General features: G+C 33.3%; 236 protein-coding genes, 3 tRNA genes, 1 other RNA gene and 1 pseudogene (1 of these 241 cut by a window edge). 144 read left to right on the plus strand and 97 right to left on the minus strand.

Annotation, left to right across the window (positions count from 1 at the left end; translation table 11 throughout):
- Positions 1–132: 132 nt before the first annotated feature.
- Positions 133–381, minus strand: a complete 249-nt coding sequence (locus tag NSA01_RS00005) for a helix-turn-helix domain-containing protein (protein ID WP_257479485.1) — start codon at positions 379–381, stop codon at positions 133–135.
- A gap of 114 nt (positions 382–495) precedes the next feature.
- Positions 496–858, minus strand: coding sequence for a helix-turn-helix domain-containing protein (locus NSA01_RS00010; RefSeq protein ID WP_257479486.1), 363 nt, complete (start codon positions 856–858; stop codon positions 496–498).
- Positions 859–1,275: 417 nt separating this feature from the next.
- Here NSA01_RS00010 and NSA01_RS00015 point away from each other — a divergent pair, with 417 nt between their 5' ends.
- The gene (locus NSA01_RS00015; RefSeq protein ID WP_257479487.1) at positions 1,276–1,521 is read left to right on the plus strand and encodes a helix-turn-helix domain-containing protein; all 246 of its coding nucleotides are present in this window, start codon (positions 1,276–1,278) and stop codon (positions 1,519–1,521) included.
- A 321-nt stretch (positions 1,522–1,842) separates the two neighbouring features.
- Here the strand turns inward: NSA01_RS00015 and NSA01_RS00020 are convergent, their stop codons facing one another.
- The gene (locus tag NSA01_RS00020) at positions 1,843–3,198 is read right to left on the minus strand and encodes an MATE family efflux transporter (RefSeq protein ID WP_257479488.1); all 1,356 of its coding nucleotides are present in this window, start codon (positions 3,196–3,198) and stop codon (positions 1,843–1,845) included.
- A gap of 214 nt (positions 3,199–3,412) precedes the next feature.
- On the opposite strand from NSA01_RS00020, the gene NSA01_RS00025 reads away from it, so the two are divergent.
- Genes NSA01_RS00025 through NSA01_RS00035 form a run of 3 tightly spaced genes read left to right on the plus strand, consistent with a single transcriptional unit; the run spans position 3,413 to position 5,732 of the window.
- The gene (locus NSA01_RS00025) at positions 3,413–4,330 is read left to right on the plus strand and encodes a DMT family transporter (protein WP_257479489.1); all 918 of its coding nucleotides are present in this window, start codon (positions 3,413–3,415) and stop codon (positions 4,328–4,330) included.
- A 14-nt stretch (positions 4,331–4,344) separates the two neighbouring features.
- Positions 4,345–5,247, plus strand: a complete 903-nt coding sequence (murB, locus tag NSA01_RS00030; protein WP_257479490.1) for a UDP-N-acetylmuramate dehydrogenase — start codon at positions 4,345–4,347, stop codon at positions 5,245–5,247.
- Positions 5,248–5,258: 11 nt separating this feature from the next.
- On the plus strand, positions 5,259–5,732 hold the full coding sequence (locus tag NSA01_RS00035; protein WP_257479491.1) for a hypothetical protein: 474 nt from the start codon (positions 5,259–5,261) through the stop codon (positions 5,730–5,732).
- 25 nt (positions 5,733–5,757) lie between these two features.
- Here NSA01_RS00035 and NSA01_RS00040 read toward each other — a convergent pair whose 3' ends face one another.
- Genes NSA01_RS00040 through NSA01_RS00050 form a run of 3 tightly spaced genes read right to left on the minus strand, consistent with a single transcriptional unit; the run spans position 5,758 to position 7,021 of the window.
- The gene (locus NSA01_RS00040) at positions 5,758–6,069 is read right to left on the minus strand and encodes a YbjQ family protein (RefSeq protein ID WP_257479492.1); all 312 of its coding nucleotides are present in this window, start codon (positions 6,067–6,069) and stop codon (positions 5,758–5,760) included.
- Complete coding sequence (locus NSA01_RS00045; protein WP_257479493.1) at positions 6,050–6,277, minus strand: hypothetical protein; 228 nt, start codon at positions 6,275–6,277, stop codon at positions 6,050–6,052. The genes NSA01_RS00040 and NSA01_RS00045 overlap by 20 nt, the downstream gene beginning before the upstream one ends.
- 3 nt (positions 6,278–6,280) lie before the next feature.
- A complete protein-coding gene (locus NSA01_RS00050) occupies positions 6,281–7,021 on the minus strand; it encodes a tyrosine-protein phosphatase (RefSeq protein ID WP_257479494.1) in 741 nt (246 codons plus the stop codon).
- Between the two features lie 134 nt (positions 7,022–7,155).
- Between NSA01_RS00050 and NSA01_RS00055 the strand changes: the two genes are divergently transcribed.
- Positions 7,156–7,506 (plus strand): cupin domain-containing protein, encoded by a 351-nt coding sequence (locus NSA01_RS00055; RefSeq protein WP_257479495.1) that lies wholly within the window; start codon positions 7,156–7,158, stop codon positions 7,504–7,506.
- A gap of 195 nt (positions 7,507–7,701) precedes the next feature.
- Here the strand turns inward: NSA01_RS00055 and NSA01_RS00060 are convergent, their stop codons facing one another.
- The 3 genes from NSA01_RS00060 to NSA01_RS00070 form a co-directional block, all read right to left on the minus strand.
- On the minus strand, positions 7,702–8,217 hold the full coding sequence (locus NSA01_RS00060) for a hypothetical protein (RefSeq protein ID WP_257479496.1): 516 nt from the start codon (positions 8,215–8,217) through the stop codon (positions 7,702–7,704).
- Positions 8,218–9,291 carry an endonuclease/exonuclease/phosphatase family protein gene (locus tag NSA01_RS00065; protein WP_257479497.1) on the minus strand — a complete coding sequence of 358 codons (1,074 nt, stop codon included), beginning with the start codon at positions 9,289–9,291 and terminating at the stop codon, positions 8,218–8,220.
- Between the two features lie 121 nt (positions 9,292–9,412).
- Complete coding sequence (locus NSA01_RS00070) at positions 9,413–9,901, minus strand: HD domain-containing protein (RefSeq protein ID WP_257479498.1); 489 nt, start codon at positions 9,899–9,901, stop codon at positions 9,413–9,415.
- A gap of 268 nt (positions 9,902–10,169) precedes the next feature.
- On the opposite strand from NSA01_RS00070, the gene NSA01_RS00075 reads away from it, so the two are divergent.
- The 5 genes from NSA01_RS00075 to NSA01_RS00095 all read left to right on the plus strand — a co-directional run bounded on the left by NSA01_RS00075 (position 10,170) and on the right by NSA01_RS00095 (position 13,692).
- Positions 10,170–10,252, plus strand: a tRNA-Leu gene (locus NSA01_RS00075).
- Between the two features lie 453 nt (positions 10,253–10,705).
- On the plus strand, positions 10,706–11,752 hold the full coding sequence (locus tag NSA01_RS00080; protein ID WP_257479499.1) for a hypothetical protein: 1,047 nt from the start codon (positions 10,706–10,708) through the stop codon (positions 11,750–11,752).
- Positions 11,753–11,905: 153 nt separating this feature from the next.
- A complete protein-coding gene (locus tag NSA01_RS00085; protein WP_257479500.1) occupies positions 11,906–12,481 on the plus strand; it encodes a TetR/AcrR family transcriptional regulator in 576 nt (191 codons plus the stop codon).
- 85 nt (positions 12,482–12,566) lie between these two features.
- Positions 12,567–12,875, plus strand: a complete 309-nt coding sequence (locus NSA01_RS00090; protein WP_257479501.1) for a DUF1330 domain-containing protein — start codon at positions 12,567–12,569, stop codon at positions 12,873–12,875.
- Positions 12,862–13,692 carry an MBL fold metallo-hydrolase gene (locus tag NSA01_RS00095; protein WP_257479502.1) on the plus strand — a complete coding sequence of 277 codons (831 nt, stop codon included), beginning with the start codon at positions 12,862–12,864 and terminating at the stop codon, positions 13,690–13,692. Before NSA01_RS00090 ends, NSA01_RS00095 begins: the two co-directional genes overlap by 14 nt.
- 31 nt (positions 13,693–13,723) lie before the next feature.
- Here NSA01_RS00095 and NSA01_RS00100 read toward each other — a convergent pair whose 3' ends face one another.
- The 6 genes from NSA01_RS00100 to NSA01_RS00125 form a co-directional block, all read right to left on the minus strand.
- On the minus strand, positions 13,724–14,572 hold the full coding sequence (locus NSA01_RS00100) for a GH25 family lysozyme (protein ID WP_257479503.1): 849 nt from the start codon (positions 14,570–14,572) through the stop codon (positions 13,724–13,726).
- 99 nt (positions 14,573–14,671) lie between these two features.
- Positions 14,672–15,484, minus strand: coding sequence for a CPBP family intramembrane glutamic endopeptidase (locus NSA01_RS00105; protein WP_257479504.1), 813 nt, complete (start codon positions 15,482–15,484; stop codon positions 14,672–14,674).
- A gap of 8 nt (positions 15,485–15,492) precedes the next feature.
- The gene (locus tag NSA01_RS00110; protein WP_257479505.1) at positions 15,493–15,972 is read right to left on the minus strand and encodes a metallophosphoesterase; all 480 of its coding nucleotides are present in this window, start codon (positions 15,970–15,972) and stop codon (positions 15,493–15,495) included.
- A gap of 14 nt (positions 15,973–15,986) precedes the next feature.
- Positions 15,987–16,577, minus strand: coding sequence for an XTP/dITP diphosphatase (locus NSA01_RS00115; RefSeq protein ID WP_257479506.1), 591 nt, complete (start codon positions 16,575–16,577; stop codon positions 15,987–15,989).
- Between the two features lie 8 nt (positions 16,578–16,585).
- The gene (gene rph, locus NSA01_RS00120; RefSeq protein ID WP_257479507.1) at positions 16,586–17,311 is read right to left on the minus strand and encodes a ribonuclease PH; all 726 of its coding nucleotides are present in this window, start codon (positions 17,309–17,311) and stop codon (positions 16,586–16,588) included.
- A 15-nt stretch (positions 17,312–17,326) separates the two neighbouring features.
- Positions 17,327–18,289, minus strand: coding sequence for a GerMN domain-containing protein (locus NSA01_RS00125; RefSeq protein ID WP_257479508.1), 963 nt, complete (start codon positions 18,287–18,289; stop codon positions 17,327–17,329).
- Between the two features lie 431 nt (positions 18,290–18,720).
- On the opposite strand from NSA01_RS00125, the gene NSA01_RS00130 reads away from it, so the two are divergent.
- The 6 genes from NSA01_RS00130 (at position 18,721) to NSA01_RS00155 (ending at position 25,079) form a co-directional block, all read left to right on the plus strand.
- Entirely contained in the window at positions 18,721–19,287 is a 567-nt protein-coding gene (locus tag NSA01_RS00130) for a biotin transporter BioY (RefSeq protein WP_257479509.1), read from the plus strand.
- Positions 19,274–20,236, plus strand: coding sequence for a biotin synthase BioB (gene bioB, locus NSA01_RS00135; RefSeq protein ID WP_257479510.1), 963 nt, complete (start codon positions 19,274–19,276; stop codon positions 20,234–20,236). Before NSA01_RS00130 ends, bioB begins: the two co-directional genes overlap by 14 nt.
- The gene (bioD, locus tag NSA01_RS00140) at positions 20,229–20,912 is read left to right on the plus strand and encodes a dethiobiotin synthase (RefSeq protein WP_257479511.1); all 684 of its coding nucleotides are present in this window, start codon (positions 20,229–20,231) and stop codon (positions 20,910–20,912) included. The genes bioB and bioD overlap by 8 nt, the downstream gene beginning before the upstream one ends.
- 69 nt (positions 20,913–20,981) lie before the next feature.
- The gene (locus NSA01_RS00145; protein ID WP_257479512.1) at positions 20,982–21,404 is read left to right on the plus strand and encodes a MarR family winged helix-turn-helix transcriptional regulator; all 423 of its coding nucleotides are present in this window, start codon (positions 20,982–20,984) and stop codon (positions 21,402–21,404) included.
- A 67-nt stretch (positions 21,405–21,471) separates the two neighbouring features.
- Positions 21,472–23,199, plus strand: a complete 1,728-nt coding sequence (locus NSA01_RS00150) for an ABC transporter ATP-binding protein (protein WP_257479513.1) — start codon at positions 21,472–21,474, stop codon at positions 23,197–23,199.
- Entirely contained in the window at positions 23,199–25,079 is a 1,881-nt protein-coding gene (locus tag NSA01_RS00155) for an ABC transporter ATP-binding protein (protein ID WP_257479514.1), read from the plus strand. The genes NSA01_RS00150 and NSA01_RS00155 overlap by 1 nt, the downstream gene beginning before the upstream one ends.
- A 35-nt stretch (positions 25,080–25,114) precedes the next feature.
- Here the strand turns inward: NSA01_RS00155 and NSA01_RS00160 are convergent, their stop codons facing one another.
- Complete coding sequence (locus NSA01_RS00160; protein WP_257479515.1) at positions 25,115–25,540, minus strand: DUF3021 domain-containing protein; 426 nt, start codon at positions 25,538–25,540, stop codon at positions 25,115–25,117.
- An 11-nt stretch (positions 25,541–25,551) separates the two neighbouring features.
- The gene (locus NSA01_RS00165; protein WP_257479516.1) at positions 25,552–25,986 is read right to left on the minus strand and encodes a LytTR family DNA-binding domain-containing protein; all 435 of its coding nucleotides are present in this window, start codon (positions 25,984–25,986) and stop codon (positions 25,552–25,554) included.
- A 172-nt stretch (positions 25,987–26,158) separates the two neighbouring features.
- Between NSA01_RS00165 and NSA01_RS00170 the strand changes: the two genes are divergently transcribed.
- Entirely contained in the window at positions 26,159–26,347 is a 189-nt protein-coding gene (locus NSA01_RS00170) for a ferredoxin (RefSeq protein WP_257479517.1), read from the plus strand.
- A gap of 257 nt (positions 26,348–26,604) precedes the next feature.
- Here the strand turns inward: NSA01_RS00170 and NSA01_RS00175 are convergent, their stop codons facing one another.
- The gene (locus NSA01_RS00175) at positions 26,605–27,579 is read right to left on the minus strand and encodes an AIR synthase family protein (RefSeq protein WP_257479518.1); all 975 of its coding nucleotides are present in this window, start codon (positions 27,577–27,579) and stop codon (positions 26,605–26,607) included.
- Positions 27,580–27,662: 83 nt separating this feature from the next.
- Here NSA01_RS00175 and NSA01_RS00180 point away from each other — a divergent pair, with 83 nt between their 5' ends.
- From NSA01_RS00180 to NSA01_RS00190, 3 genes are all read left to right on the plus strand, one after another.
- A complete protein-coding gene (locus NSA01_RS00180; protein ID WP_257479519.1) occupies positions 27,663–27,833 on the plus strand; it encodes a hypothetical protein in 171 nt (56 codons plus the stop codon).
- A 147-nt stretch (positions 27,834–27,980) separates the two neighbouring features.
- Positions 27,981–29,054: an NADH-ubiquinone oxidoreductase-F iron-sulfur binding region domain-containing protein gene (locus NSA01_RS00185; RefSeq protein ID WP_257479520.1), complete on the plus strand. Its 1,074-nt coding sequence runs from the start codon at positions 27,981–27,983 to the stop codon at positions 29,052–29,054.
- A gap of 15 nt (positions 29,055–29,069) precedes the next feature.
- On the plus strand, positions 29,070–30,815 hold the full coding sequence (locus NSA01_RS00190) for an NADH-dependent [FeFe] hydrogenase, group A6 (protein ID WP_257479521.1): 1,746 nt from the start codon (positions 29,070–29,072) through the stop codon (positions 30,813–30,815).
- Between the two features lie 177 nt (positions 30,816–30,992).
- Here the strand turns inward: NSA01_RS00190 and NSA01_RS00195 are convergent, their stop codons facing one another.
- The 4 genes from NSA01_RS00195 to ffs form a co-directional block, all read right to left on the minus strand.
- Positions 30,993–31,622 carry a VanZ family protein gene (locus tag NSA01_RS00195; RefSeq protein ID WP_257479522.1) on the minus strand — a complete coding sequence of 210 codons (630 nt, stop codon included), beginning with the start codon at positions 31,620–31,622 and terminating at the stop codon, positions 30,993–30,995.
- Positions 31,623–31,669: 47 nt separating this feature from the next.
- Positions 31,670–32,197 (minus strand): VanZ family protein, encoded by a 528-nt coding sequence (locus tag NSA01_RS00200; protein WP_257479523.1) that lies wholly within the window; start codon positions 32,195–32,197, stop codon positions 31,670–31,672.
- A 157-nt stretch (positions 32,198–32,354) separates the two neighbouring features.
- Positions 32,355–33,260: a DMT family transporter gene (locus tag NSA01_RS00205; RefSeq protein ID WP_257479524.1), complete on the minus strand. Its 906-nt coding sequence runs from the start codon at positions 33,258–33,260 to the stop codon at positions 32,355–32,357.
- Positions 33,261–33,285: 25 nt separating this feature from the next.
- Positions 33,286–33,551, minus strand: an RNA gene (ffs, locus tag NSA01_RS00210) — signal recognition particle sRNA large type.
- A 184-nt stretch (positions 33,552–33,735) separates the two neighbouring features.
- Between ffs and NSA01_RS00215 the strand changes: the two genes are divergently transcribed.
- Complete coding sequence (locus NSA01_RS00215; protein WP_257479525.1) at positions 33,736–35,169, plus strand: 3D domain-containing protein; 1,434 nt, start codon at positions 33,736–33,738, stop codon at positions 35,167–35,169.
- 186 nt (positions 35,170–35,355) lie between these two features.
- Here NSA01_RS00215 and NSA01_RS00220 read toward each other — a convergent pair whose 3' ends face one another.
- Both NSA01_RS00220 and NSA01_RS00225 read right to left on the minus strand, forming a co-directional pair.
- Positions 35,356–35,871 carry a DUF4358 domain-containing protein gene (locus NSA01_RS00220; RefSeq protein ID WP_257479526.1) on the minus strand — a complete coding sequence of 172 codons (516 nt, stop codon included), beginning with the start codon at positions 35,869–35,871 and terminating at the stop codon, positions 35,356–35,358.
- The gene (locus tag NSA01_RS00225) at positions 35,868–36,569 is read right to left on the minus strand and encodes a glycerophosphodiester phosphodiesterase (protein WP_257479527.1); all 702 of its coding nucleotides are present in this window, start codon (positions 36,567–36,569) and stop codon (positions 35,868–35,870) included. The genes NSA01_RS00220 and NSA01_RS00225 overlap by 4 nt, the downstream gene beginning before the upstream one ends.
- Positions 36,570–36,687: 118 nt before the next feature.
- Here NSA01_RS00225 and NSA01_RS00230 point away from each other — a divergent pair, with 118 nt between their 5' ends.
- The 9 genes from NSA01_RS00230 (at position 36,688) to NSA01_RS00270 (ending at position 45,816) form a co-directional block, all read left to right on the plus strand.
- Entirely contained in the window at positions 36,688–37,941 is a 1,254-nt protein-coding gene (locus NSA01_RS00230) for a hypothetical protein (protein WP_257479528.1), read from the plus strand.
- Positions 37,942–38,027: 86 nt separating this feature from the next.
- The gene (locus NSA01_RS00235; protein ID WP_257479529.1) at positions 38,028–38,675 is read left to right on the plus strand and encodes a YhcN/YlaJ family sporulation lipoprotein; all 648 of its coding nucleotides are present in this window, start codon (positions 38,028–38,030) and stop codon (positions 38,673–38,675) included.
- A 262-nt stretch (positions 38,676–38,937) separates the two neighbouring features.
- On the plus strand, positions 38,938–39,798 hold the full coding sequence (gene cdaA / locus NSA01_RS00240; RefSeq protein ID WP_257479530.1) for a diadenylate cyclase CdaA: 861 nt from the start codon (positions 38,938–38,940) through the stop codon (positions 39,796–39,798).
- On the plus strand, positions 39,785–41,011 hold the full coding sequence (locus NSA01_RS00245; protein WP_257479795.1) for a CdaR family protein: 1,227 nt from the start codon (positions 39,785–39,787) through the stop codon (positions 41,009–41,011). The genes cdaA and NSA01_RS00245 overlap by 14 nt, the downstream gene beginning before the upstream one ends.
- Positions 41,011–42,582: an NAD(P)/FAD-dependent oxidoreductase gene (locus NSA01_RS00250; protein WP_257479531.1), complete on the plus strand. Its 1,572-nt coding sequence runs from the start codon at positions 41,011–41,013 to the stop codon at positions 42,580–42,582. The genes NSA01_RS00245 and NSA01_RS00250 overlap by 1 nt, the downstream gene beginning before the upstream one ends.
- Before the next feature lie 21 nt (positions 42,583–42,603).
- On the plus strand, positions 42,604–43,953 hold the full coding sequence (gene glmM, locus NSA01_RS00255) for a phosphoglucosamine mutase (protein WP_257479532.1): 1,350 nt from the start codon (positions 42,604–42,606) through the stop codon (positions 43,951–43,953).
- 1 nt (position 43,954) lies between these two features.
- The gene (ymfI, locus tag NSA01_RS00260; protein WP_257479533.1) at positions 43,955–44,692 is read left to right on the plus strand and encodes an elongation factor P 5-aminopentanone reductase; all 738 of its coding nucleotides are present in this window, start codon (positions 43,955–43,957) and stop codon (positions 44,690–44,692) included.
- Positions 44,693–44,764: 72 nt separating this feature from the next.
- Positions 44,765–45,640, plus strand: coding sequence for a DegV family protein (locus tag NSA01_RS00265; RefSeq protein WP_257479534.1), 876 nt, complete (start codon positions 44,765–44,767; stop codon positions 45,638–45,640).
- Complete coding sequence (locus NSA01_RS00270; RefSeq protein WP_257479535.1) at positions 45,640–45,816, plus strand: hypothetical protein; 177 nt, start codon at positions 45,640–45,642, stop codon at positions 45,814–45,816. The genes NSA01_RS00265 and NSA01_RS00270 overlap by 1 nt, the downstream gene beginning before the upstream one ends.
- Before the next feature lie 85 nt (positions 45,817–45,901).
- Here NSA01_RS00270 and rplS read toward each other — a convergent pair whose 3' ends face one another.
- Entirely contained in the window at positions 45,902–46,246 is a 345-nt protein-coding gene (gene rplS / locus NSA01_RS00275) for a 50S ribosomal protein L19 (RefSeq protein WP_257479536.1), read from the minus strand.
- A gap of 254 nt (positions 46,247–46,500) precedes the next feature.
- Between rplS and NSA01_RS00280 the strand changes: the two genes are divergently transcribed.
- Positions 46,501–48,753 carry a M6 family metalloprotease domain-containing protein gene (locus NSA01_RS00280; protein WP_257479537.1) on the plus strand — a complete coding sequence of 751 codons (2,253 nt, stop codon included), beginning with the start codon at positions 46,501–46,503 and terminating at the stop codon, positions 48,751–48,753.
- Between the two features lie 33 nt (positions 48,754–48,786).
- On the opposite strand, the gene NSA01_RS00285 is transcribed toward NSA01_RS00280, so the two are convergent.
- Entirely contained in the window at positions 48,787–49,287 is a 501-nt protein-coding gene (locus tag NSA01_RS00285; protein WP_257479538.1) for a flavin reductase family protein, read from the minus strand.
- A gap of 176 nt (positions 49,288–49,463) precedes the next feature.
- Here NSA01_RS00285 and NSA01_RS00290 point away from each other — a divergent pair, with 176 nt between their 5' ends.
- A complete protein-coding gene (locus NSA01_RS00290; protein WP_257479539.1) occupies positions 49,464–50,564 on the plus strand; it encodes a hypothetical protein in 1,101 nt (366 codons plus the stop codon).
- Positions 50,565–50,601: 37 nt separating this feature from the next.
- Here the strand turns inward: NSA01_RS00290 and NSA01_RS00295 are convergent, their stop codons facing one another.
- Complete coding sequence (locus NSA01_RS00295; protein WP_257479540.1) at positions 50,602–52,593, minus strand: UvrD-helicase domain-containing protein; 1,992 nt, start codon at positions 52,591–52,593, stop codon at positions 50,602–50,604.
- Between the two features lie 100 nt (positions 52,594–52,693).
- On the opposite strand from NSA01_RS00295, the gene NSA01_RS00300 reads away from it, so the two are divergent.
- Complete coding sequence (locus NSA01_RS00300; protein ID WP_257479541.1) at positions 52,694–53,380, plus strand: hypothetical protein; 687 nt, start codon at positions 52,694–52,696, stop codon at positions 53,378–53,380.
- Positions 53,381–53,440: 60 nt separating this feature from the next.
- On the opposite strand, the gene NSA01_RS00305 is transcribed toward NSA01_RS00300, so the two are convergent.
- Both NSA01_RS00305 and NSA01_RS00310 read right to left on the minus strand, forming a co-directional pair.
- Complete coding sequence (locus NSA01_RS00305; protein ID WP_257479542.1) at positions 53,441–53,884, minus strand: hypothetical protein; 444 nt, start codon at positions 53,882–53,884, stop codon at positions 53,441–53,443.
- A 25-nt stretch (positions 53,885–53,909) separates the two neighbouring features.
- Entirely contained in the window at positions 53,910–55,025 is a 1,116-nt protein-coding gene (locus NSA01_RS00310) for an aminopeptidase (protein WP_257479796.1), read from the minus strand.
- Positions 55,026–55,151: 126 nt separating this feature from the next.
- On the opposite strand from NSA01_RS00310, the gene rimM reads away from it, so the two are divergent.
- Positions 55,152–55,640, plus strand: coding sequence for a ribosome maturation factor RimM (gene rimM / locus NSA01_RS00315; protein ID WP_257479543.1), 489 nt, complete (start codon positions 55,152–55,154; stop codon positions 55,638–55,640).
- An 8-nt stretch (positions 55,641–55,648) separates the two neighbouring features.
- A complete protein-coding gene (gene trmD, locus NSA01_RS00320) occupies positions 55,649–56,317 on the plus strand; it encodes a tRNA (guanosine(37)-N1)-methyltransferase TrmD (protein ID WP_257479544.1) in 669 nt (222 codons plus the stop codon).
- Between the two features lie 118 nt (positions 56,318–56,435).
- Here trmD and gltA read toward each other — a convergent pair whose 3' ends face one another.
- From gltA to NSA01_RS00370, 10 genes are all read right to left on the minus strand, one after another.
- Complete coding sequence (gene gltA / locus NSA01_RS00325) at positions 56,436–57,833, minus strand: NADPH-dependent glutamate synthase (protein WP_257479545.1); 1,398 nt, start codon at positions 57,831–57,833, stop codon at positions 56,436–56,438.
- On the minus strand, positions 57,826–58,674 hold the full coding sequence (locus NSA01_RS00330) for a sulfide/dihydroorotate dehydrogenase-like FAD/NAD-binding protein (protein ID WP_257479797.1): 849 nt from the start codon (positions 58,672–58,674) through the stop codon (positions 57,826–57,828). The genes gltA and NSA01_RS00330 overlap by 8 nt, the downstream gene beginning before the upstream one ends.
- Positions 58,675–58,682: 8 nt before the next feature.
- Positions 58,683–62,225 carry a pyruvate:ferredoxin (flavodoxin) oxidoreductase gene (nifJ, locus tag NSA01_RS00335; RefSeq protein WP_257479546.1) on the minus strand — a complete coding sequence of 1,181 codons (3,543 nt, stop codon included), beginning with the start codon at positions 62,223–62,225 and terminating at the stop codon, positions 58,683–58,685.
- A gap of 2 nt (positions 62,226–62,227) precedes the next feature.
- On the minus strand, positions 62,228–63,526 hold the full coding sequence (locus tag NSA01_RS00340) for a 4Fe-4S binding protein (protein WP_257479547.1): 1,299 nt from the start codon (positions 63,524–63,526) through the stop codon (positions 62,228–62,230).
- 487 nt (positions 63,527–64,013) lie between these two features.
- Positions 64,014–64,835, minus strand: a complete 822-nt coding sequence (locus NSA01_RS00345) for an EFR1 family ferrodoxin (protein WP_257479548.1) — start codon at positions 64,833–64,835, stop codon at positions 64,014–64,016.
- Between the two features lie 9 nt (positions 64,836–64,844).
- Positions 64,845–65,291: a GNAT family N-acetyltransferase gene (locus tag NSA01_RS00350; RefSeq protein ID WP_257479549.1), complete on the minus strand. Its 447-nt coding sequence runs from the start codon at positions 65,289–65,291 to the stop codon at positions 64,845–64,847.
- 24 nt (positions 65,292–65,315) lie between these two features.
- Complete coding sequence (locus NSA01_RS00355; protein ID WP_257479550.1) at positions 65,316–65,969, minus strand: pentapeptide repeat-containing protein; 654 nt, start codon at positions 65,967–65,969, stop codon at positions 65,316–65,318.
- A gap of 73 nt (positions 65,970–66,042) precedes the next feature.
- Complete coding sequence (locus NSA01_RS00360) at positions 66,043–66,930, minus strand: SPL family radical SAM protein (RefSeq protein ID WP_257479551.1); 888 nt, start codon at positions 66,928–66,930, stop codon at positions 66,043–66,045.
- A gap of 78 nt (positions 66,931–67,008) precedes the next feature.
- Positions 67,009–67,449 carry a hypothetical protein gene (locus NSA01_RS00365; protein WP_257479552.1) on the minus strand — a complete coding sequence of 147 codons (441 nt, stop codon included), beginning with the start codon at positions 67,447–67,449 and terminating at the stop codon, positions 67,009–67,011.
- An 84-nt stretch (positions 67,450–67,533) separates the two neighbouring features.
- Positions 67,534–67,869: a hypothetical protein gene (locus tag NSA01_RS00370; protein WP_257479553.1), complete on the minus strand. Its 336-nt coding sequence runs from the start codon at positions 67,867–67,869 to the stop codon at positions 67,534–67,536.
- A gap of 107 nt (positions 67,870–67,976) precedes the next feature.
- Between NSA01_RS00370 and NSA01_RS00375 the strand changes: the two genes are divergently transcribed.
- The 5 genes from NSA01_RS00375 to rsmA all read left to right on the plus strand — a co-directional run bounded on the left by NSA01_RS00375 (position 67,977) and on the right by rsmA (position 73,837).
- Entirely contained in the window at positions 67,977–69,224 is a 1,248-nt protein-coding gene (locus tag NSA01_RS00375) for a pyridoxal phosphate-dependent aminotransferase (protein ID WP_257479554.1), read from the plus strand.
- Positions 69,217–70,434 carry a M15 family metallopeptidase gene (locus NSA01_RS00380; protein WP_257479555.1) on the plus strand — a complete coding sequence of 406 codons (1,218 nt, stop codon included), beginning with the start codon at positions 69,217–69,219 and terminating at the stop codon, positions 70,432–70,434. Before NSA01_RS00375 ends, NSA01_RS00380 begins: the two co-directional genes overlap by 8 nt.
- Positions 70,421–71,338, plus strand: coding sequence for an RluA family pseudouridine synthase (locus tag NSA01_RS00385; RefSeq protein ID WP_257479556.1), 918 nt, complete (start codon positions 70,421–70,423; stop codon positions 71,336–71,338). Before NSA01_RS00380 ends, NSA01_RS00385 begins: the two co-directional genes overlap by 14 nt.
- A 67-nt stretch (positions 71,339–71,405) precedes the next feature.
- Positions 71,406–72,971 (plus strand): putative polysaccharide biosynthesis protein, encoded by a 1,566-nt coding sequence (locus NSA01_RS00390; protein WP_257479557.1) that lies wholly within the window; start codon positions 71,406–71,408, stop codon positions 72,969–72,971.
- A gap of 2 nt (positions 72,972–72,973) precedes the next feature.
- Entirely contained in the window at positions 72,974–73,837 is an 864-nt protein-coding gene (gene rsmA, locus NSA01_RS00395; RefSeq protein ID WP_257479558.1) for a 16S rRNA (adenine(1518)-N(6)/adenine(1519)-N(6))-dimethyltransferase RsmA, read from the plus strand.
- Positions 73,838–73,847: 10 nt separating this feature from the next.
- Here the strand turns inward: rsmA and NSA01_RS00400 are convergent, their stop codons facing one another.
- From NSA01_RS00400 to NSA01_RS00410, 3 genes are all read right to left on the minus strand, one after another.
- Positions 73,848–75,776: a YgiQ family radical SAM protein gene (locus NSA01_RS00400; RefSeq protein WP_257479559.1), complete on the minus strand. Its 1,929-nt coding sequence runs from the start codon at positions 75,774–75,776 to the stop codon at positions 73,848–73,850.
- A 1-nt stretch (position 75,777) separates the two neighbouring features.
- Positions 75,778–76,659 carry an MBL fold metallo-hydrolase gene (locus NSA01_RS00405; RefSeq protein ID WP_257479560.1) on the minus strand — a complete coding sequence of 294 codons (882 nt, stop codon included), beginning with the start codon at positions 76,657–76,659 and terminating at the stop codon, positions 75,778–75,780.
- 96 nt (positions 76,660–76,755) lie between these two features.
- Positions 76,756–77,454 carry a class II aldolase/adducin family protein gene (locus tag NSA01_RS00410; protein ID WP_257479561.1) on the minus strand — a complete coding sequence of 233 codons (699 nt, stop codon included), beginning with the start codon at positions 77,452–77,454 and terminating at the stop codon, positions 76,756–76,758.
- 315 nt (positions 77,455–77,769) lie between these two features.
- Here NSA01_RS00410 and NSA01_RS00415 point away from each other — a divergent pair, with 315 nt between their 5' ends.
- Complete coding sequence (locus NSA01_RS00415) at positions 77,770–78,249, plus strand: PTS sugar transporter subunit IIA (protein ID WP_007050273.1); 480 nt, start codon at positions 77,770–77,772, stop codon at positions 78,247–78,249.
- Between the two features lie 55 nt (positions 78,250–78,304).
- Positions 78,305–78,745 (plus strand): hypothetical protein, encoded by a 441-nt coding sequence (locus tag NSA01_RS00420; protein ID WP_257479562.1) that lies wholly within the window; start codon positions 78,305–78,307, stop codon positions 78,743–78,745.
- Between the two features lie 154 nt (positions 78,746–78,899).
- On the opposite strand, the gene NSA01_RS00425 is transcribed toward NSA01_RS00420, so the two are convergent.
- The 9 genes from NSA01_RS00425 to NSA01_RS00465 form a co-directional block, all read right to left on the minus strand.
- Positions 78,900–79,697 carry an HAD family hydrolase gene (locus NSA01_RS00425; RefSeq protein ID WP_257479563.1) on the minus strand — a complete coding sequence of 266 codons (798 nt, stop codon included), beginning with the start codon at positions 79,695–79,697 and terminating at the stop codon, positions 78,900–78,902.
- Between the two features lie 41 nt (positions 79,698–79,738).
- The gene (locus tag NSA01_RS00430) at positions 79,739–80,023 is read right to left on the minus strand and encodes a cupin domain-containing protein (protein ID WP_257479564.1); all 285 of its coding nucleotides are present in this window, start codon (positions 80,021–80,023) and stop codon (positions 79,739–79,741) included.
- Positions 80,024–80,117: 94 nt separating this feature from the next.
- A complete protein-coding gene (locus NSA01_RS00435) occupies positions 80,118–80,570 on the minus strand; it encodes a PTS sugar transporter subunit IIA (RefSeq protein ID WP_257479565.1) in 453 nt (150 codons plus the stop codon).
- Between the two features lie 29 nt (positions 80,571–80,599).
- On the minus strand, positions 80,600–81,235 hold the full coding sequence (locus tag NSA01_RS00440) for a class II aldolase/adducin family protein (protein WP_257479566.1): 636 nt from the start codon (positions 81,233–81,235) through the stop codon (positions 80,600–80,602).
- A 34-nt stretch (positions 81,236–81,269) separates the two neighbouring features.
- Positions 81,270–82,562: a PTS transporter subunit IIC gene (locus NSA01_RS00445; RefSeq protein ID WP_257479567.1), complete on the minus strand. Its 1,293-nt coding sequence runs from the start codon at positions 82,560–82,562 to the stop codon at positions 81,270–81,272.
- 75 nt (positions 82,563–82,637) lie between these two features.
- Positions 82,638–82,955 (minus strand): PTS sugar transporter subunit IIB, encoded by a 318-nt coding sequence (locus tag NSA01_RS00450; protein WP_257479568.1) that lies wholly within the window; start codon positions 82,953–82,955, stop codon positions 82,638–82,640.
- 19 nt (positions 82,956–82,974) lie between these two features.
- Complete coding sequence (locus NSA01_RS00455; protein ID WP_257479569.1) at positions 82,975–84,027, minus strand: zinc-binding dehydrogenase; 1,053 nt, start codon at positions 84,025–84,027, stop codon at positions 82,975–82,977.
- Between the two features lie 23 nt (positions 84,028–84,050).
- A complete protein-coding gene (locus tag NSA01_RS00460; RefSeq protein WP_257479570.1) occupies positions 84,051–85,097 on the minus strand; it encodes a zinc-dependent alcohol dehydrogenase in 1,047 nt (348 codons plus the stop codon).
- 36 nt (positions 85,098–85,133) lie between these two features.
- Positions 85,134–87,284, minus strand: coding sequence for a BglG family transcription antiterminator (locus NSA01_RS00465; protein ID WP_257479571.1), 2,151 nt, complete (start codon positions 87,282–87,284; stop codon positions 85,134–85,136).
- 304 nt (positions 87,285–87,588) lie between these two features.
- Between NSA01_RS00465 and NSA01_RS00470 the strand changes: the two genes are divergently transcribed.
- On the plus strand, positions 87,589–88,200 hold the full coding sequence (locus NSA01_RS00470) for a KpsF/GutQ family sugar-phosphate isomerase (protein WP_257479572.1): 612 nt from the start codon (positions 87,589–87,591) through the stop codon (positions 88,198–88,200).
- A gap of 74 nt (positions 88,201–88,274) precedes the next feature.
- Here the strand turns inward: NSA01_RS00470 and NSA01_RS00475 are convergent, their stop codons facing one another.
- Positions 88,275–89,204: a TIGR01212 family radical SAM protein gene (locus NSA01_RS00475; protein ID WP_257479573.1), complete on the minus strand. Its 930-nt coding sequence runs from the start codon at positions 89,202–89,204 to the stop codon at positions 88,275–88,277.
- A gap of 336 nt (positions 89,205–89,540) precedes the next feature.
- Between NSA01_RS00475 and rpe (NSA01_RS00480) the strand changes: the two genes are divergently transcribed.
- The 13 genes from rpe (NSA01_RS00480) (at position 89,541) to NSA01_RS10065 (ending at position 100,990) form a co-directional block, all read left to right on the plus strand.
- Positions 89,541–90,188: a ribulose-phosphate 3-epimerase gene (gene rpe / locus NSA01_RS00480; RefSeq protein ID WP_257479574.1), complete on the plus strand. Its 648-nt coding sequence runs from the start codon at positions 89,541–89,543 to the stop codon at positions 90,186–90,188.
- A gap of 53 nt (positions 90,189–90,241) precedes the next feature.
- Positions 90,242–91,315, plus strand: coding sequence for a galactitol-1-phosphate 5-dehydrogenase (locus tag NSA01_RS00485; protein ID WP_257479575.1), 1,074 nt, complete (start codon positions 90,242–90,244; stop codon positions 91,313–91,315).
- The gene (locus NSA01_RS00490; protein WP_257479576.1) at positions 91,315–91,794 is read left to right on the plus strand and encodes an RpiB/LacA/LacB family sugar-phosphate isomerase; all 480 of its coding nucleotides are present in this window, start codon (positions 91,315–91,317) and stop codon (positions 91,792–91,794) included. The genes NSA01_RS00485 and NSA01_RS00490 overlap by 1 nt, the downstream gene beginning before the upstream one ends.
- A 127-nt stretch (positions 91,795–91,921) precedes the next feature.
- Positions 91,922–92,605 carry a ribulose-phosphate 3-epimerase gene (gene rpe, locus NSA01_RS00495; protein ID WP_257479577.1) on the plus strand — a complete coding sequence of 228 codons (684 nt, stop codon included), beginning with the start codon at positions 91,922–91,924 and terminating at the stop codon, positions 92,603–92,605.
- A 1-nt stretch (position 92,606) separates the two neighbouring features.
- Positions 92,607–93,281 carry a ribulose-phosphate 3-epimerase gene (rpe, locus tag NSA01_RS00500; protein WP_257479578.1) on the plus strand — a complete coding sequence of 225 codons (675 nt, stop codon included), beginning with the start codon at positions 92,607–92,609 and terminating at the stop codon, positions 93,279–93,281.
- A gap of 19 nt (positions 93,282–93,300) precedes the next feature.
- Positions 93,301–94,353: a zinc-dependent alcohol dehydrogenase gene (locus NSA01_RS00505; protein WP_257479579.1), complete on the plus strand. Its 1,053-nt coding sequence runs from the start codon at positions 93,301–93,303 to the stop codon at positions 94,351–94,353.
- Positions 94,354–94,573: 220 nt separating this feature from the next.
- Positions 94,574–95,335, plus strand: coding sequence for an SDR family NAD(P)-dependent oxidoreductase (locus NSA01_RS00510; protein WP_257479580.1), 762 nt, complete (start codon positions 94,574–94,576; stop codon positions 95,333–95,335).
- 1 nt (position 95,336) lies between these two features.
- A complete protein-coding gene (locus NSA01_RS00515; protein ID WP_257479581.1) occupies positions 95,337–95,756 on the plus strand; it encodes a hypothetical protein in 420 nt (139 codons plus the stop codon).
- A 325-nt stretch (positions 95,757–96,081) separates the two neighbouring features.
- Positions 96,082–96,366, plus strand: a complete 285-nt coding sequence (locus tag NSA01_RS00520) for a PTS sugar transporter subunit IIB (RefSeq protein WP_257479582.1) — start codon at positions 96,082–96,084, stop codon at positions 96,364–96,366.
- A 90-nt stretch (positions 96,367–96,456) separates the two neighbouring features.
- Positions 96,457–97,761, plus strand: a complete 1,305-nt coding sequence (locus NSA01_RS00525) for a PTS galactitol transporter subunit IIC (protein WP_257479583.1) — start codon at positions 96,457–96,459, stop codon at positions 97,759–97,761.
- Positions 97,762–98,095: 334 nt separating this feature from the next.
- A complete protein-coding gene (locus NSA01_RS00530; protein WP_257479584.1) occupies positions 98,096–99,400 on the plus strand; it encodes a PTS galactitol transporter subunit IIC in 1,305 nt (434 codons plus the stop codon).
- A 180-nt stretch (positions 99,401–99,580) separates the two neighbouring features.
- Positions 99,581–99,657, plus strand: a tRNA-Arg gene (locus tag NSA01_RS00535).
- A gap of 142 nt (positions 99,658–99,799) precedes the next feature.
- Positions 99,800–100,990: a coiled-coil domain-containing protein gene (locus NSA01_RS10065; RefSeq protein ID WP_373887167.1), complete on the plus strand. Its 1,191-nt coding sequence runs from the start codon at positions 99,800–99,802 to the stop codon at positions 100,988–100,990.
- Between the two features lie 66 nt (positions 100,991–101,056).
- Here NSA01_RS10065 and NSA01_RS00545 read toward each other — a convergent pair whose 3' ends face one another.
- The 5 genes from NSA01_RS00545 to NSA01_RS00565 all read right to left on the minus strand — a co-directional run bounded on the left by NSA01_RS00545 (position 101,057) and on the right by NSA01_RS00565 (position 104,091).
- A complete protein-coding gene (locus tag NSA01_RS00545) occupies positions 101,057–101,332 on the minus strand; it encodes a hypothetical protein (RefSeq protein ID WP_257479585.1) in 276 nt (91 codons plus the stop codon).
- Between the two features lie 76 nt (positions 101,333–101,408).
- Complete coding sequence (locus NSA01_RS00550; protein WP_257479586.1) at positions 101,409–102,227, minus strand: SDR family NAD(P)-dependent oxidoreductase; 819 nt, start codon at positions 102,225–102,227, stop codon at positions 101,409–101,411.
- Between the two features lie 18 nt (positions 102,228–102,245).
- On the minus strand, positions 102,246–102,998 hold the full coding sequence (locus NSA01_RS00555; RefSeq protein ID WP_257479587.1) for an SDR family NAD(P)-dependent oxidoreductase: 753 nt from the start codon (positions 102,996–102,998) through the stop codon (positions 102,246–102,248).
- A gap of 385 nt (positions 102,999–103,383) precedes the next feature.
- On the minus strand, positions 103,384–103,668 hold the full coding sequence (locus tag NSA01_RS00560; RefSeq protein ID WP_007050247.1) for a PTS sugar transporter subunit IIB: 285 nt from the start codon (positions 103,666–103,668) through the stop codon (positions 103,384–103,386).
- A gap of 102 nt (positions 103,669–103,770) precedes the next feature.
- Positions 103,771–104,091 carry a PTS sugar transporter subunit IIB gene (locus tag NSA01_RS00565; RefSeq protein ID WP_257479588.1) on the minus strand — a complete coding sequence of 107 codons (321 nt, stop codon included), beginning with the start codon at positions 104,089–104,091 and terminating at the stop codon, positions 103,771–103,773.
- Positions 104,092–104,471: 380 nt separating this feature from the next.
- Here NSA01_RS00565 and NSA01_RS00570 point away from each other — a divergent pair.
- From NSA01_RS00570 to NSA01_RS00630, 13 genes are all read left to right on the plus strand, one after another.
- A tRNA-Arg gene (locus NSA01_RS00570) sits at positions 104,472–104,546 on the plus strand.
- Positions 104,547–104,564: 18 nt separating this feature from the next.
- A complete protein-coding gene (locus tag NSA01_RS00575; RefSeq protein ID WP_257479589.1) occupies positions 104,565–105,404 on the plus strand; it encodes a PIG-L family deacetylase in 840 nt (279 codons plus the stop codon).
- Between the two features lie 404 nt (positions 105,405–105,808).
- Entirely contained in the window at positions 105,809–106,711 is a 903-nt protein-coding gene (locus NSA01_RS00580; RefSeq protein ID WP_257479590.1) for a hypothetical protein, read from the plus strand.
- A 375-nt stretch (positions 106,712–107,086) separates the two neighbouring features.
- Positions 107,087–108,226 (plus strand): ATP phosphoribosyltransferase regulatory subunit, encoded by a 1,140-nt coding sequence (locus tag NSA01_RS00585; protein WP_257479591.1) that lies wholly within the window; start codon positions 107,087–107,089, stop codon positions 108,224–108,226.
- A gap of 1 nt (position 108,227) precedes the next feature.
- Complete coding sequence (gene hisG / locus NSA01_RS00590; RefSeq protein ID WP_257479592.1) at positions 108,228–108,854, plus strand: ATP phosphoribosyltransferase; 627 nt, start codon at positions 108,228–108,230, stop codon at positions 108,852–108,854.
- A gap of 2 nt (positions 108,855–108,856) precedes the next feature.
- Positions 108,857–110,140 (plus strand): histidinol dehydrogenase, encoded by a 1,284-nt coding sequence (hisD, locus tag NSA01_RS00595; protein ID WP_257479593.1) that lies wholly within the window; start codon positions 108,857–108,859, stop codon positions 110,138–110,140.
- The gene (gene hisC, locus NSA01_RS00600; protein ID WP_257479594.1) at positions 110,140–111,198 is read left to right on the plus strand and encodes a histidinol-phosphate transaminase; all 1,059 of its coding nucleotides are present in this window, start codon (positions 110,140–110,142) and stop codon (positions 111,196–111,198) included. Before hisD ends, hisC begins: the two co-directional genes overlap by 1 nt.
- Complete coding sequence (hisB, locus tag NSA01_RS00605; protein WP_257479595.1) at positions 111,199–111,777, plus strand: imidazoleglycerol-phosphate dehydratase HisB; 579 nt, start codon at positions 111,199–111,201, stop codon at positions 111,775–111,777.
- On the plus strand, positions 111,774–112,379 hold the full coding sequence (gene hisH, locus NSA01_RS00610) for an imidazole glycerol phosphate synthase subunit HisH (protein WP_257479596.1): 606 nt from the start codon (positions 111,774–111,776) through the stop codon (positions 112,377–112,379). Before hisB ends, hisH begins: the two co-directional genes overlap by 4 nt.
- Positions 112,380–112,382: 3 nt before the next feature.
- Positions 112,383–113,087, plus strand: a complete 705-nt coding sequence (gene hisA / locus NSA01_RS00615) for a 1-(5-phosphoribosyl)-5-[(5-phosphoribosylamino)methylideneamino]imidazole-4-carboxamide isomerase (RefSeq protein WP_257479597.1) — start codon at positions 112,383–112,385, stop codon at positions 113,085–113,087.
- Positions 113,081–113,836 (plus strand): imidazole glycerol phosphate synthase subunit HisF, encoded by a 756-nt coding sequence (gene hisF / locus NSA01_RS00620; RefSeq protein ID WP_257479598.1) that lies wholly within the window; start codon positions 113,081–113,083, stop codon positions 113,834–113,836. Before hisA ends, hisF begins: the two co-directional genes overlap by 7 nt.
- Position 113,837: 1 nt before the next feature.
- Positions 113,838–114,479, plus strand: a complete 642-nt coding sequence (gene hisIE / locus NSA01_RS00625; RefSeq protein WP_257479599.1) for a bifunctional phosphoribosyl-AMP cyclohydrolase/phosphoribosyl-ATP diphosphatase HisIE — start codon at positions 113,838–113,840, stop codon at positions 114,477–114,479.
- 34 nt (positions 114,480–114,513) lie between these two features.
- Complete coding sequence (locus NSA01_RS00630; RefSeq protein ID WP_257479600.1) at positions 114,514–115,893, plus strand: citrate/2-methylcitrate synthase; 1,380 nt, start codon at positions 114,514–114,516, stop codon at positions 115,891–115,893.
- A gap of 53 nt (positions 115,894–115,946) precedes the next feature.
- On the opposite strand, the gene NSA01_RS00635 is transcribed toward NSA01_RS00630, so the two are convergent.
- Complete coding sequence (locus tag NSA01_RS00635; protein WP_257479601.1) at positions 115,947–117,866, minus strand: ABC-F family ATP-binding cassette domain-containing protein; 1,920 nt, start codon at positions 117,864–117,866, stop codon at positions 115,947–115,949.
- A gap of 4 nt (positions 117,867–117,870) precedes the next feature.
- Complete coding sequence (locus tag NSA01_RS00640) at positions 117,871–118,971, minus strand: LCP family protein (RefSeq protein ID WP_257479602.1); 1,101 nt, start codon at positions 118,969–118,971, stop codon at positions 117,871–117,873.
- Positions 118,972–119,137: 166 nt separating this feature from the next.
- Between NSA01_RS00640 and NSA01_RS00645 the strand changes: the two genes are divergently transcribed.
- From NSA01_RS00645 to NSA01_RS00720, 16 genes are all read left to right on the plus strand, one after another.
- Entirely contained in the window at positions 119,138–119,761 is a 624-nt protein-coding gene (locus tag NSA01_RS00645) for a sugar transferase (RefSeq protein WP_257479603.1), read from the plus strand.
- Between the two features lie 13 nt (positions 119,762–119,774).
- Positions 119,775–121,127 carry an HlyD family efflux transporter periplasmic adaptor subunit gene (locus tag NSA01_RS00650; protein ID WP_257479604.1) on the plus strand — a complete coding sequence of 451 codons (1,353 nt, stop codon included), beginning with the start codon at positions 119,775–119,777 and terminating at the stop codon, positions 121,125–121,127.
- A gap of 11 nt (positions 121,128–121,138) precedes the next feature.
- Positions 121,139–121,828 carry a YggS family pyridoxal phosphate-dependent enzyme gene (locus tag NSA01_RS00655; protein WP_257479605.1) on the plus strand — a complete coding sequence of 230 codons (690 nt, stop codon included), beginning with the start codon at positions 121,139–121,141 and terminating at the stop codon, positions 121,826–121,828.
- A 1-nt stretch (position 121,829) separates the two neighbouring features.
- A complete protein-coding gene (locus tag NSA01_RS00660) occupies positions 121,830–122,306 on the plus strand; it encodes a cell division protein SepF (RefSeq protein WP_052294603.1) in 477 nt (158 codons plus the stop codon).
- A 2-nt stretch (positions 122,307–122,308) separates the two neighbouring features.
- On the plus strand, positions 122,309–123,052 hold the full coding sequence (locus NSA01_RS00665; protein ID WP_257479607.1) for a YlmH family RNA-binding protein: 744 nt from the start codon (positions 122,309–122,311) through the stop codon (positions 123,050–123,052).
- Positions 123,053–123,062: 10 nt separating this feature from the next.
- Entirely contained in the window at positions 123,063–123,968 is a 906-nt protein-coding gene (locus NSA01_RS00670; RefSeq protein WP_257479608.1) for an RluA family pseudouridine synthase, read from the plus strand.
- 81 nt (positions 123,969–124,049) lie between these two features.
- Positions 124,050–124,943 carry a tocopherol cyclase family protein gene (locus tag NSA01_RS00675; protein WP_257479609.1) on the plus strand — a complete coding sequence of 298 codons (894 nt, stop codon included), beginning with the start codon at positions 124,050–124,052 and terminating at the stop codon, positions 124,941–124,943.
- Between the two features lie 152 nt (positions 124,944–125,095).
- On the plus strand, positions 125,096–126,010 hold the full coding sequence (gene spoIIIAA / locus NSA01_RS00680; RefSeq protein WP_257479610.1) for a stage III sporulation protein AA: 915 nt from the start codon (positions 125,096–125,098) through the stop codon (positions 126,008–126,010).
- Complete coding sequence (locus tag NSA01_RS00685; protein WP_257479611.1) at positions 126,010–126,525, plus strand: stage III sporulation protein AB; 516 nt, start codon at positions 126,010–126,012, stop codon at positions 126,523–126,525. Before spoIIIAA ends, NSA01_RS00685 begins: the two co-directional genes overlap by 1 nt.
- 12 nt (positions 126,526–126,537) lie before the next feature.
- Positions 126,538–126,735 (plus strand): stage III sporulation protein AC, encoded by a 198-nt coding sequence (spoIIIAC, locus tag NSA01_RS00690; protein ID WP_257479612.1) that lies wholly within the window; start codon positions 126,538–126,540, stop codon positions 126,733–126,735.
- Between the two features lies 1 nt (position 126,736).
- Positions 126,737–127,120 carry a SpoIIIAC/SpoIIIAD family protein gene (locus NSA01_RS00695; protein WP_257479613.1) on the plus strand — a complete coding sequence of 128 codons (384 nt, stop codon included), beginning with the start codon at positions 126,737–126,739 and terminating at the stop codon, positions 127,118–127,120.
- Positions 127,120–128,289, plus strand: a complete 1,170-nt coding sequence (locus tag NSA01_RS00700; protein WP_257479614.1) for a stage III sporulation protein AE — start codon at positions 127,120–127,122, stop codon at positions 128,287–128,289. Before NSA01_RS00695 ends, NSA01_RS00700 begins: the two co-directional genes overlap by 1 nt.
- 1 nt (position 128,290) lies before the next feature.
- Positions 128,291–128,797, plus strand: a complete 507-nt coding sequence (locus NSA01_RS00705; RefSeq protein ID WP_257479615.1) for a stage III sporulation protein AF — start codon at positions 128,291–128,293, stop codon at positions 128,795–128,797.
- A complete protein-coding gene (locus NSA01_RS00710) occupies positions 128,797–129,363 on the plus strand; it encodes a hypothetical protein (protein WP_257479616.1) in 567 nt (188 codons plus the stop codon). Before NSA01_RS00705 ends, NSA01_RS00710 begins: the two co-directional genes overlap by 1 nt.
- A gap of 13 nt (positions 129,364–129,376) precedes the next feature.
- Positions 129,377–130,033, plus strand: coding sequence for a SpoIIIAH-like family protein (locus tag NSA01_RS00715; protein ID WP_257479617.1), 657 nt, complete (start codon positions 129,377–129,379; stop codon positions 130,031–130,033).
- Between the two features lie 154 nt (positions 130,034–130,187).
- Positions 130,188–130,352, plus strand: a complete 165-nt coding sequence (locus NSA01_RS00720) for a toxin-antitoxin system protein (protein WP_257479618.1) — start codon at positions 130,188–130,190, stop codon at positions 130,350–130,352.
- Between the two features lie 22 nt (positions 130,353–130,374).
- On the opposite strand, the gene NSA01_RS00725 is transcribed toward NSA01_RS00720, so the two are convergent.
- The 3 genes from NSA01_RS00725 to NSA01_RS00735 are packed head-to-tail and all read right to left on the minus strand — an operon-like array spanning position 130,375 to position 133,443.
- On the minus strand, positions 130,375–131,298 hold the full coding sequence (locus tag NSA01_RS00725; RefSeq protein ID WP_257479619.1) for a DMT family transporter: 924 nt from the start codon (positions 131,296–131,298) through the stop codon (positions 130,375–130,377).
- A gap of 38 nt (positions 131,299–131,336) precedes the next feature.
- On the minus strand, positions 131,337–132,161 hold the full coding sequence (rsmI, locus tag NSA01_RS00730) for a 16S rRNA (cytidine(1402)-2'-O)-methyltransferase (protein ID WP_257479620.1): 825 nt from the start codon (positions 132,159–132,161) through the stop codon (positions 131,337–131,339).
- Between the two features lies 1 nt (position 132,162).
- On the minus strand, positions 132,163–133,443 hold the full coding sequence (locus NSA01_RS00735; protein ID WP_257479798.1) for an adenylosuccinate synthase: 1,281 nt from the start codon (positions 133,441–133,443) through the stop codon (positions 132,163–132,165).
- Between the two features lie 195 nt (positions 133,444–133,638).
- On the opposite strand from NSA01_RS00735, the gene NSA01_RS00740 reads away from it, so the two are divergent.
- A complete protein-coding gene (locus NSA01_RS00740) occupies positions 133,639–134,454 on the plus strand; it encodes an MBL fold metallo-hydrolase (RefSeq protein ID WP_257479621.1) in 816 nt (271 codons plus the stop codon).
- A gap of 417 nt (positions 134,455–134,871) precedes the next feature.
- On the opposite strand, the gene NSA01_RS00745 is transcribed toward NSA01_RS00740, so the two are convergent.
- Together NSA01_RS00745 and NSA01_RS00750 are read right to left on the minus strand one after the other, a co-directional pair.
- Positions 134,872–135,267 (minus strand): SdpI family protein, encoded by a 396-nt coding sequence (locus NSA01_RS00745; protein WP_257479622.1) that lies wholly within the window; start codon positions 135,265–135,267, stop codon positions 134,872–134,874.
- Positions 135,268–135,321: 54 nt separating this feature from the next.
- Positions 135,322–136,746: a terminase large subunit domain-containing protein gene (locus tag NSA01_RS00750; RefSeq protein WP_257479623.1), complete on the minus strand. Its 1,425-nt coding sequence runs from the start codon at positions 136,744–136,746 to the stop codon at positions 135,322–135,324.
- A gap of 403 nt (positions 136,747–137,149) precedes the next feature.
- Between NSA01_RS00750 and NSA01_RS00755 the strand changes: the two genes are divergently transcribed.
- The 3 genes from NSA01_RS00755 (at position 137,150) to NSA01_RS00765 (ending at position 139,918) form a co-directional block, all read left to right on the plus strand.
- Positions 137,150–137,869 carry an ABC transporter ATP-binding protein gene (locus NSA01_RS00755; protein ID WP_257479624.1) on the plus strand — a complete coding sequence of 240 codons (720 nt, stop codon included), beginning with the start codon at positions 137,150–137,152 and terminating at the stop codon, positions 137,867–137,869.
- 3 nt (positions 137,870–137,872) lie between these two features.
- Positions 137,873–138,790, plus strand: a complete 918-nt coding sequence (locus NSA01_RS00760; protein WP_257479625.1) for a SufB/SufD family protein — start codon at positions 137,873–137,875, stop codon at positions 138,788–138,790.
- 204 nt (positions 138,791–138,994) lie between these two features.
- The gene (locus NSA01_RS00765) at positions 138,995–139,918 is read left to right on the plus strand and encodes a helix-turn-helix transcriptional regulator (protein ID WP_257479626.1); all 924 of its coding nucleotides are present in this window, start codon (positions 138,995–138,997) and stop codon (positions 139,916–139,918) included.
- Between the two features lie 36 nt (positions 139,919–139,954).
- Here the strand turns inward: NSA01_RS00765 and NSA01_RS00770 are convergent, their stop codons facing one another.
- Together NSA01_RS00770 and uvrC are read right to left on the minus strand one after the other, a co-directional pair.
- The gene (locus NSA01_RS00770; protein ID WP_257479627.1) at positions 139,955–140,443 is read right to left on the minus strand and encodes a phosphatase PAP2 family protein; all 489 of its coding nucleotides are present in this window, start codon (positions 140,441–140,443) and stop codon (positions 139,955–139,957) included.
- A gap of 9 nt (positions 140,444–140,452) precedes the next feature.
- Positions 140,453–142,321, minus strand: a complete 1,869-nt coding sequence (gene uvrC, locus NSA01_RS00775) for an excinuclease ABC subunit UvrC (RefSeq protein WP_257479628.1) — start codon at positions 142,319–142,321, stop codon at positions 140,453–140,455.
- A gap of 85 nt (positions 142,322–142,406) precedes the next feature.
- Between uvrC and NSA01_RS00780 the strand changes: the two genes are divergently transcribed.
- On the plus strand, positions 142,407–142,601 hold the full coding sequence (locus tag NSA01_RS00780) for a hypothetical protein (RefSeq protein ID WP_007050201.1): 195 nt from the start codon (positions 142,407–142,409) through the stop codon (positions 142,599–142,601).
- A gap of 230 nt (positions 142,602–142,831) precedes the next feature.
- Positions 142,832–143,731 carry a DMT family transporter gene (locus tag NSA01_RS00785; protein WP_257479629.1) on the plus strand — a complete coding sequence of 300 codons (900 nt, stop codon included), beginning with the start codon at positions 142,832–142,834 and terminating at the stop codon, positions 143,729–143,731.
- 9 nt (positions 143,732–143,740) lie between these two features.
- Here NSA01_RS00785 and NSA01_RS00790 read toward each other — a convergent pair whose 3' ends face one another.
- The 6 genes from NSA01_RS00790 to hslO are packed head-to-tail and all read right to left on the minus strand — an operon-like array spanning position 143,741 to position 148,351.
- The gene (locus NSA01_RS00790) at positions 143,741–144,568 is read right to left on the minus strand and encodes a hypothetical protein (protein ID WP_257479630.1); all 828 of its coding nucleotides are present in this window, start codon (positions 144,566–144,568) and stop codon (positions 143,741–143,743) included.
- Positions 144,569–144,598: 30 nt separating this feature from the next.
- Complete coding sequence (locus NSA01_RS00795; RefSeq protein ID WP_257479631.1) at positions 144,599–145,168, minus strand: thymidine kinase; 570 nt, start codon at positions 145,166–145,168, stop codon at positions 144,599–144,601.
- A gap of 14 nt (positions 145,169–145,182) precedes the next feature.
- The gene (locus NSA01_RS00800) at positions 145,183–145,998 is read right to left on the minus strand and encodes a hypothetical protein (RefSeq protein WP_257479632.1); all 816 of its coding nucleotides are present in this window, start codon (positions 145,996–145,998) and stop codon (positions 145,183–145,185) included.
- 13 nt (positions 145,999–146,011) lie between these two features.
- A complete protein-coding gene (locus tag NSA01_RS00805) occupies positions 146,012–146,599 on the minus strand; it encodes a hypothetical protein (protein WP_257479633.1) in 588 nt (195 codons plus the stop codon).
- A 48-nt stretch (positions 146,600–146,647) separates the two neighbouring features.
- Positions 146,648–147,472: a PHP domain-containing protein gene (locus NSA01_RS00810; protein WP_257479634.1), complete on the minus strand. Its 825-nt coding sequence runs from the start codon at positions 147,470–147,472 to the stop codon at positions 146,648–146,650.
- A gap of 3 nt (positions 147,473–147,475) precedes the next feature.
- Entirely contained in the window at positions 147,476–148,351 is an 876-nt protein-coding gene (gene hslO, locus NSA01_RS00815; protein WP_257479635.1) for an Hsp33 family molecular chaperone HslO, read from the minus strand.
- A 156-nt stretch (positions 148,352–148,507) separates the two neighbouring features.
- Between hslO and NSA01_RS00820 the strand changes: the two genes are divergently transcribed.
- Entirely contained in the window at positions 148,508–149,509 is a 1,002-nt protein-coding gene (locus NSA01_RS00820) for a dipeptidase (RefSeq protein ID WP_257479636.1), read from the plus strand.
- A gap of 78 nt (positions 149,510–149,587) precedes the next feature.
- Here NSA01_RS00820 and NSA01_RS00825 read toward each other — a convergent pair whose 3' ends face one another.
- The 4 genes from NSA01_RS00825 to ftsE are packed head-to-tail and all read right to left on the minus strand — an operon-like array spanning position 149,588 to position 153,626.
- Positions 149,588–150,736 carry a murein hydrolase activator EnvC family protein gene (locus tag NSA01_RS00825; protein ID WP_257479637.1) on the minus strand — a complete coding sequence of 383 codons (1,149 nt, stop codon included), beginning with the start codon at positions 150,734–150,736 and terminating at the stop codon, positions 149,588–149,590.
- A 45-nt stretch (positions 150,737–150,781) separates the two neighbouring features.
- Positions 150,782–152,038 carry a murein hydrolase activator EnvC family protein gene (locus NSA01_RS00830; protein WP_257479638.1) on the minus strand — a complete coding sequence of 419 codons (1,257 nt, stop codon included), beginning with the start codon at positions 152,036–152,038 and terminating at the stop codon, positions 150,782–150,784.
- A 9-nt stretch (positions 152,039–152,047) separates the two neighbouring features.
- The gene (gene ftsX / locus NSA01_RS00835; RefSeq protein ID WP_257479639.1) at positions 152,048–152,929 is read right to left on the minus strand and encodes a permease-like cell division protein FtsX; all 882 of its coding nucleotides are present in this window, start codon (positions 152,927–152,929) and stop codon (positions 152,048–152,050) included.
- A 16-nt stretch (positions 152,930–152,945) separates the two neighbouring features.
- On the minus strand, positions 152,946–153,626 hold the full coding sequence (gene ftsE / locus NSA01_RS00840) for a cell division ATP-binding protein FtsE (protein WP_257479640.1): 681 nt from the start codon (positions 153,624–153,626) through the stop codon (positions 152,946–152,948).
- A 383-nt stretch (positions 153,627–154,009) separates the two neighbouring features.
- On the opposite strand from ftsE, the gene NSA01_RS00845 reads away from it, so the two are divergent.
- The 3 genes from NSA01_RS00845 to NSA01_RS00855 all read left to right on the plus strand — a co-directional run bounded on the left by NSA01_RS00845 (position 154,010) and on the right by NSA01_RS00855 (position 157,218).
- Entirely contained in the window at positions 154,010–154,711 is a 702-nt protein-coding gene (locus tag NSA01_RS00845; RefSeq protein ID WP_257479641.1) for a response regulator transcription factor, read from the plus strand.
- Positions 154,686–156,704, plus strand: coding sequence for a sensor histidine kinase (locus NSA01_RS00850; protein ID WP_257479642.1), 2,019 nt, complete (start codon positions 154,686–154,688; stop codon positions 156,702–156,704). Before NSA01_RS00845 ends, NSA01_RS00850 begins: the two co-directional genes overlap by 26 nt.
- A 124-nt stretch (positions 156,705–156,828) precedes the next feature.
- Positions 156,829–157,218, plus strand: a complete 390-nt coding sequence (locus tag NSA01_RS00855) for a DUF3592 domain-containing protein (protein WP_257479643.1) — start codon at positions 156,829–156,831, stop codon at positions 157,216–157,218.
- A gap of 50 nt (positions 157,219–157,268) precedes the next feature.
- On the opposite strand, the gene NSA01_RS00860 is transcribed toward NSA01_RS00855, so the two are convergent.
- A complete protein-coding gene (locus tag NSA01_RS00860) occupies positions 157,269–158,030 on the minus strand; it encodes an SDR family NAD(P)-dependent oxidoreductase (RefSeq protein WP_257479644.1) in 762 nt (253 codons plus the stop codon).
- Positions 158,031–158,175: 145 nt separating this feature from the next.
- A complete protein-coding gene (locus NSA01_RS00865) occupies positions 158,176–158,841 on the minus strand; it encodes a Crp/Fnr family transcriptional regulator (RefSeq protein ID WP_257479645.1) in 666 nt (221 codons plus the stop codon).
- A 145-nt stretch (positions 158,842–158,986) separates the two neighbouring features.
- Here NSA01_RS00865 and trxA point away from each other — a divergent pair, with 145 nt between their 5' ends.
- From trxA to recA, 4 genes are all read left to right on the plus strand, one after another.
- The gene (gene trxA, locus NSA01_RS00870; protein ID WP_257479646.1) at positions 158,987–159,301 is read left to right on the plus strand and encodes a thioredoxin; all 315 of its coding nucleotides are present in this window, start codon (positions 158,987–158,989) and stop codon (positions 159,299–159,301) included.
- 373 nt (positions 159,302–159,674) lie between these two features.
- The gene (gene uvrA / locus NSA01_RS00875) at positions 159,675–162,485 is read left to right on the plus strand and encodes an excinuclease ABC subunit UvrA (RefSeq protein ID WP_257479647.1); all 2,811 of its coding nucleotides are present in this window, start codon (positions 159,675–159,677) and stop codon (positions 162,483–162,485) included.
- A 245-nt stretch (positions 162,486–162,730) separates the two neighbouring features.
- Positions 162,731–163,966 carry a competence/damage-inducible protein A gene (locus tag NSA01_RS00880; RefSeq protein WP_257479648.1) on the plus strand — a complete coding sequence of 412 codons (1,236 nt, stop codon included), beginning with the start codon at positions 162,731–162,733 and terminating at the stop codon, positions 163,964–163,966.
- Between the two features lie 69 nt (positions 163,967–164,035).
- Entirely contained in the window at positions 164,036–165,073 is a 1,038-nt protein-coding gene (gene recA / locus NSA01_RS00885) for a recombinase RecA (protein ID WP_257479649.1), read from the plus strand.
- Positions 165,074–165,145: 72 nt separating this feature from the next.
- Here the strand turns inward: recA and argF are convergent, their stop codons facing one another.
- Positions 165,146–166,153: an ornithine carbamoyltransferase gene (gene argF / locus NSA01_RS00890; protein WP_257479650.1), complete on the minus strand. Its 1,008-nt coding sequence runs from the start codon at positions 166,151–166,153 to the stop codon at positions 165,146–165,148.
- Positions 166,154–166,162: 9 nt separating this feature from the next.
- The gene (locus NSA01_RS00895; protein WP_257479651.1) at positions 166,163–167,380 is read right to left on the minus strand and encodes an arginine deiminase; all 1,218 of its coding nucleotides are present in this window, start codon (positions 167,378–167,380) and stop codon (positions 166,163–166,165) included.
- Positions 167,381–167,533: 153 nt separating this feature from the next.
- On the opposite strand from NSA01_RS00895, the gene orr reads away from it, so the two are divergent.
- Positions 167,534–168,601, plus strand: a complete 1,068-nt coding sequence (gene orr / locus NSA01_RS00900) for an ornithine racemase Orr (RefSeq protein WP_257479652.1) — start codon at positions 167,534–167,536, stop codon at positions 168,599–168,601.
- 30 nt (positions 168,602–168,631) lie between these two features.
- Here orr and hemW read toward each other — a convergent pair whose 3' ends face one another.
- Both hemW and lepA read right to left on the minus strand, forming a co-directional pair.
- Positions 168,632–169,762 carry a radical SAM family heme chaperone HemW gene (hemW, locus tag NSA01_RS00905; RefSeq protein WP_257479653.1) on the minus strand — a complete coding sequence of 377 codons (1,131 nt, stop codon included), beginning with the start codon at positions 169,760–169,762 and terminating at the stop codon, positions 168,632–168,634.
- On the minus strand, positions 169,755–171,560 hold the full coding sequence (gene lepA / locus NSA01_RS00910) for a translation elongation factor 4 (RefSeq protein WP_257479654.1): 1,806 nt from the start codon (positions 171,558–171,560) through the stop codon (positions 169,755–169,757). Before lepA ends, hemW begins: the two co-directional genes overlap by 8 nt.
- Positions 171,561–172,026: 466 nt before the next feature.
- Between lepA and NSA01_RS00915 the strand changes: the two genes are divergently transcribed.
- From NSA01_RS00915 to NSA01_RS00960, 10 genes are all read left to right on the plus strand, one after another.
- Positions 172,027–172,401, plus strand: coding sequence for a GNAT family N-acetyltransferase (locus NSA01_RS00915; RefSeq protein WP_257479655.1), 375 nt, complete (start codon positions 172,027–172,029; stop codon positions 172,399–172,401).
- Positions 172,402–172,924: 523 nt separating this feature from the next.
- Positions 172,925–173,395, plus strand: a complete 471-nt coding sequence (locus NSA01_RS00920; RefSeq protein WP_257479656.1) for a cupin domain-containing protein — start codon at positions 172,925–172,927, stop codon at positions 173,393–173,395.
- A 3-nt stretch (positions 173,396–173,398) separates the two neighbouring features.
- A complete protein-coding gene (locus tag NSA01_RS00925) occupies positions 173,399–173,833 on the plus strand; it encodes an OsmC family protein (protein ID WP_257479657.1) in 435 nt (144 codons plus the stop codon).
- A gap of 226 nt (positions 173,834–174,059) precedes the next feature.
- Positions 174,060–174,260 (plus strand): 50S ribosomal protein L31, encoded by a 201-nt coding sequence (gene rpmE, locus NSA01_RS00930; RefSeq protein ID WP_257479658.1) that lies wholly within the window; start codon positions 174,060–174,062, stop codon positions 174,258–174,260.
- Between the two features lie 27 nt (positions 174,261–174,287).
- A complete protein-coding gene (rpmH, locus tag NSA01_RS00935; protein ID WP_007050165.1) occupies positions 174,288–174,422 on the plus strand; it encodes a 50S ribosomal protein L34 in 135 nt (44 codons plus the stop codon).
- Between the two features lie 58 nt (positions 174,423–174,480).
- Entirely contained in the window at positions 174,481–174,846 is a 366-nt protein-coding gene (gene rnpA / locus NSA01_RS00940) for a ribonuclease P protein component (RefSeq protein WP_257479660.1), read from the plus strand.
- Positions 174,818–175,039, plus strand: a complete 222-nt coding sequence (gene yidD, locus NSA01_RS00945; RefSeq protein ID WP_257479661.1) for a membrane protein insertion efficiency factor YidD — start codon at positions 174,818–174,820, stop codon at positions 175,037–175,039. Before rnpA ends, yidD begins: the two co-directional genes overlap by 29 nt.
- Positions 175,040–175,056: 17 nt before the next feature.
- Positions 175,057–175,833, plus strand: a complete 777-nt coding sequence (locus NSA01_RS00950; protein WP_257479662.1) for a YidC/Oxa1 family membrane protein insertase — start codon at positions 175,057–175,059, stop codon at positions 175,831–175,833.
- On the plus strand, positions 175,796–176,431 hold the full coding sequence (jag, locus tag NSA01_RS00955; RefSeq protein WP_257479663.1) for an RNA-binding cell elongation regulator Jag/EloR: 636 nt from the start codon (positions 175,796–175,798) through the stop codon (positions 176,429–176,431). The genes NSA01_RS00950 and jag overlap by 38 nt, the downstream gene beginning before the upstream one ends.
- A gap of 176 nt (positions 176,432–176,607) precedes the next feature.
- The gene (locus NSA01_RS00960) at positions 176,608–176,997 is read left to right on the plus strand and encodes a hypothetical protein (RefSeq protein WP_257479664.1); all 390 of its coding nucleotides are present in this window, start codon (positions 176,608–176,610) and stop codon (positions 176,995–176,997) included.
- A gap of 23 nt (positions 176,998–177,020) precedes the next feature.
- On the opposite strand, the gene rho is transcribed toward NSA01_RS00960, so the two are convergent.
- Complete coding sequence (gene rho / locus NSA01_RS00965; protein WP_257479665.1) at positions 177,021–178,589, minus strand: transcription termination factor Rho; 1,569 nt, start codon at positions 178,587–178,589, stop codon at positions 177,021–177,023.
- 523 nt (positions 178,590–179,112) lie between these two features.
- Positions 179,113–179,289: a hypothetical protein gene (locus tag NSA01_RS00970; protein WP_257479666.1), complete on the minus strand. Its 177-nt coding sequence runs from the start codon at positions 179,287–179,289 to the stop codon at positions 179,113–179,115.
- A gap of 98 nt (positions 179,290–179,387) precedes the next feature.
- Between NSA01_RS00970 and NSA01_RS00975 the strand changes: the two genes are divergently transcribed.
- The 16 genes and pseudogenes from NSA01_RS00975 to NSA01_RS01050 all read left to right on the plus strand — a co-directional run bounded on the left by NSA01_RS00975 (position 179,388) and on the right by NSA01_RS01050 (position 194,370).
- A complete protein-coding gene (locus tag NSA01_RS00975) occupies positions 179,388–179,762 on the plus strand; it encodes a TnpV protein (RefSeq protein ID WP_016307781.1) in 375 nt (124 codons plus the stop codon).
- Positions 179,763–179,889: 127 nt separating this feature from the next.
- Positions 179,890–180,057: a helix-turn-helix domain-containing protein gene (locus NSA01_RS00980; protein ID WP_016307782.1), complete on the plus strand. Its 168-nt coding sequence runs from the start codon at positions 179,890–179,892 to the stop codon at positions 180,055–180,057.
- 150 nt (positions 180,058–180,207) lie between these two features.
- Positions 180,208–180,909, plus strand: a complete 702-nt coding sequence (locus tag NSA01_RS00985; RefSeq protein WP_016307783.1) for a lantibiotic protection ABC transporter ATP-binding protein — start codon at positions 180,208–180,210, stop codon at positions 180,907–180,909.
- Positions 180,910–180,912: 3 nt separating this feature from the next.
- Positions 180,913–181,638, plus strand: coding sequence for a lantibiotic immunity ABC transporter MutE/EpiE family permease subunit (locus tag NSA01_RS00990; protein WP_016307784.1), 726 nt, complete (start codon positions 180,913–180,915; stop codon positions 181,636–181,638).
- Between the two features lie 6 nt (positions 181,639–181,644).
- Complete coding sequence (locus NSA01_RS00995; protein WP_016307785.1) at positions 181,645–182,376, plus strand: lantibiotic immunity ABC transporter MutG family permease subunit; 732 nt, start codon at positions 181,645–181,647, stop codon at positions 182,374–182,376.
- 10 nt (positions 182,377–182,386) lie between these two features.
- Positions 182,387–183,184 carry a NisI/SpaI family lantibiotic immunity lipoprotein gene (locus NSA01_RS01000; protein ID WP_257479667.1) on the plus strand — a complete coding sequence of 266 codons (798 nt, stop codon included), beginning with the start codon at positions 182,387–182,389 and terminating at the stop codon, positions 183,182–183,184.
- 63 nt (positions 183,185–183,247) lie between these two features.
- A complete protein-coding gene (locus tag NSA01_RS01005; RefSeq protein ID WP_120428136.1) occupies positions 183,248–183,907 on the plus strand; it encodes a response regulator transcription factor in 660 nt (219 codons plus the stop codon).
- Entirely contained in the window at positions 183,898–185,262 is a 1,365-nt protein-coding gene (locus NSA01_RS01010; protein ID WP_016307788.1) for a sensor histidine kinase, read from the plus strand. The genes NSA01_RS01005 and NSA01_RS01010 overlap by 10 nt, the downstream gene beginning before the upstream one ends.
- A gap of 168 nt (positions 185,263–185,430) precedes the next feature.
- Positions 185,431–185,553: pseudogene (locus NSA01_RS01015) on the plus strand (DUF2000 family protein); the annotation flags it as partial.
- Positions 185,554–185,568: 15 nt separating this feature from the next.
- Entirely contained in the window at positions 185,569–185,739 is a 171-nt protein-coding gene (locus tag NSA01_RS01020; RefSeq protein ID WP_016307789.1) for a cysteine-rich KTR domain-containing protein, read from the plus strand.
- 704 nt (positions 185,740–186,443) lie between these two features.
- Entirely contained in the window at positions 186,444–186,746 is a 303-nt protein-coding gene (locus tag NSA01_RS01025; RefSeq protein ID WP_016307790.1) for a plasmid mobilization protein, read from the plus strand.
- Positions 186,747–188,099, plus strand: coding sequence for a relaxase/mobilization nuclease domain-containing protein (locus NSA01_RS01030; RefSeq protein ID WP_016307791.1), 1,353 nt, complete (start codon positions 186,747–186,749; stop codon positions 188,097–188,099). It begins immediately after the preceding gene.
- A complete protein-coding gene (locus NSA01_RS01035) occupies positions 188,096–188,992 on the plus strand; it encodes a ParB/RepB/Spo0J family partition protein (RefSeq protein ID WP_016307792.1) in 897 nt (298 codons plus the stop codon). The genes NSA01_RS01030 and NSA01_RS01035 overlap by 4 nt, the downstream gene beginning before the upstream one ends.
- Before the next feature lie 9 nt (positions 188,993–189,001).
- Entirely contained in the window at positions 189,002–189,286 is a 285-nt protein-coding gene (locus tag NSA01_RS01040) for a hypothetical protein (RefSeq protein WP_016307793.1), read from the plus strand.
- A gap of 85 nt (positions 189,287–189,371) precedes the next feature.
- Complete coding sequence (locus NSA01_RS01045; protein WP_161907742.1) at positions 189,372–191,069, plus strand: recombinase family protein; 1,698 nt, start codon at positions 189,372–189,374, stop codon at positions 191,067–191,069.
- An 844-nt stretch (positions 191,070–191,913) separates the two neighbouring features.
- On the plus strand, positions 191,914–194,370 hold the full coding sequence (locus tag NSA01_RS01050) for a fibronectin type III domain-containing protein (RefSeq protein WP_257479668.1): 2,457 nt from the start codon (positions 191,914–191,916) through the stop codon (positions 194,368–194,370).
- A gap of 53 nt (positions 194,371–194,423) precedes the next feature.
- Here the strand turns inward: NSA01_RS01050 and NSA01_RS01055 are convergent, their stop codons facing one another.
- A complete protein-coding gene (locus NSA01_RS01055) occupies positions 194,424–194,972 on the minus strand; it encodes a Fe-S-containing hydro-lyase (RefSeq protein ID WP_257479669.1) in 549 nt (182 codons plus the stop codon).
- A gap of 1 nt (position 194,973) precedes the next feature.
- Complete coding sequence (locus tag NSA01_RS01060) at positions 194,974–195,816, minus strand: fumarate hydratase (RefSeq protein ID WP_257479670.1); 843 nt, start codon at positions 195,814–195,816, stop codon at positions 194,974–194,976.
- Between the two features lie 138 nt (positions 195,817–195,954).
- On the opposite strand from NSA01_RS01060, the gene NSA01_RS01065 reads away from it, so the two are divergent.
- The 9 genes from NSA01_RS01065 (at position 195,955) to ileS (ending at position 210,034) form a co-directional block, all read left to right on the plus strand.
- Positions 195,955–196,668, plus strand: a complete 714-nt coding sequence (locus NSA01_RS01065) for a DNA alkylation repair protein (RefSeq protein ID WP_257479671.1) — start codon at positions 195,955–195,957, stop codon at positions 196,666–196,668.
- Between the two features lie 77 nt (positions 196,669–196,745).
- Positions 196,746–197,450, plus strand: a complete 705-nt coding sequence (locus NSA01_RS01070; protein ID WP_257479672.1) for an ABC transporter ATP-binding protein — start codon at positions 196,746–196,748, stop codon at positions 197,448–197,450.
- 252 nt (positions 197,451–197,702) lie between these two features.
- Positions 197,703–200,813, plus strand: coding sequence for an FtsX-like permease family protein (locus tag NSA01_RS01075; RefSeq protein WP_257479673.1), 3,111 nt, complete (start codon positions 197,703–197,705; stop codon positions 200,811–200,813).
- A gap of 313 nt (positions 200,814–201,126) precedes the next feature.
- Positions 201,127–202,164 carry a heat-inducible transcriptional repressor HrcA gene (gene hrcA, locus NSA01_RS01080; protein ID WP_257479674.1) on the plus strand — a complete coding sequence of 346 codons (1,038 nt, stop codon included), beginning with the start codon at positions 201,127–201,129 and terminating at the stop codon, positions 202,162–202,164.
- A gap of 9 nt (positions 202,165–202,173) precedes the next feature.
- Positions 202,174–202,791 carry a nucleotide exchange factor GrpE gene (gene grpE, locus NSA01_RS01085; RefSeq protein WP_257479675.1) on the plus strand — a complete coding sequence of 206 codons (618 nt, stop codon included), beginning with the start codon at positions 202,174–202,176 and terminating at the stop codon, positions 202,789–202,791.
- A gap of 22 nt (positions 202,792–202,813) precedes the next feature.
- Positions 202,814–204,667: a molecular chaperone DnaK gene (dnaK, locus tag NSA01_RS01090; RefSeq protein ID WP_257479676.1), complete on the plus strand. Its 1,854-nt coding sequence runs from the start codon at positions 202,814–202,816 to the stop codon at positions 204,665–204,667.
- A 67-nt stretch (positions 204,668–204,734) separates the two neighbouring features.
- Positions 204,735–205,874, plus strand: coding sequence for a molecular chaperone DnaJ (gene dnaJ, locus NSA01_RS01095; RefSeq protein ID WP_257479677.1), 1,140 nt, complete (start codon positions 204,735–204,737; stop codon positions 205,872–205,874).
- Positions 205,875–206,172: 298 nt separating this feature from the next.
- The gene (locus tag NSA01_RS01100; protein WP_257479678.1) at positions 206,173–206,817 is read left to right on the plus strand and encodes an HAD hydrolase-like protein; all 645 of its coding nucleotides are present in this window, start codon (positions 206,173–206,175) and stop codon (positions 206,815–206,817) included.
- A 118-nt stretch (positions 206,818–206,935) separates the two neighbouring features.
- A complete protein-coding gene (ileS, locus tag NSA01_RS01105) occupies positions 206,936–210,034 on the plus strand; it encodes an isoleucine--tRNA ligase (protein WP_257479679.1) in 3,099 nt (1,032 codons plus the stop codon).
- Positions 210,035–210,125: 91 nt separating this feature from the next.
- Here the strand turns inward: ileS and rbr are convergent, their stop codons facing one another.
- The 7 genes from rbr to NSA01_RS01140 form a co-directional block, all read right to left on the minus strand.
- A complete protein-coding gene (gene rbr, locus NSA01_RS01110; RefSeq protein WP_117531448.1) occupies positions 210,126–210,662 on the minus strand; it encodes a rubrerythrin in 537 nt (178 codons plus the stop codon).
- 173 nt (positions 210,663–210,835) lie between these two features.
- The gene (gene efp / locus NSA01_RS01115) at positions 210,836–211,396 is read right to left on the minus strand and encodes an elongation factor P (RefSeq protein WP_007050131.1); all 561 of its coding nucleotides are present in this window, start codon (positions 211,394–211,396) and stop codon (positions 210,836–210,838) included.
- 74 nt (positions 211,397–211,470) lie between these two features.
- Positions 211,471–212,136 (minus strand): TIGR03936 family radical SAM-associated protein, encoded by a 666-nt coding sequence (locus NSA01_RS01120; protein ID WP_257479680.1) that lies wholly within the window; start codon positions 212,134–212,136, stop codon positions 211,471–211,473.
- Entirely contained in the window at positions 212,126–213,910 is a 1,785-nt protein-coding gene (locus NSA01_RS01125) for a TIGR03960 family B12-binding radical SAM protein (protein WP_257479681.1), read from the minus strand. The genes NSA01_RS01120 and NSA01_RS01125 overlap by 11 nt, the downstream gene beginning before the upstream one ends.
- A gap of 67 nt (positions 213,911–213,977) precedes the next feature.
- Positions 213,978–214,454, minus strand: a complete 477-nt coding sequence (locus NSA01_RS01130; RefSeq protein ID WP_257479682.1) for a peptide deformylase — start codon at positions 214,452–214,454, stop codon at positions 213,978–213,980.
- Positions 214,455–214,512: 58 nt separating this feature from the next.
- Positions 214,513–216,327 carry an ATP-dependent zinc metalloprotease FtsH gene (ftsH, locus tag NSA01_RS01135; RefSeq protein WP_257479683.1) on the minus strand — a complete coding sequence of 605 codons (1,815 nt, stop codon included), beginning with the start codon at positions 216,325–216,327 and terminating at the stop codon, positions 214,513–214,515.
- A gap of 39 nt (positions 216,328–216,366) precedes the next feature.
- Positions 216,367–216,801: a MarR family winged helix-turn-helix transcriptional regulator gene (locus NSA01_RS01140; RefSeq protein WP_257479684.1), complete on the minus strand. Its 435-nt coding sequence runs from the start codon at positions 216,799–216,801 to the stop codon at positions 216,367–216,369.
- A 213-nt stretch (positions 216,802–217,014) separates the two neighbouring features.
- Here NSA01_RS01140 and thiS point away from each other — a divergent pair, with 213 nt between their 5' ends.
- The 7 genes from thiS (at position 217,015) to NSA01_RS01175 (ending at position 225,321) form a co-directional block, all read left to right on the plus strand.
- The gene (gene thiS / locus NSA01_RS01145) at positions 217,015–217,209 is read left to right on the plus strand and encodes a sulfur carrier protein ThiS (protein ID WP_257479685.1); all 195 of its coding nucleotides are present in this window, start codon (positions 217,015–217,017) and stop codon (positions 217,207–217,209) included.
- A 1-nt stretch (position 217,210) separates the two neighbouring features.
- A complete protein-coding gene (thiF, locus tag NSA01_RS01150; protein WP_257479686.1) occupies positions 217,211–217,849 on the plus strand; it encodes a sulfur carrier protein ThiS adenylyltransferase ThiF in 639 nt (212 codons plus the stop codon).
- An 80-nt stretch (positions 217,850–217,929) separates the two neighbouring features.
- Positions 217,930–218,706 (plus strand): thiazole synthase, encoded by a 777-nt coding sequence (locus tag NSA01_RS01155; protein ID WP_257479687.1) that lies wholly within the window; start codon positions 217,930–217,932, stop codon positions 218,704–218,706.
- Positions 218,707–218,716: 10 nt separating this feature from the next.
- Positions 218,717–219,892 carry a 2-iminoacetate synthase ThiH gene (gene thiH / locus NSA01_RS01160; protein ID WP_257479688.1) on the plus strand — a complete coding sequence of 392 codons (1,176 nt, stop codon included), beginning with the start codon at positions 218,717–218,719 and terminating at the stop codon, positions 219,890–219,892.
- Positions 219,876–220,445, plus strand: coding sequence for a thiamine phosphate synthase (locus tag NSA01_RS01165; protein ID WP_257479689.1), 570 nt, complete (start codon positions 219,876–219,878; stop codon positions 220,443–220,445). The genes thiH and NSA01_RS01165 overlap by 17 nt, the downstream gene beginning before the upstream one ends.
- A 288-nt stretch (positions 220,446–220,733) precedes the next feature.
- Positions 220,734–223,238 carry a hybrid sensor histidine kinase/response regulator gene (locus NSA01_RS01170; protein ID WP_257479690.1) on the plus strand — a complete coding sequence of 835 codons (2,505 nt, stop codon included), beginning with the start codon at positions 220,734–220,736 and terminating at the stop codon, positions 223,236–223,238.
- A gap of 151 nt (positions 223,239–223,389) precedes the next feature.
- Positions 223,390–225,321 (plus strand): FUSC family protein, encoded by a 1,932-nt coding sequence (locus NSA01_RS01175; protein ID WP_257479691.1) that lies wholly within the window; start codon positions 223,390–223,392, stop codon positions 225,319–225,321.
- A gap of 25 nt (positions 225,322–225,346) precedes the next feature.
- Here the strand turns inward: NSA01_RS01175 and NSA01_RS01180 are convergent, their stop codons facing one another.
- The 4 genes from NSA01_RS01180 to nadA are packed head-to-tail and all read right to left on the minus strand — an operon-like array spanning position 225,347 to position 228,926.
- Positions 225,347–225,856, minus strand: coding sequence for a transcription repressor NadR (locus NSA01_RS01180; RefSeq protein ID WP_257479692.1), 510 nt, complete (start codon positions 225,854–225,856; stop codon positions 225,347–225,349).
- Positions 225,857–225,868: 12 nt separating this feature from the next.
- Positions 225,869–226,723 (minus strand): carboxylating nicotinate-nucleotide diphosphorylase, encoded by an 855-nt coding sequence (gene nadC, locus NSA01_RS01185; RefSeq protein ID WP_257479693.1) that lies wholly within the window; start codon positions 226,721–226,723, stop codon positions 225,869–225,871.
- On the minus strand, positions 226,695–228,002 hold the full coding sequence (locus NSA01_RS01190) for an L-aspartate oxidase (protein WP_257479694.1): 1,308 nt from the start codon (positions 228,000–228,002) through the stop codon (positions 226,695–226,697). Before NSA01_RS01190 ends, nadC begins: the two co-directional genes overlap by 29 nt.
- A gap of 15 nt (positions 228,003–228,017) precedes the next feature.
- Positions 228,018–228,926 carry a quinolinate synthase NadA gene (gene nadA, locus NSA01_RS01195; RefSeq protein ID WP_257479695.1) on the minus strand — a complete coding sequence of 303 codons (909 nt, stop codon included), beginning with the start codon at positions 228,924–228,926 and terminating at the stop codon, positions 228,018–228,020.
- Between the two features lie 211 nt (positions 228,927–229,137).
- Between nadA and NSA01_RS01200 the strand changes: the two genes are divergently transcribed.
- A complete protein-coding gene (locus tag NSA01_RS01200; protein WP_257479696.1) occupies positions 229,138–229,992 on the plus strand; it encodes a putative manganese transporter in 855 nt (284 codons plus the stop codon).
- 75 nt (positions 229,993–230,067) lie between these two features.
- On the plus strand, positions 230,068–230,686 hold the 5' portion of the coding sequence (locus NSA01_RS01205; RefSeq protein ID WP_257479697.1) for a hypothetical protein. The gene runs 560 nt beyond the window's last position; only the first 619 of its 1,179 coding nucleotides appear in the window; its start codon is at positions 230,068–230,070; the stop codon falls past the right edge of the window.

The raw sequence follows: 230,686 nt of genomic DNA on the forward strand, positions 1-230,686 counted from the left end.
CTAAAAATCTCTGCCCGAGATTTTTGAAACAGTCGCTGCCCCGACCCGTATTTAAAGATAGTAATAGTAAATAATATAAGGAAGTAATATTTCCTATAAAATCTGCAATAAAAAAGAACCATTTAGGCTCTTTTATTTTTTAGTATATTTTGTTTCCATATCATGAAATACCTCATCGTCCAGAAATTTATGAAGAGGCATATCAAATGCGACGGATATCTGTCCAATTTCTTGTATATGCAAGTTTTTTGCGGTGCCGGTTATTAATTTATTTATATAATTGAGTGAAACATCTGACTTTTTTGATAGTTCCTCGGCAGTCATACCTTTTTCTTTAAGTAAATATTTTATTCTTATACTGAAAGCTTCTTCTATTTTCATTGTATACCTTTCTGTGGGGTTTTGCCTTAAGGGCGACCTTCTTTTTCCCCTCCCTTAAGGGAAAGATAAGATATCGGAGGGAGGGGTGTATATTTTTAAAAGGGAAATTAAAAATTATATTTCCTGCATTGACTTTATGTACTCTTTTAAATCATATTGTTTTAATATATTTAAATTATGTATCAATAAGTTTTTCTCTTTTACTGTACAATTTTTAAAAATCCTATCTAGTTCTTTCATGGTTAAGTATATCGACTGATTATCTATTTCCAAACTTAATAGATCGTCAAGACTTACATTTAGTGTTTTTGCAATAGCAACTATCGTTGGCAGTGAGATTTTTGCAATTCCGTTTTCCACATGACTCAAATGACTGGCTGATAAGTCTATTATTTCAGCTAATGTTTCTTGTGTATAACCTTGCTTTTTTCTTGCTTCTTTAATTTTTCCTCCAACTTTTTTATAATTGATTTGCATTATTTACACCATTCAAATTATTTTACTTAATTTTATAGAAGTTTTTATTTTTTATCTACGCTTCTATGTGTACTCCGAAGTATCTTTATATTGTATACATGAATTTATCGCTGTCGATATAAATACACACATGTATAGCTATACTGTGGATAATATTTTTACTTATAAATATTTTATAATTTTTTCATTTGTTATGTCGTCCATATTTGGTCTTTTATATTTATAGATTATAGAAATATATAAAATATAATAAGTTAACCATAAATGGAAGTTAGTTTAGGGAGTTAGAATTAAAAATTATGTACAAATATATATTCACCATATATGGTTAACTTATATGTATTATATCATAAAAACTGAAAATTCACCATATATGGTTAAAAAAATTTTGTACAATATATAAAAGGAGAAAATACTATGGATATTGACGAATGTGTAAAAATTAGAATTAATAATTTAATAAAAGAAAGAGGATTGTCTGAAAATCAATTAGCTAAAAAATCAAGTCTTTCTTATTCTACTTTAAAAAATATATTAAATGATACTACTGGAAATCCGGGTATTAAAACTATAAGAAAGATATGTAATGGATTTGAAATGGATATACTTGATTTTTTTGCGGGCGAAGAGTTTGAAAGCATAAGGTATAAAAAAGAACGCTAAAGCGTTCTTTTTTATTGCCGATTTTATATAAAATATTATTTTCCATTTATTATTACTATCTTTAAATACGGGGCGGGGCAGCGGTCGTTTGGAGAAAGTGCGGGTAGCACTTTCCCAAAATCCGACCGCGTAAAAAGCCGCCACGGCGACTGAGTGGAAGATTTTTATCCAATATTTTTATCTTCGGAAAAATATTGGCGGGTCTTAGGGTGGAACCCTATAAACCAATTTGCGTAAAGAGCCTCCGCGGCTTGAGCGGAGCCCTTTATTCTTAAACTTTGGGCGAGCAAAGTTTGAGCGGGGTGAAAGGGGCAGAGCCCCTTAGCCTTTCTTATTGATTTCTGGTAGAACGACCACAAGCATAGTGATAAAGCAGGCGAGCCCTCCGATGAAGTTTGAGATGGGTTCTGCGAGGAATACTCCATTTACTCCCAGAGAGAAAAACTTCGGAAGGAGGATAGTTAGGGGAGTCACTATTATCACTTTTCTGAAAATGGAAAAGAATACCGCGTATCCCGATTTACCGAGGGAAACAAATACTCTCTGCCCGGCAAACTGAAGAGCCATCATAAAGAAGCCGAAGAAATAAATTTCTATTGCGGGTATACTCTTTGCTATCAGTTTCGGGTCGTGGTTGAATATTTTAATGAATACATCTGGGAAGGCTATAATGGTTATCCATGCGAGGAAAGTGTAGGTTATACAAATCACCGACATGAATTTTATCGCTTTTTTCAGCTTGTCGAAGTTTTTTGCTCCGTAGTTGTAGCTCATTACAGGGGTCGCTCCGTCTGTGATACCGCTGACGGGCATGGTGAATATTTCCCTTATGGAATTTAAAATAGTCATTACGCCGACGTATAGATCCCCTCCGTAGATTTGGAGAGTGGCGTTGCATATTATTTGTACTATACTGTTGGTTACGGACATGATAAATCCCGACATACCAAGGTCGATTATCCTCTGTACTCTGCTAAACTTAAGTACCATGCTTTCTTTTGTAAGCTTTAAAATGGCTTTTTTCCCCGTCAGGAATTTCAGTACCCATAAACTTGAAAGTAATTGGGATATGATAGTTGCTATTGCGGCACCTTTTACTCCCATGCCGAAATAGAATATGAATATAGGGTCCAGGATAAGATTGGTAAATGCTCCGAGCATTACGGTGAGCATTCCCTTCTTTGCAAAGCCCTGTGCATTTATGAAGCTGTTCATCCCAAGGCTGGTCATTACGAATATATTCCCAAGTAAATATATGGTTATGTAATCTCTTGCAAAAGGATATGTAGCGTCGCTTGCTCCGAAGAGGTATAGTATAGGTTTTTGAAATAAAAGCCCTATTACCGTAAGAGATACTCCGAAGATTATCATCATAAGAAAAGAATTCCCCATGATTTTTTGAGCTTCTTCATCGTTTTCTCTGCCTCTTTCCATGGAAAAAAGAGGGGCTCCTCCGAAGGAAAACAGGTTTGCAAAGGCGGTCACTATCATGATTATGGGAAAACATAATCCAAGACCCGTTAAGGCAAGGGTACCCGTAGTCGGTATCCTTCCTATGTAAATCCTGTCTATCATGTTGTAAAGGAGGTTTATAAGCTGTGCAACCGTCATGGGTACCGCAAGTTTTAATATATTTTTTGCGGGGCTTCCTATGCTGAAATCTGCGTTATTATTCATACTTCCTCCTTATATTTTTTTATATATTATTATATGCTTCATCTTCCTATATAGTCAATAGGTGTAGATAGATAGATTTTGACTTATATGATTTATACAAAGTATTATTTTTGATTAGAGTAATTTTAAAATGTAAATGATAAAAATCAAGTGTAGAACCGTGTATAATTTTATGATATAATGATTACTCACGTAGAAATGAAGGAGACACATTATGGGAATGAATGAAAAAAATAAATCACTATGTGCCGATTTTTTCCTTTTGGTAATGGCTTTTATATGGGGAAGCGGATTTATAGTGACAAAGAACGGTTTAGATGCACTAAGCGGTACTCAGCTTATATTCACAAGGTTTGTAATTGCCGCTGTAACACTGTTTATCATTAATATAAAAAAGTTAAATCTTATTACGAAGAAAACTGTAATGAAAAGTGCTTTAATAGGCTTTGTTTTATTTTTGGGTTTTGCTTTTCAAACTTACGGACTTGCCGAGACTTCCGCTGGAAAGAGCGCTTTTTTGACTGCGGTGTATGTTGCGATAGTCCCTTTTATAGCGATGTTTGTGGGTAGACAAAAGCCGGAAAAGCATAATTTTATTGCGGCTTTGCTCATGATAATAGGGATATTTTTACTTACAATGAACCCAAGGGAAGGTCTTAATATAAATTACTACGACGGTATCACCCTTATAGGGTCAGTATTTTGGGCGTTTCATGTGTTCTTTGTCGGCATTTTTTCCAAAGATGAAGACCCTATTATCCTATGCATGATGCAAATGGCGTTTGCGGGACTATTTGCTTTTATATTTCTTATATTTAACGGAGAATTATTTACTTTTAATATAACGGGAAGTACGGTTCCTATGTTACTGTATCTCGGGGTAATCGCTTCGGCTATAGCTTTTTTAATTCAAAATGTTGCTCAAAAGTATACTACTCCCACTCATGCGGGAATACTTATGAGTATGGAAAGTGTATTTGGGACTATCCTAGGTATTATTTTCCTAAACGAAATTTTTACTATACAAATGCTGTTCGGTGCTGTTATAATATTCACAGCCTTGATATTGGCTGAAACGAAATTTGCTTTTTTAAAAAAAGAAAAAATTAAAATAGAAACCGATGACATTTAGTCAAAAGGAGAAATATGGATATAAAAGAAATCGAAAAAATCATAGGAAGCGAAAATGTTTTATTAAATGAACCTATGAAGAAACATTCCAACTTCAGAAGCGGCGGAGATGCGAAGATTTATTTGACGCCAAAAACTTCAGATGAATTTGTTAAAGTAATTGAATATTTAAAAGAAAATAATGAAGAGTTTATCGTTCTCGGAAGAGGGACCAATATACTTGTAAAAGACGGGGGAATAAAAAACACCGTCGTAAGTACATTCAAAATGACCGGACTTGATATAGACGGAGAAGTCATAACCGCCAATGCGGGGACTCCTTTAGCACTGATAGCAAATAAAGCGCTGGCTTCATCTCTTGCGGGATTTGAATTTGCGGGGGGTATACCCGGCAGTCTCGGAGGAGGCGTATTCATGAATGCGGGAGCTCACGGCGGTGAGATGAAAGACGTGCTCCTTGACGTTACGGTATTCGATAAAAATGGAAATGATGTTAAAGTCCTTACTCCAAGCGATTTGGATCTAAGCTACAGACACAGCAATATAGAAGAAAAAGGATATATCGTCCTATCCGCAAGGATAAAGCTCAGAGAAGGAAATAAAGAAGAAATAAAAGCCAATATGGATGAATTCAAAGATTACAGGACCGGGACCCAGCCGAGCGAGGCTTCAGCGGGAAGTACCTTTAAAAGACCCGAAGGATATATCGCCGCTAAGCTTATAGACGAAGCTGGGCTTAAGGGTTATCATGTGGGAGATGCGGGAGTCAGCGAAAAGCATGCCGGCTTTGTAATAAATAAAAGTAATGCATCTTCAAAAGAAATCTTAGATGTTATTGATTATGTAAAAAAAGAAGTATACAATAAATATAAAGTAAAACTGGAAGAAGAAGTCAGAATTATTGGAGAAGATGATTAGGAGGTAGGAGCATGAATTATGCCGATTTTAAAATTATAAAGGATAAACTGGAGAAGAGAGCGAAGATACTCTCTATGGTACCGATTTTTATATTCCTTGCAATGATATTTCAAATCGTTTTACTTATCGTGCAGGCTGAAACGAGTGCGACATGGTTCAACTTTGTGTTGGTAGACCAGTTCTTTACAAATGCGCATTTATTTTATGCCGCTGAGAATATAGTGTTATCTGTACTCTTTTACGGGGCTGTGGGAGTAAGTGTGATTATAATCGGCACATGTGCGTTTTTCTGCTATAGGAATATAAAGTTTTCTTACGGAGTACTGACATTTTTCTATTTCATAGATTTTGTTGTAGCGGTGCTTTCCATAGATTATATCCAAATGGGAGTTCACTTTGTATTCCTATGCCTGATGTTCTATGCCTTAAGAACCCTTACTCATCTAAACAGTATCCCAAAAGAAGTATGGGGTTACGGAGAATAAAAAAAGAGCTTATAAAAGCTCTTTTTTATTTGTATTTTACAGCTGTTCCGTAAGCGAATACTTCCGCTGCACCCTGCATTATCGCCGCTGAAGCGTATCTAACGGCTACTATGGCATCTGCTCCCATTTCTTCAGCTTCCGAAACCATTCTCTTTGTTGCCATTGCTCTGGATTCGTTCATCATTTCGTTGTAAGATTTAAGTTCACCGCCGACTAAATTTTTAAATCCCTGTGAAATGTCCTTGCCGAAGTTCTTTGTTTGTATGCACGAACCTTTTACAAGTCCCAGCATTTCAAATTCTTTCCCTTCGATTTTTTCAGTAGTTACCAAGATCATCTTCTTCACCCTCCTCTATTTCTTCTAATCTTTCTATTACCGTATGTATCATAACACCTATAAGAGCTAAAAGCATAAGCCCCAGTACTATTTTTATAATAACAGGGAAATCTATAAGCATTACCGCCGATATATATATTATGAGTATAAGGCTTATAAATATACCCACTAAAATAGGTGCTACTTTCTTTTTGTTTTTATCGTTCATGATTTATATTTCCTCTGTAAAGTATTCAATTATTTTATCTAAATCGGTTTCTTGGATACCGCAGTCCATTAGGTAATTCCTGTACGAACCGTAAGTATTGATGACATAGTCATACACACATTCCATATATCTTGCCTTTGATAAAAAGACCTTTGATTTTCCCGTTTCATAGGCTTTCATAAAGTCGTCGTTTTCTCTCATATATGTATGGGATACTTCATAGTTAGCTTTTATATCGCCTCTGGAAACTTCGCATAAACCAAGGAGTATGGATGCGATAAGCCCCGTCCTGTCTTTGCCTGCCGTACAGTGGAACAAAAATCCTCCGTGAAGATTATTCGCTATGTATTCTATGATGCCTTTTATTATTTCTTTATGCTCTATACGCTTGATATATCCTTCGGGCATATTGAAATTTTTATCTTCTTTGGTGATATCGGCTACCATATCTACTATGCTTAAAGGGATGTTATAGTAATTTATCCCCTCTACATCTTTCAGTTTGTTTGGCTGAATAGCCGCTTCTTCCTGACTTCTAAGGTCGAGTACGTCTTTTACTCCGTAGCTTAGCAGTATATCTATGTCTTTATTTGTAATATATGTAAGTCCCGCGGACCTTATGAATTTATGATATCTTGTTACTCTCGGAGTATCCGTATGGCAGCAGTACCCGCCGAGGTCCCTTACGTTGTTGGTTCCTTCCAAAGGAAGTTCACCGGAAAAATTTATTTTGCTCAAGTCCATTTTTTATTCCTCTCTTATAGTTGTTATTTTACCACAAAAGAACTCTTCTTCCCAATAAATTTGAATAAGTTTATATTTGGTTGAAATAAAAAGGATAAAGGAGTAAAATCAAATAAAAAAGGGTAGGTAAAAATATGGGTGATATTGTTTTTAAAAGTGAAGAAATAAACGTCAGGGAACATGAACATGTAAGCAAGAATACCGGGAATGTAATGTACGAGCAGTATCTTTTAAATGATGAAGATACAAAGATGATGATAAAACAAATCCTTTATCCGAAAGGAACCATCACACCTTGGCATACACATGACTGTGCCCATGGTATGTATGTGCTTGAAGGGGTACTTCATACTAATCTCGGGGATTTTGACAAGGGCAGTTTCGTATGGTTCAAGGAGGGGTCAAAAGCTTTCCACGGAGGAAAAGATGAAGATGTAGAGGTGCTGTTTATAACTAATAAAGAATTTAATATACATTATCTGTAAAAACAAAAGGAGTATTTATTTACTCCTTTTTATTTTGTTTATATATACCCTCCTCACTATTTTCTATTTATACTTTTTTGATAGGACTGAGTTTTTATTATTAAATAGAATATGACGGGGATATTTATTCCTTTATTTGTTTTAAGCTTATAGGATGTAATTAAAATCGAGAATATCTTTTTATCCTATGTTTTATTATTTATTTTTTCTTAGGTCGACGACTTTCATTCCCGTATCGAATACTCTTTTTAAGAATGTATCGTAGCCTATATCGTCCCTTTCAAGCTTTAAAGTCGGAGTACTATCTATAAACAGCATGAATGCACTGTCTATAATTTTGCATGAAGTAAAATCCGAGAAGTAATATACATTTCCCTTCGTATCCGTTATTTTTTCTCCTTCCACGGTTATCTTCCTGTAGATACAGTATTGTATCCTGTAAAGGCTCATTACGACTACGAGGGCTGTTACGATGTAGAAAAATATATTTTTTTCAAATATTATACCCGACTGATATAATGCAAAGATTATCACCCATGCAAAGAGTATAACGGAGTGGAAGACTACCTTTGACTTTGGCTTTTTGACTGTGAAATTATGTTCATCCAAATTCTCCGTTTCCTTTTTTACGGAGTTTTGCATGTATCTGCTCCACATGGAAAAGCATATCATGCCCAGGAATATACCTATCAGCGTTGCTATTAAACTCATTTATTTCTCCTTTTCCAGTTTGACCTCTATCCTTACGGGGTTATGGTCGGAGTAATCAAATTTTGTATCTATGGTCTTTACTTCCTTAAGCTTTACATTTGGGGATAATATAAATCCGTCTATCACATAAAGCTGTGTATTTTTGCTGTTCTCATTGTATTCTTCGTTTAACAGCCTTGAAGTCGGAGTATCGTCATCCACTGCGAATGTCCATTCTTTCGAGAATGCATCGAAGTTCAGTGTACCGGGAGTGAAGTACTCATCATTTATTATGGGATATTTTTTGTTATTTACATTTGGGAAGTTTTGATTGAAATCCCCTCCGGCTATGCAGTAATTTCCTTTTTCGTATTCTTTATTCAAGAAATCCGTTAAGACTTTTGTTTGTTTTTTCTTGCCTTCCCCGTCATCGTAAGCTTCCATGTGAAGATTTACCAGCACCAGTTCTTTATCGCTGTTTTTTATTTTCACTCTTTCCACGAGCAAACACCTTTTCATTTGGCATACTCTTATAGGGTATTTAAACGCCACGGGAAGAGAGTATCTTTTTGCGTCCAGGATTTTATAAGGATTTATGGTCACTATCCCTGCTTCGACGCCTCCAATCATATCGGGGAAGGGGTAGGGGATATATTTACATGAGAAGTTCTTTGCAAAATAACCGGAACCTTCCAAATTGTCGCTTAGATATTTCACTTGATTTATCCCGTAACCCCTTTTTGACTTTTCATCCGCTTCCTGAATGAATATTATATCGCTTTTGTTTGATTTTATATTTTGTTCTATGCCTTTCAAATTTCTTATTACTTTATCTTTGGACTCTATCCTCGTCCTTTTGCCTCCGTCCATGAAGAAATCGCTGTCGGCACTGTCGTTGCAGTATCCAAGGTTATAAGTAAGTACGCTTAAATCTTCATTTAAATCTATTTCTTTGGTGCTGTCTGACTCTTTGATTTTCTCTGCCTGTTCGATATCTTCGGGCTTATATTCCGTCAATGTCAGATAAAGTACGCCTATTATAAGAATGACGGCTATTATTAAAATTATATATAAGAATATTTTTAAAGTTTTCATATATTTCCCGTCCTTTGGATAAATTTGGTTTATTATTAAATATTATATCATAAAGTATAAAAGTAAAAAAATAAAAGAAGGTTTTCTTCTTTTATTTTAACTTTGGATATATCATATAAAACTAACTGTTATATTTAAGTTTTTTGATTTTGTTTACGTAGCTTGTTTTTGTCTCCATTACCGCACACCATTTATCCGCCATACAGACTATAAAAGCTTCTTTGCTTTTTGGGATTTTCCTTAGTGTCAAAGGCCACATATGAGATGAGATTATGTTGGCTTCTTTTTCATCTAAGTCAAAGTGTTCCAAGGCGTTGTTAAGAGCTCTTTTGGGATGTCTGAAACCGTGAAATCCCTCTCTTGTGTCCCTGTCCAAATGCCAGTCGTAAAGATAAAAATCATGGAGCATTGCTCCTTTTAACATCGACTCTTCATTTACTTTTATTTTCATTCTTTTGGATAGACTGTAGCTTAAAAGTGCCACATTTAAACAGTGGCTGAATGTATCCGTCCCGCCGTGCTGAGTAAAATCCTGCATTTTCCTTACTTCTTCGTGAGATAATATATGTTCCAATTTTTTATAAAAATCATTTTTTTCTTCTCTTGTCATCCTATTTTCCACCCTGTATAAGTTTCTCATTTAGTATGCAATAAATATACTACATATATATTATGAACTTATTAAGAAAAAATTATAACTTACTTAAATTTTTAATATTTTGGTTGGTTTTTGTTCCAATTTATTTAATTATAGACCTTTCACGGCGATTTTTCAAAAATGAAATATAGAGTTTGATTTTAAATAGTTTACATTTTATTTTAAAAAGCTCTTGACAGGAAAGATAATTTTATATATAATAATAAAGCTTAATAATTATGCGGATGTGGCGGAATTGGCAGACGCGCTAGACTTAGGATCTAGTACTTCGGTGTGGGGGTTCGACTCCCTTCATCCGCACCAGTTTGGAAATAACTGAAACTCTTTTATAGAGAGGGTTTCAGTTTTTTTAATGCATTGAAATAACACACTTTTAATAATTATTTTTTTTATTCAAAATTTTATTTAATGATTTATATATACCTTAAATATCTTTTATATCATTATCTCATCTCTGATTTGTTTTTTGAAACTTTATATCCATCATCATCGGAAATTATGTTTAAGTCCTATGGTTTTATTTGTTTTAAATTCATATCATTATCAAATATATAGTTTTCTCAGGTAATGTCATATTTTATTTTACTTAGTTTCACTTGTTGGGATATTATTGATTAATTAAAATTAAAAGTATTGATATATAAAATTATATCGATTTATCATTTGACATTCTCCTATATAAATTTTATGATAAAAATAGCAGTATAAAGTAATACTTTATAAGATAAATATACAAGGATAAGGAGGCTTAGATTTATGGATTATAATAAGAAAACACTTCCTGTGATAAATAGTTTGGTCATAGAAGAAGGTTATATGTGTTTGGGGGTTTATAATAAGGAAGGCGAAAATAAAAATAAGCTTTGTTTATACGATGTCACTAATGACGATGTCAGATTTTTTTCGTTGGTTTTAGATGATGAAAATATTTTTTATCCCAAAAGTGACAAAGGTGCGTATTTTATATCACATACTATTTGTGATGAAGACGGAGAATTCAAAGAGGATAGATTAAAAGTTTTTGATAAATATAGGCTTGATTTGGAATGTGACATACCCATTTCAAAATTGGTAAACGGATGGGATGAAGACGGTAATGTAGTTGAATGTTCAAGATTAAATGAAGATAAGATATTGATAATATTTGAAATATCTCCTTTGAATTTTAGTTTGCGGGATTTATTTAGTAATGATGATTTAGATACTTTTTTATGTATAAGTATTTATGATATCAATGAAAATAAATTTAATATAATTAAAGAAATAAAAGGTGATTTCTACGATATAGATTTTGATATGACGGATAAGGTCATAAAGTTTATTTCAGCTAATGATGAAGAAGATAACACCGCGTTTTATTATAAAATGGCACAGGGCTGTAAAAGCTTGATTTTGGAAAAGAAAGAAATTATAAAAGACAGTGTGATAATAAGGGAAGACGGTAAAGACAGTTATTTTGAGGATAGGGACTTCGGGCTGGAAATCATAGAAAAAAATTATAATAAAAAGAAGAAATCCTCCATAATTTATAAAGCTCTAAAAACAGGTAAGGAAATTTATACTCAACAACTTAAGATGTTTGATGATACGGATTACGAAATAGTAGAAAATATGAATTTACTTATGATAAGTGAAAGTAAAGGCAATGCCGGATATTTACATATATACGAAAAGATAAATGATGACTTTTGTTTTGTGGAAACTATAGGGTTTGAAGGTTTTCCCGATATTTGTATTTACGATGTGTACGATATGGTGACTACACAAGATGAGAATGGTTTGATAATATTATCAAAAAAATAAAATTTTAATGATAAAAGGAGTATATGAATGTATGCTCCTTTTTTATATAAAAAATCATGGAGATTTTTTAACTCTGTTTGACAACATCGTAATTTTATATTATAATGCAAGTATATACTTGCATAAATGAAGTCATAAAATATAGGTGAGGAAATGGATAAGACCGGTTTAAAGATAATAAATGCTACGATGAATTTAATAATGGAAAAGGGATATCCTCTTACGACCACCAAGGAAATAGCAAACAGAGCGGGAGTAAACGAGTCTACCGTTTTCAGGAAATTCGGGAGTAAGAAAGATATAGTCTTAAATGCAATGGAACTTAGAGAGTGGAACCCCGATTTGGCGGCAGATGATTTTAAAGTATATTCATTGGATTTAAAAAAAGATTTATTAAAGTTTTCTCATACTTATTTAAATAAGGTAACTCCAAAGTTCGTTAAAGTGTCTTTGGGGCTGAGGTGTCCCGAGCTTTATGAGTATACAAAAGACGGGATAATGCAGGTACCTATGGTTTTTAAAAAAGGTCTTACTGACTATTTCTGTGAAATGTATAAAAGAGGAAAAATAAATAGCAGTGATCATGAAAGCTTGGCTGTGATGTTTTTATCTTTAAACTTCGGATTTGTGTTTTTCAAGGCTTCTTTCGATGATATGCTCACATCTCTTTTAAAAGAAACTTACATTCAAAACAGTGTTAATATATTCGTAAACGGAATAAAAAAATAAATATGGTATTTAGGTACCATATATTTTTTAAATATTATGCAAGTGAGTACTTGCACTTAAAAAATGTAAAAAGGAGGACAGTATAATGAATTATTATTTTATGGCAAATATTTATCTTAAGGATAAGTCCAAGCCGAAGGAGTACGGCGATTATATCGATTTGGTCAAACCTATTGTGGAGAAATACGGAGGAGAGTATCTGGTCAGGACAGATGAAATAACGTATTTGAGTGATGATTATACTCCCGACAGGATAATCATCATAAGATTTAAGGATAGCCGCAGGCTAAATGAATGCTTTGGTTCAAAAGAATATAAAGAAATAGAATATAAAAGAAAGGACTTTGTTATAAGCAAAGCGGTAACTATGGTGGGGTGTGATGAAAATATGTGACAATGTACATCAAATAAGGATAGATTTTAACGTAACCGAAGATATAAAAAGATACGTTTATATTTATATCATAGAGGGAAAACATTTATATCTTATAGACAGCGGTGTCAGCGGAAGCGAAAGGATAATAGAAGATTATTTACATGACATGAATAAAAGTATTCGTGATATCAAAGGAGTGTTTTTGACTCATTCTCACCCTGACCATATAGGAAGTGCAGGAAAGATTAAATCAATATCAAAGTCAAATATATATGCTCCTTATGATGAGAAGGATTGGATAGAAGATATCCATAAGCAGTTTAAAGAAAGACCCATACCAAACTTTTATGGTTTATTGAATGAGTCGGTAAAAATCGATGAGTACTTGAAAAAGGATGATATCATTACTTTACAAGAGGATATTCATTTAAGGGTCATCGATACTTCAGGACACTCCAAAGGTTCGCTGTCTTATTTATGGATGGAAAGAAATATACTTTTTACCGGAGACGCTGTTCCCGCTACGGAGGATATATCGATATTTGTAGACTTTAAAAAAAGCATGGATACACTTGAAAGACTTAAAAGTATCGATGATATAAACTTCTGTCTGCCTGCATGGGACAGAGCTTATAAGAAAAATGAATATAAAAACGTTATAAATAGCTCAATAAGACTGCTGAACAAAATAAATAATGAAGTGCGATGTTTAAAAGGAAAAACAAATGATAAAGATGAAATATTTGAAAATGTATGTGATAATTTAAATATGAGCTCATTTAAAAATAACCCTTTATTTAAGAAATCGGTGTTATCATGTATGAATGAAGAGTAAACAAAAAGGAGTATAAAATACTCCTTTTTTATTATTTTCTGATTATAAGTTTTTCTCCCGGATGAATAAGCTCCAAGTGATTTAGTTTGATAAGTTCTCTCGTTGTAGTGTCAAATTTTTTTGCTATATCTCTGAGTGTTTCGCCTTCTTTTACCGTGTAGCTCAAATATCCCTCTTTAGTGCATTTTGCGTCTTCTTTTTCTTTATCAGTTATTAAAAGCTCATCTTTAAACCTATCCATATCCGTGTGTCCGTGAATACCGCGTACGCTTCCTCTGCTTGAATACTGAAATCCCGACCAGTCTTTCCAGTGTCCGATAGAATAAGGTCTTTCGACTCCGTAGTCTGCGACCCAAAGAGGATATTTCGTCAAATCTTCTTCCCATACGCTTTCGCAGTCATATGCATTTGAGTAGAATGCGGGTTTGATTTTCATAAGTTTTTCCAAAGTATCCATATAAACTCTTGCTATATCGTTTGCTTCTTTTTTGCTTAGTCCGGTCAGCTGTTCAAAGTCCATAGCGGGTCTTAGATCCTGTCTTTTATCTCTTATAAGAGAACAAAAGAAATGTGCCTGGTCTTTTGCTTCTTTCGTATCTCTCGCCGTCACATAATGATAAAAGCCCAGCTTCATGCCTTCTCTTCTTGCATCACGGTAGTTCCTGTCGAATTTGGAGTCTACCAGCGTGGTGCCTTCTCCTGCTCTTATATATACATAGTCTATACCATCGTCTTTTACTTCCCTGAAGTTTATATCTCCCTGCCACACGCTCACATCTATACCTTTGTGTTCGCTGGCAGCCGAGACTACCGAGGCGGCAGAAATGCACATTATAAATGAAAAGCACACTGCTAAAATTTTTATTAATTTTTCTTTCATTACATTTCCTCCCATTACTAGGATACGTAAAAAGAGAAAATCGGTGACAATACGCTTTATAAATTGATTTCCCGGGAAATAAAAAAGGCAGATAACTGCCTAATTATTTACTGCTTTTTTATTGAAGTATTTAAATGTATATATGAATGATATAATCCCTATTATGAGCATTAAAGCCGGTATACCTGCCAAATCGGATAACAGCGGTACGGAGAACAAATGGTTAGATATATTGAAACTTATGTGGAATATTGAAGATACGAGCAAGCTGTTTGATTTTTCATAAATATATCCCAGTATCAATCCCGCAACGACGGCATAAGTGCTTTGAATGATGTTCATATGCATCATGCCGAATAATAAAGCCTGAACTAATATCGCAGCTGAGGGTTTAATATACTTTTTTAAATTGTTGTAAGTTACCCCTCTTATCATAAGTTCTTCGCTTATTGGGGCAATTATACCCACCGCGATGATGTTTAATATAATTCCTCCCGATGAGAGGGAACTTATTATTGTGTCATAGCTGTCGGAGTATTTAGTTAAGTCAAACATATCTATTATCCCCGAAGAGAGCATAAAGAAACTTATCCCCATTACTGTCAGTGATACTACATAAGGGATTTTACTTTCTTTACGGTTCAAGCCTATATTTAGTTTGTTATTCCTTTTTAGCATGAAGGCAAAGAATAATATATTTATAACGGATGTTATTAGTAATATCAAAACTATATTTTTACTTGTAAATTCGCTCAGACTCTGCGTCGTTATCGAATTTTCCCTGCCTTTATTTGTCATATCAAATAAAAAGTATAACTGAAATAAAAAGCCGACCGCAAATTGATTTACTGCCCAAAATATCAGCGGATATATGCACAGCCATATTTTTTTTATTATATTATCCTGCTTCATTAAATCTCCTAAACGGTCTTATGATATAATTTATAATTTCCTTTGTCGTCTATGGTCATTATCCCGTAGCTTATTTTGCCGAAGCTTCTCATACTGCTTAGGCTCCCGGGGTTAAAAAGATGAATATTGCTGATTTTTTTATTTAAAGCTTCATGGGTGTGTCCGAACAAGACTATATCCGCTCCGATTTCATCGGCTTTATAGAATATATTTGTCAAAGAATTTTTTACTCCGTAGTAATGTCCGTGCGTCATAAATATTTTTCTGCCGTGAACAGTAAAAACCGCTTCTTCTTTTTCTTTCATGAAATCGCAGTTTCCTCTTACTCTGATTACATTCACCTTTTCATGATCTATATCCACCTCGTCCAAGTCAAAGTGGTGGTCTCCCAAGTGCAGAAGGTATGAGTAATTCTTTTCTCTTTTGATTATTTTTTCCAGCGTTTTTATGTCTCCGTGTGTATCGCTTATTATAAGTATTTTATCCATTTTAGGCTCCGCGGTCACTTTAATTTTTTGTCCAAGATTTCTTTAGCTTTGGTAAAAGCTTTTCTTCTGTGGCTTACCCTGTTTTTTTCATCAAATGTAAGTTCGGCGTAAGTCTTATTCAGTTCCCTGATATAGAAAAGAGGGTCATATCCAAAACCTCCGTTTCCTATTTCCTTGGTTCCTATGATGCCTTCCACTTCACCTCTTACAGTCTCTGTCGTGCCGTCTTTATAGCATATACCTACCGTGCATACGAACTTTGCTTTCCTGTCCTCTTCTTTTACTCCCTTTAGTTTACTTAGGAGTTTTTCATTGTTTTTTTTGTCGCTTTTTTCTTCTCCCGCATATCTTGCGGAGTATATACCTGGCTCACCGTTCAAATACTTTACCATCAAACCCGAATCGTCCCCGAGCACAAGTTTGCCTGTCTTTTCATGGATGGCTTTTGCCTTGATAAGTGCATTTTCTTCAAATGTAGTCCCGTCTTCTACTATATCGTCAAAAAAGCCGGCTTCCTCCATGCTTATTACTTTATAATCCTTTAAAATACTTTTTATTTCTTCTAATTTATGTTTGTTTGCTGACGCTATTATTACTTCTTTCATTGTTACCTCTAATTATTAAATCCAAGTACTTCTCTTTGAATTTCGATAAGTTCCTTAATACCTTTTTTTGCTAATACAAGAAGCTCTCCCAGCTCCTCTTCCTTAACCGGTCTTTTTTCTCCCGTCATCCCAAGCTCTATAAATTCTCCGTATTCGTTCATTACTACATTCATATCCACTATCGCATTTGAGTCTTCTATGTAGCATAAGTCTAACAGCGGTTCATTTTCGACTATGCCCACACTTATCGCCGCTAAGAACGATGTTAGCGGTAGTCTTTCTATTTCGCCCTTTTCAACCATTTTTGAAAGAGCATCGTAAAGTGCAACGAATGCCCCCGTGATACTTGCTACTCTCGTGCCTCCGTCGGCTTGTATGACGTCGCAGTCTATCATTATCGTCTTTTCACCTAAGATAGATAAGTCTACCACGCTTCTCAGACTTCTTCCTATGAGCCTTTGTATTTCCGAACTTCTTCCGTCCAGCTTTAATCTGTTGATGTCTCTTTGTTTCCTAGTTTGAGTGGAAGATGGAAGCATGGAGTATTCACATGTTATCCACCCGGTACCTTCTCCTCTTAAAAAGGGAGGAACCCTGTTTTCTATAAATGCCGAACATATTACTTTAGTATTTCCTGATTCTATTAAAACGCATCCGTCGGGATACATGGTATAATTTCTCGTTATCTTTACTTCTCTTTTTTCATCAAACTTTCTGTTATCTGACCTTACCATATGATTTTGCTCCTTCTATTTTCTTTCTTGATTTGAATAATCTTTAATAAGTACAGTTTCCATTATACCATTATTTTCTTCGTTTTGGTCTATTATGAAGCGAACTTTTTCAATAGAATCGGAATTTTCTTTTACCGTCAGCGAAACGCTGTTCTTATACATGTTTAGCATCGCCTTGTCCATTTTTTCGAATTCCTTGCTTAAATGTATATAAACGCTGTCTCCCTTGATTAGTATCTCCTTTAGCTTTGCATTATCGGCGAATATCATGCTTGAAAATTTGGTATCACTGCAAAGGTTAAAATGAATGCTTAGTACTTCTTTCAAGCTTATATTGCTTTTTCTGTTATATACGCTGTAAGGTATATAATTGTAAACACTGTCGCATTTTTTAGCCAGATACATGGTCTGCTTTGATTTTGCGAGTTTGGAATATTTGATTTTATTTATATTTTCTCTGTAATAAAGCTTGTTCATTTCCGTCCCGAAGGGAAGCTTATCCGAGTTAGACAGATCGAACATCACGCCGTCCACGTTTTTATATTCGGTAAGTGCGTATATGATAGAAGTAACAAATGCGGTCTCATCGCTTTTATCCACGAATTGAGCGGATTTATCATTGAGGCTTACTTTAGCAGTCGTCCCGTCTACTTGAACGCTCTTGATACTCCCTGCAACCACTGCGGGAAGAAGTCCGTTTTTTGCCGCGATTTTGCTGTTTTCTTCGTTATCCACCATTAGATTGAGGACATTGTCAAAAGTAGCCTCTTCTTTGTTTACTTTTCTGGTTATCGGAACGACGTATCCCTCCGCATTCTTAAAGTAGATAGTCATATCCATCTGTTCCGTCTTCGTTTCTTTTTTTATGTAATTACTTACTGTCTGCTGTACTTTTGCAGTCAGCTGGGGTTCTTTTATCGTTATGTAACTCAGTGCAATTATTCCGACTAATAATAATAATTTTATTAATTTTTTCATATCTCATCCTCTTTAAATAGTTATGTCATTTAAATTTTATGAACAAGCCTTCTTAAATATTCATAGCTTGTTTATTATCCTAAAAAGATTATAGAAATTTGATTGGGAGTATTATGGGAAATTTTATCAATAAATGAAAATTATTTATTTATAAGATTTTGATATTTAATTTAGCAGTTTATTTTTAATGTAACGATAACTTTTATATTCAAACATCATTTAATAATTCATTTGATAACAGATTTTAATTTTGGTTAAATCTATTGTCCTCCAATATTTAGAAGGATAGAGGCAGTATTTTATAAAATAAAAAGTGAGTTTAGATTGGTTAATATCAAGCATAAAATAGTGTCAACCTATTACTATTTAAAAGTTGACATAAGGAAGGGAAAATTGATATAATCTACCATAAATCATTAGGGAGGATATAAATGAAAAATATCAATACAAAAGACTTGGTGATGTGTTCACTGTTTACCGCTTTGGTAGCTGTCGGTGCTTTTATAAAAATACCCGTGCCGTATATGGATTATTTTACTCTGCAGTTCTTATTTGTTCTTTTGGCAGGTATGCTCCTTGGAAGCAGGCTGGGAATGCTGTCGGTCATGATATATGTTCTGCTCGGATTGTTCGGCTTTCCGATTTTTGCATCAGGCGGAGGTATCAATTATATTTTAAGACCGAGTTTCGGGTATCTAATCGGATTTGTCTTTGCAGCTTTCGTATGCGGTTTGGTTCTTGAAAAGGCAGAGGAGAAGTCATTTAAAACCTATCTTATCTCCGCTTTTGTGGGATTTGTCGTTACATATTTTTTAGGTCTTACTTATAAATATTTAATGCTTAATTTTTTCGTTGGCGAACCTGTTTCATTTTTTATCGTTCTTGCTTCTTGTTTTCCTCTTGATATGCCCGGGGATATACTTCTATGTTTTATGTCAGCGGTCTTGGGAAAGAAATTAGTTCCTATAGTTAGGAGAAACAGTTATGCAGTTAGATAAATTAAAAGATAGGATATTAGACGGATATGATATCAGCTATGAAGAGGCTTTATTATTGATAAAAAGTCCTTTAAATGAACTTAGGGAATGTGCTGATGAAATCAGAAAGGTAAAGTGCGGGAATAAATTCGAACTCTGTACGATAATCAATGCCAAGAGCGGAAGATGTACCGAGGATTGTAAGTACTGTGCACAATCGGTACATTATAAAACCGATATAGATGAATATGATTTTTTAGATGATAATGAAATTATCCAAAGTGCATTGTCAAATGAAAAAGCCGGAGTAGATAGGTTTTCCATAGTCACTTCGGGGAGAAGGTTCAATAAAAAAGATGTGGATAAGCTGTGCGTAACTTACAGGAAACTAAATAATAAGTGCAGTATAGACTTTTGCGGTTCTCTTGGACTTTTGGAATATGAGGATTTTATAAAGCTAAAAAATGCGGGGATGAGCAGGTATCATAATAACCTGGAAACTTCACGAAGGTTCTTTCCTTATATTTGTACTACTCATACATATGATGAAAAATTGCACACCATAAAAGAGGCTAAGAAAGCAGGACTTGAGATATGCAGCGGAGGCATTTTCGGTCTTGGAGAGACCATAATTGACAGGATAGATATGGCTTTTACTTTAAAGGCGATAGGAGTAAAAAGCGTTCCCATAAATATTTTAAATCCCATAAAAGGTACACCTCTAGAGCATAATGAGCCTTTAAGCTACGATGAGATAAACAGAAGCATAGCTATATATAGATTTATCTTGCCGAATGTCTTACTTAGACTTGCCGGCGGAAGAGCCCTTTTTTACGATAAGGGAAAAAGTGCGGTAAATAGCGGGGTCAACAGTGCTATATCAGGGAATATGCTGACTACCTACGGTATAGAAACAAAAGATGATATAGATATGGTAAAGGATATAGGTTTTGAGGTGAGTAATGAGTAGAGGGATTTTTGTGACCGCGACGGGTACGGATATAGGTAAAACTTATATAAGCGGACTTATTTTAAAAAAGCTTAGGGATAGCGGATATAACGCAGGATACTTTAAAGCCGCGATAAGCGGAGCAGTAAAAGAAAACGGAAAGTTTGTTTCTTCGGATGCGCATTATGTAAATGAAATTTCCGGTTTGAACGAGGATATAGATGATATGGTTTCATATATGTACGAAAGTGAAGTTTCCCCTCATTTGGCTCAAAAAATAGAAGGAAATAAGATCAATATTAACAAAATAAAATCCGATTATGATAATTTACAATTTAAATATGATTATATCCTTACCGAGGGAAGCGGAGGGATAATATGTCCCATAATGTATGACGGCAAAAATAGAATTATGCTTGGAGATATAATAAAACTTCTGGGTTTAAATGTGGTGGTGATAACCTACAGTTCTCTGGGGTGTATCAATGATACTGTCCTTACCTGTGAATACTTAAAAAATAGAAATATCTTTATTAAAGGTATAATAATGAATAATTTCGATGAAGAAAATATGTTATGCATTGATAACAAAAAAATGATAGAAGAGTTAACGAACTGTGAAGTAGTGGAGACTATAAATAAAAATCAAAAAGAATTATCTCTGGACACAAAAAAGTTATTGAAAATTTTTGAATAAAGTCTTGACAATCAAATAAAAACAAGATAATATGTTAGGAAGCTAACATATTTAGAAGGTGTTTTAGAAATGAAAACAAAAAAAGATATAGGCAGGATAATCAATATTTTATCCAATGAACTTAAAAAATCCATGAACAAGAATGCTGCGTGTTACGGTGTGACGGGTATACAAAGCAAAGTGCTATATTATATCAGCAAACAAAAAAGCGATATATTTCAAAAAGATATAGAAGCACAGTTTCATACCAGCAGAGCCACTGCCAGCGGCATATTGCAGCTTTTGGAAGAAAATGAACTTATCAGGCGAGAATGCGTGGATTATGATGCGAGACTCAAAAAAATAATAATAACCCAAAAGGGTCTTGACATCAAAGAGAGTATCGGAAAAGAAATAAATAAGACCGAGGAAAAATTAAAGCTCGGTATTTCCGATGATGAGCTTGATACTTTTTTAAAGGTATGCGATAAGATGCTGATCAATCTGAGATGATATTTTTTGATGATATAGTTAGGCACCTTACAGTTATGAAGCTAACTTTAATTTAGGAGGTAAAGAAATGTTAAAGACATTATTCGGTTCTATCAGAGAGTACAAAAAAGATTCTTTGCTAGCACCTTTTTTCGTCATAATAGAAGTTTTGATGGAAGTACTTATTCCATTTTATATGGCTAATATTATCGACCTTGGAATAGAAAAAGGTAACTTAAATTATATTGTTAAGCTGGGTGTTTTTTTATTTGGTATTGCACTCGTTTCTCTCATATGCGGTGTTCTTGCGGGAAAATATGCCGCAGGTGCCGCTGCGGGTTTTGCCAAGAATTTAAGAAAAGATATGTTTTATAAAATACAGGACTTTTCTTTTTCAAACATAGATAAATTTTCAACAGCGAGTTTGGTTACCAGGCTTACCACGGATGTAACGAATGTTCAGATTGCTTATCAGATGATAGTGCGTATGCTTATCCGTTCACCTATTATGTTATTTTTCGCTCTCGTGTTTGCAATCAAAATAAACCTTCAGGTTTCGGTAGTATTTTTCATCGCTATACCTGTGCTGGGCGTTCTGTTATTCTTTATTGCGATAAAGGCACATCCGCACTTCGAGAGAGTGTTCAATACATACGATAAGTTAAATAATGTGGTACAGGAAAATGTTACAGGGGTAAGAGTGGTAAAGGCTTATGTAAGGGAAGACCACGAAGTTGAAAAGTTCGGAGGTATATCGAAGCTTATATTCAAGTTCTTTACAAAAGCAGAAAAAATAGTAGCCTTAAATACTCCGATAATGCAGTTTACTATCTATAGCTGTATTTTGGCTATTTCATATTTGGCTGCAAGATTTATCACCGTAGGTACAATGACCACCGGAGAACTTACGAGTATGGTCGTTTATGCTTCCCAAATACTTTCGAGCCTTATGATACTTTCAATGGTTTTCGTAATGGTGCTTATGGCGCAGACTTCCGCAGAACGTATCGTGGAAGTACTTAATGAAGAAAGTGATTTATCTAACGGAGAAAATCCCGTAACTGATGTAAAAGACGGTTCTATCGACTTTGAAAATGTAGATTTCAGCTATGGAGGAGACGGCGATAGTCTTCCTTTAAAGGATATAAATTTACATATAGATGCCGGTAAGACCGTTGGTATCATCGGGAGCACGGGAAGCTCGAAAACATCCCTCGTTCAGCTTATCCCGAGACTTTACGACATTACAAAAGGAAGCGTTAAAGTCGGAGGAATCGATGTAAGAGACTATGATATAGAAACGCTCAGAAACGAAGTAGCGATGGTTTTACAAAAAAATACTCTCTTTGCAGGGACAATCAAAGATAATCTAAGGTGGGGGAATGAAAATGCCACGGACGAAGAAATAGTAAGAGCATGCAGGCTTTCTCAGGCAGACAGTTTCATTGAAGAGTTCCCCGATAAATACGATACTAAGATAGAACAGGGAGGCACGAATGTTTCCGGAGGACAAAAGCAGCGTTTATGTATAGCAAGAGCACTGCTTAAAAATCCTAAGATACTTATTTTGGATGATTCCACCAGTGCGGTGGATACCAAAACCGATGCCTTCATCAGAAAATCCTTCAGGGAAGAAATCCCGGGAACTACAAAAATAATCATTGCCCAAAGGATATCTTCCGTAGAAGATGCGGATATGATAATCGTAATGGACAGCGGGAAGATAGACCAAATTGGGACTCATGATGAACTTATAAAAGAAAATGATATATATAAAGATGTTTATAATTCTCAGGTGAAGGGAGGGCGTGAATAATGACTGATAAAAAAACAAATAAAAGTAATTATTTTAAGACCGCAAAACGTCTCCTAGGATATGTATTTAAATCATATAAACTGGAATTCTTTGTGGTGTTCATAGCAATCATAATAAGTTCCGTAGCAAGTATGTCAAGTTCTCTGTTCCTGATGTATTTGATAGATGATATCATCACACCTCTTATAAATAGTGTTAACCCGGAATTCTTCGGAGTTCTTAAAGCAATAATGCTGTTTGGTATAGTTTATTATACAGGCGTACTATGTACTTTCATCTATTCAAGGCTGATGGTAAATATCGGTCAGGGAGTACTTAAAAAGATAAGAGACGATATGTTCGTTCATATGCAGTCACTTCCAATAAAGTATTTCGATACTCATTCACACGGTGAACTTATGAGTTTATATACAAATGATACCGATACGTTAAGACAGATGATCTGTCAGAGTATCCCACAGGTGTTCTCCTCTGTGGTGACCGTAGTGGCAGTATTTTTCGCAATGCTTTATATAAGCATACCTTTATCGATACTTTCGATATTTATAATAATATTGATGGTCTTGGCTACAAAAATAGTAGGAGGCAAGAGCGGTAAATACTTTGTAAGTCAGCAGAAGAATTTGGGTACATTGGACGGATATGTGGAAGAAATGATGAGCGGTCAAAAAGTAGTCAAAGTATTCTGCCATGAAGAGGAAAGTAAAGCAGACTTTGATAAATTGAATGAAAGCCTGTTTGAGAGTGCCGCAAAGGCAAACGGATATGCAAATATCATTATTCCCATAATAGCAAACTTGGGATACATACAATATGTACTTACCGCTATTCTCGGAGGTTATCTTGCTATATCGGGAGTCGGGGGACTTACTCTCGGCGCCATTGCTTCATTCCTTCAATTAACGAGAAACTTCAACTTCCCCTTCAGTCAAATCTCGGGACAGTTAAATTCGATAATAATGGCACTTGCGGGGGCTGAAAGGATATTCAAATTGATAGATGAAGAGCCTGAAGAAGATGACGGATATGTAGGTCTTGTGAATGCGGTTATAGATGAAGACGGGAATGTAGAGGAAAGTGAAAAGCGTACCGGACAGTGGGCTTGGAAGCATCCTCATTCAGACGGAAGCGTTACATATACTCCTTTAAAGGGAGATGTAAGATTTATTGATATGAGCTTTGGATATGATTCCAATAAAACGGTTTTGAATAAATTGAACTTATATGCAAAACCGGGACAAAAACTTGCATTTGTAGGTTCTACGGGTGCTGGTAAGACTACCATAACAAATCTTATAAATAGATTTTACGATGTAACAAAAGGTAAAATAAGATACGACGGTATAAACGTCAATAAAATCAAAAAGGCTGATTTAAGGAGGTCTCTCGGTATAGTACTTCAGGATACGCATTTGTTTACAGGAACCATTATGGAAAATATCCGTTACGGTAAACTGGACGCAACAGACGAAGAAGTATACAAAGCAGCTAAACTTGTCAATGCGGATAAATTTATAAAAATGCTCCCTCAGGGATATGACACTAAAATTTCCGGAACGGGAGAAGAACTTTCACAGGGACAAAGACAGCTGTTATCCATAGCTAGAGCGGCACTAAACAACCCTCCTGTTTTGATTTTAGATGAAGCTACCTCAAGTATAGATACACGTACGGAAAAAATAGTTCAGGACGGTATGGATGAGCTTATGAAAGGCAGGACGGTTTTCGTAATTGCCCACAGGTTATCCACAATAAGAAATTCCGATGCGATAATAGTGTTGGAACATGGGACCATTATCGAAAGAGGAGATCATGAACAGCTTATTGATAAGCATGGTACATATTACAGATTATATACCGGTGCGTTGGAACTGTCATAATAAGGATAATAAAAAGACAGCTTAAGCTGTCTTTTTTAATTGTCTTTAAGTTTTTTATTTATGTTTTCTGCTTCTTTTTTATAGTACATATAGTATAAAAACCATATGGCAAGTGAAATGATTATCCAAAATGCTATCGATAATATTACAGCGCCCGCTCCAAGACTCGTAGGGACCCAGCCTGCTATATATGCACATATCATATATATCGTGAACCCTATTCCCATATGAATGATAAACTGAAGAAATTTTGATATGTTTTCATTTTCATATATGATGCTCGGAACCGTAAAACCTATTCCGATTATAATGGATAACAAAGCCTGCTTTATATAATCCGAAGTGCTCATCATAAAAGAACCGCTATTTCCAATTATAAGAGCAATTATAATACCTATTATAGTGAACATCGTACAACCCCATGCTATACCGCCGAGTGTTAATTTTATTATTTTTTTCATTTATATACCTCCTATATCCCAAGCTTTTCTTTGAAGCTCTTTAAATATTTTCTTGAAATATAATCTTTTACTTTATTTTTCATTACTATTATCATTGTGCAATTAAAAGAAGGCTCTACATAATCTATTTTTTTGATATTCACTATAGTTGATTTGGATATTCTTATAAAATCTTTTCCCAAAAGCTCCTCGACTTCATATAACCTTTTATTCGTATAGCATTTTTTATCTTTTAAATATATAACATTCTTTCCTTCTTCAGTCCTTATTATCTCTGCTTCGGTTTTATCGATTATTATGATTTTTTCATTATAATTCCCCGTTAAAATATTATCTTTTTTTGATAATATTTCATTGATATTCCTTATTTCGTCCGTTATCTCATTTGCAAAAATAACGATGTAAGGCTCTTTTATGTTTTCTTCCAGCTTGATTTTTACTTTCATATCTGTTTTCCTTTCTTAAGGATATAATAATGGATAATTTAAATTTTGTCATCGGTTTTCACATAAGAGGCAGTAAATAGGAGGCAAGATACAAAATTTAACATTTATAAAGAATATTTTTTAATTGAAGAGAAATAATATAGAGATAGAAAGTTAAATATAGGAGGATAAAATGGAAGTAGTTATTGATAGAGAAGGCTGTATTTCATGCGGACTTTGTGTTTCAACATGTGAAGATGTATTTCAGTTTGCAGACGACGGAAAAGCAGAAGTAATCAAACAGCCCGAAGGCGAAAGTGAAGAAACTTTGGCAAGAGAAGCCGCGGAAGGCTGTCCCGTTGCGGTTATAGATGTACAATAAGATATAAGGCTCCGCCTTAAAATCCGCCAATTTTTATCCGAAGCAATAAAAATTGGATTTAAATGCTTTCGCTCAAACGGCGCGAGCCTTATAACGCAGCCATATCTCATGAAAAATCTACCCGATTTTTCTATGAGTGGCTGCTACCCCTCCCCGTGTTATTTGTAAGTAGCAATTAAAAATGGTGTTTGGGGTGGGATATTATTGTAATGGTATTAAAAAGAGATAATTTTTATCTCTTTTTTTATTTGAAATTATTACTTTATTATCTTATAAAGTTCGTCTTGTTTGGGTGGTTCCAGTAATTCCTTTTTATTATTTTTTATGGTATAGATTTCTTTTTCTTCCGTTAAATATCCAATCGTATTTGCGGGGATATTTTCTCTTTTCAAGGCTTCTATCAGTTCTTTATCTTTAGGTGTTATAAATAACATCACTCCGCTTGAGATAAGTTTATATGGGTCTATATCAAAATGTTCTGTGATTTTTTTTGTTTCATTTAAAATTGGTATTTCATCTATATTTATTACCGCTCCTAAACCAGAATTTGTCGCCATTTCCCAAACTCCTCCGAGTACACCTCCTTCGGTTGCATCGTGAAGAAGGGAGACTTCATGATCTTTTGCTATCAAACCTTCTTTTATTACGTTTGTATGGTTTATAAGTTCTTTCGTCCTTTTTAGTTCATCGTCGGATAGTATTTTTTTTATCTCTTCTTCCAAGTCGAGTGCCGCTATTGCACTTCCTTCCAGTCCCGCATATTTGCTCATGACTATTTTATCACCCGCACGCGGTGATAATCCTTCTCTTTTTTCTTTTTTTCCTATACATACTCCGCTTAATATAAACTTATTTACGCTTGAGGTGACTTCTGTGTGACCTCCTATAAGGTCTACATCATTTTCGTCACAGGTCAAAAGGATTTCATCGATTATTTCTTCAACATCTTTTATTTTAGCGTATGTGGGAATAAGCATGGTTATCATCATTGCGACAGGTCTTGCCATGGCAGTCGCGATATCGTTGCAGGAAATATTTACACATAATTTTCCTATTCCGTTCTTGCTTCCCGTAATGGGGTCGGTTGATATTATAAATAAATCATTTTTAAAATCCAGCATGGCGGTGTCTTTTCCTATCCCTGCTCCGATCATTACTTCTTTATTTTTTATTTTGATTTTATTGAATAATATTTTTTCTAAATTTTCGTTTGATAATTTTCCGTCATTCATTTTTTATTTCTCCATATGATTTATAAATATTTTATCACATTTTGGTTAATACTCATAGTGAATACTTTTTAGGAGATTTTTTAATGAATATTAACTGTACTTTGGACTGTAAGCATCAGGACGGGGGAATGTGCACTTTGTATAAAGTTCCCTTATATATTTCCGGTTTAAGCGATAAATGTATGTACTATTTACCAAAAGATGAGAATAAGATTTTAAAGAGTAATGAATACGATAAAATCCATTTAAAATAAATGGATTTTTTTTATGTGCATAAGTCAATTTAAGTTGAAAAATAGTATATATTTTGTTATTATAACGGTGTGTGTAATAAAAGGAAGAATGAGACTGAAATTTAGTTTTAAGATGTCTTATAATAACTTGGAGGTAATTAGGAAGTTATGGAAAATTTAGATCCCAAAAAAGTATTGGCAGATTTAACCAAAAATGCCAATAAGTACTGCGGTGCTGTAAATCCGATTTGCTTGGACGATTATGTAGCATTCGGCGGCTATAAAGCAAGCAGTAAAGTTGTTAATAACGAAGTAGACGTAAAAAGTATACTAAAAGATGCAAATCTTGTAGCAAGAAAGAAACTCAATGAATTATGTGCTGACAGATGGAGCGGAGCACAAACCGTCGTTTGTGAAACCGAAGATCCGATGGCAACTCTTGATTTAAAGGTACAAACAGAAGCTCCTCACGTGATTGTTGAAGCTATGATAATCTTTATGCATGCAAATAATGCAGAAAAAGGTGTTATTGTCGTAAGTGATGAACTTGCATACGAGAGAATTTTTAAAGCTGTAAATGATGCGAAAGATGCGGGTCTTACCGATAAAGATATCACTGTAAGCAAAGAATCCGTAGACGGCTTGAAGGAAAATGCACAGCTTCTCGCAAACGTAGTTGCTATAGTACAAGATAGTTATAAAGCTGCTCCTACAAAAGGCTTAAAAGGAGTTGCTATCGGCGGAAAAGTTAAAAATCCCGGAGTATATGAAATCGAAGACGGGACTACATATAGAAAACTTATAGAAGAAATCGCCGGCGGAGCATTAGGAACCGTAAAAGCAATTAAAGTAGGTGCTCCTTATCCCGAGTATTTGTCCGTAGATAAGTTAGATGATAAAATTAATTTCATGTCTCTTATGATGAACGGTATGATAAGAGGTACCGCACTTATTTTAGTATTGGATGAAAGTACCGATATGGCAGAAGAAATTTCCGATTATCTTGAATTTTTATTAAAGGTTTCCTGCGGAAAATGTTTTCCTTGCAAAGTCGGAACCAAAAGAATGGACGAAATGGTGAAAGACGTTGTCAAAGGAAATGCAGATAAAGATAATTATAACATGATAAAATCTATTGCAGTCAACATGAACATAGGTACTCTTTGTCCTATAGGGCAAAAAGGTGCGGTTCCTGTATTAACAGCTTTAGAAAATTTCAGAGATGATTTTATAAAGGAATAATTAGGAGTATTAAAAATGGTAAATTTAAAAATAAATAATGTCGATGTTAGTGTTGAAGATAAAACGACTATTCTTGAAGCTGCAAGACAAATAGGTATCAACATCCCGACTTTATGTTTCTTGGAACATAATAAAATCGGAGCTTGCAGGATGTGTGTGGTTGAAATCAAGGGTTCCGATGTCTTAAGAAGTGCATGTAACTTCCCTGTAAAAGAAGGAATGGAAGTGTTTACGAATTCTCCAAAAGTAAGAGAATCGAGAAAAAATACTTTGGAACTTACTTTATCAGACCATAACAGAGACTGTACTACATGTATAAGAAGCGGTAACTGTGAACTTCAAACATTAGCTAATGATTTAGGTGTCAATACAGTACCGTTCAAAGGAGATTTTTCTTCCGATACATATGATGATAAATCGCTGTCCGTTGTAAGAGACGAATCAAAATGTATTTACTGTAAAAGATGCATAAATACTTGTGCTAAGATACAAGGTATCGGTGCTTTGATAGGTAAAGACAACGGATTTGATTCCAAATCAAGACCCGTTAAAGGCGATGTCCTTGCGGATACTAATTGTATCAACTGCGGACAATGTATAATAAATTGTCCTGTGGGTGCTTTAACCGAAAAGGTAAATGTTGATGAAGTTTGGGAAGCATTGAGTGATGAAAACAAACACGTAGTGGTTCAGCCTGCTCCTGCGGTAAGAGCCGCTTTAGGTGAAGAATTCGGATATGAAATCGGAACAGACGTGACAGGTAAAATGGTCGCTTCCATGAGAAGACTCGGATTTGATAAAGTATTCGATACTGACTTCGGTGCTGATATGACTATTATGGAAGAAGCTTATGAACTTGTAGACAGAGTGTCTAACGGAGGAACTCTTCCTATGATCACGAGCTGCTGTCCTGCATGGGTAAAAATGTGTGAACAGGAATATCCTGAGCTTTTGGATAATCTGTCTTCATGCAAATCGCCTCAGGCTATGACAGGAGCCTTAATCAAAACTCATTATGCGAAAGTAAATAATATAGATCCTAAAGATATCTATGTCGTAAGCGTTATGCCTTGTGTGGCAAAGAAATTCGAAGTAGCAAGAGAACAGCTTAAAGAAGATGATCTATTTGACAGCGATGTATGTATCACAACAAGAGAACTTGCAAGGATGATAAAAGAAGCGGGTATAGACTTTAAGAACTTGGATGATGAAGACTTTGACCCTATCTACGGAGAAAGCTCGGGTGCGGGTGTAATCTTCGGTGCAACAGGGGGTGTTATGGAAGCAGCGGCAAGAACAGCCGTTGAAGCTATAACAGGAGAAGTATGCGAAAATGTTGATTACGAGGCTGTAAGAGGCTTAGACGGACTTAAAGAAGCAACTATAACAGCAGGTGAAAAAGAAATAAAAGTAGCTGTTGTTCACGGCGGTGCAAATATTAAGAAGCTTATGGATAAAGTTAAAAAAGGAGAAGCCGATTATGACTTTATTGAATGTATGGCTTGTCTTGGAGGCTGTGTAAACGGAGGTGGACAACCTATCGTAAACTCTCAGCTTATAAATGCGGGATTATCTCTTCCTCAGGAAAGAGCAAAAGTCCTTTATAACCAGGATAAGAATGTAAGACCTGTGAGAAAATCACATGAAAATCCTTCAGTTCAAAAAGTATATAAAGAGTTCTTGGAAAAACCAAATTCACATAAAGCTCATGAAATACTTCATACTACATACGTAGACAGAAGCAATGACTTTGTAAAATAATAAAGAAAAGGACCTTAAATCTAAGGTCCTTTTTTATTGTTTAATTTATTAAAGTAAATTATTGTTAACATTATTATTTATGTTTAATTTTATTTTTTCAATGATTACTTCTTTGCAGTTATAAAACTATTGGTTTATTTATATTAAAAAATTTTATTATTGCTTATATTCTATTACTTAACTTATAAATGTAAATATTAAACAGATCATTATAATCAATGTTGGGAGGATTTTGGTCAAATCACTTTGAAGAACATCTGCTTTTTTGGGGCTTTTAATCTTTAAAATAAATTTATATAATATATATCCGCTGACAGCTCCGAAAATATTGGTAACCAAATCATTTATATCAGTTGCTCTGTATAGTGTAAACAACTGGCTTATTTCAATCATTAATGATAGTCCAAAGGCAAAGGATATTACCTTTCTCGAGTTTTCGTAGGAACGACTGAGCATTGGGAGTAAAAATCCTAAAGGTACAAAGCAAAGGATATTTAGTATAAATTCTGCTCCGATTCCATTATCCAAAGGGATTAAGTTGATATTTGGGTTGAAGAATGGTTCTCCCAAGCGGGATAATCTAAAAAATTCTTTTAGTGTCGGTATCCCAACAACATTATTAAATAATAAACATATATAATAGTACATTAAAACAGTACATATTATTGTCTTAGCCTTAGGTAATTCTGTGTTGTTTTTAAAAGCTATATATAAAAATATACAAATCGGTAATAATCCGATAAAAAATAAAGGTTTTAAATATAATGTATCCATAATAGCTTCAAATAAGCTTAATTGAATTTGCATAGTGAACTCCTGCTTTTTTATTCTAAAAATTTTTCTATAAAAAAAAGCTAATTATAAACTTTTAAAAGTATAAGAAGTATAATAACAATTATCATCATAATACTTCCCAGAATTATAATAATTTTATTTGTAATCTCTTCTTTCCTAAATATCAATTTTAGGAGGTTATATATACCTATTCCTAAAATCCCGCCGATCACATTATATATGATATCGGTTATATCGCTCGCTCCTATCGCAAGTATATACTGGAGCGTTTCAAAACTTAGGCTTATTAGAAAGAATAAGAATATATTTTTAATGATTTTATTGTTTGGTCGTAGGATTTTTAAAAATAATCCGAAGGGCATGAATAATATCATATTTCCGAATATATCGAGACTATTGTATACACCTTTAAATAAATCGCTAAAGGGAATGAGATTTATACTCCTTGAATAGTATCTTCCGCTTTCGAATAATCCTGCGGGTGTAACATATTTAAATAGGATATTACTCAGTAAAAAATAAATATAAAATATTATTGTGATATATAATAAAATATCCCATAAGGATAAACGTTTTTCTTTTTTCATATCAATCACTCCTTTATATTTAGAATATAACATAAACATTTTAGGATATTATTTAGAAAGTATTAATATATTATGAAGATAAATAATAAAAAAAGATCTAAGCTTTGATTGGTTTAAATCTTTTTCATTTTCGGTATTTAATTTAATAAATTTTTGTTTATTCGATTTCTTTTTCTGTTTTTTTATCGCTTTTTATAAATAAATATACTCCGGCTAAAATGATAAGACCTCCTATGATTTGAAATGGAAGTACTTTTTCACCAAAAAACATAAAATCGTACATAGTGCAGAATAAGGGACCGGTGAGGCTTACTACGCTTACTACGGTCGCAGAGACGTATTTTACGCATATATTCATTATTGCATGTCCGAGTATCGTACAGAAGAATGTAAGCCCGAAGCAGTTTAGATACATCTGAGTAGGGTAACCTGTAAATGGTGTTTTTGTTATTATCGCACCTATACCCAATATCACCGCACACGTAGTAAATAATATAGCAAGAAACGTATATTCTTTGACTCTTTTAAGTACTCCTCTAGAACATAATAAGTAAGCACAAAAGAATAAAGCCGTCATCATTGAAATTATAAATCCGATGAAAGAATTATTTCCTTTTGAATTCAAAAAAGTAAATATCCCTATAAAAAGGATGCCAATCACCGCTGTTAACATTCCCAAGATACTTTTATTATTTATTGTTTCTTTGAATAAAAAGTATGATGCTATAGCTATCACAATGGGCTGGACCGCACTGGTTATGGTCGCGATAAATCCGTTTGTATACATAAGAGAAGAAAAGTAGCATAAAAAATGAAGCGCCATGAATATTCCTGCCAGTATGCAGAATGCTTTTTCTTTATTGGTTAAAGTTAGAAAATGTTTTCCTTCCTTATATAAAGCAAAAGGCACTACGATCAAAGCAGAAAAGCCTAATCTGTAGAACCCTATTATAATCGGCATGGCACCAAAGCTCAATGCATTTTTGGTGAAAATCACAGCTGTATTGGCAAACATTATAGAAAGTACCAATATGAAGTAAAATTTTTTATTTTTATTATCCATTGCCTGTCTCGTATATGATTTTAGGCTACACACCCACCATCGACATGATAAAATCAAATGCTTTCCCATAAATGAACTCAAGCCAGGTAGTTTCGGGGCACATCATAACACTTACTTACCACTGCTTGCTCTCGCACCTGATGGAGTTTATAAGGTATGATTGCACGAAGCCCAACTCTCAACATCCAAGTATAGGCGCAAACCTTAATTTTACCAGCCTCAAAGTGGGAATTCAGTCTTGCTGTAGCGGATTGCAAGTACAGGGCACCGCTAACTCCCCACCTAGTGTAGCTAATTATAAATTATAGATTTTTTCCTCTCTTAAGTCAAGTAAAATAAAGGATATTTTTATACCCACTGTATATTGTGGTGGCAAAAATTACATTCCACAATCGCCCTTCAAAATTTGACAAAATATCATATTTAAGGTATATTTTAAATACTAAAAATCTTTAAAGGATGTGATTATTGTAGTATGAAAAATAAACTTTTAGAAAAATTGAATACTATAAAAAAATCAAAATCGGAAAAAGACATAAATGAAAATAGTATAAATATAATAGAGTCCGCAACCGAAAATATTCAAGATAAGTCAGAGGAAAAGCTGAATAATTTAAATGATATCGAAGAAGCAAATAATGTTGTTGACATTGATGAAGTAGATGATAAAAATGTCTCTTCAAAAGATGAAAGTTTTATATCGGAAGAATTATCTGATGATGAAAATAAGATTATGCAGCCGATAGAAGAGATAGATGAAGATACGCTTAAAGCTGCTAAATTAATCGAAGAAGAAAATATGGATGTTATCGAAGCTTTGGAGCATTTGGATAAAATGGATGAAGACGGTGAAGTACCTCAAAATCCAAAAAAGAAAAAAGCAAAAGATTATTTAAATAAAAAACTTATCCCTATATGCATTTGCTTTTTTATAACGGCAATGGTCGGACTTTCCGCGCTTCTTATAAATATGTCTACTTTGAATGTAAGTATAGTTGTGGATGATGAAAAGCCAGTAAGTGTAAAACAAATAGGAACTTTGACCACATCGGAGGCTCTTATGAAGGCAGGGATATCTCCTTCAAGCAAGGATACCATATCAAAACCTTTGGATGCAGAGCTTAAAAATAATGATGTTATAAACATTACAAGTGCGGATAAAGTACTTGTTACCAATGGTAAGAAAATAGTAAAAGTCGATACCGGACTAAAAAGTAAAAAAGATATAGTCAAGCAGGCAAATTTTAAAGTCGATAAAAATAAAAAAGTATCGTCTATAAAGCATAAGAATACTTCCGTATACGCGGTACTCGATAAAAATCAAAAGCTTGTCAATAAGACACAAAAAGTAAAATATAAAACCGTTTATAAAGAAGTAGATTCTCTTGACGGCGAAGATGAAAAAGTCGTGAAAGAAGGGCAAAACGGTAAACTTAGTTTTATCAGTGTTGTGACTACAAATTCCAAGGGAAAAGTCGTTTCAACGACTAATTTGACCAAGACAGTTGTAAAACCGGTTCAGAACAAAGTTGTTGAAGTAGCGAAAGATTCCGATGATACCATAATGCTTCCGGAAGCTGACGGAAAGGCTCCTGTCAAGTATAATCAAAAGATAACGGTCAATGTTACGGCTTACTGCTCATGTGCGGTCTGCTGCGGTAAATCCACCGGAAGAACTGCCAGCGGTACATATGCAACTGCAAATAGAACAATAGCAGCTTGGAGTGGGCTTCCTTTTGGGACCAAAGTTTATTTCCCGTCTATGGCAAACAGACCTAACGGCGGTATATACACTGTTGAAGACAGAGGCGGTGCTATAACATCCGGCAGGATAGATATTTATTTTTCCTCTCATTCAGAAGCACTGGCTTTTGGAAGAAGGACAATGGACGCATACATACTTAAATAAATAAAACACATTGGATATCCAATGTGTTTTTTATTACTTCTTATTAAATTGTTTCACTTTTTTCTTTTTTATTATTGTGTTTACGGCTATAGTTATAAAAGTATAATTTTTCTATCCAAGTAAAAAACATTTTTCCGATTTTTTCATTATAGTTATCTTATAAAAAAGAATAGATTTCTATATCCTTTATTTTGAGACTTCTTTTTCTTCAAATGATGATGTGAAAGCATCTATCACTTTGTTATTATCATATGATATAACATAAATCAAATAATTATTGTTTTCATAATAACTTCTGTTTACCACTAAGTTATATTCTGCCTGATTTTGACCTTTCCAAGTATTTTCATAACCGATCATATAATCATCTATAGCTTTTTTAACTTCCTCTTTTTTGTCAGGCTTTACTTTTGCAAGTATATACAGATTGCTTTTTGTACTTAAGGCGGATTGTTTGATAATCAGTTCGTCTAACATACTTTCATCAATTTTATAGATTTTATTGATTTCTTTCTCATTGGGAGAAGTCATATTATAAAATATAGGGACATTCTTACCGTCTTTTTCATATGTAAGTTCTTCTATTACATTAGCTGTCTTTCTGAGATTTAAAGTAGTTATATATTCTTTTTTACCGCACCCCATAAATAAAGTAGTGCAAAATATGGTGAGCATTGATAAAATAGCTATTCTTCTTTTCATTTATTCCCCTCGTTTAAAATTTTATCTGCTATATTTGTTATAATAGTATCGACCTTTAAATTTTTAATATAATTATATTCTCTTAAAGTGTTGATAGTATAACAATTTACTTCAATATTATTTTCTCTTGCTTTATCTATTATATTTTCATCAATGCATAAAAATTGTGGATGTATGGCGTCAAAGTTATTTTCTTTTGCATAATCTATTATGTTTTCAAAAAAACCTTCGTATAAAGCTCCGACTTTTAATGTTTTATCTATTTCTTTTATCTTTCTCAGTGCTCTGTGGTCGAATGAAGAAAATATAGTATAGTCTTCCATATTATAATCTTTTATCATATTTACAGTCATTTGTTCAATATCATTATATAAATATGAAGAACTTTTTAATTCAACGTTTAAGTTTATATCAGTATCTGTAAATAAATCAAGAACATCTTTGAATAATGGGATACTATCCTCATTATTTATTTTTATATTTTTAATTTCATTATATGTAAGCTCTGCTATATATTCATTGATATTACACATTCTTTCTAATGTAAAATCATGAAAAACCACTAACTTTTTATCTTTTGTTAAATGTACATCAAGCTCGATACTATCTATATCATACTTCATCGCTTCTTTAAACGAACTTATTGTATTTTCTGTCTTTTGTTTTAGCATTCCTCTATGTGCGCATATTTTTGACATATTATTCACCTTCTTTGCTCTAATATATATTACTTAAGAGGTAAAGTAAATAGATTTAATGTTTTCATAATTTATATTTAATGGAATATAAATAATTATAAGTAAGTAGGAGGAGAATATGATAGATTTAGTAAATAAAGAGTTTGTTAACCTTGGAAATAACAGTGCGAATTTGATTTGTGATATAAAAGAAAAAAATGATATTTTCGAAATAAATTTAAAATTGGAGAATTTGCCTGTCAGTGAATATGCAGTGGTATTTATAATGGATACGAAAGAATATACTTCTGCTATATTTGAAGTTAAAAGTTTAAAATCGGAAAATAAGAAAATAAATGTTGAAAAAGAAAAAGTCAAAACTTTCGATAAAATAGAAATCGTTGATATTTATTCCGGAGATGTTTTATTTGAATATAAAAAAGAGGAAGATTTCGAAAACACAGAAGCGGAAGAAGAAAAGGAAATCGAAATACCTTTTTTAAAAAACAATGAAACGATAAACGATGAAAAAGAAATCGTAAAAGAAGATATAACAATAATAAAAGAAGAAAAAAAAGAGAATAATAATACCGAAGAAGAAATAACTAATGAAATTTACGAAAATGAAGACGAGAGCTTTGAAAAAGAAGATATCGTCACTTCTAAAGAAGAAAAAAGTATAAATAAAAAAACCGATAAGTTAAAAGATGAAAAATCGGTAAATTTAATTGAAAATGATAATGAAGAAACTATTTCATTGGAAGAAGAAATCCGAAATACCGAAGAAGATGTCGATGCATTAAGAGGATTATTTGAAATTTTTTCACCAAAAAACAAAAATAAATCAGAAGACGATAACGATGAATTCGAAGCCGCAATAGATAATATCAGCGATGATAATGCTGATGAGAAAAAAAATGATGAATTTGAATTTGTTGAAGAAAAAACCGAGACAGAAAAAGAAGAAATACCTAAAGTAGTCATAAATGCAAATGATGTTTTGGTAGAAGACATTATGGAGGTATTTCAAACAGATAACCTTCCAAAAGTCGAAGGAGATCATAAATTTTTTATCGTAGATGAAACAGATAAAAGATTAAATGATATAAATATTATATATAACGGTTTTGTTATGCCGATGTTATATCCTTATATGGGATATAAAAACTTAGAGCTGGAAAATGCGATTTTGCCTAATTGGATTTTCGGTAAGCTCTTTGAAGACGGCGAAATAAAATATTATGTTTACGGGATTTTGGGAAGTAAAAATGATAAGACACAGCCGTTTTTGGGTTCAACGGGATTTATTTATTATGAGCCGAGTGCATATGACGGTTTTGGTTACTGGCTTATGTATATAAGCGAAAAAACAGGTAAAATTTGCCTGCTTTAATATACAAATAATACTTTATAATCAAGTTATTACCAGCATATAAAAATCCTTCTTTTTAAATAATAATATAGAAAGGAGGATTGTAAATGAATAAAAAAATAATGACTATAACTCTAGCTTCATTTATGATGCTGTCTACTTTTGCCGGCTGCGGGAACGTTAGCAATGATACAAATACCAAAAAAGGTAATGCTATCGAAAACGCTGCAGACGATGTGAAAAACGGTGCTGAAAATATAGGTAATGACGTAAAGAACGGTGTTGATAATGCCGCTGATGATGTTAGAAACGGTGCAGAGAATGTTACTGACGGAAATGATAATGTAACAAAGAATGATTCTTCATTAACACCATATCAGTTTGATTACAGCGGAATGTACAGACAGTATACATCTAACGATACAGGATATTATAATTCATCTTCTTCTGCTAAGAATAAGCAGGAAGGAAATGCTGCATATAATGATATCAAAAAGATATCGGGTATCGATGATGTAAAAGTCGTGATTATTGATAATAGAGCATACTGCGGAGTTAAAACTGAAGCCAACTCAAACAGTTTATCGACTAAGAAAAAAGCAAAAATAGGAAACATTATAAAAGAAAGATACCCTCAGGTTAAGAATGTCTACTTTTCAGATAAAGTTAACGGATACACTTCTTTAGTTAACGTTATCGGAAATGATTTAAAAGATATTACAGACGATGTTTTAAATTTGTTTGATATAAGATAATGATAATATAAAGTCTCTTTGATTTCAAAGAGACTTTTTTATTATGTTCTTTTTAAATTAATATTTAATTAAATTTTAGCATTTTCCATAAAATAATGTATAATAAATTATATAGCTAAACGTTTGTTTAGTTTTCTTAGTATATAAAAAATATTAAATTGTTATTTATTGGGAATAATAGTATTTAAATAATGATAGATATTTAATGTAAGTATTTATTTACTAAGTAATATTAATATAAAAATGAGGTAAGGTAAATAGAATGTCTCAGATAGCATCTTTTTTTAATCAGATATTTCAATCTTTTACTATATTATCGGCGATCGATATTCTTATAATGACTTTTATTATATATGCTATTATCAGGCTAATAAAAGGTACTCAAGCGGAGCAGGTAGCAAAGGGAATAATCATAATATTGGTGATAACCCAGGTCAGTGACTGGATTGGGCTTGTTACCGTTAATTTTGTGTTTAAAAATATAATTACCGTTGGATTATTGGCACTGCTTATCATGTTCCAGCCGGAACTTAGAAAAATGCTTGAAACTATCGGTAAAACAAATGTCAAACATTTAAAAGATATATTCATGGAAAAGGACCTTGATTCACCCAGTGTTGCAGTGGATCAAATAGTTGAGAGCGTAAGTGCATTATCCAAAACCAAGACGGGTTTACTTGTTGTGATTGAAAGACAAGTACCTCTCGATGATGTGGTGGAAACGGGAGTTAAGCTGGATAGTTTACTTAGTACCGAACTGCTTAACAATATATTTGAATACGCTACACCGCTTCATGACGGTGCGGTTATCATAAATAGCGAAACCCTTAGGATAAGAGCAGCCGCTTGCCTTCTTCCGTTGTCGAAAAATAAAAATCTTTCTACCAGCATAGGTACAAGACATCGTGCGGGGATAGGTATAAGCGAGCATTCCGACTGTGTTTCACTTATGGTTTCTGAAGAAAACGGAGTCATTTCTTATGCAATAGGCGGTAAGCTTTCCAGATTTGTAGGAGAAAGAGGGATAAGGAGAATATTAACTGAAATATTGATCGAAGAACCTTCTCATAAAAATGGTAAATCTAAAATGCTAAGGAGAAAACACAGTGATGGACAAAAATAACAGTAAAATCATGACATTATTGATTTCTTTTCTTTTAGCTTTACTTTTATGGGCATATGCTACGAGCGACGGGGATAATATGGCTTATAGCAGGATAGAGGATATTCCGATTGCAATAACGAATACAAATAATCTGGATCAAAATGATTTTGTAGTAAAGTTATCCAAAGAAAAGATAGAGAGCATAAAGGTATACGGTAAGGGCTCTTTGGTAAAAAGTATGAATAATCAAAATATCCATGCAAGTGTGGATTTGAAAGATATCTCTACGGAAGGGACTTATACTTTAAATATAAATATTAAGGGTATACCTAGTGATGTAACCGTAGTGGATCAGTCTCCCAACGTTGTTAAGGTAACGGTCGATAAGATGGGTAATAAAGATATAAGTATCCCTTTGATAAAGCAGACCGGAGAACTCAAGAAAGGGTATAGTGTACTATCCCTTTCCTCCAGTGTAGACAGTGTCCACATATCGGGACCTTCAAACAGTGTAGATAAGGTAAAAGCTATTGTCGGTACAGTAGATGTTTATAACAGAAGTGAGGATTTTACTTCTAATGTGAATTTATATGCTGTAGATGAAAATGGTAAAAAAATAAAAGATGTCGATTTGTCTCCCAAAACTACGAGTGTCAATGTCAACATAGGAAGAACCAAAGAAGTAGACATAAATGTAAAAACAAAAGGTAAGTCCAAAGACGGATATAAAATTACAAGTATAACGCCCAATAAAACTAAAATAACAATATCCGGTCCGGAAGATGTTTTGAATTCAATCGAGACTGTAAATACCGAAGTTTTGGATTTATCCGAAATAACATCTTCAATAGACAAGAAACTTGATTTGGATTTACCTGAGGGAGTTCATGCTGTGGACTCTAAGGATACCGTGGATGTAAGTGTTTCTGTTGACAGAGATAAACAAAAAACCATATATATAACTTCATTTACTTTTGATAATTTATCTGAGGGACTCAGTGCGGAAGTAATTGATGATAAGGTTGGTGTCCTGCTTTCGGGAGACAATGCTTTATTGAATGAAATAAGCGAAAAAAATCTTGTCGGCTCTCTTGACTTATCTGGACTAACTGAAGGGACTCATTCCGTAGCAATAAAAATAAGTACTCAGGGGATACCTGACGGTGTAAAAATTCAAAGTGTGAGCAAAAATTCAGTAAGTGTAAAAATAACTAAAGGACAAATAAAATAGTGAGAAAATATTTAATTGAAAATATAAAAATAAATATAGAAAATCTGTCTCATAGCGGAGAAAGAGAAGTAATAATAAATAAACTTAAACTTACCGAACAGAAGGTCAAGGATTTAAAAATAATAAGAAAATCTCTGGATGCAAGAAAAAGGAATACAGATGGTATTTTTTATGTCTATTCCGTTGTACTTTCATATCCCACAAAACCAAAAGCAAGAGGTTTTAGGGTAAGTATATATGAAAATAAAAAAGAAAACTTAATCAATTTTAATAAAAATAAAGATATAAAACCTATTATCGTGGGCAGCGGTCCAAGCGGTCTGTTTGCGGCTCTATATCTTGCTAAAATGGGATATAAACCAATTATTTTTGAAAGAGGCGAAGAAGTAAAAGAAAGAGTCAAAACCGTAAAGGACTTTTTTGATAATGCTGTTCTTAATGAAAATTCCAATGTTCAGTTTGGTTTGGGCGGAGCCGGAACTTTCTCCGACGGGAAAATAAATTCAAGGATAAAAAGTCCTTTGAAAAACGAAGTGCTGGATACATTTATAAGCTGCGGAGCACCGCGGGAAATAAAATACTTGAATAAACCTCATCTCGGAACGGATAAACTTAGAACAATAGTTGATGATTTAAAAGCTTTAATAGAATATTATGGAGGAGAGTTTAAGTTTTCTTCTACAGTAACCGATATTATAGTAGATGATGATAAAGTCAAAGGTATCATAGTCAATGATAAAGATGAGTATTTATCAGATATCGTGATAATGGGTATCGGTAATGGTGCAAGGGATACATTTAAGATGTTACATAAACATAATGTAAGTATGGTAAGCAAATCTTTTGCATTAGGATTTAGGGTGGAGCATTTGAGAGAAGATATAGACAGGTGCTGTTACAGTGATTATGCAGGACATAAAGTCCTCGGAGCCGCTGATTATAATCTTACATATCATGATGAAGAAACGAAAAAGGGCGTTTATTCTTTTTGCAACTGCCCGGGAGGCGTAGTTGTTGCGGGTGCAAGTTCAAAGGGACAGGTCGTTACAAACGGAATGAGCTTTAGGAGCAGGAATATGATAAATACCAATTCTGCAATCGTAGTAAACGTAAATGAAACTGACTATGGGAATGATTTGTTTTCAGGAATTATATTTCAGGAAGAATTGGAAAGAAAAGCTTATGAAATGGGGGGGAGCGATTATAAAGCCCCATACATGAGCATATATGACTATTTAGGTTTAAAGGGAAAAACTACTGTTAAACCGAGTTATTTACCGGGAGTTAAAGAATGCGATTTAAATGAGCTTCTTCCCAAAAACTTGAATAATGCAATAAAAAATTCTTTAATCTCATTTAATAATTTTTTTGAAACATTTTATAATGGTATAATCACCGGGGTTGAAACGAGGACTTCTTCTCCCGTAAGGATTTTAAGAGATAAAAATACATTAGAGAGTGAAAATATAAAGGGGCTTTATCCTATAGGGGAAGGTGCTGGATATGCCGGAGGCATATTATCGAGCGCAGTGGATGGAATTAAAGCCGCACTTGCCATAAATGAAAATTAATATTACTTAGGAGGAAAGTAAATGGGAAGATTGTTTGGAACAGACGGAGTAAGAGGAGTAGCTAATACACAGTTATCCTCAAAGTTGGCGCATAAGATAGGTTATGCAGCTACGATAAAATTAACAAAGGATAATGATAAAGTACCTACATTCGTAGTAGGTATGGATACCAGGATTTCGGGGGATATGATTTATGCGGGACTGGTAAGCGGGATAATGTCTGCGGGCGGAAATGTTTTAAATGCAGGGATAATTCCAACACCTGCCGTTTCTGTTTTGGTTAAGGAGTTTAATGCCGACAGCGGTATAGTTATTTCTGCTTCTCATAATCCATATGAGTATAATGGAATAAAGTTTTTTAGTAAGACCGGACATAAACTGCCGGATGAAGTCGAAGATGAAATAGAAAGATATATTTTCGATAAAGTCAGAGACAGAAATATTGTAGGAGATAAAATAGGCAGAGAGACTAAGATTGCTTATCCGGGAGATATTTATATAAAATATTTATTATCTAAATTAGATATAGATTCTTTGGAAGGTCTAAATATCGTATTGGATTTGGCAAACGGTGCTACATATAAAGTCGGACCGGAAATCTTTAAAAAGCTGGGTGCAAATACTGTTTTGATAGCTAACGATCCGAACGGAGTAAATATCAATAATAAATGCGGTTCTACAAGTGTTAAGAATTTATCAAATAAAGTTCTCGAGACTAATGCTGATTTTGGTATAGCTTTCGACGGCGACGGCGATAGAGTTATCTTTGTAGACGATAAAGGCAAAGAGTTTGACGGAGATAAGATAATGTATCTGTTAAGCTGTTATTTAAAGGATAAAGGAAAGTTGAATAAAGATACCTTGGTACTTACCGTTATGAGTAATCTTGGAGTAAAAAAAGCCTTAAAGGCAAAAGGTATCAATATCAGTGAGACCGGTGTCGGTGACAGATACGTTGTGGAAAGAATGCTGGAGGAAGGATTTAATATCGGAGGAGAACAGTCGGGACATGTGATCATTTCCGATATCAACTCTACGGGAGACGGTATAGCTACGGCTTTACTTGTTTGCAAGGCAGCAAAAGAATACGGTAAAAACGTAACCGAACTTACAAAAGATTTGGTTATTTATCCTCAGGTACTAATAAATGCGACGGTAAATAATGATAAAAAGAACGACTATGATAAAGATGAAGTAATAGTATCTGCAATTAAAAAAATAGAAGAAAAATATGCCGGAAACGGCAGGGTTCTTATCAGAACAAGCGGAACCGAACCTTTGGTAAGAGTTATGATCGAAGGGGAAAATCAGGAAGAAATTAAAAAAGACGCAACGGTACTCGCTAAATTAATCGAAGAAAGATTAGTATAATATGTCAAATAAAACTGCAGTGATAAGCGGAGCAAGCGGTGATATAGGTATTTCCCTTGCTCATGCTTTTTATAATGAAAATTATAATTTAGTACTATTATATAATAAAAATAAAAAACCTATATATGATTTTATTGATACTCATAAGTATAGAGATTTAGAAGTTATAGCTTTAAAAGCAGATTTATCCAATGAAAATGAAGTTGAAAATGCTGTTAAAGAAATAAAGGATAACTTTAAAAATATAGACGTACTTATTAATAATGCAGGCATCAGTTTAATTAAATTTTTTGATGAAACCGGCTTAGAAGAATGGGATAAAATTTTTAACGTTAATGTTAGAAGTGCATTCATGTTATCCAAGGCATTTATTCCAAATATGATCAATAGGAAAAAAGGAAATATAATAAATATTTCTTCCATGTGGGGAATAAGCGGAGCCAGCATGGAAGTCGCTTACTCAGCTTCAAAAGCTGCTTTGATAGGTATGAGTAAAGCTCTTTCCAAAGAAGTGGGACCCAGTAATATAAATGTCAATGTAATAGCTCCGGGAGTTATCGATACGAAAATGAATAATAATCTTTCAGATGAAGATTTAGAAGTATTATCTGAAGAAACTCCTATGGGTAGGATTGGAAAACCTGAAGATGTAGCAAATATGGCAGTATTTTTAGCAAGTGATAAAGCTACTTTTATAACCGGACAAGTTATAAGTGTGGACGGCGGATTTATATTATAATCAATTTGACAATGTTCATTATAAAGTGTATATTTTATTGTAATATCAAAAATGTGTTAGGTGAAAAAAAGAATGAAAGTAAACATATTAACCGATTCTACAGCAGATTTAACTAAAGAACAAATGAGTGAACATGATATCAATGTGTATCCTCTAAATATTTATTTTGGGGAAGAAGAATATATAGATGGGGTGACTATTGATCATAGGCAGTTTTTTGATAAGTTATCCAAATGCAAAGAACTTCCTACGACAAGTCAAATCCCTGTTGGACAGTTAAAGGACTTATTTTTAAAATTTACAGAGAATGGGGAAGAAGTAGTAGTTATAACATTATCAAGTAAATTAAGCGGTTCTTATAATTCTGCGGTATTAGTCAGAGACTCTTTAGATATGGACAGGAAAAGCAGAGTTCATTTAATTGATTCACAGAGTGTTACATTGGGGCTATGTAATATAGTTTTGGAAGCATGTAAGCTTAGAGACAAGGGACTTAGCGGTAAAGAAATAGAAGACGAGATCAACAGTATCAAATCCCAAAGTACACTTCTTGCTTTAATAGAAGATTATAAATATCTGGTAATGGGAGGCAGGCTTTCAAAAGCAACTGCATTCATAGGAAATACTTTGAATATTATGCCTGTAGTAGAAATCACGGGCGGCGAAGTCGTACCTATCAAAAAAGTAAGAGGAAGAAAAAAAGGTTATCAATTTATAATAGAGAAAGCACGAGAATATGGAATCGATATGTCAAAAGCTTTTTTTATGGGACATGTTGATGACGCGGAAGCTTTTAATAGTTTTGAAGATTATATGCTTAATAATTTTGAAGAATTAAAGGATATTGAAATATCTCCGGTAAAAAATATCGGAGCGGTTGTCGGGACACATGCGGGACCGCACTGTGTTGGTATAGCATTTTTCAAAAATAACCAAGGGGATCATTAATGGCGGATAAAAATGATAATAATGAATATAATAACAGACTCGCAACTTATCTTGGTTTAGGTTTATGTTTTGGAACCGCCTTTGGAATTATTTTTAAAAATCTTGCAATGGGTATAGGTTTAGGTTTATGTTTTGGCGTAGCATTGGGTTCTTCATTCGATAAAAAAGATAAATAAAATTTTACATTGTATATAATTTAAGTTAATATATACACTATGGATATTAAAAAATGCAACAAAAAAAGTCCTATGCGGACTTTTTTTAGTTTCTTTTTTCTTTGACTTTTGCAGCCTTACCCACTCTGTCTCTAAGGTAGTGAAGTTTTGCTCTTCTAACTTTACCTTGTCTTGTTACTTCGATTTTATCGATTCTTGGTGAGTGTACTGGGAAAGTTCTTTCTACTCCGACACCATAAGAAATTTTTCTTACTGTGAATGTTTCCTGAACTCCTCCATGTTGTTTCTTAAGCACAATACCTTCAAAAACCTGAATTCTTTCTCTTTTACCTTCAACAACTTTAACGTGAACTTTTACAGTATCACCTACGTTAAATTTAGTTACATCAGCTTTAAGGTTTTCGTTTTCAACTAGTTTTAATAAATCCATCGTTTGTGCCTCCCTTCATCTTCAAGCATTCTTACTTACTTTCTAAGCAGAGGAACACCCATAATAGTTATAGTCATCAGACTTATAGCCTAAAAAGTATATCATAACCAAAAGATTTATTCAACTTATTTTTGTTTTTATTTTAATAAAATTTGCTTAGTATCTATATTTTAAGAACTTTAAATGAAATCATCCTAATTATTATCGGGATTATGTTAAAATAAAAGAGAGATAATATCAAAAGGGGCGTTATCATGAAAAGTATATCATTAGAAAAGAAAATAGGATTTTTATTGATATTTATATTTTTGTCGGTATTTTCAACCGTAAATAATGTATTCGCAGTAACTGCATATCCTTATGTAAGTACGCTGATTCAGCCTGACGGAACAAAGTTTGGTGCTTATATCAAAGGAGACGAATACTTTAATTATTATGTTGACGAATCTGATAACCTTATTTTAAAAGATAAAGAAGATGACACTTGGAAATATATAATTAATAAAAACGGCAAATTAGATTTGGGAGAAGTAATCGGTAATAAATCTAAAAGAAACAAATCATCAAAAAAAAATATAATTAAATCTTCGGTTCTAAATAGTGAGACAAAAAAGAAAGAATATTTAAAATTGCAGGGAAAGAGTACAAATATAGAAAAGAGACAAAATTCCAAACCTGTTGATTTAACTAAAGTTCCTTTGTCTAAAAAAAGCAAGTCATTTAAAGGACTTAGTGATAGCGGTTCTTCTGTAAGAGAACTTCCTATGGTAATAATAGATGTCAGTTTTCAGGATATAGAAACGGAGAATACAGAAAAGTGGTATGATACAGTTTATAATGATCCCGACGGGATAAGAGCGTATTATAAGGAAGTATCAAATAATAAGTTTACCGTTGCTCCCGTTAAAGAAACAAATACTTCTCATCCCGGAACTATAAAAGTGAAACTGGATAGAGTACATGGTAACTGGGGTAACGATTTTAATAAAAATGATTTTAACGGAGCAATGCAGGAAATCCTCACCAAGGCAAGCTCATATATAAATTTTAACGATTATGATATAAATAAAAATGGGATAATAGACAATAACGAACTTGTCGTAGTATTCATATTTGCGGGATATGAAGCGGCTATGCTTGATGCCGCTGAGCCGAATTTTTGGGCAAGTCAGATAGAATATATCACACCTTATTTAAAGGCAAATAATACATATATAATGAATTTTGTGGGGTTTGCCGAAAAAAGAAAATTAGATAACGAACCTGATGAGAATATAAACTCTACTGCTACGCTTTGTCATGAACTGGGACACTATCTGGGACTATCCGATTTATATGATATAGATTACGGAGCAGGCAAATGGGCTGGTTGTGCAAATCTTGAATATACGAGTTTAATGGATAATGGGAACTGGGGATATGAAAAATATGAAGGTGCTATAAATACAAAATTTATTCCCTCTCATCTTGATGCCTTTTCAAAATCAATGCTTGGGTATTATGAAAAGAGTTACATACTTAAAAATGGAGAATATACCTTAAACACCGCGTCGAATAATATAAATTATAACTTATATATAATACCGACCAATGATAAAAATAAATTTTATATAATTGAAAACAGACAGTTTAAAAACTTTGACAGAGCTCTTGGCACTTCTTATAAAAGTAGATATGGACTAGTGAGCTGTGAGCCGGGAATTGTTGTATATATGGTAGATATTGATAAATTTAAAAAATACAATTCAAATTATACCGTCAACAGCAGTTATCATCCTCCGGGGATAAGCCTTATAAGACCGAGTAGCGATAATTATGAGTTCCCGTCACCGTTTTGGAGTGACTTTATATACAATTTAAATGATCTAAAAGGGTATGATAAAGTACCTTTTATGTTTATGTGGAGCAATGACTCTTATTCAATATATCGTACTGATATAGTTATAGACACAAATACTCCTTCAAAAGATAAGATGACAATCAATGTTGCTCTTCCAAAGGAAAAAGTAAGTTCGATAAAGACTAAAAATTCTGTCATTGACAGTAATGGAGGCAAAGTTTCTTTTAGAGTAGAGGGAAAGAATTTTTATGGAGACATGACACTTAGTGTATTTGATAATAAAGGGAATAAAATAAACGAGGACTGGGCTCATGCCGTAATTAAAAATGAAGATGTATTAAATATAGTAAAGAGAAATGGAAATATCGAGTTTCCAAAAAACGATACAAAAGAAAATGAAGCTTATGTTGTTAGAGCTTCTTTTGACGGAGGTAAAACCTACAGTAACAAAGTATCTGATATAACGGTAAAAACTTCTTATACAAAAGAGGATGTCAGCACAAACGAGGGAGTAAGCAATATAAATGATAATAAAAACGGCGAAACAAATCAGGTCTCTTCCGCTAAAACTTCGGACAGCGGAGATATGGATCTATGGTTGATAATTCTCGGAGTTTCGGTTTTGGGGACTTTTGGAGTCAGTCTTAAAATCAAATATCATTCCTAATAAAATAAAAAAGAGCCGATGTTATGGCTCTTTTTATTTATCATAAACGTTTAGGATTTCGCCGTAGAATATCATATGATAATCATTATTTCCTTCATAAAATCTTTTTTCAATGTTTTCATAGTCAATTATACCTGTAGGGTCCATTGACTGTTTGTAGACTATTTTACATTCATAGTGCAGTTTTGCTTCGTTTATTACTGGACTTTCCACAGATTGTGCGTCAGATAATGTAAGTCCCGTTTCTTTATATTTATCAAAGTCCCTGCCTGATTTTGTTCCCATGAATGCGATTTCTTTTTTCATTGTATCGTACTCGGGTACGCTTACAGTAAATGAGTCTGCATTTTTAATCAAATCATATGTATTCCTTGAAAATCTAACCATTACTGTCATAATGTCTTTGCCCCATACTCTTCCAACCGTCGCCCAGCCTATAACCATTGTATTTACTTTATCTTTATTTTTGACTGTGAGAAATACTCCCTTGGAAAGTTGTTTATTTAGTAAATCAAAAGCTTCTTTTGTTTCCATTTTAAATCCCTCCTTGGAATTATATTTATTTTATAAAAATATTATAACATTTTTACTTATTTTTACATAGGCGAAAAAAGTCGAAGTTTTGATTTTTATACTTCACATTTTATAAAAAAGTGATATAATTATTTACTGTGAGTATTTGCTCAATTTTAAGATGAGAGGGTATTTATATGAAAGAGAAATTATCCAATTTAGAAAAGTGGAAGAAAAAATATTTGATAGTAAGCATATTACTGATTTTCATACTTAGTGCGGTATTTTTAATCGGAGCCGGTGTTCATTTAATAAATGATAAAAACGCGGAGGAGGGGTATTGGCAGAGCACGGGAAAAATAGATACAAAGGTGGAAGCCTTTGCCAATGATATATCAAAAAAGGCAGCGAAAGTAACTACGGGTCAATATATTGAAACGGTAAAGGAATTTTCAATAAGGGATTCGAAGTATAGATATACGATGATGGTCTGGTTTAAATGGAACGGTAATAATGATCTTGATATGGCTAACCATTTTAGGATCTATCAGGGAACGATAAATAATAAAGAAATAGTCAAGGATTATCATAAAGGAAATTTAAATTATCAGTCTTTGAGAGTAGATGTTACTGTTTCCAAAGATTTCTGGACTACGAGATTTCCTCTGGAATCTCATCAGTTAAAAGTCTATTTGGAATCGGATTACACAATAGATAAGGTAAGACTGATTGCGGATAAGAAGTATAGTTCTTATAATAGTGCACTTGATATAAACGGTTTTAAGGTCAAGAGATATAAAGTTGAAAGTAATATAATGCAGTACGATAATATAAGAAACGATCCGGAACTTAAGGATATAAATGCCTCACATGAAATCAATTCGGAAGTCGTATCCGTACTGGAAATAAACAGAGCAAACTTCGGACTTTATTTGATATGTACCATAGCTCTTATGGGTACCTGTTTATGGGCGATAATCGCATTATATATTTGTTCTCATCATAGTGTGGATCCTTTATCAATGCTTCCCGGAGCTTTGTTTGGTGCGGTATCCAATATTATGGTAGGGGTAAATATGCTTCCTCAAACGCTTAATCCGGGGCTCATACTATTTATAAACGTATGGGGGATAGGTTCTATCCTTGCTACAACGATATCAATAATAAATATAAATCATATAAGAAACGATTTTGGAGAAGAAGAATTTGCCAACAAATACGGAAGTATTATATTTAATATTTCCACAGTGATTTGTGTTATTGGATTTATTGTTCTTCCTCTCTGCGCTTATTTGTAATAAAATATAAAGACTCTTAGAAAGCTAAGAGTCTTTTTTATATATTTATTTTATATTCCAAAAGTTCTTCAACGAATGGTGATAAGCTGTTACGATCTACCATTATAAAAAGCTTTTCTTTTGCCCTTGTCATTGCCACATAAAATAGTCTTCTTTCTTCTGCATATAAAAAGTTTTCTTTATTTTTAAGAAGCAATTTTATGAGATTGTCGTCTGTTATATTGCAGGGGAAGCCCATTAGATTATTAAATGTATTTAGAATAAAAACATAGTCGCATTCAAGTCCCTTTGCTTTGTGTACGGTCATGAACTCAATATTCAAATCCGGTCTTCTTACGACCTTTATATTTACTTCTTTTTCCTCATTTACCGTGATTTCTACTTCCTCGGTTTTTGAATATCTTAAAATATCTTTTTTATATCTTCCGAGAAGCATTACTTCACTCCCAATCGGAAGAGAATATAACTTATCCAAGAATAGCTTTGTAAGATTATTTTTATTTGGAGAAGTTAAAAATTCTATTGAAGAAACACCTGCTCTTTTACTTTTAAGCTCTTTTTTTATTTGATGAGGATTTTGCAGGATGAATTTATTTGATAAGTTTGCGATATTACTGTCAAATCTATAATTGTTTTCTATTAAATATTTTTTAGCTTTATAATCTCTCTCAAAATCATAGAATATATTGATATCGCTTCCCGTAAAACGAAATATACTTTGATAATCGTCTCCTACCGCAAATATTTCACTTTCCGATTTTCTGTATATACTATCCACTAATCTCATTCTGGAAGAGGAAATATCCTGGAATTCATCTATTAAGATATATTTATAGTCTTTTAAATATAATCCTTTGTTTACATAATCCGTAGCCTTTAAAATCATGTCGTTAAAATCGATTTGATTATTGTGATATAAAATTTTTTCATATGCTTCATAAATCGGAAGTACCAGTTTATAAAAAGATTTAGACCTGATTTCCTCGGCTTTATTGTAATAGTTATCTATTTTTAATACATCTTCGCTTTTTCTTGCTGTAGTTTTCATAAGCGTAATAAAATTAGCTGCCAGTTTTTTTATGAAGGAAATATTATAGGCGAAGACTCTGGATATTTCTTCATCTATATCATCGTATGAAAAATTTCTTTTGACATTATATCTATCTAGCTCCTCATTTAGTTTATTCGCAAATTCATTATTTTCAAAGTCATAAGAATATGTAAATATGCTTTTATCTTTAAAATCAGGGTAAGTATTTAAAAACTCTATATAGTAATCATAATTTTTAAGTGCTATTCTTTTGTTTTTAGGATATCCCCATATCGGCTTATTTCCGTCTTTATCGATATAAAGGTTAAATACATATAAATCGTAATCGGGAAGATAAAATCCCGAGCAGAGCTTTTTGAACTCATCTCCTAAGGGGTTTGTCATGAAGTATTCGTAATTTATCTTGTGTAAAAATAAATAGTTGGATATCACATTTTCTTCAAAGGTCATTTTATATTCATTGTCAAGGCTTATGATTGCTTTATCTTTAAGATATTTGTATTCATGTTCCTTTTTATCAAAGTTTTTAAAGGGTACATATTCATGATAGTGGTTTATGAGAAAGTCGTAGAATTCATAATACTTTCCCTTTTTAAGTCTGATATCCAGATACTGGCTGACAAACTTGCTGACTCCGTTCTTATAAAGGGTAACATCATATCCGTCTACACTGTTTATTATACTTTTACCCAGTTTATGAAATGTAAACACATCTATATCTTCATGGGTCACTCTTCTTATTCTTTCCTTAAGTTCATTTGTCGATGAATTAGTAAAGCTTAATATGAGTATATCATCTTTATCCGCTTTCCTTTTTTCAATCAGATATTTGACTCTTGCGAGAAGGGTTGTGGTTTTTCCGCAGCCTGCACCTGCAATTGCAAGTATATTTCTTTCTTCGCTGTTTACACATTCTATTTGGGCTTCATCAAGTTCTTTTTCTTCTATGTTTGTTATTAAATCAATTTGTTCATTCATAAATTTTATTATATCACTTTTATCAGTAACACAAAATAATATTTCTCATATTATATAAGTGTATAACAAATAAGAACATAAACTTAGGAGGATTTAAAAAGTGGAAGAAAGAACATGTAATACTAATACAAGAGGTGTGGAATGTCTAATTGTTGATAAGGTTTATGATGCCTGCTCAAAGAGAGAATGTATTCAAAATATGACATTTGAACTAGCGTTGAATGGAGATATCTCAGAATATACTTTCCTTTATGCACAATTCGGAGAAACCGAAGTTGAACAATATGAAGATGAACCATTCTTCACAGAAATGGATGAATGTCATGCAAGACTAAAATGTGTTGTTGCGGTTCCGATCTATGCTGTACTTAGAAGAAAATGTGACTGTTCAATAGTAGCAGTTGAAGCAAAACCTGTATGCAAGGGATGTGTACAATCAGACAACAAGATCAGAATTCCTGTAAGTACAGTTATGGACTTAAACAGAAAATTCGTAAGACAAGGCAGATTTATTCCTACAGCAGAATGTTTTGTAGAAGCTAACTGTGTAAACAGATCAGGCGGATGTCAAATATCTATGACACTTGGTTTCGTGATCGTAGTAAGTGCTGTATCTAAAGTAAGCTTAAAGGTTCCTACATTCGGATATTGTCCAATACCTGAAGAATGCAGAGAAGAAGAATGTGCACCAAACTTCTGTGAAACATTTCTTAGTGAAGATATTTCAGCATTTAGGGATTTTTTCCCATCAAACAGCTCATGTGACACATGCGAATGCGATGACTAATATCTATTTTTATTAAAACATATTATGTATTAAAAAAACGGGGGATTTTTCCCTCGTTTTTTATATAAAAGTATTTAAATAGTCCGATACATCATCAGGTATTTTGAAATCAAATTCCATTTTTGCAATACTAAGTGTTACGTAATTGATGTCTTTGTAAGTTATTATTTTTGCTACCTGGATAAATTTTGTTGAATTATCTTTGCTTCCGGCTTTTTTTGTTTTGTTTTTGTACATAACAAATTCTGCATTCTTTTTTGCATCATCGGGAAGTTCTTTTATTTTCCATTCGTCAAGCTTTATTGCATTGATGAAGTCTTCCATATTGTTATGTCCGGAAATCATGTCGACCCTTTTATTATCTACGATAACATCTATCCTGTCACTGTTATTTATAGTGTCATCATAATCTTCGATATTGAAATCATTGTTTACGCTGAATCCGCAGCCTGTAAATCCTATTAATAATAAAACAGATAATAGTATCACAAATATTTTTTTCATTTTATTTCCCTCTTTGATATAGGTCTTATTTTAAGTTTTCGGGGTTAAGACCTTTTAATTCTTCTGGTACAAATACTCCGTTCTTTCTGATGAGTACATCGTCGAAATAAATTTCTCCGCCGCCCTTTTTTTCTGTTTGTATCAACACAAGGTCCCAGTGAAGAGAAGATTTGTTCCCGTTATCTGCATCTTCGTAGCAGCAGCCCGGAGTAAAATGGATACTTCCGGCTATTTTTTCATCGAATAAAGTGTCGAGCATAGGTTCGTTGATAAATGGATTGATACCTATAGCGAATTCTCCCACATATCTCGCACCTTCATCCATATCAAATACTCCGTTCATCCTTTCACTGTTATTTGATGTTGCTTCTACGATTTTCCCGTCTTTGAATGTCAGTTTGATATTTTCATATATAAATCCGAGATGATCGCTTTTTGTATTATAAGATATAGTCCCGTTTACGCTGTCCTTTATAGGTGCAGTATAGATTTCTCCGTCGGGTATATTCATATTACCGCAGCATGGGATTGCATTCATTCCTTTTATAGAGAATGTTAAGTCTGTATCCGGACCTTTTATTGTTACCTTATCGGTTTTTTCCATTAGTTCTTTTAATGGCTCTACCGCTTTAGCCATTTTTGAATAATCAAGACAGCATACATCAAAGAAATAATCTTCAAAAGCGTCTTTGCTCATCTTTGCGCTTTGTGCCATAGATCCGTTAGGATATCTTAAAATCACCCATTTGGAATTATCTACTCTCTCTCTCAAAACCGGTCTTAAAACCGATGATTGAAGAGAAATATTGTCGCTTGGAACGTCGCTTAATTCGCTTGCATTATCCGAACATCCGATACCTATATATGCGTCCATCCCTTTCATTTGATATAATTCGTAATCATTTTGGAACTCAAGCTGTTCTTTGCTTACTCCCATTAAAATTTCTCTATTTATACTTGAGTCGGTAAGTTTTAAATAAGGAAATCCTCCTGCTTTATAAACTTCTCTTACAAGAGCTTTTACCAAATCTCTCGTATCTTCTATCCCTCCGGCATTTATAAGAACTTTTTCGCCTTTTTGAACGTTTGTTGAAAAAGTAACAAGGTTATGTGCCAGCTGTTCTATTCTTTTGTCCATAATAAATTATGCCTCCATATATACTAATTTGTTATATATTATTTTACCATATTTTATTAATATTTATTATAGATATGGAAAAGAAATATTTTTTTTGATAGAATATAAAAAAACATAGAGAGTGGTAATATGAAAAATAATGTCGTAATAGGAAAAATATTCAATGTTCATGGAATAAAAGGGGAGCTGAAGGTTCATCCATTAACAGATGATATCAATAGATTTAAAATTTTAAAAAGATGTTTTATAAAAAATAAAGAATATGAAGTGTCGGCTGCCAGAAGAAATAAAGACCAAATCATCCTAAAGCTTAAAGGTCTTGATGACCGAAACGAGGCGGAAAAATTAAAAAATGAATATGTGGAAGTGCTCAGAGAAGACAGTGTGGGGCTGGAAGAAGGCGAGTATTTTATCGAAGATTTAAAAGGGTTAAAAGTATTAAATGAAGAAGATAAGGAAATAGGCGTCATGTCGGATGTGCTTACCAACGCTGCGGTTGATATTTATGTATTTAAAATTGAAAATAGAGAGCAAATGCTTCCTGCTTTAAAAGAGAATATCTTGGAAATAAAAATTGATGAATATATAAAAATAAATTCCAAGAATTTGGTTTATTAGGAGATACTATGATTTTTAATGTACTTACTTTATATCCGGAAATGATAGAAGCCTATAAGGAAATCGGGATTATAGGCAGAGGCGTCAACAGCGGAAAATTACAAATCAATGCAGTAAATATCAGGGATTACTCAAAGGACAAACATAGAAGAGTCGATGACGAAATTTACGGTGGGGGAGCGGGTATGCTTATGAAAGCCGAACCTGTTTACGACTGTGTAAAAGATATAAAAAAGAATAGAGATGTTCCTGTTATTTATTTTTCTCCGAGAGGCAAGATTTTTAACAGCGAGCTTGCCAAAAAATATGCAGACCTCGATGAAGTAATACTTCTTTGCGGTCATTACGAAGGTATAGATCAAAGGGTTGTAGACCTTTGTGTAGATGAGGAAATAAGCATAGGAGATTATATCTTGACGGGCGGTCATATTGCTTCAATGGTGTTCATAGACACTGTAAGCAGATATGTTACTGGAGTTCTCGGAAACAGCGAAAGCTATCAAAAAGAGAGTTTTGAAGACGGGTTATTGGAGGCGAGTCAATATACGAGACCTGAGGAATTTATGGGTATGAAAGTTCCCGAGGTATTATTATCAGGTCATCATAAGAAAATAGAAGAGTATTATAAGGATGAAGCTTTAAAGGAAACTAAAAAAAGAAGAGAAGATTTGCTTTAGGATATTTTTTAAGTAATTTGTAGTATGTAGGGGCGCGGAGTCTGCTTGCAGGTGAAGTGCCCCGTCATATAAAAAAGAAACCTTATTATAAAGGTTCCTTTTTTTAATACTTAGAATATTATTTTTCTTTGCTTTCAAAATATTTATCTATACCGGCAGCAGCGGTTTTTCCTGCTCCCATTGCTTTGATAACTGTGGCTGCACCTGTAACGGCATCGCCGCCGGCAAATATTTCGGGACGGTTTGTAGCAGCGTCATCATCTGTATAAATCCCGCCTCTTTTATTTTCTTCAAGATTATCCGTAGTTTCTAAAATCAATTTATTTAATTTAGTACCTATCGCCATAATTACGCAGTCTACATCTATGACGTAGTTTGAGCCTTCGATTACGACAGGTCTTCTTCTTCCGGAAGCATCAGGTTCTCCAAGTTCCATCTTAACGCATTCTATCCCGCATACTTGACCTTTTTCATCTCCCAAAACTTTAACGGGATTTGTTAGGTAACGGAAGTCGATTTCTTCTTCCACTGCATGGTGGATTTCTTCTGCTCTTGCAGGTATTTCGGCTGCAGAACGACGATAAATCAAATATACTTCTTCAGCACCCATACGCTTTGCACATCTTGCAGCGTCCATAGCAACGTTTCCGCCTCCGACAACTGCAATCTTATTTGCTTTTAAGATCGGTGTGTCGTATTCAGGTAGGTATGCTTTCATTAAGTTGATTCTTGTTAAGTATTCGTTTGCTGAACATACTCCGATTAGGTTTTCTCCGGGGATGTTCATGAAGGAAGGAAGACCTGCTCCGGTACCTATAAATACGGATTCAAAACCTTCTTCTTTCATTAATTCATCAACTGTTATAGACTTACCTATTATAGCGTTGGTTACAAACTTAACGCCTTTATCTTCAAGCTGTTTTACTTCAGCCGCTACGATTTCTTTTGGAAGACGAAACTCAGGTATACCGTAAACCAAAACTCCCCCTGTCTTATGTAAACTTTCGTATACTGTAACGTCATATCCCTTGTTTATCAAATCCCCCGCACATGCAAGTCCTGCAGGTCCCGCTCCGACAACGGCAACTTTATGACCGTTACCTTTAACGGGTTCTACCTTTTCATCTTCGTAGTTTGCAGCATGCCAGTCGGCAGCAAATCTTTCAAGACGACCTATTGCAACAGGTTCACCTTTTTTAGCATGAACACATTTCCCTTCGCACTGCGTTTCCTGAGGGCAAACTCTTCCGCAGATAGCAGGAAGTGAATTTGTTTCTTTTATTATTTGATATGCTTCCTCAAATTTTCCTTCTGCGATTTTAGCTATAAAATCAGGTATTTTAACCATTACGGGACATCCTGACATGCATGGTTTTTTACGGCATTTAAGACATCTCATAGCTTCATTTATTGCCATTTCTTCAGTATATCCGTTAGCTACTTCTTCAAAATTCTTATTACGAACGTCGGGTTTTTGTTCCGGCATTGGGTTCTTTTCTTTAATTAAATTAATCATGGTAACGAACACCTCCAGTCAAATGGCAAACATGTGCCCTGTCTTCTGCTTCCTGATCGGCATAATATGTACTTCTTTGAATAAGTTCATCCCAGTCGACCAAAGAACCGTCAAATTCGGGTCCGTCAACACAAACGAATTTATTTTCTCCTCCGATGATACATCTGCAGCCTCCGCACATACCGGAACCGTCGATCATATAAGCTGTCAAAGATGCAACAGAAGGTATACCATGTTCTTCGGCAAGTTTACATACAAGCTTCATCATGATAGGCGGTCCTACTGCTACAACCTCATCATATTTATTTCCTTGTTCTATTAATTGTTTAAGTTTATCAGTGGTAAAAGCTTTTTCTCCGTAGGAACCGTCATCTGTAACCATGTATAGGTTATCTGTTCCTTTTCTAAATTCGTCTTCTAAGATTACCAGTTCTTTATTTTTAAAACCGGCAATCATATCTACTTCGATACCATGATCGTGCATTCCCGTAGCAAGAGGATATGCAAGAGCATTACCCGAACCTCCGCCTACTACGCATACTTTTTTAAGTCCTTCCATATGTGTAGGTTTTCCGAGAGGACCTACGATATCCGCAAAACAATCGCCTTCTTCAAGCTGATCCATTAACATGGTTGTTCTTCCAACGGTTGCATAAATCAAATCAATCGTTCCGTCTTCTTCGTTATGTCCCGCCATTGTAAGAGGAATTCTTTCACCGTATTCATCGGTACGAAGGATGATAAATTGTCCCGGTCTGGCTTTTCTTGCAACGAGTGGTGCATATATTACCAGCCAAGTCATATTTTCATTTAATTTTCTTTTTTCGGTAATTTCAAACATCTTCATTTTTAGCATCCTCCTTCCTTTTTATCCATGCTTTTCTTTTGCATGACTAAGTTGTCATACCTATCCATTGCAGCTTCTTCTGCTTTTGTAAATAACTCTTCGGCTCTGTCAGGGAATTTAAGTTTAAGTGAGTTATAACGAACTTCACCCATGATAAAGTCTCTGTAGCTTTGAGTTGGAGCTTGGCTGTCAATAGAAAGAGGATTTTTGCATTCTGCTTCTAAATCAGGATTATATCTAAGTAGGTTCCAGTATCCTGAACGGACCGCATTTTTCATTTCCAGCATAGATCTGTTCATTCCTGCTTTTACTCCGTGATTTATACAAGGAGCGTAAGCGATGATAAGTGAAGGACCATCATAATTTTCCGCTTCTCTTAAAGCTTTTAGTGTTTGTTCCGGATTAGCTCCCATAGCGATCTGTGCTACGTAAACATATCCGTAAGCCATAGCGATTTGTGCAAGGTCTTTCTTTTTAACTGCTTTACCCGAAGCCGCGAATTTAGCTACAGCACCTATAGGCGTTGATTTAGAAGATTGTCCTCCTGTATTGGAGTAAACTTCGGTATCAAATACCATTACATTGATATTTTCCCCTGAAGCCAGAACATGATCAAGTCCGCCGTATCCGATATCATAAGCCCAGCCGTCGCCGCCGAAAATCCATACAGACGGTTTTATAAGCATGTCTTTGTTATCGATAACGTATTTAGCATATTCATTTGAATCAGCTATTTTTTCACATTCTTCAAGTAAAATCTTTCCTGTTGTTTCTGCTGCTTTTGCATCGTTCATTGACGCTATCCAAGCTTTTGCAGGTACACCGATAGTATCAGTTAATTTTTCAACCGCACTCTTCATTTCGTTTCTTCTGGTCTGCATTGATATTGCCATACCGAAACCGAATTCCGCGTTGTCTTCAAATAAAGAGTTAGCCCATGCAGGACCTCTTCCTTCTTTGTTTACTGTATAAGGAGTACTTGGAGCACTGCATCCCCAAATAGATGAACATCCTGTGGCGTTTGCAATGAACATTCTGTCTCCGAATAATTGAGTAATTAGTTTAGCATAAGGTGATTCTCCGCATCCCGGACATGCTCCCGAGAATTCAAGAAGCGGTTGTTTGAACTGAGAACCCTTTACTGTATCTTCCTTGAACGGAAGTTCTTTTTCATCGATGTTAGCAAATAAGTAATCGTAATCCTTTTGTTCTTTTTCAACTACGTTAGCATCCGCAGGAACCATTTTAAGGGCTTTATTTCTTGAAGGACAAACTTCAACACATAGTCCGCAGCCGCTGCAGTCTAGAGAAGATATTCCTATTGTGAATAAATTATTTTTGACACCCTTCATTTTTACAGCCGTTCCTTCGAAGTCTTCCGCTTCGTTCTTATCAAGAACGAATGGTCTGATAACACCGTGAGGACATACATAAGAACACCAGTTACACTGCATACAGTTTTCATGTAGCCAAACAGGTACGTCCGTTGCTATACCTCTCTTTTCGTAAGCAGCTGTTCCTGCAGGGATCATTCCGTCTGCAGTTGATAAGAAAGTAGAAACCGGTTCTTTATCTCCGTTAAGAGTATTTGTCGGTTTTAAAATATTGTTTAAGTAATCTGTATGTACTTTGTCTCTGCCTACCATTTTAGCTTGAGGTGCATCATCGGGTACATCTTTCCATGAAGCCGGAACTTCTACTTTATGAACATTTTTTATACCTTCGTCTACTGCTGCAACGTTCATATCAACGATTTTTTGACCTTTTTTGCCGTAAGTCTTATTTATTGCGTCTTTCATGTATTTAGCCGCATCTTCAATAGGAATGATGTTAGCTAGTTTAAAGAATGCCGCCTGAAGTACTGAGTTCGTTCTTCTTGCACCGAGACCGATTTTCTTAGCAATCGATACGGCATCGCATGTATAGAACTGAATATCATTTTCTGCGATATATCTTTTAACTTTTGCAGGTAAGAATGTTTCAAGTTCTTCGTCATTCCATACGCAGTTGAGTAAGAAATATCCGCCCGGTTTTACATCCTGTACCATATCGTATTGATTTAGATATGCTGAGTTATGACAGGCTACAAAATCCGCTTGTTTGACATAATAAGTCGATTTGATAGGTTTATCACCAAATCTCAAGTGAGATATAGTTACCCCTCCTGATTTCTTTGAATCATATTGGAAATAAGCCTGAACCTTTTTATCAGTATAATCTCCGATGATTTTTACACTGTTTTTATTTGCGCCAACGGTACCGTCGGCACCAAGTCCCCAGAATTTACATGCTACGGTCCCTTTTGGTGCAACATTTGGATATTCTTTTGTTGGAAGAGATAATTCGGTAACATCATCAGTAATTGATATTGTAAAGTTGTTTTTTGGATTTTCTATCCATAGATTTTGATATACTGCTAAGATATCTCCCGGCTGTGTATCTTTAGAACCCAGTCCGTAACGTCCTCCAACGATTTTAGCATCTTCAAATTTTGTGCCTCTTAAAGCCGAAATTACGTCTAAGTATAAAGGTTCACCGACTCCGCCGGGTTCTTTAGTTCTATCAAGTACAGCTATTTTCTTAACGGTCTTAGGTATTACATTTAAAAGATATTTACTGGAGAAAGGTCTGTATAAATGAACTTCAATGATACCTACTTTTTTACCTTTATCATTGAGGTAGTCAACTATTTCTTCAGCTGCTTCACAAACAGAACCCATCGCTACGATTATTTCCGTTGCGTCTTCAGCACCATAGTAATTAAATGGTTTATAGTTTGTACCTATTTTTTCATTTACTTTATCCATATATTCAGCGACGATATCAGCTGTTATATCGTAAGCTGTGTTACATGCTTCTCTGTGCTGGAAGAATGTTTCCGGCTGTTCTGCAGAACCCATTGCATGAGGATGAGCAGGGTGAAGTGCTTTTTCTCTGTATGCTTTTACTGCGTTCCAGTCAACCAACTCTTTTAAATCATCATAATCCCAAACTTCAATTTTTTGATTTTCATGTGATGTTCTGAAACCGTCAAAGAAATGAACCATCGGAAGCTTACCTGCTATTGTAGCAAGATGTGCTACCGCAGCTAAATCCATTGATTGCTGTACACTGTTTGAAGCAAGCATTGCAAAACCTGTTTGACGGCATGACATAACGTCTGAGTGGTCTCCGAAGATAGACAGTGCATGACTTGCAAGTGCTCTTGCAGCAACATGGAATACTGTAGGAGCTTGTTCTCCAGCCAGTTTATACATATTAGGTATCATTAGAAGAAGTCCCTGAGAAGCTGTAAATGTTGAAGTATAAGCTCCCGCTGCTATTGCACCGTGAACCGCACCTGCTGCTCCTCCTTCAGACTGCATTTCTACGATTTTAACTTTTTCATCGAATATATTTTTTCTTCCGTCCGCTACCCATTCGTCCATGCTCTCTGCCATAGGAGATGACGGAGTAATTGGGTAAATAGCAGCAACTTCGGAAAAAGCATATGCCACATGAGCGGCTGCTGTGTTTCCGTCCATTGTTTTTAATTTTCTCACCATAATCACTCTCCTTCCCTGATGCCAAGAGCATCTCTTTGCAAGTAGTTATAATCCGGAACTTCTTGTTCAACGATTACGTTTCTTGGACACATGTACTGACATACTTCGCAGTTTTCGCATAAATCACTGTCTATAACTGCATGTGCACCTTCCATATATATTGCTTCGTTAGGGCAGTTTACTTTACAGTCTTCACATCCGATACATGCTGAGTCACAAACTGCTGCTTTATCTTCGTAATCTTCTGTTGAAGAACATGGAACCAGTTTTGTTCCTTTGTATGGTACCATAACGATTAAATCCTTAGGGCAAGCATATGTACAATCTTTACAACCTACGCATTTATCAGGGTCTACTTTAGCAGTACCGTCTACAACGCGTATTGCATCGTATCTGCAGACTTTTGTACAGTTACCCTGTCCCGTACATCCCGTTGTGCAGATATTATAATCTTTTGGATTAACTTTAGCCACTGCTTCCGCACAGTCCGTAATCCCTAAATTTTCATAAACTTCACTTGCTTTTTTGCCTCCGTTACATTTTACAAATGCAACTTTGTCTTTAAGCTCGGTTAAATCATGCATTGTGTCTATGATGATTTTTTTCTTACATTTTACTGTACATGCTACACATCCCACACATTTATCATAGTCAATAACAGCATGATTATCTATGATATCTATAGCTCCTTCGGGGCACGCTCTAACGCAGTCCGAACATGCAATACATCCAAATCCGCAGATTTCTCTTGTCTTCTCGTCATCTTCTTCTTTTGAAGAACATGGGATAAAGTTTGTTGCGTCTCTAGGTATCATAGTAATAATATTTTGAACACAGCTTTCTGCATTTGCACAAGCTCCGCATCCGCTGCATTTTTCTTTATCGATTATTACTCTTCCGTTAGAAAGTGTCATAGCATCAAATTTACAAAAATCGATACATGAACCAAGTCCGACACATCCGTCTCTACATTCTCCTCTTTTAAATCCAAGGTTTACTGCTTCAGCGCAAGATTTCAAGTCCTTAAATCTTTCTTTACCGGCAGAATCCCCGTTACAGAGAATAAAGGCTACTTCATCTTTAACTTCCACAGACTCGGTGCCCATAACTTTAGCAATTTCATCTACTTTATCTTGTGTGCATGCAGGACAAAGCGCGACACTTGCTCCGTTTGCAATAGCTTCGGCACATTCCTGACATGTATCTTTACCACATCCGCCGTAACCACCGCAATTAACGCCCGGCAGAAGCTCTAATATTTTTTTAGCTGCTTCTCCAGCCGCATTATGATTGGTACTCATAATGAATTCCTCCTTTACCTTTACCTACTAAAACTTACTTAAAAATTACAAGGATTATTTTTAATAAAAGTCTAATTTAATCTTACTATCAAGGGGGGTAAAAGTCAATTAAAAAACCGATTTTCCTAAGCTTAGGGATATTTTGTAATTGTGCTTTAAGATAATGATGAAAACCCTTTTTATGTTTATTTTTATTTGTTTATTTGTAAATAAAAAAGTTATTTATAGACTTTATAAAATTAGATAGACTAAATATTTGACTTGTTAAAGTAAAGTGTAAAATGATAAAATATAATTATTAAATAATAAACATTTAACTTATTAGAGTGGGGGAGTAAAATTATAAAACTGAATTAATAAATATTTCAATTAAAATTAAATTTAAAAGGTTTATATAAAAAAAGAGAATATTTAATAATTCTCTTTTTTATAAATTTTATTAAAGTAAAGTTTTATTTTATGTTTATGATCTATTTAATAAATATTATTAGAAAATTTCATCTTCTGCTCTTCTCACATACATTTCTTCAAGTTCTCTTTTATGGTAAAGGTATCCTTCATCATCATAATACCTTGCATTCATTGGGCATTTTTTTATGCAGGCACCGCATTTGATGCATATTCCATTGTATTTTCTTATATCAACTTTATCAATGGAACTCATAGGGCAGACTTCTGCACATAATTTACAGTCATTGCACCTATGGTTAACTTTGGGTAATACTTTTCTTATATCTATTTTATTACCGTTTCTGTCTCTTGGTGTGTAATAAGGTCTTATGGGATCTTTTCCATTTACTTGTATAGGTTTTTCACTGTATGTATCTAAACTGCTTATTCTCTTGATAATCAAATCTACCAGTTTATCCATGATTTTAAAATCTTCATTGTCCGGTCTGTTCTTTGCCAAAATATTTGAAAAAGAATGTTCTCCGACAAAGGCTCCCGCCGCAATGGAGTGAAAATTATTTTTTTCTAAAATGTTTCTCAGTTCTATAAGTGCATCATCGTAATTCCTGTTTCCAAATAAAACTATAGGAACGCATAAAGCGTTATTTCCGTTGATATTATTTGTTAAAAATGGAAGCAGTACATTCGGTACTCTTCCTGCATAAACCGGAGTAGCAAAAATTACCAGTTCGTCATTTTTAAAATCAATAATTTCTTTTCTTTTTTCTTTGGGTGTGAAATTTACAATTCCTAAGTCGATATTTAATTTTTTAGAAATATTCTCGGCTATATATTCCGCTGTTCTTTTTGTAGTGTCTGTTGCGCTGAAATAGGCTGCATAAACTTTATTTATTTTCATTTTAATTACCTATATAACCTTTTTAAAATATAACATATCGATAAGCTTTGTGCCGTCTTCGTACATTTCATGGTCATAATTATCTATGAAGAAATTTCTTTTTCTCATAAAATATTTAAATCCAAGGTTTTCATAAAAGGATATTATCTTATCGCATTCTCCCGTTCCTAATATTATAACTGAAGCTTTGTTCTTATAATGCTCAAAAATAAATTTAATCAGTTTGCTTCCATATCCTTTTTTCTGAAATTGCTCATATATGGATATATTTTTTATTTCATAAATTTTATTAGCTAATCTTAAAATCGTTATTTGTCCTATTAATTCATTCTCTTCATAGCAAACGAACATATCTGACTTTTTAAGGTATTTATTTATCATATCTTCATCTTCGTCTCCTAAATATAATAGATCCATAAATCGTTCTTTCTTTAATTTGACTTGCTTTATTTTCACTTTAATAACTCCAAAATCTAAATATTATACTATTATTATTCCAAGAAGTTTTGCAAGCTCCATAGCCTGCATTTCACTTACTTTTGCACCCTTTATCTCCGAGAAGTTATCGGATAATATGATACCGTCTATAAAACTATCTGAAAAATCAAGTCCTTTTAAACTTGTTTTAAAAAAGTTTGTCATAACAAATTTGCAAAGGTTTATATCAAGTTTTCTTATTTTACATTCACTGAAACCTGCGTTTGTAAAATCACTTTCATTTAAAATTACATAGTCAAAACTGGTAAGGTCAAAATTAGCGTACTTAAAATTGCAATCCTTTATTAAGGTATCTTTTATAATCGATTTAAAAAAATCTGCTCCGACTCCTTTTGAAAGAATAAAATGTACTCTTGAAAAATACCCTTCGTTAAAATCACTGTTAGAAAAGTCACAGCTTTTAAATAAGACGTCTACAAATCCTGATTTTCTAAATGAACACTCTAAAAATCTGCAGTTTTCAAAAATCATATCCGAAAAATTGAGTTCTGAAAAATCTTCATTACTATATACTTGGTCTTTGATATATTTATTTTCTACATCCAAGTCTTCGTCTTTTGCGTCTATAGCCAAGGTATAAAAATCTTCGATTATTTCAAGGTCTTTTATGTTTAAATCTAATTCTTTTGTTTTCATAAACATATAATACTATGTTTGAGTTTTTAATACAAATATAATCAATAAAAAAGTTTACTTAATTAAGTAAACTTTAAAATAGAGTAAGCTGTTCTTTTTTATATCTTTTTATAATAAATTTATCTATTTGACTGTGGTCGTACATAATATCATTTTTATTGCATTCATCTTTAAAAGCTTTCCACAGAATTTCTTGATTGGGGGATGAACACCAATAAGTATTGCCGAATTCTTTTATATACCTGCTTTTAATTCCCGGGAAATACTCGTCCAGTTTTTCGTAAAAATAGTCTCTTTGATTTTCTCTTAATGATACCGCAAAGTTGGGAAAAGTATATACCCAGTTTGCACCGCATTCTTTAGCTTCTTTTATAATCGAAGTTATATTTTCTTTTGTATCGTTTATAAAAGGCAAAGTTGGAGTTAAGAGTACACCTACATTTATATCCTTTCCGGATAATTTTTTTATTGCCTCAAACCTTCTTTTGCTTGAGGGGGCAAAAGGTTCTATTTTTTTAGTGATTTCATCATTTGCTGTAGTAATGGTTATATTTACAGTTACGCTTGAATGAGTTGCAATCTTGGATAATATATCTATATCTCTTGTTACCAAATCGGATTTTGTTATTATGCTTACTCCGTACATATATTTATCGATTATTTTCAGAGCTTCTCTTGTGACTTTTTCATCTTTTTCAAAAGGATTATAGGGGTCACTCATCGCGCCTGTCATTATGATTCCTTTTTTCTTTTTTGCTCTTAGCTCTTTTTCCAGTATCTCTAGAGCATTTTCTTTTAATATGACTTCGTCAAAGTTTTCAATGTTATAACAGTTGCTTCTGCTGTCGCAGTATATACATCCGTGTACGCAGCCTTTGTATAAATTCATATTATAATTTGAATTGAACCATCCATGTTCTTTATAGCCTGAGAGTATAGTTTTTGCAGGTATTTTTTTCATATTTCGTTCTATCAGCCTTTAAGTTTTATTTTTTATAATTATATAATAAAAGCACAGGTTTTATCTGTGCTTTTAAAATTATTTAAATAAATTTTTTATTTTATTCTTTGTATCATCAAAGAAATCTTCTATTTTGTCTAAATCTATTTTAGATTTTACAGTGTTTGCTAGTTCCTTTATTTCTTTATCAGGAAGATCCACTCCCAGTAAATCTTCGATTGTCTTTGTAGGTTCTTTCTTTAAATTCTCTTTGAAGTTTTCATCTTCTTTTGCTTTTTTTATTATTGCCTCGATTTTTCCTTTTTTGTCATTTGTAAAATCTTTTGATTTATCTATTAATTCTTTTGTCTTATCTTCCGTCTTATTATAGAATTCGCTGTCTTTTACTTTTTCTTTGTATTCCTGAACCTTATCTTTTGCATCATCGAAGTATTCTGAACCTTTATCTATAAGTTCTGCGGTTTTTTCTTTTGATGTTTCTATTATGTCTACAATCTTATCTTTCGTTTCATCTTTCATTTTTGATATCCTCTATTCTTTTATTTAATTTAATTCTATGTAATTAATTTTTAATTGTAAATAAAATTAGTTTATACTCAAATACTATTTTAAATATTTGTTTTTAATAAATTCCAAATCATCATAAAGAAGGTCTTGTTTTGTCATAAAGAATTCATCCATCTTTCCTCCGTGATCAAAATAATCCATATATATTGCTGCTTTTGTAAGAACTCTGTCTTCCATTATATCTTTTCTTGCTTCCAAGTTAGCAATCGCTATTGTCATAAATAATTTATGCATTCCCATTACAGGATGTTTTGGGTCATGAAGGAGGATATCTGTAATTTCACCCATAGATAGTCCGTCTTTTAAAACTTCGTAAGTATTGTTTACTTCTTCTTTAATTAGCTTATAACTATTATCTGCATTTATCTTCATATTAAATCACTCCTTTTCCTATATTATACTTTAATTTTCATAAATTACTACTATTATAAAAAAAAATTTGATATAATCAAAATATTAAAGATAATGGGAGGCTAAAAATGTCAAATAATATGGTAGCGGATCATGCGATAAGGCCTGTGGAAAATGATACGATCTTTACAATATCAGCCAAAGCTAGCGAGGCGGTTTTAAAATATGGTGCAGAAAATGTTATAAATTCTTCTATGGGTGTGTTGCTTGAGGATAACGGAGATTTTGTTGCATTTGAAAGTGTATATAGTTATTTAAAAGATTTGGATAATCCTAAAATTGCTGCTTATGCGAGTATAGAAGGAGATAATGACTTTTTACAAGCGGTAAAGAAGGCATGCTTTAAAGAGCATATGCCAAATGCATATATTAAAGCGGTTGCGACTCCGGGAGGATCGGGTGCTATTCATCATGCTATATTTAACTATACAAATATAGGAGACAGTATACTGACTTCCGGTTTATATTGGGATCCATATAATACAATATGCTTGGAAAACAGCAGAAAATTAGATACTTATAACATGTTTAATGATGAGGGAGGACTTGATATAGAATCATTTAAAGAAAAGTTCGATTATCATTTAAGTAAACAAAAAAGACTTCTTACAATATTCAATACTCCTGCTCATAATCCGACAGGATATTCGATTTCAAATGAAGAATGGGATAAAATAACAGATATTTTAAAAGCAGGAGCAGAGAATAAGGAGAATAAAATAATTATTCTTGTTGATGTTGCTTATATAGATTTTTGTGATGAAAAGTTTGACAGACGTTCATTTATGGAGAAATTTGCGGGACTTGAAGAGAATATTTTGGTATTATTTGCTTTTTCGGCTTCAAAGGGATATACGATGTACGGACTTAGAAACGGAGCACTTCTTTGTGTAACAAGCAAAGAAGAAATAGCAGAGGAATTTTTCTATACTAACCTTCATTCAAACAGAGGGACCTGGTCCAACGGAACAAAAGGTGCGATGAGAGTCCTTACGGATATAATAAATGATGAAAAAGTAGGTAAGCCTTTCTATGAGGAAAGGAACCATTATGTAAAACTTCTCAGAAGAAGAGCCGATGCATTCTTAGAGGCGAGTAAAGAAGCTGATTTAGAACTTTATCCTTATAAAGATGGTTTTTTTGTATGTATACCTTGCAAAAATCCGTCAAAGGTATCACAAAAGTTAATGGAAAAGAATTTGTTTGTAATCCCTCTTCAGACGGGGCTTAGGTTTGCGGTCTGTGCGGTAAGCGAAGAAAAGTGTATGAGCGCTCCTAAAAAAATAAAAGAAGCTTTAGTTGAGTGTGATGAATAATCAAATTAAAAGAGGGAGTAGTTCTCATAGGAGAGCTGCGCCTAAAAAAACAATTAGCCGGAGTAAGAAACGGCGAAGTGTTAACAAAAATCCTAGGATAAGGAGCTCTTCGGGTAATGTTACTGTAAGGTATGATGAATTCGGTCGTCCGATCAGAGTAAGAAGAGTAAAAAAGAGAAAATTCAGAAGAAGAATAAAAGAAGTTATAATTATTGTTTTTCTTTTATTAATCGCATGGGGTATTTTTGTTGTGGTTAAGTATAAACCTTTTAATACCACTACGATAAATAATGTAAAACTCAGAGGAGTTTTAAAAGAGCAGGTCGTTTTTGAAGGACCGGACAGTGAATATATACAAACCGGAAAAACATATAGATTTAAAGTCAAGGATATGGTAAAAGATATCTTTAATACTAAAGTAACCGAAGATATAGATGGTAAATCAATAAAAGTAAAAGTTACGACAAACGGTGTTAAAGATTATGTGGATATAAAGAACAATACCATAAAAATAAACGATAGTATTTTAAGCGGTTCGAGGGTCGATGTAATTGTAAGTTATAATGGCTTAAATAAATCATATAGTTATAGTATAAAAGATAACTTAAGTGAGGAAATAGGTAAAAATATGATTATAACTAACCCTAATGAATATGATGCTGTCGTAAATAAGACCAGACACTTGTCCAGTGACTATAAACCTAAGGATTTGGTAGAGGCAAATGTCGATTATGCTCAGTCAAATTTAGCAGTAAGACCGCTTAGGAAAGAAGCTGCTAAGGCATTGGAAGACCTTTTTGCGGATGCAAAACAAGCAGGCTATGATTTTTATGCTTTAAGCGGGTTTAGATCTTATAAAATGCAGGTTGATGTGTATAAGAATAATATAGCTCAGTACGGAAGTGAAGAAAAAGCTAATTTCTATTCCGCAAAACCGGGAGAGAGCGAACATCAGCTTGGGCTATCCATGGATGTAACAACTAAAGAAGTAAACTTTAAATTGACCGAAAGCTTAGGAGATACCGAGGCGGGGAAATGGCTTGAGGATAACTGTTATAAAAACGGATTTATAATAAGATTTCCCAAAGGAAAAGAAAAGATCACCGGATATAGTTATGAACCTTGGCATGTAAGATATGTGGGAAAAACTTTAGCTAAAGTGATACACGATAACAATTTAACATTAGAGGAATATTTTGAAGAAAAATAAAAAAGAATTCAGCACAACTTATGTTTATAAAACAGACAAAAAGTACGAGGGAGAAAATGTATACTATTTTTTAGAAAATGAGTACGATTATTCTTCTCGTACTTTTAGATATATCATACGTGAAGGCAGGCTTCTTATTAACGATAAAGAGGCTATGTTTGTAGATGTATTAAAAGAAGGGGATATAATCAAAGTATCTTTTCCCGTAGAGGAAGCTGATGCTCCTTCTACCGATATGAAAATTGACATTATCTATGAAGATGATGATATAGCCGTAATAAATAAAAAGCCGGGAATGGTAGTTCATGTAACGAAGTCACATCCTTTGGATACACTTCAAAATGCAATATATCATAAGTGGGAATGTGAAAATAAACACTTTAAAACTAGGTTTGTAAACAGGCTGGATATGGATACTTCCGGAATTGTTGTAATAGCAAAGAACAAATATATTCATCATTTTATACAAAATCAAAGCATAAATAATGAAATAGATAAAAGGTACGTTTTAATTATAGAAGGTGTAATGAACAAAAAAGAGGGATATATAAACGCTCCCATAAAAAGGGCTGAAGGACATCCGCTTAAAAGAATTGTTGACAGTGACGGTAAAGAATGCATAACGAAGTATAAAGTTATAGAGGAATTTAAAAAGCATTCTTTGGTAGAAGCAAGGCTTATTACCGGAAGGACACATCAGCTCAGAGTTCATTTTTCTTATATTGGACATCCTATCCTCGGAGACAGTTTATATAACGAAAATAAAAGTGAACTGATTTCTCATCAGGCTTTGCATGCAAAGAGCATTTCTTTTGTTCATCCGAGAGAAAAGAAGCTTAGGACCTTTGAAGCCGAGCTTTGTGATGATTTTAAATATGCTTTGGAAAGATTAAAAAAGAGTTAAAAACATTGAAATTTAATATTTGAGGTATATAATAGTAAAAGTATTAATTTTCGGGAGGAAATGTGATTTGAGTGCTGCTAAAAAGAAGAATTACTTAAAGGGAGCCGCCGTGCTTGCCTTTGGAGGAATAATAGCGAAATTTTTAGGTATGTTTTTAAAACTGCCTTTAGTAAGAATATTAGGCGACTTTGGGATGGGTTTATACGGGAATGCGTATCCGGTATATACATTCCTTCTTGCAATATCTGTAATAGGACTTCCTGTTGCCATATCAAAAATGGTTTCCGAAAGGATTAGCCTTGGGAAGTACGACGGAGCTTATAGAGTATTTAAGGTTGCTATTTTAGCATTAGCGATTATTGGTGCTATATGTTCCAGTATAATGTTATTTGGAGCTCATTTCTTTATATCCGTATTCAAATGGCATCCGGATACTTATTATTCCATACTCGGTTTAGCTTTTGCACCTCTTTGTGTATGTATACTTTCATCGTTTAAAGGTTTCTTCCAAGGTATGCAGAACATGACTCCCCCGAGTATATCTCAGATAGTCGAGTCTATAACCAGGGTAGTCGTAGGTCTTGGACTAGCGGTATTCTTATATAATAAATTAGGCGTCGCTTTTGGTGCCGCAGGTGCTACATTTGGTGCTACGGCAGGTGCTTTTGTGGCGAGTTTTTTCCTGTTCCTGTGCTTTTTAAAAGTAAGACCTAGGCTTAAAAGACAGATAAGCAGGCAAACAAGCAAATCAACTGAAGATGCAAGAACAATTTTAAAAATTCTTGCTTCTATTGCAATACCGATTACTCTTGCATCTTTAGTTACTTCTTCCATGAATTTAATCAATTCCTTTACGGTTTCTGCCTTTCTTCAAAAGGCAGGATTTAGTGTGAACGAAGCAACGGTGCTTTGGGGACAGCTTTCACAAAGGGCACAGACAATCATAAGTATCCCTCTTATTTTATCTTCTTCTCTTGCGGCAAGTCTCGTTCCGACAATAAGTGAATCCTTTGTAAAGAAAGACTTGAAGCAAATAAGGCAAAAGACCTTCTTAACATTTAAAGTAGTTTTGATGATAGCTCTTCCTTGTATTGCGGGACTTGTTGTAATGTCAAGTGAAGTGACTACTTTATTGTTTGGTGATGCAAATGGGGCTAATATGCTTAGGATTTTGGCTATAGGAATTGTATTCACAATGATTTCAACAACGATGCAGGGGATTTTACAGGGGGTCGGACTTCTTAATACTCCCGTCAAAAACTTAGCTATTGGATGTGTTATAAAACTTATTTTGAATGTAGTATTGATACAAATCCCTTGGCTTAATATTTACGGAGCTATACTCGGAACTCTAGGTGCGGACTTGGTCGTTGCCAGCCTCGACTACAGAGCGATAAAAAAATTCCTTGGTTCCACTTACGGAGGTCTTGGTATGGCATTTATCAAAAACTTGTTTTGTGCGGCTGTCATGGGTATAGTTTGTTTCTTTGTAAAAACATTCCTTGCAGGCTTTCTCGGTAACAGTATATTGACCGTAGTCGTTATATTGGTTGCCATGGTGGTATATCTTGCACTTATTTATATAACAAGGGTCCTTAATATCGAAGAAGTAAGAAGTGTTATAGGAAAATAATAATGAAAGCTACAAATAAAAATACAATAAGCGAGATAACCAATAAATACGATTTTAGATTTAAAAAGGATTTGGGACAAAATTTTCTTACAGATGAAAATATAGTTTTAAAAATAGTAGATGCACTTGAACTTAAAGAAGATGAAGTAGTTCTTGAAGTCGGTCCAGGGATGGGAAGTCTGACTCAAAAGCTTGCAGAAAAAGCGTATAAGGTATATGCGGTGGAAATAGATACCAGAGCTGTAAATATGCTCGAAGAAACTTTAAGCGGATATGAAAATATAGAGATTATAAATAAAGATATATTAAAGACCGATTTAAGTGAAATACTTGAAGAGGCATTACAAGAAAATAGAAAAATCAAATTCATATCTAATCTTCCTTACTATATTACCTCACCTATTTTAATGAAGGTTTTGGAAGATAAAGTAAAGTTTGAAAATATCGTTGTAATGCTTCAGAAAGAAGTTGCGGTAAGGCTAAATGCAAATGTGAATACAAAAGATTATTCTTCATTTACCATAGCTGTTGATTATTATGCAGAAGTCGAAAGACTTTTTAATGTACCAAAGACTGTTTTCGTGCCTATGCCTAAAGTGGATTCCACTGTTTTAAGGGTAGTACCAAGGAAAGAAAGTAAGGTTAATGTAGATAACGAAGAAATGTTTTTTAAAGTAGTTAAAGCTGCTTTTATGAACAGACGTAAAATGGCTTTTAATTCTCTTGCCAACGGACTTTCTTTGAATAAAGATTTACTTAAGGATGCTCTTATAAATGCAGGGCTTGATGAAAAAGTCAGAGCGGAGAATATAACGATAGAGCAATTTGCTGAATTATCAAATGAAATAAATAATATAAAAAAATAAAAAGAGCTTATTAAGCTCTTTTTTTATTTCTGGTGTTTTTAATTTTTTTACTGTTTGGTTTGCTTTTTCCGCTTTTATTTGTAAGTTTCTTTTTATGGACTTTTACTTTTTTATTTTGATTTGTATTTTTATTGAATTCTCTTTTTTCGAATACCAAACAGTCTGGAGACGTTCCGATCAGGTCAGTTCTTCCTATTTTTAATAAAGCTTTTTTTACTCTTTCTTTGTTCTCCGGTTTGTAATACTGCATTAACGCTCTTTGTGTCTGCTTTTCTTCGTATGTTTTGGGAACAAATACTTTTTCGTTAGTTAAGGGATTTTTCCCTGTATAAAACATACATGTAGATAATGTTCCTGGAGTAGGATAGAAATCCTGAACTTGTCTCGGTCTTAAATTGTGATTTTTAAGATATACCGCAAGCTCTACCGCACCTTCAATAGTACATCCGGGATGTGAAGAAATGAAGTAAGGAACAAGGAACTGATTAAGCCCCATTTTTTTGTTTGCTTTTTCATATCTGTCAACGAATTCTTCGTAAACTTCTCTTCCCGGCTTTCCCATTTGTTTTAGGGTTTTATTGTTTATATGCTCGGGTGCGATTTTAAGCTGACCGCTTATATGGTATTTTACCAATTCATTAAGTACTTTAGGGTCTTTTTCCAAAAGCAGATAATCATATCTTATACCGCTTCTTACAAAGACCTTCTTTACACCTTTTACTTTTCTTGCTTCTCTGAGTACATCAATAAATTCACTGTGGTCAACGTCTATATTCTTACATGGGGTAGGGGATAAACACGTTTTATTAAATCCTACACATGTTCCATGTTCCATTTGTTTTTTACATGACGGATGTTTGAAGTTCGCCGTAGGACCTCCTATATCGTGTATATAGCCTTTATATCCCTCTAAGGTAGTTAAGAGCTTGACTTCAGCAATGATGCTTTCTTTGCTTCTTGATTGGACCATACGCCCCTGATGAAATGTAAGTGCACAAAATGAGCAGTTTCCAAAACATCCTCTGTTTGATGTGACGGAGAACTCTATTTCTTTTATTGCCGGGATTTCTTTTTTATACATAGGGTGAGGTTTCCTTGTATATTCTAGTCCGTATACTTTATCCAACTCTTCTCTGTTTAAAGGCATCATTGGGGGATTTTGAACGAGATAATTTTTATCCATGAATTGTATCAATGTCCTTCCCGTTATAGGATCCTGGTTTTGATACTGAGCTTTAAATGCCTTATTATATTTTTCCTTGTCTTCATTTACTTCTCTGAAAGAAGGGATTATCAAAGAATTTTCTATATTTTCGATTTCGTTTGTGATATAGCATGTTCCTCTGACATCTTTAATGTCTTCAAGCTGTTCACCGTTTCTAAGTCTAATTGCTATTTCGCCTAAGACCTTTTCTCCGCTGCCGTAGGTAAGCATGTTAGCTGTGGAATCCGTTAAAATAGAACGCCTTACTTTATTATCCCAATAATCATAATGGGCAAATCTTCTAAGACTTGCTTCTATTCCTCCGATAATGATATTGACCTTTTTATAAGCCATTCTAATCATATTGGAATATACTATTACCGCTCTGTCCGGTCTTTTATTTGCTTCTCCGCCTTCGGTGTAAACATCGTCATTTCTCTTTTTCTTTGATGCGGTATAGTGATTTACCATGCTGTCTATATTTCCGCTGTTTACCAAAAATGCATATTTAGGTCTGCCGAGGACTTTAAATGCTTCTTTGTCTTTCCAGTCCGGCTGGGGGATAACTCCGATGTTAAATCCCAAACTTTCAAGATGTCTTCCTATAATTGCGGTACCGAAAGAAGGGTGATCTATGTATGCATCTCCTGTAACAATTATAAAATCCAGCTGGGAAATATTTTTTCTTTCCATTTCTTCTTTGGTTGTTATTAAAAATTCTTTGTTTGTTTTCATATCAGTTTTCCCTTAAACAGTATAATAAGAAATTGTTATCAAATATTACATCCACCTTTTTTTCATCTATTAAGTATGAGATGAATGCTTTTAATGTCCCTTCTACCAAATGATACTGTACATAATTTATTTCTATATTATAATAGTCAAATACTTTTTTTGTAATGACATTTAAACTTAATGGCCTTTTTAAAATGTCCAACAGCAAGTTTATTATTTCATATATCTTATTCCTGTTTAATTCGATTAAATTTTTTAAGTTGTTTGAAGCTTCTGCATGAGTAGGGATAAAAAAATCTCCTTTTAATGTTTCAAGATAATCAAGTGTCTTTAAAAACTTTTTTATATCATAAATCGTAGCTATGTGATATTTATTTAATACTTCCTTTGGAAATAAGCTGTCTCCTATGAAATATACATTGTCATCTGTTCTCACACCTATCATATCATAGCTGTGTCCGGGCAGATTTATTATTTCAAGTCCCGCTGGAATATCATTAAAGTCTGTGGAAGCGTCACTTGGTTTTGCCATTAAAAATTTCTTTTGAAGTCTTTTGGGTGGATATGCTCCGTAAATAAATGCCGGTTCTAAAATTGTATATTTGGTAAAAGCATGTTCTATTTCATTTGTGATTATTTTACATTCTGTTCTCTTTTTTAAAGTTTCATTGCCGCCTATATGATCTGCATGGGAATGTGTGTTTATTATTCCCTTGAGTTCCCATCTTTTTTCATCTAAGATTTTTAGGACCTTTTTCGCATAGTCTTTTCCGTTACCGGAATCTATCAAATATATTTTATTATCGTCGTATCTGTAAAAACCTATTTTATTGGGTGAGTCCATATAAAAAGTATTATTACCTACTTGAATTAATTCGTACATTTTTTTACCTCAAAAATATTCTTAAGCTATTCTAACATAAAAATATAAAAAGACAAAAAAAGAAAGGCATTTGCCTTCCTTTTTTATGTAAGTAAATTATTTTCTGTTTGCAATATGATGAGGTCCCATAGAATCAGGAGCAGAATATTTTTCTCTTCTTAGTTCATATAATTCATCAATAACATTTTGTGGAATTGTAGCTTTTTCTACGATACCCATTGCTCTTGCTGCGAATTCTTGTTGTGCGATGAATTCTAAGCTTTCCATTCTGTAGTAAGCTGTAAGAACATCAGGACCGAATGTTACAGCGCCGTGATATCTCATTAATACTGCGTCATGGTATTCTACATAATCTTCGATGTCTCCGCAGATTTCAAATGTTCCGGGTAAACCATATTTGATTACAGGGATTTCTCCTAAGTTAAGTGCTGCTTCTGTACAGATTGGTTTATCCAAAGGCATATTAGCTGCCGCAAATACTGTTCCGTATAGTGGATGAGCATGAACTACTGCATTTACGTCAGGTCTTAATTCATATATTTTGTAATGAAGTTTGAATTCACTTGTGCCTTTCCATGGACCGTTTTCTTCTACTAATTTACCGTCTTTATCTACTATACACATCATGTCAGGTGTCATGAAACCTTTGCTTACTCCTGTTGGTGTGATTAGGAAGTTACCATCATCTAATCTTATTGAAATGTTACCATCATTTGTAGAGCAAAGTTGTCTGTCGTACATTTTACGTCCTACGTCACAAATCGCTTCTCTTAATTCTTGAATATTTTGACTCATTTTTTCCTCCTTGAGACATATAAATCTTTATTTAAACGTATTATATACTATTTAAATTTAATTGTAAAGTACTTTTGGTCACTTTTTTTATTAGTGTTACATATGTCACCCAGTGTTAAGTTTTAACAAAATTTATTTTGTTAAATATTTCATATAAGGTGCTTTAAAGCCTTATATAATAAGGAATAGAAAGGTTATGACAAAATGGTAGTAACGTTTACTTATTGACATTTAAATTTTTTTTAATTATAATTAGTTAAAATAATTATAAGAGCTATTTATGGGTAAGATAGATAGTTTAAGGAGGAGATACCAATGGCAGATTTAGAATTTAACAAGGATCTTATATTTTTTGATGTGGAGGCTGACAGTAATTTAGATGCACTTGATAATGTTGCACACAAATTATTAGATCTTGGTTATGTAAAAGAAAGTTATGTAGAAGCAGTAAAAGAAAGAGAAAAAGTATTTGCAACAGGACTTCCTGTAGAAAACTTTGCAGTAGCTGTTCCTCATACAGATGTTGAACATGTTAACAAACAAAGTATTTGTGTTGCAACACTTAAAAAACCTGTAACATTCGAAGTTATGGCAGGTGCCGGAGAAAAATGTGAAGTTTCAATTTTATTCATGTTAGCATTAAAAGAACCACATCAACAATTAGCTATGTTACAAACAGTTATTTCTCTTATCCAACAAGAAGATAAACTAAAAGCAATTTACGAATCAAAAGATAAAGATTTAATTTTAAAAATTGTTGAAGAAGAATTAGCTAAACAAGCAGAAGAAGCGTAAGAAATAAATATAGTTAATTAGAGATTTTCTCTAGGAAAAAGGAGTTAGACGTATAATGTATTTAATAATAGTTGATTTCATGATGCATATGTCTTTTGGTAAACATTTATATTTTATAGTTGAATGGATAACCGAACATGTGTATTTAGTAGGATTTGCAGGATTTTTATATGGATGTGTACTGTTCTACGGTACGGTTTGTGCCAAAAAATACATACCTAAAGATTTTAATGATTTTGTATTCAGTGAAAGTGCGAAAATTTTAAAACAGGATTCATCGTTAAGCATTGATGAACTTTCAAAACAAATTTATGCTAAGTGGGTGGAACACGTTCCAAATCTACCTAAAAAATACAAAGTTCCCACAAAAAAAGGTTTTTGGATTGAAAAGCCTACTGTAAAGACTTTGGAAGAAGATTTAAATATAAACAGACAAAAAATAGTTACAATGTTTAAATCCAATAAAAAAGAGAATGAAGTAGCTGAAAGTAAGTAAGTATTTAAATCAAATACTTTTAAATTTTAAATTGAATATCAACTGCAAATACTTAGTATGTCATGATTGCTTTTTTATTATTTAGTTCATAAGTATTTAAATCAAAAGAGAAAAATAAATTTTTATTTTTCTCTTTTTGTGTAAATATATTTAATTAAACAGGGAAGTCGAATATCTCTTTTATTATATGGTAAATCGCGTCTTGGTTATTAGAATATGGAACTATCATATAAGATACATCTTTTAAATCTTTACATGCATTTTTTACACATATCCCAAGTCCCGCATTTTTAATCATTTCAATATCGTTTCTTTGATCTCCCACTGCAATAATATTATTTTTACTGACTTTATAACTGTCTGCAATTACTTTTAATGCATTGAGTTTATTTACTCCTTTGGGAAAAATTTCTATCCAATTTTCTTCAGACTGTGTCATATTGAGATCATATTTTTTTACTATATTTAAAATTTCATCATAATCTTTTTTATTCTTTACATAACAAGTTATTAGTATAGGTTCTCTCACGGAATTTAAATTTAACTTTATTATATCTTTTGTTGAATAATATCCTTTATCTTTAAGCATATCAGAATTATTATCCGCTTCATAATAAAATCCATTTGGGCTTTGTACTCCCATAGAAGCCTTGATAAATCTAAGCTCATCAATGATATTATTAAAATCTATTTTTTCTAATGTTTTTATTACCTTATTCTCTGCTTTATAAGTGTTAAAAATTAATCCTCCGTTACAGCATATATGATAATCGTTAAAAGAACTGATTTGTTTAGCTATATTCCTTGCTGCACTCAAGCCTCTTCCGCTTGCCAGTACTACGATTATATTTTCTTTTGTGCACCATTCTAATGCTTTTAGATTGTTCTTTGATATATCCTTATTATCGTCAAGTAAAGTTCCGTCCAAATCGACTGCTATCAATTTATACATAAGATGTCTCCGCTTAGAAAATAAAAATATATAAAATAATATTATTTGCTGAAATCATAGTCGAATATAAAATACTTTTTCATGTCTTCTGTAATTCTCCACTGGCAGTTCCAATTTGTTGGGAAGGTAACGAGATCTCCTTCCTTAAAAAAATATTCTACCTGTTCACCTTTTCCTATAACCGAGGCTTTACCTTTTATTATTAGACATGTTTCCTGTTTGTCTTTGTATTCCCAGTCAAATACTCCCGCTTTATGTTCCCATATTTCACATTTTCCCATTATTTCTTTTTCTTCATGATTGGGTGTTTTTATCAATACTTTCATAAGTAATCTCCTTTTTAAAATATAAGCCCTAAGTAACAAACAAACTTAAGGCTCAATGCAAGTTGTAATGATAAAATATTTAGTTATTAATATTTTATTCAACTTCTGTTATCCACTTTTTATAAAATAAATTTTTAACTTCATTCAAATTAAGCTTCTTTGCTTTTTCAAGAAATGTTTTATCCTGAACGATATTTATGACAGCTCTTAATAAAGTTAATTGGTCTTCGTTTCTTTTTAGTGCCATGTTAAAAATAAACTGCGCATCTACTTTTTTCGTTGCATCTTCGATACTGTAAAACGATACCGGTTCTTTGAGCCTGAGAACACAAATCGCTTGCTTGTTTACATGGATTGCATCTGTATGAGGGATTGCAACCGGTATATGGCTATTAAGCCCTGTGGGGAATTTTATTTCCCTTTCTATACAAGCTTCATAAAAAGATGGTTTTACATAACCTTTTTTATATAATTCATTAAAGGTTAAATTTATTGCATCTTTCCAATTTTTTGCTTCTCCATCTATTACTATTACGTCATTAAGCATAATAACCACCTTTCCTTTAAAGTAATATGCTATAGATTATGAATCGCTTTTTCTTTTTGTTCTATCAGTTCATCCCAAATAGGGATATCCACTACTTTTCCGTTTCCGATTTGCATAGCAAGTACCCAAGCTCTTAGAGTATTATCCACTGCTTCGAGTACTTTAAATGCTTTTTCCAAATCGGAACCGACACAAAGAGCGCCGTGATTACCAAGTAAAACTATATCGTGGTATTTTATTTGTTCTTCCAAACCTTTATAAATATCGGACGTTCCGCCTTTTCCCCAAGGAAGACAAGGTATACCTCTTGTCAAAAGGAACTCTTCATGACATTTTGGATCGACTGTTTCTCCAAGCATGGAAAATGCTGTCAAATATACACTGTGGCAGTGAATAACCGCGGTGCAGTCAGGACGATAGTTCAGTGCTGCCAAATGCATTTTATACTCTGAAGATTTTTTAACACTGCCTTCAAGTTGTTTCCCGTCCATATCTAAAACCGCAACTTCTTCTTCCGTAAGAGTCAGTTTTCTTGTTCCTGAAGGGGTGATAAATAGTTTCCCTAAATTTCTGTCAATAATTGAAATATTTCCCTGAAATGCGTTTGTAAAGCCCTTTTCTTCCAATAATTTTGATATTCTTATTAATTCTTGTTTTGTGTTCATTTTTATACCTCTTTATTTAATATTTAAATTCAAATTAAAATCCGCCGAAAAGTTTTCCTATAAGTCCGATTAGAACTATTTGTGTTTGCTGATAGCCTCCGCCTGTAACGAGAGGAGTCATTTTGTCTATTACTCCTACATCATATGCGAGCTGTGTTGCTATAGGAGCCATGAAATTCAATGTAATGACTGTCCATGCCATAAGGAACGTACCTGCAAATATTGCTTTAGGCAGATTTCCTTTTGCCACGAATGCCGCAGCATGTCCCGACCATATTATTCCACCGAATAATCCTATAGGAAAGAAAGTTATGTTAGGGAGTACGAATGCGAGAAGTATAGTTATAGGCATTAAAAACATCGTGACTATCATTCCGCATTTATCACCGAGACCTATCGATACATCCATACCGATTAAAATATCCGCATCTTCTCCGAGTTTTCGTTTCATGAAGGTTCTTGCAGCGTTTGAAAGTGGTACAAGTCCGTCCATCAATAGAGAAACCATTTTAGGCATTAATACGATAACGCTTGCTACACCAATAGCCATTGTAAGTATTGTAGAAAAGTTTTGTTTCGTAATGAGACCCAAAAGTCCACCTACTAAAAATCCTACGATTGAAGGTGCTGTCCAAGCGGTATATTTTTCGTTTACGTTGTTTATATCAAAATATAGTTTGTTTAATCCCGGTATAAGGTCGTATAATTTTGCACCAAGCCATGATACAGGGTAGTGCGTTAACTGTGTGTCAAGTGTGGAACAAGTAACACCTTTCGGCATATTGAAATATCCCTGCCATGATTTTGCCAATATATCTCCGATTTTACAAGCAACTACGGTCAAGGATAAACCAACTATCAGACCTATGATGTTTGCAGCTAATGTAGATGCTCCGAGCGATAATGCTATATAATATGTAACTGCTGCCGTAAGTACGGCACTGTAAAAGTTCCATATATCCACATTCAATGTTTTAAGTACTTTTAATCGAACCAATATAAAGTTCAATAAAAATCCCAGAGGGATAAGCCATAAAGCAAAACTTGTGGACCAAGCCATTGCGGCTATACTGTCCCATCCCAAGTTGACGGTTGTAAATCCCGTTCCAAGTTTGGTGTAATATTCCGTTGCGGGAGAAACCGTTGTAACAAGTAAATCAACCATTAACATGATACCAGAAAACCCGACACCTATCATAAGACCGTTTTTAAACGAGTCTATGAATTTTAGACCGAAAATGATACCTAAAATCGTTACAAAGAATGGTAGAATGATAGTTCCGCCCATATCCAGTAAAAATTGTACCGCTTTTAAAATAATATCCATTGTTTTCCTCCTATTTTAATTTTTATCTATACAAATATAAATTTATCTTATTCGTATTTCGTTATTATATTGTTTCTAATCTTCACTGCTTAATTGTTTTAATAGCGTTGTTAATTGTTCTTTCGTTTCATCTTCTTCAAATCCCGTGATCAATGATGCTACCGATAAAGCGGGGCATTTTATATTCTCTTCGTGAATAAAATTGTTCCAGTTACTTGAGGTAAATAATATTACGTCAAATGCATTAGATTTTGCTTCTGATTCCTGTATCGTACTTTTTGATATATCTATCGGTACTCCGGCATTCTTTGCAATATCTTTAACCGCCGCTTCCGCATAAGATGATGTAGCTATTCCGCTTCCGCAGGCTACCAGTACTTTAACTTTTTTCATTTTATATTCCTCCTTTCTTTTATAATTTTTCGTCTGCTATCTTAATTAAATTTTTGATACCTATTTGATTTGAATGGTCTTCCAGTGCCTGCACACAGTTTTCTAAGGTGTAGTTCCCCGTTATCATTACGTCTCTAGGAATCAGTCCGTTTACAATAGAGTCAAAAGCCATTTGGATTTGCTGAGGCGTTGCATGATATAAGCCCTTAATGTTAAGCTCGGAATAATGAAGAAGAGCGGTGTCTACTGTTATCGTTGTTCCCGGAGCACATCCCGCAAATTCAAGAACAAGACCGCCTTTTCTTGCCATAGGTATAGTTAGCTCCCAAGTCTTTGGAAGTCCTACCGCTTCAATCGCTACATCACAGCCTCTGCCGTTAGGTGTCAAATCCCTTACCGCTTTAATCTGGTCTAATCCCTCGATGACGTGAACTGTCCAATTTGCGCCCATTTTCTTAGCCATTTCCAGTCTGTATTCGCTCATGTCGCAGGCTATTACCTGAGCGCCCATTGCGGATACATATCTAATTATTCCAAGTCCCAACGGACCTGCACCGTTTACGACTACATAGTCTCCAAGTCTTACATTTGCCGCCTCTGCACAGTGCATTGCACTTGCCATAGGTTCTACTGCCGGAGCAAGTTCCAAAGGAACGTCAGCCGGTACTTTGAATACACATTTATTTACCGTTTCAGGTGACAATGCTATGTATTCTGTCCAAGTGCCACCGGTAGGTTTTAGGTTTTCACATATATTGCCTTGCCCTTTTTTACACCAGTAGCAAGTCCCGCATGCCGCAGAGTCATGTGTTGCTATTCTGTCTCCCACTTTTAAATCAACTCTTTCGCATTCATCGTCTATTTGATATACAAGTCCGCTGGCTTCGTGTCCGAATATAGGGTTTTGTCCTTGTCCTCTGTCGATAGCATAAGGTCTTTTGAATTTTTTTACGTCCGTACCGCATGTGGTTACGTAGCAGACTTTCATTATAAGTCCGCCCTTCGGGCACTTCGGCATTTCCCTTTCCTCTATCCTGATGTCGTTTAATCCATAAAATATCGCAGCTTTCATTGTTTAAATTTCCTCCTAAGTTTCTATAAAGTTTCTTCTGATATTCTAATTAGGTTTTTTATTCCTATCTGATTTGAATGATCTTCAAGTGCTTGTACACAGTTTTCTAAGGTGTAATTACCCGTTATCATGATATCCCTTGGGATAAGTCCGTTTACAATTGAATCAAAAGCCATTTGTATCTGCTGTAGTGTTGTATGAAATAGTCCTTTAATGGTAAGCTCCGAGTAATGAAGTAGAGCGGTGTCTACTGTTATAGTCGTTCCCGGAGCACATCCCGCAAATTCAAGAACTAAGCCCCCTTTCCTAGCCATTGGTATAGTAAGTTCCCATGTCTTTGGAAGACCTACCGCTTCTATCGCAACATCACATCCTCTTTTGTCTGGAGTTAAATCCCTTACAGCTTTGATTTGATCCATACCGTCGGTAACATGAACCGTCCACTTTGCCCCCATTTTTTTTGCCATTTCTAATCTGAATTCGCTCATATCGCAGGCTATTACCTGTGCACCCATTGCTGATACATACTTTATTATCCCGAGTCCCAGAGGTCCTGCACCGTTTACCACAACGTAGTCTCCAAGCCTTATATTTGCCGCTTCCGCACAGTGCATTGCACATGCCATTGGTTCAACTGCGGGAGCCAGTTCCAGCGGAACGTTCTTTGGTACTATAAAAGTATTTTTTTCTAATATCTTTTTATCCACTGCTATGTATTCAGTCCATGTACCTCCAAGTCTTGTCATGTTCGGGCATATATTGCTTAATCCTTTTTTACACCAGTAACAATTCCCGCAGGCAGTCGCGTCGTGAGCTACTATCCTGTCTCCTACTTTAAAATTTTTGCAATCCTTATCTACTTCGTAAACCAGACCGCTTGCTTCATGACCGAAAATCGGCTGTTCTCCTTGCCCTCTGTCTATTGCATAAGGTCGCTGGTACCTTTTTACGTCCGTACCGCATGTCGTTACATAACAGACTTTCATGATAAGTCCGCCTTTTGGACACTTTGGCATTTTTCTTTCTTCTATCCTGATGTCGTTCAGTCCATAAAATATCGCCGCTTTCAAAATAATTCCTCCTTTATTTTTTTATATTTTTATCGGCTATGATGAATATTGTTTGATTAAGTCCAGTATTTCATTTTTGCTTGATGCATTTATTAGTACATTTCTTGTGTTTCTGTTTTGCAATATATTGAATAACTGCATTAAAGCCTTTTTATAGATATGTTCGTTCACGAGAGATAAGGTTATCACTACTTTTACAGGGTCGTGTCTTGGAAAACCGAATATAACGGGTTTCTTTAAAGTTGTAATGGAGAACCCAAGTTTTTTACAAAATTTCCCGGGTGCCAAATGAGCAAGGACTATCCCCGGAACTATTACCATTTGGGGTCCCATTTCCTCAATGTTTTTGATGATTGCTACTTTATATGCGTCTGTTATAAAGTTTTTTTCTTCCAGAATTTCAGTGCCTTTTATTATTGCTTCCTGCCATGTGGTGCAGATTACATTTAGTCTTATGAATGAAGGAGTTATTAAGTCTTTTAGATTTATTTCACTTTCGTTCGTGTATTCCGGTGTATTGTTTTTATTTTGGTTTATAAGTTCCAGCAGTATTTCATACTGAAGCTGAAGTTTGTTTACTTTTGGATTGTATTTCATGGAGATATTCGCAAGTGTTCCCGCAAGCTCCAGTTGACTGTAGTCTATTTTGCTTTTTATAAACTTTGCCCTTAAATATTTATTTATTTCCAAAAAGTCATTATGGTTGAACATAGGGCTTATTTTTATGTAGTCATCTTTTTTTAAATTAGCGATGTTTACGGTGCTTATTATGTAGTCAAAGTTTTTACTGCTTTTATCCAAATTTATTATTTCTCTTTGTGATACGATTGCTTTTATTTCAACATTGAATAATGAAGAAAGCTGCATTGCCACCACCTGTGCGGTTCCGTATCCGGAGCCGCATACTACTATTGCTTTTGGTATATTTGTTTTTTTGTTTAATTTGTTGTGAAGTGCCGCAAGGAAATGCATTGCTATATATGAAACTTCCTGTTCGTTTATTTCTTCCTTGCAGTATTCACTTAGGTGTCTGCATACGATTTTGGTATTTTCGAGTAAGTCGGAATATTTTTGTTCCATTTCAGGGTAAATTGGATTTGATATTCTTTTTTTATATTTAATTCTGTATACTGTAGGGATCAAATGAGTTATAAGTCCGTCAATGACGTCATCTTTCTTTTCGTTAAAATCAACCGCATACAATTTGCTTATTTCTTCTACCATTTTTACTGCGATATTTCTTATTTCGATTGTTTCCAATTCATTAAATTTAAATTTTGTCTTTTTCGTTATTACTTTTGCTCCGAGTAAATGTACTGTAAAGTAATATATTTCTTCGTTTGGAATGGCTATATCAAAATGATTTTTTATATTTTCTGCCATTTGAGATGTAAGTGTATATTCTATGCTGTTGTTTAAAGTTGTTTCTCCTGTGATTTCTTTCAGCGCTGAATTGTTTTTGACTCTGTAAACTATCATTGCCAGGTGAATGAGAAGTGAAGAAAATGTTTCATCTGAAAATATTTCTCCAAGTTCTTTTTCGAGATATTGTATTTGCTCGATTAAATATCCGCTGCTTAAATCTTTAAATAAATCATCAAGCAGTAAAGTGTTTGTTCTTTCATCCAAAGATATATTATTTATGTAATTTATTACGCTTGAAGGCGTTAATATTTCATCCGTAAGTTCTCTGTACAAAGCACGTCTTTTTATTTCATCAATTTGGATCGTAATTCCTTTGCCCGCTTTTTTTATTAATAAGGTATTTTTATCTCCCAGCCACTTTTCTACATTTTCCAAATCTTTTGTTATTGTGCTTACCGAAGCCAAAAGTTCATTCGCAAGCTTTTCAATGGGGGTGTATCCGTTTCTTTTAAGTAAATATCCGATTATGAAGGAACATCTTTCTTTAGCGGAATATTTATATTCATATGGAGGTGCTATATTTAAATATTCTCTGTAGAAATTTTCGGACTGCTTATTTTTTATAATAATCAGACCTTTCTTATAATCTCTGTAAAGAAATGAATATTTTTTATTTCTTAAATATTCTTCTATTTTTTCGACGTTGTATCTGATTATTCTTTCGGAATAGCCAAGTTCTTTACTTAGGGTTTTTACAGAAACATAATCGTCTTTTTCAAAAAGTGTTCTTAAAATTTTGAAACATCTGTTATTTAGTTCCATTGCTCCCACCTCTTATCTTTAAATTATCAAACATGGGTATCCTGTTCAATCAAGTGCTGCATGTATTATTGTCAATTGTGATTTACAAAAATGGAGTTATATCTTTATAGAATGAAATATTTATGAAAATTTAGTATGATAGAGTAAGATGTATTTATAATTTAAACGTATTCTAATAAGGATAAATATACAAGTGGTAATTATTTCCAGTTATTTTTTGTAACGAAACGAAAGTTATTGAAAAAAAGTGTAATCATGAATATAATATAAATGTATAAATAAATTAAACAAAGGATATATGATCATGGAAAAAAACGAGATTTTACAAAAAGGTAAAAAAGTTATTGAAATGGAAAGATATGAACTTGGAAGACTCATGGATAGTTTAGACGATAATTTCGTTAAAGCTGTGGATATGATAACCGAGTGTAGGGGTAAAATAATATTAACGGGAACAGGTAAATCGGGGCTTATTAGCAGAAAGATCGCCGCTACTCTTTGCTGTACGGGAAAGCCTGCATTTTTCCTAAGTGCATATAACTGTGAAAACGGAGATATCGGTGCTATCCAGCCAAATGATTTGATCATTGCAATATCTAACAGCGGAGAAACTACTATTTTAAAAGATTTGGTCATTCCTTCGGCTAAGACCATCGGTGCAAAAGCTATATGTTTAACAGGCAATACGGATTCTACACTTGCCAAACTTTGTGATGTAGCATTATACATAGGTGTTGAAAAAGAAGCTTGTCCTACAGGGGTAAATGCTACGACTTCAACGACAAATACTTTGGCAATGGGTGATGCTCTTGCTATGGTAAGTGAAGAGATAAGAGGTGTTACAAGGGAACAAGTGCTTTTCTATCATCAAGGCGGTGCATGGGGAGAAAAGTTAAAGAACGAATTTGAAAAATAAGTATAATTAACTAAAAAAGCTATTCACATTAAAGTGAATAGCTTTTTTAAGATTATTAGAAGATTATTAGAAGATTAATTATCTTTGTATTTCTTTCCTTGATAAGCCTTTCTGACTTTAAATTCATGGTGAAGAGAGTTTAATACTGCTTTTTTGTTCCCGCTCCATAAAGGAGCAATCAAAATCTTTTTTGGACCGTCTCCGGTAATTCTATGAATTACAATATCGTTTGATAAATGTTCTACGCAGTCGATTACGGTGTCGATATATTCTTCTATGGTATATACTTTAAATTTATTCATTTTATAATCTTTCGCCAAATCAGTGCCTTTTAAAACGTGAAGGAGCTGAAGCTTTATTCCTTGTATGTCTTTATTATTTAAATAATCTATAGTCTCAAGGATATCTCTTCTGGTCTCACCGGGCAGTCCCAGTATAGTATGAACTATTACCTCGATACCGCGTTTTCTTAGCTCTTTTACCGCACTTTCAAAACATAAAAGCGGATATCCTCTTCTTATATATTTTGCAGTTTTTTCATTTATTGTTTGAAGTCCAAGTTCTATCCAAACGGGCTTCATTTTATTAAGTTCTTCCAACAGTTCCAATACGTCTTTATCGAGACAGTCGGGTCTTGTTGCTATGGAAATTGCTACGATATTTGGATTGGAAATTGCCTCAAAATAAATCTTTCTTAAATAATCTACGGGGGCATATGTATTAGTGTATGCCTGAAAATATGCAATAAATCCCGAAGCATTGCATTTGTTTTCCAGTATTTTGATTTGATTTTCAATTTGTGTCGTTATATCGTCTATTTTATTTCCCGCAAAATCTCCTGAGCCTCCGAGGCTGCAAAATATACATCCTCTCGTGTCTATTGTCCCGTCTCTGTTCGGACAAGTCATTCCGCCGTTTAAGGCTACTTTATATATTTTTTTGTTAAATCGTTCTTTTAGCATGTAATCCAATGAATAATAAGGTTTGCCGTTCCAATTTTTCATAATAAAATCCTCCTTGGATTTATCTTGAAATATAATATCATTTCAAATTTTTAATTACAATATTTTAACTAATAAAAATGATAACGGTTTATTATAAAAAAAATTATAAAATAAAAATAAGTTTTAGTTATATATTATATTTTTTTAATTTTTTTTATAAAAAAATAATGAAAAGAAGCTTAAAATAGTTATGAAATATAGGCTTTTTCTTTATAACGAAAGGCTTGTTTTATTTTTTTTAGTTTCTTTTGGAAAATAATGAAAAGTGCTTGAAAAATTTTCAGCAATGCTTATAATAAAGAGAAGAAACAAATAGAACAAAAGGAGAGAAGAAAAATGGTAAAATTATCACCTTCAATATTCGGAGCTGATTTTGGAAGACTTAATGAACAAATCAAGGCAGTTGAAGACTGCAATGTAGAAATGTTACATATCGACGTAATGGATGGGAATTATGTTCCTAACATCGCTTTTGGTCCTGACCAAATTGCTATGCTAAGACCTCATACAGACTTATTCTTTGATGTACATATGATGGTTATGGAACCTGACAGATACATCGAAAGAATTGTTAAAGCGGGAGCACAGATGATAACTGTACATGCCGAAGCTACTACACATTTACACAGAAGTTTAATGCTTATTAAATCATTCGGCGTTAAATGCGGTGTTGTTTTAAACCCAGCAACTCCACCAGATGTACTTAAATATGTACTTGACGATATAGATATGGTTCTTGTTATGACCGTTAACCCGGGTGGCGGCGGCGGTTCTTTCAACCCAACTATGATTGAAAAAGTCAGAGAAATAAAAGAAATGATCGGCGACAGAGATATTGACATCCAAGTTGACGGAGGCGTAAATTCCGATAACGTTAAGTCACTTGTTGACGCTGGTGCTAACGTAATCGTAGCAGGTTCTTTTGCTTTTACGGGAGATGTTGCTAAAAACTTAGACGATTTAAGAAAAGCTGCAGATGCATAAATCGATGCATCAAGTTGTATTTATTTATAATATAAAAGGAGAAAAGAAATAAAATGAAAGCTGCAAGATTATATGGAAAACAAGATTTAAGACTTGAAGAAGTTCCAATGCCTGAAGTTAAACCGGGTGAAGTATTAATTAAAGTTAAAGCTGTTGGTATTTGTGGATCCGACCTTTCAAGATATACTAAATTAGGACCTAAATTCCCTGATAGAGGTCCATTGGTATGGGGACATGAATTCAGTGGTGAAGTTACTGAAGTCGGAGAAGGCGTAACAAGCTATAAAGCAGGCGATCATGTAACAGCATGTCCTGCACTTCCTTGTTTTGAATGTGAATACTGTAAAAAAGGCGAATATGCAAGATGTATGACTCTTGAAGTTATCGGAGCTGTAAGAGACGGTGCTTTTGCTGAGTATATTGCACTTCCTGAAAGAAACTTAGTTCCGCTACCAAAGAATGTTAGTTTTGAACAAGCTGCTTTAATTGAACCAACATGTGTATGTTTCCATGGTTTATATAAACTTAACATGCAACCTGGAGATGATGTAGCAGTTATGGGATGCGGACCTATCGGTTTACTAGCTATTCAGTCTGCAAAAGTATTCGGAGCTAAAAGAATAATTGCCATCGATATCATGGAAGAAAAACTTGAATGGGCTAAAGCCTGCGGAGCAACTGATGTAGTTCTTTCAAAGATAGATGATTACGATTCAGCAAGAAACGGCGTACTTGAAGTAACAAACGGAAGAGGCGTTGATGTTGTTATCGAATCAGGCGGTACACCTGTAACATCAGCTCAAGTATTGGGACTTGGATGTAAAGGTGCAAAAGTATTATACTTAGGTATCCCTTACGGTGATATCACTATTCCAAGAGAATACTTTGAAAAGATCGGAAGAAGCGAACTTACAATATATGGCGCTTGGAATGCTATCCAACAAGGTTTCCCTGGAAAACCATGGACAAGCGTAGTTGCTTTCCTTGAAAAAGGTATGTTAGACTTCTCTCCAATAATCACTCATAGATATCCTTTAGACGATATCGAAGAAGTATTTAAAGCAAACTATGAAAGAAAAACATTATTTGGTAAGATCTTATTCTTCCCAGAAGGAGTAGAAAAATAATGGAAGGTCAATTTAAAACAATTGCGATCGGTTCCGATCATGCTGCAATAGAAGAAAGAAAATTACTTATTAAAGAATTGGAATCTTGGGGAATCAAGGTTATCGACAAAGGCCCTGACAAGCCAGTGCCTCCAGTACAATTTTCTCAAATCGCAGAAGCCGTTGCATTAGATGTTGTTAATGATGAAAAAGGCGAAACAGGCGGTATCTTAATGTGCGGTAACGGCGTTGGTATGTCTGTAGCTGCCAATAAAGTTCCGGGCGCAAGAGCTGCTGTTTGTAATGAATTATTTACAGCTAAATTTGCTAAGAGCGATACTAAATTAAACATCCTTACAATGGGTGCAAGAGTTATTGCTCCAAGATTAATGGCTGAAATTGCCAAAGTTTGGATTGAAACTGAATATTCAAAAGAACCAAGATTTACTGAAAGACTTGGCGTTATGGCTGAAATGGAAGCTAAATACAGAACTAAATAAATAATTAAAATAAATCGAAATCCTTCAGAAATCAGTCTTTTCTTTGGGATTTCGTTTTTGTATTGACCTAAATATTAAATAATTGTATAATAAGACATGGTTAAAATTTAAGAAAGGATTTACTTATATGGACAAAATAGCAGCTTCAATAATGTGCGGTAATGCGCTGGAATACGGTGATGAACTGGATGCACTTAAAGAAGCCGGAGTAGATATGATCCACTTCGACGTAATGGACGGTGAATTTGTAAATAATATCGGTATGGGACTTTATATGCTTGAAGGTATGAAGAAACACAGCGATATGATTTTTGATGTACATTTAATGGTCGTAGAACCTGATGTGTATTATGAAAGAATTGCTGATGCGGGTGCAGAATATATATGTATTCATGCAGAAGCGGTAAAGCATTTGCATAGAAGTATTTTAAGAATAAAAAAAGCGGGTGCAAAAGCAGGTGTTGTTTTAAACCCTTCAACTAATTTAAATGTTTTAAAGGAAGTAATCAAAGAAATTGACTTAGTATGTTTGATGACTGTTAATCCCGGAGGTTCAGGCGAAAAATTTATACAAAATCAATATAAGAAAATTGCTGATTTAAAAGAGATGAAGGAAAAATATAATCCTGATTTACTTATAGAGGTTGACGGTAATATCGGACCGGAGACTATCCCCGGATGTGCTAAAGCCGGTGCAGACGTATATGTTTGCGGAACGAGTGCGATTTTTAAAGGTGACAGGAACCTATATAAACCTTTAACAAAAGAAATGAAAGATATTATACATAAAGCAGTAGGGGAGGACAAATAAGATGAATGATTTAAAAGTATCAGCTTCGATTATGTGCGGGAACCCTATGAAATTCGGCTGGGAGTTAGATAAGCTTGAAAAAGCAGGAGCCGATTTAATCCATTTTGATATGATGGACGGGCATTATGTGGAAAATATTGCAATGGGTATCTATATGCTTGAGCAGATGAAAAAAAGAACTTCAATACCTTTCGATGTTCATTTGGCTATGTTCAATCCCGAAAAACACATTGAAAAAATTGCAAGCATATTAGATGAAAATGATTGTATTCATGTTCATCCTGAAAGTACCATTCATATCCATAGAGTTTTAAGAGATATAAAGAGAATGGGCGTTAAAGCAGGTGTTGCTATAAACCCTGCAACCAACGAAGACTGTTTGGAATATCTCATTGATGATATAGATATGGTTTTAGCTATGACTGTTTCCCCGGGATTTGCCGGTCAAAAGTTTATTAAACAAACTCTAGGCAAGATAGAAAATATCAGAAAAATGGCTGATGAAAGAAATCCAAAGTTAATGATAGCCGTAGACGGTAATATCAATGCAGAAACTATTCCGGGATGTGTAAAAGCCGGAGCAGATGTATTAGTGGCAGGAACATCATCAATCTTTAAAGGTGATGATGCTGATTATAAAGAGCTTATTCAAAAAATGAAAGACTCTGTAAAATAAATGAAAGAGGTAAACTTAAATGAGTGAAATGATGAGAGGCTTATGCCTAAATGAAGACAGACAACTTGAACTTAGAGAATTCCCAATTCCGGAACCTCAAAGAGGATATGTTAGAGTTAAAGTAAAAAGAGGCGGTATTTGTGCCACAGATTTAGCATATTGGAAATTTGGTTCAGATAGATTGGGTGAACTACCTGTAATCATCGGACATGAAGGCTGTGGTGTAGTAGATAAATTAGGTGAGGATGCTGAAGGCGTAAAAGTTGGCGACAGAGTAGTTGTAATGACTACATATAAAGTTTGCGGTAAATGTAAAAACTGTGCAGTAGGTAATACAAATGTATGTATTGAAAGACTTGGTATCGGTTCTAAAAAGAATGGATGTTTTGCTGAATACGTAGAAGTACCTGCAACAAGCTGTATCAAAATGCCTGATAACATGAGCTTTGAAGAAGGCGCGTTGATCGAAGTATTAGCTTGCGGTATCCATGCTGTTAGAGAAACAACTACTACTCACGCTGACGAAATTGTTGTTGTTTCAGGTCCTGGACCAATTGGTACACTTGCTGCTTTAGCTGCAAAAGCAAATAATTCTACAGTTATATTAACAGGTATCAATCAAGATAAACATAGACTGGAAGTAGCTAAGACATTAGGTATTGATTACTGTGTAAATCAACAGGAAGAAGATTTGAAAGCATTGGTTATGAAGTTGACAGACGGTTATGGTGCTGATGTTTGTGTTGAAGCTGCAGGTGCATATCCATCACTAAATACATGTCTTGATATTGTAAAGAAAACCGGTACAATCTCTCAAATGGGTGTATTCCATGGTCCATCTCCTGATTACTTAGATTTAGGTAGAATTCAAGAAAAAGAAATCAGAATTCAAGGTACACTTTCTCAAAAACCAACTGCTTGGAGAAGAGCTGTTGATTTAGTTGCTGCTGGCAAAATCAATATTAAACCATTAGTATCTGATGTTATGAAACTTGAAGACTGGGAAGAAGCTTTCAATAAAGCTGCTAACGTAACAGGATTTAAAGTACTATTTGATCCTGAAATGAAATAGTTTATATTAAACTAAATATTTTATTCAAGATAAGGTGGTTTTTTTAACCACCTTATTTTTAAAAATATAAGAAAATAATAGAGAAAAGCCTAAGCAAATATATCATGTTACATATGTAATGGTAAAAATAAAAAAATTACATAAGTAATTGACAACTTAAATATTATGTTATATAATACGTGGTAGATAAAATTTTGTTATTTAGGAGAGTGAAATAAACATGGCTAAAAAAAATGTAGTTATTACAGGCGGAGCCAAAGGTATTGGTAAAGCTATTTGTGAAAAATTTGCTAAAGAAGGATATGACATTATAATCGTAGATTTTGATGAAGCTGGTATGCTTGAAACTAAAAAGGAATTAGAAGCAAACGGAACAGTTGCTCATGCAGTTAAATGTGATATAGCTAATCTTGATAATGTTAAAGAAGTTGCTAAATTAGTTGAAAAAGAATATGGTTATTTAACTACTTTAGTTAACAACGCTGCTATTGCACCGGGCGGAGATCCAAAAGAAATCAGCTTAGATCCTGCTGTTTTTGCAAGAACTATGAATATCAACGTAAACGGACCTTACAATATGATAATTTCTTTAATCGATTTATTACTCAAAGCTAAAGATAAAGATCAAGTTCCATCAGTAGTTAATGTTGCTTCAACAGCTGCATTCTCAGGCGGCGGCGGAAGTGTAGCTTACGCAGCAAGTAAAGGTGCTGTAGTTTCTATGACAAGAAGTATAGCTAGATTCTTTGGCGATACAGGACTAAGAATCAATGCTGTAGCTCCTACTTTAATCATGACACCACTTATGGCCGAAAGATTTAAAGACGATCCTCAGGGACTTGAAGACAGAAAGAAGACTGTTCCATTAGGAAGATTTATGGATGTTACAGAAGTTGCTGATATTGTTTATTTCTTGAATACACCATCATTTATTCACGGCGAAGTTGTTATTGCTGACGGCGGTAGGAGTTTAAGCGTTTAGTATGAGTGAAGAAAATAAAACATTGACTGAAGAGAAAGTTGATGTTACTGAAGAAGATAATCTTCTCAGTGAAGACACAATAGAGACAGTAGAAGAAGAAAAGGAATTCCATCTTGACCCTACAAGCGGGGAAGATAGAAGAAAAATACTTGCAAGTTATAAAAAAAGTCTAAGAAAAAGAGCGTTTGCTCCTTTGATAGGAGGAAATGTAGGAATTAATCCTATTGATTTGATGCGAGAGGAAGAAGCTCAGAAAGCTAATAACGAAACTCTTGATATTTATGACTTGACAGAAAAAAGGATATCTGAAATGGAAAAGAAAGTTTCTCAGGCTACCTTTATGGCAAGACTTGCGTTTGGTGTTGCTGTTTTCTCTCTTTTGATGCTGTTATTCTTATTGAGTGTTACTAAAATAATCTAAAAGAAGCTTAATTATAAGCTTCTTTTTTTATTTATTAAAATTTAATTAGAACTTTACTTTAACTTTAGTAATAAATTACAATAGACGTAATATATATTTACTATAGCTTTAATTAAGCAATTTAAGCCTATATAAAGGTTGACAAATTTTAGTTAAAGTATTATACTTAATTAGTAACAAAGTTTCATTTGTGTGTAAATGTAACAGTTACGAAATTTAAATTAATGAGATTTTAATAATCCATTGTGATAATTGACAATTTCATACTTAAAAACGGTTAGAATATTTTTTGCATGCTTACAACTTCAACCGGGGGTGATTAGAGATGAAAACAATCTTAGTAGCCTGTGGAACAGCTATCGCTACATCTACAGTAGTTGCTAAAAAAGTTGAGAGACTTTGCGAACAAAACAATATTGAAGTAAAGACTGTTCAGTGTAAAGCTGCAGACGCTGCTTCAAGAGCAAATGAAATATTACCAGATTTGGTAATTGGTACATGCGATTTACCTGGCAACTTCCCTTGCGAGACACTCAATGGAAGAGCATTTTTAACAGGTATAAAGCTTAAAGAATGTATCGATGAATTATTAGAAGTATTAAAAAATTAACTTCATTAGGTATTATACGAATTTTAAAAGTAAGCAAAAAAAATATTTAACATAGAAAACAAACAATTTTAATTTTAAAGGAGAAAAACAATGCAAGCTGTAACAAGTGTATTTAGTTATATTATAGACATGGGCGCATCAGTTATGATGCCAATCATCTTCACAATCTTAGGCCTAGTTATGGGTTCTAAATTCGGTGAAGCTTTAAGAGCTGGTATGACTTTCGGTGTTGGTTTCATTGGTCTTAATGCTGTTATCAGTATTATGTCAACAACAATCACACCAGTTGCACAAGCACTAGTTGATAACCTTGGTTTCAAACTTACATCTATTGATATAGGTTGGGCTGCCGGTTCTGCTATCGCTTGGTCAACAGAAGCCGTACCTTTCGTATTCCTTGCAGTAATCATTACAAATATTATAATGATCGCTTTAGGATGGACAAAAACAATGGACGTTGATATCTGGAATTACTGGCACGTATTATTCTCAGCATCAGCTATCCTACTTGTATGTAAAGGAACAGCTTTAGCATGGGTATTCGCTATAGGTCAAGCAGTAGTAATGATGGGTATAATCTTCGTTATCGCTGACTGGACACAAGCTGACTGTGTTGAAGTATTCGGTCTAGAAGGTATCTCTCTTCCACATATCCAATCAATGTGTAACTGTATCGTAACATATCCATTGGATAAAGTTATCGGAATGATTCCTGGACTAAAAGACATTCACTGGACAAGTGAAGGTATCGTTGAAAAACTTGGTTTACTAGGTGAACCAATTATGATGGGATTCATCATCGGTGGATTCTTATCAGCTTTATCTCAATTCACAGCTCCAGAAGTAAATGTAGGAACTGCAATCCAACAAATTCTAATCGTTGGTATGAATATCGCTGCTGTATTAGTATTGATCCCAAGAATGATTTCATTACTTATGGAAGGCTTAATGCCAATCTCTGAACAAACTCAAGTATTCCTTGAAAAGAGATTCCCAGGTAGAGAATTATACATTGGTCTTGATGCTGCCGTAGCTACAGGTCATCCATTTGTTATTTCATTAGGTCTATTAGCTATTCCTATTATCTTAGTATTAGCTATCGTACTTCCTTGGAATACAGTATTACCATTAGCTGACTTAGCTGCACTTCCATTCTACGTAATCTGTGCTGTATTACCTAACAAAGGTAACTTATTTAGAGGTTTAATTGAAACAATTATTATGTGTATCATTTACTTAACATTCTCTACATATGCAGCTACAGTTATGACAAGCTTAGCAGGCGCTGCTAACTTACAAGTTCCTGAAGGTGCTGCTCAAATCACAAGCATCGCTCTTGGTGCTCAATGGATTACATGGTTCCCATTCATGTTAGCTAAAATGGTTTGTCTATAAAATATAATTTTATAGTATTACATTTATAACATTAAGAACTTAAAGTAAATTTTATTAAAATCTGATCACACCCAAGAACCCTTACAATCGTAAGGGTTCTTTTTTTATATCTTAAAGATTTTTATATGATATGAAAACATTTGCAAGATAATACGTTATATGTTAAAATATTTTTAACACAATAAATCAATGCCGGTAAATAGTTTTTAATGTGATTAGATTGGAGGTTATTAGATATCTATTTAGAGTATTTCACAAATTTAGCGGCTTCATTAGGTATTATGAGTTTACCGGTATTGAATGTGATCGAATTTTATATTAAAGGAGAAAAACAATGCAAGTCGTAACAAATATATTTAGTTATATAATCGATATGGGTGCTTCGGTTATGATGCCAATCATATTTACAATTTTGGGGCTGGTTATGGGCGCAAAATTTGGCGAGGCTTTAAGAGCAGGTATGACGTTTGGTGTAGGGTTTATTGGGCTAAATGCTGTAATCAACATTATGTCAACGACAATAACTCCGGTTGCCCAAGCACTGGTTAATAATTTGGGATTTAAATTAACTGCGATAGATGTAGGCTGGCCTGCCGGTTCTGCTATTGCATGGTCAACAGAAGCCGTACCATTTGTATTTTTAGCTGTTATAATTACAAATATTATAATGATTGCTCTTGGATGGACAAAAACAATGGACGTTGATATCTGGAATTACTGGCACGTATTATTCTCAGCATCAGCTATCCTACTTGTATGTAAAGGAACAGCTTTAGCATGGGTATTTGCTATAGGGCAAGCGGTATTGATGATGGCAATTATATTTATAGTAGCCGATTGGACACAAGCTGACTGTGTTGAAGTATTCGGTCTAGAAGGCATCTCTCTTCCTCATATCCAATCAATGTGTAACTGTATTATCACTTATCCGTTAGATAAACTCTTAGGAATGATCCCGGGTATAAAAGACATTCATTGGACAAGTGAAGGTATCGTTGAAAAATTGGGTCTCTTGGGAGAACCTATAATGATGGGATTTATCATCGGTGGATTCTTATCAGCTTTATCTCAATTCACGGCTCCTGAAGTAAATGTAGGTACCGCAATACAGCAAATTTTGATCGTTGGTATGAATATTGCTGCTGTACTCGTTCTTATACCTAGAATGGTTGCTCTTCTTATGGAAGGTTTAATGCCTATTTCCGAAATGACACAGGCATTCCTAGAAAAAAGGTTCCCTGGAAGAGAATTGTACATAGGTCTTGATGCTGCCGTAGCTACAGGTCATCCATTTGTTATTTCATTAGGTCTACTCGCTATTCCTATTATCTTAGTTGAAGCTGTTTTGTTACCATGGAATACAGCTTTACCATTAGCTGACTTAGCAGCACTTCCATTCTTCGTAATCTGTGCTGTATTACCTAACAAAGGTAACTTATTTAGAGGATTGATTGAAGTAATAATTATGTGTGTAGTATATTTGACTTTTGCTACATATGCTGCAGAAGTTATGACAGGTTTGGCTAGTTCAGCAAACTTAACAATTCCTGAAGGAGCTGCTCAGCTAACTTGTATGGCAATGGGTGCACAGTGGATTACATGGTTCCCATTCATGTTAGCTAAAATGGTTTGTCTATAAATGATTATTTTATAGCAGTATTACATTAAAAGTTTATAGTTAATTTTATTAAAATCTAATCACAATAGCTCCCTTTTTAAGGGAGCTTATTTTTGTTATAGATAATATAGGTGCACTTATGGATAATTAAAATATTGCAATTTATAATCGTTTATGGTATATTATTTAAGTATTAAATATGCGCCCTTAGCTCAGCTGGATAGAGCGTTTGACTACGGATCAAAAGGCCGGGGGTTCGAATCTTCCAGGGCGCGCCATTTTGTAAAATCAACACCTTTATGGGTGTTTTTATTTTTCTAAATGATATTAAAAAATAAGTCATAATTTGACAAAATACCAATAGTAGTATAATATAAGTAAATAGAAACTATATGTAGTAATATATATTTTGGAGAAAAGATGAAGAAAAAAATTATTTCAATTGTTTTAACAATGATTTGTTTAATGACTTTTTTATATTCGCCTATAACGGTAAGTGCTAAGAAGTCTACACAGCAAAAACTTAATGAAACACAAAAAGAAATTAAAAATAAAAATTCTGATTTAGAAAGTACTTCAAATGAAGCCGATAAGCTTTCGAAAGAAATCGAAAGTTTTGACAATAAGATTTCTAAATTAAATCAGGATATAGAGGATCAAGAAGCTAAGCGAACAAAAGTAGAAAAAACTCTTGCAAAATCAAAAGATGAATTAGAAAAAGCAAAAAAAGAAAAAGAAAAATATAAAAAAGTCTTTGATGAAAGAATGAAAGTAATGTATATGTATGGGGATACAGGGTATTTGGATATCATTTTTTCTTCTGAAGGTATTTCTGATTTATTAAATAATATATCCAATTATAAAGACCTTGTTACTTATGACCAAAATATAATCAGTGAGCTTCAAAAAGCCGAAAATAAAATATCATCAGAAACTGCAAAAATTTCTTCTAATAAAAAAGAACTTGATGGTTTAATTGCAAAACTTAAAACAAATAAAGAAGATTTGGGTGTATTGAAGGCTGCAAAGGACCGTCAGTTAACTGATACAAATGAAGATTTGAGAGGTGTTAAAGAACAGCTTGAAATCTTGCAGAAGGAAGCTGATGAGCTAAACGATAAGTTATACGAAGAAAACATGAAAAAGCAAGGTAATTATTCTAAAGGCGATCCTGGTACTTACGGAAGGGGTAGAAAGGCTGTCCTAAATGTTGCAAGAGCTCAGATAGGTAATTACGGCGGACAGAAGTTTTGGAGCTGGTATGGTTTTAACTATAGAGTAGCATGGTGTGGTTGCTTTGTTTCATGGTGTGCTAATCAAGCCGGTTATTTAAGATCCGGTACGATACCTAAATTCTCATATGTGGATAATGGTGCCAATTGGTTTAAATCCAGAGGAAGATGGCAAGGACGAAATTATACTCCAAGAGGAGGAGATATTATTTTCTTTGACTGGGATGGAAATGGTGTAGGAAATCACGTAGGTATCGTTGAAAGTGTAAGCGGAGGTGTTGTAAATACAATAGAAGGTAATAGCTCTGATTCCTGCAGGAGAAGGTCATATTCCATAGGTTCTTGGAATATAATGGGATATGGTGTTCCCAATTATTAAAAATATTTAATTATATAAACAAATAAAAAAACTCTGCTAATAGCAGAGTTTTTGTTTTTTAATTAATTATTTTAATTTGCTGATAGCATCAAAAAGCTTTTTCGCTCCCATTTGTGGGTAATTAAGAGCTAGTCCGTCTATTACAGGAATATCTGTATCAGGAACTTTTACGCCTACTTTTACGATTGCTGTAGGATTTTCAGCTGCAATTAATTCTTCGATGTTATCTGTAATTACATTACATTTTACAACTTCAATATCCTTACCACAGTTTTTTTGAATTAATTCTTCAAATTTAACAAATTTAGCATCTTTCATACTTGCTGCTACAATAATCTTCATATTTACTCTCCTTGCGTTTTTATCCTTTAATATTATAATTTATATTTCATTTAATTTCAAGTGTTCTAATGTAAAATTAATATAAGTTGACCTTGGATGAAGACGGATTAAGAGTTTTTAGTCCTCCGTCAATATAAAGTACCTGACCTGTCATGTAATCCGACAAATCAGTTGCTAAAAATTCAATTACTTTTGCACAGTCTTCCGTAGTTCCAAGTCTGCCCATTGGAACCTTTTCTGTAAGTTCTTTGAATTGTTCTTCAAAATGTGCATCCCATTTAACAGTGTGTATATAGCCCGGTGCAACTGCATTTACATTTACTCCGTAAGGTGCAAGTTCAAGTGCAAACATTCTTGTTAGAGCATCTACTCCGGCTTTTCCCGCAGAGTAATGTGCCTGAGTGATAAATAATGGAACAGAGCCTCCTACAGATGAAATATTTATTATTTTACCGCTTTTTTGAGCTTTCATTTGCTTTCCTGCGTATTTGCAGAAAATAAAAGCAGATAAAAGATTTATATGTAGTGCGTGTACAAATTTGTCAGTATCCATTTCGGTTGCAAGTGCAGGACCAGCTCCTCCGGTTCCGCCTACATTGTTTATAAGAATATCTACATGTCCGAATTCTTTTATAACTTCATCTACAACCATTTTACCGAACTCGTCGTCTGTTGCATCGCCTTCAAATGCCATTGACTTTCTTCCGAGCACTTCGATTTCTTCTTTGACTGTAGGTGCCAAAACATCTTCTTCTTTAAATTTAGACGCTTTTATGTCTAAATCCGTAATTACTACATCTGCTCCAAGTTTAGCAAGTCTTAAAGCGTATTCTCTTCCTATTCCTCTTGCTGCTCCTGTTATTAGGGCAACTTTTCCTAAAAGTTTCTCTTCCATTTTTTCTCCTTTATATAGTTATCTTATTGTTCTTCCACCGTCAACGTGGATTTTTTGACCTGTTACATAACTTGACATATCACTGGCAAAGAATAGAACTGCCTGAGCGGTTTCTTTTGGATCTCCGAATCTCCTTAGAGGGATTTCCTTTGTTACTCTTTTTCTTTTTTCTTCGCTGAAGTATTCATTTACCATATTGGTTTCAGTAGGACCCGGAGCTACTATATTACATCTTATTCCGTGTTCACCATGGTTTTGTGCAACGGAACGCATTAATAATTCAATTGCAGCCTTGCTCATCGCATATACGCCGTTCCCGCTGCTTGGCTGAGCAACCGCAGATGAGGAAATACTTACGATGCTTCCTCCTGTTTTTTGCTTTTCCATTTGTTCCAGAACTAAAGTTGTCATATAGTAAGTTCCGTCGACATTGATTGTCATTAGTCTATGATATTCTTCATTTGTAATATCAAGGATTGTGTCTCTGGTAAGTCCCATTCCCGAATTATTAATAAGTATATCTACATGACCAAATTCTTTTACTGTTGTTTGAACCAGATTTTTACAATCATCATAATTTGATATGTCAGCTTTGACCGTTATGGCTTTAGAACCCATTTTTTCAATTTCTTCTTTAACTTCATTGGCTTGTTTCTCACTTGAGCGGTAATTAAGTACGACGCTTGCGTGATTTTTACCAAAAAGTTTTGCAACTTCTTTTCCTATGCCGGTTCCTGCACCGGTTATGATTGCAACTTTTCCTGTTAACATTTTACTCTCCTTTATGACTATTAAAGATTTAAGATTTGATATAAATCTTTACATTTGTAACATACTATTATAAAAGCAATAATATGTAATGACTTTTATATATTCTATCATACTTAATATTAACATGTCAATAAACATAATTACCTTTATAAAATTTTTTAAATGGTAATAACCTTTATATCATAATATTCTAAGATTTATAATGTTTTAAATAAAAAAACATAACTAAGATTAAAAGAAAAAGAGTGGATAATTTCTTATCCACTCTCAGTCTTAACATTTTAATAAAGCACTTTTTTTATTTTTGGTTTATAGAATTGTTTATCGTTCTTTAAAATAAATCTTTTTATTCTCGTAATAAATACTTAAAAAATAAAATTAAAAATTATTTAACAGCGTTTACTAAATCTTCTTTGAATTGTTTTAGACCAACACCTGTAAGTAGGCATCTACCGTTAAGAAGTGGAGTATCACCGATGTCTCCAGGGATATCAGTAGTACCAACGATTACGTCTGGTTTGATAACTTTAACTTTTGAAGCAGTTTCAGCAGCTTTACATTGAACTGTTTTAACTTGAATACCAGCTTCTTTACAAATTCCTTCACATTTTTTTGCAGCTACTGTAGATGTAGCAATACCTGTTCCACATGCAACTAAAATAGTTTTCATATAATAAAATCCTCCGTTTAATTAAATAAATAATATAATTCTAATCTGCCCAAAATATGTACTTTTAAAGATTTATTTAAAGCAACTTTTATTACAAACGGTTTAACCGTTTTGTACCGCACCTGATTTAGAGCTTAATAATTTTACTACGGCTTCAAAAAATTCAAGTTTAAATTCTTTAATGCCAACCTCCGTAATCAACGCTTTTCCATTGATGACGGGTATATCAAACTCTTCATTCATATTTGTTGTAGTAACTATAATATCAGGATCAATCATTTTTTTTCTGGCTTTTGCATCAGAAGTTTTGCATTGATATGTATCAATATCTATGTTTTCATCTTTACATAGCGACTTTAATTTTTCAGATGCTAAAGTCGATGTTGCAACACCGCTTCCGCATACAACTAATACAGTAATCATAATTATCCTTTCATACTACTTTTGCACAAAACTATTATATCATAAATACTTTTATTTGAAACAATAAAATTAGGATTTTTTGAAAAAAAGTTCCGTTATGTTACAATTGCTCACAAATAAAATTTATCATTATAATATTGTATATAATTAATTTTATGTACGTTCCTACTCTTAGAATTTTAATATTATATTTGCTTTTTTTCAATATCTTTTTAAAAGTTTTATTGTTATTTTGATGGTATTTTTTGTTATAAGTTTTTTTAATCTACATTAATATATCTTATAAATAAATTAAAAAAATCTTTTCTTAAATTTTTCTTAAAAATCTAATGTATAGTTGATAGAGTTCTTTATAAATGGTAGAATACTAAAGTGATAGTGTGCCTGTAGCTTAATGGATAGAGCAAGCGGCTTCGGACCGTTTAGTGGGGGTTCGACTCCTCTCAGGCGCGCCATTGAAAGAAGAGGGAAAAATGAAACAAAGTATGGCAAAAAAGATAGGTGCTATTATTCTGTCTTATATTCTTATAATCTGCGTTGCTTTTTATTTTTGCGACAGCATTAAAGAAAATCCTACTGTAAGGTATTCTTTAAAATCAGTAAGTGCAGGACTTGATTATGAAAAGCGAATGTTTAAAGGCAGCAGTAAAAAGGGGATGGAGAAAATAACAAAACCTTTCCTTACTAAAAAAGACCTTGATAAAATGGATCTTAAAAATGTAAATAAACTAATGATAGTAGCTCATCCCGATGATGAAACTCTATGGGGAGGAGTTCATTTATTAAAAGATAATTACTTAGTGCTGTGTTTAACAAATGGAAAATCTACAGGCAATGTAAGATATGATGAGATAAATAATGTACTAAAGAAAACTCATGATAAAGGAATTATACTTTCATATCCGGATGCCTATAAATTTAGGAGAGTCGACTGGGAAAAAGCAGGACTTACATCTTATATCGCAGAAGATATAAAAACGGTTCTTACATATAAAAAATGGGATGAAATAGTGACACACAATCCGGAAGGTGAATATGGGCATATACATCATATTTACACAAATAACATAACGACAGATGTATATAAAAAATATATAAATAAAAATAATTTATATTATTTTACCAGATATTATAAAAAAGGCGATTTATTTAAAGTAGAAGACGAATTAAAAGAACTTCCTCAAACAGAAGTAAATGAAAAAATGGATCTTTTGGATTTATATGCTTCTCAGCCTGGGGCATTCGTTAAATACGGACAGATGATAAAGTATGAAAAGTTTATCAATGCAAAAGACTTTAAGAATGCAATATAGATATTGTTAAATAGTAAAATTATGTTATAATTAGTAAAAATAAAGATTTGCTTATGGAGGATAATATGAACGCAAAAAAAGCCATGGTAATTGTAGAAGGGTTATTAGTTGTGGCATTGGCAATTTGGGTATTTTTCTTAAAATAATTATGAAAACAAAGAGGGTAATATGCTGATTTGCATATTACTTTTTTATAATAAAAATAAATACAAAAATATTTAATATCATTGAATTATAGAGTTTTTAATATATTTTAATATTTTTTAGAAAACTATAATAAAAATATATGATTAAATATATATATTATTGATATTATAATTTTAAAGAGCAATTCAATGTAAAAATATGTAAAACTATTTAAAACAAATTTTTTGATTTAGGATTTAATAGATTTGGAGGAAATTATGATTAATTTAAAAGAAATAAAAAGTCGTGCTGCAGAACTTCTTAAAAAGAATTTTTGGAGACTTCTCGGATGTGTATTATTGGTATCGTTAGTATCGATGGCTATATCTTATATAGGAACTAATATTTTCAGTGAAGCCCCTTTGGTACAGATATTGGTTTATTTAATCAATTTATATGTATCAACAGCTCTTGGTATAGGGCTTTATAAAATTTTGTTTAAAATAGATGAAGAAAGGGACTTTAGTATAACTGATTTGTTTTCTTTTCTGCCTAGTATAAAGGAATGTTTGCTTGTATATTTGCTGCAGCTTCTTCTTGTTATTATAATAATGGCAATATCCTTTTTTTTAGGAATGATTTTCTTTACAAGTGATTTTGTAAATATATATAATTCATATCCATTTATCTCCAATAATATGATGGTAAATATTGTTCTGTCTATATTACCTAAAATATTATTGTTTATACTGGTAATAGCGGGAGTATCTTTGGTTTGTGATATTTTCCCTGCTCTATCCATGGGTATAGTAGCAAAAGAAGATGAAGCATTGAAGAAAAATCTCTTCAGTAATACTTTTTCCATTGGATTTAAAAATATTAAAAATTATGTTTTATTAAATCTATGGTTTTTATTGTTGATTATAATTGCATGTATACCTTTCTTTATTGTACTCTTTGTAGGTGTAGGAAGTGAGAGTGGCTTTGGTGTAATACTCGTACTCTTAGTTACAATATTATGGATAATATGTATTATTGTTTTGTCTTTATATTTTTCTTTAGCGGTTGCCATTTTATTTAACAGAATTCTTAATAGCAATAATAATGATTATAAAGATGTAAATGATAATTTAATCGAACCTAAATCATATTATGATAATGATATAAATGAAAATTTATAAAAGATTATAATAAATTAAAATGAAAAGGACTTTTAAAGTCCTTTTTTTATTTTTAAATATAGTATTATTTAAAATATATAATGATTTTAATGGGAATCAAGTGAAAATCTTTATAAAAATAAGTGAATATTAATATTTTTAAGGAAAAATAAAGTTTTGTTTGCTAAAATAAAAATGAATAATTATAATATTTTATTTATAAAAATTTTTAGTTTGCCGTTGTAATCAGTAATATTAAATTTGTATTTGAATAATTATTAAAAATCAAAAAATAGATTTAATTTTCAGAATTTTTTCAATTCTTATTTTCCTGTGTGGGTAAATATGGTATAATAAATTAATTATACTTATTAGTCTTTGACTGGGAGGTTTAGTATGTTACATAGAGAAGATAACACACAAAAGAAATACGCATTTTTAAAAGATACGCTAAGTATGTTTTATAAAAAATATGGTTATGAGCAGATAACTATACCTATGTTTATGCCATATGAACTATATAAGAAGTTTAATTTTTCACATCAAAATGAAGAATTGAAATTAATAGACGGAAACGGAAATATTTTGGTAATAAGAGCCGATGCTACATTCCATGTTTTAAAGACGGTTTCTACGCTTAAAAGCAAGGAAAACGAAAAATATTTTTATGAAGCAAAAGTATTTAGAAATATAAATAAAGATTATACCTTAGATGAAATAAATCAAACCGGAGTTGAATGTTTTTTAAAGGAAAGTGATATAGTAGACAGCGATATCATAGCTCTTGCATTAAGTAGTCTCTTTTCACTTGGTATTAAAGATATAAGACTTGATTTATCTCATGCAGACTTTGTATATTCGTTGATTGAAGAAATCGATGAAATCAAAAAAGATGAGGTAGAAATCGTCCATAAATTTATTGAACAAAAAAACAGAGATGATCTAATAAGTTATTTAGACAAAAAAAATGTTGATAAAACATATAAAGATAAGTTAATTGATATTTGCATGCTTTTCGGTGATTTTGAAGAAGTCATGAGTAAAGCGAGAGCCATTGCAATAAATGATAAGATGAACGATGCTCTTGATAAAATAGAGGGTGTTTACAATATATTGAAACTATATGATTTGGATAAATATGTTTATCTTGATTTGGGATTTACAAATGCAATGAATTACTACAGCGGGATCATGTTTAAAGTATATTCCATAGATGCAGGCGGAGAAATTATAAACGGCGGAAGATATGACAGGCTTGCAAGAAAAATCGCAGGAAGAAGCGGAGCCTGCGGGTTCAGTCAAAATCTTGATTTGACTGCTCAGATTTTAGAAGATAATAATGATGATTTCTTTAGTATCGATTATTTGATTTACTGTACCAATGAAGATATCAAAAAAGGGATAGACATGTCAACAGAGTTAAGAGATAAGGGATATAACGTTTCTTTGATTGAAGGTAAAAATTTCAAAGTTGTTGACAGAAAAAATAATAAGAGTTTAAAAAGAGAAGAAATCGTAAATTTGATAGGAGAATGAAATGATTAAAATAGCAGTAGCAAAGGGAAGAGTAGCTAAACAAGCTATTAAATTATTTAAAGAGTTTGGCATTACTTTTTCTGAATTTGATTTAAACAGAAAACTGATTTTAAACAGTGATGACGGAAGTGTTCAAATGGTTCTTGTTAAACCCAGCGATACACCTATTTATGTTGAAACCGGAGTTTGTGACTGCGGTATCGTAGGTAAGGATATTTTACTTGAAGATAATCCTGATGTATATAGATTGTTTCCTTTGAATATAGGAAGATGTAAGATGTGTGTAGCCGGATTCGAAGGTACCGATATAAGGAATATGAAACAAATCGTTGCAGCTTCAAAATTTGTAAATACAGCTAAAGAATACTTTGACGGTCTCGGTATTAAGGCAAAGATAATAAAGATAAACGGTTCTGTTGAACTTGCTCCTCTTCTTAATATGTCTGATGTAATAGTGGATATAGTCGAGAGCGGAGTCACTTTAAAGGAAAACGGACTTAGTGTTCTTGAAGAAATCTTTGATATATATTCTGTTTTTATAGTTAATAAGGCCAGTCTTAAAATGAAACATTCATCTTTAAAACCTTTTATAGAAAATCTGCAAAAAGCAAGCGACAGGATGGTGTAGAGATGCAAATAGTAGATTTAAGAAACGAAAAAAATGTTTTAGAAGTCGTTAAGGAAAAGCTTCAAAGACACGGAAACAAATTAAATGAAGTTGAAGCGCTTGTTGAAAATATTATAGAAGACGTAAAAGAAAACAAAGATAAAGCCTTGATTCGAATGATGAAAGACTTTGATAAAGTAGAAGTAAAAAGTATCAAAGTCGATAAAGATGAAATAGAAAAGGCTTATGAGAGTGCAGATAAGGATTTTTTGGAAGTACTAAAAGAAAGTAAGGACAATATAGAGAAGTATCATAAAAATCAAAAGTATTCTCACTTCGATATGGATGAGGGAAGTAAAAGACTTACTCAAAAAGTTACTTCTATCGAAAGAGTCGGACTTTATATCCCCGGAGGTAAGAGTCCTTATCCTTCCACCGTACTTATGAATGCGGTTCCCGCAAAAGTAGCCGGTGTTAAAGAAATAGCTTTGATTACTCCTCCAAATAAAGAAGGTAAAGTAAATGAAAATATACTGGCAGCAGCTTATCTCTGCGGCGTCGATGAGATTTACTTGTCGGGAGGTGCCGGCGCCATAGCGGCTCTAGCTTATGGGACTGAAACCATTAAACCCGTTTATAAAGTATGCGGTCCGGGAAACTTATTTGTTGCCGAAGCAAAGCGAAAAGTATACGGAGATGTGGATATAGATATGCTGGCAGGACCAAGCGAAGTTCTCGTTATCGCAGATGAAAAGGCTAATCCGAAATTTGTAGCGGCTGATTTATTGTCTCAGGCAGAGCATGACGAAAATGCGGCTTGTATCCTTGTTACGACGTCAGAAGATTTAGCGTGTAAAGTAAAAGAAGAGGTAAATATCCAGCTCAAAGAATTATCAAAAGTAGATATTGCGACCCAGTCGGTTGAGAATTATGGTTTGATATTTGTGGTAGATAATATTGATGAAGCATTTGATGTTTCCAATGAAATCGCTCCCGAACATTTAGAGTTATCCTTGGAAGATCCTTTTGATTATATAGATAAAGTACAAAATGCCGGAACAGTATTCATGGGAGAATATACTCCAGAGCCTGTAGGGGATTATTTTGCAGGTTCAAATCATACGATTCCTACATCGGGAAAAGCAAAATTTTATTCTCCGCTTTCAACATATGACTTTTTAAAAAGGACGAGCATAGTATACTATTCAAAAGAAGAACTGACTAAGCATAAGGATAAGATAATAAAGTTTGCCAATAAAGAGGGGCTTACGGCTCATGCAAAAGCCATCGAGAGGAGATTTGAATAATGAGCATTAAAGACTTGGTAGTGCCGGCTTTAAAGGATTATGAATATTATAAAGCCGCGGGACAGGATTATAGAATAATTTTAAATGCTAATGAACATTATCAAAACTTCCTTGGAACAAAACTTCAAGATGATTTTATTGATAGGATAAAAAATATCGATATAAATAGGTACCCCGATCCTTATGCAAATAAACTAAGAGAGAAATATGGAAAACTCATTGATGTATCTCCGGAAAATTTGATTGCTACATCCGGCTCTGATGAAGGTATAACCATTATAAATAATACTTTTATGGATAAAGATGATATTGCCATAAGTTATGAACCTACATTTTCCATGTATAAACAAGCGGCTATTTTAGCTAAGGGGAAATATATAGGGCTGAATAGTGATAAAGAAGACTTATCTCCCGATATAGATAAATTAATTGATGAAGCAAATAAAAATAACGCAAAGATAGTTTACATATGTACTCCAAATAATCCAACGGGATATTTATATTCAAAGGAAGAAATAAAAAAAGTAATTGATAATACAAAAGGTCTTGTGATTATTGATGAAGCATATATTCATTTTGCGGAAGATGATAATATCGATTTACTCGGTTACAGTGACAGAGTTATAATTCTCAGAACACTGTCAAAGGCTTTCAGCGGAGCGGGACTCAGAGTTGGATTTATAATAGCTGATAAGGAAATAATAAACTTTTTATTTGCCGCAAAAGCTCCTTATAATCTATCCGTTACATCACAAACCGCGGGAGAAGTCCTCGTAGATAACCATAAACTCATAGAGGATGAATTAAAGGTTATAAAAAGAGAAAGAGACAGAATGGTAAATATTCTAAAAAATTATAAAGATATTCTTATCCTTCCGCTTAATGCTAACTTTATAACCATAAAAACATCAAAAGCTCCAATATTATATAACGAATGTGAAAAGAGGGGTATCTCCATAAGAGCTTATGGTAATGAACTTAAAGATATAGTAAGAATTACAGTGGGAAGTAATGAAGAAAATGATGAAGTAATAGATGTAATAAAGGAGGTATTCTAAATGAGATCAAGTTTTGAACACAGAGTAACCAAAGAAACAGATATCGAAATTAATCTTAATTTAGACGGAAGCGGTATCGTTTATTCCGATACGGGAGTCGGTTTTTTTAATCATATGATAGATTTGCTTGCAAGTCATTCTAAATTCGATATTGACATAAAAGCAAAAGGTGATTTTGAAGTCGATAATCACCATACCGTGGAAGATATAGGGATTGTTCTAGGCAAATGCTTCAAAGAAGCCATTGGTGATAAAAGAGGCATAAACAGATATTCTACATTCTTTGTTCCTATGGATGAAGTGTTGGCAAGAGTATGTGTAGATGTGAGCGGAAGAGGCTATCTCGTTTACGAAAATCCTTTTACGGTTGAAAGAATAGGTGATTTCGAAACAGAAATACTTGAAGATTTTCTATATGCTTTTTGTATAAATGCAGGTATCAACTTGAATATCAAAGTCATTGATAAAGGAAACAATCATCATATGTGTGAGGCTATATTTAAAGCTATAGCCAGAGCGTTAAGAGAAGCAACGACTATTGTCGGTGATGATATTCCTTCGAGCAAAGGTGTATTATGATAGGAATAATCGATTACGGTGCAGGTAACCTCAGAAATGTATATAACGCTTTAAACAGGCTTGGCTTTGAAAGTGTGATAACAAATGATATTAATGTTCTAAGGACATGCGAAAAACTGATTATACCCGGAGTTGGAGCCTTTGAGGACGGTATGAAGGGGCTTAGAGAAAATGATTTGGTTCCTTTTTTAAAGGATTGGGTAAAAGACGGTAAATATCTTCTCGGTATTTGTCTTGGTATGCAGCTTTTATTTGATAAGAGTTATGAAATGGGAGAACACGAAGGGCTTGGTTTTATAAAAGGCGATGTAGTGCCGTTCGATATCCCAAAGAGTTATAAAGTCCCTCATATGGGTTGGAATGAACTTGCTATAAATAGAGCTGACAATATCGTAAAAGATATAACTAATGGTGAATATGTATATTTTGTGCATTCTTACCATGCAGATAATATGAATGATGAGGATTTGATTGCTTACAGCGAGTACCATTATAATGTTCCCGCAGTAGTCAGACATGGTAATGTTATAGGTATGCAGTTCCATCCTGAAAAAAGCGATAAAACAGGTACAAAATTACTTTTAAATTACTTAGGAGAATAATATATGATAATATTTCCTGCAATAGATATAAGAGATAACAAATGTGTAAGACTTTCCCAAGGCGATTACGATAAAGAAACTGTCTATTTTGATGATCCCTTAAGTGTTGCTATAGATTTTCAAAAAAGAGGCGTAAAGAATTTACATATAGTGGATCTTGACGCAGCGTTGATTGGTGAACTTACAAATTTTGATATCATAAAGAAAATAATTACCGATACTAATATGTTAGTCGAAGTTGGCGGCGGTATAAGAGGGGAAGAACAAATCAAAAAATATGTTGACATAGGTGTGGACAGAGTATCAATAGGTACAAAAGCAGTTAAGGATTTTGATTTTTTAAAAGAAATGTCTGAAAAGTACCCATATAAAATCAGTTTATCCTTAGATGTAAAAGACGAATATGTCTATATAAAAGGCTGGAGTGAAAACAGCGGTATTTTGATTTGGGATTACCTTGAAAAGATAAAAGAGCTGCCTCTTATAAGCATAGTGGTGACTGATATCAAAAAAGACGGTATGTTAAGCGGGCCAAGTTTCGGATTATATAGAAAACTTAAGAAGGCAACTAAACATAATATAGTAGTATCCGGAGGTGTATCGTCTCTGGATGATATCAATAAGTTAAGGGAAGATGATACTTACGGAGTGATCGTCGGTAAAGCTTTATATGAAAATAAATTTAGTGTAGAGGATATAATATGTTAGCAAAAAGAATCATACCATGCCTTGATGTTGACCACGGCAGAGTGGTCAAGGGTAAGCAGTTTGCGAATATAAAAGACGTTGACGATCCCGTTAAATTGGGTAAAAGATATTCAGAGCTGGGTGCGGATGAATTGGTGTTTTATGACATCACCGCTTCAAGTGATGAAAGAGATATATTTATACATACAGTAGAAGATATTGCAAAGGAAGTATCCATTCCTTTTACTATCGGTGGAGGAATAAGAACCGTTGATGATTTCAGAAAAGTACTGCTTGCCGGAGCAGATAAAGTCAGCGTCAATTCCAGTGCAGTTACTAATCCTAGTATAATTTCCGACGGAGCAAAAAGATTTGGATCTCAGTGTGTCGTTCTATCTATTGATGCAAAGAGAAATGATAAAAATAGCTGGGATGTATACGTTAAAGGCGGAAGAGAAAATACTAAAATAGATGCTATCGAATGGGCTAAAAAGGGTGAGGATATGGGAGCCGGAGAGATTTGTATCAATTCCATAGATACCGACGGCGTGAAAAATGGCTTTGACCTCGAACTGATAGAAAAATTAAATAGTATCTTGTCTATTCCTATTATTGCCTCAGGCGGTGCAGGAAAAATGGAGCATTTCCTGGATGTTTTAAAATCGGGTGCAGACGCAGCTTTGGCAGCAAGCGTATTCCATTTTGGGGAAATAGATATTACGGAACTTAAAAAGTATTTAAAAGACAATAGTATAGAAATGAGGTTGTAAAATGGATTTTAAAGATTTTAAACTTGACGATACAGGATTACTTCCCGTTATCGTCCAGAATTATAAAACGGGAAAAGTATTGATGCTTGGGTATATGAATGAAGAAGCATATAAAAATACCTTGGATACTGGTAAAGTCAACTTTTATTCCAGAAGCAGAAAGACACAGTGGTTAAAAGGAGAGACAAGCGGAAACTTTTTAAATGTCGTTAGCATTAAGGCTGACTGTGATAACGATACGTTGCTTATCGGTGCTGATCCTGTAGGACCTACCTGTCATACCGGCAGTGAAAGCTGTTTTTTTAATAATATAGTAAAACCAGATTTAGATTTAAGTCCCGAAATCTTATTTACTCTTCAGGATACTATAGAAAAAAGAAAAGAAGATATCAAAAAATTAGAAAAAATGCCAACAAAATACGAAGGTTCATATACACAGTATTTACTTATAGAAGGAACCGATAAGATTTGTAAGAAAATAGGCGAAGAAAGTGCGGAGACTATAATTGCCGCGAAAAACGATGATAAACAAGAAATCATATGTGAAGCGAGTGATTTGATATATCACTTATTAGTATTATTAAATGACAGAGGAGTAAAAATAGAGGATATTTTTAATAAACTTAACGATAGACATAAATAAAATTAAATTTAGAGAATAACAAAGGAGGGTGTAAATGAAACATAAAGATACAGAAATCAATTTTTCGGATATAACACCTGAAATTAAAGATTTAAGCAAGACATGCTTGGATAATTGTTATATAGAAAAAGATCTATATGCCATTCACAATGTAAACAGAGGGTTAAGAGATGTTAACGGTGTCGGTGTGCTTACGGGGCTTACGGAAATCTCCGATGTTTGCGGGAGCGAGATCGTAGACGGAAAAAAGGTATCGGTCGAAGGCTATTTAAGGTATAGAGGCATTCCGATAGAGTCATTGGTAGATGGGTTTTTGGAAGATAACAGGTTTGGTTTTGAAGAAGTTACATATTTGCTTTTGGCAGGCAAACAGCCGAACAAAAAAGAGCTTGAGGCTTTCAATAATCAGGTAGCAAAATATAGATCATTGCCTCCTTCTTTTGTTAGAGATATAATCATGAAGGCTCCGAGTATAGACGTTATGAATACAATGGCAAGAAGTGTTCTTACTTTGTATTCATATGATGAAAATCCTGATGATATATCTATCCCAAATGTCTTAAGACAGTGTATGCATCTTATATCTATATTTCCTATGATTGCGGTTTACGGGTATCAGTCAAGCATACATTATCATCAAGGAGAAAGTCTATTTATTCATCCGCCTAAGGCAGAGTTATCCACTGCGGAAAATATATTACATATGCTTAGACCGGATTCTAAATATACTACACTTGAAGCCAGGATTTTAGACCTTGCATTGGTTCTTCATGCAGAACATGGGGGCGGAAACAATTCCTCCTTTACCATGCATGTCGTTTCATCTTCCGGTACAGATACATATTCTGCGGTAGGAGCCGCTTTAGCATCTCTTAAAGGACCTAAACACGGCGGTGCAAATGTAAAAGTTGTAAATATGTTTGAAGAAATAAAGGATAATGTTAAAGACTGGGAAGATGACGATGAAGTAAGTGCATATTTAAATAAGATACTGGATAAAAAAGCTTTCGATAAGCAAGGACTTATTTACGGCGTCGGTCATGGTATCTATTCAACCTCCGATCCAAGGGCACTAATATTCAAATATTTCGTAGAAAGATTGTCCGAAGAAAAAGGTCTTACAGAGGAATTTAAATTGTATGAACGAGTGGAAAGACTTGCTCCTGATTTGATAAAATCCAAATTTAAGACATATAAAGATATTTGTGCCAATATCGACTTTTACAGCGGATTTGTTTATAAAATGCTTGGTATTCCAAAGGAACTGTTTACACCGCTGTTTGCAATAGCGAGGATTTCCGGATGGTCTGCCCATAGAATTGAAGAACTCATTAATGCAGGAAAGATCATAAGACCTGCTTATATGAATGTTCAGCCTAAAACAGAGTATATTCCGATTGATGAAAGAAAGTAATTTAAAACTCAATTAGTGACATAAAAAAAGAAAGCATATTTTTGCTTTCTTTTTTATTCTTCGTCATTTTCTAATATTTCAGTAATTTCGAGCCATTTTAGTTCTTTATCTTCGAGCAGATTTTGAATGTCATTTAGTTTTAAAGATATTTCGCTTACTTTTTCTTCGTTACTAAAGAAATCGGGATTATTCATCTTTTTTGCAATTTCTTCCTTTTCACTTTCAAGTTTATCCATTAAGAGCTCAATGTCGTTAAGTTCTTTTTCGTATGCTTTTCGTTTATTATTGCTAAGTTTAGAGGTGTTTTTATTGTTGCTGCGTTCTTCTTTTTTTTCTTCTGCATTTCTTTCTTTGATTTCTGCTTTGATTAAATTTTCTTTATCCATTGCATAATCGTAGTTTCCTTCATATATCTTGATGTCTTTTCCTGTCAAATACATTATTCTGTTACAGATTTTGTTTAAATAATATCTATCATGAGATACGCTTATTACTGATCCGTTATAATCGAGTAAGGCATCTTCCAATACTTCTTTTGTTTCTATGTCCAAATGATTTGTCGGTTCATCTAATATTAAAACATTTGATTCTTTCATCATGAGTTTTGCGATTGCCACTCTGCTTTTTTCCCCGCCTGATAATGTAGATATTTTTTTATTTATATCATCTCCGGAGAACATCATACACCCCAAGGTATTTCTTATTTCTCCGTCATCTGCTCCCGTGGATTTTCTCAGTTCTTTAATTATTGTTAAACTGCTGTCCAAGTCTTTATGTTCCTGTTCGAAATATAGTACTTGGCATTTTGGATTTTTCTTTATAAGTCCCCTATTTTCTTTAAGAAGTCCAGTTATCAGTTTTAAAAAAGTGGATTTTCCGGTTGCATTTCTGCCGCAAATCCCGAGTCTGTCTGTGCTGCCTATGGTAATATTAAAATTATTAAATAGCTTCTTATTTTCATTATAAGCAAACTCCAAGCCCTCTACCGTAATAGCTTTTTTACTGACCATAGGAGAATATTTAAATCTTATGTGAGAGTTTTTAGAAGTGTAAGGTTTATCGACTCTTTCTATTTTATCCAGCATTTTTTCTCTGCTTCTTGCTCTTTTTACACTTTTTTCTCTGTTAAATTGTTTTAGGGTCTTTATTACATCTTCTTGTTTTTTTATTTCTGCCTGTTGTTTTTTGTAAGCATGTTCTTCACTGATTAGCCTTTGTTTTTTCTTATATATGTAATCTGAATAATTTCCGCTATATATATAACATTCTTTGTTTTCGATTTCTACTATTTTTGTTGTAAATCTATCTAAGAAATATCTGTCGTGACTAACTGTAATAACAGTAGCTTTTACTGCTGAGAGGAAGTTTTCAAGCCATGTAATACTATTGGTATCAAGATAATTTGTCGGTTCATCTAATATAAGGACTTCTGGAGAGGACACCAAAAGCTTAGCAAGAGCGACCCTCATCTTCTGCCCGCCAGATAGAGTAGATATTTTTTTATTAAAGTCATTTTCTTTATATCCAAGTCCTTTAATGATTCCTGTCATTAAACTTTTATATTTGTATCCGTCCATATCTTCAAACTCTGTTATTAGTTCATGATATTGTTCGTTTAATTTGTTAAGTTTTTCTTTATCTTTTTCAAAATCTATAAGCATAGAAATATTTTCTATTTCTTCTTCTTTTTTTGTGTATTTCTCAGCTCCCAGTAATACTTCCGTGTAGATATCATTATCTAAATTTAAGTTTAGATCCTGCCTTAAAAAGCCTATTTTATCTTTATCGATTTTAGATATATGACCGATATAGTCGTCATCCAAACCCATTATAATATTAAGTAAGGTGGTCTTGCCGGCTCCGTTACGACCGACAATGCCCACCTTATCTTTATCGTTTATCATAAGTGAATTAATAGTAAATAAGTGTTCGCTTCCAAAGCTTTTATTTAAACTATTTATATTTATCTGCATTTTATTATTTATCACTCCTTGGATCCTGTGATAGTTGTTCAGCATCTATATTGAATAGATCCTTTATAAATGTTACTCTCTCCGGTTGATTTACTATCCAGTATGATACTCCTCCCAAGTTACCGAAGTTACCCGGTAAAGTAAAGGTCTGTAAATCGTCTATGTTGAAATCCTTAAATGAGAAGCCAAGAGATGCTATTTGTGCAAATTTTAAATCCGTTTCGACCATGTCCTGAACTAGATTATAAATTTGAGGGATTTTAGAGAAACTCTTTTGTCTCTTAAACTCATTGAAAATAGCTTTCATTATTTTTTGCTGGATAGCTACTCTTCCTATATCTCCGTCGGGATATGCACGATATCTGCTGTAGTATAAAAGCTGCTCTCCATTTAATTTTTGTTTTCCTTTTCTTATTTTGATACTTGATGAGTCATGTCCGTTTTTTGCATATAAGTTTTGGTGTACATCTATTGTTACACCGCCCATTACATCTGCGATTTTAGGAAGTGCATCCATGTCGATACCAAGGTAGTAATCTATCTGAACTCCACCAAGAACATCACTGACTGTATTTTCCAAATATGTAACGCCGGTACTAAACATTTTTGTTTGATCCTGTTTTTCTGATTCATTTAGCCCCAAACTTGCATAGTAAAAACATGAGTTGACTTTGTCTCTTCCGGATGTGTTATAGATATTTACTCTGCTGTCTCTTGGAACGGAAACAAGCTTGATTGTTTTTTTATTTGTGTTTATGCTTGCAAGCATTATTGTATCAGGTCTAAATATCGTTTCTTTTTTGCTCCTGCTTTCGTTTTTATCTATACCGAAAATAAGGATATTCATGGTATCTGCTAATTTTGCGGAGTTATTTAATTTTGTCTTATCGCTAAATCTCGTATATTTAGCGCTTTGCATAGGATTTTCATTTAATATATCATATCCTAAAGTCTTTGCAAATCCGAGTCCGCTGGAAGTTAAGATTATAGCGAGTGCCAAGATTACGACTATTATATTTTTCTTTTTCTGATTGCTTAGACCTTTAGTTTTTTTCTTAGTTCTTTTTAATGTTTTTTTTGGTTTTATTGCTTTGCTCTGCTTCATTTTATTCTCCAAAAAAGATTTTATAATTTATTATTATAGCATAAAATGCGACGTTATCTATTATTATTTTAACGTTTTTGTAAGCATTTAATAAATATTTGTAAAAAGTATAAGAAAATGATATAATAAATAATCAGCTAATTATTACTTTTGTAAAGGAATAACTATGGAAAAAGTAAGTAAAGAGAAAATTAAAAAATATAATAATTCCATATTTATTAAAAGGCTCATAGATATAGTATGTGCTTTACTGCTTAGTGTAGCTTTTATTGTTCCCGGAGTAGTAATTGCTATTATTGTTAAAATTTCCGATGGCGGAAGTATTTTTTTCGTTCAGGAGAGGGTAGGCAGGAACGGAAGGCGTTTTAATATAATAAAATTCAGGACTATGAGAGAAGGCAGTGAGAAAGAAGAAGCTAAGTTACTTAAAAAATCCAGGAATGGATTTGTGCAGGTAAAACAGGATCCCAGAGTTACTGAGTTTGGAAGATTTTTAAGAAAGACAAGCTTTGATGAAATTCCTCAGCTTTTAAATGTTTTAAAGGGTGATATGAGTTTAATAGGTCCAAGACCTTTTATCCCGATTGAAACTGATTTACTTGATGAAAATGAAAAGCAAAGATGTATAGCATATCCCGGACTTACCGGTCTTGCTCAGTTAAAAGGAAGAAGTAAACTTAATATTCATGATGTTGTAAAATTGGATATTGAATATATTAATAATTACTCTATATTTTTAGACCTTAAAATTTTCTTTTCTACTATTTTTGTAGTTCTTAAGGGAATATAAGGAGGTATTTAAAGTGCAAAATAATAACATGAACAGAAATAGACAACCTCAAAATAATAAACCAATAAAAAAAAGACGAAAAAAAAGTTTTATTAGAAAACGATATAAAGAAATAATAATCATATCAGCTGTTTTAGTCTTTTTTTTATTTTCCGTTTTTCATACTGAGGATACTGTAATACTTAATTCACAAAAACATATTACCACGGAGACTGCGGAAAGTTACATATTTACAAATTCTGAATACGTAGATTTAAAGGAGACTACTCCTATAAAATTCACTGTTAAAGAAGGACAAAAAGTCGGCTCAAATACAAAGCTTTCTTCAAGCTATAAAATCAAAACCAATAAATATATAAATGATGCGATAAAAGTTATAAATTGGAGATTAAAAAATAAATCATATGAAAGCAGGGAAGTGTTTTTCAGAGATCTTAGTGAGTTAGAGGAGAAAATAACGAGCACACAGGATAAATACGATAATGCAAAGAGTTCAAATAATACTGCTAATATAAATAAATATGGTGCTGCCTTAACAAAATTAAAAGATAAGAAAAATATGATGCAGAAATCCATGAAATATATTTTTGCAGATTCTGCCACACTTAAAAAAATAAAGAGTGAACTCAAAAGTAAAAAATCATCTAAAAATAAAGCCCTTACTATATCAAATTTAAATTTTTCATTTACCGGAAATATATATTTTTCCAGAACAGGATATGAGGAAGTTCTAAACACAAATGTAATGGCAGCTTTAAGTAAAGATTATTTTGATTATTTAAAGGGATTTAAACCACCCAGCACAAAAGATGATAAATCTATTATAAAAATAGTAAATAATCAATGTGCTTATGTATGTGCAGTCGTTGATAAAGATACATATATTGAAGGTGAAAAAGAAGCAAAAAAATATAATAAATCAGTAAAGAAAAATCATGATTTAAAAACCGACGGAGAGTATTATGATTACCTTTTAACAAGAGTTGATATGCTTATCACTTATCCTACGATTAAATTTGAAGACAGCGATGAAGTCTTGGATGAAGGTTATCTTATCAACTCTATCGATTACGGAGAAGATAAAAAAGTCTTGGTTATATGTCTAAAAGATGCATTTGACCATTTAATAAATGTGGATAAAACTAAACTTAATATTCATACGAATGAAGTAAATGTGTTTACAATCCCGAAAAGTGCTATAATCGAAGACGGTAATAAGAAATATGTTTATGCTCTTACAAGCGGTAATTTTAAAGAACTTGTGGAGGTTAAAGTTTATGAGGAAGGTTTTAAAAATGTACTTTTAAAACCCGGTGATAATCCAAAATTAAGTAACAATATGGAAGTTATAACTAATCCCGATTAGGAGGTATGAAAATGAGTATAAAAGATAATTTAGATAAGATATTAAATAATATAAATTTAGCCTGTAATAATAGTGATTTTGATGAAGATGTAAAGCTTTTGGCTGTAACAAAATTCAGGACTAATGAAGAGATCAAAGAAGTTATTGATTATGGGATAAAAGATCTCGGAGAAAATAAAGTAAAAGAATTTTTAGGTAAATATGAGTTTTTTAAAGGTCAGGATATAAATTGGCATTTTATAGGTCATTTACAAAGGAATAAAGTAAAAGATATTGTCGGTAAAGTTCATCTGATACACTCAGTAGATTCTATTCGGTTAATGGAAGAGATAGATAAGCAAAGTGCGAAAAAAGATATTATTACCAATATATTGATAGAATTTAATATAGGCAAAGAAGAAAATAAGTATGGATTTGATGAAAATGAAGTCGAAGAAGCCTTTAATAAAGCAATTCAGCTTAAAAATGTAAATGTTATGGGGGTTATGTGTATGGCTCCGTTTACAAAAGATAAAGCTGTTTTGGTGAATGTTTTTAGAAAGTTAAGAAAAATTTATGATAATTGTAGAAATATGTATAATAAATATGATAATATAAACTTAGCTATAATATCTATGGGAATGTCAAATGATTATCAAGTTGCCATAGATGAAGGAAGTAATATTGTCCGTATAGGGACAAGTATATTTGAAGGAGAATAAAATGGGATTTAACGATTTTATAGGTGAATTAGGCGAAAAGATTGTAGGAAAAGATGAATACTACGAAGACGAATACTATGAAGAAGATGATTACTATGATGACGAACCTAGAAAAGGCGGATTATTTGGTAAAAAATCTTCAGTAAGAACTGAAAGCGCACCTGTTGCGACACATGCTGCTTCAACGGTTATGCTTGTTGAACCGAGAACTTTTAATGACGCACCTTTGGTTTGCGATAAATTAAAAGGCGGGATTACTGTTGTTGTAAATATGGATAAAGTAGAAAATGAAGACGCTAAAAAAATATTTGACTTTTTAAGCGGTGCTGTTTATGTACTTGGCGCAAGTATGAAAAGAATTGCTCAAAATGTGTTTATTTTAGCTCCTTACGGCGTTGAAGTAGAAACACAGGAAAGACCAAACGATTCTTATAATACATCAACACGTTCCAGAGATTTATGGGAGTATGAAGACTAAATATGGGCGAATATGAATTTTTCATATCAAGAATAGAAGATATGGCACTTTTATCCGATAAAAAAGGTGGAAGTGTCTTTTCTAGTTTCTTGGATCCTTCCGACCAAATGGTTGGCGGAAGAGAAATAGGCAGATATAAGGGAAAAGATTGTTCATTTTTTGGCGGTCACATATATACTGAAAGAAAGATAATGAGTATATTTAATGAAGGACATGAGCCTGAGGAAAGTGAATATCCGATTAAAATATTAAAATCAAAGGAAGCTCTTGATGTGAGACATCAGGATGTATTGGGTTCAATACTTTCTTTAAGTGTAGATAGGTCTAAAGTCGGAGATATCAATATACTTGATGATCATATTGAAATTTTTGTTTATGATACGATAAGTGAGTTCTTGGTTAATGAACTTACTAAAATAGGCGGGAACAATGTAACATTCTATGAATGTGATATAAGTGAAGCCAGTGTGATAGAACCTAAATTCAAAGAGCTTAATATTATCGTTCCTTCCATGAGGCTTGACGCTGTTATAGGAAATATATTTAAGCTATCCAGAAATGAAGCTAATATGTTTGTAAAAGGCGGTAAAGTCAAAATAAACCATAATCAGGTTTCCAAACCTGCAATGACTGTAAAGGTAGGAGATATGATATCCGTGAGAACTAAAGGCAGGGCTATTGTGGATAGTCAGGGCGGTCAGACTAAAAAAGGCAATACCAAATTACTCGTTAAAAAATTTGTATAAGTAGGATTTAATGGAAACAAAAGAATTTATTGTGACGGAAGAAAAACAGAATATAAGATGCGATAAATTTTTATCCGATGAATTAGAAGATTTTTCAAGGGAAAGTTTAAAAAAACTATTCAAGGAAGGAGAAGTCTTTCTTAATGATGAAAAAGTCAAGCCGTCGAGGAAATTGCTTGTCGGTGAAAGGGTTAAAGTCAATTTACCTGAACCTGAAGTCTTGGATGTCATAGCGGAAAATATACCTATAAATATCGTATATGAAGACGAAGATGTAGTAATCGTGGATAAGCCTCAGGGAATGGTCGTTCATCCTGCTAACGGAAATTACTCTGGTACACTTGTGAATGCTTTAATGTATCATGTGAAAGATTTATCTTCTATTAACGGAGTTATAAGACCGGGGATAGTTCATAGGATCGATAAAGACACTTCGGGATTATTAATAGTTGCAAAGAATGATAATGCTCATAACCATTTGGCATCACAGTTTAAAGAGCATTCTATCAACAGAAGATATAAAACTATATGTCATGGTATTATACATGAAAACTTGAGAACGATAGATGCACCTATCGGAAGAGATAAGATAAAAAGAAAAGAGATGTGTGTAACGCAGAGTAACTCCAAGAGAGCAGTAACTCATTTTGACGTTATTGAGAGATATGATAAATATACGTTTTTGGATGTTTATTTGGAAACCGGACGTACTCATCAGATAAGAGTCCACCTTAAATATATTTCACATCCCGTTGTAGGTGATAAAGTATATGGGTTTAATAAAGAGATAGACAAACCTTTTAAAGGACAGTTGCTTCATGCTTATAAACTAGGGTTTATACACCCTAGAACAAATGAATATATGGAATTTAACAGCGAACTGCCGGATTATTTTTATGAATTACTTGATAAATGATTATAGGAAGCTCAAATTGAGCTTCTTTTTTTATGTTTAAAATATCAATAAGCCGTTAATAATTTCACAAAGGAGATAATTATGGGAACATATATTAATTTTCATGGTGAATATAAAACAAAATCTTATTTTGAAGGATGGTACTTAAAACATCAGACAAATGATTTTATGATAAGCTTCATACCTTCTTTTCATATTGATGATAATGGGAATAAATTTGCCATGATTCAAGTAATAACCGAAGATAAAACATATAAGTTAAAATATGATATAACCGAGTTTAAAACATATAAAAGAACTTTCTACGTTAAAGTGGGAAAATGTGCATTTTCAAGTGAAGGTATAATACTAGATATTGATACCGAGGATTTGAAGATAAAAGGAGGTATATCCTACGGAGAATTTTCTCCTCTCAATTATAATATTATGGGACCTTTTAGATACGTTCCTTTTATGCAGTGTTCTCATGATGTTCTCAGCATGCATCATTCGATAAAAGGCAATTTAAATATAAACGGCAAGGTCATAAATTTTGACGGCGGCAGAGGTTATATAGAAAAAGACTTTGGTTCATCCTTTCCCGAAAGATATATTTGGACTCAGTCCGGTTTTGATTACGGCGGAAATAATTCAATTATGTTTTCCGTAGCTGATATACCAATGCTTAATTATAGTTTTGAAGGGCTTATAGGTGTCATTCATTATAAAGACAGGGAATATCGATTTGCTACTTATCTGGGTGCTAAAGTCGTTTATAAGACGAATGACAGCTTGATTATAAAACAAGGAAAATATAAGTTTTATATGAAAGTCTTAAAATTCCCTAATTTGGATTTGGACGCTCCGGTATCCGGTAAAATGGACAGGGTAATTAAAGAAGGGCTCAAATGCAAAGTCAATTATAAATTGATAGGTCCTGAGAAGTTAATATTTGATGTTATAAATGATAATGCAAGTGTAGAGTGGGAATTTTAAAAGCTATAGTTTTTCTATAGCTTTTTTTTATATTCACTTAAAGTAAAAATATACTTAAAACTTAAAAAAGTTAAAGTAGACCTCTAGCTTTTCTCAAATACGACAACATAAAGAAGTATAGTAATACTAAATTAAAGCAAAGGACAAGTTATATGAATACTGATAAACTTCCAAAGGAAATTATAGATATTCTGCCTGATGAAATACTTAAAGTTATTGATGAAGTAAATATAAATGATGAAATAGAAGAAATAAGATTAAGGCTTAACAGGAATATACATATAGTAGGTTCAAAGGAAGATATCTTAATTCCCTATGATGTAAAAAAAGAAGATATAGAAGGTATATTGAATTTAGCTACAAACTATTCTTTTTATGCGAGTGTAGATAGTTTGCTCAAAGGGTTTATTACAATCAAAGGCGGTCACAGGATCGGTTTTTCCGGAAGCGTGATAATGGAGGATAACAAAGTCATAGGTCTTAGAAATATCAATTCGCTTAATATAAGGATTTCAAGACAAATTATAGGTGCCAGTAATTTAGTTCTTAATTACATTTTAAATAAAGGAGAAGTCTACAATACTTTAATAATATCTCCGCCGAAAGTCGGTAAAACGACATTGCTTCGTGATATTTCCAGGGTAATATCCACGAATAAGGGCGATTTTGTTGGAAAAAGAGTTTGTATTGTAGATGAGAGAAAAGAAATCGCAAGCCTTCACAACGGAGTAAATGAACTTAATATAGGAGATAAAACCGATGTGCTTGAAGGGATAAATAAAAGCGACGGTATGAATATGCTGGTCAGAGCCATGTCTCCCGAAGTGATAATAACCGATGAGATAGGAAAAACAGATGATATTTCTGCACTCGAAAATTCTGTATTAAGCGGAGTTAAAGTAATATCATCAGCTCATGGTAAAGATATGAGAGATATGTTAAGAAAAGAGAATTTTGTTTCTATTATAAAAAAGAAAATTTTTAACAGATATATCTTCTTATCCATAGAACATGGAGAGAGGTATATAAAAGAAATTTATAACGAAAAGTTAGAGAGGTTAATGTAATGTATGTTAAATTACCGGGTATAGTTTGTTTATTTATATTTAGTATTTTATTTTCCAAAAGCATAACAAGGAAAATAAAAAACAGACTTCTTGAACTTGAAGAAATAAATAGGATTTTAAATGATTTTATAGTAAGCATAAATGTCGGTTTATATGATATTAATTTTCTTATTTCAGGGGCAATCAAAATCACAAAGACTACATATCATGATTTTCTGAGAGATGTAAAAACTACTATGTTAAAAAAAGATTTAAGTGATTTTTCTGCAATATGGTTTGAATGTTTAAGTAATTATAAATTCAACATTTCCAGAGAAGAAATGATTTTACTTGAAAATATCGGTGTAAGTTTATCTTTTAATGATAAAAACAGAATGGTGAAACAGCTTACTTTAATTCAGTCCGGTTTAGCAGAGGCTATAAAAAAAGCTAAAGAAGACAGAGATAATAAAGTAAGTTTATACGAAAAAATGGGGGTGTTGTTCGGCAGTTTTTTGGTAGTAATTTTTATTTAAGGAGAAGTAGATATGCAGATAGATATAATTTTTAAAATAGCGGGAATAGGTTTTATAGTAGCAGTTTTAAGTATAATTTTAAAGAAAAGTGACAGAGATGATATGGCGACTATGGTAGCTTTGGCAGGAATTATAGTGGTGCTTATGTTGGTAGTAAATATGGTCAATGACTTTTTCAGTACGGTAAAAACGATGTTCGGGTTATACTGATATGGATATTGTAAAAATAGCTATGATAGGGATATTGGGATCTGTTATAAGCCTATTTTTCATAAAAGATAATAAGGAGTATGCACTGTTTATTTCGATCATTGCAGGAATTATAATTTTAGGCTTTGCCATAAAATATCTTTATGCGGTCATAGATGTCGTAAATACATATTCTGTTAAAGCTAATGTGGACATGCTTAATATAAAAGCTATATTTAAGATAATTGCCGTTGCTTATATCGGACAGTTTTCAAGTGAACTTTGTTTAGACAGCGGAAATAAAACTTTAAGTACCAAGATAAGTTTCTTTACAAAAATAATGATACTATACTTTTCTCTTCCTTTGATCATAAGTTTATTTTCTTATATTGAGGAAGTGATTTGATGAAAAGAGTATTTATTTTAATATGTTGCTTTATGGTTTTCATATCTATTCCTGCTTTAGGATACTGTGAAAATAGGAGTGGGAATAATAGTGAACAGGATTACGGAGCATTAGTCGATAATGTGTATGAAAAGGGGCAGCTTTATAAACTGGATTTATATACCAATGACAATAATTTTTATGAACTTTTTAACTACGGTAACATAAAGGATTTTATAAGTGATGTTGTAAGCGGTAATTATTCCTTTGATTATAATGACTTTATAAATACTTTAAAAGATTTATTTTTTATGACATTAAGGGAAAGTATTTCAATTCTGCTGACTTTCATAGCACTATCTATATTTTTAAGTTTAATAAATCTGCTTAATACTTCATTTATGAATAAAGAGATAAGCGATGTAGCATTTTTTGGTATATATTTTGTTCTTGTAGCACTGATAGTTAAGACTTTCTTTAATATAGTCTCAGTTGCTTATTCTCTAATAAAAGCTATTACCGGATTTATGAATGTACTGCTTCCAATAATAATAATCCTTATGAACTTGAGCGGGAATATATTTTCCGGAAATATTATAAGTATAAGCTTAGTGTTTATAATCAATTTTTTTGCATCGGCTATGACTTATTTTGTTATTCCTACTTTAAGCTTTGGTTTTATCCTAAGCATTATGGACAACCTCTTGATCGATATAAATATTTCATATTTGGTATCATTCATAAAACAAGGTGTACTCTTTGTAATGGGATTGTTTTCGGTATTGTTTGTCGGTATTTTAAGTATTCAAGGCAGTTTGTTTGCATCTCTTGACAGTCTTTCCATCAAGACAGCGAAGTTTGCAGTAAGTAAGTTAGTTCCGGTTCTTGGGTCTCTTATATCAGACAGTGCGGATACTGTTATAGGTTTCGTTAAAGTGATAAAAAATTCGGTAGGGCTTATTGGAGTCTTGATACTTATTTCTCTTTTATTGATCCCTTTTATGCATATGCTTTGTTCCATAGTAACTTTAAAAGTATCTGCATTTTTGAGTGAACCTTTGACCGATCCAAGGGTAAGTAAAGCATTAAACGATGCTTCAACTTTTTTAAGTCTGATTTTCGCATGCTTCTTGGTCGTAGCTGTGCTTTTTATAATGCTGATTGGTATAATAGCGATGTTAGGAGGGTAGGATGGCTGATATTACAAAGAATTTTTTATATTTGATAATGGTAATAAGTATATTAAGGCTTCTTTCTCCTTCAAAGGAATATGATAAATATATTAAGTTTTTTATATCTTTACTTCTCGTGATATCTATTTTAACGCCTATATTGACCATAGTTAAAAAAGGTGAGTTTTCCTCTCTCTTAAACGATAGTTATGTGAGGATAGATACATTTGAAAGTCAGATCAATGAGGGAAAAATTGATACCGACAGCCTCATAATAGATGAATATAAAAATAAACTAAACGATAATATAAAAGGGATTATAAATAAGAAATATTATATAGAAAGTAAAGTAAGTGTAAGGATAAATGAGGATTCCAACAGCGATACGTACGGGGATATCAAAGAAATAAATATTACTTTAAATGAAAATGACATAAAAAAGAAAGATAAGATAAAAAGTTATCTAAGTAAAACATATTTAGTGGACTTAAATAATATAAATATTAAGACAGGAAGTGTAGAGTAATGGATAAAGATAAACTAAGCGGTATCATTAATAATTTTATTAAGGGTGAGGATAAAAATAAATCTTTGCTTATAATACTTCTGGTAATAGGACTTTGTTTAATATTATTTTCTTCTTTATTCTCGTCTTCAGGTAATAAAGATAAAAAAGAAACTTCAAAGGAATTATCTTCAAGCGAATATAAAACTAGCTTAGAAAAGAGTATTGAAGAAACATTGAGTAAAGTAAGCGGAGTAGGTAATGTAAAAGTTACTATAACTCTTGACGGAGAAATAGAAAAAAATATTGCATATAATGAAAGTAACTCTACAAGTACTTCCGGCAGCAGTGATGAAAATACTAATGACAGCAGTAATTCTTCAAAAGATGCGGTTATGGTAAGAGACGGTTCCAATGAAAGTCCGTTTACGACTAAGGATAAATACCCTGAAGTCGTGGGAGTTGTTATTGTGGCAAGCGGTGCGGGCAATAAGACGGTCCAGTATTACATAACCAAAAGTGTAGAGGCGTTACTTAGCTTGCCTAGTTATAAAGTGGTAGTTTTACCAAGTAAAGAAAATATATAAGGAGAATGGGGTCATGAATAAAATCAAGAAAAAAAATGCAGTTTTAGTGGGACTGGTTACATGTTTACTGGTTATCAGTATTGCTAACTATACATTGTTTTATAAGGGGGACAGCTCATCTGTAGCTAATGTAAATAACAATGAACCAAGCAATGCCACACTTGTTTCAAATATAAGCGAGGATGATGTATTAAGCGGCAACGCAGAATTGTCGGATGAATTTTTCAGTGAATACAGACTCAACAGAGACAAGATAAGAAGTCAAAACTTGGAAGCTCTTCAAAATATTGCAAAGGATTCTTCAGCTGATAAGAACATAGTTAAGGAAGCGGTTGAAGAAAGTGTAGCTATTTCAAAGTTGTCGGAAACTGAGCTTGTCGTAGAAAATCTAATTAAATCTAAAGGGTTTGATGATGCTATAGTGATTATACATGAAGGCTATGCAAATGTAATTGTGGATGCAGATGAACTAAGTCCCGCAGACGCTTCCAAAGTTCAAAATATAGTAAATAAAGAATGTAAAATAGATATTTCTAAAATAACCATTGCAACAAGCAATACAAAAAAGGACAATGACAGTAAAGATGATAACAATACTAAGACGGATACAAATGATAAAACAAAAGAAAATACTAGTGAAAGCAGTACAAGTATGAATAAAAGTATATAAAATGAGAAAAAATCTCCTTTTTTAATAGTTTTCTACAGAATACGACAAAATACGACTATGTATTATTTTATCATATTTACGAGATATTGGTAAAATTTGGTAGTATAATATATTATAAGATATCGGAGTTTAGTATGTGCATGGGAGGATAGATATGAGACCATTAAAAGCAAAAGTTAGTATAACTCTGGATGAGCAAATTATCAAAGATATTAAAAAGCTGGCAGAGTTAGACGACAGGTCATTTTCTCAGTATATCAATATTGTTTTAAACAAGCATTTACTGGAACGAAATATGGGTAAAAAGAAGAAGTCATAAAAAAACGCCTTAAGGCGTTTTTTTATTCCCTGTTTACCATATATATCCCTATACAAACCAGAATCAAAGAAATCAAACCAAGAATATTAAAGACACTTCCTTCCTTTAATAGTACCGCAGATAGGATAACACCGCATACCGGATTTAAAAATCCAAAGACTGCCACTTTTCCTACGGGATTGTATTTAAGAAGTATCGACCATAGGGAATAAGCAACAGCGGATATAAGAGCCATATAAATTAAAAGAAGTGTTGAATTCAAATTAAAACCGCTTACTTTACCTCCCATAAACAAACCTATTAATATCATTACTATCCCGCCTAAAACAAATTGATATCCGCTTAAAACGACAGGCTGTTCATTTTTTGAATATTCTTTTACCAGTATGGAAGATAATGCGTACATTACCGCAGACATAAATATAAGTCCTTCTCCGCTTAATTTCATACTTATATCCAAACTGGCACCGTTTAAATTGATGATAACCACGCCTATAAAACCTATGGTACATCCAAGCATTTTTTTGAATGTTAGATTTTCATGCTTTAATATCAAAGAAGGTATCAATATTGCTAAAAAAACATTTGAAGCTTCTATAATGGAAGCCTTGACTCCCTTTGTATTTGCAAGTCCCACATAGAAACAAACATACTGAAGAACAGTCTGGACCATTGAAAGCTTAAGTATAGATTTATAAGATCCTTTTTTAGGAATCAAAAGCTTTTTGGAGATGATACTTCCAAGAATAATAGCGAGAATTCCCGCAAGGGTAAATCTTAATCCCGCAAAAAGCATTTGACCGGCGGTATCCGCTGAAGTGATATTAAAAAGCCTATATCCTATTTTAATTGAGGGAAATGCACTTCCCCATAAAATGCAGCATATAGAAGCGAGTAAACATATTATTATCGGTCTTGTCAAAAATATTTCTTTTGTCTTATTCATATTTACCTCTCGATATAAAAAAGCCCTATTTATGGGCTTTATTTTTTCATTAAATAATTATATAAATCTCTTTTATTTAAATTGTTTTCTTTAGCTAATTTCTTTATCAACTCTTTAGGGTGTTCACCCTTTTGGGTTTCCATATCAAATATTTCTTTTGCTTCTTCTTTTGTAAGTAATTTTTTTTCTTCCTTATTTCCTTCCACCACAACGACAAATTCGCCTTTTATTTCCACATCACTTAACATATTAATTAGTTCTTTCGGCGTTCCTCTGTAAGTAGTCTCATGAAGTTTCGTTATTTCTTTTGATACAGCAGTTTTTCTGTCTCCCAAAACATTGTCGATAGATTTTAACATATCAATCAATTCGTAAGGAGAAGAATAAAAAATCAAAGTTTTGTCTAACTCTTTTAATGTATTTAATTTTTCTTCTTTTTTATTATTTTTCTTAGCTAAAAATCCAACAAATAAAAATTCTTCACTGTTAAATCCGGACAAAATAAGTGCAGGCAGTAATGCGTTAGCACCGGGTACTACTGTAAATTTTATATTATTTTCTATTAATGATTTTACAAGTATACTCCCAGGGTCTGATATTAAAGGTGTTCCCGCATCTGAAATCAAAGCCAAAGTCTTGTTTTCATTTATTAAGGAAAGAATATAGTCTATTCTTTCCTTTTCGTTAAATTTATGATAGCTTATCAGCTTATTTTTTATTTCAAAATGATTTAGTAACTTTATTGAGTGTCTCGTATCTTCACATAAGATAACATCGACTTCTTTTAAAACTTTTATTGCTCTGAAGGTCATATCTTCGAGGTTACCGATAGGTGTCGATACTATATATACTTTATCTTCCATATTATAAATATTGTTGTCTTATAATTGTATCTTCTCTGTCAGGTCCTACAGAAACGATACCGATTGGAACTTCGCAAAGTTCTTCCACCCTGTTGACATATTTTTTAGCATTTTCAGGCAGTTCATCAAAATCTCTGATTTGTGAAATATCTTCATTCCATCCTTCAAATTCTTCATAAACAGGTTCACATTCGCCGAGAACCGTAAGTTCTGCAGGAAAATCTGTGATTATTTCATCTTTGTATTTATATCCGACACAAAGTTTTATTTTCTCCATTCCGGTTAGAGTATCAAGTTTTGTAAATACTATACTTGTAAGAGAATTTACTCTTACCGCGAATTTAAGTATTACTGCGTCAAGCCATCCGCATCTTCTCGGTCTTCCCGTTGTAGTACCGTATTCATAACCTTTTTCTCTTAGATAGTCTCCGTCTTCATCGAATAACTCTGTAGGGAAAGGACCTTTACCTACTCTTGTTGTGTAAGCTTTGGCAATCCCGCATACATCGTCAATATAAGCAGGACCTATGCCCGAACCTATGCATGCTCCGGCTGCTGTTGGGTGAGATGATGTAACGTATGGATATGTACCGAAGTCTATATCGAGAAGTGTTGCTTGAGCACCTTCAAATAACACTTTTTTACCTTTTTTGATGTAATCATAAATAATAACTGTAGCATCAGCTACATACTGTCTTATGATATCCGCACATTTATTGTACTCATCAAAAATATCTTCAAATTTTAATTCTTCTCCGCCGTAAACTTCTACAATTTCTTTATTAACAGCTTCGAGATTGATTTTTAAATTTTCTTCGAATAGCGGTGTATCGATTAAATCACAAATTCTTATCCCGCTTCTTTTGATTTTATCCGTATAAGCAGGTCCGATACCCCTTTTTGTCGTTCCTATATCGTTTTTACCAAGTGATTTTTCGATCAGTTCATCAAGCACTCTGTGATAAGGCATGATTACCTGCGCTCTTTTGTCAATGATAAGTTTATCAAACTTGACCCCTTGTTCTTTTAAAGTGTTCATTTCCTTAACTAACCATGTAGGGTCAACTACCATTCCTGCGCCAATAATTGATGGTTTATCCTGGATAACACCTGAAGGAATAACATGTAACTTATATGTAATGCCGTTTGCTATAACTGTATGTCCCGCATTGTTACCGCCTGAACTTCTTACAACAATATCGCATCTATCTGTAAAGTAATCTGTTATTTTACCTTTTCCTTCGTCGCCCCATTGTGAACCGACTACTACTAAATTTCCCATCATAATACCTCCTAGTACTTTATAACGACACTTTATTTTACCCCATTTGGTATATATAATCAATACTAAAATCCTCATTTTACCTACTTTTAATGGTATATATCTGAATTTTCAGAACTTTAATGATTACCAAACATTTAATGTTATGATTTAGTTATTATGGTATAATTACAAATAATGAATGAAGGTGATATTATGAGAATTACTGTTTTAAATGAAAATATGGTATATAAAAAGAACCTTATAGCCGAGCATGGACTTTCTGCATTGATCGAGTTCAATAATAAAAAAATATTGCTGGATACCGGACAAAGTGACGTGTTCATAAAAAATGCAAAAACACTCGGTGTCGACTTAAATAATTTAGATGCAATCATTATTTCTCACGGACATTATGACCATGGGGGAGGACTTGATTATTTAAATGAAATAAATAATATTCCCAATATTTATATATCAACAAAAGCACTAATCCCGAAGTTCAGTATAAATAAAAAGAAGAATAAATATTATTTTAATGGAATTGATGTAGATGATAATATAAAAAATCACTTTCATTATATTGATGATAAAGAAGAAATTTTTAAGGGTGTATACTTAATTAGTAATATTCCTTATAGTAATGATTTTGAAAGTAAACCAAAAGGATTTTATATAAAGCAGAAAGATAAAATGTTACCTGATTTAATGTATGATGAACAAATCCTTGTTGTTGAAACTTCCAATGGTTTATCTTTATTTATGGGCTGCTCTCATATGGGCATAATCAATGCAGTCTCATATGTAAAAGATATATTTAAAGGTAAAAAAATTTATTCTTTATTTGCAGGTATGCATTTAATCAATGCAGATAAGAACAGGGTCGATAATACTATTGAAATGCTGAAAAAAGAGAATATAAATTATATCATGCCTTGCCATTGTACCGGATATAAGGTGTCTGCAAAAATAAGCGAAGAATTTAAAAATAGTTATATTGAAGTTCAGTGCGGAAGTGTTATAGAAATATAAAAAGGATACATATGTATCCTTTATTTTAATGAGACAATATTTTTTATCGCATTTTACTATTTTAGAATAATATATTTGATTTCATATCTAAATACATAATAAATATTTTTTATTATATCCTGTAGCATAGTGTCGCTAAGTTATTATATTTTAGTTTGTTATTTTTTTTACAGACCTTGTTCGTTACAGTTACAGTGCATTCTAATTTTTTTTACTGATTTTTATAAAATCTTTTTCAATAATGTTGCATTGTTTCCTACATATTCTTTTCTCTCTCTTATTTGTAGATTTTCTGTAAAAATTTAGTTTTCTTATGGTTTTTTTGATATAAATTTATTTGTATGTTTTATAATGATTTACGTTAAAATTATTTATCTCGTCTTCTTTTAATTTTATATTTTTATTATTTTAGTCATATTATTTAATATCTTCAATGCTTTTTCTGTTTCCGTCACTGTCAAAGGTATTTTTTAATTTCTTCTCCACATAAAATATGGGAAGAATCAATACAATCATCTCTGTAGTTTGAATTATCAGCGTTACTGTACTGATTATGTTTTCACTTCTATTTATAGTAAATAATGAAGCTATTATTGATAAAATCAGTAATACAAAACCTAATTTATGCCATATACCTCCGAAGAGTTTATGGGCATAGGACCAAGTATCTTTGTTTTTCATCGACATTGATGTTCTGTATCCGTAAGCCATATTTATGCTCTTAGGTGCATTCTTAATAAATAATTTACCGAAAATAATCATTATTATAGGTATCAATAAGTTCATGATAAACATGAATATCCAAAATTTCATCTCATATCCTTTTTATTTTATTATACTTAAAAAATGCAGATATAAATAAATATTTTATAAATGTTTTTTAGTTTTTTTCTTTCTTTTTATTGCTTCATTTTTATAAGTTTCAATCCTTTTTTCTTCTACTATCTTTTTGCTCTTGTCAGAATGATAATATATGAGCCCATATCCCACGGCGTCGTATGCATGGTCGTTTTTGTCGTCAGCGACTACTTCAGGATTTCCTTCTTCTTCCATTAAGTTTTTAAAGGTTTCTATGAAGGTTTTACATGACTTGAAAACCTGAAATTTTGCATACTCGGTATTTGTATTTTCATCTTCTATTGGTTTTAAGTACTCATGGAAAGTGCTTTTCCTAAGTTCTCTCGATGTTATAGCTTTTGTAAACGGAACGGTAAATCCTCCTTGTATATAATAGTCGATAAGGGTTTTTCCGCTTAAGTCCCTATGGTGTTTATTAAATGCGTCAAGACCTGCAACACATACTTCAATATCCTCTGTTTCTTCTTTGATTTCGCCATTTTCATCGACATAGGGTTTTGACATCATTTCCATTGCATTTTTTCCTTGCTCGGAATATGGAATTCTTATATCTGTGTGTTTTCTCGTGTACTCTCTGTAAAGATATACTATTCCGTCTTCGCTTATTGTAAACCATGCAAAGTAAAACGGGTCAGCATATCCGTTATCTACCGCCATCCACCTTACCCAGTGTTTAGGTATCTCAAAATCATCTATGACATGTATTTCTTCGTTAAATTCAGGGAAGGCTCTGCCCTCATATATATCCCAATCACCTTCTAAATATGCTTTTCTCTTTGCTTCGGGAAGGTTTTCCAGTCTTCTTATATATTTGGGGTCGTTTTCTGTTAAAACTTTATTGTCATATACTCTTGCCGGTATAAATTTTATTTTATTTCCGTTTTTTTTGTCTTCATATATTTTTTTACCATAGTCGGTAGATGTAATGTATCTTGCTTTTACCCATGCGTGACCTATATTTCCCGGGTTTGCTGTAGCTCTGAAAAATGTAGGGTATCCTTTTGGACTTCTAAGACATGACAGCAGTATTTGGACCCATTCTTCTTCAAAGTGAGTAAGTTCATCTATTCCTATGTAATCAATACTTCTTCCGTCGTATCTTATAGCGTCCTTATAATTTGATACAAACCTGAAAAATATTTTACTTCCATTTATTAGTGTTGCAGTTTTTTTTGAAGCATTATATTTATATATAATACTTGGAACTTTATTAAACCATTCACTTATTAAATTTGCTTCCAAGTCGTCATAGGTTTTTCTGAAAAGATATATCGTGCTCTTTTTATATATAAGAGCATATTTAAGTGCGTCCATAACCAAAGCACAGCTTTTACCTCCTCCTTTTGCTCCTCCGTATAATACTTCTTCCTCACTGCTTTTGTGAAAAATCTTTTGTTTATTATTTTCTTCATAATCTATCGTTACTTCTTTCATTTTATCCTCCTTATATTAGTAAAATTTTATCAAAATGGGTAAAATAAAAATTAATGAGTTTTTAAAGTTAAAAGGGGACAGAGAAGTGATTTCGGGCGCGGAATCTGCGTAAGCAGGCGTATTGCCCGAAGAGGTAAATCATGTTGTAAAGATACGATAACTGGAGTATAATTATTAAATAATTTATCTAATAGATTTAACAGTAATTTTTTAAATATTCTGAAAATATTTTATGATTTTTGTAAATAAATCAGGCTGAAATTTCGTATTTTTTAAATTAATACTCATTTGGTAGGAAATAATCTTTTTTTATGTAAAAGTATGTGATATACTATCTAAATAATAAAGATGTAAAATAAAGGAAATAACTTAATATATATAGAAAAGGAAAGGAATTAAGAAAATGTTAAAGCTAGAACATGTCAAATGGAAAGCAGAAGACGGCGAAGAAATAATAAAAGATATAGATTTAGATATTGAAAGCGGTAAACTTGTTGTTGTAACCGGACCGAACGGAGGAGGTAAGACCACTCTTGCAAAACTTATAGCGGGGATCGAACAAGTTACTTCCGGTAAAGTTATATTAGATGGTAAAGATATCACGAATGAAGATATAACCACTCGTGCAAAAGAAGGCATTGCTTATGCATTTCAGCAGCCTGTTAAGTTTAAAGGACTTACCGTAAGAGATATTTTAAAGCTTTCTGCGGGAAAAGACCTTGAAGAAGGGGAGGCTTGTGCTCTTTTAAGTAAAGTGGGGCTTTGTGCCGAAGAATATATTGATAGAGAACTAAATGACTCTTTATCCGGAGGAGAAAGTAAAAGAATAGAAATCGCGGGAGTACTTGCAAGAGATGCGAAACTTCTTATATTTGATGAGCCCGAAGCAGGTATAGACCTTTGGAGCTTCTCAAAATTAGTTGAAACTTTTGAAATTTTAAGAAAAAGAAATAAAGGAACTTTACTAATCATTTCTCATCAGGAAAGGATTTTATCCATTGCAGACGAAATCATAGTTATTTCAGGTGGAAAGGTCAGAGACATGGGAAGAAGAGAAAAAATCCTTCCTACATTGTTTAAAGAAGAAAGGGCAAATATGTGTCCGAAGGAAAAGGAGCTATAGATCATGAATAAGACAACAGAACAGATACTTCGTGCAGTTTCGGGTTTTACAGGCAAATTTGAAGGTGCATTTAATATAAGAGAAGACGGTAAATGTGCGGGAAGACAGTCAAGTAAAAATATTAAAATCGAATCTAAAGAAGATGGTCCCGGACTTATTATTCATATTAAACCGAATACAAAAGATGAAAAAGTTTATATCCCCGCTTGTGTAACGCACGGAGATGTAGATGACCTTGTGTATAATGATTTTTATGTAGGTGAAAATGCAGATGTAACGATTGTTGCAGGCTGCGGAGTCCATACCGATGACGGACATGATGCAAGGCATAACGGTATCCATAGATTTTTCCTTGAAGAAAATGCTCATGTATTATATGAGGAAAAGCATATCGCAACGGGAAAAGGCGTAGGGATTAAAAGAATAGACCCCATAACCGACGTAAATTTAAAAAAGGGTGCAGTACTTGAAATGGATACGATACAGCTTGAAGGTGTCGATAGTTCTATTCGTAAAACTAATGGAACTTTAGAAGAAGGTGCAAAGCTTATTGTCAGAGAACGTATAATGACGGACGGAAATGAAAAAGCACAAACGGATTTTGATGTAGTATTAAAGGGTGAAAATTCTAAAGTTGATTTGATTTCACGTTCCGTAGCTAAGGGAAATTCTTATCAGGAATTTAATTCTAAAATCAATGGAGAAACGAAATGTAAGGGACATTCCGAGTGTGATGCAATATTAGTAGATAACGGAATGGTATCCGCTTCTCCGTCGCTTGTTGCTTCTGATATTGACGCTGAACTTATCCATGAAGCTGCTATAGGAAAGATTGCCGGGGAACAAATCCTCAAACTTCAAAGTTTGGGACTTACAAAAGAAGAAGCGGAACAAAAAATTATTTCCGGCTTTTTAAAATAGTACTTACGAAAAGAGATGTAATATCATCTCTTTTTTTATTATTTTAAAGTTTTAGTGTAAATATAAGGCGTAATCTGTATAATGTATATATAATTAACATGACTGCAACTAAAAGTTTACAAAAAAACTTGTAGTTGCAATTAAAAGTTGGTAGAAAATAATTCATGCAGACAGTATCATTAGGGCAGAAAGAAGGTGTATAAAATGAATTTCAACACAAATTTACAAAACTTAAGAAAGATACATAATTTATCTCAGGAACAGCTTGCAGAAAAACTTGATGTATCAAGACAGGCCGTATCAAAATGGGAAAATGGTACATCATATCCTGAAATGGATAAATTACTTATTTTATGCGATATATTCTCCCTTAATATGGACGAACTTGTACAGGGGAATATCTCCGTTAATGATAATTCTTTTAAAGAAGATAAAGAATTATACGAAAACGCTCAGAATAAGTTTTCCAAAATGATAACCTTAGGAGTGTTTTTGATTCTCCTTGGTGTAACTATAATGAGTATGTCCGATGGATTGATTAAAGGCGGAAACTTCTTTATAAATACATTCAGTTCCATTTCGACTATATTATTTTTTATTTTGGTTACGATAGCGGTATTCATATTTGTTTATTTCGGAATAAGTCATTCCAATTTTGTAGAAGAACATCCTTATTTTGACGATTTCTATACAAAAGAAGAAAAGAGTTCTTATAACAGATTGTTTGCCGGTATGATAGCCGTAGGCGTTGGTATCATATTGGTTGCTGTCACTATTCTGGTAGGGGTAGAGGAAATATTAAAGACAGATGTAGATAATATGCCGGCTGTTATGGGACTGTTTATGTTCATGGTAACAATAGCGGTAAGTATATTTACATACTTTGGAATGCAGAAGGCAAAATATGATATAAACGGTTATAACAAAGAAAATAAACATCACGATATATATTCCCCTGACAGTAATTCACTTATAGGCAAAGTTTCGGGAGTAATAATGCTTATTGCTACTTTTATATATCTGGCATTAGGATTTATTTGGAATTTATGGCATCCCGGCTGGGTCGTATTTCCTTTAGGCGGTGTGCTTTGCGCAATAGCTACGATAATTATAGGTGATGATAAATAATAAAAAAAAGAACCGAGACATCATTCTTGGTTCTTTTTATATCAACATACCTATCAAGGCACAAACTATTCCTAATAAAGCTCCGACAGTAACATCCTTTATGAAGTGTACTACTCCCATAACTCTTATGACCGACAGTAAAATACCCAATATAATAATTATTACTCCATATGTAACGGATATAAATAGTCCGGAAGTTCCTATTACAAAGGCGGAAAATACATGTCTGCTGGGAAACGACTTACCCTTTGTATCTTTATTGAGTATCGGTTTTATGTCAAATATTTCATATGGTCTTTTTGCATCAAATACTTTTCTAAATACACTTAATAATATAAATGGAATTAATGTAGAAAGTATAAGCCTGGTTACATCGTGACCCTTTATAAAATTAATCATTATAAATATGGGAAAAGATAAAAATATTAAATATGTTACTATCTTATCTATTATATTAAGAAAATTTTTTTTATTTTTATCTTTATAAAAGGGTGCATATAATTTTAAATAAAATTCTTTATTCATGCATATCACCTAATCGTTTTTGAAATGGTCCTTAACTTTTTTTGCAAGTTCTTCATTCATACCGTCTACTTTTATTATTTCTTCAATAGGTGCATTTTTTAGATCTTCCATGTTTTTAAAGTGCTTTAAAAGATTCCTGCATTTGACCTTACCGATTCCCTCAATCTCTTCAAGCGTAGTTTTAAGGAAACTTTTGCTTCTTAAGTTTTTATGATAATCAATGGCAAATCTATGGACTTCTTCACTTATATCGTTTAGTAGCTTTACGGCAAATTCAAAATCTCTTATATTTCTTGCTTCCTCGTTGCTTTTTACTACTTCCTTTAATTTGTGTTTATTATTTTTTCCGAGCCCTAAGACTTTAATATTAAAATTAAAAGTATCCACTACATTTTTTACTGCATTGACATGACCTATTCCTCCGTCGACAAATATTATATCCGGAAGGGGTAAAAATCTTGGATTTCCATCATTTTCTTTAAGCTCTTTTTGTGCTCTGTTAAGACGTCTGAATACGACTTCCACCATACTTCCGTAATCGTTAGGTCCTTCAATAGACTTTACTTTAAATTTTCTGTATGCTTTATAGTTTCTTTTTGCCCCGTCGAATACAACCATGACTCCTACGCTGTCAACTCCGGATGTATTGGAAATATCATATGCTTCATATCTGAAATTGCCTTCTTTACTGATATTTGCATATTCATTTATTTCTTCAACGGCTTTCTTTTCCATCAATGCCTTCTGCTTTTCTTTTCCTATTGTATTTTCAAGATTTAATTTTGCATTGTCAGTGGCAAGTTTTAATAATTTTTTCTTTTCTCCTTTTACCGGGACTTTTATTTCTACTTTCTTAGATTTAAGCTTTGTAAGCAGATCTGTAATATTATCTATATCATCAAATTCCTTTTCGACTAAAATCAGAGGAGGTATAAAAGGTGTATTGGTGTAGAACTGTTTTATAAATGCAGACAATACTTCGCTGACATCTTTTTCATTCTGACCTTTTAATATATAATTTTCTCTTCCCACTATTTTTTTATCTCTCAGTGCATAAACTTGTACACACGCCATATCTTCCGCCATTGCAAGCCCTAAAATATCCATATTGTCCGCATTTGCATTTGATACGTTCTGTTCGCTTTTAAGACCTTTTATCGCAAAAATCTTATCTCTGACTTTCCCGGCATTTTCAAAGTCAAGGTTCTCGCTGTAGCTGTTCATTTTGTTTTCAAGGCTTTGAATTATCTTAGCAGTCTTTCCGTTTAGTATATCTATTATTTCTTTTATATAGCCGTTATAAAGCTTAGTATCTATATTTCCCTGACATACTCCAAGGCACTGTCCTATATGATAGTTTAAACATACATCGCCCTTTTTGACTCCGCTTTTAAGTTCTTTTTTACACATAGCTATAGGATATAGCTCGTTTATCGTACTTACTGCCTTTTTGGCATATGTCGCATTTGCGTAAGGTCCGAAATATTTATTTCCGTCATTTATATATTTTCTTGTTACGAATAATTTAGGATACTCATCTTTTGTAGTTATTTTGATATATGGATAAGTTTTATCATCCCGCATTAAGATATTATAATAAGGTCTGTATTTCTTTATTAGATTACATTCCAGTATCAATGCTTCCATTTCATTGTTGGTTATTATATATTCAAAGTCTGCAATGTTTTCTACCATTTTCAAAACTTTTGGTGTATGATTGGAATTTTTTCTGAAATATTGGGTTACTCTATTTTTAAGCACCTTAGCTTTACCCACATAAATAATAGTGCCGTTTTCGTCTTTCATAAGATAAACGCCGCTGTTTTCAGGGAGTAATTTGATTTTATTATTTAAATTTTCGCTGAATTCTTTACTCATAAAATTTTCACCTATGTATCTTGCTTTTTACACCAAGTTATTATATCATATAACTTGTTTAATTTAAATAAATCGGGAGTATGACATGAAAACTAAATTTAATGAACTCAAAGTCAGTAATGATAAATACGATGTTTATGTAACACAAAAAGTGTTTTTCGGATATACCTTAAAAAAATTTTTAAAGGGAACCTTTTATGATATAGTTCAGAAAATAGATATTAACGAAAATCTTTCAAATGAAGAATTAGAACAAATTGCATATGGAATGTTGGATTAAACAGAGTTTATCTCTGTTTTTTTTATTTTTATTATCGGTATTTCAAAAAAAGTTTTGGTTTGAATTTTATTAATAGATATTATAATAAAATTTAAGGGGTTTAAAACTCCTTTTTTGTATATTAAGTGTAAGAAATTTTCTATAAATAAGTCTAATATTATATATTTTTTAATACCACTGTTTATAAAAAGCTTTGTATAAAGAGAGCTTGATATTCATATACTATTTTTATGGATAATAAGAAAAAAGGATACTTAGCAACTTTACTCATGAGTCTGATCATGGGTATGCAATATATTTTTATCAAAGATTTAGTGAAACTTTCAAATAATAATGTATTTTTAGTATTAAGCTCAAGATTTTTTGTAGCTTTTATAGTAATGCTTATTATATTTCTTATAAAGAAAAGACCGATCGATTTATCTTTTAAACATAAAGAAATGTTTAAATTATCTTTTTATAATCCCGTTGTTAATTTTTCCTTTCAGACTATCGGAGTTATGATGTGTCCTGTCACTACGGTGAGTGTCCTTATAGCTTTGATACCGATAGCAAATGTTATTGTAAGCTATTTTATGCTGCACGAAAAGCTTACTATCAAGCAAGCTTCTTGTATGGCATTATGTATTGCAGGAACTCTTATAGCCAGCGTGTCTTCTTCCGTTAATAATAATTATCATTTTGCTGTAGTAGGTGCGGCTTTGATAATAATGTCTATATTCTCAAGAGCAATATATCAGGGAAAATTCAAACAAATAGGAGAAGATGTAGATTTGGATGATGTTTGCTTTTATCAAATTTACTATGGTTTTATAATATTTTTGATTATATTACTTGTATTTATGTTCCTTTCTCCTACTCATCAGATAATAACTGTAATAAGTAATATTGATTTTATTTATGGGATTTTGTATCTTGCACTGCTTGCGACTATTGCAGTATTTTATTTAAATAATTTTGCTGTGAAAAATATAAGCGTTATAAGTGTGGGGCTTATGAATAATGTTACTGTTTTAGTTTCAACACTTGCGGGAATAATTTTTTTATCAGAGACCTTTAGCTATATTCAGGGCATAGGACTTATTATGATATTAATAGGCAGTTTACTGTATTATCACACTAAAAAATAAAAGAAGCAATTATGCTTCTTTTTTTAATATTACTTTTCTGATGTTGTCTATGGTATTCTTATGTTTTGTTTTTCTTACTTCTTCACCGAATGCGTAATTTTTTATGATTTCTAAGTCTCTATAATTGTCGTCTTCCGGTATAAATATATCTTTGTTTAATATCATAAAATTTGCATAATAATTTTCTTTTATGAGCCCCATATCATTTAAATGGTTAGCTTCTTTTGCTTCGATGTATAATTCCTTTTTTATTGCAAGGTACGGATACATGTTTTCTTCTATTGATTTTTTCACTTTATTTAGTGGGTCTAAATCCGGAAAATGTTCTGCTGCCTTTATAATAGTATCATTATTAATTATTCTTCTGCTTGATTTCTTTTTTAGATATTTAATGGTACTGTTATGGATCAAATACTCATTTACTCTGTTATTGACACTTTCGGAGTAATTATCTTCTTTCAAGATGATCGTGCTGATACCCTTATTAAGTAAATAATCGTTACCTTCGGATAATATTTGTTTTTGAGTCCTATTATCTAAATTGCCGAAATATACTTCGGCTTCTCCCAAAGTGTTGAACTTCAAATATTTATTATATTTAAATAAAAGAAGAGGAAGCATATAGACGTCTTTTACAATAAATGAAGGTATTACAGTTTGATTATAAAGATTAATCATATTACCTACATCATTTTTTAAATCTATTTCATCCTCTACATAATTTTGTTTATATAACTTTACTATTTTCCCATCTTTTATTAACATACTTCTGTATATATCATATGGATTTTCAAAAGTATGGATATTCCCATTATAAACCAGGACGTCAAAGTACATGGACTTCCTCCTTAATATTAATATGTACGTTTATAATTTGGGATTTCCATAACACTTTCTGCAAACCGGTATGTAGTTTTGATTATCTCCGATTTGAATTTGTTTACCTGAATAATTGGGTTTGCCGTCGATTATCCTTAAATTCATTGTAGCTTTTTTATTGCAAAACCAGCAGACTGTCTTTATTTCTTCGATTTTGTCTGCATAAATAAGAAGGTTGATACTTCCTTCGAATAAGTTGTTTTGTGAGTCATTTTTCAGTCCGTAGACTATGACCGGGATATCCATGTAATCTACGATTTGAGTAAGATCGAGAACATGCTGTCCTGTTAAAAATTGTCCTTCGTCGATGACGATGCAGTGTATTTCATCTTCCTGCATTTGCACTATTTGTTTAAAATCCGTATCTTCATTGAAAGTCATAGCTTCTCTTTTTAAACCTATTCTTGAACCTACAAATCCTTCTCCGTATCGGTTTTCAAGTTCTGAAGTAAAGATTAATACGTTTTTACCTTGTTCTTGATAGTTATGAGCTATTTTTAATACTTCTATTGATTTTCCCGCATTCATCGTTGAATATCTAAAGTATAATTGTGCCATTGTTTTCTCCGTTTTTAAATGTTTATATCATTGAAGATTTCATATTTTGTATAATCAAAATCAATTGCTTTTGCATTTATTCTTTTTGCTAATATATTATATTCCTTGTCAATATCCAAATCATTTAAAGATTGTCTTACTTTATCTTCTCCTATGGATAAATCTATTACATTTTGGATATATTTTTGATAATTTATATTATTGCTATCTTTAAATTTTTTTAAATAAGAATTATTAGAAGTTATTATGTTTCCTGATGAATCTTTTTTTGTATATGATATTTTACTTATCACATTATTTTCATAAGTGACCTTTAGGGTTGCATCATATCCGTTTTTATCATATTTATAGTTCTGAGCTGTATGTGTCGTTGCAAAATCAACATAACTGATATTATTTTTACCATTTTTTATGCTCTTTAAACCTTCTGTCAGTAATTCATTATATATTTTATAAACATCTTCATAGTTTTGGTTGGTATTTTTTATTTTATCTTGATTTTGAAGAACGGCAGTATTTAAAGTTTTAATATAAAACAATGTTTCATTATTATTGTTGTCACTTAAATATAACTTTCCGTTACTAGATATATAATTAAAATATATACCGGTTATTATTTTATTTTTGACAATAAGCTTCATATAAGGAGCTTTTGAATCATTATCGAATTTTTTTGCAAATATATAATAATTTCCGTCTACATACTCATGTTTTATTTTAAAATCTTTTATTTTACCGCTGTCACTGTCCTTTACATTATCTTTGCCGCATGCTGTAAACATTCCTATAGTTAATATGAGAACAAGTATTATAGAAATAAGTTTTTTCATCTTATATCCTTATTTAAAAGAAATATATATATCTTTCTTTACTTTCTAAAAACATTTCTTCGTATTCACCCATAATATCGCTTGAAAATAATTCTATTGCGTCAATTATCTCATCATGACTTCTTAGTATGAGCGGTGGAGACAATATATACTTTTTATTTACATATATCCCCGAAACATCAAGGAATTCAACCTCGTCCGGATTTGTAACTTCAACGTTCTCTTTGTTTATATTATCAAGTTCTTTCTTTACAGCCTTAGCCAAGGAAATCGAAGCATCTCTCGGGCTTAGTTTTTTTAAATCATAGCCGCTTGCCATTTCAAAGAATAAATCATTAAATACCTTTTCACATTCTTCTTTTGAATAATCAAAGTCATTTAATTCTTCTTCCCATATAGTATTTTTAAGCCATAAGCCTAAAAATACTTCAAGGGGATTAAATTCTTTATCTTTTCTTGCAATATATATATTTACCCCGCTCCCGTATCCTTCATTTGAAATATATGTTATTCTTTTTATCTTAAGTTTATTTGCTTTCATAAATGAAGAAACAATAATTTCTTTGTTTTCTTCTAATTTTGCTAATTCTCCTAATAACATAATCGTCTCCTTTTTTTATATTATTTTTATTATAGTATAGTTTTTTTATTATTTTGTCATATTTTTATGAAAATTTATTATTTTGTATAAATACTTATCGGTTAAATAAGCACTTGCGATTTTATTTTTGCCTTTTGTCTTTAATCCGTGAAAATCGCTTCCTCCGCTAATCAAAAGATTTCTTTCGATAGCTAAATTATAAAAATATTGTCTTTGTTCATTTGAGTGCTTTGGGTAAAAGACTTCTATCCCGTTTAGTCCATAATCCAATATCTCGTTGTAGTCATTAATATCTTTTATCAATCCGGGATGAGCCAAGAAGCTTATTCCTCCCGCATTTTTAATCAGTTCTATAGCTTCGGGGATCGTAACTTTTTCATTCTTAACAAAGCAAGGCATATCATCACCGATGTACTTAATAAATGCTTCCTCAGTATTTTTTACATATTTAAGCCTTACCATTTCTCTTGCGATATGCATTCTGCCTATCGATGCATCATCAGTATCTTTTTTTATATCATCATAATTGATTATTATATTTTCTTTATTATTTAACTTTTCTATTATTTCTCTTGCTCTGTTTTTTCGTTTGTTTCTTAAATATGTTAATTTGTTATTTAATCCTTCGTTTTTATTGTCTATAAAATATCCTAAGATATGAACACTTTTATTTTTATATGTCGTAGAGAATTCTATTCCTTTAATTATATTTATATCGTAATTATCTTTGAAATTTTCAAAGGCTCCTATTGTGTCATGGTCGGTAATAGCCAGTGTATCTACCCCTCTAGACTTACAGATGGGTATAAGTTCGTCTATGGTGTTTGCTCCGTCAGACATTATTGTATGAACATGTAAATCTGCTTTAGCCATTTATTACGCCTCGTTTATTAAGTTTAAGAGTTCTTGTTCATCTAAGTGATATTCTTTGCCGCAGAAATGACATTTTAAAGTAATACCATGATCTTCTTTTAGTATTTTTAATAGCTCGTCTTTCCCAAGTGCCAAAACCACTTTTTCTATTTTTTTCTTTGAACAGTTACACTTATAAACAACATCTTTTTTATCTGTAAATTCAATTTCACCGTCATCAAATATACATTTTATTATGTCTTCAGGATCTTTACCCTCGTTTAAAAGTGCTGTCATGTATTTTAAGCCTTTTATTTTATCTTCCAAATATTCTATGTCTTCTTCCTTTGCATCCGGCAGAAGCTGTATGATAAGTCCTCCCGCTTCTTTTACAAAGAAGTCTTTATTATCTAACAGTACACCTAATGAGACAACGCTGGGCGTTTGTTCACTCATTGCAAAGTAGTAGGTGTAATCCTCTGCGATCTCTCCGCTGACTAATTTTGTCTCTCCCACATATGGGTCTCTAAGTCCGATATCTTTGATTACTTTGAGAGTCCCGTTTCCCACTATTTTCTTTACGTCCAGTTTTCCTATATCATTCAAATAAATTCCCGTATTGGGATTTATTATATCGCATTTTACTTCGCCTTTTGAATTTGCCGTTACTGTTACCTTTTTTATTTCTCCGTCACAGTCAATAATGCTTGTTACCATGTCACTGTCATTTTTCATTGTATATCCGATAAGTGCCGTAGCCATTAAGCTTCTTCCCGCGCAAGCTGTTGCATTGGGGCTTGAATTATGAATTTTTCTCATTTCTTCGACTGTATCTTTTGCCGTTATAACAAAAAATATAATAGGTTTATTTTTAAGATTTCCTCTGATTATATAGTCCATTTTATTTTCACCTCGTTTAAGTAAGTATACTATGTTTATCTTTTTTTTTCAATTTATGTTTTATTATAGCATGGATTTTATGTATTATAATAAGGGGCGCGAAATCTGCATAGCAGGCGTAGTGCCCCGAAGATTTTAAGGATTTGAGGATTTATAATGAAACTGATAGATTTGCACTGTGATACATTTTCTAGAATGTATGAAGAAAATATTTTAAATGTAGAAAATAATGATTTACATATAGATTTAAATAAGCTTAGAAAGGCTGATTCTTATCTTCAGGTCTTTGCCTTATTTGATGATAAAGATAAAACCGATTATAAGTTAGAAGAATTTAATAAGCTTATAGACTTTGCATTTGATTTAATAAATAAAAACAAAGAAAAGTATAATTTAATAAAAAAATATGATGATATCAAAGATAACGGTAAACAAAATATTTTGATTTCTGTAGAAGATATGGGAAGTGTTGAAGGAGATTTTAAAAATATAAAATTTTATTACGACAGAGGTATTCGTATAGGTACTCTTACATGGAATTATGAAAATTCATTGGGATTTCCAAATACAATGGATAGTTCTCTCGGTCTTAAGCCGTTTGGGAAAGAAGCGGTAGAATACATGAATGAGCTGGGAATGATAGTGGATGTTTCTCACTTAAATGACGGGGGATTTTATGACGTCTATGATATAAGCACAAAACCTTTTATTGCTTCGCATTCATGTTCTCGTGAATTATGTAACCATACTAGAAATTTAAAAGATGATATGATCAGAATAATTGCGGATAAAGGAGGGGTTATTGGTATAAACTTTTATAGTTTATTCTTAAATAAACATATTCAGGGTTTAACAAAAGAAGAAGTTGAGTTTTTAATAAAAAATAAAAATTATAAAAAACTGGATGAAATAATAAATAAGCAAATAAGTAAAAATGATGATATAATAAAACATTTATCTTATATAAGAAATGTAGGCGGAAGTGATGTATTAGCTTTCGGCAGCGATTTTGATGGTATCAGTTGTAAACTTGAGATGGGGGATATATCAAGTCTTCCAGTATTGATTTCACTGCTTGAAAAAGCTGGTTTCAAAGATAAAGAGATAGAAAAACTATACTATAAAAATGCACTTAGATTATTTAGTGATTGCCTTTAAAAGTATTTAGATTACTTATGATTATATACAACAATATATAAATAAAAAAAGAAAAGCTAAATGCTTTTCTTTTTTTATTTATAACCAATTTCTTGGATTTTGTGTTACGCCGTCAGCATGAACTTCAAAGTGACAATGCGGACCTGTAGAATATCCGGTACTGCCTCCGTATGCTACTGTTTGTCCTCTTCTGACCTTTTGTCCAACCGATACTCTTACACTTGAGTTATGTCCTAATAAAATAGTTACATGTTTTCCTTTTATCAGTCCTGCATCTATCCCTACTGCATAACCATATCCGCCATACCAACCGGCTATAGTAACTCTGCCGTTTGCAGGTGCGACAACGCTGTCTCCGTAACTTAATCCGATATCCATTCCCGCATGGTATTTATATACTCCCGATATAGGATGATATCTGTAACCTTGTTCGCTTGTTACATAATAATTTCCCGGCGTAGGCCAACCTAACGAACCGTTTCCTGTATTATATACTTTGTTTGTTGTAGAACCGCTTTGTGAAGCTAATTTATTGCTGAGTTCATTTTGTTCTGCTTCCAGTTTTTCAACTTCTTTTTTTAAATCTTTAATGTCTCCTTTGACATTCGCTAGCTGTGCATTTTTAGCAATCTTCAATGTATCTAAATCATCTTTATTTGAGTTTAACTTAGAAATTAAATCTTCTAATTCTTTTTTTTCTTTTGCGATTTTATCTGTTTTCGTTTGTATTTTCTTTTCGACAGTTTGTAGTTCTTTTACTATGTTTTGGTCATAACTTACAAGCTCTTGCACTGTTATTACTTTACTTATTAAATCCGAAAAATTTTCCGAAGAAAAGATCAAATCTAGGTATCCTGTATCCCCGTACATATACATGACTTCCATTCGTTCTTTTAATAAATCTTGATATTTTTTTCTTTCTTCTTTTGCTTCTCTAAGTTCTTTTTTTGCTTTTTCTAACGATTTTTCTACTTTTGATTTATTAGTTTCTTGTTCTTCTATTTTCTTTTCTAATTTTTCAATTTTAGTATCATAACTTTCAATTTGATTTGATAAATCATCTGCTTTATCTTGTGAATTATTTAAACTGTCTTTTTTATCATCAAGCTTGTTTTCTACATCTTTTAATTTTTGTTTTGTAGTTTTGGCTGTTATCGTACTTTGTGTGAGGGGTAGGGTAAAAACACAAATAAACACTAATATTAATGATAGTATTCTTTTTTTCATTTTACTCTCCAGTCATTTAAAATAAACTTTTTTATGGTTGTAATATTAAATATTAACATAATCTAATGGGTCTACGGCGTATCCGTTTTTATACACAGCAAAGTGTAAATGCGGTCCTGTTGAAATCCCGGTACTTCCGCTGTAAGAAACAACTTGTCCTCTTTTTACTTTTTGTCCTGTAGATACTTTTAGAGAACTGTTGTGAGCAAGTAATACTGTTATGTGGTCTCCATTAATGTTCCCGCAGTCTATAGAAACCGCATATCCATATCCTCCATTCCAACCTGAATAAGTAACTTTACCGTTTGCAGGAGCTCTAACTGGAGTTCCTGTGCTTACACCAATATCAACGGCTCCGTGATTTGTACTTGCACCAGCTGTAGGTTGGTCTCTATGACCGAAATAACTGGTTATATTATAATGTCCCGGAACAGGCCATGAAAGAACTCCGTCTTTACTGCTTGAACTTGATCCTCCGGTGGAATTGCTGCTTCCTCCTGTGCTGCTGTTGGAACCACTGTTTCCTTTATCCTTATCTTTATCTAAGCTGTTATTGTCATTGTTATAATTTACATTAGTTGAAGCTGCACTTTGTGCTGCTATCTTATTGTCCAAATTAGCTTTTTCTTTTTCCAAACTAGCTATTTGTTTCTTTAAGTCATCTATAGTACCATTTACATTTTTAAGTTCAGAATTCTTTGCGATTTTTAATGTACTTAAATCTTCCTTGTTTTTAGCCAGACTTTTAATAGTAGTATCAAGCTCTTTTTTGCTATTTGATATTTCATAAGTTTTAGTCTTTATATCATTTTCTGTATCTTGCAATTTAGATATGATATTTCGGTCATAGCTGACTAAAGATTGAACTGTGATTATCTTACTGATCAAATCTGAGAAGTCGGTTGAAGAAAATATCAAATCGAGATAACCCATGTTTCCGTACATATACATGGTTTCCATTCTTTCTTTTAATGCATCTTGATACTTTTTTCTTTTCTCTTTCGCATCTTTTAATTCTTCTTTGGTTTTGGTTAAATTTTTTTCTAGTGTTGACTGCTTTTTTTCTTGTGTGCCAATAGTGTTCGTCAATTCAGATATCTTGCTGTCAACATCTTTGATTTCTCCGGATAAATTATCAGAAGTACTTTTTTCATTATTTAAATTATTTTTTTTACTGTCTATTTTACTTTCAACGTCATTTAACTTTTCTTTATCTGTTTTTGCATTTACGGTATCAAATGTAAATGCTGTCGTAAATACGAATGATAATACTAATAAAATTGATACTATTTTTTTATTCATGCCTGTTACCTATACATCTAAGAATTTTCTAATTGAGAAAGCACTTCCTGCCGCACCTATGATTATTCCGTAAACGATAAATAATAGTGTAACTTGTCCCATTATTATTCCCGGTGGTGCTATTCCGCTTCCGAGAGGAAGTCCGGTTCCTCCGCCTTGAATAAATCCGATTACATAATAGTAAATATTTCTTATAATCAGTATAGATACACTGGAACCTAAAAGTCCTAGAATACTTCCTTCTATTAAAAATGGGAACCTAATAAACCAGTCTGTGGCACCCACATATTTCATAACCGTGATATCGTTTCTTCTTGCATAAACGGTTAATTTAATAGTGTTATAAATAATAAATATACTTACTATACTTAGAACTATAAATATTACTATGCAAACCACACTGGCCATATCGTTAAATTTAAGAAGGTTATCAACGACTTCTTCTCCGTAAACGACATCTTTTACCCCGTCAATATCTTTTGAATAAGAATACATGTCTTTAAGTTTCGTAGAATCTGTGACTTTTACGATAAAAGATTCGGGAAGAGGATTGTTTTTACCTTCATATCCGTTTAATAAGTAGGATTTATCTCCGAAATCCTGCTTAAAATTTGTAAGAGCATCGTTTTTAGATTCATAAGTTACACTTTTGCATAAACTGTTTTTTTCAATATTAGTTTTTACACTGTCTTTTTGTGTCTGGGTCAATCCGTCATTAAGATAAACTTTAAGCTCTAGATTGTTTTCAATTTCACCTGTCATAAAGTTTAAGTTGAGTGCGAATACAAGGAATACACCTATAATAATAAGTGCTGCTACTACAGATAAAACAGATGCTACACTCATTAAAGAATTCCTTTTGATATTTTGAAAAGAGTCTCTTATGAACACCTTTATAGTTGATAATTTAATTGTTATATCCTCCTTTTCTGTCTCCGATTATTTTTCCGTCTTTTAAAAGCACTACTCTTCTTTGCATCGCATCAACGATTGTTTTATCGTGTGTTGCTATGAGTAAAGTAGTTCCTCTTCTGTTAATGTCATGAAGAAGTTTCATTATTCCTATTGAGGTATGGGGATCTAAGTTACCGGTAGGTTCATCGCATATAAGTATCTTTGGATTATTTATAATACTTCTTGCTATGGCTACTCTTTGCTGTTCCCCCCCCGATAATTGATTAGGATATTTTCTTGCTTTATCTTTAAGTCCAACCATTTTTAAAACGTTTGGAACTCTCTTATGTATTTTTTCTGGTTTATGCTGCATGACTTCCATTGCAAAAGCTACATTTTCGTATACTGTTCTGTTTTCCAGTAATCTGTAGTCTTGGAATACGACACCTACATGTCTTCTTAAAAATGGAACTTGTTTATTTGTTAAGTTATTTAAATCATATCCCGCTACGGAGATATCACCGTAAGTCGGAGATATTTCTTTTAATATAAGTTTCAAAAGTGAAGATTTTCCCGCTCCGCTTTTCCCTACAATAAATAAAAACTCGCCCTTATCGACATTTAAATTAATGTCTTTAAGTGCAGCTTCTTCTCCGCCTTCATATATTAATGATACATTATTTAAAGTAATCATACTTACTCCTATTCTAAATTTAAATAAATACTAAAAATACACATCTAAATATTACATTTTAAATCTATTAAGAAACGATTAAATAAATTTAGATGTTTTATTAAAACATTATAGCATATTTTGTCGTATTATCAATTATTTTGTCATTTTTTAATAATAGAAAGCATCCATTTTATGGCATATATAGTTATATTTTCAAAAATATTAAAGAAAAGGAACAATATGTTGAAGGTTAAGTGATGATTATGTGGATTTATGGTTTTAAGTGGAAATCAAATAAAATTTTATTATGATATAATATTAATGAAATATTAATAATTTCCATAAAGAATATTAAATATTATGGTTTATAATTTATTCAACACTTAATTAGGGGGAAGACCATGGGTAAATATAATATATTAGTAGTAGACGACGATAAAGAAATTGTAAAAGCAATAAATATATATCTTTCCAATGAGGGATACAACATATATGAAGCTTATGACGGATATGAAGCATTAGGTATTTTAGAGAAGGAAGAAATCCATTTAATAGTACTAGATATAATGATGCCTAAATTAGATGGGATAGCAACCATTACCAAGGTTAGGGAAAAGCAAAATGTTCCTGTTATATTCTTGTCCGCAAAATCCGAGGATACCGATAAAATAATAGGACTAAATATCGGCGCCGATGATTATGTTACCAAGCCTTTTAATCCTTTGGAACTTATTGCAAGGGTTAAGTCTTTGATTAGAAGATATACGATACTCGGCAATATGAGTGAAATGGAAGCTGATAATATATTGACAACCGGTGGGCTCAGCTTGAATGAAGATACTACAGAGGTAACTGTTGACGGAGAAGAGGTAAAGCTTACCAGCACGGAATTTAAGATACTTAAGCTTTTAATGTCCAGACCTAATAAAGTGTTTTCCATGGAGGAAATATATGAAAAAGTTTGGGGAGAACTTTCTTATATGACGGATAACACTGTAGCTGTACATGTTAGGCATATAAGAGAAAAGATAGAAATCGATCCTAAAAATCCAAAATATTTAAAGGTGGTGTGGGGAATTGGATATAAAATTGAAAAACATTAAGGGAAATAAAAGTTTACTTAACCATATACTTTTGATAATAGCAATATTTATTACATTTAGTTTTGTAGTTAATAACGGCAATAAAGTCATTTTAAATAAATCTTATCAAATGTTTGGTAATCATGCTTATCTTACTTCTTCCGACTATGGATACAAGTTAGATGAAATACATGCTTACTTAAATAATGCTTTATACAGAGAATATAAAGAAGTACATGATAATAATCCGAAGGCGGATCTATTTAAGAGTGTTGCCGATATGTCTCCAAAACTTAGAGGTGAGCTTAAGGCAAACGTTATAGGCAGTTACGGACCTGAAGTATCTTACTATATAATGGATAATAATACCGATGTAGGCTATACGAACTCAGGTGTCAGGACAGAAAAAGAATTTGAAAAAGAATATAAAAAGGAAGGTTATACTTTTATTAGTACGAGAAGCAATGTGACAAACACATATGTGAACGGAAATAAAGAATTATTAAATGTTTCTTATAACCTTACAAATAATTTTGATATGTATGATGACAATAATTCTTTTCTTGCAACTAAGATACTTCCGCCGACGGTACTTGTAGCTGTGAATCATGACTTTACATCCGGAGGTTATTTCAAGGAAAGCTATGAAGCTTATAAATCAGATGGAGTATGGTCTACTTTAGGCTTTATTTTTTCCTCTATATTATTATTATATCTATTGATTATAATAAAAAAGAAATATGGAATAAGAGATTCTCTGGAAGTAATAGGACAAATATTTAATAAAGTATTCCTGGAAATAAAATTATTTGTAGCTTATTTTATATATAATAATTTTTATAGTATAAACGGCACGATAACTGCAATATTATTTGTTTTTTGTCTATACTGTGCTGCAATGTATGATAATGAAAATTTATTAAATGTATCTGTATATAAAAAGGTTATGGATATATATAAAAGTAATCAGGTCTTCAAACCATTTAGTAAAAAGGTACAGTCGAGAATGGTCAACGGGATTACAAGGTGTGTTGTTTCCGGCGGGATATTGATGTTTTCTTTTCTACTGTTGGCTATGGGGATATCGGGACCGTACGAGCAATTATATGCAGTAGTAATTGTAGCTTCTTTTATATATTTGATGTACTCGATATTTAGATTATATTCGTCTTCAATAAAGAGTGTAAAAGATATAGAAGATGTATATAATTATACGGAAACGCTTGGACTAGGGCACTTCAATGAAAATATTTATTTAAGTGAAAACAGTTATTTTAAAGAAATAGAATATAATTTGAATGCACTTAACGACCACATAAAAGAAGCAGTAGAAGAACAAGTGAAAAGTGAAAAAATGAAGAGCGAACTTGTAACTAATGTTTCACATGATTTAAAGACACCTCTTACATCTATTATTAATTATGTTGATTTAATGAAGAGGGAAGATATAAAGCCGGAAATTGCAAAGGAATATCTTGAAATACTCGATAGTAAATCTCAAAAATTAAAAAAATTGGTAGAGGATATATTTGATATTTCAAAGGCAACGAGCGGAAATATAGATTTGCATAATACAAATATCAATTTAAAAAGCTTGATTAATCAAAGCATAAGTGAGTTTAGTGACAGTATAAATGAAAATAATCTTGAAGTTAGGGTAAATGTGGATGATGATGTTTATATTTATGCCGACGGAGAAAGGCTTGGAAGAGTACTTGAAAATTTAATTCAAAATGCGGTGAAATATTCACTCAAAGGAACAAGGATATATATAGACTTGGAAAAAGACGACCCGAGTATAACGATAAGTAATATATCTAATTATGAGATGGACTTTTCCAGTGAAGAAATTTTAACCAGATTTGCAAGAGCGGATAAAGCCAGAGATCTTGAAGGTTTTGGGTTGGGGCTTTCTATAGTTCAAAGTTTTACCGGCTTGATGGGAATTGACTTTAGTGTTACGATAGATAAAGATTTATTTAAAGCAAGGCTGGATTTTAAAAATAATAAATAAGATAAAAACGACATCAAATTAATGATGTCGTTTTTTATTGGATAGTAATAATGATTTATATTTATTGTAATTTGTTTAAATATGTTATAATCTCTTTATATATTATAATTTTAAGAGGTCAGTAGTGAATAAGTTTTTATTTATAGTTTTATTTGTAGTCGCGTCATTAGGGATTGCATTTATAAAAATCAAAGAATATTATTTATATAAAATATGCACTAAAAGTACTTATGCTAAAATACTTTCCATTAAATCATCTTATGGAAATAACAGGAAAATTGCAGGTGCTGTTTTAACATATAAAGTAGATGAAAAATTTATTAATGCAAAAAGCAGTTTAGACGTAAACAGTGAAATGGTAAAGAAAGATGATGTTATAGAAATTTTATATAATCCAAGAAAACCAAGACAAAATGTGTGCTTTAAAAGAGAACTCCAAACTTCAAGATTATCTTTAATGATTCCATTATGGCTAGTGACATTGATAGCCTTAATAGTTTGTTTTATTATATAAAATATATAAAAATAAAAAGCGGATAATGCTCCGCTTTTTTCTTATATTTTTTATTTTGCGTAAGTCCTCGCTCCGTCCATTAGTATTACTTCTCCGCTTATGTATGACGCCATTTCGCTTGAAAGGAATGCTGTCATATAAGCTACATCTTCAGGTTCTCCAAGCCTTCCCACCGGTACTGTAGCAATTTTTTTCTTTAACATTTCATCGTCAAATTTATTTAACATTTCTGTTTTAATAAGTGAAATTGCAAGTGTATTACATCTTATATTTCCTGGGCCGTACTGTACTGCCATATATCTTGTAAGACCTAATAATCCTGCTTTTGAAGCTGAGTATTGCGGTCCTCCGCCCATTCCCGAATACATTGCAGAAGAGCCTATATTTATGATACTTCCGCCCCCTGCTTCTTTAAGAAGGTCCAAACCTCCTGCCATGATAGAATAAAATGAACCATATAAATTTGATTTTAATACAGTATCTAGATATTCCGGAGTAAGTTCGTCTATCTCTACGACTTTTGAACCTCCGGCATTGTTTACTATTATATCTAATTTACCAAACTTTTCTTTAATATTATCTAAAGTTTCTTTCATTTGGTCAAAGTTGCCGACATCGCATTTATAACAGTAAGCTTTTCTACCTAAAGCTTCTATTTCTTTAACCACCCCATTTGCTGCTTCATCTCTTGATAAATATGTGAATGCAACATCTGCTCCGCACTCGGCAAGTGCAAGACAAATAGCTTTTCCTACACCTCTGCTGCCTCCTGTAAGAAATGCTTTCTTTCCCGTTAAGTCAATTTTTAACATAATTATTTCTCCTTAAACTTTGTATATTCTATAAATAAAGTTTATCATAACTTAAATATAATGTAAATTAAGATTTATCTAAAAAATGCGGGCACTACGCCTGCTGAAGCAGATTTCGCGCCCGCTGTTCTTACTATAAAATTAATTAATTTGAAAGCTTTATAAGTTCATCTTCATTTAGTATTTCTATACCTCCTCTGAAGAGTTTTATGATATCGTTACTTTCAAAGTGTTTAAGCATCCTGCTTACCACTTCTCTCGCACTTCCTAAGTGATTTGCTATTTCTTCATGTGTCATTTTTATTTTATCTTTTTCATCTCTATGGAAAAGTAAAAATTCCGCCAGTCTTGAATCGAATTTTTTAAATAATACCTGCTCCAAAATCCACATTACATCCGATAATCTTGAAGACATAATGCTATTAACATACTTTGACATCTCGATATAATTATTAGCTATATCTTTATATATATGTGTAGGTAAAATAGCTGCTTTTGTTTCCTCCATTGATTCTATGAATATATCAAATGTTATGTCTTTCATCACGCATGAAGCGGACATCAAACATATATCATTATCCATTAAATAATATAAACTGAGCTCTCTTCCTGTCTCCGATATCATGTAAGCCCTGAGCTTACCGCTTAAAATAAATATTAATCCAGTGCATGTCACGGAGTTGTCGTGAACAGTTTCGCCTTTTTTAAATGTTTTAAATTTTAATTCTTTTAGTATTGTTTCCTGGCATTCATTTTTAAGACTGTCCCAAAACGGGAGAAAATCTTTCATATTAAAGTTATCATCATTCATATTTTTACCGCCTTATTATATATTCTATAATTATTATTCTTATTTGTCCATTATGACTTTATATTTTTTTTATGTGACTTTGTCACAGTCTTTTATTTTTTATTTGAATATAATATAAACAAATAACAGGAAAGAGGTAAGAAAAATGAGTGTAATAGATTTAACAAATAAAACCTTCAAGGAAGAAATAAATGATAATAGATTGGTGATAGTTGATTTTTGGGCTCCTTGGTGCGGACCATGCAGTGCTTTTTCTCCGGTAATAGATAAAGTGGCAGAAGAAAGAAATGATATAAAAGTATGCAAGGTCAACGTAGATGATGAAAGAATGCTTGCAATGAAGAATAAAGTAATGTCTATCCCAACATTATTAATGTATAAAGACGGCAAGCAAGTAAAAAGAACACAAGGTGCCATGACAAAACAAGAACTTTTAGAAGTTATCGACCAAGTAAAATAAATAATATATAAACCTTTAAAATTAAATTGTTTAAAAAAGAGCGAAAGCTCTTTTTTATTATCATTAATATGTAAGTCTGGTTGATTGTATATTTAAGTTATAATATTTTACTGTATAATATAAAGGATTTATGATTTATTAAAGGAACAAATAGCCGAAAAAATATAAATTTATTGTAAATGTAAGATGTTTATTGAGTTTTTAAAATGTAACATAATAAAGTTTTAGAAGATGAAAAGAAAGATCATTTAAATTTTCTTTTTTGTTAAAAATATCTAAGGTATATTATGTAAAACCGAACAAATTTTCTAAAAATTTGTTGTTATTTTAAAAAATTTGTGATAATATCATATTAATGTTTAAGGAGGATATTATGACAGATAAAATTGTTATAAGAGGTGCCAGAGAAAACAACCTTAAAAATATAGATTTAACTATACCGAGAGACAAGCTTATTGTATTTACCGGACTGTCAGGTTCAGGTAAATCTTCTCTTGCTTTTGATACCATATATGCAGAAGGACAGAGAAGGTATGTAGAAAGTCTTTCTGCGTATGCGAGAATGTTTTTGGGTCAAACGAATAAACCCGACGTAGATAATATTGAAGGGCTAAGTCCGTCTATTTCCATAGATCAGAAGACTACTAATCGTAATCCACGTTCCACAGTTGGAACGGTAACGGAAATATATGATTACTTCAGATTGTTATTTGCCAGAATAGGAACACCTTATTGTCCTAAATGCGGCAAGAAAATAGAAAGCCAGAGTATAGATACTATAATTGATGATATTTTATCTATGGAAGAGGGTACTAAAATACAAATATTAGCTCCCGTTATAAGAGGAGAAAAGGGGACTCAAAAGAATTTTCTTACTCATTTAAAGAAGGAAGGTTATCTTAGAGTATTTATAGACGGTGGACTTTATGACCTTGATGATGAAATAAAACTTCCCAAGAATAAGAAGCATGATATAAGTGTTGTAATAGACAGGCTTAAAGTAAGGGACAAAATAAAATCAAGACTTAATGATTCCGTCGAGACAGCATTAAACTTGAGTGACGGATTGGTCATATGTAAAACTGATGATGAAGAAAAATTGTACTCGGAAAAATTTGCCTGCATGGACTGTGGGATTGCTATGGATAAGCCCGAACCGAGAAGCTTTTCATTCAATTCACCTTTTGGTATGTGTATGGAATGTAACGGGATAGGTTATCATCAAACCATCGATCCCGAACTTGTTATTCCCGACAGAAGTATCTCCATAAACGAAGGCGTTCTTTCCAATTTTGTAAGCAGTGACGACAGCACTTACTATTCTGTAATTGTCAAAACTTTGGTAGAGAAATATAATTTCTCTATGGATAAACCGTTGGATGAAGCAAGCGACGAATTTATGGAGGCTCTTCTTTACGGAGATAAAGATAAAATAAAAATCGGATTTAATTCTCATTTCGGAGGGTATAAGGAAAGAGAAATCGTATTTGAAGGAATAGTAAATAATTTAGAAAGAAGATACTTTGAAAGCAGCAGTGAGTATGTAAAGGCTAAGTTTAGTAAATTTTTGTCTAATATTACTTGTAATGCATGTAAAGGAAAAAGACTTAATGACAATTCTTTGAGTGTAAAGATCAATGGAGTCAATATTATTGAGCTTACGGAGATGTCTATAAGAGACTGTAAAAAGTTCATTGATAATCTTGTTTTAAATGAAAATGAAGCTAAAATAGCGGAACTTGTCCTTAGGGAAATAAAATCAAGGCTTGGTTTTTTAAATGATGTTGGACTAAGTTATCTTACTTTGGACAGAGCTGCTTCTACATTATCCGGAGGAGAAAGCCAGAGAATAAGACTTGCCACTCAAATAGGTTCTAAGCTTACCGGAGTACTTTATGTTTTAGATGAACCCAGTATAGGGCTTCATCAACGAGACAATGAGATGTTACTTAATACATTAAGAGAGCTTACGGATATAGGTAATACAGTTATCGTAGTAGAGCACGATGAAGATACAATGAGAGAAGCCGATCATATAGTAGATATAGGTCCGGGCGCAGGTATTCATGGCGGAGAAGTTATAGCAAACGGTCCTTTGGAAGAAATAATAGATAACAAAAATTCTATAACCGCCGATTATTTGTCAGGCAGGAAAAAAATAGACGTTCCTAAGGAAAGGCAGAAAGGCAACGGACAGTATCTTGAAATAATCGGAGCTAAAGAAAACAATTTAAAGAATATTGATGTAAAATTTGAGCTTGGGAATATGACTTGCGTTACAGGAGTTTCCGGATCGGGAAAAAGTACGTTAATAAATGAAATATTATTTAAGGCTCTTAGAAAGAAGCTTTTGGGTTCTGTAGAAAAACCCGGAAAACATAAAGAAATAAGAGGCTGGGAAAACCTTGATAAGATAATAGATATAGACCAGTCGCCTATAGGGCGTACTCCGAGATCAAATCCTGCTACTTATACCGGGATGTTCGATCTTATAAGAGATGTATTTGCTTCGACAAATGAAGCGAAAATGAGAGGATATAAGAAAGGTCGTTTCAGCTTTAATGTAAAAGGCGGAAGATGTGAGCATTGTAAGGGAGATGGTATAATAAAAATAGAAATGCATTTCCTTCCCGATGTTTATGTTCCTTGTGAAGTTTGTAAAGGGCATAGATATAATGATGAAACTCTTCAAATAAAATATAAGGGCAAAAATATTGCAGAAGTACTTGATATGAGTGTTGAAGAAGCTTTGACATTCTTTGAAAATATTCCTTCGATTAAATCTAAAGTACAGACTTTATATGATGTGGGACTTGGATATATTAAACTGGGACAGCCTTCTACGACCCTTTCCGGCGGAGAGGCTCAAAGGATCAAGCTTGCAACGTATCTTTCAAAAAGACAGACGGGCAAGACTTTATATATTTTGGATGAACCCACTACGGGGCTTCATATGGAAGATGTAAAGAAGCTTCTTGAAGTGCTGTACAGATTAAGAGAAGGCGGAAATACCATACTCATAATAGAACATAATTTAGATGTCATAAAATGTGCAGACTATTTGATTGATTTGGGTCCCGAAGGAGGAGACGGCGGCGGAACCGTGATTGCAACGGGTACTCCGGAAGAAGTTGCCAAGGTCAAAAAAAGTTACACTGGACAGTTTTTGAAGAAAATATTATAAATAAAATATAATAATGAAGAACACTCTAAATAATTAGGGTGTTTTTTATTTCGGGGCACTACGCCCGCTTCGCAGATTCCGCGCCCCTGTTTTTCTATGCACATATGATTTTTTATACGGATTAATATATTAACTTATTTTATTTGTTTTTTACTTTAAAACAGATATGTTAAGATGTATAATTAATAGTAATTGATGTTTTTACAGAATAATGAATTTAAATTTTATTAATATAAGGAGATATTATGAAAGCAACGATACTTTGTATAGGTGATGAAGTTTTATGCGGAGATGTTTTGAATTCAAACGGAACTTTTTTTGCAAAAGAACTTACAGAAATAGGAATAGAAGTTGTAAAGCATGTAGTAGTAAGTGACGATGAAGATATGGTAGAAGGTGCATTCAACGATGCGGTGAATATAAGTGATTTGATTATTACTACCGGAGGGCTTGGTCCTACACTCGACGATATGACAAAAGAGGCAATAGCTAAAGTCACCGGAAGACCGCTTGAAGAAAATGCAGAAGCAAGACATCATGTTGAGACTTATTTCAAAAATAAAGAAAAAGATTTTGTTCTTACTCCAAATAATTTTAGACAGGCACTATTCCCAAAAGGAGCAAAGATACTTAGTAATGACAGGGGAACAGCCCCCGGTGCACTTCTTGAAATAGATGATAAGATGATCATAATGCTTCCCGGACCTCCAAGGGAAAATACTTATATGTACAACAAGCATATCAAAGAATATTTAATGAATAAATTAAATAAATTCTTTGCCGTAAAGGACTATATGACTGCGGGAATAGGAGAGTCTGAAATTGAGTACAGAATGAGAGATTTGCTTCCTAATCTTGAGGGTGTAAATGTAAATACATATTTTAATGACAGCGGTGTTAAAGTCAAGGCAGTATCCAAGGCTGATAATCTAAAACACGCAATTGAAAATTTGGATAAAATAGATGATATTATAATGAAAAATTTCAAAGAATATATCTATTCCGTTAAAGGTGAAACACTTCCTCAAAAATTTGTTAATATACTTAAAAGTATGGGGCTCACATTCTCATGTGCAGAGTCCTGTACAGGCGGACTTCTTGCAAGTTATTTAACAGAGATACCCGGAGTAAGCGAAGTATTTATGGGCAGTGCCGTTACTTATACAAATGAAATCAAACACTCTCTTCTCGGTGTTAAAAATGAAACATTGGAGAAATATGGAGCGGTGAGTTCTCAGTGTGTGGAAGAGATGGCTCTCGGTTGTGCTGAAAGGTTTAATTCCGATGTTGCTATATCAATAAGCGGAATTGCGGGGCCGGGGGGAGGCACTCCTAAGAAGCCTGTTGGAACTGTTTATATGGGATTTTATTATAAAGGACAAGTTTCTTCAACTAAATATAATATAACCGGAGAAAGAAAAAGAGTTCAGACACGAAGTGCATATTATTCGATAAATAATATGTTAAAAATAATGCAATAAATTGTTGACTAATCTCTAAACTAAATGTATAATTGAATAAGAACAAATGTTTGAAAGGAAGTCAAAATAATGAATCCAGATAAAGAAAAAGCTCTAGAGCTAGCAATGAGAAATATAGAAAGCAACTTCGGAAAAGGTGCGGTAATGAAATTAGGCGATAAACCTACCGTTACCATAGATGCTATTTCAACATCATCTATTTCCCTTGATGCTGCCCTTGGTGTAGGGGGACTTCCAAGAGGAAGAATAATCGAAGTATATGGTCCCGAGTCTTCAGGTAAGACGACTGTTGCATTACATGTTGTTGCGGAAGCACAAAAGGCAGGCGGCGTTGCGGCATTTATTGATGCTGAACATGCTCTTGATCCTATTTATGCGGAAGCTTTGGGTGTTAATATAGATGAACTTATAGTATCTCAGCCGGATACCGGTGAACAGGCATTGGAAATCACTGAAGCTCTTGTAAGAAGTGCTGCGGTAGATGTTGTCGTAGTTGACTCCGTAGCCGCTCTCGTTCCAAAAGCGGAAATCGAAGGGGATATGGGGGACAGCCATGTAGGTCTTCAGGCAAGGCTTATGTCTCAGGCCCTTAGAAAACTGGCAGGAGCCATAAATAAATCAAATACTACGGCAGTTTTTATTAATCAGCTTAGAGAAAAAGTAGGGATTATGTTTGGTAATCCCGAAGTTACTCCGGGAGGAAGAGCATTAAAATTCTATTCTTCTGTAAGGCTTGAAGTAAGAAGGATTGATTCTATCAAGAACGGTCAGGATATAATAGGTAACAGAACTAAAGTCAAGGTAGTTAAAAATAAAGTGGCGCCTCCTTTTAAAATCGCCGAATTTGATATCATGTACGGTAAAGGTATTTCAAGAGAAGGTGATATCGTAGATATGGCCGCTAAGTATGGAATTATCAAAAAAGCCGGTGCTTGGTATTCTTATAATGATGAAAAAATTGGACAGGGAAGAGATAAAGCAAAACAATTTCTTGCCGATAATCCGGAAATTGCCGAACATATAGAAAAGCTGGTATTGGATGAAGTTTTGGGCAGAAATAAAGAAGAAGAGCCTGAAACTGCTGATACTGTAAAATCCGAAGAATAAAAAATAAAAAGAACAGCGAAAACTGTTCTTTTTATTTTTTATTCTAATTATTGTAAGTAATGTTTGTTCTTCCTACTCATATAATTTATCGGATAACGTTGCGCACATAACCGCTTTTATTGTATGAGCTCTGTTCTCTGCCTCATCGAATACTTTTGAATGTTTGCTTCTAAATACCTCGTCTGTTACTTCCATTTCTTTAAGACCATATTTTTCGTAAACATCTCTTCCTACTTCGGTGTTTAAATCATGGAACGATGGCAAACAGTGAAGGAATATAACATTTTCGTTGCCTGTCTTTTTAAGCATTTCCATGTTTACTTGATAATCTTTTAAAAGTTCAATTCTTTCCGCAAATTTGTCTTCTTCTCCCATTGAAACCCATATGTCTGTATATATGGCATCACTGTCTTTAACCGCTTTATCAATATCATCGGTAATTAAAATCGTGCTGCCGTTTTCTTTTGCTATTATTTCCATTTCCTTAACCAGATTTTCATCAGGCCAAAGTGATTTTGGTGCCGCCGCCGCGAAATTGATACCAAGTTTTGCACATCCAATCAATAATGAGTTTGAAACATTGTTTCTTGCATCTCCGACATAGGTAAGTTTCATATCATTATTATTATCTTTATTTATATGTTCATACATTGTTAAAACGTCTGCCAATAGTTGTGTCGGATGATATAAATCCGTAAGTCCGTTCCACACGGGTACACCTGAGTATTTTGCTAAATCTTCAACGGTTTCCTGTTTGAATCCTCTAAATTCAATACCATCAAACATTCTTCCGAGAACATTTGCGGTATCCTCAAGAGATTCTTTCTTACCCATTTGAGAGTTTGTTAGGAATGTTACATGTGCACCTTCATCGTAAGCAGCCGTTTCGAATGCACATCTTGTTCTTGTGGAAGTTTTTTCAAACAATAAAACAATATTTTTGCCTTCCAGCAAGTCTCCTTTTTTTCCTCTTTTTTTCTTGGCTTTTAGTTCTTTTGCCAAATCCAGTAAATATTTTATTTCCTCAGTTGTATAATCTTTGAGTGTTAAAAAACTTCTTCCTTTTAAATTTATGCTCATTTATTCCTCCTAAAAATCTATATCTTCTCTTACCAAAGGCATGCTCATACATCTTGGACCGCCTCTTCCTCTAACTAATTCGCTTCCTTCTATAGAAAGTACTTTAATGCCGTTTCTGTCTAAAATTTCATTGGATATTTCGTTTCTGTTATATGTTATGACCACTCCCGGTGAAATAGCCAATGTATTTGTACTGTCATTCCATTGTTCCCTTGCCGAAATCACACTGCTGCTCCCTCCGCTTTTGATGAGTTTTACACTTGGAAGATTAAGTGCTTTTGCAAGTGCAGTTTTTAAATTCTCTTCGGCTTCGTATCTAAGTGAAGATTTTCCGCCTGACGTAATGGTGATGACTTCTATATCATTTAAAATATTAGGGAATATTACAAACTTATCGTAGTCTACCATTGTAAATACAGTATCAAGATGCATAAAAGCTCTTTCATGAGGTATTTTAACCGCTAAAACTTTTTTTACTCCGCTGTTTGAGTTTAATAAGTTAGAAGCGAGTTTATCTATCCCCTCTAAAGATGTTCTCTCGGAAAATCCGATTAGTACACATTCTTTACTTAGTATAAGTACATCTCCGCCTTCCAAACTCATTTTTTCTTGTTTATTGTCGAAGTAAACAGGTGCGCCTGAAAAGTCGGGATGGTATTTATATATAAGTCTTACAATCAGACTTTCTCTCCTTCTTATAGGTGTTTTCATCCTGCTGAGTGCAACGCCGTTTTTAATCACTACACCTACATCTCTCATGAAATAAAGATTTGGTATAGGTTTAAAATAGTAAGGGTATTTATCCTGCATATAATCGGATAATGTCACTCTGCTTGATTTGACTTCACTTTCGCTGAGTCCCGCTATTATACATCTTATAAGTTCTTTGTTGTCTAAACTTAATAAGAACTCTCTTAGTCCGTTTATTGTAATACTGTCATACTGCACTTCTTCCAGTGCTAATTCTACAAGTTCTTTTTTAGCTTCTGCGTTATTATTTATTACTTCCAGCAAGCAATCTGTTACATATAATACTTCGGTACCTGTTTCTTTTAAAACTTTAGCAAAACCATCATGCTCTTTTCTCATTCTGCTCATCCAAGGAATATCATCGAATAATACTTCCTTCAAGTCATCGGGAGTAATCCTGTCAAGTTCAAAGCCCGGTCTATGAAGCAAAATCTTTTTTAGTTTCCCTATTTCACTGTTAATTGATAATTTATCCATAATAACCTACTTTTTTATAATTTTTTTGTTATAATTATTATAATGTGTTTTTAATATACACTGAGTGCATAATATCAAGTTATATATTACCACATTATGCCTTTGTAGTAAAATAAATAAATGAAAAATATTATCATATAAAGGAGAAATTTAATGTTTCCAAAAATAAATATCGACTTACACGGGATTAGCGAAAATACAAAAAGAGTATGTGATAAATGTAAAAATATTGGAATAAATGTGACTGCTATAACAAAAGTATTTTTAGCAGATGAAAATATAGCGGAATGCTTGGTTACCGGAGGAGCTACCGCTTTGGGAGATTCAAGAATAGAAAATCTTAAAAATTTGGGATGCTTTAATATGGAAAAGTGGCTGGTGAGAATCCCTATGGAGAGTGAAATCGAAGATGTTATAAAATATAGTGATGTGTCGCTTAACAGCGAGATAAAGACAATCAGACTTCTTAATAAAGAAGCGTACAAGCAAGATACTACTCATAAGGTGATTTTGATGGCTGATCTCGGAGATTTAAGAGAGGGGTATTTCAGTACAGATGATTTGCTTAGTGATGTAGACAAAGTACTTCAAATGAAGAATATAGAGCTTTACGGGGTAGGAACAAACCTTACCTGCTTTGGTGCCATTATTCCTCGCCCCGAAACATTACAAAAGTTAGTTAAAATAAAAGAAAGAATAGAAAACGATTTTGATATAGAATTAAAAGTAGTTTCCGGAGGAAACTCAAGCTCATATACTTTGGTTGATAGGGGCGAGATGATTGACGGTATCAATAATTTGAGGCTTGGAGAGGTAATACTCCTTGGTAATGAGACCAGCTACGGGACTCCTGTAGAGGGACTTCATCATGATAATTTTATTTTGGAAGCACAAATCGTTGAACTAAAAGAAAAGCCCTCGGTTCCTATAGGTGAAATCGGAATAGATGCTTTTGGGAATAAACCGGAATTTGTAAATAAGGGAACGATGAAAAGAGCAATAATTGCCGTTGGTAAGCAGGATGTAAGGATCGATGGGATGACTCCTGTTGACAGTAATATTGAAATCCTTGGTGCAAGCAGTGACCATACTATCCTCGATTTAACAAATGTGGATAAGATATATAAGTTAGGTGACACTGTTTCCTTTAAATTGGATTACGGGGCTACTCTTGCGGCAATGACGAGTAAATATGTCGAAAAAGAATATGTTGATATATAAAATAAAAAAAGAACACTCTTGTGTTCTTTTTTATATAAATTCGACCATAACTGTATTGGCAAAATCCAAGCCTTTATAAGTAAGTTTAAAATGATTGTTTTCTATCATTACTAAACCTTGCCTTTTGAGCATTTCGATTTTATCATTATAAATATCAGTGAAGTCGATATTGAATTTTTTGTTTATTTCATCGATATCGATACCTTTTGTTTTCCTAAGTCCAAGCATGATATAATCACCGATGAGCTCTTCTTTGTTTAGTTTGTTTTCTTCCTTTATAGGTAATATTTCATTATTTAAATCAGATATATATTCTTTAATATTTGATTTATTTGTTTTTCTTGTATTTTCATTAAATCCCGAAGCATTACTCCCAAAGCCTATATAATTTTCAAAGTCCCAGCAGCTCATATTGTGTTTGCTTTCATAGCCTTTTTGGGCAAAATTTGAAATTTCATACTGTTCATAATCGTATTCGCTTAATTTGTTTATGCAGTAGTGATACATTGTCCTGTCTAAATCATCATCAATAATGATATTATTTTTTTTATAATTATTATATAATTTTGTTCCTTTTTCAAGTATCAAAGAATATGTAGATATATGAGTAGGGTTAAGCATAATAACTTCTTCGAGACTGTCCATAAAATGGTTTAATGTTTCATAGGGAAGTGAGAACATCAAATCTACATTTATATTGTCAAACCCGGCACTTTTGCAAAGTTCATAAGAGGATAAAAATTTTTCAAAAGTGTGTATCCTTCCTATTTCCTTTAATGTATTGTTATTTGCGGATTGAAGTCCCATACTTATCCTGTTAAATCCCGCTATTTTATAATTTTCAAGCTTTTCTTCCGTTACACTTTCCGGATTTGCTTCAATAGTGATTTCTGCGTCTTTTTTTATGTTGAATTCACTTTTCAATATATCCATTATATCAGTTATGTATTTGCTGTCCACATAACTTGGGGTACCGCCGCCAAAATAAACAGTAGAGATATCGCTACTGTTTATTTCATTTTTTCTTAGGATTATTTCTTTTTTAAGTGCCATATAATATTCATTTATAAAATCTTCATTATTTGCAAATGATGCAAAATCACAATAGTAACATTTGTGTTTGCAAAAAGGTGTATGAACGTATACAGATATATTATTCATCTAGTTTTAATACTGCTGTAAATGCTTCCTGAGGTACTTCTACTTTGCCTACTTGACGCATTTTCTTTTTCCCTTCTTTTTGTTTTTCAAGAAGTTTTTTCTTTCTTGTTATATCACCGCCATAACATTTAGAAAGTACATCTTTTCTAAGTGCTCTTACGGTTTCTCTTGCGATGACTTTTCCTCCTATTGCAGCTTGAATAGGTATTTCAAACATCTGTCTTGGGATTTCTTCCTTTAGTTTTTTAACTATTTGTCTTCCTCTCGTCTGTGCTTTGTCTCTATGAACAATAAAGGACAATGCGTCGACTATTTCCCCGTTTAGTAATATATCCAGCTTCACAAGGTCTGCTTTTCTGTAATCCAGTAGTTCATAGTCTAGTGAAGCATAACCTTTTGTCCTCGATTTTAAAGTATCAAAGAAATCATATATTATCTCATTCAACGGTATTTCATATTTTAGGTTTACTCTGTTTTCATCTATATAATCCATGGTTTTATATATTCCCCTTTTGCCTTGGCATATTTCCATGACAGCCCCGACATAATCACTGGGAAGCATTATATTTGCGTCAACGAAAGGTTCTTCCATAAAACTGATTTCCGGGATAGGAGGCAGATTGGTAGGGTTGTCTACTTTTAATTTGCTTCCGTCGGTCTTTGTGACATTATAAATAACACTTGGAGTAGTCGTCACTATATCCAAATTATATTCTCTGTCGATTCTTTGCTGGGTCACTTCTAAATGAAGCAGTCCTAAAAATCCGCATCTGAAACCAAATCCCAATGCAACAGAAGTTTCCGGTTCATATAATAATGAAGCGTCGTTCAATTTTAGTTTACCGAGTGCTTCTTTTAAATCTTCGTATTTACTTCCGTCAGCCGGATAAATTCCGCAGTACACCATAGGAGTGATACTTTTATATCCAGGCAGAGGTTCTTTTGCAGGATTTTCTTCATTCATTATTGTATCGCCGACTCTTGTATCCGCAACATTTTTAATACTCGCGCATATATAACCTACATCTCCGCTTTCAAGCTTATCAGTAGGGGTAAGAGTACTTGTAAATATACCCACTTCTTCCACTTCAAAAGTTTTTCCAGTCGCATAGAATTTTATTTTTGTACCCTTTTTTATTTCTCCGTCTACTATTCTTGTACTTATTACAACACCTTTGTATTGGTCGTAATAAGAATCGAAAATAAGTCCCCTTAATGGTTCTTTGTTTTTCTCTTTAGGAGGTGGAACATCTCTTACTATTGCTTCCAATACATCATCGATATTTAAACCTTCTTTTGCGGAAATAAGAGGAGCTTCGTCTGCGGGAAGACCTATATAATCTTCGATTTCTCTTCTTGCCATTTCCGGATCTGCACTGGGAAGGTCGATTTTATTTATTACCGGGATTATTTCCAAATCATTTTCCAACGCCAAATATACATTTGCCATTGTCTGCGCTTGGATGCCCTGAGTTGCATCAACTATTAATATTGCACCTTCGCATGCTGCAAGGGAACGTGAAACTTCATAAGTAAAATCCACATGTCCGGGAGTATCGATCAAATTTAAATAATACTCTTCTCCGTCCTTTGCATGATATACAAGTCTGACAGCCTGAAGTTTAATGGTTATCCCTCTTTCTTGTTCAAGGTCCATTTTATCCAAGACTTGGCTTGTCATTTCTCTTTTTGAAATGAGTCCTGTTTTTTCTATTAATCTGTCGGCTAAAGTTGATTTGCCGTGATCTATATGAGCTATTATACAAAAATTTCTGGTTCTTTCTTGTTTTGTTTTCATTCTTCACCTTTTAAAATAATAATGTTAATAAATTTTACCACAAATTTATCATAAGTAAAAGTATCATAAAATAAAATACGATTTATTTTTTATTAATTAACTAAATGTTAAATTTTTATTGGTATCATAAGTTTTAATTATATTATTTGGTATTTTTATTATTTTCTTTTAAATTTTGCTCTAATTTAATATTTATATATTTAGTTATTTATAATAGGGTATTTAAATATCTGAAAGAATTAGTATAAATAATAGATTTTTATTTTGAACGTTAACTTTATATCCGGATATCCTTAAGTTTAAAAGTTTTTAGAGTACATATTTTGGATATATATTTTTAAAGCGTACTTTAATAAGTTATAATTTGAATATTAGGTTCGAAGTACAACAATTTTAAGATAATTGTTGTTTAAAAGTGCACATGGTATAATTAATAATATAAAAGAACTTTTCAAGGAGGATTATCGTGAGATATATAGTTGATGATAAAAATTTAGATGCAGAAATATTTATCTCTTTTGCAAGTAAAGTCTGGCAGGGAGAATACGATATTGAAAAAACGAAAAAGGCACTAAATAAAACTATCAATATCACAGCATATGAAGATAATAAACTTATTGGATGTATCAGGATATTATCTGATGGTTATTACTTTGGTACGATAACGGAATTATTAGTTTTACCGGAGTTTCAAAATAAAGGTATCGGAAGCAAATTGCTAAACCTTGCAAAAGAAAATTCTCCTACGATGTTGTATTTTGGTGCAAAACCCGGAGTAGAAGAGTTTTATGAGAAGAATGGGTGTGAAAAGGGAATGCAGGCATATATAATTAATAAGTAGTAATTTTAGACATAGATATGTTTAGTTAAATATAAAAATTGTAAATAAATATTATTTGTTTAAATAAAAAGGAATTATAAAAATATAATATTATGTTATATTTATCATTCTTTAATAAAGGGAAAAAGTCTTATTATATGGTTTTATAAGTAGAGAAAGATTATTTAAGTGATAATAATGATTATTTATATATTATTACTGAAAAGGAAATATTAATGTTGCTTATATAAGTAATAGATTACATCTATATTAAGATATTATATAGAATAATTATTTAAATTATTTATTTTCTAAGAATTATGAAAATATTGAAGTTTTTATTAATCAAATATAATATGTTTTACATATTAATTATCTATAGTTGAGTTTAATTGACTTTTATTTTTTCTTATGATAAGGTTTACTTAACGGCATTATGAAACATATCAATAAGTATTAAAACCTTATTTAATGGGATTTTAGATAAATAATTCAGAGCGAAAAATGATTAAGTTCATTTAATAAATTTATAGGAGGTAAAATAATGGGCTTTCATAAAGAAAATGATTTTAACTGGGAAGGTATAGAAAAAGTAGATTATAAGACTGCTTCTACAGACGGACCTATAAGTTTCAATAAGACAGATAGGCATACATTGGTAGGTGACGGACAAAGTACTTCTTTTCATACCAGATATTTTGAATGTGACGGAGGAGGGTATTCTTCTCTTGAAAAACATGCACATGTCCATGTTGTAATTGCGGCAAGAGGAAATGGTGTGGTTATAGTCGATGATAAAGTTTATGAAGTAAAACCTCACGATCTGATTGTTATTCCCCCTTGGGCAAAACATCAGCTTGTAAATGCTTCCGAAACAGAGCCCTTTGGTTTTTTCTGCATAGTAGATGCCGACAGAGATAGATTTCAAACTCTTACTAGAGAAGAAGTGGCGGATATGAAGAAAAATGAAAAAGTTGCAAATGCAATCAGAGTCCATGAAAAATACTGGGGTTAAGATATGGCTATTTTAAAGTATAGCATAAAAGCAGAAAATGAAGGATATGCCAAGACCAGAGTTAAAGCTAGAAACTTCGAATTTATTATTGACGAACCTAAAAACGCCGGAGGAGAAGACGCCGGTCCCACACCTGTGGAATATTTAATAGGTGCTTTGGCAGGATGTCTTGGAGTGGTATGCAATAAAGTTGCAAAAGAAATGGATATTAAAATAAACTCTCTTAATATCGATATAGAAGGTGATCTTGATACTGACAAGTTTGCGGGTAAAGATACTGATAAAAGGAGCGGATATAGGGAAATCAGAGTGAATATAATCGCAGATGTCGATGCAGACAGTGTTAAGAAATATCAATGGATAAAAGCAGTAAAAGAAAGGTGTCCGGTGAGTGATAATATCTCTAATCAAACTCCTGTTAAAATCAAACTTTCATAAATAGATGTATATGATTTTAAAGTATTAACCAAATACAATAATAAGCTAAATGAGTATTTTTAATCAATAATTTCTGAATTTATGTTTATTAAACTAAAAATTATTAAAAAATTAAAAAAACATTTGCAATATAGAAAAAAAAATAGTATACTTATTAGGCTACGAATATAGTGAAGAATATAAAATTATTTTTTTATATAATAATTTGTCAAAAGGGGTGAAAGAGATGAAAGAAGCAATACATCCAAAATATGGTAAATGCAAAGTAACTTGCGCTTGTGGGAATACTTTTGAAACAGGTTCTGTAAAAGACGAAATTCGTGTTGAAATTTGTTCAAAATGTCATCCATTCTATACTGGTAAACAAAAACTTGTTGATACAGGCGGTAGAGTTGATAGATTTAAGAAAAGATATAATATGGACTAAATATAATATAGAAGGAGGCATTATTTTATGAAAAGAACGTTTCAGCCAAATAATCATAAAAGAAAGAAAAATCATGGTTTCAGAAGCAGAATGTCTACTCCAGGCGGAAAAAATGTAATCAGAAACAGAAGAAAAAAAGGTAGAAAACAATTATCTGCTTAGATATTAACTGCTAGGGCTACTTAATGTAGCCTTTTTTTATATATGATAGGATTAAATCATGCAAAGATTAAAAAACAGTATTGATTTTAAAAAAGTTTACAATAATAAAAAATCCATTGCAAACAGGCATTTGGTGTTTTATACTTTAAAAACCGAAGGTGAAAGCAGGATTGGTTTCTCGATTAGTAAAAAAGTCGGCAATGCGGTAAAAAGAAATAAAATAAAAAGGCGTCTTAGAGAAATTTCTAGGTTAAATGCATACCAAATAAAGGACGGCTATGATATAATATGTATTGTCAGAGTTTATGCTAAGGATATTGACTATAATACCTTGAACAATTCTTTTTTACATTTGGTAAAAAAATCCGGACTGATTTTGGGAGATGAGTATAAAAATGACAAAGATAATGACCGGGATAGTTAAATTCTATCAAAAGAATTTATCCGGACTTAAAAGACCTTGTTGTAAGTATATTCCAACGTGTTCAAATTATGCACTTGAGGCTTATGAAAAACATGGTTTTATAAAAGGCACTATTTTAAGTGTCTATCGAATTCTTAGGTGTAACCCTTTTTCAAAGGGGGGCTATGACCCTGTTCCCGAGAAATTTCTATAGGAGGAAAAAAGGAAAGTATGTCGTATTTATATATGCTATTTGGTAAAGTATTGCTTTTTATCTATAATTTCGTCGGAAGTTATGGATTATCGATTATTCTTTTCGCTTTATTCGCGAAATTGATACTTTTACCGATATCATACAAACAAATCAAATCAACACAAATTATGAAAGTAATCAATCCTGAAGTACAAAAGGTTCAGGAAAAGTATAAGAATGATAAGGCGAAACAAGGGGAGGAAATGTGGAAGGTATATGAGAAATACCACTACAATCCTATGAGCGGATGTCTTCCGTTATTCCTTCAGTTTCCGATTATCATCGGTTTATTTGGGGTAATCAGACAACCTGAAGCTTATGTTTTTATTGATGGGATGAAACATGTGTCCATGTCATTTTTATGGATAAAAGATATAAGTGTTTCTGCACTGGATATTGCAAAAACGAATGGATTTGCACTTCCTACGTTTCTTGCTATGATTATTCCGCTTATAAATGTCGTTGCTACATATATACAACAAAAGCAGGCAACTGCAAACCAAGCTGCCGATATGGGAGCAAGTATGCAGATGATGAATAATATGATGACATTAATGATCGGCTGGATGTCACTTACATTTCCGGGAGCTTTATCAATTTATTGGGCATCTACTACTATTCTTGGAATATTGCAAACGGAGATTATGTATAAATTTATGCCGGTTACTGCTGAATCGCTGCATGTTAAACCAGTGAGTAATTATACGGAGGTACCAAGTGGAAAAAAGAAGAAAAAGCGTAATAGGAAAAGGTAAGACTATAGAAGAAGCTGTTAGCGATGCTTTAAATAAGATAGGAGCTAAAAGCGAAGATGTAACTACTAAAGTACTCGAAGTACCTACTTCCGGATTTATGGGTATAGGTGCAAAAGGTGCCAAGGTAGAAGTTACTTTAATAGATAAATCAGATGAAATTGCAAAAGACTTCTTAAAAGACGTATTAAAGACCATGGGTATTGACGCTTTGATTTCTGTGGATTTCGATGAAGAAAGTAATAATATGTTCATTAAATTAGATCTTGATAACATGGGGATTTTGATCGGTAAACATGGACAGACATTAGATTCACTTCAGTATTTGACAAGTCTTGTTGTAAATAAAAGTTCTGAAGAATACATAAGAGTTATTTTAGATATAAATAACTACAGAGAAAAAAGAAAGACTACTTTGGAAAATCTTGCTGACAAGCTTGCAGATAAAGCTATCAGAAGAAGAGAAAATGTAGAACTTGAACCTATGAACCCTTATGAAAGAAGGATTATTCATTCTTATCTGCAGGGAAGAGAAGATATAACCACTTATTCTGTGGATGAAGGTATAAATAGGCATTTGATAATAGAATACAAAGGTTAATTAGAATGCTGCTTAAAGCAGCATTTTTTATTTTATCCAAAAATATTTATTCTCATGTTACCTATAAATTTAGTCCTATAAAATAGTACTGTCAAATTATGATAACTGTATTGAAAACTATTTATATTATATGTATAATCATGTATAATTCTGCCAGAAAAGTAAAGAGGCTCTGCATGAGTAATAAATTATATTTAAATAAAATACTGACCATATCATCTTCAAATAAAATTGATTATTTATATGATGAAGTTTTTTTTGTTAATTATTTTATTTTGAGACTAAAAAATTATAATATGGCTGATAAGGTGGTAATTGAAAAGTATAATAAAAACGGAGACGATGAAAATTTATATTCATATTTTATTATAAGTAAAAAGGATAATAAAAAATTATATCCCCGATATATAATCATCATTGACAGGAATGGCAGAGGTGAGGTGCACGTATACGAAGATACATTTTTTATGCATGATGATAAATTGTGTGATAGTATTTCTCTTTACCGAACAATAATGAAAAAAGTATTTGAAATATTTTTTAGAAAGAAGATAAAAGGAGTATAAATCATTATTTATACTCCTTTATATTATTTAATTTTTTTTGTACATATATTTATGAAGTCTTTATTGTTCCTTGTCTTTTTCATTAAATTAATTACTCTTTCCGATAAATCAAGACTATCGAGAGAATTTCTTCTGAGCATATTTGCACAGTTTAATTCTTCTTCATTTAAAAGCAGATCCTCTCTTCTTGCTCCCGATTTTATTATGTCTATTGCAGGGAATACTCTTCTTCTGGCTAAACCTCTGTCGAGTATCAGTTCCATATTACCTGTTCCTTTAAACTCTTCAAATATGACATCGTCCATCCTGCTTCCCGTATCGACAAGTGCAGTTGCCAATATCGTTAGACTTCCTCCGTCTTCGATATTTCTTGCTGCACCGAAAAACTTTTTAGGATAATATAGACTTTCCGGATCCAATCCTCCCGATAATGTTCTTCCGGAAGATGGTACGACTAAATTGTTTGCCCTTGTAAATCTCGTTATGCTGTCCATAAGTATTACTACATCTTCACCGACTTCAACGAGCCTTTTTGCTCTGTCTAAGACCATTTCAGCTGCTTTAATATGATTAGCCGGATTTTGGTCAAATGTAGAATAAACAACATCAGAATCAATGCTTCTTTGTATATCTGTGACTTCTTCAGGTCTTTCATCTATGAGGAGTACGATCAAGTGTATTTTAGGATGGTTTTTCCTTATTGCCTTTGCAATTTGTTTTAACAGGATTGTTTTACCTACTTTTGGAGCTGCTACGATAAGCCCCCTTTGTCCTTTCCCAACGGGAGAGAATACATCTATAAGTCTTGTAGAAATTATATTATTTTCTGTTTCTAAGGTTATTCTATCATTTGGAAATATAGGGACCAGTCTTTCAAAATCTGTTCTACCGACGATAGTTTCCGGGTCTTTGCCGTTTACCTTTTCTACATATAAAAGAGCATCAAATTTTTCGCCTTCGGAAGAAAGTCTAATTTTTCCTTTTACCAAGTCTCCCGCTTTAAGCTTATATTTCCTGATATGCTGAGGAGCCACGTATATATCATTATCTCCCTGCAGATAGTTATTGGTTCTTAAAAAACCATATCCGTCTGAGAGAATATCCAAAACACCTTCATGTGATTCGGAGTATAGGGTCATATCTTTTTCATCGTTTTTTTGAAGTTTCCTTTTTTCTTCTTTTAATATATCACTTGTTTTTCTTCCGTTGACACCTTCCAAGAATAACATAGCGTAATATTTTTCGCCTTCTTTTGGCGGACGAACTTTTCCCGATAAAATATCTCCGCTTTTTATTTTAAACCTTTGAACCTGGCTTGCCGCAACGTAAACTGCGTCTTCCGGTTTTTTCATGTCTTTTGGTCTTAGAAAACCAAATCCTTCCGGAAGGACCTGAACTTCTCCCTCCATGTTGAAACTGTTTGAAATAGGGTCTTTTAATTTGGAATATTTTTTTGTATTGTCATTGTCCTTTTCTAAGATAAGGTCAATAATTTCTGCTTTTTTAAGCCCGGTAGTTTTTTCTATACCAAGTTCTTTGGCTTTTTCTTTAAGTTCTGCGACTTTTAAATTGTTTAAGTCTTCACTATTCATTTGTTACCTCCGAGAAAATGAAACGAATAAAATCATTTAGATGTTTTAAAATAAAATAAATTGTTAAAGAGACTAAATTGAAATAATTCTACTTGATATTCTACTATGGTTAAAGGAATAAATCAATTAAAAGTAATTATTTTTTATTTATTTAATATAATATAAAAAAGACGGAGAATAAAAAAAATGTGGGTTGGGATAACATTTAATAAAATATTGTTTTATTTTGTATTTTTGGTTTTATTATACTTTATAACAAAGAAGTTTATTTTAAAAAGATAAATAGTCTAAAATCCGCGGTTTTTTATATGATAAGCTTTATTTAATAAATAAATGGTTAATATTCTAATGATATTTTAATCAAAAAAAGTGATTTTTTTCTTTAATCTTTCACATAAGAGACAAGAGACTGTCAATATACGGTTATATACTTAAGACTGTAAAACAGATAAGGTTTTACAAACAATTTCCCCTTTAATTTTAGAATGTTATGATTTTCTTTAAAATTAGGAAAAATAATCCTTTATAAGGAAGAAATAAATAACAAAGGAAGAAGACCGAAGGCTGTCACCACATAAGGAGATAATTTGAAAACATTATTGGAACACAACTTATGGGGAATAGCAAAGGCAAAGCCAGCGTAAGAAGCGTTTCTGCTTCTTATGCTGGCTTTCTTTATACCAAAAATAAAATCGCACATTCGCAAAGTGGAAAATCCTTTGCTACACTTTAGGCGAAGGATGTAGGACAGATTTTGCGGACATTTAAAATAAAAAAAGAATGTGGAGGTAACAGACAATGGCAAAGACGATTTTTGAGGAACTGGATGGCAAATACGAACGGCAAGGAGATTATCTAATACCGTGTATAACTTTACCCACCGAAGAAGAACAGCCGATAGGCACATGGGGACAGCGGCATCTGGACTATCTGAAGCAGTACCGCAAAGTTACATACACCAATCTTCTTACAAGCGGCAGACTGAATACTTACCTTGCCGATATTGACAGGCAGGCGCAGGAACGCTTTGAACGGCTCATAGAGGGAATGAAACAGGCACAGGGCATAACGGAACGCCTAAAAGAAGAAAACGCCTTAGAATGGACAGGGCGGCTGGGTAACATAAGGGCTTGTGCAAGGGAGATTGTGGAGGAAGAAATCTTATACACATAACGGAGTAGCGACAGGGTGTAAAGCTCTGTCGTTTTTCTTTTTTGGGGGATAAAAATTTGCGTTTTATGAATTGATATGTTTGTTCAAACGGCTATGGTAGATACCGTGCAATTTGAGGAGAACAGAAATGTTTGAGTATATGACGGCACAGGACGCAGCGGAGCTTTGGGGAATATCGGTAAGGCGGGCACAAAGGCTCTGTAAGGAAAATCGGATTGAGGGCATATTGAATATCAATCGGGCATGGCTCATACCAAAAGGAGCTGTTAAACTTGCCGATGCCCGAAAAAGATAACCCGATAAAGCAAAATTAGCTTCTCCCATTTACCTTATACTGATATGGCAGACGTTAATCAGGATTTTAAAAAGATTCCTTATCTTTATGAAATCTTCAAAAACATCAGCTATTCTTTTTCCATAATCAAAAGAAAGGACAGTACAGACTATGGAAATGATTTTGAAAACAACAAACCTCTGCAAATCTTTCAACGGACAGACGGCGGTAAACAACATATCGCTGAACATTGAAAGAAACTCCGTCTATGGATTATTGGGACCGAACGGTGCCGGGAAATCTACGACGCTCAAAATGATTACGGGCATTTTGAAACCGACCTCTGGGAATATCGAATTTGACGGTCACGCATGGAAACGCAGCGACTTAAACCATATCGGAGCGTTGATTGAAATGCCGCCGCTTTATGAAAATTTAACTGCCTATGAAAATCTAAAAGTAAGGACTACTATTTTAGGACTGACAGATAAGCGGATTGACGAAGCGCTGCAAATCGTCCGGCTGACGGAAACAGGCAGGAAACGAGCCGGACAGTTTTCTCTTGGTATGAAACAGCGTCTTGGAATTGCGGTTGCATTACTGAACAACCCGAAACTGCTCATACTTGATGAACCAACCAACGGGCTTGACCCGATTGGGATTGAAGAACTTAGAGAGCTTATCCGTTCTTTTCCGGCGAAAGGTATTACGGTTATCCTGTCCAGCCACATTCTTTCAGAAGTGCAGCAGATAGCCGACCATATCGGCATTATCGCGGGTGGCGTTCTTGGATATGAGGGAAAATTGAACACAAACGAAAATTTGGAACAGCTTTTTATGGACGTTGCAAAAAACAATCACAGGGAGGGTTAAGGCATGGACTATCTGAAATCAGAACATTTGAAATTCAAGAGGACAATATCGAACAAACTGATTTTCATTGTTCCGCTAATCACAGCTATTTTTGCGTGGCTTATGGGTGGATTTATGGGATATCAGTACATGACGCTTTACTGGTGGTATGCGTTCCTGCTTCCGGGAGCAATCGCAATTTTGTGTTCTTTGTCACACAGAAAAGAAGAAAACGCCGGGAAATACTATTCGGTATTTTCTATGCCTGTAAACCTTTCAAGATTTGAATTTGCCAAGGGCATTATCTTAGTCGAAAAACTGCTTGTTTCAGCGATATTTTTAGCATTGCTTATTTCTATCAGTAATATCATTGCTCCGGCAACGGCAGTATATTCTCTTTTACACAGCATTGTAGGAAGTATCGGGATTGTCCTTGCGTCTGTCTGGCAAATCCCTTTGTGCCTGTACTTAGCACGCAAAACGGGAATGTTTGTGCCGATTGTGTTAAATACAATACTTGGAATTGTTCTATCTACTGCTACTGCATTAGGAAATACAATAGCATGGTGGTTTGTACCGTATTGTTGGGCGGCAAAACTGGCAGAGCCGCTTATGGGAATTGAAATAAACGGGACTTATGCGGGGAATTGTGGATTTTCTATATCCATTATAATTTCCATTGCGTTGTCAATACTCTTGTTCCTTATTTTGTCCTATGCCGACGCAAAGGATTTTTCCAAAGGGAGGTAGACGGAAATGGGTTTTATTTATGCGGTTCGTTCTGAACAGGTAAAAACAAAGCATACACCGTTTTGGGCTATCCATTTTTGTATACCTGCTATTGGGGCATTGTTATTTCTTGCTTACTATTCCCAGTATGGCAGCACAGCAGATAGTAAAAAGCTCAGAATGATATTGGAAATTACGACAACGTTTTTCCCATTGTTGATAAGCGTTATTGTCGGCCTTAATGTTGCACTGGAAGAAAAGGCTTCACACTTCCAAACGCTGCTTGCTGTACCGAACCGACACAAAAATATGCTTGCAAAATTAACTTATCTTTATGGTTCGGGGGTATTTGCATTGTTCTTTCTGTTCCTGTTATTTGTGATTGGCATACATCTTTTGGGAATGGCTGATACAGTACCGCTCAGAATGCTGATTGGAGCCGCCGTCGGGATGGCATTTTGTAATTTGATAATATACATCCTGCACCTGTTCCTCAGCTTCAAATTTGGATTAGGGTTATCCCTGTTTTGGGGCGTATTTGAAAGTCTGCAATGTATCTTATATAGCAATATAGAACTAAAAGGCATAGCAAGGTATATTCCCTTTTCATGGTCTATGAATTGGGTAAAGGATATTTTGAGCCGACAAATTTTCAACTATGGAGCGGAAAAAATATGGATTGCAGCATTAACGACAGGCGGCTTGCTGTTGACCTTATTATGGTTTTCTCATTGGGAAGGACGGAAAAATTATGAATAAAAATAGAAAAATGGTTATCGTCTTGCTATTTGCTTTTGTTGTATGCTTTTCTCTTGCGGGCTGTTCTTTACAGGAAAAAATCAAGGAATATTCCAGTGATAAAGAGCAATGCTATCTGGACGCAGAGAATGTGACGCAATTCTCCTTTAAGGGAAACGACTATACGATTTTGGAGGACACCGTTTCTAATGGCGGGCTTGGGGAATGGACTGGATATATCCGGCAGCTTGCAGCGGTAGACGAAACAGGAAAAGTATTGCTTCAGGAAAACATAGAAGCCGCTACCTTTCGGACGTTGGCAGATTTAGCGGATAAAGCCCCGGAAGCTGCTTATATTATCCCATTCTTGAATGTGTACGCAGCCCCTAACGCTGACGATTATCTGATTGTAGATGTAAACGGAGGGTATCACAAAGCTGTTAGAAAAGAAAATATCAAAGACACAGATACGGTCTTTGACTTCAAGGACACAGAGCAGTCTATGAGTGGAAAGTTTGAAATCAATCCCGAAAATGCAACGCAGCTCCTTTGTGACGGGATTATTTATCAAGTAACCTCTGATACCGTATCAAATGATGAATTGGGAAGCTGGATTGATATTATTGCGGAAAGCGTTACATTCGATACGGAAACGAAACGCCCTTTGTCCAAAGAAGATTTGAACAAGATTGACTGGGACGGAAAAAACGCCGGACAGGGGCGGGAACAATGGTTTTACGCAGATGTTTACGAGATTTACGATACGGATAAGACAGAAGCGGTTGCGGTAAAAATAAATAACCGCTACTATATTGCAGAGCAGAAATGACCGCTTTTCTGCCCTTGCGGATTATGCTATAATACGAAAAGAGCAACGAAAGGAGGCGACACTATGGCAGCAATCCTTATGGTTGATGATGAACGGCCTATTTTAGAGCTTGTGAAAAATGGGCTGCAAAAAGACGGACATTTCATTACTGCCTATACGTCTGCCGCACAGGTTCCGCTTGATAAGCTGAACAGATACGATTTGATTATACTGGATATTATGATGCCGGATATGGACGGATTTTCTTATTGCAATAAAATCCGTTCATTGGTGGACTGCCCTATTCTCTTTTTGACAGCTAAGACAATGGAAAATGATATTACATTCGGGCTTGGCTTGGGGGCAGACGACTATCTGACAAAACCATTCCGCATTGCGGAGCTGCGGGCAAGGGTAAATGCCCACTTACGCCGGGAACACAGGGAACGGCATGCCGCCCTTACCTTTGAACGGATAAAAATTGATTTGTCCGCAAAGGAGCTGCGGGTAGATGATACACCCATTCCCCTAACAAAAAGCGAATATCTGATTTGTGAATACCTTGCAAGAAATAAAGGACAGGTATTTTCAAAAGAACAGATTTATGAAGCAGTTTTGGGCTTGGAGGGCGACAGCGATAATTCTACCATTTCCACCCATATCAAAAATATCCGGGCGAAATTAAGCAAATTGGATATTCAGCCGATAGCGACAGTTTGGGGGATAGGGTACAAATGGGAATAAAAAAGCCAACATCATTGAAAGCGTCTTTTTGGAAATTTTTATGTATGCTGCTGATTGGGCTAATGGTTTCGGTAGCTATTCCATTTAGCCTTATCCTTGCCGGAACCAGAATGGGCTTTATTACTTATGCGGATTATTCAGAACGCAGCGCAAAAAATCTTGTTCCAATTATTGCTGCAACGCCGGATTTAACAGATGTACAGCTTCCTATGGGGTGCAAATACCTCATACTGGATAAGAATTATCAAATGCGGGAAACGTCTTTAGAGGGCGAAGATTTAGACAGGGCTATGGAGTATGCCCTGTCTGGAAAGATAAACGAAAACCTCAACAAGCAGTATCTGTTTGTTACCCGTGAAAATGAATATGTGGTGCTTCAATATTACATTGGCTCACAGTTTATAAATGAATGGTTCTATAATCATTTTCCCTCACCGGAAATTCTGCTATATATCCTCATGGGGATAAACTGTATCGCGGTCTGCGTGATATTAACAGCGAAATTTGCAAAAAATATGAGGGCGCAGCTCTCCCCACTTTTTGAAGCAACAGAAAAAGTGGCAGAACAAAATCTTGATTTTGAGGTGGGACACTCAAAAATCAAAGAATTTGAAGATGTGTTATGTTCTTTCTCTGATATGAAAAATAATTTGAAATCATCTTTAGAGAAACAATGGAGTGCGGAACAATTACAAAAAGAGCAGATAGCGGCGCTTGCCCACGATTTGAAAACGCCTTTAACTGTCATTCAAGGAAATATCGACTTGATAAGCGAAACAGAGCTTGACGACGAACAGCGGTTATATGCGGGGTATATTATAGAAAGTTCCGGGCAGATGGGCGTTTATATCAGGACGCTGATTGATATATCCCGGACAGTAGCCGGGTATCATCTCAATTTGGAAGAATTTGATATAGCTGATTATATGCAACAGATTGAAGCGCAGGCAAATTCATTATGCCTTACAAAAGAAATTTGTTTACACATGGAAACAGGGGAAAATTTAGGAACTTTCAAAGCGGATAAATTACTACTGGAACGGGCAATTATGAATGTGATAGGCAATGCGATAGATTACTCTCCACCAAAAGGGACAATCTATGTAGAGGTGCAAAAGCCAGACGATTTTCTACAAATCGCCATAATAGATGAGGGAACTGGTTTTACAAATGAGGATTTGCATCATGCAAGGGAGCAGTTTTTTATGGGCGACATCAGCCGAAGCTCTAATATGCACTTTGGCATGGGGCTTTATATCACAAGCAGCATTGTAAAGCAACACAAGGGGGAACTTGCTCTTAAAAATTCCGATAAAACAGGCGGTGCAGAGGTTATAATAAAAATTCCATATTAGGATTTAATGGGCGATAGGAAACATCGCTCATTATTTTTGCAAATCTTTATGAAATCTTCAAAAATATTTCGTAGTATTTTAAAAGTGAACGATTGAACTTAAAGTCCACCATATAAAAAACGGCATGTTGTTGATTTTTCTGATTTGGCATAAGGGTGTAAAACTTACGATGAGATCATCGGTAAAATGACGAACACCTCAGAGGTTAAATTGAATTATATTGGCATCGCAATTTGCGGCAATAAAAAGCAGATTAACAAGTTGACAGGAAATATGCCTTTGTTAAGATAGGAGGAGAAATGGTTTATGAGAACTGAATGGGTACATTGTCCTGTTTGCGGAGCTAAAACCCGTGATAGGATTGGAGAGGATACTATTTTGAAGAACTACCCTCTCTATTGTCCGAAGTGTAAACAAGAAACATTGATAGAAGCAAAAAAATTCCAAGTAACCGTCATCAGAAAGGAAAACACATAATACGCAGAGCCAATAAACGAGTTGAATGAATCGTTCGTTGGCTCTTTCTTATGCCTAAACTATATAGTATTCCCACCTTCTGAAAAAATTATTCAAAAACTTTTTGGAAAGTATTGACAAACACTTATTTCATTCAGTACAATAAAATACTCTTTTATGAGAACCACAACCAATTACATATCCTCACAGAATTTGGGAGTACGGCTTTACGCCGTACACGCCTGCGGTATGCGAAAAAGAAATACCGCCGTTGCCATTGCCGCCTTGAACTGTCGGCGGAGGTCAAGCGTAAAAGACAGTTTCGACTTTGAATTTCAAAGCCGGTTACATCATTGTGAAACCAAAACCGCAAGGGATAAGTCTATCCTTTTGTATTGGTCGGTACACATTGATGTGCCGGCTTTTTTTGCTGCCCAAATGCCGGCTACAACTAAATGACCGGCTGGATGGGATATGATTTTGCGATAACCTCTTTTTTCGGAGAGTGAGTGAAACAACGCCGCCTGAGATGGGGGCAGGGACAAAAAAACAACGTTCAGACAAACCGGCGGAAAACAACAGACCGTATGCGGCAGAAAGAGTGTCGCATACCGCAGCAAGCAGGGAAACTGTATTGACAGTTTCCGCCCCAACCGGCTTTATGAGCCGATTGCCCTTTGGGGAATACCCCAATCCCCTCAAAAATCCAAGAAAGGACTGATGTTATGAACGAAGCCAAGAACAAAAATTTATTTATCCGTGTGAGCGAAAAAGAGAAAAACATCATTGAGCAGAACGCCAAAAAGTGCGGGCTTTCCGTGTCAGAGTATCTCCGCCAGCGTGCTTTGGGGTATATGCCAAGAGCCGCCCTGCCCGAAGCATTTTTCTCTTTTAATGATAAGCTGGACGAACTCTGTATCGCTGTCGAAGGCAAAATTACAGCGGATACGGAAGAAAAAATTATTAGACTCATTGACAGTATTACCGAAGAACTGATACTGCCAAAACGTGAAAGGCTGGTGGTGTAAATGGCTACCACCGGCTTCTGGCCTGTCAAAGACAGGCTGAAGGAAGTGATTGATTATGCGGAAAATCCCGATAAAACCATAGACAAAAAGTATGTGGACAGCGATTTGTACACCGCTTTACAGTATGTATCCAACGATAAAAAGACCGATGAGCGTATGTATGTCAGCGGCATCAACTGCAATGCAAAGCGGGCGTATGAGCGTATGACGGCAACGAAAAAACGCTTCGGGAAAACAGGCGGCAATGTGGCGTACCACGGGTACCAGAGCTTCCAGACCGGCGAAGCCACGCCCGAAGAAGCGCACAAAATCGGCATGGAAACCGCAAAGCGGATGTGGGGAAACGAGTATGAAATTGTTGTTACCACACACCTTAATACAGACAATGTCCATAATCATTTTGTTGTAAATTCCGTATCCTTTAAGACGGGCAGGAAATTTGAAAACCATATCTCCGACCACCATAAACTCCGTGAAATCTCCGACTCTGTATGTTTGGAACATGGGAAAAGCATCTTGAAAGACGCAGAGTTTTACGGCAGAAGCAAAAAAGAATACTGGCGGAAACAAAACGGCGGGCTGTCACATCGGGAGATTTTAAAAGCGGATATTGACGCCGCCCTTGCCCAGTCCGCCAACTTCAAGGCATTTGAAATCCGTTTAAAGGATATGGACTATGAAATCTGCCGTGATGAGAACTTCGCCCATTATTCCGTAAAAGGGACAGGCTGGCAGAGGGCAGTCCGCTTAGACCGGCTTGGAAAAGAATACACGCCCGAAGCAATCAGGGCAAAACTGCTTGACAACCAGCGGCATGTCGGCTATGTCCCATTCCACAAGCCGAAATATACGCCGCTCCTTACGCTTGAAATCGAGTACCGTAAAATACAGCGCATGGACGGCATACAGATACTTTTTTCCCTTGTGATTGAACTTTGCAGGCTGGTTACGGGAAACAACATTGCCCCCGAAACTCCCCGCCCACTCTCCCCCACCATGCGGCAGGAAATCGTAAAATTAGATAAAACGCTGAAAGAATACAAGTTCCTATGTAAAAACAACATTGATTCCCCGCAGGAGCTTGTTTCTTTTATCGGAGAAAAACGGGAGCAAATCGGCGCATTGGAAAAAGAACGGCAGTCAATTTACAACCGAAACCGCCACAAAAAAGATGATGGATTGAACAAAGCGGCAAGAGAAATCTCCGCCAAGATAAAACCTCTGCGGGCGGAATTGTCCCTTGCAAAAGCAGTCCTTGAAAAAATACCGAAGCTGAAAGAGGTAATTGAAGCCGAACGGCAGGCGGAAACCGCTGTTATAACCAAAAATAAGGAAAGAAGGTATGCACGATGACAAATAGCAAAATTAAAACCAATACCCCGCCGAAGAAAAAGGCGGCGAATATCCAAGTAGATAAACTCCGTACTTTTGAGGGACATCCCTTTAAGGTACTGGATAATGAAGATATGGGCAATCTTATCGTAAGCATCAGACAGCAAGGCATTATCTCCCCACTGATTGTAAGAGCAATTGAAAGCACAGATGAATATGAAGTGATAAGCGGACACAGGCGTTTACACGCCGCCATAAAAGCAGGGCTTTCCGAAGTGCCTGCTTTAATTTATCCCCTTGACCGAAACGAAGCGATGATTGCGGTTGTAGACAGCAACCTGCACCGTGAAAGGCTGCTCCCAAGCGAAAAAGCCTTTGCCTACAAAATGAAAATGGATGCAATGAAAGCACAGGGCAGGAGAACGGATTTAACTTTGTCGCAAGCTGCGACAAAGTCAGATACCGCCGCCGAAATAGGAAAATCACAGAATGAGAGCCGTGACCAAGTGTTCCGCTATATCCGTCTGACTTACCTTATCCCCGAACTGCTTGACAAAGTTGATGAAGGCATTATCGCACTCAGCCCCGCCGTGGAACTGTCCTACCTCTCCAAAGAACAGCAGAAAATACTGCTTGACGCAATGAGCCTGAACGACTGCACACCATCCCACGCACAGAGTATCCACATGAAGAAACAGGCTCAGCAGAATACTCTTTCCTCGGACGGTATTTATGAAATCATGTCGGAGGAAAAAGCCAACCAGACCGAGCGAATCAGCTTTAAAGTACAGGATTTAAAGGGATTTTTCCCGAAAAACTTTACGCAAAAACAGATGACGGACACGATTCTGAAGCTGCTTTATGAATACAACAGAAAACTGGAACGCAGACGAAACAGCCGTGATGAAAGGTAAGGTGGAAGTATGAAAAAATTAGAAACTTTTACAGTCAATCCAAATGCAGTCTATATGCTGCCGCATGAGCCGATAGATGAAAATGAGAAAATCAATTTATCGCAAGAGGTACTGCCCCGCTGTCCCGAAATCCGCATTGAAAGCGGAAAATTAGTGCGTTTCAGTGGTGAAAACGAGTTTTCATTAAAAATTGGCGGCACGACCTACAAGGTCAACACCCATTTCAGCAAAAAAGGAAGCCAAAGCGTATTGGAACAGTTTAAAGAACTGATATTGTCCGAGAAGCTGGTTTAATATTGCACATTGGAAAAAGATAACTGGGTATAGTAAGATAACCCTGCCTTTGCTATGCCCAGTTGTCGGAAAGGAGATTATTTTTATGACAACAGCAAAATTAAACGGGCAGACAGAAGAAAAAATCACAGCTTTGTATTGTAGGCTTTCGGTTGACGACGATAATAAAGACGAGGAATCCAATTCCATAACGAACCAAAAACAGATTTTAAAGGATTACGCCCGCAAAGAGGGATACAACAACACAATGTTTTTTGTGGACGACGGCGTGTCGGGGACGACCTTCCAAAGACCGAATTTTGTGCGTATGGAGCGTATGGCAGAAAACGGCGAAATCGGCACGATTATCGTCAAAGACCTTTCACGCTTCGGGCGTGAGCAGGTGGAAATGGGCAGGCTTACGCAAGTGGTGTACCCATCCCTCGGCATCCGCTTTATCGCCATACAAGAACGTGTGGACACTCTGACCGGCGACGGCGTGGAGATGATGCCCTTCCACAATATTTTCAACGAATGGTATGCGGCGCAGACCTCTAAGAAAATCCGTGCGGTGTGGCAGTCCAAAGCGGAACACGGCGAACGTATCGCTTCTATCGTACCCTATGGGTACAGAAAATCGGAAGATAACCCGAAACAATGGGTAATCGACGAACCGGCGGCGCAAACCGTAAGGAAGATTTTTGCCCTGTGCCTTGCAGGGAAAGGCCCGATGCAGATTGCAAGGCAGCTTGAAGAAGAACAGATACTCTCCCCCGCCGCCTATTTTGAATCCATCGGCAGGAAACATGCTCAGAAAGTCCCCAAAAACCCTTGCGGGTGGGAACAGGCGACCGTCGGCTATATCCTTGAAAACAGGCAGTACACCGGCTGCGCCGTCAATTTCAAAAGCACTACCGTCAGTTACAAAGTCCATAAGAGAATCCAGCACAGCGAGGAGGATTACCAAATCATCCCCGATATGCAGGAAGCCATCATCTCCGAGGAACAATGGCTGAGGGTGCAGGAACTTCGCAAACACAAGCGCAGACCGACGAAAACCGGCAGGACGAGCCTTTTTTCGGGGCTGCTCTACTGCTACGACTGCAAATCGAAAATGCACTTTGTCGCCGCCAAGAGCATGAAACGGAAACAGGAGCATTTCCGCTGTTCCCAATATAAATCCGGCAGAGGGAATTGCACCATGCACTATATCCGCGATATTGTCCTTGAAAGGCTTGTGCTGGAAGCTGTCAGCGATTTATCCGATTTTGTACGCTGTTATGAGCCGGTATTCCTGTATCTGCTGGCAAAGAAAAACAACGCCATGCGGCAGAAGGAATACCAAAAACTTCAGCAGGCTGTTGAGAACGGCACAAAGCGGATAGCGGAAATCGACAGGCTGATTGAAAAGGTATTTGAACAGAACGCAGGCGGCATCCTCTCCGACGAACGGTTTGCTAAAATGCTTCAGAACTACGAAAAGGAGCAGAAAGCATTGACGCTGGAATTGGAAGAAAACCGCCAGACCTTGCAGAATGCCGAACAGCGGGTAATGGATTTAAGGCTTGTCTTACGCACTTTGCGGGAGATGACCGACATTAAGGAGCTTACCCCTACGCTTGTCAATTCGCTGATTGAGCGTATCGAAGTCCACAACAGCGAAAATTTCGGTGGACACAGCCATGTGAAGGTGGATATTTATTTTACGGCGGTGGGGATGATAGATATTCCCACCGAAAAAGAAATCCTTGCCACAATGGAAGAAATACGGAACAATCCGCAGGACTTCAAATTCGTAGCATAACAAAATGATACGGTGTAATCCCTTTTACCGAGTTACACTGTATCTTACATAAAAACATCCTTATCTGGCGACAGCAAAAGGTCTTTTTTCTTTGTGTAAAAATAAATTATATATTGACATTAATAATAATCAGATATATATACTATGTTATTTTATAAAAATGTGTTTATCATATTGTATTATGATTTGTTTATGATAATATCTGCGATATGATTTCGTAATAATATAATTAATTATAAATATATAATAGTTAAAACTTTATATTTAGCTTGAAATTTCATTTACATTATTTGAATAAAACTTTAATAGAATGATACTTGTTTCATTTCTATTTTTATTTTGGTTTTCATGAAAGAAAAAACGTTAAAGGTTTTTAAATTTTTCACATTAAAAACAATGGCATGTCATTTTTAAATTGTATACTCTAAGAGTAAAAAGTTTTAGAAACTTTTTCATAATTTCCCCTAAATGGTATGTAAGAAATTTCATATCATTCCCTCATTTTATCAAAAAGAAATCCTAATAAATAGGATTTCTTTTTTTGCTATTGGCAGTTTATAAAATATAATACTTTCGTTAAACATATATATTTAAATATTTATTTAAAAAATTCATAGAAATAATAAGATTTTTTGGTAAAAAAGGTTTACTATGTGTAACAATACAAAAAATTGTATAAATGACAAATTAATTTGGATTTTATGTCATAATTATTTGTTTTAGTGCATAAATATATTCATTAAAAGCTTATATTTATTATATATTTTATGTTACAAAAAGTAAACTTTTTGTAGCAATTTCTTTGCATAATATATTTAAAATATTATAAAGGAGAAATTATTAAATGAAGAATCACTTAAAAAAAGGTATAAGCTTAGTCGTAACTTTAATGATGGTTGTTTCTTTACTTCCTACTTATGTCTTTGCAAATGACGAAGTAAAAGACTGTGGTGATGGTAATCACATATGGAATAAAGAATATACTGTTGATAAAGAAGCAACTTGTACCGAGGACGGAGCAAAATCCATTCACTGCAGTGTCTGTGATAAAAAACAGGAAGATAGTGAAAAAACTATCGATGCAACCGGACACAATTTTGAAGAGAAGGTAACCAAGGACGCTACCTGTACAGAAGCAGGCGAAAAAGCCTTGGTTTGTACAAATCCAGGCTGTGATGTTGTGCTTAATAAAACAGCTATCCCTGCTACCGGTCATAAGTATGGGGAGCCTGTTGTTGTTGAACCGACTTGTACCGATGTCGGTACTTCTACAACAACTTGCAGCGTTTGCGGTGATAAAAAGGTAGAGGAAACATCTGCTTTAGGTCATGATTGGGAAGGTGAAAAGACAGTAGATAAAGAAGCGACATGTACAGAATCGGGAAGCAAATCTATACACTGTAAAAGATGTAATGAAATAAAAGAGAGTGAAGTAATCCCTGTGGTTGCCCATACATATGGGGATGAAACACTTACAAAAGATCCTACATGTACTGTAGGTACTCAGACTTATAAAGTTTGTACCGTTTGCGGGTATGAAAATATTTTATCTACGGCAGATGATGAATTGGGTCATGAGTGGAATGCTGAAAAGACAGTTGACCAAGCACCTACATGTATAGCCGTAGGAAGCAAATCAACACACTGTAAAAGATGTGATGCAACACAAGACAGCGAAGAAATTGCAATGGTTCCACACAGCTATTCCGAAGAATGGACAGTTGATAAGGAAGCAACATGCAAAGAAGCCGGAATCAAATCTCATCACTGTACAACACCCGGATGTACTCAAAAATCCGAGGTAACTGAAATAAGCAAGACTGAAGATCATACATATCCCGAAGACTGGACAGTAGATAGCGAAGCTACTTGTACAAAAGCAGGAAGTAAGAGTAAGACATGCAGTGTTTGCAGTAATAAGATAACTGAAGAAATTCCTATGATAGAACACAACTATCAAGAAAATATTACTAAAGAAGCAAATTGTACCGAAGTCGGTGAAAAGAATTTGAAATGCAGTGTTTGTGGTGATGTAAAAACAGATTCTACGGAAGTTATATCTGCTCTTGGACATAAATATGAAGAAAAGACAGAACCTGCAACATGTACAGAGAATGGAAAGACATATAAAGAATGCAGTGTATGTTATGATAAGATAGACGAAGTAGTTATTCCTGCTACGGGACACGACTGGGATGAATATGTACTTAAAGACCCTACATGTACCGAAGCGGGCAAGAAGGCAAGAGTTTGCAAGACATGTCAGGAAGAAGATAAAGCTTATGATATCCCTGCACTGGGACATAATTATGCTAGTGAATTTACTATAGATAAAAAAGCTACATGCACAGAAGCCGGAAGTCAATCAAAACATTGTTCAAGATGTGACGAAAAAAGTGAAGTAACTTCAATTGATGCTTTAGGTCATGATTTTGCTTCGGAATATACAACGGACAAAGAAGCTACATGTACAGAAAATGGCAGTGAATCACAGCACTGTTCAAGGTGTGATGTTACTCAAAATGCTAGGGACATTGTTGCTGCTGGACATAGTTATGCAGATAAATATACTGTAGTAAAAGAGGCTACATGTACAGATAAGGGATTGATGGCACAAAAATGTGATAACTGTGATGCATATCAAAACGAAGTTGCAATTAAAGCGTTAGGCCATGATTACAGTGATGAATTTACGATTGATGAAAAGGCTACATGCTCAAAAGAAGGACTTAAATCTAAACACTGTTCTAGATGTGACAGCACAGCGGAAGAAGCCGTACTGCCTAAGAATGATGTTCATAATTACGGTTCTTGGGAAACAGCATTGTCTCCTACATGTACTGCAAATGGCGCTAATGCAAGATTTTGTTCTGACTGTCATAAAATAGATAAAACAGTTGTAAAAGCATTGGGACATAAATGGAATAAGAGTTATACAACAGACAAAAAAGCGACATATACCTCTAAGGGATCTAAATCAATACATTGCTCAAGGTGTAATGCAAAGACAAAGATCACATCAATACCGATGTTAAAACTTGCTAAAGTTTCATCATTTAAAGTAAAAGCAGGTAAGAAATACGCTAAAGTATCTTTTGGTAAGGTTAAAGGTGCTACTAGATATGAACTTTATCGCTCAACCAAAAAGAGCAGTGGTTATAAAAAAGTAGCAACATTAAAATCTACAAAATATACAAATAAAAAACTTAAATCAAAGAAGACTTATTACTATAAAGTCAGAGCTGTTGCAGGAAGCAATAAGGGAAGCTTCAGTAAGGTTTTAAAAGTAAGAGTTAAATAAATAAAATTGTTATAATAAAAAAGACCTCATTATCATCGGGGTCTTTTTATTGCTTATTTTTGATACTTTTTCATTTCGCTTTTATAAAGATTATTTCCTTTTGCATCTATTGCAACGATCAATGGAAAATCTTCCACGTAAAGCTCTCTAACGGCTTCTGACAGTAAGTGTGGATATGCTATCAGCTTGGATTTCTTGATACATTTTTTTATAAGTGCTCCGCAGCCGCCTACTGCCGCTAAATACACTGCTCTGTTTTCTTTTAAAGCATTCTCCACTTCATCATTTCTCTCGCCTTTTCCAATTATGAGTTTAAGTCCCTTTTTTAAAAGTAAAGGAGTATATTTGTCCATTCTTGCAGACGTCGTCGGTCCGCATGAACCTATTATCTCTCCGGGTTTTTCCGGACATGGACCTGCATAGTATATACATGCTCCCATTATATCAAAAGGAAGAGCTTCACTTTTTTGTATAGTTTCCACCATTTCTTTATGCGCGGCGTCTCTGGCAGTATATATGGTTCCAGTTAAATAAATCTTGTCACCGGCATTTAGATTTAATATTTCGTCATCGTTTAATGGTAATGTTATTTTCTTTTCCATATTATATCTCCATTTGTGTATGTCTCGATACATGACAGCCTATATTTACACTTACCGGAAGTCCTGCTATATGTGTTGGGTACGTTAAAATATTTACTCCGAGAGCGGTAGTAGTCCCTCCGAGACCTCCAGGACCTATCCCGAGATTGTTTATCTTTTTATATAATTCTTTTTCCATTTCAGCGTAATATGGGTCAGTATTTTTGTGATTTATATCTAAAAGCAATGCTTCTTTTGCCATAATTGCGGATTTTTCCATTGTCCCTCCTATGCCGACTCCTATTATCATCGGAGGACAAGGCTTACTTCCCGCATTCTTTACCGTGTCCAAGATAAATTCTATTACTCCGTCGTAGCCGTCAGCAGGCTTCAGCATTTTGGTTGCCCCGCAGTTTTCGCTGCCAAAGCCTTTAGGCATTACCTTTATACTTACTTTATCGCCTTTAACAATATTGTAATATATAATTCCCGGAGTATTGTCTTTTGTGTTTTCTCTTCTAAGCGGACAGCCAACTACGCTTTTTCTGAAGTATCCTTCATCATAAGCTTCTCTTATCGCTTCGTTTATTTCATCATAAATATAATTTCCTTTGAATATAACATCCTGTCCGACTTCCAAAAAAACTATACACATCCCCGTGTCCTGGCAAATGGGGCAGTTTTCACTTGCCGCAACTTCGATGTTTTCGTTTATTACATTCAAAAGTCCTTTACCTATCTCTGATTTTTCTTCCTTTTCTTTTTTAATAAGTTCATTCTTTATATCGGGACTTAAAAACACGTTTGCTTTTAATATCAATTCTTTAACTGTTTTTTTTACTAAATTTGTATCTACTTCTCTCATAATAACCTCTGTATTTGTTATATTTTTAAGTATATCACAGCAGTAAAATATTTTCTACTTGCGAAATAAAGTAATAGTAAAAATTTTGATTTGTTATATAATTAATTTAAATATACTTTCAAATAAAGGGGAATAGTTATGAATAGCAATGAAATAATCAATGAACTAAAAAAAATGAGTGATGAAAAATATAAGAAAAATATAATTAAGCTGGGTATTCCCGAAGACAGATGTATAGGTGTTTCTACAACGGATTTGAGAAGACTGGCTAAAAGTATCAAAAAGGATAATGAGCTTGCAGTAAAGCTTTGGCAGAGTAATTATCACGAAGCAATGCTGCTTTCTGTTTTAATAATGGATAAAAAGTCAATGACACTTGAATATATAGAAGAAATAATGAAAGATGTCATATCCTGGGATCTATGTGATCATTTATGTAAGAATATAATCATTAAAATAAAAGGATATGAAAATCTTATATATAAATGGTGTGACAGTGACAAATTATATTATAAAAGAGCTGCATTTACCCTTATTGCATCTTATGTGATTCACGACAAAAAAGCTGACGACGATACATTAAATAAAATGCTTCAAATAATAGAAAAAAACAGTGATGATGACAGGGAGCATGTAAAAAAGGCAGTATTATGGGCACTAAAGGAAATCGGTAAAAAAGATGTTTATTATAAAGAAAAAGCCATTGAACTTTCAAATAAATTAGTATCTTCCGGCATAAAATCAAAAGTATGGATCGGGAACAATGCTTTAAAAGAATTTAATACATTGGTTAAAGTTGAAGGGAGAACCAGACTTATTTCCAATAAATCAAAGATGGGAAGTAATGTTTGATTTTTCTTAATAAAATGCATATGAAAATGTTTTAATTGATAGTATAATACTTATAAGTAAAAAGTCAGGGGTTTTATATGTCAGAAAATATCATAGTTAAAAATGTTAGTAAGATTTACGGAAGCGGAGAAAATACTACGACTGCACTAAATAATGTAAGTTTTGAAATAGAAAAAGGTAAATTTACGATTATTGTCGGTCAAAGCGGTGCGGGTAAGACGACCCTTCTTAATCTGCTGGGAGGAATGGATTCTATAACCAGCGGAAGTATTATTGTCGGGGGAAAGGATATAAGTTCGTTTAATGAGAAAGAGCTTACAACATACAGAAGATATGATGTAGGTTTTGTTTTTCAGTTTTATAACCTTGTGCAAAATCTCACCGCAAAGGAAAATATAGAACTTGCTACCGAGATTTCAAATTCAGATATATCCGCCGAAAAAGCTCTTAGTGATGTCGGACTTTTAAATAGAAAAGATAATTTCCCTTCACAGCTATCGGGCGGAGAACAGCAGAGAGTATCTATTGCAAGGGCGCTTGCCAAAAATCCAAAATTACTTTTATGTGATGAACCTACGGGTGCTCTTGATTATAAGACCGGAAAATCGATACTTAAACTCTTGCAGGATATATGTTTTATGAATAATATCCCCGTTATTGTCGTTACCCATAACCTTGCACTTATGTCAATGGCAAATAAGATAATCAAAGTAAAAAACGGAGAAATAAGCGATATAATCATAAATGAAAATGTTAAGAATGTAGAGGATATTGAGTGGTAATCAATATTTCGACCTTGAGGTCGACCAATATTTTTCCGAAGATAAAAATATTGGATAAAAATCTTCCACTCAATCGCCGTGGCGGCTTTTAATGCGGTCGGATTTTCTAAAAATCTCTGCCCGAGATTTTTGAAACGACCGCTAACCCAACCCTCATATTTTTTATTTTATAGCTTTAAAGAGTATTTTGAATGATTAAAGAGTTTATTTAAAATAATAAAATAAATATTTTATTATTAGAAAAGGTAAATAATGAAGACTTTATTAAAAGACTTATTCAGAGAAATCAAGATAACTAAAAACAGATTTATTTCTATCCTATTGATTACGTTATTAGGTGTTTGTTTTTTTGTGGGTTTAAGAGTAATAGGTCCCCAGATGGAATTTACCGCAAATAAGTATTTTGAAGATACCAACTTATACGATATCAACTTTATGTCTACATATGGGTTCAATGATAAAGATGTTGAAGCAATAAAAAATGATAAGAATACAAAAGATATTCTCGCAACATATTCCACCGAGCTGTTATTAAAAAACGGTGATGACAGCATAGTTGCCAAAGCTTTTGGAATGCCGAACTATAAAGACATAAAGATGATGAAATATGAACTTATTCAAGGAACTTATCCAAAGAAGAATGATGAGTGTGTTATTTCCGACAATTATATGCAGTTCAAAGGATATAAGCTGGGGGATATACTAACTATTGAAGATCATGACGGTGTAAAGTTAAAAGTAAAAAAATTAAAAATAGTTGGAAGTGCTGAATGGTCTTATTATATTACCGATGATGATTATGGTTCATCTACTCTCGGAAACGGCAGTATAAATACTTTTTTGATTTTAAATAAAGATGTTTTTGACAGCAGTGTATATACTGATTTGTACGTTAGCCTAAATAATGTAGACAAAGTAAATTGTTTTAGTGAAGAATATGAAGATATTATAGATGATTACAAGACAGATATAAAGAAAGTAACTAATGAACGAGGCAAAGAAAGATTAAAAGAGGAAAAAGATAATGCTAATAAAAAGATTAAAAAATCCGAAAGTAAGCTAAATAATAAAAAGAAAGAAACTTATGATAAATTAAATAAAGCAAAAAATACCTTAGACAGTAATAAGATAAAGTTAAATAACAGTGAAAATGAATTACGAAGAACTAAAAAAGAAACTAAATCAAAACTTAAAAAAGCAAAAAATGATTTAGATAAAGCTAAAAAAGAATTACCGAGTAATGAAAAGAAACTTAAAAAAGCAAAAGAAGAGATAAAAAAAGCGAGAAGTGAATTTGAACAGGGAAAGGCTCAGTTCGAGCAGTATCTTGCAGGTTTATCCGAGCAGGAAAAAGAATATTTAAAAGATGTAATAAGTAATAAACAAAAAGAACTTGATATTGCAGAAGCAAAAGTAGAAAAAGGCGAAAAGCAGGTTAAAGCTTCCGAACAAGAACTATTATCCGGAAAACAAAAAATAAAAGATGGATATAAAGATTTAGAAAAACAAGAAAAGAAAGCAAACTTAGAATTTAAAAAAGCAGAAGACCAAATAAAAGAGGGCAGGGCAGAATTAAATAAAGGCTATGCGTCTTATGAAAAAAACAAAATAAAAGCAGATGATGAATTCAAAAAAGCAGAAGATAAAATAAAAAAAGCTAAAAAAAAGGTAGAAAATTTAAAAGAAGTAAAATGGTATACATTAGATAGAAACTCCAATGAAAGTTATTTTAGTTACGCGGATAATTCAAAGAAGATAACATCTTTGGCTAAAGTATTCCCTTTGATTTTCTTTTTAGTGGCTGCTTTAGTATGTCTTACAACCATGACTAGAATGGTAGAGGAAAAAAGGACGGAACTTGGGATACTTAAAGCTCTTGGTTTTAGCAAGTGGGCTGTCAGTATAAAGTTTATCGTTTATGCATTTTTAGCAAGTTTTATAGGCAGTGTAGTAGGTCTTTTTATCGGATTTACCTTAGTGCCTAAGATGATTTACAATGCTTATAGAATACTTTATAAAACTCCGGATTTAGCTACCGTTATCTACCCAAGTTATATACTTTTATCATTATTTATAGGCGTTATGTGTACGGTACTTAGTGCATATTTTGCATGTAACAGTGACCTTAAGGAAGTAAGTGCTAGTCTTCTCAGACCTAAGGTAATGAAAAGCGGAAGAAAAACTTTACTTGAAAAAATACCCGCTGTTTGGAATAAGATAAGTTTTAAATGGAAAATAACCATAAGAAACCTTGTAAGATATAAGAAACGTCTTATTATGAGTGTTGTAGGAATAGGAGCATGCTGCGGTCTGTTGATTGCCGCATTTGGCATAAGGTATTCGGTTTCGGCTATCGTTGACCTTCAGTATAATACTATTTGGAATTACAATATGGAAACTTCTATTGAAAGTGACCTTTCAAACAAAGAGATAAATGATATCAAATATACTTATGATGATAATAAAGAAATCAAGGGCAGTAAGTTATTTTTTAAAGATACTTACAGTGTAGTTGGAAAGAATAAGGATTATTCGTTTTCTTTAATGGTTCCCATTGATAAGGATGCTGTAAATGATTATATTTACCTTAGTGATTATGAAACCGGCGATAAGATAAACATGCCTAAAAGCGGTGTAGTTATAACCAGCAGATTAAGTGAAATAGCAGATATCAAAAAAGGCGATATAATAAAAATCAAGGATCTGGATGATAAAGAGTACGATGTACCCGTAGTGAATATTATCAATAATTATGTTTATCATTACATGTTTTTGAGTGAAGATTATTATAAAACCATAGTAGATGAGGATATTAAACCAAATCTTATTTTATCAAGGCTCAATAAAAACGATGAAAGTACTTACGATAAATTGAGTGAGACATTGCTTAAAAATGAAAATATAAGCAGTATTGAATTCAATGAAAGAGTCGCTGAAAATTTTGCAGGTCAGTTAGATAGTATGGATTTTGTCATTGTAGTTATAATAGTCGCCGCAGGTATGCTTGCATTTGTGGTAATGTTTAATCTGGATAATATAAATGTCAGTGAGAGAATAAGAGAAATTGCAACCATTAAAGTTCTCGGATTTTATAATAATGAAGTAAACTTTTATATAGTAAGAGAAAATATTATTTTAAATATCATTGGGATAATAGTTGGGTGTATAGTCGGGAAATATTTTCATAGATATTTGATTGATACCGTTTCAGTTGATTTTGTCCAATTTTATAAAGGGATCCAGCTGTCGAGTTATGTATATGGAATTATACTGACAATAGTATTTGCATTCATAGTTAACCTTTTCCTAAAAAAGACTCTTAAAAAAATCAATATGGTAGAATCACTTAAAAGCGTGGAATAAAAGAGAAGTTTTGCTTCTCTTTTTTATATTATTATTTAATAATATAAATTAATAAAATATAAGATTTTCTTCCTATTTTTCTTTCTTTTTTAGTTTTTATTTGATAAATTAATATGTATTGTTTTCATAGTCTATAGAGTAAATATAGTACATTGTGCTGTGCGTAATTTATTTAAAATAAGGTAAAGATTAAAATACAATTAAAAATGAAAATTAATTTTATAATCTATTGACAAAGTATTTTCTTGGTGGTATATTTATGACAGTGTTAGCACTCATGTTTAAGGAGTGCTAATAAGAAGGAGAAAGGAAAATGAACTGGGACGATAGAAAGTTTAACATTTTAAGAGCTATCATAAATGATTATATCAAAACAGCCGAGCCTGTAGGTTCAAGGACATTAGAGAAAAAGTATAATCTTGGTGTGTCTTCGGCTACCATCAGAAATGAGATGTCGGACCTCGAAGAAATGGGGTTTTTAATAAAGCCACATACTTCTGCCGGAAGAATTCCTTCTACCAGCGCATATAGATTATATGTTGATAATTTCATGAAAAAGAATGCTTTGGAGTCTGAAATCAGAGAGGCTGTCAGAGCGGAATTTGATAACTATATGCTTGAACTTAATAATACAATAGAAAAAACTTTAAATATACTTACTAAAATGACTAATTACACATCACTGGTAATGGCACCGAGATTATCTTCTCTTAATGTAAAAGATGTTAAGATTGTTTTTATAGAAGAAGATAGGGTAATGCTTATAGTAGTTACCAAAGAAGGACTTATAAAAAATTCTGAAATAAGACTTAAAACTTATGTGACACTCGAAGAGATAGAAAGAATCAATAATGCTCTTACTACTATAATAAAGAACAGACCGGCAAATGAAGCAGTCAACTTATTAAGTGAATTGGTTGAAGGGTTAAGTGAGACAGAAAACAGGATACTATCGGAAATAATGCCGGTATTCAGAAGTTTGGTTGAAAATACGAATTCGTCAAAGATATATGCCAGAGGAGTTAGTAAAATTCTCAATTTCCCGGAATTCGGAGATATAGAAAGAGCAAAACATTTTATAGATTCTGTCAACAGTAAAGAGGCGCTTGAAAGTGCTATTTCGGTTGACAGTGATGATGGTGATATCCATATAGTGATAGGAAATGAAAATAAGGTTGAGGACTTTAACGATTGTTCCATTATAACCGCAAATTATAAATTGAACGGTAAAACGGTAGGAACGATAGGCGTTATAGGACCAACAAGAATGAATTATGATTACGCAGTTTCTACACTTGATTTTTTAAGTGATGAACTTACCAAACATATAACGAAAATTTTTAAAAAGTGAGGTAACTAAATGAGTAATGATAATATAAAAGATATAAATGAACTCAGAAAAGAAAAAGAAGAAAGAGAAAAGAAGAAGTATATGAGTAAAGATGAAAACAAAGAGATCAATCAGGATGAAGTGAAAGAAGAAACGGCTGAGAAAGTAAAAAAAGAAAATGAGCCTGAAGAAAAAGAGGAAGTCAAGGAAGAAAGCATGGAAGAAAAATATGATAAATTAAATGACAGCTATATGAGACTCTTGGCTGACTTTGATAATTACAAAAAAAGAGCAAGTAAAGATAAAGAAGCTATGATTATATATTCAACATCTAAGTTTGCGGAAGGTTTGTTTCCTATAATTGATAATTTTAAAAGGGCTTTGGATAGTGAAGCTGATAAAAAAAGCGGTTTTTATGAGGGTGTAAATATGATATTTACACAGCTGACCGAATTACTTAAAAATGAAGGTATAGAAACAATAGAAGCTCTTGATGAAAAATTTGATCCAAATAAACACTATGCGGTAGCGGTGGAAAAATTGGATGACAAAGATGATGATATCATTCTTGAAGTTTTTCAAGATGGATATATATACAAAGAAAAAGTCTTAAGACCAAGTATGGTCAAAGTAAATAAGTTAAAATAAAGGAATAAGGAGAGTAAGAAAGATGAGTAAAGAAAAGATTATAGGTATCGATTTAGGTACTACAAATTCATGTGTATCAGTATTGGAAGGCGGCGAAGCCGTTGTTATAGCAAATGCGGAAGGTGCAAGAACCACACCATCAGTAGTTGCATTTACAAATGATGGAGAAAGACTAATAGGTCAAGTTGCTAAAAACCAAGCAGTAACAAATCCAGAAAAGACAGTTGCTTCAATCAAGAGACATATGGGAAGCGATTATAAAGTTGATATCGAAGGCAAGAAATATACACCGCAGGAAATTTCTGCTTTTGTACTTCAAAAGCTTAAAAAAGATGCAGAAAGTTACTTGGGACAAACAGTTTCTAAAGCAGTTATTACAGTTCCTGCTTATTTCTCAGATGCTCAAAGACAGGCTACAAAAGATGCCGGTAAGATTGCGGGTCTTGAAGTTCTTAGAATTATCAACGAACCTACAGCAGCAGCTTTAGCTTATGGTCTTGATAAAGAACAAAGTCAAACGGTAATGATTTTCGACCTTGGCGGCGGTACATTCGACGTATCAATCCTTGAACTTGCAGACGGAGTATTCGAAGTTAAGGCTACAAACGGTAACAACCACTTAGGCGGAGATGATTTTGATAATAAAATAATCGATTACTTAGTCAGTGAATTCAAGAAATCAAACGGTATTGATTTAAGCGGAGATAAAATGGCTATGCAAAGACTTAAAGAAAGTGCAGAAAAAGCTAAGATTGAACTTTCAAGCAAAACGACAGCGCAAATCAATATTCCATTTATTACAATGGATGCAGCAGGTCCAAAACATTTAGATGTGACACTTACAAGAGCTAAATTTGATGAACTTACAGCAGATCTTGTAGAAGCTACAATGGAACCTGTAAGAAAAGCTATTGCAGACTCAGGTCTATCAGCAAGCGAAATCCATAAAATCGTGTTGGTCGGAGGTTCTACAAGAATTCCTGCAGTACAAGAAGCAGTTAAGAAAATTACAGGAAAAGATGCGGACAAAGGCATCAACCCTGATGAATGTGTTGCTATCGGTGCGGCTATTCAAGGCGGGGTGCTTGCAGGTGATGTTCAGGATGTATTACTTCTTGACGTAACTCCGTTATCACTCGGTATCGAAACTCTTGGCGGAGTATTTACAAAATTAATCGAAAGAAATACAACTATACCTACAAAGAAAAGTCAAGTATTCTCTACAGCGGCAGACGGTCAAACGGCGGTAGATATCCACGTACTTCAAGGTGAAAGAGGTATGGCAAGCGGAAATAAAACTTTGGGACGTTTCCAATTAACTGGAATTCCATCAGCTCCTAGAGGAGTGCCACAAATCGAAGTTACTTTTGATATCGACGCTAACGGTATCGTAAATGTTACAGCTAAGGATTTAGGTACAGGAAAAGAACAAAACGTAGTAATCCAGTCTTCTTCAAATATGAGTCAGGAAGATATTGATAAAGCAGTTAAAGAAGCTGAACAATATGCAAGCGAAGACAAAGCTAAGGAAGAAGAAATCACTGTTAGAAATAATGCAGACGCAGCAGTATACAATGCTGAAAAGACATTAAAAGACCTAGGAGACAAAGTAACAGACAAAGAAAAAGCTCCTGTAGACGAAGCTATCAAAGATCTAAAAGAAAAATTAGAAGGTTCTGATGTTGAAGCAATCAAAACAGCAACAGAAAAATTAAGTGAAGCTTTATACCCAATCGCTGAAAAATTATATGCTGAACAAGCTCAGAACGGTGCAGGTGCGGCTCAAGGCACAGATGTAGGAAACAACAGCGAAACTAAAGAAGACGATAACGTAGTAGATGCAGATTACGAAGTAGTAGATGACGACGACAAATAAAATGTCTAACTTCACCCTGCCCAAACCGCAGGGTGATTTTTCATAATATATAAGGGAGTAAATAATAATGTCAAAAAGAGATTATTACGAGGTTTTAGGAGTAGATAAAAGTGCCGGCGAAGACGAGATAAAAAAAGCATATAGAAAACTTGCTATGAAATATCATCCGGACAGAAACCCTGATGATAAAGAAGCGGAAGAGAAATTTAAAGAAATAAACGAGGCATACGAAGTTTTATCCGATCCTGATAAAAAATCCAAATATGATCAATTCGGACATGATGCGTTCGACCCGAATATGGGCGGTGCAGGCTTTGGGGGTGCCGGGTTCGGCGGCTTTGAAGATATGTTTGGTGATATATTCGGCTCTATGTTCGGAGGAGGTTTTAGCGGGGGCGGTGCCTCAAGACAAAACGTTCGACAAAAGGGCAGAGATTTAAGGGTCAATTTGACACTTTCTTTCGAAGATGCTGTTTTCGGATGTAAAAAAGAAATCAAAATAAGAAGGACCGAAACTTGCGATACCTGTTCAGGAAAGGGTGCAGTAAACGACTCTGATATCAAAACCTGCGATAAGTGTCATGGTACAGGTCAGGTAAGAGTAACTCAGCAAAGTTTATTTGGAACAGTTCAGACAGTAAAAACTTGTGATGAATGTAACGGTACAGGTAAGAAAATAGTCAATCCTTGTAAGACTTGCGGGGGAACTGGTAATGTTAAGAAACAAAGAACTCTTTCTATAAGGATCCCTGCAGGAGTAGATACCGGAAGTGTACTTCCTCTCAGAGGAGAAGGCGAAGCAGGAAAGAACGGCGGACCTAACGGAGATGTTTATATCTATATTTCTGTTAAACCCCATGCTATATTTACAAGAGAAGAAAATGACATATACTGTAAGATCCCAATTACATTCGTTCAAGCTGCTTTAGGCGACAGTATAATGGTTCCTACTGTAGACGGTAAAGTTAAGCTTAAAATTCCTGAAGGAACACAGTCAGGTCAGGTATTCAAGCTTAAAGGCAAGGGAGTTCAAAATCCTAACGGCTTTGGTAAAGGAAATGAATACGTTGAAATCAAAGTTGAAGTTCCAAAAAACTTGAATGAAAAGCAAAAAGCAAAATTAAGGGAATTTTCGGATATTTCAAGCGATAAAAACAACGAGCAAAGCAAAGGCTTTTGGGATAAAGTAAAAGATAATTTTAAGTAAAAAGACCGCCTAAGCGGTCTTTTTTGTGTCATAATTGGATTTATTAATTCTTTACATTAATATATTATTAATGTGTTTACTTTCATTATTTATTAAATCAAACTTCATCTACTGTCTCATATGCTAAAAGAAAAAAAGATTAAAGTTATCAATATTACTAAAAATAAGTAGAACAGTTTTCTTGATTTAAATATATAAATACTTATGATAATCAATATTTAATCGTATTTAATAATACCTTTATTTTTAAGTATTTTTATTATATAATTTAAAGGTAATTACTTTTAGGAGATTTGATATGTATAAGTATGTAGTTTTTGATTTGGACGGTACGCTGATAGATACGTCTGAAGGCACAGTTAAAATGTTTAAAAAATCTTTAAATCATGCCGGAATATTTGATACTGATGAAAATATAAAAGCTTTGATCGGTCCTCCTCTTACGAGAAGGCTTGTTAATGATTTTGGGCTAAGCGAAGAAAGAGCCAGAGAAGCCGTAGATGTGGGAAATAAATATTTCTTTGAAAAAGGTGTTTATGAATGTCATACCTTTGATAATATGATAGAGACTTTGGAAGAATTAAAAGATCGCGGTATTAAAATGTCTGTTGCAACAAGTCAGCCGGAAGAAACGGCTTTGATTGAAATGGAACATGTTGGTATACATAATTACTTTGAGACTATAGAAGCGAATAATTTATATCAAACAAAGGGAACGAAGAGTGATTTTATTAAAACGTGTTTAAAAACTATGAATGTTAAAGATAAATTAGATGCGATCATGATAGGCGATAAACGTCCGGATATATTAGGCGGGAAAGATAATGACCTTGATACTATAGGAGTGCTTTACGGGTATGGGGATTTAACAGAAATAAAAGAAAGTGATCCTACTCATATAGCCGATTTGCCGGTAGATATACCTAAGATAATTTTAGGTTAGTTTTTAGCTATTTTTTCTTGACACTCAGTGAATAAATATATAAAATTATAAGTTAAGGAAAAGCGTATTATTATAAGCTTTTTGTGCTTTTTAGGATAAAAAAGGAATGGAGTAAGATATGATATTTGAAGATTTAAATAAAAATAGTGTCAAAGATATGGAGAAAGAAGTATCTAAATACTGGGAAGATATAGATATACTAAAAAGATCTATTGAAACAAGAGAAGGATGCGAAAACTTTGTATTTTATGAAGGACCTCCTACAGCAAACGGTAAACCCGGTATTCATCATGTTATCGCAAGGACTCTTAAAGACAGCGTATGTAAGTTTAAAAATATGCAGGGATACAGAGTTAAGAGAAAAGCCGGTTGGGATACACATGGGCTTCCGGTTGAGATTGAAGTTGAAAAGACTTTAAATATGAACGGAAAGGGTGATATTGAAAAATATGGTATTGCCGAGTTCAATAAAAAATGCAGAGAAAGTGTTTTCACATATGAAGCTCTATGGAGAGATATGACAAAGAGAATGGGTTACTTTATAGATCTTGATGATCCATATATTACTCTTGACAATAATTATATAGAATCTGTATGGTGGATTTTAAAAGAGTTCTTTGATGCAGGTTTGATTTATGAGGGTCATAAAATATTACCTTACTGTCCTAGATGCGGAACGGGACTTGCTTCTCACGAAGTTGCACAGGGATATCAAAATATCAAGACCAATTCCGTTTATGTAGCATTCAAGATAAAAGGTAAAGATGAGTATTTCTTGGTTTGGACAACCACCCCTTGGACACTTCCTTCAAACGTTGCTCTTTGTGTAGGCGAAGATATTGACTATATAAAAGTTAAATCAAAGGGTGAAACTTTTATTTTGGCTAAAGCTTTGGTAGATACTGTTATAGGTGACGATTATGAAATAATCGAAGAAATGAAGGGTAAGGATTTAGAGGGTATAGAGTACGAACAGCTTTTAGACTTTGTTAAAGTACCACAGGGTAAAAAGGCACATTATGTGATTTTAGGAGATTTTGTATCAACGGAAGATGGTACGGGTATCGTTCATATCGCACCTGCGTTTGGGGAAGACGACTATAATGTTTCAAGAAAGTATGGTCTTCCAGTGTTAAATCCTGTAGGGGAAGACGGGGCATTCCTTGAAACTCCATGGAAAGGTACTTTTGTTATCGATGCGGATTTAGATATAATAAAATATCTTAAAGAGCATAATATGTTATTCAAGAAACAAAAAATAGAACATAATTATCCTCATTGCTGGAGATGTAAAACACCTCTTTTATATTACGGAAAACCTAGCTGGTATATAGAAATGACAAAGCTTAGAGAAGACCTCGTAGCCGCTAACGATACCGTAAAATGGTATCCTGATTTTGTAGGTGAAAAGAGATTTGGAAACTGGATAGAAAATGTAAAAGACTGGGCTATATCAAGAAGCAGATACTGGGGTACTCCTCTTAATATTTGGAGATGCGAATGCGGTCATCTTCACAGTGTAGGTTCGAGAAAACAACTTGCTATGGACGCCATAGAAGATATAGATGAAACTATTGAACTTCACAGACCTTATGTGGATGAAATCCATATCAAGTGTCCGAAGTGCGGAAAATCTATGACAAGGGTAAAAGATGTAATAGACTGCTGGTTTGACTCGGGTTCCATGCCTTTTGCTCAGCAGCATTATCCTTTTGAAAATAAAGAAGAATTCGAAGAGCAGTTTCCGGCGAATTTCATTTGTGAAGGTATCGACCAAACAAGAGGCTGGTTCTATTCTCTTCTTGCGATTTCAACATTTATTATGAAGAAGGCTCCATATAAGAGTGTACTTGTAAATGACTTGATTTTGGATGCTAACGGGCAGAAAATGAGTAAATCAAAAGGTAATACAGTTGACCCATTTGAATTATTTGATAAATACGGTGCGGACGCGTTAAGGTGGTATTTATTATATGTATCTCCTGCATGGACCCCAACCAAATTTGACGAAGAAGGCTTAAAAGAAGTAATATCTAAGTTCTTTAATACTTTAAAGAATGTTTATACTTTCTTTGTAATGTATGCAAATACAGATGATGTAGATCCAAAAGAGTTCTTTGTTGAATATAAAGACAGAGACGAAATCGACCTTTGGATTTTATCTAAATACAATAATCTTGTAAAAGCAGTAACTGCGGATATGGAAATCAATGAACATACAAAAGCCGTTAAGAAGATACAGGATTTTGTAAACGAAGATTTATCTAACTGGTATATAAGAAGGTGCAGAAGAAGATTTTGGGCTAGTGAACTCGATAACGATAAAAAAGCTGTTTACAACACTACTTATGAAGTTTTGGTAGGTTTATGCAAACTGATAGCTCCTTTTGCTCCGTTTATTTCCGAAGAAATTTTCAGAAAATTGACGGGTAAAGAGTCTGTTCATATTGAAAGATATCCTGAAGCAAATGAAGATTTGATCGATGAAAAAACAGAGTTTAAAATGGACTTGGTAAGGACTTTGGTATCTCTTGGAAGAAGTGCAAGGGAAGAAGCCAATATAAAAGTCAGACAGCCTGTTAAAGATATTTTGGTTTACGGAGCAGATAAGAATATCATAGGTAACTTAATAGATTTGATAAAAGAAGAACTTAATGTTAAAATAGTTACTTTCCCTGATAACTTGGAAGAATATATGAATTTTATATTAAAGCTTGACTTTAAAGTTGCAGGTAAGATACTCGGTAAAGACGTTAAGAGAGCCGTAGCGGCTTTAAATATTTGTGACGCAAAGAAAACCATAGACGAGCTTGAAAAGAACGGAGAAGTGACTTTAGATACTCCTGAGGGACCTCTCACATTGAAACAGGAATGGGTCGAAGTAAGGACAGACGCAAAAGAAGGTTTCAACGTTCAAAAAGAAGAAGATTTGTTTGTAATTTTGGACACAAACTTAGATGAAGACTTAATTAAAGAAGGTTATGTAAGAGAAGTGATTTCTAAAGTTCAGCAAATGAGAAAGAATAATGATTATGAAGTCACTGACAGGATTGATATAACTATAGACTGCGATGATGTAATCAAGAGTTCTATCGAAGAATTTGAAGCTTATCTTAAAAAAGAAACTTTATGCGATGATATCATTTACGCCGATAATGATGGAAGCAATGTTAAGTTAAACGACAAAGAAGCAATAATCACTTTAAAAAGAAAATAAATATAATTAAAAAAGAGTGTGAATGCACTCTTTTTTTGTAAATGAAAATAAAAAGAATAGCCTCAGCTATTCTTTTTTACGAACTTATTAATTAATAATTTTGTTTTTTAATGAAGAAATAAGCTTGTGGATGTTTGCAAACAGGACAAACTTTAGGTGCATCTTTAGAAACTACTAAGTGTCCGCAGTTACCGCATTCCCAAATAACTTCTTCGTCTTTAGCAAATACTTTGTTTTCTTTTACATTTTTAAGTAAAGCATTATATCTTTCTTCGTGAGTTTTTTCGATCTTAAGAACTCCTTCAAAAGCTTCTGCGATATCGTCTAAACCTTCTTCTCTTGCTTCTTTAGCAAATGTTGCATACATTTCTGTCCATTCATAGTTTTCACCTGCTGCAGCGTCTACAAGGTTTTCTTCTGTAGTTCCTATACCGTGAATTAATTTGAACCAAAGTTTAGCGTGTTCTTTTTCGTTGTTGGCTGTTTCTTCAAAGAACTCAGCAATTTGGTTATACCCTTCTTTTTTAGCTTTACTAGCGTAGTATGTATATTTATTTCTAGCTTCACTTTCTCCGCCAAAAGCAGTTTTTAAGTTCTCAAGTGTTTTTGTTCCGTCTAATTTACCCATAATTATTTACCTCCTATATGGTTATATCATTTAACATATTATATCACACTTAATTGGTAAATGTAACCTTTTTTAATTAAAATTAATAATCATTCCTAAAATTATACTGTTTATACATAAATAAAATAGTTTTATAAATAAAAAAGACCGCTTATGCGGTCTTAAATTACTTGTTACTTTACTCTTTCCATGTATTCTCCGGTTCTTGTATCGATTCTTATTACATCACCTTCTTCAACGAATAGAGGTACGTTAACTTGTGCTCCTGTTTCTACGGTTGCAGGTTTTGTAGCTCCCTGTGCTGTATCGCCTTTGAATCCTGGTTCTGTTTCTGTTATTTCTAATTCAACAAATAATGGAGGTGCTACGCTGAAAGCTTCTCCGGAATGAAATCTGATCGTTGCATTATCATTTTCCTTTAAGTAAACGATCGCGTCTGCCACTTGGTCATAATTAAGCGGGATTTGGTCATAAGTTTCACCGTCCATGAAGTAGTAAAGTTCGCCGTCATTGTATAGATACTGCATTTCTTTTGTTGAAATATCTGCTTTAGAAAACTTTTCGTTTGGTGAGAAAGTTCTTTCTACCGTTGAACCTGTTTTAATATTTTTAATTTTTGCTCTTACAAAAGCGCTTCCTTTTCCCGGTTTTACATGTTGAAATTGTACGATCGTATAAACATCGTTATCCATTTCGAATGTTACACCATTTCTAAAATCGCCTGCTGAAATCATAATATACCTCCAATAAATTTGTTAAATTCTAATTATTTTTCATTACATATTTAAAATATTATATCATACATATTTTAGTTTGAAAACAGTAATGTATCTTTTTTTTCTAACTTTACTTTATTTGCATTATTTAATCTCGTAAAGTTTTCTTTCAAAAGATTAATAACATTTGTGGCAGATAATATTTCATCTGTCCTTAGGGACAACCTTGTCGTTATAATAAGATTATTGTCGGTTATAACACAATGAAAATCAAATATGCTCGGTTTTATATTTTTTGTTACTGTCCTGCCTTTTTTGTTTTTCTTTGTAATATTTAGTTCATTACTTTTCCAAATAAAATCATTTATTTCTTCTGCTGATATATTATTGGTATCGTCAAATGTAAATATTATATTATATATTGCACTGTCTAAAGATTTTCCCAGGCTTCTTGCATTATCTTCCAGTTTTTCGGTTTTTATTATTTGTAGATTGTCTGGAAGTGATTTATTTAATCTTGTTTGTATTTCATCTTCACTAAAATCCTCTTTAGTTTCCACATCCACATATTCTCCCATTGAAGATGTAAATAGGGGAAGGGGCGGTGCAAAATGAACTTTAGGGTGAGGATTGAACCCTTGTGAATGTTCAAGGTTGAGCCCCGCTCTTCTGAAAGCTCTTTGCAGTACTTTTAATATATCAAGGTGAGATATAAATATTAAATTATCCTTTTTTACATATTTAAGTCTATACTTCAAATTTACACCTCCCATAAGCTTTACTTATTCCGCATGCTGAACATTTCTTGTGACAAGGCGGAGTAGTAGTTTCTTTTTTTGCTTTTTCGTTCTCTTTTATCAAAAATTCTTTATCAATATGATAATCAAATTTATCCCATGGAAGCTCGTCTTCATAATTTAATTCTCTGGAAGCGTATTCCTGCGGTTCGATACCTATTGACTTTAATGCATCTATCCAGCCTTCATAATTAAAGTGGTCAAACCATGAGTCGAATACACAGCCGTTTTCGTATGCTTTTATGATTGCTTTGGATAAAAACCTTTCGCCTTTTGCAAGTACCGCTTCCAGCATTGATAATTTGCTGTCGTGATAATTATAAGTTACCATTTTTGGCATTAATGATTTTAAATACTGCTGTTTTCTATGGAATTCTTCCATTGAATTTTGAGGGAACCACTGAAATGCGGTAAAAGGTTTTGGTACGAAACAAGATGTACTTACTGTCAGTTTAAATGGTTTAGGTCTATTTTTCTTCTCTAAACTGTAATATATATCTATTATTTTTTGTGCCAAATCGGCTATTCCTTTTATGTCCTCGTCTGTTTCATATGGAAGACCAATCATGAAATATAATTTTATCTTTGAATATCCTGATTCAAATACTCTTTTTATAGTTCCCAGAATATCCTCTTCGGTTAAGTTTTTATTTATTACATTTCTCATTCTTTGGCTTCCCGCTTCCGGGGCAAATGTAAGGGAATTTTTCTTCATCGAACCTACTTCTTCCGATAGTTCCAAGGAGAACTCGTCCATTCTAAGTGAAGGAAGGGAAACATTTATCTTCTTATCTTTATAGTTGTCAACAAGATATTTTACTAATTCCATACAATGAAAGTGGTCTGTAGTACTTAGACTTGTTAAAGATATTTCTTCGTATCCTGTATTCCCTATAAGTTCATTTGCTTGTTCTATTAAAGTAGTAAGTGATTTTTGTCTTACCGGACGATAGATCATTCCCGCCTGGCAGAACCTGCACCCTCTGAAACATCCTCTCATAACTTCAAGTGATATCCTGTCATGTACAGGAGGGGTATAAGGTACTATAGGCTTTTTCAAAGAGTAGACATTATTCATACTAGGTATGATTGACTTTTCAATATGTTCCTGTTTAATTTCTTCAAGATTTGGGATATACACTCCCACTACTTCACTTGCTTTTATTAAAAAGTCATTTTTGGAAGAAGATTTTTTATATAGATCCATTAAATGCGGAAGTACTTCTTCACCTTCTCCCAGCATTATTAAATCAAAGAAATCCGCAAATGGTTCGGGGTTACAAGTACATGGTCCTCCGCATACCACGAGCGGGTCTTCTTCTTTTCTGTCCTTTGAAAGAAATGGGATATTTGCTAAATCGAGCATTAAAAGTATCGTTGTAAGACACATTTCAAATTGTATGGTAAATCCGACAAAATCGAAATCCGATACTTTAGAAAAGCTTTCCAAAGAAAAAAGAGGGAAATCGTGTTTTCTCATCTCTTCTGCCATATCCATTTTCGGTGCGAATACTCTTTCGCACATTACATCTTCCTCTCTGTTTAGTACTTCATAAAGTATCTTCATACCGAGGTGAGACATTCCGATTTCATATATATCCGGAAAACAGAAGGCAAATCTTACCTTAGGGTTTTTCTTTGGCTTTACGCTGTTGAATTCATCCCCTATATATCTTGAAGGTTTTTCTACATTTGGTAATATATTTTCAAATAAATATTCTTTTAAATCGTTCATAATATAATTTTCCTTATGTTTTTTGAGGCTTTATTATAACATTTTTTCCTATTTTTTCAAAATATACTTACTTTAAATAAAAGGATTTGTTATCTATAGCCCTCATTGTGGCAAGTATCCCGTCTAAATGATCGTATTCATGTTGGATAAGCTCCGATAAATCATATTTTAAAATCATTTTACAGTCATTGAAATTTCTGTCTTTATAATTGAGGATACAGTTTTTATATCTTTCTACCTTTACTATCAAATTGGGGAATGACATACAGTCGTCCATTACTTGTATTTTCTCACTATCCGGAAATGTCAGCGTAGGGTTCACAATTAAAGTAGGTGTATCTGTATTCATATATAATATTCTTTTTTCTATCCCTATTTGAGGTGCTGCTATTGCCCTTCCCGCATTATGTATTTTTCTATAGTTCATTAACGTGTCATGTAAATCAAGTTCGATTTTTTTCAGCAGTGATATTTCTTCTTTCTTAATCTCTTTGAATACATTGTATAGTTTTGGATTTCCAAGCTTTAAAATTTCTTTTATCATATTTTCTCCTTATATAAAAATATTGCCTTTATAAAATAAAGACAATATTAATATTTATCTATGAGTTTAATATCTTCATAAATTCTTCGCCGGTTATTGTTTCTTTTTCATATAAGAATTTGGCGATTTCATGAAGTTTAGCCATATTTTCGGTTAGTATTTGTTTAGCTTTTTCATATTGTTCGTTTACGAGGGAAACGACTTTTTTATCGATTATCGTTGCTGTTTCATTTGAGCATGCAAGGGCTGTGTCTCCTCCCAAGTATGCATTGTTTTCAGTCTCCAATGCAACCATGCCGAACTCTTCGCTCATACCAAATCTGGTTATCATTGCTCTGGCAAGTTTAGTCGCCTGTTCTATATCATTTGCTGCTCCTGTTGTAATGGATTTGAATATAAGTTCCTCAGCGACTCTTCCGCCTGTGAATGTAGCGATTTTATTTTCTATTTCATCTTTGCTCATAAGGTTGTGTTCGCCTTCATCCACCTGAAGAGTATAGCCTAAAGCTCCAGAAGTTCTCGGGATTATTGTTATTTTTGTAACCGGTGCCGAGTCGGTTTGTTTAGCCGCAACAAGGGCATGACCTACTTCGTGATATGACACTATGAGCTTCTCTTTATCTGAAAGGACTTTATTTTTCTTTTGATATCCTGCAATGACCGTTTCTATACTTTCTTCCAAATCTGCCTGAGTTACTTCGCTTCTACCGTTTCTTACAGCGTGTAAAGCTGCTTCATTTATCATATTTGCGAGTTCCGCACCGCTTGCTCCGGCGGCTGTTCTTGCTATGATGGAAAAATCTACATCATTTGCAAGTTTTATTTCCTTAGCATGAACTTTTAATATTTCTTCTCTTCCTTTTAAATCAGGAAGTTCAACAGGTATCCTTCTGTCAAATCTTCCCGGTCTTAGAAGTGCCGGGTCCAGTGAATCCGGTCTGTTTGAAGCTGCAAGTATGATGACACCTTTGGAAGTATCAAATCCGTCCATCTCCGTAAGAAGCTGATTTAAGGTCTGCTCTCTTTCATCGTTGCCGCCTATATTAGCATTTCCTCTTTTTTTACCTATTGTATCGATTTCGTCTATAAATACTATACAAGGAGCTTTTTCATTTGCTTGTTTGAATAAATCTCTTACTTTTGCAGCTCCCATACCTACGAACATTTCGACGAATTCTGAACCTGAAATAGAGAAAAACGGTACATTTGCTTCCCCTGCAACTGCTTTTGCAAGAAGTGTTTTACCTGTTCCCGGAGGTCCTACAAGAAGTGCTCCTTTAGGTATCTTTGCTCCGATTTGCTGATATCTTCCCGGGTTATGTAAAAAGTCTACGATTTCCGTTAGTGCTTCTTTTGCTTCATCTTCGCCTGCAACATCTTTGAATTTTACTCCGTCTGTTGATTTGACATATACTTTTGCATTGCTTTTTCCAAACTGCATCGTATTCATGCCGCCTGCACCCATTCTTCCTGCCATTTTTTTACTTATAAAGCTGAAAAATACTGTTACAAGAATGATCGGTAATAAGAACCAGAAAATACTTGAGAAGATAGAATTCTTTTCTACTATTTCGCTTCCGAATTTAGCTCCGCTTTCCTGTAATCTGTTTACAAGTCCCGTGTCGTTTACTAATCCTGTCTTATAATATTTTTTAGGGTTAGATTTATCAGAAAAAACTATTTTGTTTGAAGTTATTTCTACTTGATCAATCTTTTTTTGTTCTGTCATGGTAAGAAAAGTGCTGTAATCCACTTCTTTTACCTGCTGGGAAGTCATCATAGGGATCACTATCGTATTTAAGAGTATTACTATAAGCAGTAGTACTGCGTATATACTAAGTGTTCTCTTCGTTCCGTTATCCATTTTGTTCATTTCATTCTCCTTTTATTTATATCCACTACTAATTATCAATCATAAATTATATATGACATTTTCACATATAACTTTAAGTAATCTTTCTAACTCTATAATCTCATCATTATTTAAAAATCTTTTGACATGTTCCTCCATTTCTTGTCTTTTAAAGTTTATTTTTTCTTCTATATCCAAAATCTTGTCTGTAAGTTTTATATTTCTTTTTCTTTTGTCCTCACTGCTTGTAGTGATAATAATAAGTCCTTTGCTTTTTAACCTTTTAAGTAATCCTATTACGGTAGGATGAGTTAAATGAAGGTGTTTTTCAATATCTTTTTGATATACTTTTTTATACTTATTTTCCATTAAAAAACATATTACTTCCATTTGGGAGTATGTAAGGTCCAATTCTTTTAATTCATTGTTTGCATAGGATATCATAGCGTCGTTTATTCTTTTAAAATAAAATTCGAGATTATCAACCGATGACATAATATCCTCCTAATATGTATTATGCTACATATTTTAATGTAGAAGTATGTTAAAGTCAATAATTCTAATCTAATTTTAATTGACAAATAATAATCAAATTATTATAATAATTTTTAGATTGTGATTACCACAAGAAGGGGTACACCACCGCGGGTGTAGTTTCTTCTTGTGGTATTTTTATTTTATAAATAATTATTAAATTAAGGAGGAGTTATGATTAAAGTAAACGGAAAAGGACTTGATTTAAAGGATATTACTTTAAAGGAATTACTTATAAGTCTTAAATATGATATTTCAAGAGTTGCAGTCGAACTGAACGAAGAAATAGTAAGTAAAAATGATTATGAAAAAGTGATAATAAAAGATAATGATAAGCTGGAAATAGTAAGTTTTGTCGGAGGAGGCTGAGATGGATATACCAACCAGAGAAGAAATCAATCAAATTATTGATATACGATTTAGTGAGGATGTTCACAATAAACTTAAGAAGGCTAAGGTAGGTGTCGCAGGACTTGGGGGGCTCGGTTCTAACATTGCTTCAATGCTTGCCAGAAGCGGTATAGGAAACTTACATATAGTAGATTTTGATAAAGTCGATCTGAGTAATTTGAACAGACAGAATTATTATATAAGTGACCTTGGGAGGTATAAAACTGAGGCAACGGCTAAAATATTAAAAAGTATAAATCCTTATTTAAATATAACTTATGAAACTATTAAAATAAATGAAAATAATGCAGCTGATGTTTTTAAAGATGTCGATATAGTCTGTGAGGCCTTTGATAAAGCAGAAAATAAAGCGATGCTTATAAATACTATTCTTGGAACATGTAAAGATAAAAAAATAATATCCGGAAGCGGTATGGCTGGGTATGGAAGTTCCAATAGTATAAAAACGATAAAAAGGATGAAAAATCTTTATGTATGCGGTGATGAAAAGAGTGACATTAATAGAGGTATGGGGCTGTTGTCCCCGAGGGTAAGCATTTGTGCGGGTCATCAGGCAAATATGGTCATAAGGCTTATTCTCGGTAACGATGAGGTCTGAACGGTAAGGGGCGCGGATTCTGCGTAAGCAGGCGTAGTGCCCCGTGATTATAGAAATCAATATAAAAGGAGATATAATATATGAATAAAGAAAATGATAAATTATTAATCGGCGGTAAGAAATTTAATTCTAGGTTTATACTGGGTTCGGGCAAATATGATTTGAATTTGATTGACGCAGCTATTAAATATGCAGGAGCCGAAATAATAACTCTGGCTCTCAGAAGAGCAAACACGGTAAAAGGTGAGAACATACTTGATTTTATTCCTAAGGGAGTTACCTTGCTTCCTAATACTTCCGGAGCAAGGAATGCAAAGGAAGCTGTTCGTATAGCTAAGTTATCCAGAGAACTGGGCTGCGGAGATTTTATAAAGATCGAAGTAATCCATGAGTCAAAATATCTTCTTCCGGATAATTATGAAACGATAAAAGCGACTGAAGAGCTTGCAAAAGATGGATTTACGGTAATGCCGTACATGTATCCCGATTTAAATGCAGCAAGAGATATGATAAATGCGGGAGCAGCTTGCGTAATGCCTCTTGCTTCTCCTATAGGCTCAAATAAAGGACTGTCAACTAAGGAATTTATAAGAGTTCTTATTAATGAAATTGATGTACCTGTAATCGTAGATGCAGGGCTTGGAAAACCAAGCGAAGCTTGTGAAGTGATGGAAATGGGAGCAGACGCGGTTATGGTAAATACGGCTGTAGCAACAGCAAAGGATATCCCTTTAATGGCAGGTGCTTTTAAAAATGCTATTGATGCAGGAAGAAAAGCTTATCTTGCAGGTCTTGGCAGGGTTATAGAAGACGGTGCGGTTTCATCTTCTCCTTTGACCGGATTTTTAAGAGATTAGGAGGTAAATAATGAAAAGTGTTGAAGAAATGAGAAAAGTAAACCATATGGAATATATGGAGGGAATGGAAGAAATATCTTCGGATATTATGAATAAGGTCATTAATGAAATAAATATTACTGATTTTGATACTTTTACAAAAGAAGATGTTATAAGAGCTTTAAACAGTGAAGAAAAGAGTGTTGAAGATTTTAAGGCATTACTTTCTCCTGCTGCTATACCTTATCTTGAAGATATGGCGAGACTTGCTACAAAAGAAACAAGAAAACATTTCGGTAATTCCATTTATTTGTTTACTCCTTTATATATATCTAATTATTGTGAAAATTACTGCATATACTGCGGATTTAATTGTTATAATAAGATAAAAAGAGCTAAACTTACATTTGAAGATATTAAAAAAGAAATGAAAGCTATTGCTAAGACAGGGATAGAAGAAATACTAATACTTACAGGGGAAAGCAGGAAAATGTCTGATGTGGAATATATAGGAAAGTCCTGTGAAATAGCAAAAAAGTACTTTAAAAACGTCGGAGTAGAGGTATATCCTATGAACTCAGATGAATATAGATATTTGCATGAACATGGAGCGGATTTTGTCACGGTTTTTCAGGAAACATATAATTCCGATAAGTATGAAACACTTCATTTAATGGGTCATAAAAGAATATTCCCATATAGATTTAATGCGCAGGAGAGAGCCTTGATAGGAGGAATGAGAGGCGTAGCTTTTGCTGCACTTTTAGGTCTTGACGATTTTAGAAAAGATGCTCTTGCAACAGGTCTTCATGCTTATTTACTTCAAAGGAAATATCCTCATGCCGAAATTTCTTTTTCATGTCCGAGACTTAGACCTATTATAAATAATGATAAAATAAATCCAAAAGATGTACACGAACCTCAGCTCCTACAAGTTATGTGTGCATATCGACTATTTATGCCTTTTGCGGGACTTACGATTTCTACGAGAGAAAGAGAAGGTTTCAGGGATAATGTTATCGGAATGTGTGCTACAAAAATATCAGCAGGAGTTAGTACCGGGATTGGAAGTCATACGGAAGATATTGATGAAAAAGGTGACGACCAGTTTGAAATATGCGATGACAGAAGCCTTGAGGAAGTTTTGGGTGCAATAAAAGATAAGGGCTTACAACCGGTGATGAACGATTATGTGTATATACAGTAATATAATATGTATAACGAATAGGCACTTATGTGACATCCCATTCCTTCAAAGAATAGAAACTATAGCAAAAAAACACCCTAAATATATAGTGTTAAGGGAAAAGGATTTAAGCGTAGATGAATATAATAAGCTGGCAAAAGAAGTCATAAAGATATGTAAAAGAGAGAATATAGATTTGATATTACATAATTTCATAGATACTGCTATTGATCTTGAAGTAAAAAATATACATTTACCTTTACATATAGCAAAAGAAGAAAAGTCAAAGCTTAAATATTTTGATGTTATAGGAATATCGACACATAGTATCAAAGAAGCAATAGAAGCAGAAAATCTTGGTGCGACATATATAACTGCGGGACATGTCTTTGAAACGGACTGTAAAAAAGGACTTAAAGGCAGAGGACTTGATTTTATAAAGGATGTAGCAAATAATATCAATATTCCTGTTTACGGAATAGGGGGAATAAACAAGCATAATATTAATGATGTATTAAAAAGCGGTGCTGCGGGAGTATGTATTATGTCTGAATTTATGAAAGATAAAATATGATAAAAAGAACTTATAACTTAAGTTCTTTTTTATTTATAGATGTTTTGAAGTTGTTATATCAATAAATATATCGAGATATATACTTTTTTATATAACTATGATATAATTGAACACAGAATATAATGGTTACATTTTTGAATGTTAACATGTAAAATGCGTTTTTTTTATAACTAAAATTTTATTTTGATTTAAATATTACTAGTTAAAAATAAAATAATTAAATTCAAATGTATTATAAAACCTAAATAACATTTTGTTTATTGATTAAATAAGGGGGATATTTAAGAAGTGTTGAAACAAAAACTTGATTTAAAAAAGTTCAATTTAGGTTCATTGATGAGATGGTTTCGAGTAATTTGCATTATTTTGATCATATTTGATATATCTACTACCGTTGGGTTTTCTATTTCTACAATGAAAGAAAGTTCTTTAGATACCATTAAACGTACAGAAAGCAGGATAAGTGAATATATAAAATCAGTTTGGAATCTTGGTGATGCGATTGCAGCTGCTTCGACAACCAAGGATAGCTCTCTTTCCTTAAGACAAAGAGCACAGCTCCTTATACCATATGCCGATGCATATGATTTATTTATGCTTGGCATCACAAATGAAAAAGGTATTTTAGGGAGCACATTGGAACGTAAACAGATTACATCAACAGCTATGCTTAATGACGAAGGTTTAGGTGATTTGAGCAGTCGTCCCGCTTTTAAAGAAATGATGTCTACCGGCAAATCTATCCTTACGGATACATACTTAGCTGGTGCAGACGGGAAAACTCAAATTTACACTATTTGGATACCTTATTATAACGGTAAAAAAATTGCAGGAGCAATTACTGTATCAATAAAGTTTGATTTTATTGATAACATTATTAAGAGTAATTCTCTGCAGGATAATTATTATTTCACTCTTATAGACAGCAAAAATACAATAAGTTCAAATCCTGAAAGTGATATTGTTGGAAATACTTTAAAAGAAGCATATGGTAAAAGTAAATGGGTGAGTGTTTCTCTAGATGATTTAGATAAAAATTTAAATGACGGTAAATCCGGGGACTATTGGGGTTTTAATAACGGAAGACTTGAGTATGTAGATTATATGCCAATAGAAGGCACTCCTTGGAAAATAGTGATGCGTACTGATTTCTTTGGCAGTTTCAATAATACTTTCTATTCTCTTGCCATTAAATTGGCAATATATTTATCATTGATTATTTTATTTTCACTTAGCAAAAACAGAGATATTTTTGCAAGGGAAAAAATGTTTAATATGATGACCGAAAATGTTGATGAAGTATTTTTAGCTTACAATTTAGATAAGAAAAAACTTGAATATGTCAGCAGTAATCTATCACATGTACTTGGTATAAATGCTGATGATTGGTTAAATGACGTAAATTTATCTTCTTCGATTCTCAGAATGCTAATTGATAATATGGAAATTGATGAAGAAAAAGGTACATATAATATTGAACGAGAAATTTTTAATCCTAAAACTAATGAAACTCATCCTTTCCGCTTACGTATATATAAGATAGAAGAAGACGGTAGTAAATGGGCTTGTATGGTCTTAACAGATGAGAGTGAAGAACAAGAAAAGAAGAAAGTTTTGGAAGATGCTCTTATTACGGCTGAACGGGCAAATCGTGCAAAAAGTGAGTTTTTAACGAGTATGAGTCATGATATTCGTACTCCTATGAATGCTATAGTAGGAATGGTTACTATTGCACTGTCTAATTTAGATGACAAGAAAAAGGTTTCGGATTGTTTGAATAAAATATCTTTATCAAGTGAACGTTTAATGGAGTTGATTCAAGGCGTTCTTGATATGAGTCAAATAGAAAGCGGTAAATTGGAGTTACATTTAGATTGTTTTGATTTAAGTTCTTTATTAAAAGAAACATATGAGATGTTTAAGAGCTTGGCTCTTGAGAAAAATATTGATTTTAGATTGGATACAAAAAACATTCGTCATTCCTATGTTGAGGGTGATATGCTTCGAGTTAATCAAATACTTTTAAATTTAATCAATAATGCTCTAAAATTTACCCCTTCAGACGGATTTGTTCATATTGAGGCGGAGGAACAAACTTGTAATCAGGAAGATTATAATATATATAGGATTTCAGTAAAAGATAATGGTATCGGAATTGCTCCTGAATTTTTAGATAGATTATTTGATCCCTTTGAAAGGGCTGAACGTTCTACTGTAAGTAAGATAGAAGGATCCGGACTTGGGCTTTCTATTGTTAAACGCCTTGTAGATTTAATGGATGGAACTATAGATGTTATAAGTGAAGAAGGAAAGGGTAGCTCTTTTACTGTTTGTTTAAGGCTAAAATCAGCAAAGGAAAATAGTAATAAAGGTTTACATTTAAATAAAAACGCCATAGATAAGGAGTCATTTAATCAATTTAGGGTTTTACTGGTTGAAGATAATGAACTCAATATGGAAATAGCAAAGGAACTTTTGAGTATGGCAGATTTAAATATAGAAGAAGCTTGGGACGGCACACAAGCCATTGAAAAGTTTAAAAATTCTCCGGAAAACTATTATGATATGATCATTACAGATATCCAAATGCCTAATATGAACGGATACGAAGAAGCCAAATCTATTAGGGAACTTAATAGGTCTGACGCTTTAACTGTGCCTATAATAGCCATGACTGCCGATGCTTTTACTACTTCAAAAGAACGTGCTGAATCTGTCGGTATGAATGGATATATAACAAAACCTATAGAATTCAATAATTTGATAAATACATTAAAAGAATGGCTTAAATAGAAAATAGTAATTTTATATAGATTTAATATAAAATAATAAAAAAGAAACAAATCATTGTTTCTTTTTTATTACAGTTATTTTTAAAGCAATTATTGATTTTGATGTTTCGTAGCTATATAATTATATAAAAATCTGTAAAAGGGTGATAATATTGGGTGGTTTTATAAAAGATATCAAAAATTTCCCTCGAAATTACGTAGCCCAGCTTCCGACAATTTTTTTCTTTATAATTCTTTTTATATTAATTGTTTCGTTTTTCGGAGCCGGATACGCTATAATGGTGTCCGCATTTACAACGGTTTTTAAAGTTAAAAACAATAAAAACTTATCAATATATGAATTATTTAAGTTATTCGTTTTAGAAGCTTTACTATGTTTTCTTGGTATAATTGCTTCATATAATATATTTCTTTGTATATTTTTAAATATATTTGTGCTTTTTATTTTAGTTGTTTTACAGTCATCTCAATTTAATCCAAAAGGTGCCTTTGGATATGCGATGACTTTTGTTTTTGCACAGCTTAAACCTTTAGGTATTGCAAATTTTTCTTATGAATTTTTTGTTATGATAATATGTGATATATTTCTAATAATTTTCTTGTTGTTATGTTCTTTTTTTAATAAAAAAGAATATTCTCAAATAAAGAATTTACAGGAAGGTTTCTCTGTATTATCCAGTAAACTTCTTTCGATTAACAGCAGTGAATATAAAAAAGTCGGTGATGAACTTTTTAGTTACTCAACTTCTTATCAGCAAAGTGCTTACTTTAAGAAAAGTAGGGTAGGAAAGACTACAAATAAAGTTAAAATAGATTATATGATAGCTATTTTATTTCAAAGAAGCACATATCTTTGCTCTGATTTAAATAGCGGAAATTATATAGATAAATTTGAATGTATGTTATGTATGGACTCTTTATCGATATTTTTAAGTAATGTAAAAATTAAGATAGGAGAAGGTGATAATTCAGTTTTAATCTCAGAGGCTAAAAATCTGATTGAAACAGGTAAATTTAAAGATGAAAGAATAAAGACCTTTTATAACAGTTTTCTTTATATGATTATTTTGATTTTAAAGAACGTTACTATTGAAAATAGAGACAAAATAAAATATCCATTGACTTCTAATGTCAGTATATATTTAAAAAAGTTAAATAAAAAAATTAGCTATAAATCTTTTGAAGTAAGATATGCTGTAAGGCTCATATTTGTTATGACCTTAACATTAAGTATATGTAAAGTGTTTGATATAAGCCATCTATATTGGATACCTTTGAATGCATTGCTTCTCCTTCAGCCAAGTTATGAAGAATCAAATAAAAGAATGTTTACAAGACCGATCGGAACAGTGATCGGCTGTATCATCGTCTATTTTATATATCCTATTATTCCCGGTGTGATAGGAGTTTTTATGTTATCATTTATCATGCTTTCAATTATGTATTCTATGACTCCCGGAACTTGGTATCAGCCTATTTTTTCAACAGTTTATGCGCTTCCCATGGCTTCTTTGAGTATGAATAATACAACTGCAATAGGTATGAGATTATTGTATTTATTTTTTGCAATTTTCTTAGTTATGATAATAAATAGTCTTTTATTTCCAAGTAAAAAAGAATATCAATTTAAACTTAATTTTAATACATTGAAGGATATACAACTTATGGGCTGGGAGCTTATTTATAAAAGTTTGCTTGCACATATAGATAATAGTATATTTCAGGATTATCTAAATTATTTTCACATGATTTATAATAGTTCGGAGGATTATATAAAAAGTATAGAAGATAAAGAGAAGAATGAAAATTATATGAGTATACTTACTATTCACTGGAGAATGCTATCGGAACTGGAACAGATATTATGGATAATTCAAACTAAAAGTATAGAATATGATGATATGGAAAATTTATTTAGACTGGCTGATTATTTTACTCACTTTGATATAAATAAGTTACCTATATCAGATGATTTTATAAAAGAAAATTTTTTATTTAATGACGAGAATATTAAATACTTTACCAAAGTTTATATAAAAAATATAAATAGACTAAATACTATATACAAAACTGTAGATATATAAAAAAGAACTTAATGATAAGTTCTTTTTATTTTTCAACTAAATAATTTTTTTCTTTTAAAGCTTTTTCGACCAAATCTAAAATCTCTTCATTGTCGGCTTCTACTGTATGATAATGATAATTGGATGTAGTATTTTTAAGAGGTTTTGATTTTCCTTTGTTTATATTATACATAAAATTCATTACGTCTCTCCTTGATGCAACAGATAGATTAGCGCTGAGCCGTCCATAAACTTTATGTTTTACAAACACGTCTATGACTTTGGCACCCAGATCTACTATTGTATTAAGTTCATCAATGATTTCATCATCTCTGTGATATACTTTGAAAACCCTGCTGCATTTGTTATCCGATGTGAGTACATATCCTTTGTTTGTTGAGATTATGTCATTGTTCTGTGCTCTTAGCAGTGCGATATCCTGAACTATTACCTGTCTGCTTACACCCATTTTTTTTGCTAAAGTGGTTCCCGAGATAGGTTCTAAGTTATATCTTATTAAATTTAATATTTCTTTTCTTCTGCTTTCTGCATTCATATATTTTTCCCTTTATACTGCATGAAGATTTTTAAGTGATATATCCAAAATTTTTGCGGAATGAGTAAGTGCCCCGCTTGAGATATAGTCTACTCCTATGTCTGTAAGCTGTTTTATATTTTCTTTAGTTACATTTCCCGAGCATTCCGTCACTGCTTTGCCTTTACATAATTTAACGGCTTCGATCATATCTTCTTTGGTCATATTATCGAGCATGATTATATCTGCACCTGCATCTAATGCTTCCTTCAACATATTCAAGTTTTCCACTTCCACTTCTACTTTTCTAACAAAAGGAGCATATTCCTTAGCCATTTCAATAGCTTTTTTTACTCCGCCCGCAGCACCTATATGGTTATCTTTAAGTAAAATCCCGTCAGAAAGATTATATCTGTGATTATATCCTCCTCCAACTTTAACTGCGTATTTTTCAAATATCCTCATGTTAGGTGTTGTTTTTCTTGTGTCGAGAAGTTTTGTCTTGCTACCCTCTAATAGGCTTGCTACCTTACTTGTGTATGTTGCTATACCGCTCATTCTTTGGAGGTAATTAAGTGCGGTCCTTTCTCCCGATAAAAGTACCTTTATATCTCCTGTCACTTTTCCCATTAAATCTTTGTTCTTTACTTTATCTCCGTCTTTTACATAAAATTCTACTTTTGTATTTTCATCAAGAAGTTCAAAGGTCCTTTTAAATACTTCCAAACCTGCTATTATCCCGTCTTCTTTACATATTAAGTCAACCTCTCCCGTTTTACTTTCTCTCATTACTGCATTTGTGGTTATATCTTCACTGGTTATATCTTCTTCAATTGCCTGTAATATCAGTTTATCCATATTAAGCTTCATTGTGATTTGATTGTTCATACTCTTTCTTATTCCTTTCGATTTCGCCAAGTACGATTTTTCTATATGACTCTTGTAATTTGTTATAATCATTATAATTACTTAAATCGATGTTTAATTTTATATCTTCCGATTTTTTATTTTCTCTTGTTATATCCTTTGCCGCTCTTTTGGCGAATACCAAACTTTCTAGTAATGAATTGCTTGCAAGTCTGTTTTTACCGTGAACGCCGTTGCAGCTGGTTTCCCCGACGGCATATAAATTTTCCATCGAAGTCTTGGAATTGTAATCCACTTTTATCCCGCCCATAAAATAATGCTGGGAAGGTACTACAGGGATACACTCTTTTGTTACATCATATCCCTCTTTCAAGCAGTGTTCATAGATATTGGGAAAATGACTTTTAATATCTTTATTAGCTATTGGTTTCATGGAAAGCCACACATAAGGCATGTTATCTTTTTTCATCTGTTCCAATATTTTTTTTGTCAGTATATCTCTTGGGAGCAGTTCATCTGCAAATCTTTTCATATCCTTATTTAATAAAACCGCCCCTTCTCCTCTTACCGATTCGGAAATCAAAAATCTTCTGCCGGTCTTCTTTGAATATAAGGTAGTGGGATGGATTTGTATGTAGTCGATATTCTTTAGTTCTATGTTGTTATTTATTGCAATGGCTACTCCGTCTGCCGTTATATGAGGGAAATTCGTCGAGTTGTCGAAAAGTCCTCCTATACCACCGCATGCAAATATCGTGTAATCGGCTTTAATTGGAATTATAGAGCCTTTTTTATCTCTACCGATTATTCCATAGCATTTATTATTTTTATTTATTATATCGACCATGGTAAATTGCTCGATGATTTTTATATTATTCCTTTTTTTTGCTTCATTTAAAAGTTTAGAAGTGATTTCTTTACCTGTTATATCTTTATGAAAGAGTATCCTTGGAGAAGAATGAGCTCCTTCTCTTGTGTATACATATTTTCCGTTATCCTTTTTGAATTTGACATCATATTTTTCCAAATCTTCGATTATCTCTTTTGAAGAGTTTATCATTATTTCTACAGACTTTTTGTCATTCTCATAATGTCCGGCTTTTAGGGTGTCATCAAAATAATTTTTATAATCGTCTTTATTTTTAAGAACACATATTCCGCCTTGAGCTAAAAATGAGTCGCTGTTTTCAGCCTTATCTTTTGTTATAATTATTATATTTTTGTCTAATGGCAGATTTAATGCAGAAAATAATCCCGCGGCACCTGTTCCGACGATTATAATATCAGTTTTCAGTTCCATTTTTTTATCCTTAATTTATTTTCCTAACTCAAGCATTTTTTTAAGTGGTTTATATGCCTTTTTTCTAAGTTCTTCATCAAGCTCTACTTTTGATTCGTTGTTTGTCAGAGTGTTTAAAACTTTTTCAAGTGTTATCTTTTTCATGTCGGGACAGCATTGTCCGCAGCCTAAATTATAAAATTTCTTGTTAGGATTTTTGTTTTTAAGTTCATATAGAACGCCAAGCTCGGTTACGATTATGAATTCATCTTTATCGCTTTTTGTTGCATAGTCTATTATCCCCGCAGTGCTTCCTATGTAATCAGCAATCTCGAGTACATCTTCAGTACATTCCGGATGTATGAGAACCTCTGCATTTGGATAAGTTTCTTTTGTTTTAATTAAATTATCTTTTGTCATTTCCTTATGTATAGGACAGTATCCGTCGTTAAATATAAAATTCTTTTCAGGAACTTTTTTTGCTACATATCTTCCCAAATTTTCATCTGGTATAAAGAAAATATTTTTATTTGGTAAATTTTTAACTATTTTTAGGGCGTTTGAAGAAGTCACACATACATCACTGTGTGATTTAAGAGCCGCACTTGAATTTACATAACAAACTACAGCTACATCTTCAGTTTCATTCTTTATTTGTTCTATCTTTTCTATAGTAGCCATATGTGCCATAGGGCAGTCTGCTGTTTCATCGGGTATCAAAACTGTTTTTTCGGGGTTAAGTATTTTTGCGCTTTCTCCCATAAAAGAAACTCCGCAGAATACTATAGTTTTTTCTTTTACCTTTGTAGCGATCCTCGCTAAGTAGAAAGAGTCTCCCACATAATCAGCAACTTCCTGGACTTCATCTTCCACATAATAATGAGCAAGTATTACTGCGTCCTTTTCTTTTTTTAGTATTTCTATTTTATTTGCTAAATCGTTCATATCCATCTCCTTAAAGAATTTGCAATCAATTATACCACTAAAGTTAACATCTGACAAGACAGGTGTAAAAAATAGTGAAAATAAATAATTTTTATTTGATAGCAAAATACTTTATTTTTAGATAAAAGGATTATTTTATAATTACTTCGTGTTATATCTTTAAAAAATCTTTGAATAATGTATAATATAGTAATAATTATGGAGGTTTGTTATGTTTTGGGATTCTTTTGTTGATGCTTTTATGGACAGCATAAAAATATTTCCATTTTTACTTATAACATATATAGTTCTTGAATATATCGAACATAAAACAAGCGATAAGCTTGTACATATAATCGAACACGCGGGAATACTGGGACCTATACTCGGAGGAATTTTTGGAATAGTGCCTCAGTGCGGATTTTCTACTGCTGCTGCGAATTTTTATGCAGGAAGAATTGTTACGCTGGGGACTTTGATTTCCATATTTTTATCTACTTCCGACGAAATGCTTCCCATAATGATCTCCAATAATGCACCAATATCAATGATACTTAAAGTCCTCTTATTAAAGATGTTTATTGGTATAATCTTTGGTATCGTTTTGGATTTGATTTTTAGAAAGCGTTCCTTAAATGGAAAAATGCATATGGGAGAAACCGATAATCATATGCATGATGACTGCAGTGAAAGCGAAAGTTTTATTATGTCGGCTATAAAACATACATTAAATATTTTTGTGTTTATATTTATAATTTCATTTGTATTAAATATAATCATTGCTTTTATAGGAGAGGATAACTTATCTAATTTCATATTCAATACTCCAATTATTGGCTCACTTTTTGCAGGACTGGTTGGACTTATACCAAACTGTGCTGCTTCTGTAGTGATAACAGACTTGTATTTAAAAGGAGCGATATGTTTTGGTGCAATGATGTCAGGACTGTTATCTAGTGCCGGGGTAGGGCTCCTTGTTTTATTTAAAGTTAATAAGGATAAATTGGAAAACATAAAAATAGTTTCCATTCTTTATTTTATAAGTATCTTTTGTGGTATAGCACTGGAGATTTTAGGGGTTAAATAGTAAAATATTTAATAATTTAATACAAAATATCATTTATATGATATAATAAATTAAAAATATAAAGGGGAAATTAAAATGAAAAAAATACATAAAATTTTGCTTATGTTTTTATTTGTTTTAACATTTTTTTTAGTTATGCCTTCAAGTGTATTTTGTCATTCTACCGGAGATACCGTTCATTTTTATAATTTAACAATCGGTAGATATGATGAAGACGGGAATATAAATTTTATTAGGCAAAAAACTGCAAATTATAATGGTAAATCTCTTGCTTCTCTTGTTAAAAATAATTCCAAGAAAACAATTATATTACCTAAAGGAACGTTGAATATAGATTGTGCTCTTGAAATAGGAGATAATACCACTATTATTGCGGAGGGGACTACAGTATATATGACCAATCCCAATAAATTGATTGTAAATAATAAAGTAGATAAGACCGGATATGCATCAACAAAAAATGTAACTATTAAAGGCGGAACATGGAAAATTAAAGATAACAAAAAAGCAAAGAGAAGTACATCCACTTTTAGGTTTGCACATGCTTCAAACATTAAACTTATAGGATGTAAAATAGATACTAATTATAGAAGTCATGCAATTGAACTTATTGCGTGTAAAAATGTAACAGTTGATAAATGTACTCTTTTGGCTTATGGAAAACAAAAGAAAAATTCTCTTGAAGAGGCTTTGC

This window comes from Anaerofustis stercorihominis (assembly GCF_024623185.1).
Classification (GTDB): Bacteria; Bacillota; Clostridia; order Eubacteriales; family Anaerofustaceae; genus Anaerofustis.

Bases quoted from the DNA above. Each gene is read 5' to 3' on its own strand.
- NSA01_RS00745 (WP_257479622.1), bottom strand. From the start codon at position 135,267: ATGAAATTTTGGATATTCATGTTTATCATGAACTTATTGATACCTATA.
- NSA01_RS00485 (WP_257479575.1), top strand. From the start codon at position 90,242: ATGAAAGCTGCAAGATTATATGGAAAACAAGATTTAAGACTTGAAGAA.
- NSA01_RS00425 (WP_257479563.1), bottom strand. From the start codon at position 79,697: ATGTATAAATTGATAGCAGTCGATTTGGACGGAACTTTACTTGACGAT.
- rpmE (WP_257479658.1), top strand. From the start codon at position 174,060: ATGAAAGAAGCAATACATCCAAAATATGGTAAATGCAAAGTAACTTGC.
- rplS (WP_257479536.1), bottom strand. From the start codon at position 46,246: ATGGATTTATTAAAACTAGTTGAAAACGAAAACCTTAAAGCTGATGTA.
- NSA01_RS00705 (WP_257479615.1), top strand. From the start codon at position 128,291: ATGGCTGATATTACAAAGAATTTTTTATATTTGATAATGGTAATAAGT.
- NSA01_RS00795 (WP_257479631.1), bottom strand. From the start codon at position 145,168: ATGGCACAATTATACTTTAGATATTCAACGATGAATGCGGGAAAATCA.
- NSA01_RS00825 (WP_257479637.1), bottom strand. From the start codon at position 150,736: ATGAAAAAAAGAATACTATCATTAATATTAGTGTTTATTTGTGTTTTT.
- NSA01_RS00050 (WP_257479494.1), bottom strand. From the start codon at position 7,021: ATGGACTTGAGCAAAATAAATTTTTCCGGTGAACTTCCTTTGGAAGGA.
- NSA01_RS00085 (WP_257479500.1), top strand. From the start codon at position 11,906: ATGGATAAGACCGGTTTAAAGATAATAAATGCTACGATGAATTTAATA.
- ftsE (WP_257479640.1), bottom strand. From the start codon at position 153,626: ATGATTACTTTAAATAATGTATCATTAATATATGAAGGCGGAGAAGAA.
- rpe (WP_257479578.1), top strand. From the start codon at position 92,607: ATGAATGATTTAAAAGTATCAGCTTCGATTATGTGCGGGAACCCTATG.
- NSA01_RS00185 (WP_257479520.1), top strand. From the start codon at position 27,981: ATGGAAAATTTAGATCCCAAAAAAGTATTGGCAGATTTAACCAAAAAT.
- trmD (WP_257479544.1), top strand. From the start codon at position 55,649: ATGATTTTTAATGTACTTACTTTATATCCGGAAATGATAGAAGCCTAT.
- NSA01_RS00980 (WP_016307782.1), top strand. From the start codon at position 179,890: ATGTTTGAGTATATGACGGCACAGGACGCAGCGGAGCTTTGGGGAATA.
- hisD (WP_257479593.1), top strand. From the start codon at position 108,857: ATGCAAATAGTAGATTTAAGAAACGAAAAAAATGTTTTAGAAGTCGTT.
- NSA01_RS00035 (WP_257479491.1), top strand. From the start codon at position 5,259: ATGAATTATGCCGATTTTAAAATTATAAAGGATAAACTGGAGAAGAGA.
- NSA01_RS00530 (WP_257479584.1), top strand. From the start codon at position 98,096: ATGCAAGTCGTAACAAATATATTTAGTTATATAATCGATATGGGTGCT.
- grpE (WP_257479675.1), top strand. From the start codon at position 202,174: ATGAGTAATGATAATATAAAAGATATAAATGAACTCAGAAAAGAAAAA.
- ftsH (WP_257479683.1), bottom strand. From the start codon at position 216,327: ATGAACAAAATGGATAACGGAACGAAGAGAACACTTAGTATATACGCA.
- NSA01_RS00115 (WP_257479506.1), bottom strand. From the start codon at position 16,577: ATGAAAGAAGTAATAATAGCGTCAGCAAACAAACATAAATTAGAAGAA.
- NSA01_RS00725 (WP_257479619.1), bottom strand. From the start codon at position 131,298: ATGAATAAGACAAAAGAAATATTTTTGACAAGACCGATAATAATATGT.
- NSA01_RS00200 (WP_257479523.1), bottom strand. From the start codon at position 32,197: ATGAAAAAAGAAAAACGTTTATCCTTATGGGATATTTTATTATATATC.
- NSA01_RS00055 (WP_257479495.1), top strand. From the start codon at position 7,156: ATGGGTGATATTGTTTTTAAAAGTGAAGAAATAAACGTCAGGGAACAT.
- NSA01_RS00695 (WP_257479613.1), top strand. From the start codon at position 126,737: ATGGATATTGTAAAAATAGCTATGATAGGGATATTGGGATCTGTTATA.
- NSA01_RS00750 (WP_257479623.1), bottom strand. From the start codon at position 136,746: ATGAAAGAAGTAACGATAGATTATGAAGAAAATAATAAACAAAAGATT.
- NSA01_RS00770 (WP_257479627.1), bottom strand. From the start codon at position 140,443: ATGAATAAAGAATTTTATTTAAAATTATATGCACCCTTTTATAAAGAT.
- NSA01_RS00895 (WP_257479651.1), bottom strand. From the start codon at position 167,380: ATGGATAAATTATCAATTAACAGTGAAATAGGGAAACTAAAAAAGATT.
- NSA01_RS00380 (WP_257479555.1), top strand. From the start codon at position 69,217: ATGAATAATCAAATTAAAAGAGGGAGTAGTTCTCATAGGAGAGCTGCG.
- hisIE (WP_257479599.1), top strand. From the start codon at position 113,838: ATGGATTTTAAAGATTTTAAACTTGACGATACAGGATTACTTCCCGTT.
- NSA01_RS00860 (WP_257479644.1), bottom strand. From the start codon at position 158,030: ATGTTAAAAATTGACTTAACGGGAAAGAAAGCATTTCTTACAGGAGGC.
- hisB (WP_257479595.1), top strand. From the start codon at position 111,199: ATGAGATCAAGTTTTGAACACAGAGTAACCAAAGAAACAGATATCGAA.
- dnaK (WP_257479676.1), top strand. From the start codon at position 202,814: ATGAGTAAAGAAAAGATTATAGGTATCGATTTAGGTACTACAAATTCA.
- NSA01_RS00755 (WP_257479624.1), top strand. From the start codon at position 137,150: ATGTTAAAGCTAGAACATGTCAAATGGAAAGCAGAAGACGGCGAAGAA.
- hisC (WP_257479594.1), top strand. From the start codon at position 110,140: ATGAGCATTAAAGACTTGGTAGTGCCGGCTTTAAAGGATTATGAATAT.
- orr (WP_257479652.1), top strand. From the start codon at position 167,534: ATGTTTCCAAAAATAAATATCGACTTACACGGGATTAGCGAAAATACA.
- NSA01_RS00060 (WP_257479496.1), bottom strand. From the start codon at position 8,217: ATGAGTTTAATAGCAACGCTGATAGGTATATTCCTGGGCATGATATGC.
- NSA01_RS00195 (WP_257479522.1), bottom strand. From the start codon at position 31,622: ATGCAAATTCAATTAAGCTTATTTGAAGCTATTATGGATACATTATAT.
- nifJ (WP_257479546.1), bottom strand. From the start codon at position 62,225: ATGGTGAGAAAATTAAAAACAATGGACGGAAACACAGCAGCCGCTCAT.
- NSA01_RS00990 (WP_016307784.1), top strand. From the start codon at position 180,913: ATGGACTATCTGAAATCAGAACATTTGAAATTCAAGAGGACAATATCG.
- NSA01_RS00765 (WP_257479626.1), top strand. From the start codon at position 138,995: ATGAATTTCAACACAAATTTACAAAACTTAAGAAAGATACATAATTTA.
- NSA01_RS00125 (WP_257479508.1), bottom strand. From the start codon at position 18,289: ATGAAAAAATTAATAAAATTATTATTATTAGTCGGAATAATTGCACTG.
- NSA01_RS00545 (WP_257479585.1), bottom strand. From the start codon at position 101,332: ATGAAGATTATTGTAGCAGCAAGTATGAAAGATGCTAAATTTGTTAAA.
- NSA01_RS00090 (WP_257479501.1), top strand. From the start codon at position 12,567: ATGAATTATTATTTTATGGCAAATATTTATCTTAAGGATAAGTCCAAG.
- NSA01_RS00430 (WP_257479564.1), bottom strand. From the start codon at position 80,023: ATGAAAGTATTGATAAAAACACCCAATCATGAAGAAAAAGAAATAATG.
- NSA01_RS00490 (WP_257479576.1), top strand. From the start codon at position 91,315: ATGGAAGGTCAATTTAAAACAATTGCGATCGGTTCCGATCATGCTGCA.
- NSA01_RS01005 (WP_120428136.1), top strand. From the start codon at position 183,248: ATGGCAGCAATCCTTATGGTTGATGATGAACGGCCTATTTTAGAGCTT.
- NSA01_RS00330 (WP_257479797.1), bottom strand. From the start codon at position 58,674: ATGTTTGAAATTACCGAAAAAAGAAAATTAAATGAAAATATGACTTGG.
- uvrA (WP_257479647.1), top strand. From the start codon at position 159,675: ATGACAGATAAAATTGTTATAAGAGGTGCCAGAGAAAACAACCTTAAA.
- NSA01_RS01055 (WP_257479669.1), bottom strand. From the start codon at position 194,972: ATGGAAAAGAAAATAACATTACCATTAAACGATGACGAAATATTAAAT.
- hemW (WP_257479653.1), bottom strand. From the start codon at position 169,762: ATGAATAATATATCTGTATACGTTCATACACCTTTTTGCAAACACAAA.
- NSA01_RS01035 (WP_016307792.1), top strand. From the start codon at position 188,096: ATGACAAATAGCAAAATTAAAACCAATACCCCGCCGAAGAAAAAGGCG.
- NSA01_RS00780 (WP_007050201.1), top strand. From the start codon at position 142,407: ATGAAAACTAAATTTAATGAACTCAAAGTCAGTAATGATAAATACGAT.
- NSA01_RS00170 (WP_257479517.1), top strand. From the start codon at position 26,159: ATGGAAGTAGTTATTGATAGAGAAGGCTGTATTTCATGCGGACTTTGT.
- NSA01_RS00515 (WP_257479581.1), top strand. From the start codon at position 95,337: ATGAGTGAAGAAAATAAAACATTGACTGAAGAGAAAGTTGATGTTACT.
- NSA01_RS01030 (WP_016307791.1), top strand. From the start codon at position 186,747: ATGGCTACCACCGGCTTCTGGCCTGTCAAAGACAGGCTGAAGGAAGTG.
- hrcA (WP_257479674.1), top strand. From the start codon at position 201,127: ATGAACTGGGACGATAGAAAGTTTAACATTTTAAGAGCTATCATAAAT.
- NSA01_RS01200 (WP_257479696.1), top strand. From the start codon at position 229,138: ATGTTTTGGGATTCTTTTGTTGATGCTTTTATGGACAGCATAAAAATA.
- NSA01_RS00475 (WP_257479573.1), bottom strand. From the start codon at position 89,204: ATGAAAAATTGGAACGGCAAACCTTATTATTCATTGGATTACATGCTA.
- NSA01_RS00245 (WP_257479795.1), top strand. From the start codon at position 39,785: ATGGACAAAAATAACAGTAAAATCATGACATTATTGATTTCTTTTCTT.
- yidD (WP_257479661.1), top strand. From the start codon at position 174,818: ATGACAAAGATAATGACCGGGATAGTTAAATTCTATCAAAAGAATTTA.
- NSA01_RS00670 (WP_257479608.1), top strand. From the start codon at position 123,063: ATGGAAACAAAAGAATTTATTGTGACGGAAGAAAAACAGAATATAAGA.
- NSA01_RS00445 (WP_257479567.1), bottom strand. From the start codon at position 82,562: ATGGATATTATTTTAAAAGCGGTACAATTTTTACTGGATATGGGCGGA.
- NSA01_RS00305 (WP_257479542.1), bottom strand. From the start codon at position 53,884: ATGAAAAAAATATTTGTGATACTATTATCTGTTTTATTATTAATAGGA.
- NSA01_RS00370 (WP_257479553.1), bottom strand. From the start codon at position 67,869: ATGAAGATAAATGCAGATAATAGTTATAAGCTAATTAAAGAAGAAGTA.
- NSA01_RS01025 (WP_016307790.1), top strand. From the start codon at position 186,444: ATGAACGAAGCCAAGAACAAAAATTTATTTATCCGTGTGAGCGAAAAA.
- rpe (WP_257479574.1), top strand. From the start codon at position 89,541: ATGGTAAAATTATCACCTTCAATATTCGGAGCTGATTTTGGAAGACTT.
- NSA01_RS00685 (WP_257479611.1), top strand. From the start codon at position 126,010: ATGTATGTTAAATTACCGGGTATAGTTTGTTTATTTATATTTAGTATT.
- NSA01_RS00760 (WP_257479625.1), top strand. From the start codon at position 137,873: ATGAATAAGACAACAGAACAGATACTTCGTGCAGTTTCGGGTTTTACA.
- NSA01_RS00235 (WP_257479529.1), top strand. From the start codon at position 38,028: ATGAATAAAAAAATAATGACTATAACTCTAGCTTCATTTATGATGCTG.
- NSA01_RS00265 (WP_257479534.1), top strand. From the start codon at position 44,765: ATGAAAGTAAACATATTAACCGATTCTACAGCAGATTTAACTAAAGAA.
- thiS (WP_257479685.1), top strand. From the start codon at position 217,015: ATGATTAAAGTAAACGGAAAAGGACTTGATTTAAAGGATATTACTTTA.
- NSA01_RS01010 (WP_016307788.1), top strand. From the start codon at position 183,898: ATGGGAATAAAAAAGCCAACATCATTGAAAGCGTCTTTTTGGAAATTT.
- NSA01_RS00215 (WP_257479525.1), top strand. From the start codon at position 33,736: ATGAAAAATAAACTTTTAGAAAAATTGAATACTATAAAAAAATCAAAA.
- NSA01_RS00175 (WP_257479518.1), bottom strand. From the start codon at position 27,579: ATGAATGACGGAAAATTATCAAACGAAAATTTAGAAAAAATATTATTC.
- NSA01_RS00020 (WP_257479488.1), bottom strand. From the start codon at position 3,198: ATGAATAATAACGCAGATTTCAGCATAGGAAGCCCCGCAAAAAATATA.
- murB (WP_257479490.1), top strand. From the start codon at position 4,345: ATGGATATAAAAGAAATCGAAAAAATCATAGGAAGCGAAAATGTTTTA.
- NSA01_RS00440 (WP_257479566.1), bottom strand. From the start codon at position 81,235: ATGAACACAAAACAAGAATTAATAAGAATATCAAAATTATTGGAAGAA.
- NSA01_RS01020 (WP_016307789.1), top strand. From the start codon at position 185,569: ATGAGAACTGAATGGGTACATTGTCCTGTTTGCGGAGCTAAAACCCGT.
- ymfI (WP_257479533.1), top strand. From the start codon at position 43,955: ATGTCAAATAAAACTGCAGTGATAAGCGGAGCAAGCGGTGATATAGGT.
- thiH (WP_257479688.1), top strand. From the start codon at position 218,717: ATGAAAAGTGTTGAAGAAATGAGAAAAGTAAACCATATGGAATATATG.
- rpe (WP_257479577.1), top strand. From the start codon at position 91,922: ATGGACAAAATAGCAGCTTCAATAATGTGCGGTAATGCGCTGGAATAC.
- NSA01_RS00830 (WP_257479638.1), bottom strand. From the start codon at position 152,038: ATGAATAAAAAAATAGTATCAATTTTATTAGTATTATCATTCGTATTT.
- NSA01_RS00715 (WP_257479617.1), top strand. From the start codon at position 129,377: ATGAATAAAATCAAGAAAAAAAATGCAGTTTTAGTGGGACTGGTTACA.
- NSA01_RS00180 (WP_257479519.1), top strand. From the start codon at position 27,663: ATGAATATTAACTGTACTTTGGACTGTAAGCATCAGGACGGGGGAATG.
- NSA01_RS00995 (WP_016307785.1), top strand. From the start codon at position 181,645: ATGGGTTTTATTTATGCGGTTCGTTCTGAACAGGTAAAAACAAAGCAT.
- NSA01_RS01165 (WP_257479689.1), top strand. From the start codon at position 219,876: ATGTGTATATACAGTAATATAATATGTATAACGAATAGGCACTTATGT.
- NSA01_RS00635 (WP_257479601.1), bottom strand. From the start codon at position 117,866: ATGCAGATAAATATAAATAGTTTAAATAAAAGCTTTGGAAGCGAACAC.
- hslO (WP_257479635.1), bottom strand. From the start codon at position 148,351: ATGGACTATATAATCAGAGGAAATCTTAAAAATAAACCTATTATATTT.
- NSA01_RS00975 (WP_016307781.1), top strand. From the start codon at position 179,388: ATGGCAAAGACGATTTTTGAGGAACTGGATGGCAAATACGAACGGCAA.
- NSA01_RS00455 (WP_257479569.1), bottom strand. From the start codon at position 84,027: ATGAAAGCTGCGATATTTTATGGATTAAACGACATCAGGATAGAGGAA.
- NSA01_RS00970 (WP_257479666.1), bottom strand. From the start codon at position 179,289: ATGTGCGATTTTATTTTTGGTATAAAGAAAGCCAGCATAAGAAGCAGA.
- NSA01_RS00145 (WP_257479512.1), top strand. From the start codon at position 20,982: ATGAAAACAAAAAAAGATATAGGCAGGATAATCAATATTTTATCCAAT.
- NSA01_RS00655 (WP_257479605.1), top strand. From the start codon at position 121,139: ATGAGTATAAAAGATAATTTAGATAAGATATTAAATAATATAAATTTA.
- NSA01_RS00270 (WP_257479535.1), top strand. From the start codon at position 45,640: ATGGCGGATAAAAATGATAATAATGAATATAATAACAGACTCGCAACT.
- NSA01_RS00355 (WP_257479550.1), bottom strand. From the start codon at position 65,969: ATGAAAACAAAAGAATTAGATTTAAACATAAAAGACCTTGAAATAATC.
- NSA01_RS00165 (WP_257479516.1), bottom strand. From the start codon at position 25,986: ATGAAAGTAAAAATCAAGCTGGAAGAAAACATAAAAGAGCCTTACATC.
- NSA01_RS00400 (WP_257479559.1), bottom strand. From the start codon at position 75,776: ATGAAAACAAACAAAGAATTTTTAATAACAACCAAAGAAGAAATGGAA.
- NSA01_RS00820 (WP_257479636.1), top strand. From the start codon at position 148,508: ATGAAACTGATAGATTTGCACTGTGATACATTTTCTAGAATGTATGAA.
- NSA01_RS01075 (WP_257479673.1), top strand. From the start codon at position 197,703: ATGAAGACTTTATTAAAAGACTTATTCAGAGAAATCAAGATAACTAAA.
- NSA01_RS00070 (WP_257479498.1), bottom strand. From the start codon at position 9,901: ATGACAAGAGAAGAAAAAAATGATTTTTATAAAAAATTGGAACATATA.
- NSA01_RS00640 (WP_257479602.1), bottom strand. From the start codon at position 118,971: ATGAAGCAGAGCAAAGCAATAAAACCAAAAAAAACATTAAAAAGAACT.
- NSA01_RS00585 (WP_257479591.1), top strand. From the start codon at position 107,087: ATGTTACATAGAGAAGATAACACACAAAAGAAATACGCATTTTTAAAA.
- NSA01_RS00005 (WP_257479485.1), bottom strand. From the start codon at position 381: ATGAAAATAGAAGAAGCTTTCAGTATAAGAATAAAATATTTACTTAAA.
- NSA01_RS00580 (WP_257479590.1), top strand. From the start codon at position 105,809: ATGATTAATTTAAAAGAAATAAAAAGTCGTGCTGCAGAACTTCTTAAA.
- NSA01_RS00805 (WP_257479633.1), bottom strand. From the start codon at position 146,599: ATGTTATTAGGAGAATTAGCAAAATTAGAAGAAAACAAAGAAATTATT.
- NSA01_RS00360 (WP_257479551.1), bottom strand. From the start codon at position 66,930: ATGAAAAAAATACCTGCAAAAACTATACTCTCAGGCTATAAAGAACAT.
- NSA01_RS00205 (WP_257479524.1), bottom strand. From the start codon at position 33,260: ATGGATAATAAAAATAAAAAATTTTACTTCATATTGGTACTTTCTATA.
- NSA01_RS00150 (WP_257479513.1), top strand. From the start codon at position 21,472: ATGTTAAAGACATTATTCGGTTCTATCAGAGAGTACAAAAAAGATTCT.
- gltA (WP_257479545.1), bottom strand. From the start codon at position 57,833: ATGATTAATTTAATTAAAGAAAAGAACCCAATGCCGGAACAAAAACCC.
- NSA01_RS00565 (WP_257479588.1), bottom strand. From the start codon at position 104,091: ATGATTACTGTATTAGTTGTATGCGGAAGCGGTGTTGCAACATCGACT.
- NSA01_RS00040 (WP_257479492.1), bottom strand. From the start codon at position 6,069: ATGATCTTGGTAACTACTGAAAAAATCGAAGGGAAAGAATTTGAAATG.
- hisF (WP_257479598.1), top strand. From the start codon at position 113,081: ATGTTAGCAAAAAGAATCATACCATGCCTTGATGTTGACCACGGCAGA.
- NSA01_RS01040 (WP_016307793.1), top strand. From the start codon at position 189,002: ATGAAAAAATTAGAAACTTTTACAGTCAATCCAAATGCAGTCTATATG.
- NSA01_RS00675 (WP_257479609.1), top strand. From the start codon at position 124,050: ATGGGAACATATATTAATTTTCATGGTGAATATAAAACAAAATCTTAT.
- NSA01_RS00645 (WP_257479603.1), top strand. From the start codon at position 119,138: ATGGAAAAAGTAAGTAAAGAGAAAATTAAAAAATATAATAATTCCATA.
- NSA01_RS00630 (WP_257479600.1), top strand. From the start codon at position 114,514: ATGAAACATAAAGATACAGAAATCAATTTTTCGGATATAACACCTGAA.
- NSA01_RS00010 (WP_257479486.1), bottom strand. From the start codon at position 858: ATGCAAATCAATTATAAAAAAGTTGGAGGAAAAATTAAAGAAGCAAGA.
- NSA01_RS00960 (WP_257479664.1), top strand. From the start codon at position 176,608: ATGAGTAATAAATTATATTTAAATAAAATACTGACCATATCATCTTCA.
- NSA01_RS01140 (WP_257479684.1), bottom strand. From the start codon at position 216,801: ATGTCATCGGTTGATAATCTCGAATTTTATTTTAAAAGAATAAACGAC.
- NSA01_RS01155 (WP_257479687.1), top strand. From the start codon at position 217,930: ATGAATAAAGAAAATGATAAATTATTAATCGGCGGTAAGAAATTTAAT.
- NSA01_RS00415 (WP_007050273.1), top strand. From the start codon at position 77,770: ATGGCAGATTTAGAATTTAACAAGGATCTTATATTTTTTGATGTGGAG.
- NSA01_RS00025 (WP_257479489.1), top strand. From the start codon at position 3,413: ATGGGAATGAATGAAAAAAATAAATCACTATGTGCCGATTTTTTCCTT.
- NSA01_RS00190 (WP_257479521.1), top strand. From the start codon at position 29,070: ATGGTAAATTTAAAAATAAATAATGTCGATGTTAGTGTTGAAGATAAA.
- argF (WP_257479650.1), bottom strand. From the start codon at position 166,153: ATGAGCATAAATTTAAAAGGAAGAAGTTTTTTAACACTCAAAGATTAT.
- NSA01_RS01125 (WP_257479681.1), bottom strand. From the start codon at position 213,910: ATGAACGATTTAAAAGAATATTTATTTGAAAATATATTACCAAATGTA.
- NSA01_RS00405 (WP_257479560.1), bottom strand. From the start codon at position 76,659: ATGTACGAATTAATTCAAGTAGGTAATAATACTTTTTATATGGACTCA.
- NSA01_RS00100 (WP_257479503.1), bottom strand. From the start codon at position 14,572: ATGAAAGAAAAATTAATAAAAATTTTAGCAGTGTGCTTTTCATTTATA.
- NSA01_RS01060 (WP_257479670.1), bottom strand. From the start codon at position 195,816: ATGAGAGAAGTAGATACAAATTTAGTAAAAAAAACAGTTAAAGAATTG.
- NSA01_RS00295 (WP_257479540.1), bottom strand. From the start codon at position 52,593: ATGAATGAACAAATTGATTTAATAACAAACATAGAAGAAAAAGAACTT.
- NSA01_RS00800 (WP_257479632.1), bottom strand. From the start codon at position 145,998: ATGAAAAAACTTATTTCTATAATACTTGTTCTCATATTAACTATAGGA.
- NSA01_RS00710 (WP_257479616.1), top strand. From the start codon at position 128,797: ATGGATAAAGATAAACTAAGCGGTATCATTAATAATTTTATTAAGGGT.
- dnaJ (WP_257479677.1), top strand. From the start codon at position 204,735: ATGTCAAAAAGAGATTATTACGAGGTTTTAGGAGTAGATAAAAGTGCC.
- NSA01_RS10065 (WP_373887167.1), top strand. From the start codon at position 99,800: ATGAAGAAAAAAATTATTTCAATTGTTTTAACAATGATTTGTTTAATG.
- spoIIIAA (WP_257479610.1), top strand. From the start codon at position 125,096: ATGAATACTGATAAACTTCCAAAGGAAATTATAGATATTCTGCCTGAT.
- rho (WP_257479665.1), bottom strand. From the start codon at position 178,589: ATGAATAGTGAAGACTTAAACAATTTAAAAGTCGCAGAACTTAAAGAA.
- NSA01_RS00550 (WP_257479586.1), bottom strand. From the start codon at position 102,227: ATGGAAGAGAAACTTTTAGGAAAAGTTGCCCTAATAACAGGAGCAGCA.
- rsmI (WP_257479620.1), bottom strand. From the start codon at position 132,161: ATGGAAGATAAAGTATATATAGTATCGACACCTATCGGTAACCTCGAA.
- lepA (WP_257479654.1), bottom strand. From the start codon at position 171,560: ATGAAAACAAAACAAGAAAGAACCAGAAATTTTTGTATAATAGCTCAT.
- NSA01_RS00785 (WP_257479629.1), top strand. From the start codon at position 142,832: ATGGATAATAAGAAAAAAGGATACTTAGCAACTTTACTCATGAGTCTG.
- NSA01_RS00345 (WP_257479548.1), bottom strand. From the start codon at position 64,835: ATGAAAATAAATAAAGTTTATGCAGCCTATTTCAGCGCAACAGACACT.
- NSA01_RS00410 (WP_257479561.1), bottom strand. From the start codon at position 77,454: ATGAGTCAAAATATTCAAGAATTAAGAGAAGCGATTTGTGACGTAGGA.
- NSA01_RS00420 (WP_257479562.1), top strand. From the start codon at position 78,305: ATGTATTTAATAATAGTTGATTTCATGATGCATATGTCTTTTGGTAAA.
- glmM (WP_257479532.1), top strand. From the start codon at position 42,604: ATGGGAAGATTGTTTGGAACAGACGGAGTAAGAGGAGTAGCTAATACA.
- NSA01_RS00920 (WP_257479656.1), top strand. From the start codon at position 172,925: ATGGGCTTTCATAAAGAAAATGATTTTAACTGGGAAGGTATAGAAAAA.
- NSA01_RS00365 (WP_257479552.1), bottom strand. From the start codon at position 67,449: ATGAAAGATGAAACGAAAGATAAGATTGTAGACATAATAGAAACATCA.
- trxA (WP_257479646.1), top strand. From the start codon at position 158,987: ATGAGTGTAATAGATTTAACAAATAAAACCTTCAAGGAAGAAATAAAT.
- NSA01_RS00220 (WP_257479526.1), bottom strand. From the start codon at position 35,871: ATGAAAAGAAGAATAGCTATTTTATCAATGCTCACCATATTTTGCACT.
- NSA01_RS00105 (WP_257479504.1), bottom strand. From the start codon at position 15,484: ATGAAGCAGGATAATATAATAAAAAAAATATGGCTGTGCATATATCCG.
- NSA01_RS00230 (WP_257479528.1), top strand. From the start codon at position 36,688: ATGATAGATTTAGTAAATAAAGAGTTTGTTAACCTTGGAAATAACAGT.
- recA (WP_257479649.1), top strand. From the start codon at position 164,036: ATGAATCCAGATAAAGAAAAAGCTCTAGAGCTAGCAATGAGAAATATA.
- NSA01_RS01190 (WP_257479694.1), bottom strand. From the start codon at position 228,002: ATGGAACTGAAAACTGATATTATAATCGTCGGAACAGGTGCCGCGGGA.
- NSA01_RS00720 (WP_257479618.1), top strand. From the start codon at position 130,188: ATGAGACCATTAAAAGCAAAAGTTAGTATAACTCTGGATGAGCAAATT.
- ileS (WP_257479679.1), top strand. From the start codon at position 206,936: ATGATATTTGAAGATTTAAATAAAAATAGTGTCAAAGATATGGAGAAA.
- NSA01_RS00015 (WP_257479487.1), top strand. From the start codon at position 1,276: ATGGATATTGACGAATGTGTAAAAATTAGAATTAATAATTTAATAAAA.
- NSA01_RS00065 (WP_257479497.1), bottom strand. From the start codon at position 9,291: ATGAAAACTTTAAAAATATTCTTATATATAATTTTAATAATAGCCGTC.
- NSA01_RS01130 (WP_257479682.1), bottom strand. From the start codon at position 214,454: ATGATAAAAGAAATTTTAAAGCTTGGAAATCCAAAACTATACAATGTA.
- hisH (WP_257479596.1), top strand. From the start codon at position 111,774: ATGATAGGAATAATCGATTACGGTGCAGGTAACCTCAGAAATGTATAT.
- NSA01_RS00790 (WP_257479630.1), bottom strand. From the start codon at position 144,568: ATGTACTTTGACGTCCTGGTTTATAATGGGAATATCCATACTTTTGAA.
- NSA01_RS00575 (WP_257479589.1), top strand. From the start codon at position 104,565: ATGAAACAAAGTATGGCAAAAAAGATAGGTGCTATTATTCTGTCTTAT.
- NSA01_RS00280 (WP_257479537.1), top strand. From the start codon at position 46,501: ATGAAAAGTATATCATTAGAAAAGAAAATAGGATTTTTATTGATATTT.
- thiF (WP_257479686.1), top strand. From the start codon at position 217,211: ATGGATATACCAACCAGAGAAGAAATCAATCAAATTATTGATATACGA.
- NSA01_RS00130 (WP_257479509.1), top strand. From the start codon at position 18,721: ATGAAAAATATCAATACAAAAGACTTGGTGATGTGTTCACTGTTTACC.
- rpmH (WP_007050165.1), top strand. From the start codon at position 174,288: ATGAAAAGAACGTTTCAGCCAAATAATCATAAAAGAAAGAAAAATCAT.
- NSA01_RS00110 (WP_257479505.1), bottom strand. From the start codon at position 15,972: ATGGATAAAATACTTATAATAAGCGATACACACGGAGACATAAAAACG.
- NSA01_RS00080 (WP_257479499.1), top strand. From the start codon at position 10,706: ATGGATTATAATAAGAAAACACTTCCTGTGATAAATAGTTTGGTCATA.
- NSA01_RS00925 (WP_257479657.1), top strand. From the start codon at position 173,399: ATGGCTATTTTAAAGTATAGCATAAAAGCAGAAAATGAAGGATATGCC.
- NSA01_RS00465 (WP_257479571.1), bottom strand. From the start codon at position 87,284: ATGGAACTAAATAACAGATGTTTCAAAATTTTAAGAACACTTTTTGAA.
- uvrC (WP_257479628.1), bottom strand. From the start codon at position 142,321: ATGAGTAAAGAATTCAGCGAAAATTTAAATAATAAAATCAAATTACTC.
- NSA01_RS00435 (WP_257479565.1), bottom strand. From the start codon at position 80,570: ATGCTTAATGACGTAATAGTAATAGATGGAGAAGCAAAAAATTGGAAA.
- rsmA (WP_257479558.1), top strand. From the start codon at position 72,974: ATGAAAGCTACAAATAAAAATACAATAAGCGAGATAACCAATAAATAC.
- NSA01_RS01180 (WP_257479692.1), bottom strand. From the start codon at position 225,856: ATGAATGCAGAAAGCAGAAGAAAAGAAATATTAAATTTAATAAGATAT.
- NSA01_RS01000 (WP_257479667.1), top strand. From the start codon at position 182,387: ATGGTTATCGTCTTGCTATTTGCTTTTGTTGTATGCTTTTCTCTTGCG.
- hisG (WP_257479592.1), top strand. From the start codon at position 108,228: ATGATTAAAATAGCAGTAGCAAAGGGAAGAGTAGCTAAACAAGCTATT.
- NSA01_RS00340 (WP_257479547.1), bottom strand. From the start codon at position 63,526: ATGAGTACCAATCATAATGCGGCTGGAGAAGCAGCTAAAAAAATATTA.
- NSA01_RS00555 (WP_257479587.1), bottom strand. From the start codon at position 102,998: ATGTTAACAGGAAAAGTTGCAATCATAACCGGTGCAGGAACCGGCATA.
- cdaA (WP_257479530.1), top strand. From the start codon at position 38,938: ATGTCTCAGATAGCATCTTTTTTTAATCAGATATTTCAATCTTTTACT.
- NSA01_RS00665 (WP_257479607.1), top strand. From the start codon at position 122,309: ATGGGCGAATATGAATTTTTCATATCAAGAATAGAAGATATGGCACTT.
- nadC (WP_257479693.1), bottom strand. From the start codon at position 226,723: ATGAACAATCAAATCACAATGAAGCTTAATATGGATAAACTGATATTA.
- NSA01_RS00510 (WP_257479580.1), top strand. From the start codon at position 94,574: ATGGCTAAAAAAAATGTAGTTATTACAGGCGGAGCCAAAGGTATTGGT.
- NSA01_RS00735 (WP_257479798.1), bottom strand. From the start codon at position 133,443: ATGGGAAATTTAGTAGTAGTCGGTTCACAATGGGGCGACGAAGGAAAA.
- NSA01_RS01045 (WP_161907742.1), top strand. From the start codon at position 189,372: ATGACAACAGCAAAATTAAACGGGCAGACAGAAGAAAAAATCACAGCT.
- NSA01_RS01100 (WP_257479678.1), top strand. From the start codon at position 206,173: ATGTATAAGTATGTAGTTTTTGATTTGGACGGTACGCTGATAGATACG.
- NSA01_RS00740 (WP_257479621.1), top strand. From the start codon at position 133,639: ATGAGAATTACTGTTTTAAATGAAAATATGGTATATAAAAAGAACCTT.
- NSA01_RS00505 (WP_257479579.1), top strand. From the start codon at position 93,301: ATGAGTGAAATGATGAGAGGCTTATGCCTAAATGAAGACAGACAACTT.
- NSA01_RS00470 (WP_257479572.1), top strand. From the start codon at position 87,589: ATGGAAAAAAACGAGATTTTACAAAAAGGTAAAAAAGTTATTGAAATG.
- NSA01_RS00520 (WP_257479582.1), top strand. From the start codon at position 96,082: ATGAAAACAATCTTAGTAGCCTGTGGAACAGCTATCGCTACATCTACA.
- NSA01_RS01070 (WP_257479672.1), top strand. From the start codon at position 196,746: ATGTCAGAAAATATCATAGTTAAAAATGTTAGTAAGATTTACGGAAGC.
- NSA01_RS00525 (WP_257479583.1), top strand. From the start codon at position 96,457: ATGCAAGCTGTAACAAGTGTATTTAGTTATATTATAGACATGGGCGCA.
- rnpA (WP_257479660.1), top strand. From the start codon at position 174,481: ATGCAAAGATTAAAAAACAGTATTGATTTTAAAAAAGTTTACAATAAT.
- NSA01_RS00880 (WP_257479648.1), top strand. From the start codon at position 162,731: ATGAAAGCAACGATACTTTGTATAGGTGATGAAGTTTTATGCGGAGAT.
- NSA01_RS00950 (WP_257479662.1), top strand. From the start codon at position 175,057: ATGTCGTATTTATATATGCTATTTGGTAAAGTATTGCTTTTTATCTAT.
- NSA01_RS00095 (WP_257479502.1), top strand. From the start codon at position 12,862: ATGAAAATATGTGACAATGTACATCAAATAAGGATAGATTTTAACGTA.
- efp (WP_007050131.1), bottom strand. From the start codon at position 211,396: ATGATTTCAGCAGGCGATTTTAGAAATGGTGTAACATTCGAAATGGAT.
- hisA (WP_257479597.1), top strand. From the start codon at position 112,383: ATGATAATATTTCCTGCAATAGATATAAGAGATAACAAATGTGTAAGA.
- NSA01_RS00810 (WP_257479634.1), bottom strand. From the start codon at position 147,472: ATGGCTAAAGCAGATTTACATGTTCATACAATAATGTCTGACGGAGCA.
- NSA01_RS00560 (WP_007050247.1), bottom strand. From the start codon at position 103,668: ATGAAAACTATTTTAGTTGCATGTGGAACAGGTATTGCTACATCTACA.
- NSA01_RS00285 (WP_257479538.1), bottom strand. From the start codon at position 49,287: ATGGAAACAAAAGAAGCTTTTGATTTACTAAATAAACAACTTTCCAAG.
- NSA01_RS00845 (WP_257479641.1), top strand. From the start codon at position 154,010: ATGGGTAAATATAATATATTAGTAGTAGACGACGATAAAGAAATTGTA.
- NSA01_RS00450 (WP_257479568.1), bottom strand. From the start codon at position 82,955: ATGAAAAAAGTTAAAGTACTGGTAGCCTGCGGAAGCGGAATAGCTACA.
- bioB (WP_257479510.1), top strand. From the start codon at position 19,274: ATGCAGTTAGATAAATTAAAAGATAGGATATTAGACGGATATGATATC.
- rph (WP_257479507.1), bottom strand. From the start codon at position 17,311: ATGGTAAGGTCAGATAACAGAAAGTTTGATGAAAAAAGAGAAGTAAAG.
- NSA01_RS00155 (WP_257479514.1), top strand. From the start codon at position 23,199: ATGACTGATAAAAAAACAAATAAAAGTAATTATTTTAAGACCGCAAAA.
- spoIIIAC (WP_257479612.1), top strand. From the start codon at position 126,538: ATGCAGATAGATATAATTTTTAAAATAGCGGGAATAGGTTTTATAGTA.
- nadA (WP_257479695.1), bottom strand. From the start codon at position 228,926: ATGAACGATTTAGCAAATAAAATAGAAATACTAAAAAAAGAAAAGGAC.
- NSA01_RS01065 (WP_257479671.1), top strand. From the start codon at position 195,955: ATGAATAGCAATGAAATAATCAATGAACTAAAAAAAATGAGTGATGAA.
- NSA01_RS00045 (WP_257479493.1), bottom strand. From the start codon at position 6,277: ATGAACGATAAAAACAAAAAGAAAGTAGCACCTATTTTAGTGGGTATA.
- NSA01_RS00375 (WP_257479554.1), top strand. From the start codon at position 67,977: ATGTCAAATAATATGGTAGCGGATCATGCGATAAGGCCTGTGGAAAAT.
- NSA01_RS00865 (WP_257479645.1), bottom strand. From the start codon at position 158,841: ATGAATGATGATAACTTTAATATGAAAGATTTTCTCCCGTTTTGGGAC.
- NSA01_RS00160 (WP_257479515.1), bottom strand. From the start codon at position 25,540: ATGAAAAAAATAATAAAATTAACACTCGGCGGTATAGCATGGGGTTGT.
- NSA01_RS00225 (WP_257479527.1), bottom strand. From the start codon at position 36,569: ATGTCAAAAATATGCGCACATAGAGGAATGCTAAAACAAAAGACAGAA.
- NSA01_RS00985 (WP_016307783.1), top strand. From the start codon at position 180,208: ATGGAAATGATTTTGAAAACAACAAACCTCTGCAAATCTTTCAACGGA.
- NSA01_RS00660 (WP_052294603.1), top strand. From the start codon at position 121,830: ATGGGATTTAACGATTTTATAGGTGAATTAGGCGAAAAGATTGTAGGA.
- NSA01_RS00700 (WP_257479614.1), top strand. From the start codon at position 127,120: ATGAAAAGAGTATTTATTTTAATATGTTGCTTTATGGTTTTCATATCT.
- rbr (WP_117531448.1), bottom strand. From the start codon at position 210,662: ATGGGTAAATTAGACGGAACAAAAACACTTGAGAACTTAAAAACTGCT.
- NSA01_RS00290 (WP_257479539.1), top strand. From the start codon at position 49,464: ATGAAAGAGAAATTATCCAATTTAGAAAAGTGGAAGAAAAAATATTTG.
- rimM (WP_257479543.1), top strand. From the start codon at position 55,152: ATGAAAAATAATGTCGTAATAGGAAAAATATTCAATGTTCATGGAATA.
- NSA01_RS01050 (WP_257479668.1), top strand. From the start codon at position 191,914: ATGAAGAATCACTTAAAAAAAGGTATAAGCTTAGTCGTAACTTTAATG.
- bioD (WP_257479511.1), top strand. From the start codon at position 20,229: ATGAGTAGAGGGATTTTTGTGACCGCGACGGGTACGGATATAGGTAAA.